Origin of the sequence: Halomonas sp. YLGW01 (assembly GCF_014840935.1) — a bacterium.
In the GTDB taxonomy this organism is placed as follows: Bacteria; Pseudomonadota; Gammaproteobacteria; order Pseudomonadales; family Halomonadaceae; genus Onishia.
Window position 1 is genome coordinate 788953 of the sequence record NZ_CP062005.1, and the last position, 227951, is coordinate 1016903.

The 227951-nt window shown below is 66.3% G+C and carries 202 protein-coding genes, 11 tRNA genes, 1 other RNA gene and 2 riboswitches (2 of these 216 only partly in view); of the genes, 141 read left to right on the top strand and 73 right to left on the bottom strand.

Translation table 11 applies throughout. From position 1 onward, the window contains the following. Both IEJ03_RS15875 and lolA read left to right on the top strand, forming a co-directional pair. A protein-coding gene (locus IEJ03_RS15875; RefSeq protein WP_242458041.1) for a DNA translocase FtsK 4TM domain-containing protein crosses the window boundary here: on the top strand, nt 1-1256 show its 3' portion. It extends 2083 nt beyond the left edge of the window; 1256 of the gene's 3339 nt are visible here — the last part of the coding sequence; its start codon lies beyond the left edge, outside the window; the stop codon is at nt 1254-1256. Nucleotides 1257-1448: 192 nt separating this feature from the next. After that, complete coding sequence (lolA, locus tag IEJ03_RS03650) at nt 1449-2078, top strand: outer membrane lipoprotein chaperone LolA (RefSeq protein ID WP_192036358.1); 630 nt, start codon at nt 1449-1451, stop codon at nt 2076-2078. A 124-nt stretch (nt 2079-2202) separates the two neighbouring features. Here lolA and IEJ03_RS03655 read toward each other — a convergent pair whose 3' ends face one another. After that, nucleotides 2203-3540 carry a replication-associated recombination protein A gene (locus IEJ03_RS03655; protein WP_192036359.1) on the bottom strand — a complete coding sequence of 446 codons (1338 nt, stop codon included), beginning with the start codon at nt 3538-3540 and terminating at the stop codon, nt 2203-2205. A gap of 397 nt (nt 3541-3937) precedes the next feature. Here IEJ03_RS03655 and IEJ03_RS03660 point away from each other — a divergent pair, with 397 nt between their 5' ends. The 4 genes from IEJ03_RS03660 (at nt 3938) to IEJ03_RS03675 (ending at nt 11860) form a co-directional block, all read left to right on the top strand. After that, the gene (locus tag IEJ03_RS03660; protein ID WP_192037164.1) at nt 3938-4483 is read left to right on the top strand and encodes a hemerythrin domain-containing protein; all 546 of its coding nucleotides are present in this window, start codon (nt 3938-3940) and stop codon (nt 4481-4483) included. Between the two features lie 400 nt (nt 4484-4883). Then, nucleotides 4884-5678, top strand: coding sequence for a glutamate racemase (gene murI, locus IEJ03_RS03665; RefSeq protein ID WP_192036360.1), 795 nt, complete (start codon nt 4884-4886; stop codon nt 5676-5678). 73 nt (nt 5679-5751) lie between these two features. Beyond that, nucleotides 5752-6858, top strand: a complete 1107-nt coding sequence (gene trmA / locus IEJ03_RS03670; protein ID WP_192036361.1) for a tRNA (uridine(54)-C5)-methyltransferase TrmA — start codon at nt 5752-5754, stop codon at nt 6856-6858. Between the two features lie 160 nt (nt 6859-7018). Beyond that, nucleotides 7019-11860 carry an NAD-glutamate dehydrogenase gene (locus IEJ03_RS03675; RefSeq protein ID WP_192036362.1) on the top strand — a complete coding sequence of 1614 codons (4842 nt, stop codon included), beginning with the start codon at nt 7019-7021 and terminating at the stop codon, nt 11858-11860. Nucleotides 11861-11992: 132 nt separating this feature from the next. Here IEJ03_RS03675 and mgtE read toward each other — a convergent pair whose 3' ends face one another. Beyond that, nucleotides 11993-13348: a magnesium transporter gene (mgtE, locus tag IEJ03_RS03680; RefSeq protein WP_192036363.1), complete on the bottom strand. Its 1356-nt coding sequence runs from the start codon at nt 13346-13348 to the stop codon at nt 11993-11995. 555 nt (nt 13349-13903) lie between these two features. Between mgtE and IEJ03_RS03690 the strand changes: the two genes are divergently transcribed. Continuing rightward, the gene (locus IEJ03_RS03690) at nt 13904-14926 is read left to right on the top strand and encodes a quinone-dependent dihydroorotate dehydrogenase (RefSeq protein ID WP_192036364.1); all 1023 of its coding nucleotides are present in this window, start codon (nt 13904-13906) and stop codon (nt 14924-14926) included. Between the two features lie 145 nt (nt 14927-15071). On the opposite strand, the gene rmf is transcribed toward IEJ03_RS03690, so the two are convergent. After that, nucleotides 15072-15278 (bottom strand): ribosome modulation factor, encoded by a 207-nt coding sequence (gene rmf, locus IEJ03_RS03695; protein WP_192036365.1) that lies wholly within the window; start codon nt 15276-15278, stop codon nt 15072-15074. A gap of 278 nt (nt 15279-15556) precedes the next feature. Here rmf and rlmKL point away from each other — a divergent pair, with 278 nt between their 5' ends. Continuing rightward, complete coding sequence (rlmKL, locus tag IEJ03_RS03700) at nt 15557-17848, top strand: bifunctional 23S rRNA (guanine(2069)-N(7))-methyltransferase RlmK/23S rRNA (guanine(2445)-N(2))-methyltransferase RlmL (RefSeq protein WP_192036366.1); 2292 nt, start codon at nt 15557-15559, stop codon at nt 17846-17848. 82 nt (nt 17849-17930) lie between these two features. Then, nucleotides 17931-18296 (top strand): glutaredoxin family protein, encoded by a 366-nt coding sequence (locus IEJ03_RS03705; protein WP_192036367.1) that lies wholly within the window; start codon nt 17931-17933, stop codon nt 18294-18296. A gap of 35 nt (nt 18297-18331) precedes the next feature. On the opposite strand, the gene IEJ03_RS03710 is transcribed toward IEJ03_RS03705, so the two are convergent. Beyond that, entirely contained in the window at nt 18332-18613 is a 282-nt protein-coding gene (locus tag IEJ03_RS03710) for a hypothetical protein (protein WP_175072122.1), read from the bottom strand. Nucleotides 18614-18807: 194 nt separating this feature from the next. Between IEJ03_RS03710 and pdxB the strand changes: the two genes are divergently transcribed. Next, nucleotides 18808-20007, top strand: a complete 1200-nt coding sequence (gene pdxB / locus IEJ03_RS03715) for a 4-phosphoerythronate dehydrogenase PdxB (RefSeq protein WP_192036368.1) — start codon at nt 18808-18810, stop codon at nt 20005-20007. A gap of 183 nt (nt 20008-20190) precedes the next feature. Then, nucleotides 20191-21708, top strand: coding sequence for a Na+/H+ antiporter NhaC (gene nhaC, locus IEJ03_RS03720; RefSeq protein WP_192036369.1), 1518 nt, complete (start codon nt 20191-20193; stop codon nt 21706-21708). 126 nt (nt 21709-21834) lie between these two features. Here the strand turns inward: nhaC and htpX are convergent, their stop codons facing one another. From htpX to msrB, 4 genes are all read right to left on the bottom strand, one after another. Beyond that, the gene (htpX, locus tag IEJ03_RS03725) at nt 21835-22731 is read right to left on the bottom strand and encodes a protease HtpX (protein WP_192036370.1); all 897 of its coding nucleotides are present in this window, start codon (nt 22729-22731) and stop codon (nt 21835-21837) included. Nucleotides 22732-22865: 134 nt separating this feature from the next. Beyond that, nucleotides 22866-24098, bottom strand: coding sequence for a pyridoxal phosphate-dependent aminotransferase (locus tag IEJ03_RS03730; RefSeq protein ID WP_192036371.1), 1233 nt, complete (start codon nt 24096-24098; stop codon nt 22866-22868). A gap of 86 nt (nt 24099-24184) precedes the next feature. Beyond that, a complete protein-coding gene (gene ylqF, locus IEJ03_RS03735; protein ID WP_192036372.1) occupies nt 24185-25159 on the bottom strand; it encodes a ribosome biogenesis GTPase YlqF in 975 nt (324 codons plus the stop codon). Nucleotides 25160-25299: 140 nt separating this feature from the next. Then, complete coding sequence (gene msrB / locus IEJ03_RS03740) at nt 25300-25701, bottom strand: peptide-methionine (R)-S-oxide reductase MsrB (protein ID WP_192036373.1); 402 nt, start codon at nt 25699-25701, stop codon at nt 25300-25302. Nucleotides 25702-26010: 309 nt separating this feature from the next. Here msrB and IEJ03_RS03745 point away from each other — a divergent pair. From IEJ03_RS03745 to IEJ03_RS03805, 13 genes are all read left to right on the top strand, one after another. Further along, nucleotides 26011-26086, top strand: a tRNA-Glu gene (locus IEJ03_RS03745). 35 nt (nt 26087-26121) lie between these two features. Further along, a tRNA-Gly gene (locus IEJ03_RS03750) sits at nt 26122-26196 on the top strand. A gap of 3 nt (nt 26197-26199) precedes the next feature. Beyond that, a tRNA-Glu gene (locus IEJ03_RS03755) sits at nt 26200-26275 on the top strand. Between the two features lie 41 nt (nt 26276-26316). Then, nucleotides 26317-26391: transfer RNA gene (locus IEJ03_RS03760), tRNA-Gly, on the top strand. A gap of 3 nt (nt 26392-26394) precedes the next feature. After that, a tRNA-Glu gene (locus IEJ03_RS03765) sits at nt 26395-26470 on the top strand. Nucleotides 26471-26491: 21 nt separating this feature from the next. Next, nucleotides 26492-26566, top strand: a tRNA-Gly gene (locus IEJ03_RS03770). Between the two features lie 171 nt (nt 26567-26737). After that, the gene (locus tag IEJ03_RS03775) at nt 26738-27676 is read left to right on the top strand and encodes an ABC transporter ATP-binding protein (RefSeq protein ID WP_192036374.1); all 939 of its coding nucleotides are present in this window, start codon (nt 26738-26740) and stop codon (nt 27674-27676) included. Further along, complete coding sequence (locus IEJ03_RS03780) at nt 27673-28446, top strand: ABC transporter permease (protein ID WP_192036375.1); 774 nt, start codon at nt 27673-27675, stop codon at nt 28444-28446. The genes IEJ03_RS03775 and IEJ03_RS03780 overlap by 4 nt, the downstream gene beginning before the upstream one ends. Before the next feature lie 2 nt (nt 28447-28448). Beyond that, the gene (queF, locus tag IEJ03_RS03785) at nt 28449-29285 is read left to right on the top strand and encodes an NADPH-dependent 7-cyano-7-deazaguanine reductase QueF (RefSeq protein WP_192036376.1); all 837 of its coding nucleotides are present in this window, start codon (nt 28449-28451) and stop codon (nt 29283-29285) included. A 99-nt stretch (nt 29286-29384) separates the two neighbouring features. Continuing rightward, nucleotides 29385-29945 (top strand): nitroreductase family protein, encoded by a 561-nt coding sequence (locus IEJ03_RS03790; RefSeq protein ID WP_192036377.1) that lies wholly within the window; start codon nt 29385-29387, stop codon nt 29943-29945. 3 nt (nt 29946-29948) lie between these two features. Next, nucleotides 29949-30446: a YiiD C-terminal domain-containing protein gene (locus tag IEJ03_RS03795; RefSeq protein ID WP_192036378.1), complete on the top strand. Its 498-nt coding sequence runs from the start codon at nt 29949-29951 to the stop codon at nt 30444-30446. A 109-nt stretch (nt 30447-30555) separates the two neighbouring features. Next, nucleotides 30556-30643 (top strand) — tRNA-Ser (locus tag IEJ03_RS03800). A 339-nt stretch (nt 30644-30982) separates the two neighbouring features. Further along, entirely contained in the window at nt 30983-32101 is a 1119-nt protein-coding gene (locus IEJ03_RS03805; RefSeq protein WP_192036379.1) for an alkene reductase, read from the top strand. Nucleotides 32102-32207: 106 nt separating this feature from the next. On the opposite strand, the gene IEJ03_RS03810 is transcribed toward IEJ03_RS03805, so the two are convergent. Further along, nucleotides 32208-33482: an aminotransferase class I/II-fold pyridoxal phosphate-dependent enzyme gene (locus IEJ03_RS03810; protein WP_192036380.1), complete on the bottom strand. Its 1275-nt coding sequence runs from the start codon at nt 33480-33482 to the stop codon at nt 32208-32210. A gap of 130 nt (nt 33483-33612) precedes the next feature. On the opposite strand from IEJ03_RS03810, the gene IEJ03_RS03815 reads away from it, so the two are divergent. After that, entirely contained in the window at nt 33613-34044 is a 432-nt protein-coding gene (locus tag IEJ03_RS03815; protein ID WP_192036381.1) for a DUF3617 family protein, read from the top strand. Nucleotides 34045-34089: 45 nt separating this feature from the next. On the opposite strand, the gene IEJ03_RS03820 is transcribed toward IEJ03_RS03815, so the two are convergent. Further along, the gene (locus IEJ03_RS03820) at nt 34090-34494 is read right to left on the bottom strand and encodes an STAS/SEC14 domain-containing protein (protein WP_192036382.1); all 405 of its coding nucleotides are present in this window, start codon (nt 34492-34494) and stop codon (nt 34090-34092) included. Between the two features lie 304 nt (nt 34495-34798). Between IEJ03_RS03820 and IEJ03_RS03825 the strand changes: the two genes are divergently transcribed. The 14 genes from IEJ03_RS03825 to IEJ03_RS03890 all read left to right on the top strand — a co-directional run bounded on the left by IEJ03_RS03825 (nt 34799) and on the right by IEJ03_RS03890 (nt 48036). Then, entirely contained in the window at nt 34799-35230 is a 432-nt protein-coding gene (locus tag IEJ03_RS03825; RefSeq protein WP_202884392.1) for a hypothetical protein, read from the top strand. A 359-nt stretch (nt 35231-35589) separates the two neighbouring features. Continuing rightward, complete coding sequence (locus tag IEJ03_RS03830; RefSeq protein ID WP_192036384.1) at nt 35590-35799, top strand: hypothetical protein; 210 nt, start codon at nt 35590-35592, stop codon at nt 35797-35799. A gap of 51 nt (nt 35800-35850) precedes the next feature. Then, on the top strand, nt 35851-36408 hold the full coding sequence (locus tag IEJ03_RS03835; RefSeq protein WP_242458042.1) for an A24 family peptidase: 558 nt from the start codon (nt 35851-35853) through the stop codon (nt 36406-36408). Between the two features lie 42 nt (nt 36409-36450). After that, a complete protein-coding gene (locus IEJ03_RS03840; protein ID WP_202884393.1) occupies nt 36451-37809 on the top strand; it encodes an AAA family ATPase in 1359 nt (452 codons plus the stop codon). Continuing rightward, entirely contained in the window at nt 37806-38603 is a 798-nt protein-coding gene (cpaB, locus tag IEJ03_RS03845; protein ID WP_192036385.1) for a Flp pilus assembly protein CpaB, read from the top strand. Before IEJ03_RS03840 ends, cpaB begins: the two co-directional genes overlap by 4 nt. Before the next feature lie 53 nt (nt 38604-38656). Further along, nucleotides 38657-40228, top strand: coding sequence for a type II and III secretion system protein family protein (locus tag IEJ03_RS03850; RefSeq protein ID WP_192036386.1), 1572 nt, complete (start codon nt 38657-38659; stop codon nt 40226-40228). 22 nt (nt 40229-40250) lie between these two features. Further along, nucleotides 40251-40532, top strand: coding sequence for a hypothetical protein (locus IEJ03_RS03855; protein WP_192036387.1), 282 nt, complete (start codon nt 40251-40253; stop codon nt 40530-40532). Between the two features lie 84 nt (nt 40533-40616). Then, a complete protein-coding gene (locus tag IEJ03_RS03860; RefSeq protein WP_192036388.1) occupies nt 40617-41804 on the top strand; it encodes an AAA family ATPase in 1188 nt (395 codons plus the stop codon). Between the two features lie 93 nt (nt 41805-41897). Further along, nucleotides 41898-43277: a CpaF family protein gene (locus tag IEJ03_RS03865; protein WP_192036389.1), complete on the top strand. Its 1380-nt coding sequence runs from the start codon at nt 41898-41900 to the stop codon at nt 43275-43277. Continuing rightward, nucleotides 43268-44248: a type II secretion system F family protein gene (locus IEJ03_RS03870; RefSeq protein ID WP_192036390.1), complete on the top strand. Its 981-nt coding sequence runs from the start codon at nt 43268-43270 to the stop codon at nt 44246-44248. Before IEJ03_RS03865 ends, IEJ03_RS03870 begins: the two co-directional genes overlap by 10 nt. Before the next feature lie 10 nt (nt 44249-44258). Further along, nucleotides 44259-45278: a type II secretion system F family protein gene (locus IEJ03_RS03875; RefSeq protein ID WP_192036391.1), complete on the top strand. Its 1020-nt coding sequence runs from the start codon at nt 44259-44261 to the stop codon at nt 45276-45278. Nucleotides 45279-45327: 49 nt separating this feature from the next. Continuing rightward, entirely contained in the window at nt 45328-46272 is a 945-nt protein-coding gene (locus tag IEJ03_RS03880) for a tetratricopeptide repeat protein (RefSeq protein WP_242458043.1), read from the top strand. A 28-nt stretch (nt 46273-46300) separates the two neighbouring features. Beyond that, nucleotides 46301-46765, top strand: a complete 465-nt coding sequence (locus tag IEJ03_RS03885; RefSeq protein WP_192036392.1) for a TadE/TadG family type IV pilus assembly protein — start codon at nt 46301-46303, stop codon at nt 46763-46765. A 2-nt stretch (nt 46766-46767) separates the two neighbouring features. Continuing rightward, a complete protein-coding gene (locus IEJ03_RS03890) occupies nt 46768-48036 on the top strand; it encodes a pilus assembly protein TadG-related protein (protein ID WP_192036393.1) in 1269 nt (422 codons plus the stop codon). Nucleotides 48037-48196: 160 nt separating this feature from the next. Here IEJ03_RS03890 and IEJ03_RS03895 read toward each other — a convergent pair whose 3' ends face one another. Next, a complete protein-coding gene (locus tag IEJ03_RS03895) occupies nt 48197-49081 on the bottom strand; it encodes a DNA-binding response regulator (protein ID WP_192036394.1) in 885 nt (294 codons plus the stop codon). A gap of 444 nt (nt 49082-49525) precedes the next feature. Between IEJ03_RS03895 and IEJ03_RS03900 the strand changes: the two genes are divergently transcribed. Further along, nucleotides 49526-50707, top strand: a complete 1182-nt coding sequence (locus IEJ03_RS03900) for an NAD(P)/FAD-dependent oxidoreductase (protein WP_192036395.1) — start codon at nt 49526-49528, stop codon at nt 50705-50707. A gap of 91 nt (nt 50708-50798) precedes the next feature. Next, entirely contained in the window at nt 50799-51818 is a 1020-nt protein-coding gene (locus IEJ03_RS03905) for a CHAD domain-containing protein (RefSeq protein WP_192036396.1), read from the top strand. A gap of 24 nt (nt 51819-51842) precedes the next feature. Here IEJ03_RS03905 and IEJ03_RS03910 read toward each other — a convergent pair whose 3' ends face one another. The 4 genes from IEJ03_RS03910 to IEJ03_RS03925 all read right to left on the bottom strand — a co-directional run bounded on the left by IEJ03_RS03910 (nt 51843) and on the right by IEJ03_RS03925 (nt 53938). Continuing rightward, complete coding sequence (locus tag IEJ03_RS03910) at nt 51843-52160, bottom strand: YqjK family protein (protein WP_192036397.1); 318 nt, start codon at nt 52158-52160, stop codon at nt 51843-51845. Further along, nucleotides 52141-52548 (bottom strand): phage holin family protein, encoded by a 408-nt coding sequence (locus IEJ03_RS03915; RefSeq protein WP_192036398.1) that lies wholly within the window; start codon nt 52546-52548, stop codon nt 52141-52143. Before IEJ03_RS03915 ends, IEJ03_RS03910 begins: the two co-directional genes overlap by 20 nt. Beyond that, nucleotides 52548-52880 (bottom strand): DUF883 family protein, encoded by a 333-nt coding sequence (locus IEJ03_RS03920; protein ID WP_192036399.1) that lies wholly within the window; start codon nt 52878-52880, stop codon nt 52548-52550. Before IEJ03_RS03920 ends, IEJ03_RS03915 begins: the two co-directional genes overlap by 1 nt. A gap of 86 nt (nt 52881-52966) precedes the next feature. After that, nucleotides 52967-53938, bottom strand: a complete 972-nt coding sequence (locus IEJ03_RS03925; protein ID WP_192036400.1) for a phospholipase A — start codon at nt 53936-53938, stop codon at nt 52967-52969. Between the two features lie 191 nt (nt 53939-54129). Between IEJ03_RS03925 and mscK the strand changes: the two genes are divergently transcribed. Next, entirely contained in the window at nt 54130-57642 is a 3513-nt protein-coding gene (gene mscK, locus IEJ03_RS03930) for a mechanosensitive channel MscK (RefSeq protein ID WP_347400993.1), read from the top strand. 21 nt (nt 57643-57663) lie between these two features. Here the strand turns inward: mscK and IEJ03_RS03935 are convergent, their stop codons facing one another. The 3 genes from IEJ03_RS03935 to IEJ03_RS03945 form a co-directional block, all read right to left on the bottom strand. Beyond that, entirely contained in the window at nt 57664-58428 is a 765-nt protein-coding gene (locus IEJ03_RS03935) for a TlyA family RNA methyltransferase (protein ID WP_192036401.1), read from the bottom strand. A 114-nt stretch (nt 58429-58542) separates the two neighbouring features. Further along, nucleotides 58543-60555: a hypothetical protein gene (locus IEJ03_RS03940; RefSeq protein WP_192037169.1), complete on the bottom strand. Its 2013-nt coding sequence runs from the start codon at nt 60553-60555 to the stop codon at nt 58543-58545. Nucleotides 60556-60638: 83 nt separating this feature from the next. Continuing rightward, nucleotides 60639-61862, bottom strand: a complete 1224-nt coding sequence (locus tag IEJ03_RS03945) for an ATP-grasp domain-containing protein (protein WP_192036402.1) — start codon at nt 61860-61862, stop codon at nt 60639-60641. Nucleotides 61863-62092: 230 nt separating this feature from the next. Between IEJ03_RS03945 and ffs the strand changes: the two genes are divergently transcribed. The 7 genes from ffs (at nt 62093) to IEJ03_RS03980 (ending at nt 67374) form a co-directional block, all read left to right on the top strand. Then, nucleotides 62093-62189: signal recognition particle sRNA small type (gene ffs / locus IEJ03_RS03950), an RNA gene on the top strand. A 176-nt stretch (nt 62190-62365) separates the two neighbouring features. Further along, nucleotides 62366-64402, top strand: coding sequence for a DNA polymerase III subunit gamma/tau (gene dnaX, locus IEJ03_RS03955; protein WP_192036403.1), 2037 nt, complete (start codon nt 62366-62368; stop codon nt 64400-64402). Nucleotides 64403-64446: 44 nt separating this feature from the next. Then, a complete protein-coding gene (locus tag IEJ03_RS03960; protein WP_192036404.1) occupies nt 64447-64773 on the top strand; it encodes a YbaB/EbfC family nucleoid-associated protein in 327 nt (108 codons plus the stop codon). Then, a complete protein-coding gene (recR, locus tag IEJ03_RS03965; protein ID WP_192036405.1) occupies nt 64773-65378 on the top strand; it encodes a recombination mediator RecR in 606 nt (201 codons plus the stop codon). Before IEJ03_RS03960 ends, recR begins: the two co-directional genes overlap by 1 nt. A gap of 31 nt (nt 65379-65409) precedes the next feature. Continuing rightward, nucleotides 65410-66570: a ribonuclease D gene (rnd, locus tag IEJ03_RS03970; protein WP_192036406.1), complete on the top strand. Its 1161-nt coding sequence runs from the start codon at nt 65410-65412 to the stop codon at nt 66568-66570. After that, nucleotides 66567-66872, top strand: coding sequence for a YcgL domain-containing protein (locus IEJ03_RS03975; RefSeq protein ID WP_192036407.1), 306 nt, complete (start codon nt 66567-66569; stop codon nt 66870-66872). Before rnd ends, IEJ03_RS03975 begins: the two co-directional genes overlap by 4 nt. 52 nt (nt 66873-66924) lie before the next feature. Next, nucleotides 66925-67374: a YcgN family cysteine cluster protein gene (locus tag IEJ03_RS03980; RefSeq protein ID WP_192036408.1), complete on the top strand. Its 450-nt coding sequence runs from the start codon at nt 66925-66927 to the stop codon at nt 67372-67374. 458 nt (nt 67375-67832) lie between these two features. Here the strand turns inward: IEJ03_RS03980 and IEJ03_RS03985 are convergent, their stop codons facing one another. Continuing rightward, nucleotides 67833-68351, bottom strand: a complete 519-nt coding sequence (locus IEJ03_RS03985) for a hypothetical protein (protein ID WP_192036409.1) — start codon at nt 68349-68351, stop codon at nt 67833-67835. 113 nt (nt 68352-68464) lie between these two features. Beyond that, nucleotides 68465-70510, bottom strand: a complete 2046-nt coding sequence (locus tag IEJ03_RS03990) for a prolyl oligopeptidase family serine peptidase (protein WP_192036410.1) — start codon at nt 70508-70510, stop codon at nt 68465-68467. Nucleotides 70511-70581: 71 nt separating this feature from the next. On the opposite strand from IEJ03_RS03990, the gene IEJ03_RS03995 reads away from it, so the two are divergent. From IEJ03_RS03995 to IEJ03_RS04035, 9 genes are all read left to right on the top strand, one after another. Next, entirely contained in the window at nt 70582-71001 is a 420-nt protein-coding gene (locus tag IEJ03_RS03995; RefSeq protein WP_192037170.1) for a hypothetical protein, read from the top strand. Between the two features lie 12 nt (nt 71002-71013). Beyond that, nucleotides 71014-72894: a vWA domain-containing protein gene (locus IEJ03_RS04000; RefSeq protein WP_192036411.1), complete on the top strand. Its 1881-nt coding sequence runs from the start codon at nt 71014-71016 to the stop codon at nt 72892-72894. Continuing rightward, nucleotides 72887-73690, top strand: a complete 804-nt coding sequence (locus tag IEJ03_RS04005) for a class II glutamine amidotransferase (RefSeq protein ID WP_192036412.1) — start codon at nt 72887-72889, stop codon at nt 73688-73690. The genes IEJ03_RS04000 and IEJ03_RS04005 overlap by 8 nt, the downstream gene beginning before the upstream one ends. Nucleotides 73691-73903: 213 nt before the next feature. Then, a complete protein-coding gene (locus tag IEJ03_RS04010) occupies nt 73904-75565 on the top strand; it encodes an AMP-binding protein (protein WP_192036413.1) in 1662 nt (553 codons plus the stop codon). A gap of 116 nt (nt 75566-75681) precedes the next feature. After that, nucleotides 75682-79701, top strand: a complete 4020-nt coding sequence (gene hrpA / locus IEJ03_RS04015) for an ATP-dependent RNA helicase HrpA (protein WP_192036414.1) — start codon at nt 75682-75684, stop codon at nt 79699-79701. A gap of 32 nt (nt 79702-79733) precedes the next feature. Continuing rightward, entirely contained in the window at nt 79734-80855 is a 1122-nt protein-coding gene (locus IEJ03_RS04020; RefSeq protein ID WP_192037171.1) for a beta-ketoacyl-ACP synthase III, read from the top strand. A 117-nt stretch (nt 80856-80972) separates the two neighbouring features. Further along, nucleotides 80973-81725, top strand: a complete 753-nt coding sequence (locus IEJ03_RS04025) for a VacJ family lipoprotein (protein WP_242458098.1) — start codon at nt 80973-80975, stop codon at nt 81723-81725. 88 nt (nt 81726-81813) lie between these two features. Then, a complete protein-coding gene (locus tag IEJ03_RS04030) occupies nt 81814-83007 on the top strand; it encodes a SpoIIE family protein phosphatase (RefSeq protein WP_192036415.1) in 1194 nt (397 codons plus the stop codon). After that, complete coding sequence (locus tag IEJ03_RS04035) at nt 82994-83500, top strand: STAS domain-containing protein (RefSeq protein ID WP_192036416.1); 507 nt, start codon at nt 82994-82996, stop codon at nt 83498-83500. Before IEJ03_RS04030 ends, IEJ03_RS04035 begins: the two co-directional genes overlap by 14 nt. 134 nt (nt 83501-83634) lie before the next feature. On the opposite strand, the gene tal is transcribed toward IEJ03_RS04035, so the two are convergent. Together tal and IEJ03_RS04045 are read right to left on the bottom strand one after the other, a co-directional pair. Continuing rightward, nucleotides 83635-84570: a transaldolase gene (tal, locus tag IEJ03_RS04040; RefSeq protein WP_192036417.1), complete on the bottom strand. Its 936-nt coding sequence runs from the start codon at nt 84568-84570 to the stop codon at nt 83635-83637. A gap of 32 nt (nt 84571-84602) precedes the next feature. Next, nucleotides 84603-86324: a methyl-accepting chemotaxis protein gene (locus tag IEJ03_RS04045; RefSeq protein ID WP_192036418.1), complete on the bottom strand. Its 1722-nt coding sequence runs from the start codon at nt 86322-86324 to the stop codon at nt 84603-84605. Nucleotides 86325-86571: 247 nt separating this feature from the next. Here IEJ03_RS04045 and IEJ03_RS04050 point away from each other — a divergent pair, with 247 nt between their 5' ends. The 6 genes from IEJ03_RS04050 to IEJ03_RS04075 all read left to right on the top strand — a co-directional run bounded on the left by IEJ03_RS04050 (nt 86572) and on the right by IEJ03_RS04075 (nt 96040). Next, nucleotides 86572-87756 (top strand): Bcr/CflA family multidrug efflux MFS transporter, encoded by a 1185-nt coding sequence (locus IEJ03_RS04050; protein ID WP_192036419.1) that lies wholly within the window; start codon nt 86572-86574, stop codon nt 87754-87756. A gap of 212 nt (nt 87757-87968) precedes the next feature. Further along, a complete protein-coding gene (locus IEJ03_RS04055) occupies nt 87969-88982 on the top strand; it encodes a PstS family phosphate ABC transporter substrate-binding protein (RefSeq protein WP_192036420.1) in 1014 nt (337 codons plus the stop codon). 106 nt (nt 88983-89088) lie between these two features. Further along, the gene (gene pstC / locus IEJ03_RS04060) at nt 89089-90345 is read left to right on the top strand and encodes a phosphate ABC transporter permease subunit PstC (RefSeq protein WP_192036421.1); all 1257 of its coding nucleotides are present in this window, start codon (nt 89089-89091) and stop codon (nt 90343-90345) included. Between the two features lie 21 nt (nt 90346-90366). After that, nucleotides 90367-91533 carry a phosphate ABC transporter permease PstA gene (gene pstA / locus IEJ03_RS04065; RefSeq protein WP_192036422.1) on the top strand — a complete coding sequence of 389 codons (1167 nt, stop codon included), beginning with the start codon at nt 90367-90369 and terminating at the stop codon, nt 91531-91533. 64 nt (nt 91534-91597) lie between these two features. Continuing rightward, nucleotides 91598-92407, top strand: a complete 810-nt coding sequence (gene pstB, locus IEJ03_RS04070; RefSeq protein ID WP_192036423.1) for a phosphate ABC transporter ATP-binding protein PstB — start codon at nt 91598-91600, stop codon at nt 92405-92407. A gap of 162 nt (nt 92408-92569) precedes the next feature. Next, nucleotides 92570-96040 (top strand): hypothetical protein, encoded by a 3471-nt coding sequence (locus IEJ03_RS04075; protein WP_192036424.1) that lies wholly within the window; start codon nt 92570-92572, stop codon nt 96038-96040. A gap of 104 nt (nt 96041-96144) precedes the next feature. On the opposite strand, the gene IEJ03_RS04080 is transcribed toward IEJ03_RS04075, so the two are convergent. Continuing rightward, the gene (locus tag IEJ03_RS04080; RefSeq protein WP_192036425.1) at nt 96145-97332 is read right to left on the bottom strand and encodes an acetyl-CoA C-acyltransferase; all 1188 of its coding nucleotides are present in this window, start codon (nt 97330-97332) and stop codon (nt 96145-96147) included. Between the two features lie 401 nt (nt 97333-97733). Here IEJ03_RS04080 and IEJ03_RS04085 point away from each other — a divergent pair, with 401 nt between their 5' ends. Both IEJ03_RS04085 and IEJ03_RS04090 read left to right on the top strand, forming a co-directional pair. Beyond that, nucleotides 97734-98492, top strand: coding sequence for an SDR family NAD(P)-dependent oxidoreductase (locus IEJ03_RS04085; RefSeq protein WP_192036426.1), 759 nt, complete (start codon nt 97734-97736; stop codon nt 98490-98492). 299 nt (nt 98493-98791) lie between these two features. After that, entirely contained in the window at nt 98792-99922 is a 1131-nt protein-coding gene (locus IEJ03_RS04090; protein WP_192036427.1) for an HTH domain-containing protein, read from the top strand. Between the two features lie 154 nt (nt 99923-100076). Here the strand turns inward: IEJ03_RS04090 and cobO (IEJ03_RS04095) are convergent, their stop codons facing one another. Continuing rightward, complete coding sequence (gene cobO / locus IEJ03_RS04095; RefSeq protein ID WP_192036428.1) at nt 100077-100676, bottom strand: cob(I)yrinic acid a,c-diamide adenosyltransferase; 600 nt, start codon at nt 100674-100676, stop codon at nt 100077-100079. A gap of 446 nt (nt 100677-101122) precedes the next feature. On the opposite strand from cobO (IEJ03_RS04095), the gene IEJ03_RS04100 reads away from it, so the two are divergent. Next, nucleotides 101123-102379, top strand: a complete 1257-nt coding sequence (locus tag IEJ03_RS04100; protein ID WP_192036429.1) for an FAD-binding oxidoreductase — start codon at nt 101123-101125, stop codon at nt 102377-102379. 143 nt (nt 102380-102522) lie between these two features. Here the strand turns inward: IEJ03_RS04100 and IEJ03_RS04105 are convergent, their stop codons facing one another. The 4 genes from IEJ03_RS04105 to IEJ03_RS04120 form a co-directional block, all read right to left on the bottom strand. Next, nucleotides 102523-102834, bottom strand: a complete 312-nt coding sequence (locus tag IEJ03_RS04105) for a winged helix-turn-helix domain-containing protein (RefSeq protein WP_192036430.1) — start codon at nt 102832-102834, stop codon at nt 102523-102525. 173 nt (nt 102835-103007) lie between these two features. Beyond that, nucleotides 103008-103472 (bottom strand): 2-hydroxyacyl-CoA dehydratase, encoded by a 465-nt coding sequence (locus tag IEJ03_RS04110; RefSeq protein ID WP_192036431.1) that lies wholly within the window; start codon nt 103470-103472, stop codon nt 103008-103010. A gap of 92 nt (nt 103473-103564) precedes the next feature. Beyond that, a complete protein-coding gene (locus tag IEJ03_RS04115; RefSeq protein WP_202884394.1) occupies nt 103565-104002 on the bottom strand; it encodes a hypothetical protein in 438 nt (145 codons plus the stop codon). 9 nt (nt 104003-104011) lie between these two features. Further along, a complete protein-coding gene (locus IEJ03_RS04120; RefSeq protein WP_192036432.1) occupies nt 104012-105337 on the bottom strand; it encodes a sulfite oxidase in 1326 nt (441 codons plus the stop codon). 167 nt (nt 105338-105504) lie between these two features. Here IEJ03_RS04120 and cobT point away from each other — a divergent pair, with 167 nt between their 5' ends. The 11 genes from cobT (at nt 105505) to IEJ03_RS04175 (ending at nt 116055) form a co-directional block, all read left to right on the top strand. Next, nucleotides 105505-106554 carry a nicotinate-nucleotide--dimethylbenzimidazole phosphoribosyltransferase gene (gene cobT / locus IEJ03_RS04125; protein ID WP_192036433.1) on the top strand — a complete coding sequence of 350 codons (1050 nt, stop codon included), beginning with the start codon at nt 105505-105507 and terminating at the stop codon, nt 106552-106554. A gap of 105 nt (nt 106555-106659) precedes the next feature. Continuing rightward, on the top strand, nt 106660-107640 hold the full coding sequence (gene cbiB / locus IEJ03_RS04130) for an adenosylcobinamide-phosphate synthase CbiB (RefSeq protein WP_192036434.1): 981 nt from the start codon (nt 106660-106662) through the stop codon (nt 107638-107640). Next, nucleotides 107637-108725, top strand: coding sequence for a threonine-phosphate decarboxylase CobD (gene cobD, locus IEJ03_RS04135; RefSeq protein WP_192036435.1), 1089 nt, complete (start codon nt 107637-107639; stop codon nt 108723-108725). Before cbiB ends, cobD begins: the two co-directional genes overlap by 4 nt. Continuing rightward, nucleotides 108722-109258: a bifunctional adenosylcobinamide kinase/adenosylcobinamide-phosphate guanylyltransferase gene (locus IEJ03_RS04140; protein WP_192036436.1), complete on the top strand. Its 537-nt coding sequence runs from the start codon at nt 108722-108724 to the stop codon at nt 109256-109258. Before cobD ends, IEJ03_RS04140 begins: the two co-directional genes overlap by 4 nt. After that, the gene (gene cobS, locus IEJ03_RS04145; RefSeq protein WP_192036437.1) at nt 109255-110013 is read left to right on the top strand and encodes an adenosylcobinamide-GDP ribazoletransferase; all 759 of its coding nucleotides are present in this window, start codon (nt 109255-109257) and stop codon (nt 110011-110013) included. Before IEJ03_RS04140 ends, cobS begins: the two co-directional genes overlap by 4 nt. 31 nt (nt 110014-110044) lie before the next feature. Next, nucleotides 110045-110710: a histidine phosphatase family protein gene (locus IEJ03_RS04150; RefSeq protein ID WP_242458044.1), complete on the top strand. Its 666-nt coding sequence runs from the start codon at nt 110045-110047 to the stop codon at nt 110708-110710. Further along, nucleotides 110662-111090: a bifunctional adenosylcobinamide kinase/adenosylcobinamide-phosphate guanylyltransferase gene (locus tag IEJ03_RS04155; RefSeq protein ID WP_192036438.1), complete on the top strand. Its 429-nt coding sequence runs from the start codon at nt 110662-110664 to the stop codon at nt 111088-111090. Before IEJ03_RS04150 ends, IEJ03_RS04155 begins: the two co-directional genes overlap by 49 nt. Before the next feature lie 44 nt (nt 111091-111134). Further along, nucleotides 111135-111366, top strand: a riboswitch (cobalamin riboswitch). Nucleotides 111367-111499: 133 nt separating this feature from the next. Next, nucleotides 111500-113341: a TonB-dependent receptor gene (locus IEJ03_RS04160; RefSeq protein WP_192037174.1), complete on the top strand. Its 1842-nt coding sequence runs from the start codon at nt 111500-111502 to the stop codon at nt 113339-113341. Between the two features lie 89 nt (nt 113342-113430). Further along, nucleotides 113431-114282, top strand: coding sequence for a cobalamin-binding protein (locus IEJ03_RS04165; protein ID WP_242458045.1), 852 nt, complete (start codon nt 113431-113433; stop codon nt 114280-114282). Between the two features lie 10 nt (nt 114283-114292). Further along, complete coding sequence (locus tag IEJ03_RS04170) at nt 114293-115267, top strand: iron ABC transporter permease (protein ID WP_192037175.1); 975 nt, start codon at nt 114293-114295, stop codon at nt 115265-115267. Nucleotides 115268-115272: 5 nt separating this feature from the next. Continuing rightward, a complete protein-coding gene (locus IEJ03_RS04175; RefSeq protein WP_242458099.1) occupies nt 115273-116055 on the top strand; it encodes an ABC transporter ATP-binding protein in 783 nt (260 codons plus the stop codon). Nucleotides 116056-116079: 24 nt separating this feature from the next. On the opposite strand, the gene IEJ03_RS04180 is transcribed toward IEJ03_RS04175, so the two are convergent. From IEJ03_RS04180 to IEJ03_RS04200, 5 genes are all read right to left on the bottom strand, one after another. Next, nucleotides 116080-116256 (bottom strand): DUF1289 domain-containing protein, encoded by a 177-nt coding sequence (locus IEJ03_RS04180; RefSeq protein ID WP_192036440.1) that lies wholly within the window; start codon nt 116254-116256, stop codon nt 116080-116082. Further along, entirely contained in the window at nt 116257-116619 is a 363-nt protein-coding gene (locus IEJ03_RS04185; protein WP_192036441.1) for a hypothetical protein, read from the bottom strand. It lies immediately after the preceding gene. 108 nt (nt 116620-116727) lie between these two features. Next, the gene (locus IEJ03_RS04190; protein WP_192036442.1) at nt 116728-117492 is read right to left on the bottom strand and encodes an ABC transporter ATP-binding protein; all 765 of its coding nucleotides are present in this window, start codon (nt 117490-117492) and stop codon (nt 116728-116730) included. Further along, nucleotides 117489-118571 (bottom strand): iron ABC transporter permease, encoded by a 1083-nt coding sequence (locus tag IEJ03_RS04195; protein WP_192036443.1) that lies wholly within the window; start codon nt 118569-118571, stop codon nt 117489-117491. Before IEJ03_RS04195 ends, IEJ03_RS04190 begins: the two co-directional genes overlap by 4 nt. Nucleotides 118572-118600: 29 nt before the next feature. Next, the gene (locus IEJ03_RS04200; protein ID WP_242458046.1) at nt 118601-119515 is read right to left on the bottom strand and encodes an ABC transporter substrate-binding protein; all 915 of its coding nucleotides are present in this window, start codon (nt 119513-119515) and stop codon (nt 118601-118603) included. Between the two features lie 382 nt (nt 119516-119897). Next, a riboswitch (cobalamin riboswitch) is annotated at nt 119898-120108 on the top strand. Between the two features lie 137 nt (nt 120109-120245). On the opposite strand from IEJ03_RS04200, the gene IEJ03_RS04205 reads away from it, so the two are divergent. From IEJ03_RS04205 to cobJ, 8 genes are all read left to right on the top strand, one after another. Continuing rightward, nucleotides 120246-122033 carry an AAA family ATPase gene (locus tag IEJ03_RS04205; protein WP_192036445.1) on the top strand — a complete coding sequence of 596 codons (1788 nt, stop codon included), beginning with the start codon at nt 120246-120248 and terminating at the stop codon, nt 122031-122033. Beyond that, entirely contained in the window at nt 122030-123457 is a 1428-nt protein-coding gene (locus IEJ03_RS04210) for a cobyrinate a,c-diamide synthase (RefSeq protein ID WP_192036446.1), read from the top strand. The genes IEJ03_RS04205 and IEJ03_RS04210 overlap by 4 nt, the downstream gene beginning before the upstream one ends. Further along, nucleotides 123454-124578, top strand: coding sequence for a cobalamin biosynthesis protein CobW (gene cobW / locus IEJ03_RS04215; RefSeq protein WP_192036447.1), 1125 nt, complete (start codon nt 123454-123456; stop codon nt 124576-124578). Before IEJ03_RS04210 ends, cobW begins: the two co-directional genes overlap by 4 nt. Further along, the gene (cobN, locus tag IEJ03_RS04220; protein WP_192036448.1) at nt 124578-128480 is read left to right on the top strand and encodes a cobaltochelatase subunit CobN; all 3903 of its coding nucleotides are present in this window, start codon (nt 124578-124580) and stop codon (nt 128478-128480) included. The genes cobW and cobN overlap by 1 nt, the downstream gene beginning before the upstream one ends. Next, entirely contained in the window at nt 128477-129664 is a 1188-nt protein-coding gene (locus IEJ03_RS04225; protein WP_192036449.1) for a cobalamin biosynthesis protein CobG, read from the top strand. Before cobN ends, IEJ03_RS04225 begins: the two co-directional genes overlap by 4 nt. A 71-nt stretch (nt 129665-129735) precedes the next feature. After that, the gene (locus tag IEJ03_RS04230) at nt 129736-130365 is read left to right on the top strand and encodes a precorrin-8X methylmutase (RefSeq protein ID WP_192036450.1); all 630 of its coding nucleotides are present in this window, start codon (nt 129736-129738) and stop codon (nt 130363-130365) included. Continuing rightward, nucleotides 130362-131147, top strand: a complete 786-nt coding sequence (locus tag IEJ03_RS04235) for a precorrin-2 C(20)-methyltransferase (protein ID WP_277950340.1) — start codon at nt 130362-130364, stop codon at nt 131145-131147. The genes IEJ03_RS04230 and IEJ03_RS04235 overlap by 4 nt, the downstream gene beginning before the upstream one ends. After that, nucleotides 131144-131935 carry a precorrin-3B C(17)-methyltransferase gene (cobJ, locus tag IEJ03_RS04240; RefSeq protein WP_192036451.1) on the top strand — a complete coding sequence of 264 codons (792 nt, stop codon included), beginning with the start codon at nt 131144-131146 and terminating at the stop codon, nt 131933-131935. Before IEJ03_RS04235 ends, cobJ begins: the two co-directional genes overlap by 4 nt. Here cobJ and IEJ03_RS04245 read toward each other — a convergent pair. Continuing rightward, a complete protein-coding gene (locus IEJ03_RS04245) occupies nt 131929-132657 on the bottom strand; it encodes a cobalt-precorrin-6A reductase (protein ID WP_192036452.1) in 729 nt (242 codons plus the stop codon). The genes cobJ and IEJ03_RS04245 overlap by 7 nt on opposite strands. 107 nt (nt 132658-132764) lie before the next feature. On the opposite strand from IEJ03_RS04245, the gene cbiE reads away from it, so the two are divergent. From cbiE to IEJ03_RS04280, 7 genes are read left to right on the top strand one after another with little or no spacing between them, the layout of a single operon-like run. Then, nucleotides 132765-133988 (top strand): precorrin-6y C5,15-methyltransferase (decarboxylating) subunit CbiE, encoded by a 1224-nt coding sequence (gene cbiE / locus IEJ03_RS04250; protein WP_192036453.1) that lies wholly within the window; start codon nt 132765-132767, stop codon nt 133986-133988. A 20-nt stretch (nt 133989-134008) separates the two neighbouring features. Next, nucleotides 134009-134407, top strand: coding sequence for a cobalamin biosynthesis protein (locus IEJ03_RS04255; RefSeq protein ID WP_242458047.1), 399 nt, complete (start codon nt 134009-134011; stop codon nt 134405-134407). Beyond that, nucleotides 134404-135291 (top strand): precorrin-4 C(11)-methyltransferase, encoded by an 888-nt coding sequence (gene cobM / locus IEJ03_RS04260; protein WP_242458048.1) that lies wholly within the window; start codon nt 134404-134406, stop codon nt 135289-135291. The genes IEJ03_RS04255 and cobM overlap by 4 nt, the downstream gene beginning before the upstream one ends. Then, nucleotides 135288-136094: a precorrin-6A synthase (deacetylating) gene (gene cobF / locus IEJ03_RS04265; protein WP_192036454.1), complete on the top strand. Its 807-nt coding sequence runs from the start codon at nt 135288-135290 to the stop codon at nt 136092-136094. Before cobM ends, cobF begins: the two co-directional genes overlap by 4 nt. 15 nt (nt 136095-136109) lie before the next feature. Then, nucleotides 136110-136715: a cob(I)yrinic acid a,c-diamide adenosyltransferase gene (gene cobO / locus IEJ03_RS04270; protein ID WP_192036455.1), complete on the top strand. Its 606-nt coding sequence runs from the start codon at nt 136110-136112 to the stop codon at nt 136713-136715. After that, the gene (gene bluB, locus IEJ03_RS04275) at nt 136715-137428 is read left to right on the top strand and encodes a 5,6-dimethylbenzimidazole synthase (protein ID WP_192036456.1); all 714 of its coding nucleotides are present in this window, start codon (nt 136715-136717) and stop codon (nt 137426-137428) included. The genes cobO (IEJ03_RS04270) and bluB overlap by 1 nt, the downstream gene beginning before the upstream one ends. Nucleotides 137429-137474: 46 nt before the next feature. Then, entirely contained in the window at nt 137475-138956 is a 1482-nt protein-coding gene (locus IEJ03_RS04280) for a cobyric acid synthase (protein WP_192036457.1), read from the top strand. An 86-nt stretch (nt 138957-139042) separates the two neighbouring features. Here IEJ03_RS04280 and IEJ03_RS04285 read toward each other — a convergent pair whose 3' ends face one another. Next, nucleotides 139043-139840, bottom strand: coding sequence for a glycerophosphoryl diester phosphodiesterase (locus IEJ03_RS04285; protein ID WP_192036458.1), 798 nt, complete (start codon nt 139838-139840; stop codon nt 139043-139045). Nucleotides 139841-139994: 154 nt separating this feature from the next. On the opposite strand from IEJ03_RS04285, the gene IEJ03_RS04290 reads away from it, so the two are divergent. The 3 genes from IEJ03_RS04290 (at nt 139995) to IEJ03_RS04300 (ending at nt 142583) form a co-directional block, all read left to right on the top strand. After that, entirely contained in the window at nt 139995-140804 is an 810-nt protein-coding gene (locus IEJ03_RS04290) for a YiiX/YebB-like N1pC/P60 family cysteine hydrolase (protein ID WP_192036459.1), read from the top strand. A gap of 67 nt (nt 140805-140871) precedes the next feature. After that, nucleotides 140872-141444, top strand: coding sequence for a hypothetical protein (locus IEJ03_RS04295; RefSeq protein ID WP_192036460.1), 573 nt, complete (start codon nt 140872-140874; stop codon nt 141442-141444). Between the two features lie 161 nt (nt 141445-141605). Further along, the gene (locus IEJ03_RS04300) at nt 141606-142583 is read left to right on the top strand and encodes an NADPH:quinone reductase (protein WP_192036461.1); all 978 of its coding nucleotides are present in this window, start codon (nt 141606-141608) and stop codon (nt 142581-142583) included. Nucleotides 142584-142709: 126 nt separating this feature from the next. Here IEJ03_RS04300 and IEJ03_RS04305 read toward each other — a convergent pair whose 3' ends face one another. The 9 genes from IEJ03_RS04305 to IEJ03_RS04345 form a co-directional block, all read right to left on the bottom strand. Further along, entirely contained in the window at nt 142710-144212 is a 1503-nt protein-coding gene (locus tag IEJ03_RS04305; RefSeq protein WP_192036462.1) for a CoA-acylating methylmalonate-semialdehyde dehydrogenase, read from the bottom strand. 108 nt (nt 144213-144320) lie between these two features. Continuing rightward, complete coding sequence (gene iolE, locus IEJ03_RS04310) at nt 144321-145220, bottom strand: myo-inosose-2 dehydratase (RefSeq protein WP_192036463.1); 900 nt, start codon at nt 145218-145220, stop codon at nt 144321-144323. 97 nt (nt 145221-145317) lie between these two features. Then, the gene (gene iolD / locus IEJ03_RS04315; protein WP_192036464.1) at nt 145318-147165 is read right to left on the bottom strand and encodes a 3D-(3,5/4)-trihydroxycyclohexane-1,2-dione acylhydrolase (decyclizing); all 1848 of its coding nucleotides are present in this window, start codon (nt 147163-147165) and stop codon (nt 145318-145320) included. After that, a complete protein-coding gene (gene iolC, locus IEJ03_RS04320) occupies nt 147162-149114 on the bottom strand; it encodes a 5-dehydro-2-deoxygluconokinase (protein WP_192036465.1) in 1953 nt (650 codons plus the stop codon). Before iolC ends, iolD begins: the two co-directional genes overlap by 4 nt. A gap of 92 nt (nt 149115-149206) precedes the next feature. Next, nucleotides 149207-150004: a TIM barrel protein gene (locus tag IEJ03_RS04325; protein WP_192036466.1), complete on the bottom strand. Its 798-nt coding sequence runs from the start codon at nt 150002-150004 to the stop codon at nt 149207-149209. Between the two features lie 60 nt (nt 150005-150064). Further along, on the bottom strand, nt 150065-151195 hold the full coding sequence (locus tag IEJ03_RS04330; protein WP_192036467.1) for a Gfo/Idh/MocA family oxidoreductase: 1131 nt from the start codon (nt 151193-151195) through the stop codon (nt 150065-150067). A 35-nt stretch (nt 151196-151230) separates the two neighbouring features. Further along, nucleotides 151231-152049 carry an ATP-binding cassette domain-containing protein gene (locus tag IEJ03_RS04335; protein WP_192036468.1) on the bottom strand — a complete coding sequence of 273 codons (819 nt, stop codon included), beginning with the start codon at nt 152047-152049 and terminating at the stop codon, nt 151231-151233. A 1-nt stretch (nt 152050) separates the two neighbouring features. After that, the gene (locus IEJ03_RS04340) at nt 152051-153181 is read right to left on the bottom strand and encodes an ABC transporter permease (protein ID WP_192036469.1); all 1131 of its coding nucleotides are present in this window, start codon (nt 153179-153181) and stop codon (nt 152051-152053) included. Nucleotides 153182-153232: 51 nt separating this feature from the next. Continuing rightward, nucleotides 153233-154168, bottom strand: a complete 936-nt coding sequence (locus IEJ03_RS04345; RefSeq protein ID WP_192036470.1) for a sugar ABC transporter substrate-binding protein — start codon at nt 154166-154168, stop codon at nt 153233-153235. 213 nt (nt 154169-154381) lie between these two features. On the opposite strand from IEJ03_RS04345, the gene IEJ03_RS04350 reads away from it, so the two are divergent. The 4 genes from IEJ03_RS04350 to IEJ03_RS04365 all read left to right on the top strand — a co-directional run bounded on the left by IEJ03_RS04350 (nt 154382) and on the right by IEJ03_RS04365 (nt 159217). Next, nucleotides 154382-155239, top strand: coding sequence for a MurR/RpiR family transcriptional regulator (locus IEJ03_RS04350; protein ID WP_192036471.1), 858 nt, complete (start codon nt 154382-154384; stop codon nt 155237-155239). A gap of 66 nt (nt 155240-155305) precedes the next feature. Next, nucleotides 155306-156301 (top strand): inositol 2-dehydrogenase, encoded by a 996-nt coding sequence (gene iolG / locus IEJ03_RS04355; protein WP_192036472.1) that lies wholly within the window; start codon nt 155306-155308, stop codon nt 156299-156301. Nucleotides 156302-156348: 47 nt separating this feature from the next. Beyond that, nucleotides 156349-157152 (top strand): 5-deoxy-glucuronate isomerase, encoded by an 804-nt coding sequence (iolB, locus tag IEJ03_RS04360; protein WP_192036473.1) that lies wholly within the window; start codon nt 156349-156351, stop codon nt 157150-157152. A 193-nt stretch (nt 157153-157345) separates the two neighbouring features. Next, nucleotides 157346-159217, top strand: a complete 1872-nt coding sequence (locus tag IEJ03_RS04365) for an SLC13 family permease (RefSeq protein ID WP_192036474.1) — start codon at nt 157346-157348, stop codon at nt 159215-159217. A 130-nt stretch (nt 159218-159347) separates the two neighbouring features. On the opposite strand, the gene IEJ03_RS04370 is transcribed toward IEJ03_RS04365, so the two are convergent. The 9 genes from IEJ03_RS04370 to betI all read right to left on the bottom strand — a co-directional run bounded on the left by IEJ03_RS04370 (nt 159348) and on the right by betI (nt 169579). After that, a complete protein-coding gene (locus IEJ03_RS04370; protein ID WP_192036475.1) occupies nt 159348-161810 on the bottom strand; it encodes an acyl-CoA dehydrogenase in 2463 nt (820 codons plus the stop codon). Between the two features lie 166 nt (nt 161811-161976). Continuing rightward, a complete protein-coding gene (locus IEJ03_RS04375; protein ID WP_192036476.1) occupies nt 161977-162993 on the bottom strand; it encodes a CsgG/HfaB family protein in 1017 nt (338 codons plus the stop codon). Nucleotides 162994-163018: 25 nt separating this feature from the next. Then, nucleotides 163019-163465 (bottom strand): curli assembly protein CsgF, encoded by a 447-nt coding sequence (locus IEJ03_RS04380; RefSeq protein ID WP_192036477.1) that lies wholly within the window; start codon nt 163463-163465, stop codon nt 163019-163021. Nucleotides 163466-163492: 27 nt separating this feature from the next. Continuing rightward, nucleotides 163493-164062, bottom strand: coding sequence for a hypothetical protein (locus tag IEJ03_RS04385; protein WP_192036478.1), 570 nt, complete (start codon nt 164060-164062; stop codon nt 163493-163495). 51 nt (nt 164063-164113) lie between these two features. Further along, nucleotides 164114-164533 carry a curli-like amyloid fiber formation chaperone CsgH gene (gene csgH, locus IEJ03_RS04390; protein ID WP_192036479.1) on the bottom strand — a complete coding sequence of 140 codons (420 nt, stop codon included), beginning with the start codon at nt 164531-164533 and terminating at the stop codon, nt 164114-164116. A gap of 70 nt (nt 164534-164603) precedes the next feature. Continuing rightward, nucleotides 164604-165242, bottom strand: a complete 639-nt coding sequence (locus tag IEJ03_RS04395) for a hypothetical protein (RefSeq protein ID WP_192036480.1) — start codon at nt 165240-165242, stop codon at nt 164604-164606. Between the two features lie 347 nt (nt 165243-165589). After that, the gene (betA, locus tag IEJ03_RS04400; protein ID WP_192036481.1) at nt 165590-167281 is read right to left on the bottom strand and encodes a choline dehydrogenase; all 1692 of its coding nucleotides are present in this window, start codon (nt 167279-167281) and stop codon (nt 165590-165592) included. A gap of 175 nt (nt 167282-167456) precedes the next feature. Beyond that, the gene (gene betB / locus IEJ03_RS04405; RefSeq protein ID WP_192036482.1) at nt 167457-168941 is read right to left on the bottom strand and encodes a betaine-aldehyde dehydrogenase; all 1485 of its coding nucleotides are present in this window, start codon (nt 168939-168941) and stop codon (nt 167457-167459) included. Between the two features lie 23 nt (nt 168942-168964). Next, nucleotides 168965-169579 (bottom strand): transcriptional regulator BetI, encoded by a 615-nt coding sequence (betI, locus tag IEJ03_RS04410; protein ID WP_192036483.1) that lies wholly within the window; start codon nt 169577-169579, stop codon nt 168965-168967. A 237-nt stretch (nt 169580-169816) separates the two neighbouring features. Here betI and IEJ03_RS04415 point away from each other — a divergent pair, with 237 nt between their 5' ends. The 5 genes from IEJ03_RS04415 (at nt 169817) to IEJ03_RS04435 (ending at nt 171484) form a co-directional block, all read left to right on the top strand. Next, nucleotides 169817-170779: a choline ABC transporter substrate-binding protein gene (locus tag IEJ03_RS04415; protein ID WP_192036484.1), complete on the top strand. Its 963-nt coding sequence runs from the start codon at nt 169817-169819 to the stop codon at nt 170777-170779. Between the two features lie 93 nt (nt 170780-170872). After that, a tRNA-Met gene (locus IEJ03_RS04420) sits at nt 170873-170949 on the top strand. 199 nt (nt 170950-171148) lie between these two features. Continuing rightward, nucleotides 171149-171224, top strand: a tRNA-Asn gene (locus IEJ03_RS04425). 28 nt (nt 171225-171252) lie between these two features. After that, a tRNA-Asn gene (locus IEJ03_RS04430) sits at nt 171253-171328 on the top strand. Between the two features lie 80 nt (nt 171329-171408). Continuing rightward, nucleotides 171409-171484: transfer RNA gene (locus IEJ03_RS04435), tRNA-Asn, on the top strand. A 182-nt stretch (nt 171485-171666) separates the two neighbouring features. Here IEJ03_RS04435 and ligB read toward each other — a convergent pair. The 4 genes from ligB to flgA all read right to left on the bottom strand — a co-directional run bounded on the left by ligB (nt 171667) and on the right by flgA (nt 175010). Further along, a complete protein-coding gene (gene ligB / locus IEJ03_RS04440) occupies nt 171667-173436 on the bottom strand; it encodes an NAD-dependent DNA ligase LigB (RefSeq protein ID WP_192036485.1) in 1770 nt (589 codons plus the stop codon). Between the two features lie 176 nt (nt 173437-173612). After that, on the bottom strand, nt 173613-174062 hold the full coding sequence (locus IEJ03_RS04445) for a flagellar protein FlgN (RefSeq protein ID WP_192036486.1): 450 nt from the start codon (nt 174060-174062) through the stop codon (nt 173613-173615). Further along, a complete protein-coding gene (flgM, locus tag IEJ03_RS04450; RefSeq protein ID WP_192036487.1) occupies nt 174059-174343 on the bottom strand; it encodes a flagellar biosynthesis anti-sigma factor FlgM in 285 nt (94 codons plus the stop codon). The genes IEJ03_RS04445 and flgM overlap by 4 nt, the downstream gene beginning before the upstream one ends. A gap of 82 nt (nt 174344-174425) precedes the next feature. Then, nucleotides 174426-175010, bottom strand: coding sequence for a flagellar basal body P-ring formation chaperone FlgA (flgA, locus tag IEJ03_RS04455; RefSeq protein ID WP_277950341.1), 585 nt, complete (start codon nt 175008-175010; stop codon nt 174426-174428). Between the two features lie 284 nt (nt 175011-175294). Here flgA and flgB point away from each other — a divergent pair, with 284 nt between their 5' ends. The 11 genes from flgB (at nt 175295) to flgL (ending at nt 185728) form a co-directional block, all read left to right on the top strand. Next, nucleotides 175295-175711, top strand: coding sequence for a flagellar basal body rod protein FlgB (gene flgB / locus IEJ03_RS04460; protein WP_192036489.1), 417 nt, complete (start codon nt 175295-175297; stop codon nt 175709-175711). Nucleotides 175712-175759: 48 nt separating this feature from the next. Beyond that, nucleotides 175760-176167 carry a flagellar basal body rod protein FlgC gene (flgC, locus tag IEJ03_RS04465; protein ID WP_192036490.1) on the top strand — a complete coding sequence of 136 codons (408 nt, stop codon included), beginning with the start codon at nt 175760-175762 and terminating at the stop codon, nt 176165-176167. Nucleotides 176168-176171: 4 nt separating this feature from the next. Further along, on the top strand, nt 176172-176891 hold the full coding sequence (locus IEJ03_RS04470) for a flagellar hook assembly protein FlgD (protein WP_192036491.1): 720 nt from the start codon (nt 176172-176174) through the stop codon (nt 176889-176891). Nucleotides 176892-176953: 62 nt separating this feature from the next. Then, nucleotides 176954-178237 (top strand): flagellar hook protein FlgE, encoded by a 1284-nt coding sequence (flgE, locus tag IEJ03_RS04475; RefSeq protein WP_192036492.1) that lies wholly within the window; start codon nt 176954-176956, stop codon nt 178235-178237. 18 nt (nt 178238-178255) lie between these two features. Continuing rightward, a complete protein-coding gene (locus IEJ03_RS04480; RefSeq protein WP_192036493.1) occupies nt 178256-179002 on the top strand; it encodes a flagellar basal body rod protein FlgF in 747 nt (248 codons plus the stop codon). 28 nt (nt 179003-179030) lie between these two features. Beyond that, a complete protein-coding gene (gene flgG / locus IEJ03_RS04485; RefSeq protein ID WP_192036494.1) occupies nt 179031-179813 on the top strand; it encodes a flagellar basal-body rod protein FlgG in 783 nt (260 codons plus the stop codon). Between the two features lie 32 nt (nt 179814-179845). Beyond that, complete coding sequence (locus tag IEJ03_RS04490; protein ID WP_192036495.1) at nt 179846-180544, top strand: flagellar basal body L-ring protein FlgH; 699 nt, start codon at nt 179846-179848, stop codon at nt 180542-180544. An 82-nt stretch (nt 180545-180626) separates the two neighbouring features. Continuing rightward, nucleotides 180627-181703: a flagellar basal body P-ring protein FlgI gene (locus IEJ03_RS04495; RefSeq protein ID WP_192037179.1), complete on the top strand. Its 1077-nt coding sequence runs from the start codon at nt 180627-180629 to the stop codon at nt 181701-181703. Beyond that, a complete protein-coding gene (gene flgJ / locus IEJ03_RS04500) occupies nt 181703-182728 on the top strand; it encodes a flagellar assembly peptidoglycan hydrolase FlgJ (RefSeq protein ID WP_192036496.1) in 1026 nt (341 codons plus the stop codon). Before IEJ03_RS04495 ends, flgJ begins: the two co-directional genes overlap by 1 nt. 89 nt (nt 182729-182817) lie before the next feature. Beyond that, complete coding sequence (gene flgK / locus IEJ03_RS04505; RefSeq protein WP_192036497.1) at nt 182818-184470, top strand: flagellar hook-associated protein FlgK; 1653 nt, start codon at nt 182818-182820, stop codon at nt 184468-184470. 19 nt (nt 184471-184489) lie between these two features. Beyond that, complete coding sequence (flgL, locus tag IEJ03_RS04510) at nt 184490-185728, top strand: flagellar hook-associated protein FlgL (RefSeq protein WP_192036498.1); 1239 nt, start codon at nt 184490-184492, stop codon at nt 185726-185728. A gap of 23 nt (nt 185729-185751) precedes the next feature. On the opposite strand, the gene fliR is transcribed toward flgL, so the two are convergent. From fliR to fliF, 13 genes are all read right to left on the bottom strand, one after another. Then, complete coding sequence (gene fliR, locus IEJ03_RS04515) at nt 185752-186546, bottom strand: flagellar biosynthetic protein FliR (protein WP_192036499.1); 795 nt, start codon at nt 186544-186546, stop codon at nt 185752-185754. Nucleotides 186547-186549: 3 nt separating this feature from the next. Then, nucleotides 186550-186819 (bottom strand): flagellar biosynthesis protein FliQ, encoded by a 270-nt coding sequence (gene fliQ / locus IEJ03_RS04520; protein ID WP_192036500.1) that lies wholly within the window; start codon nt 186817-186819, stop codon nt 186550-186552. Nucleotides 186820-186844: 25 nt separating this feature from the next. Continuing rightward, nucleotides 186845-187543: a flagellar type III secretion system pore protein FliP gene (gene fliP / locus IEJ03_RS04525; RefSeq protein WP_192037180.1), complete on the bottom strand. Its 699-nt coding sequence runs from the start codon at nt 187541-187543 to the stop codon at nt 186845-186847. Between the two features lie 74 nt (nt 187544-187617). Further along, a complete protein-coding gene (fliO, locus tag IEJ03_RS04530) occupies nt 187618-188073 on the bottom strand; it encodes a flagellar biosynthetic protein FliO (RefSeq protein WP_242458049.1) in 456 nt (151 codons plus the stop codon). Nucleotides 188074-188078: 5 nt separating this feature from the next. Then, a complete protein-coding gene (fliN, locus tag IEJ03_RS04535) occupies nt 188079-188546 on the bottom strand; it encodes a flagellar motor switch protein FliN (protein WP_242458102.1) in 468 nt (155 codons plus the stop codon). A 94-nt stretch (nt 188547-188640) separates the two neighbouring features. Continuing rightward, nucleotides 188641-189690 carry a flagellar motor switch protein FliM gene (gene fliM / locus IEJ03_RS04540; protein WP_192036503.1) on the bottom strand — a complete coding sequence of 350 codons (1050 nt, stop codon included), beginning with the start codon at nt 189688-189690 and terminating at the stop codon, nt 188641-188643. A 20-nt stretch (nt 189691-189710) separates the two neighbouring features. After that, nucleotides 189711-190187: a flagellar basal body-associated protein FliL gene (gene fliL / locus IEJ03_RS04545; protein WP_192036504.1), complete on the bottom strand. Its 477-nt coding sequence runs from the start codon at nt 190185-190187 to the stop codon at nt 189711-189713. A 152-nt stretch (nt 190188-190339) separates the two neighbouring features. Further along, nucleotides 190340-191686, bottom strand: coding sequence for a flagellar hook-length control protein FliK (locus tag IEJ03_RS04550; protein WP_192036505.1), 1347 nt, complete (start codon nt 191684-191686; stop codon nt 190340-190342). A gap of 8 nt (nt 191687-191694) precedes the next feature. Beyond that, nucleotides 191695-192153, bottom strand: coding sequence for a flagellar export protein FliJ (gene fliJ, locus IEJ03_RS04555; RefSeq protein ID WP_192036506.1), 459 nt, complete (start codon nt 192151-192153; stop codon nt 191695-191697). Further along, nucleotides 192150-193535 (bottom strand): flagellar protein export ATPase FliI, encoded by a 1386-nt coding sequence (gene fliI, locus IEJ03_RS04560; RefSeq protein ID WP_192036507.1) that lies wholly within the window; start codon nt 193533-193535, stop codon nt 192150-192152. The genes fliJ and fliI overlap by 4 nt, the downstream gene beginning before the upstream one ends. After that, nucleotides 193532-194269 carry a flagellar assembly protein FliH gene (locus IEJ03_RS04565; protein WP_192036508.1) on the bottom strand — a complete coding sequence of 246 codons (738 nt, stop codon included), beginning with the start codon at nt 194267-194269 and terminating at the stop codon, nt 193532-193534. The genes fliI and IEJ03_RS04565 overlap by 4 nt, the downstream gene beginning before the upstream one ends. Then, nucleotides 194262-195272: a flagellar motor switch protein FliG gene (fliG, locus tag IEJ03_RS04570; protein ID WP_192036509.1), complete on the bottom strand. Its 1011-nt coding sequence runs from the start codon at nt 195270-195272 to the stop codon at nt 194262-194264. The genes IEJ03_RS04565 and fliG overlap by 8 nt, the downstream gene beginning before the upstream one ends. Next, on the bottom strand, nt 195262-196998 hold the full coding sequence (gene fliF / locus IEJ03_RS04575) for a flagellar basal-body MS-ring/collar protein FliF (protein WP_192036510.1): 1737 nt from the start codon (nt 196996-196998) through the stop codon (nt 195262-195264). The genes fliG and fliF overlap by 11 nt, the downstream gene beginning before the upstream one ends. A gap of 252 nt (nt 196999-197250) precedes the next feature. On the opposite strand from fliF, the gene fliE reads away from it, so the two are divergent. Beyond that, a complete protein-coding gene (fliE, locus tag IEJ03_RS04580) occupies nt 197251-197580 on the top strand; it encodes a flagellar hook-basal body complex protein FliE (protein WP_192036511.1) in 330 nt (109 codons plus the stop codon). 1 nt (nt 197581) lies between these two features. Here the strand turns inward: fliE and IEJ03_RS04585 are convergent, their stop codons facing one another. Continuing rightward, nucleotides 197582-197950, bottom strand: a complete 369-nt coding sequence (locus IEJ03_RS04585; RefSeq protein ID WP_192036512.1) for a flagellar protein FlaG — start codon at nt 197948-197950, stop codon at nt 197582-197584. A 137-nt stretch (nt 197951-198087) separates the two neighbouring features. On the opposite strand from IEJ03_RS04585, the gene IEJ03_RS04590 reads away from it, so the two are divergent. Then, on the top strand, nt 198088-198951 hold the full coding sequence (locus IEJ03_RS04590) for a MotA/TolQ/ExbB proton channel family protein (RefSeq protein WP_192036513.1): 864 nt from the start codon (nt 198088-198090) through the stop codon (nt 198949-198951). Further along, nucleotides 198944-199828 carry an OmpA family protein gene (locus IEJ03_RS04595; protein WP_192036514.1) on the top strand — a complete coding sequence of 295 codons (885 nt, stop codon included), beginning with the start codon at nt 198944-198946 and terminating at the stop codon, nt 199826-199828. The genes IEJ03_RS04590 and IEJ03_RS04595 overlap by 8 nt, the downstream gene beginning before the upstream one ends. Nucleotides 199829-199965: 137 nt before the next feature. On the opposite strand, the gene IEJ03_RS04600 is transcribed toward IEJ03_RS04595, so the two are convergent. Then, complete coding sequence (locus IEJ03_RS04600) at nt 199966-200634, bottom strand: hypothetical protein (protein ID WP_242458050.1); 669 nt, start codon at nt 200632-200634, stop codon at nt 199966-199968. Nucleotides 200635-200903: 269 nt separating this feature from the next. After that, nucleotides 200904-202079: a FliC/FljB family flagellin gene (locus IEJ03_RS04605; RefSeq protein ID WP_192036515.1), complete on the bottom strand. Its 1176-nt coding sequence runs from the start codon at nt 202077-202079 to the stop codon at nt 200904-200906. Nucleotides 202080-202435: 356 nt separating this feature from the next. Here IEJ03_RS04605 and IEJ03_RS04610 point away from each other — a divergent pair, with 356 nt between their 5' ends. From IEJ03_RS04610 to flhF, 22 genes are all read left to right on the top strand, one after another. After that, nucleotides 202436-204109, top strand: a complete 1674-nt coding sequence (locus tag IEJ03_RS04610) for an HD domain-containing phosphohydrolase (protein ID WP_192036516.1) — start codon at nt 202436-202438, stop codon at nt 204107-204109. A gap of 136 nt (nt 204110-204245) precedes the next feature. Continuing rightward, a complete protein-coding gene (gene fliD / locus IEJ03_RS04615; RefSeq protein WP_192036517.1) occupies nt 204246-205619 on the top strand; it encodes a flagellar filament capping protein FliD in 1374 nt (457 codons plus the stop codon). Between the two features lie 28 nt (nt 205620-205647). Next, nucleotides 205648-206067: a flagellar export chaperone FliS gene (gene fliS / locus IEJ03_RS04620; protein ID WP_192036518.1), complete on the top strand. Its 420-nt coding sequence runs from the start codon at nt 205648-205650 to the stop codon at nt 206065-206067. Between the two features lies 1 nt (nt 206068). After that, entirely contained in the window at nt 206069-206476 is a 408-nt protein-coding gene (locus IEJ03_RS04625) for a flagellar protein FliT (RefSeq protein ID WP_192036519.1), read from the top strand. Next, entirely contained in the window at nt 206473-207723 is a 1251-nt protein-coding gene (locus IEJ03_RS04630) for a flagellar hook-length control protein FliK (protein WP_192036520.1), read from the top strand. The genes IEJ03_RS04625 and IEJ03_RS04630 overlap by 4 nt, the downstream gene beginning before the upstream one ends. Continuing rightward, nucleotides 207720-208001: an EscU/YscU/HrcU family type III secretion system export apparatus switch protein gene (locus tag IEJ03_RS04635; RefSeq protein ID WP_192036521.1), complete on the top strand. Its 282-nt coding sequence runs from the start codon at nt 207720-207722 to the stop codon at nt 207999-208001. Before IEJ03_RS04630 ends, IEJ03_RS04635 begins: the two co-directional genes overlap by 4 nt. A 298-nt stretch (nt 208002-208299) precedes the next feature. Continuing rightward, on the top strand, nt 208300-208638 hold the full coding sequence (flhD, locus tag IEJ03_RS04640; RefSeq protein WP_192036522.1) for a flagellar transcriptional regulator FlhD: 339 nt from the start codon (nt 208300-208302) through the stop codon (nt 208636-208638). Continuing rightward, nucleotides 208635-209219: a flagellar transcriptional regulator FlhC gene (gene flhC / locus IEJ03_RS04645; RefSeq protein WP_192036523.1), complete on the top strand. Its 585-nt coding sequence runs from the start codon at nt 208635-208637 to the stop codon at nt 209217-209219. Before flhD ends, flhC begins: the two co-directional genes overlap by 4 nt. A gap of 175 nt (nt 209220-209394) precedes the next feature. Further along, a complete protein-coding gene (motA, locus tag IEJ03_RS04650; RefSeq protein ID WP_192036524.1) occupies nt 209395-210264 on the top strand; it encodes a flagellar motor stator protein MotA in 870 nt (289 codons plus the stop codon). Further along, nucleotides 210261-211190 (top strand): flagellar motor protein MotB, encoded by a 930-nt coding sequence (gene motB, locus IEJ03_RS04655; RefSeq protein WP_192036525.1) that lies wholly within the window; start codon nt 210261-210263, stop codon nt 211188-211190. The genes motA and motB overlap by 4 nt, the downstream gene beginning before the upstream one ends. Nucleotides 211191-211232: 42 nt before the next feature. Then, nucleotides 211233-213377, top strand: a complete 2145-nt coding sequence (cheA, locus tag IEJ03_RS04660) for a chemotaxis protein CheA (RefSeq protein ID WP_192036526.1) — start codon at nt 211233-211235, stop codon at nt 213375-213377. After that, nucleotides 213374-213868, top strand: a complete 495-nt coding sequence (cheW, locus tag IEJ03_RS04665) for a chemotaxis protein CheW (RefSeq protein ID WP_192036527.1) — start codon at nt 213374-213376, stop codon at nt 213866-213868. The genes cheA and cheW overlap by 4 nt, the downstream gene beginning before the upstream one ends. A 384-nt stretch (nt 213869-214252) precedes the next feature. Beyond that, a complete protein-coding gene (locus tag IEJ03_RS04670) occupies nt 214253-215539 on the top strand; it encodes a methyl-accepting chemotaxis protein (protein WP_192037182.1) in 1287 nt (428 codons plus the stop codon). A gap of 76 nt (nt 215540-215615) precedes the next feature. Beyond that, nucleotides 215616-217811 carry a methyl-accepting chemotaxis protein gene (locus IEJ03_RS04675; RefSeq protein WP_192036528.1) on the top strand — a complete coding sequence of 732 codons (2196 nt, stop codon included), beginning with the start codon at nt 215616-215618 and terminating at the stop codon, nt 217809-217811. Then, nucleotides 217808-218683: a CheR family methyltransferase gene (locus IEJ03_RS04680; RefSeq protein ID WP_192036529.1), complete on the top strand. Its 876-nt coding sequence runs from the start codon at nt 217808-217810 to the stop codon at nt 218681-218683. The genes IEJ03_RS04675 and IEJ03_RS04680 overlap by 4 nt, the downstream gene beginning before the upstream one ends. 134 nt (nt 218684-218817) lie before the next feature. Next, complete coding sequence (locus tag IEJ03_RS04685) at nt 218818-219879, top strand: chemotaxis response regulator protein-glutamate methylesterase (protein WP_192036530.1); 1062 nt, start codon at nt 218818-218820, stop codon at nt 219877-219879. Between the two features lie 45 nt (nt 219880-219924). Further along, on the top strand, nt 219925-221631 hold the full coding sequence (locus IEJ03_RS15960) for a methyl-accepting chemotaxis protein (RefSeq protein WP_192036531.1): 1707 nt from the start codon (nt 219925-219927) through the stop codon (nt 221629-221631). Between the two features lie 55 nt (nt 221632-221686). Further along, nucleotides 221687-222076, top strand: a complete 390-nt coding sequence (gene cheY, locus IEJ03_RS04695) for a chemotaxis response regulator CheY (protein ID WP_192036532.1) — start codon at nt 221687-221689, stop codon at nt 222074-222076. A 36-nt stretch (nt 222077-222112) separates the two neighbouring features. Next, on the top strand, nt 222113-222799 hold the full coding sequence (cheZ, locus tag IEJ03_RS04700) for a protein phosphatase CheZ (RefSeq protein ID WP_192036533.1): 687 nt from the start codon (nt 222113-222115) through the stop codon (nt 222797-222799). Nucleotides 222800-222992: 193 nt separating this feature from the next. Next, nucleotides 222993-224165: a flagellar biosynthesis protein FlhB gene (flhB, locus tag IEJ03_RS04705; protein WP_192036534.1), complete on the top strand. Its 1173-nt coding sequence runs from the start codon at nt 222993-222995 to the stop codon at nt 224163-224165. After that, nucleotides 224162-226246, top strand: coding sequence for a flagellar biosynthesis protein FlhA (gene flhA, locus IEJ03_RS04710; RefSeq protein ID WP_192036535.1), 2085 nt, complete (start codon nt 224162-224164; stop codon nt 226244-226246). Before flhB ends, flhA begins: the two co-directional genes overlap by 4 nt. Further along, nucleotides 226243-227951: the 5' portion of a flagellar biosynthesis protein FlhF gene (flhF, locus tag IEJ03_RS04715; protein ID WP_192036536.1), read on the top strand. The gene runs 553 nt beyond the window's last position; 1709 of the gene's 2262 nt are visible here — the first part of the coding sequence; the start codon lies at nt 226243-226245; the stop codon falls past the right edge of the window. The genes flhA and flhF overlap by 4 nt, the downstream gene beginning before the upstream one ends.

Consider the following 227951-nt stretch of genomic DNA (forward strand, 5'->3'; position numbering starts at 1 on the left):
GCGTGCGGGTGGTCGAGATCATTCCCGGGCGCCCCACTGTGGGCATCGAGATTCCCAACCCGCATCGGGCGATGATCCGCCTGCGCGAGGTCATCGATTCCGACAGCTACCAGGATGCAGATTCTCCGGTGACCATGGCGCTGGGCCAGGACATCGGCGGTGCCCCGGTGGTGGCGAACCTCGGCAAGATGCCGCACCTGCTGGTCGCCGGCACCACCGGTTCGGGCAAGTCGGTGGGGGTCAACGCCATGCTGATCTCGATGCTGCTCAAGGCCACGCCCGACGAAGTGCGCATGATCATGGTCGACCCCAAGATGCTGGAACTGTCGGTGTATGACGGCATTCCGCACCTGCTGGCGCCGGTGGTTACCGACATGAAGGAGGCCGCCAATGCCCTGCGCTGGTGCGTGGCCGAGATGGAGCGGCGCTACAAGCTGATGGCGGCGATGGGCGTGCGCAACATCGCCGGCTTCAATGCCAAGCTCGACGAGGCGGAGCGAGCCGGGGCTCAGGTCGCCGACCCGCTGTGGGAGCCGCAGCCCTGGCAGATGCATGAATCGCCGCCGGTGCTCGAGAAGCTGCCCTACATCGTGGTGGTGATCGACGAGTTCGCCGACATGTTCATGATCGTCGGCAAGAAGGTCGAGGAGCTGATCGCGCGTCTTGCTCAGAAGGCGCGTGCCGCCGGCATCCACCTGATCCTTGCGACCCAGCGGCCCTCGGTGGACGTGGTGACCGGCCTGATCAAGGCCAACATCCCCACTCGCATGGCCTTCCAGGTGTCCTCGCGGATCGACTCGCGGACCATCCTCGATCAGGGGGGCGCCGAGAACCTGCTGGGTCACGGTGACATGCTCTACCTGCCGGCCGGGGCGGGTCTGCCGATGCGTGTGCACGGTGCCTTCGTCGATGACGACGAGGTGCACCGGGTGGCCGAGGACTGGAAGCGTCGCGGCGAGCCCGAGTACATAGAGGAGATCCTCTCCGGGGGCGTCTCCGCGGATGCCCTGACCGGTCTCGAGGGCGATGGAGGCGGCGGCGATGACGATGCCGAGCAGGACACCCTCTATGACGAGGCGGTGATGTTCGTGACCGAGTCCCGGCGTGCCTCGATCTCGGCGGTGCAGCGCCGCTTCAAGATCGGCTATAACCGCGCGGCCCGGCTGGTCGAGTCCATGGAAGGCGCAGGAGTCGTGTCGACCATGGGCACCAACGGCTCCCGTGAGGTGCTGGCACCGCCCCCGGTGGGTGACTGACGCTGTCCCTCCGTTGCGGAGGGCCTGGCCAGAACACCAAACCGCAGAGCCTTCAGCGAAACATGCAGCAAACAAGGAAGGCACGGCGCCGGGGCAACCCGGTGCCGTGACGCCGGTCTTAGTGGTGCGTCCTTGCAGGATGCACGCGCAGACGGAACATATTCGCCGGCCACGGCCGGTCAAGGAGACGCCATGACACCGACACGCCTTGCTACCTTCGGCTTCGCCCTGATGATGCCGCTCTCGGCGCTGGCCGATGAAGGCGCCGAGCGCCTGACGCAGCTGCTCGAGCCGATCAACACCTATGCCGCCGATTTCGAGCAGCAGATCCTCGACGGTAGCGGTCAGCGCCTGCAGCAGGCCAGCGGTCGCATGTGGCTGTCGCGTCCGGGGCGCTTCCGCTGGGAGGTCGAGTCCCCCTACCGTCAGGTGGTGGTGTCCGACGGTGACGACGTCTATCTGCATGACCCCGACCTGGAGCAGGTCACCGTGCAGCCGCTGGATACCCGGGTCACCCATACCCCGGCGCTGCTGCTCTCGGGCAGCGCCGATGAGCTCACCGCGAACTATGACGTCGAGCGCCGTCAGCAGGGCACCGCGGAGACCTTCATTCTCGAGCCCCACAGCCCGGATACCCTCTTCGAGGAGCTCTCGCTGACCTTCTATGCCGAGGAGCTCGGCATGCTGCAGATGACCGACAGCACCGGCCAGCGCACGGCCATCGCCTTCGATGACGTGGCGCAGAACGGTGCCATCGATGACGCACGTTTCGCCTTCGAGATTCCCGAGGGTGCCGACGTGATCCGCGAGACCGCCCGCTAGGGCGAGGTCCAGCGGTGGTCGAGGGGCAGGCTGCTCGACCACCGAGCGTCCCGCTTGCAAGGCCTGCCGATGTCAAGACACACCAACAGCCCCTGCGCCTGACGGCCAGGGGCTGTTGCATGAATCAGTCCTGCTGGTCGGCTTGGGCGTCGCGGGCGGCACGCCAGTCGAGAATCTGCTTGAAGCGCTTCTCCTGGCCATACTCGGTGGGAGTATAGAGGTGGGCGCGTGGCGCGCCCTCCGGCCAGCAGTCGTGGGATGACCCGGCCGGGTAGCCCTCCGGCTCATGATGGGCGTAGCGATAGCCCTGGCCGTGGCCGAGGGATTCCATCAGCTTGGTGGGGGCATTGCGCAGGTAGCTCGGCACTTCGAGGGTCGGGTGCGCGGCAGCCAAGGCCTTGGCCTGCTTCCAGGCCTGGTCGATGGCGTTGCTCTTGGGCGCCGCGGCCAGATGAATGGCCGCCTGGGCAATGGCCCGCTGTCCCTCGTAGTCCCCCAGGCGCAGGTAGGCATCCCAGGCGGCCATCACCAACGGCAGCGCCCGCGGGTCGGCATTGCCGACATCTTCCGAGGCGATCGCCGCCAGGCGCCGGATCACGTCCAGCGGGTCGCCGCCGCCCTGGGTGAATTGGGCAATATAGAGCAGCGCCGCATCGACCCGTGAGGAGCGGATCGACTTGTGGATGGCCGAGAGCAGGTCATAGAAGTGATCGCCCTGCTTATCGAAGGCGCTGGCCTGGTGACCGAGCACCTCGGCGAGGCCCTCCTTCTCGAGCCGCTCGCCGTCGCCGTCGGGAAGGGTGAAGTCGCAGGCTGTCTCGAGGAGGCCCAGCGCCCGGCGGGCATCGCCGCCGGCGGCATGGGCCAGCAGCCTGAGCACCTCATCCTCGGCGTGGATGCGCCGCGCCCCCAGGCCGCGCTCGCGATCCTCGAGGGCCTGGCGCAGCACATCGAGCAGTTCCGCCTCATCCAGCGCCTTGAGCACATAGACCCGGGCCCGGGAGAGCAGCGCCGAGTTGACCTCGAAGGAGGGGTTCTCGGTGGTGGCGCCGATCAGCGTCAAGAGCCCCGATTCCACATGGGGCAGCAGGGCATCCTGCTGGCTCTTGTTGAGGCGGTGGATCTCGTCGAGGAACAGTAGCGTGCCGCGATTCTGGCCCTGAGCCACGCCGGCCCGCTCCACGGATGCACGGATATCCTTGACCCCCGCCATCACCGCCGACAGGTGCTCGAGCTCGGCACCGGATTCGTGAGCCAGGATCTCGGCCAGGGTGGTCTTGCCGACGCCCGGAGGGCCCCACAGGATCATCGAGCGCACCGTGGCGGTTTCGACCATGCGTCGCAGCGGCTTGCCGGGGCCGACCAGGGCCTGCTGGCCGATGTAGTCGCTCAGCTGGCGCGGGCGCATCCGGTAGGCCAGGGGGGCATGCTCCTTGGCGTGCTGCTGGCTGAAGAGATCCATGATGGGCAGGTCCTGTGACGAGAGGATTCGGCGTCGCCTTTCAGCACTAATAAATATAAATATATAGCTGATGGCGCTAGGCAGACTGACAGTGGAGGCACTAGGGTTAGATATTCTAGGCTGACTGCAGGCCGGTCACCAACGTCGTGCCTGATAGAGAAGCATGCACAGAGGCGTCTGGAACCTCCAACTGGAGTATCAGAGAGGCGGCCGAGATCCTCGCCGCCCATTCGTCTGCGTCACCTGAGCCGGCTTGTATGATGTTCCCCATGGATGAGAAAGACACGGACGGTCAGCGATGCCCACGCCGCTTGATCATCGAACCCGGAGACGCTCGGAGAATCCAATGACAATACAGACGTTCGCCCCGGACAGCACAGGAGGTCCCGTCATGCCGATGCTGAATCAATTGCGCCTGGACCACGCCAACATGGCGCGTCTGCTGCATGTACTGCAGCTCAAACACAAGACGCTGGCGGAGGGGGAGCGGCCTGATTTCCAGCTGGTGCGCGAGGTGGTGGATTACATCCTCGATTACATGGACGGCTTCACCGTGCCCCTGGAAAGGGTCTTCGGTCAGGAGTTGATGGACAAGGCGCCCGAAGCCCAGGGGCTCAGCGAGCGACTGGCCGATAATTACCATGCCCTGCACGAGCGCCTGATGCGCCTCTCGCAGGACCTGGACATGGTGCTGATGGACGTGGCGATTCCCATGGATCGCTTCGCCGATGATCTGGGGGCCTATCTCGAGGCGCACCGCGCCTACCTGCGGGACGAGCGCGAGGAGCTCTTTCCGCTGATTCGTGAACACTTCGATGACGAGGCTCTGAAGAAACTCGCAGAGTCCCTTCCCGAAGGGGCGACGGCCAAGCTCGAGAGCCTGCAGGAGGCCTACCCGGATCTCTATGCCGAGCTCTGCGCGGCGCCGGATCCGATGGTCTGATCGGTGGCGTAGGCGGCGATACCTCGCTGTCGGTCGGTGGCGCCGGCTTCTTCCGAGCCCTTCAGCGACGGCTGTGACAATAGACCCGCAAGCGGTTGCGTCCGCCCGGCCATCTGGCCGGGCGGCGGTCTTTTTGCGGGCGCAAGGCCTGTCAGGGGCTCGGCCCTAGACCTGCGGCTGGGGTAGAATGCCCCTCCGATGGAGCCAGCCCCGAGTCGTCGTGCCCAAGTGGTCGTCGACCCGCATGCTGACTCGGGCTCGAGCGCCGCAGCTCGGTCGCCGGAGCCCTTTGCAACCCGTCAACACAGGTCACCATGAACGGCCGTCGAGAGCGCTCAGCCGGCGTGTCCTGCGGTGCCCAGGAGTCCCAGTCCATGCAGCCGATCAAGGGCCGTCGCGCATGAGCGGTCCGATACTGATCTTCGATTCCGGTGTCGGTGGCCTGTCGGTGGTCGCCGCCATTCGCCGCCGCCTGCCCGAGGTGGCGCTTGGCTATGCCTGCGACAATGCCATGCTGCCCTACGGCACCAAGCCCGATGACTGGCTGGTGGCCCGCATTCTGGATGTCTGCCAGGCGGCGGTGGCGGCAAGCCACGCCAGCGCCCTGGTGGTGGCCTGCAATACCGCCAGCACCCTGGCCCTCGAGGCCCTGCGCGCCTGCCTGACGATTCCGGTCATCGGCACCGTGCCGGCCATCAAGCCGGCGGCCGCGGCCAGTGCCAGTGGTCATCTGGCGCTGCTGGCCACCTCGGCGACGGTGCATCGCCCTTATACGCGGCGCCTGATCGAGGACTTCGCCGGTGACTGCGAGGTGATGCGGGTGGCCGCCGATCCCCTGGTCGCCCAGGCCGAGCAACGGCTGGCCGGCGAGCCGGTGGACGCCGGGGTGGTCGCCGACTGCCTGGCGCCGCTGTGGACGGACCCAGCACTGGATACCGTGGTGCTGGGTTGCACGCATTTTCCGCTGCTGGCGGCTGAGCTCGCCTCGGCGGCGCCGCGCCCGATCCACTGGATCGACTCGGGGGACGCCATCGCTCGCCGCGTCGCGCAGGTAGTCGCGCCGCTGCCTCGCGGCGAAGGCGCCGGGGCGGCCTGGGTGACCGCGCCGAGCGAGGCCCTGGCCGCGGCGCTAGCAGGCTATGGCTTCGCCACCCCGCAAGGGCTCGTCCCGGCGACGACCGCCTTCGAGGCCTGAGCCGATCACGGCATCCCGATGTTGCCCCCGTTAGCCATTCGATAGACCCATTTTCGACTCACAAGGAGACTCCGTGGCCGTACCCGTTGTCGACCCCGCTCGCTACGGCGAGCAACTCGAGGCCAAGCGCCAGCGCATCATCACCCAGTTCGCGCACCTGGCGACGCCTGAGCTCGAGGTCTTCGCCTCGCCGGCGAGCCATTACCGGATGCGCTGCGAGTTCCGCATCTGGCGCGAGGGCGACGAGCTCTTTTATGCCATGTTCGAACCCGACCCCGAGCGCCCCGACCGCAAGCGCCCGGTGCGGGTCGACCAGTTCCCGGTGGCCAGCGAGCGGATCAATGCCCTGATGCCGGCGCTGCTCGATGCGGTGCGCGCGGATCCAGTGCTGGGCCGCAAGCTGTTCCAGGTCGATTTTCTCACCACCTTGTCCGGTGAGGCGCTGATCACGCTGATCTATCACCGCCCCCTGGGCGAGGACTGGGAAGCCGCGGCGCGGGCCCTGGAGCAGAGGCTCGGGGTGATGATCATCGGCCGCTCGCGCAAGCAGCGCCTGGTGCTTAGCCGGAATCATGTCTGGGAACGGCTCACCGTCGAGGGCCGCGAGCTTGCCTACCAGCAGGTCGAGAACAGCTTCACCCAGCCCAATGCCGCCATCTGCCAGTCGATGCTGACCTGGGCGCGGAACGTGACGCGGGAAAGCCAGGACGGCGACCTGGTCGAGCTGTACTGTGGCAATGGCAACTTCACGGTGGCGCTGGCCGAGAACTTTCGCCGCGTGCTGGCCACCGAGATCTCGCGGACGTCGGTGGCCTCGGCCAAGGCCAATCTCGCGGCCAACGCCGTCGATAACGTGCATGTGGCGCGGATGTCCGCCGAGGAATTCGCCCTGGCCCTGAAGGGCGAGAAGGGCGGTCGTCGGGTGGCCGAGATGGGCCTTGACGACTACGATTTCTCTACCGTACTGGTGGACCCGCCCCGCGCGGGCCTCGATGACGAGAGCTGCGATCAGGTCAGTGGCTACGACCGCATCGTCTATATTTCCTGCAATCCGGATACCCTTTTGGATAACCTGGCGCGCCTGACCCGGACCCATGACATCACGCGCTTCGCCCTGTTCGATCAGTTCCCCTGGACCCACCACTGCGAGTGTGGGGTGCTGCTCGAGCGCCGGGCATGAAGTCAAGGACCGATGCGTAACTGACATGCTCCATGACAAAGGGTTAATACAGTGGGGGCGCCTTCCGCACTCACGTATCCTGAAGGTCTCCATGACCGTCATGGCCGAGTCTACGACTATCCCGCCGACCCTGGAGGGTCGGTGTCAGCCGAGGTGATTGATGCAACACGTCGCGATCGATGACAAGCAGGAACTGCTGGCCCAGCTTCAGGCACAGCTGGCGCACCGCCTGGATGAGGACAAGGTGAAGGCCATCGCCACCTTCGCCGAGGTGTTCTTCTCCAACGCCCCCTATGCCGATCTGGCGGAGCGCCGCCTCGACGACCTCTACGGGGCGGTGCTCTCCGCCTGGCATCTCATGCAGCAACAGGATCCGGACGAGCCCGTTGTGCGGGTCTTCAACCCCGATTTCGAGGGGCATGGATGGCAGTCGACCCACACCCAGATCGAGGTGCTGGGGCGCGACATGCCGTTCCTGGTCGATTCGGTGCGCATCGAGCTCAATCGCCGTGGCATCACCGTGCACTCCATCTACAACGCGGTGCTGGCGACCCAGCGCGATGCCCAGCATCGGCTCAAGGCCATGACCGGTACCCATGCCAAGGATGCACCGCAAGGGCGCGAGTCGCTGATCGTCATCGAGATCGATCGCCACTCCGACCCCGAGCTGCTGGCCGAGATCGAGGCCAGCCTGCACGAGATTCTCGCCGACGTGCGTACGGCCGTGGCCGATTTCGAGCCGATGCGCGAGCAGGTCAAGGCCTCGCTTGCCGAGCTCAAGGCACTCAAGCCCGCCCAGGTCGCCGCCAAGGATCACAAGGAAGCCATCGCCTTCCTCGAATGGCTGCTCGACGGCAACTTCACCTTCCTGGGCTATGACGACTACGACGTCGTCCAGGCCAAGGGCCAGGATCAGCTCAGGAAGCGCAAGGGCAGCGAACTCGGGGTCTTTACCCTGGACGCGCCTCGCTACCAGGAGCGGATCCGCAGCGACCAGGGCATCGACGGCGATCACTATGTGTTGGTGCCGGAACTGCTGTCCTTCGCCAAGAGCGCCTATCACGCCCGGGTGCATCGTCCGACCTACCCGGACTACATCTCCATCGATCGCTACGACGATCAGGGCAACGTGATCGGCGAGCGCCGCTTCCTGGGCCTGTTCGCCGCGACCGTCTACAACGACTCGCCGCGCCACATTCCGGTGCTGCGCCGCAAGATCGAGGCGGTCATGGAGGCGGCCGAGGTCGACCCCCAGGGCCACGACGGCCACCAGCTGCGCCAGATCCTCAACGTCTATCCCCGCGATGACCTGTTCCAGATCAGCAATGAGGAGCTGACCCGCACCGCGGTGGGCATCCTCAACATCCGCGAGCGTCGCCGGGTGCGACTGTTCGTTCGCGAGGATCGCTTCGGCAAGTTCTATTCCTGCCTGGTGTTCGTGCCCCGGGATGTCTTCTCCACCGACCTGCGCGTGCGCATCCAGAACCTGCTCTGCGAGGAGCTCGATGCTACCTTCGGTGACTTCAACACCTACCTCTCGGAGTCGGTACTGGCGCGCATTCAGCTGATCCTGCGCTTCAACGACGATGGCCAGGTGGACTACGACCTGGAGCGGCTGGAGCACAAGGTCAGCGCCCTGGCGAGCAGCTGGCGGGATGACCTGCACAGCGCCATGGTGGAAGGCTTCGGCGAGGAGCAGGCCAACCGGCTGCTGGATGTCTACCGGGATGCCTTCCCGGCCGGCTACCGGGAGGACTTCAGTGCCCGCTCCGCGGTCTACGACATTCATCACTGTGCCGAGGTGGAGCAGGGCGCGCCGCTGTCCCTGTCGCTGTATCGCCTGGTCGAGGAAGACGTCGACGGTGTCAACCTGAAGCTCTTCCACAAGTCGCATCCGATCCCGCTGTCCGACGTGCTGCCGGTGATGGAAAATCTCGGCCTGCGCGTGATCGGCGAGCGTCCCTATGAGATCGCCACGCCCACCGGCAGCTACTGGATCCACGACTTCAACCTCGAGCATCACGGCAGCGATATCGTCAACCTGCAGGAGATGCGCGAACCCTTCACCGATGCCTTCCAGCGCATCTGGCGCGGCCAGGCCGAGAACGATCCCTTCAACCGTCTGGTGATCGGCGCCAACCTGAGCTGGCGCGAGGTCGCCATGCTCCGGGCCTACGGCCGCTACCTGAAGCAGATCCGCTTCGGGCTGTCCCAGCTCTATATCGCGACCACGCTCGCCAGCCATCCGCAGATCACCCGCGAGCTGGTGACCCTGTTCGAGCTGCGCTTCGATCCGGAGCAGGAAGGCGATCGCGACGCCGAGGCCGAGGCCTGCCAGGCACGCCTGCTGGCCCTGCTGGACGACGTGGCGAGTCTCAACGACGACCTGCTGCTGCGTCGCTACATCGAGCTGATTCAGGCCACCCTGCGCACCAACTACTATCAGCCGGGCGCGGATGGTGAGCTCAAGGACTACTTCTCCTTCAAGCTCGACCCGTCGCGGATCACCGGCATGCCCAAGCCGCGGCCGATGTTCGAGATCTTTGTCTACTCGCCCCAGGTCGAGGGCGTCCACCTGCGCGGCGGCAAGGTGGCCCGCGGGGGCCTGCGCTGGTCGGATCGTCGCGAGGACTTCCGCACCGAGGTGCTGGGCCTCGTCAAGGCGCAGCAGGTCAAGAACGCGGTGATCGTGCCGGTGGGCGCCAAGGGCGGCTTCGTCTGCAAGCGGCTGCCGGAGGGCGGCGATCGCGATGCCATCCAGCAGGAGGGCATCGCCTGCTACAAGACCTTCATCCGTGCCCTGCTCGACGTCACCGACAACCTGGATGCCGGTGCGGTGGTCCCGCCGGCCCAGGTGGTGCGCCACGATGCCGATGACCCCTACCTGGTGGTCGCGGCCGACAAGGGTACCGCCACCTTCTCCGATATCGCCAACGAGATCTCGGTCGAATACGGTCACTGGCTGCGCGACGCCTTCGCCTCTGGCGGTGCCAACGGCTATGACCACAAGAAGATGGGCATCACCGCCAAGGGCGCCTGGGAGTCGGTCAAGCGCCACTTCCGTGAGCAGGGCGTGAACACTCAGGCCGACGAGTTCAGCGTCGTCGGGATCGGCGACATGGCCGGCGATGTCTTCGGCAACGGCATGCTGCTGTCCGACAAGATCCGTCTGCTGGGCGCCTTCAACCACCTGCACATTTTCGTCGACCCGACCCCGGACGTCGCGGCCTCCTTCGCCGAACGCCAGCGGCTCTTTGCGTTGCCGCGCTCGAGCTGGGAAGACTACGACGCCGCATTGATCTCCGAGGGCGGTGGCATCTTCAAGCGCAGCGCCAAGTCGATCGCCATCACGGCGCAGATGAAGCAGGCCTTCGGCATCAGTGAGGACAAGCTGTCGCCCAACGACCTGATCCGCGCCATGCTCAAGTCGCAAGTCGACCTGATCTGGAACGGCGGCATCGGCACCTACGTCAAGGCCGAGGCCGAGACCGATGCCGACGTGGGCGACAAGGCCAACGATGCCCTGCGCGTGAACGGCAACGAGCTCAACTGCCGGGTGGTCGGCGAGGGCGGTAATCTGGGGCTGACTCAGCGCGGTCGCATGGAAGCCGCCCATAAGGGCGTGCGGGTCAATACCGACTTCATCGACAACGCCGGCGGGGTCAACTGCTCCGACCACGAGGTCAACATCAAGATCCTGCTCGACGATATCGTCAAGCGCGGCGACATGACCGACAAGCAGCGCAATCAGCTGCTGGCGAGCATGACCGACGAGGTCTCCGAACTGGTGATCCGCGACAACTACCGCCAGACTCAGGCGCTGTCGCTGTCTGAGATTCTCTCCCACGAGGGCCTGGGGCCGTATCGCCGCTTCATCAACGAGCTGGAGGCGGCCGGGCAGCTCGACCGCGAGCTCGAGTTCCTGCCCAGCGACGAGGAGATGCTGGAGCGCGCCAACGCCAACCAGGGCATGACCCTGCCGGAGCTGTCGGTGCTGATCTCCTACGCCAAGAGCGCGCTCAAGGGCGACCTGATCGCCTCCGACGTGCCGGACGATCCCTACATCCAGCAGCACCTGGAGCGCGTCTTCCCGGGTGTGCTGGTGGAGCGCTTCCATGACGAGATGTATGAGCACCGCCTGAAGCGCGAGATTGTCGCCACCCAGATCGCCAACGACCTGGTCGATCATATGGGCGTCGTCTTCGTGCGTCGCCTGATCGATACCACCGGCGCCGGCCGTGCCGAGATCGCCCGGGCCTACATCGTGGCGCGGGACAGCTTCAACCTCGACGGCCTGTGGCAGCAGGTCGAGGCCCTGGACAACCAGGTGCCGAGCCAGGTGCAGTACCGCATGATGCTGGACCTGATGCGCCTGCTGCGTCGCGCCACTCGCTGGTTCCTGCGTCAGCGCACCGGCATGACCGCCAAGGACAGTATCGCCCACTTCGCGCCGCGGTTGACCCAGTTGCAGGAGAGCATCGGCAAGCGCCTGCGTGGTGACGAGCGCGAGGCCTGGGCCGCGCGTCGCGACGAGCTGACGGCGGCGGGCGTGCCGGATGGCCTGGCCAACGTCGTGGCGGCGACCGGCAGCCTGTACGCGGGCCTCGGCATCATCGAGGCCGCCAAGCAGACCAACGAGAAGATCCAGCGCGTCGCCGAGGTCTTCTATGAGGTCGGCCATCGCCTGGAACTGCCGTGGATGACCGAGCAGATCAACAAGCTCGAGGTGCGCGACAGCTGGCAGGCTCAGGCGCGGGAGACCTTCCGCGATGACCTGGATCGCCAGCAGCTGGCCCTGACCGTGGGCGTGCTGCGCATGGAGACTGGGCCGCGTGAGGTCGAGCCGCGGGTCGAGCAGTGGTTCCAGAACCATGCCGCCATGTATCAGCGCTGGTGCAAGCTGCTGGTCGAGGTGCACTCCGGCTCTCACGGCGGCTTCCCGCTGTTCGCGGTCGCCATTCGCGAGCTTGTTGACCTGGCCGAAGGCAACGCCGAAAGCTGATCCCCTTCCATGAGCCTCAACGCAACGACCCCGCCATCGGCGGGGTCGTTGCGTTTCAGGAAGGGCAGGGCGCGGCGCAGGGAACGGTGTCGTGTCTGCCTTTCTTCTGCGCCGTGTCCTGTGCCCCGAGCCTTACAGCAGGAACACCGTTGCCAGGCCCAGGAAGGCCATGAAGCCGATCACATCGGTCACCGTGGTCAGCACCACCGAGCCCGACAGCGCCGGGTCGATGCCCAGGCGCTTGAGCCCCAGGGGAATGGCGATGCCGGCGATGCCGGCGGCCAGCATGTTGATGACCAGGGCGACGGCGATGATGCCGCCGATGCGCACGTCCTTGAACCACAGGGTGGCGATCGCGGCGACCACCAGTGCCCACAGCACGCCGTTGATCAACGAGATGCCGATTTCCTTTCGCATCAACCAGTTGCTGTTGGTGCGACTGATCTGGCCGAGCGCCAGGCCGCGAATCGCCAGGGTCAGTGTCTGGCTGCCGGCGATGCCGCCCATGCTGGCGACGATGGGCATCAGAACCGCCAGGGCGACGATCTGGTCGAGGGCCGCCTCGAAGCGGCCGATCACCCAAGCCGCCAGGAAGGCGGTCATCAGGTTGATGCCGAGCCAGACGGCACGGCGCTTGGCGCTGGGGATCACCGGGGCGAACAGGTCCTCTTCCTCGTCGAGGCCCGCCATGTTCATCAGCGCCTGATCCGAACCCTCGCGGATGACGTCGACGATATCGTCGATGACGATGCGCCCCAGCAGCAGGCCGCCCTCGTCGACCACCGGCGCCGACACCAGATCGTGAGTCTGGAAGAGGGTCGCCACATCCCAGGACTTCATGGTCACCGACACGCTGTCGATGTCGCTTTCCAGCACGTCGGCCACGGCGAGCTCGGCGGGCTGCGAGACCAGCCGTGCCAGGGGCAGCACCCCCACGAAGATGCCGTTGCGGTCGACCACCATCAGGGCATCGGTGTTGTCCGGGATCGACTGGTTCTTCCAGCGCAGGAAGCGCTGCACGGTCTCGAGGGTCACGTCGGCGCGCACGCTGACGGTGTCGGTGCGCATCAGGCGACCGGCCGAGTCCTCTTCGAAGGAAAGCGCCTCCTTAAGACGCTCGCGCTGTAGCTCGTCCATGGAGCGCAGCATGTCCTCGGCGACCTGCTGGGGCAGGTCCTCGAACAGCTCGGCCAGGTCGCTGGTGTCCATGTTCGAGGTGGCGGCGACGATCTCGTGATCGTCCATGTCCTCGATCAGGGTGCTGCGGACCTCGTCGTGGACCTGCAGCAGCACATCACCGTCGACGTCCTGTGGGACACGCTCCCAGAGCCGGGTACGGGCCGTCTGGGGAAGGGATTCAAGCAGCAGGGCGATCTCTGCCGGCTCGAGGTCGCCAAGCACCTCGTCGATCAGGGCATAGTCGTGCTCGACCAGGGCCTCATGAATGCGCGATAGCCGGCCTTCCAGGGTGTCGGTGGTCTCGGTCATGGGATCTCCCTGTGATGAAGCGGGCGTGGCCGCGTTGACGGAGGAACGCTGACAGCGGCGCGGCCTTGGTCTGGGTTGGATACGCCCAGTAGACCACAAATGGAGAAGCCCATGGCAGGCAGCAGCGACAGCTATCACGAGCCGGTGGAGGAATTGAGCGCCGCCACCCGGGACTATCATCGGGCCATCGTCTCGCTGATGGAGGAACCGGAGGCCGTCGACTGGTAAAACAGCGCGTCGATGCCTGCCAGGACCCGGAGCTACGCAAGATTCTGATTCATAACCGGGATGAGGAAAAGGAGCATGCGGCCATGGCTCTTGAATGGCTCTCGAATGGCTCCGTCGCCATGACAAGACAATGGATGCCCACCTGCCGGAATTCCTGTTCACCGAGGGCGAGATCGCCCACTGAGGTGCAGGCGCCATCGCCTTGCCGCTCGGATGACGGCCCCGCCCCGCGCGGGGTTCGTCGTTCATGGGCCAGGTGCGCTATAATCCCGCCGATTTCGTCCCGCCGTTGTTTATCCGTTCGCGTTCACTAGTCCAGGGAGTGCCATGTACGCCGCCGCTCGTTCGATCCTCTTTCGCCTCGATCCCGAGACCGCTCACGGTGTGACCCTGACGGCGCTGGACCTGGCACACCGGCTGGGGATGTCCGGCAAGCTGGGTGGTGGCGCGCGGGTCGAGGACCCCGTCGAGCTGATGGGGCTCACCTTCCCCAACCGGGTGGGGCTCGCCGCCGGGCTGGACAAGAATGCCGACCACCTGGATGCCCTGGGTGCCCTGGGGTTCGGCTTCGTCGAGGTCGGCACGGTGACGCCGAAGCCTCAGCCGGGCAACCCCAGGCCGCGGCTGTTCCGCCTGCCCGAGGGCGGTGCGATCATCAACCGCATGGGCTTCAACAATTCAGGCGTCAACCATCTGGTCGAACGGGTCAAGAAGAGCCGCTATGACGGGGTGATCGGCATCAACATCGGCAAGAATCTGACCACCCCGGTGGAGCAGGCGGTCGACGACTACCTTTACTGCCTCAAGCGGGTGCATGCTCATGCCGACTACATCACGGTTAACATCTCCTCGCCCAATACCCCTGGGCTTCGCAACCTCCAGTTCGGCGAGCACCTCGACGGGCTGCTCGGCGCGCTGCGCGAGGAGAGCCTGCGGCTCGATCATGACAGCGGCCGGCGAGTGCCCCTGACGGTGAAGATCGCGCCGGACATGAGCGACGAGGAAGTCGGCCTGGTTGCTCAGGCACTGGTCGCCAACGGCATCGATGGGGTCATCGCGACCAATACCACGGTGGCGCGGGACGCCGTGGCAGGCATGGCGCATGCCGACGAGGCGGGCGGGCTCTCCGGTCGTCCGGTCTTCGAGTCATCCAACCGGGTGATTCGCGAACTGCGCCGCCGGTTGCCGGACATGCCGATCATCGGCGTCGGCGGCATCGACAGTGGCGAGGCGGCAGTGGCTAAGCGTCGGGCCGGGGCGGATCTGGTGCAGCTCTATTCGGGATTCATCTATCGTGGTCCGCCTCTGGTGGGCGAGTGCGCCCGGGCGCTCAAGCTGGCCGCCGACTGATGCGCCTCCCCGTTCAGGCAGTGGCAAGGGGTTGAGGAAACGGTAGCGACGTGGCGGGATGAGACGGGCGAGAGAAGCCGAAGATGCGACGACCAGACACAAAAAGGCCCGTGATTACGGGCCTTGGTGTTTCAAGGGTGGGGAGTTAAATGACCATGGGATTCTTGTGAATGCCGGACACGCCTGTCATGCCCGACCATTGATCCCCTCGACCTTCACGCCAACCGCTCATCCAGTATTCGCGAAGATTGACATCCTGACTGGGACATTCATCACGGGAACGGCCGCTGATGCCTGCCTTGTAACCGTGAACATAAGCGCGCTGGAAGCGATCACGTTTCTGTCGTTTCATCGGATGGCCTCTTGATGAACCAGTTTTATTATGCAAACCAGTGTAAATGGGGCAAGGGCTGAAACGAGCACAGATTGCACATGGCAAAACCGCAACCTCGAGGCTCAGCGCCTGGTGCCGATGCCGTCCATGGATCAGAGAACACATGTGTACCGCGTAGCTACCCCTCTACAACTAGCGCACCCGCCGGGCTCGTGTCGACAGGCGATTTGGAATAAGCGCATTACCAAGACAGCATTTCAGGAATATGACGGCGCGTCGCGCCAGGTGGCTCTTTCATGAAAGATCAGCAAGCTATTGAAACATTTACATTATTCGCCACCTGCCCGAAAGGCATGGAACTCCTGCTGGCCGAGGAGCTGGCTGGCCTCGGGATGGTGGTTTCCAAGACCACGGTGGCCGGGGTGCACGTCACCGGCCCCCTCGAGGCTGCCTATCGCGCCTGTCTGTGGTCTCGGCTGGCCAACCGCATCATCCTCTGCCTGGCGCGGGAAGAAGGCATCGAGAGCCCGGCCCAGCTAAAGGCCTGTGCCGAGGCCATCGACTGGCGCGCTCACCTGGCGCCGGGCAAGACGCTGGCGGTGGACTTCCACGGCCAGTCCGAGGCCATCCGCCATACGCGCTTCGGCGCCCAGACGGTCAAGGATGGCGTCGTCGACGCCCTGCGCCGTGACGGTTGCGAGCGGCCTAGTGTCGACCCGCGCGACCCGGATCTGCGCCTCTATGCCCACCTGCATCGTGGGCGCCTTACCCTGGGCATCGATCTGTCCGGCGATAGCCTGCACCGTCGCGGTTACCGGCGTGAGCTGGGGCATGCGCCGCTCAAGGAAAACCTCGCCGCGGCGCTGCTGGTGCGCGCCGACTGGCCGGCCCGCGCCAAGGCCGGCGAAGCGCTGATCGATCCACTGTGCGGCTCGGGTACCCTGGTCATCGAGGGCGCGCTGATGGCCGCCGATGTGGCGCCCAACCTCTTGCGCGAACGCTTCGGTTTTCATGGCTGGGCCGGCCATGACGCGGCCCTGTGGCAAGAGCTCAAGCGCGAGGCCGAGGCTCGGGCGAGTCTCGGCCGCAAGCGCTGCAAGGCCAAACTCTATGGCCGTGACCAAAGCCCCCAGGCGATCTCGGCGGCGCGCGCCAATGCCATGCGTGCCGGGATTCCGGCGCTGATCGATTTTCAGGGGGCCTCGGTCAAGCAGCTGACGCGTCCCGCCGATCTGCCCGCCGAGGCGTCGGGCCTCTTGATCACCAACCCGCCCTACGGCGAGCGTATCGGCGAACTGCCGGAGCTGGTGCCGCTCTACGCCACCCTCGGTGCCCGCGCGCAGTCACAGTTTCCGGGCTGGCGCCTGGCGCTGTTGACCGGCAATCCGGAGCTCGGCCACCGCACCGGGCTAAGGGCCGGCAAGCAGTATGCCTTCAAGAACGGCCCGCTGGACTGCAAGCTGTTGCTGATCGAGCTTAACCAGGGGGAGGCGTCTGCCCCGAGTTCTGACCAGGCCGCGCCTGCCAAGCGCCGTGCGGTCGCCGGGCAGCCGTGCGGGGATGAGCAGACCGGCAACGCGTCCAATAAGGCGGCCACGAATGCCACCGAGCGCCCGGCGCGCTCGGAAGGGGCGCAGATGTTCGCCAATCGCCTGCAGAAGAACCGCAAGCGCCTCAAGTCCTGGCTCAAGCGCAGCGGGGAATCCTGCTACCGGCTGTATGACGCCGACATGCCCGAGTACGCCCTGGCCATCGACGTCTACGGCGACCGGGTGCATGTGCAGGAATACGCGCCGCCCAAGTCGGTGAATGCCCATCAGGCCCAGCGTCGCCTGCTCGACGCCCTGGGGGTGATTCCGGAGGTCCTCGAGGTCTCGCCGGAGCACGTCTACATCAAGCAGCGTGAGCGCCAGTCGGGCAAGGCGCAGTACCAGAAACACGCCGCCAGCGGCGAGCGCTTCCAGGTCCGCGAGGGCCGCGCACAGCTATGGGTCAACCTGCGTGATTACCTGGATACCGGGCTCTTCCTCGACCACCGGCCAGTGCGCCGGATGCTCGCCGAGATGGCGCCGGGTACGCGGTTCCTGAACCTGTTCTGCTATACCGCCACGGCCACCGTGCAGGCCGCACTGGGCACCCAGACCGAGGGCGGGGCCAGCGACAGCGTCAGCGTCGATCTCTCGAATACTTATCTGGAGTGGGCGCGGGAGAACTTCGCCCTCAACCGGCTCGACCCCAGCCGCCATCGGGTGGTACGCGACGACTGCCTGCGCTGGCTGGAAACCGCCGGCAGCGAGTTCGACCTGATCTTCCTCGACCCGCCGACCTTCTCGAATTCGAAGAAGATGGAGGCGACCCTCGACATTCAGCGCGATCATGGCCGGTTGGTCGAGCTGGCCATGGCGCGCCTGGCGCCGGGCGGCACCCTAGTGTTCTCCAACAACCAGCGCCGCTTCGTGCTTGATGAGGCGCTCACCACGCGATTCGCGGTGGAGGACATCTCGGCGAAGACGTTTGACCCGGACTTCAACCGCCGGCCCGACCTTCACCACTGTTTCCTGATCCGTCATCGGGACGACACGGCATGAGACCTTCGATCCACTCCTGGTACGCCAAGCGACGCCGGGATCTTCACCACTGCTTCCTGATCCGTCATCGGGACGACGCGGCATGAGCCTGACGCTCTATACCACTCTGGGCTGCCACCTCTGCGAGGAGCTGGAGGCCTGGTTCTCTCGGCTGGGTCCGCACGCGCCGGCGCTTCACCGAGTCGAGATCGCCGACGAGGCGGAGCTGCTCGCGCGCTACGGCGAGCGGATTCCAGTGCTTAGGGATGCGGCGGGAGACGAGCTGGAGCGGGGCTTCGAGCCCGCGCGACTGGCCGCCTGGCTCGAGGCTCGGGGGTGGCTCGACGAGGATGCCTGGCAGCGGGCGCAGCAGGGCGATGCTCCTGCCGAGCCTGAGGCCAAGGGGGCGGTGATGCGGGGCGGGCGGCGCTATCTCGGTGGCCTTGGCGGCTCGGGCGTCGGGGAGTAGCGCCTGGAGGAGTGGCGCTGGTTGAGGCGTCGCGGCTAGAGGGCGTCGAGCAGCGAGAGCTGCTGCACGGCGTCGCGACCCTCGGGGGTGTCGTCCTGGGCCTCCAGCACCTTATGAAAGCCCCGGGAGGTCTGGATGGTGGCGACGTCCTCGAGCCATAGCATGGCCTGGGCGTAGTCGTCGGCCAGACGGTGCTGAAGGCCGCCGAACTGGGTGCCGATCTGCCCCCAGGCGCGGCTGAAGATCCAGTCGCCGAACATGTCCTGATGCACATGCACCAGCACATAGTCATGGTTACTTTCCCAGCGAACGATCACGGCGGCTCCTGGCGGCATTGTGCGCAAAAACGAGGGCGCGGAAACGGGGGTGACAACGATGCAAGCCGCGTCCTTGTGGGCGTGGCTGGCATGCTATTGTAACGGCCTGACCGGCATGAACAACCCACCTCTTGGGCCTCGGACGTGCTAGGTCTCGACCCGAAAACCCGCTTCGCAAGCTGCAAGGAATCGCCATGCGTCTGCTCATCGACTCCCACGTGCCCAAGGCGGAGGCCTGCTTCGCCGATCTTGGCTCGATCACCCGGTTGCCCGGCCGCGAGATCGATGCCCAGGCGGTAGGCGAGGCCGAGGTGCTGGTGGTGCGTTCGATCACCCGCGTCGATGAGGCGCTGCTCGAGGGATCGAAGCTGCGCTTCGTCGGCACCTGCACCATCGGCACCGATCACATCGACCAGGCGGCTCTCGAAGCGCGGGGTATCGGCTTCGCCAATGCCCCGGGGTGCAATGCCGAGGCGGTGGTCGACTATGTGCTCTCGAGCCTTCTGACCCTGGCCGAGCGGGAGGGCGCCGAGCTCGACCAGCGCCGGATCGGCATCGTCGGCGCCGGCAACGTGGGCGGGCGCCTCTATCGCCGTCTGACGGCGCTGGGGCTCGATTGCCTGGTCTGCGATCCGCCTCTCGCGGAAGCCCTCGCCGCACCCGGCACCACGCCACCGGCGGGTGAGGTTCCCCCCCGATTGGATGACCTCGATACCCTGATCGCCGAATGCGACGTGCTCTGCCTGCATACGCCGCTGGTGCGTAAGGGCGAGCACCGCACCCATCACTTGCTCGACGAGGCCCGCATCGCGGCTCTCAAGCCCGGAAGCTGGCTGCTCAACGCCGGGCGTGGCGACTGTGTCGACGGTCAGGCGCTGCTGGCGCGCTTGGCGGCCAAGGGCGACCTGTGCACTGTGCTGGACGTCTTCGAGGCCGAGCCGGCCATCGACGAGGCGCTGTGGCGGCTGGCCGATATCGCCACGCCGCATATCGCCGGTCACAGCCTGGACGGCAAGCTGCGCGGCACCCATCAAGTCTATCGGGCGGCGATGGAGCACTTCGGCCTGCCGGCACGGGTCACGTTTTCAGATCTGACGCCGCCGCCGGCCCTACCGGCCTTGACCCTGGACTCAGGCCTCTCGCCCTGGGAGGCCCTGAGGCTCTGTGTGCGCGCCTGCTATGACGTGCGCCGCGACCACGATGGCCTGATTCGCTACCAGCGTGCGCAGGGCCTGAAAGCCGGGTTCGACGCCTATCGCACCGAGTACCCGCTGCGCCGCGAGTTCTCGACCCTGACGGTATGGCTGCGTCCGTCGGCGGCGACGCTTGAGCCGTTGCTTGCCGCGGCGGGCTTCGAGGTCCGGGTGGTAGACGCAGATAAAGAGAAGGTCTAAGGAGGACCCGACGACCCGGTGCGGTAGGCCGGTCGGTGCCATCGCATACGACCTTGGTCTTACAAGAATGCCCCGCGCTTTTACGATCCTGGGACATCATCTCTAGGATCGGGACGCCGGGGCTGCCCTCGTGGGGCGTGGACAGGCAAGCTTGCCCGCTCACTGTTCGAGGGAAGCAAGACCATGTCTGATACCCAGTCGCGCGAGGTGCGCGCTCCTTCCTTTCTCGATGCGCTGGTGCCGGTGGCCGTGGTGGTGGCCATGCTGGTGCTGGCGGTCGTGCTGTTCGGCGCCGATGCCTCCTGGGGGCCCAATCAGGTGGTGCTGCTGCTGGGCGCCCTGTTGGCCGGCCTGGTGGGGATGAAGAACGGCCACGGCTGGCATGACATCGAGGAAGCCATCAATCACGGTATCCAGATTTCGCTGGGTGCCATCCTGATCCTGCTGGCCGTGGGGGCGATGATCGGCACCTGGATTCTCGGCGGGGTGGTGCCGTCGATGATCTATTACGGCCTCGATGTGATCGCCCCGCAGTACTTCTATGCCAGCGCCTGCCTGCTCTGCGCCGTGGTGGCGCTGTCGGTGGGCAGCTCCTGGACGGTGGCCGGCACCCTGGGCATCGGCCTGATCGGCATCGCCGATGGTCTCGGCCTGTCGCCGGCGGTGAGTGCGGGCGCGGTGATCTCCGGTGCCTATTTCGGCGACAAGCTCTCGCCCCTGTCGGATACCACCAACCTGGCGCCGGCCGCCGCGGGAGTCGAGCTCTTCGAGCACATCCGCCATATGCTGTGGACCACGGTGCCGAGCCTTGTGATCGCACTGGTGGCCTTCTGGGTACTGGGACTCAAGGCCGAAGCCGGCCTGGCAACGCCCGAGCAGGTGCTGACGCTGCAGGGCATGCTGAATGACAGCTACGCCATCGGGCCCCATCTGCTGATTCCGCTGGCGGTGCTGCTGGTGATGGCGGTGCGCCGCTGGCCGGCCTTCCCGACCATCGTGATCGGTGCCCTGATGGGCGCGCTGTTTGCCGTCGTCTTCCAGCCCCAGGCGGTGCTGTCCCTGGCCGGTGGGGTCGATCTGGCCACGCCGCTTGCGCTGCTCAAGGGTGTGTGGATGGCGCTCTTCGATGGCTACGTGGCTACCACCGGCAATGCCGTGTTCGACGACCTGTTGAGCAAGGGCGGCATGGCGAGCATGCTCAATACCGTCTGGCTGATCCTCTCGGCGATGGCCTTCGGCGGGGTGATCGAGCGCCTGGGGCTGCTCGAGCGGCTGGTGCAGGGCATGCTGGGGGCGACGAAGAGCGCCGGGGCGCTGATCGTCACCACCCTGGGCACCGGGCTTTCGTCCAACATCATCACCGGCGATCAGTACATCTCGGTGATCCTGCCGGGGCGCATGTACCGGGCCGAGTTTCGCCGCCGCGGCCTGGCACCGGTCAACCTGTCGCGCTCGCTGGAGGACTCCGGGACCATCACCTCGCCGCTGATTCCCTGGAACAGCTGCGGTGCCTACATGGCGGCCACCCTGGGCGTGGCGACCCTGTCCTACCTGCCATTCGCCATCTTCAATCTGGTGAACTTCGGCCTGGCGATCGCCTATGCCCTGGTCGGCTTCAAGGTCGTGCCGCTGGCCGCCGCCGAGGCCGATGACAGCGAACCGACCCCGATGGCGGAGTCGCTGGTCAGCGAGAGCCGCTAGGCGGCGGCAGCCGCTAAGACGCACTGTCAGTCGCTGTCCCGACGCAAAAGGGCCCGCCCTCATGATGAGGGCGGGCCCCTTGTCGTTATTGCTGCCTTGTGGTGGTGCAAGGGCCGCCGGCTTCCGTTAGCGGTAGGCTGATTCCTTCAGCGCGCGGATGCGATCATCCAGCGGCGGGTGGCTGGCGAACAGCTTCTCCATCAGCTTGCGGCTCTGGCCGGTGGTGATGGCGAAGGCGGTCAGGGTGTCGGGCATCTGATCCTGCATCTGGCTCTCGGCCTTGAGCCGGGCCAGGGCATTGATCATCGCGCCGCTACCGGCGAGCTTGGCGCCGGCCGAGTCGGCCCGGTATTCACGAAAGCGCGAGAACCAAGCGACGATGATCGAGGCGATCAGGCCGAAGACGATCTCGGCGACGATCACCACCGCGAAGTAGCCGAAGAACCCGAGGCCTTCGTTGTCGTCCCGGCGCATGAAGCTGTCGACGAGCTGAGCGACGACGCGTGCGAAGAACATCACGAAGGTGTTCAGCACGCCCTGGATCAGCGCCAGGGTGACCATGTCGCCGTTGGCGACGTGGCCGATCTCGTGAGCCAGCACGGCGCGGATCTCTTCCGGGCGCATGCGGTTGAGCAGCCCCGCGGAGACCGCGACCAGCGCGTCGTTCTTGTTCCAGCCGGTAGCGAAGGCGTTGGACTGCTGCGCCGGGAAGATGCCGACCTCCGGGGTCTTGATGCCGGCCTCACGGGCCAGTTCGGCGACGGTGTCGAGCAGCCACTTCTCGGTTGCGTTGCTCGGCTGCTCGATGATCTGGGTGCCGGTACTGCGCTTGGCCATCCACTTGGAGATGAACAGCGAGACCAGCGAGCCGGCCATGCCGAACACGAAGCAGAAGATCAGCAGGCTGTTCATGTTCATGCCCTGGGCGTTCAGGTAGGGCTCGACCCCGAGCAGGCGCAGGGTAATGCTGGCGATCAGCACGACCGCCAGGTTGGTGGCCAGGAAGAGAAGGATGCGCATCATGTGGAGGAAGCTCCCGCAGAGAGTGCTGGGCGCCGGCGGTCGCCGGCGCGTTCAATACGCTAGCTTAGATACGTCTTATGCGTGTCGGTTTCAAGTCCCATGGGTGCTGATGCGTCACGAAATGATGAAAGCCCTCACTGACGGTAGCGGGACAGGAAGCGGCCGAAGCGTTCCAGGGCGTCACCCAGCTGGTCGGCCCAGGGCAGGGTGACGATGCGTACGTGATCTGGCTCCGGCCAGTTGAAGGCCGTGCCCTGCACCAGCAGGATCTTCTCCTGCAGCAAGAGGTCGAGCACCAGCTTCTGGTCATCGACGATCGGGTGCACCTTGGGGTCGAGCCTGGGGAAGGCGTAGAGGGCGCCCTTGGGGGTGACACAGGAGACGCCGGGGATGGCGTTGAGCTTCTCGACGGTGATATCGCGCTGGGCCTTGAGACGTCCGCCGGGCAGGATCAGGTCGTTGATCGACTGATAACCGCCCAGCGCGGTCTGGATGGCGTGCTGGGCCGGCACGTTGGCGCACAGCCGCATCGAGGCCAGCATGTTGAGGCCCTGGATGAAGTCGGCGGCGCGCTGCTTGGCGACGTTGCCGGAGAGGATCATCCAGCCGGAGCGAAAGCCCGCGCAGCGATAGCTCTTGGACAGGCCGTTCATGGTCACCACCAGCTGGTCATCGCCGGCGAGGGAGCCGGTGGAGACATGTTCCGCCTCGTCGTAGAGGATCTTGTCGTAGATCTCGTCGGAGAACACCACCAGGTGGTGCTGGCGGGCGATCTCCAGCAGTTCGCGGATCACCTCCGGCGGATAGACGGCCCCGGTGGGGTTGTTGGGGTTGATCAGCACGATGGCCTTGGTGTGGCTGGTCACCTTGGCGCGGATGTCGTCCATGTCCGGCGCCCAGTCGGCCTGCTCGTCGCAGCGATAGTGCACCGCACGACCGCCGGAGAGATTGGTGGCAGCGGTCCACAGCGGGTAGTCGGGGGCCGGAATCAGCACCTCGTCGCCGTCGTTGATCAGCGCCTGCATGGCCATCACGATCAGCTCTGAGACACCGTTGCCGATGAAGATGTCCTCGACCCCGACGCCGGGAATCTGCTTGCGCTGACATTCCTGCATGATCGCCTTGCGCGCCGAATAGAGGCCCTTGGAATCGCAGTAGCCCTGGGCCGTAGGCAGGTTGCGCATCACGTCTTGCAGGATCTCTTCCGGGGCCTCGAAGCCGAACGGTGCCGGGTTGCCGATGTTCAGCTTGAGGATGCGCTGGCCTTCGTCCTCGAGGCGCTTGGCGTGATCGAGCACCGGCCCGCGAATGTCGTAGCAGACGTTGTGCAGCTTCTGGGACTTGTTGAGGGGCGTCGGGGTATCCATGGGGTGTCCGGGTCGTGGGTCCTGGGGTGGCCCCGCCAGGCGGGGCTCGGCGCGCGATTCGTCGGCGCGGGACGGAGCGGGCTGGCTCAGGTGTCGGCGTCGGCCGCGGCACTGGTGTCGCCGTCGGCCTCATCGGTCTCGGGGGACGGGGGCGGCGGGATATCCGCCGGGGTCTCCAGCGTCAGCCGGCCGAGCTTGCCGTCGCGCAGTTCATGCAGCAGCACCTCGGCACCGCGGTGCAGGTCGACTTCGCCGCCCGGGCGCAGACCGCCGCGCTTGGCGGCGATGTCGCGCACGAGAGCGTTGCCGTCGAAACCGGCCAGCGCCAGCAGATCGATCCGCACCGGGCCATCGGCCTCGACCGACTCGGCTGCGGGGTTGCCCTGATAGGGCGGCAGTGTCTTGAGCTTGTAGCGGCCGCTCAGTGCCTCGGGGTAGCGCTTGGCCAGCTCGGCGGCGGTGACCACGGCGACATCCAGATAGTCGATGGCGGTATCGCGGATGGCGCCACTGGCGGCCAGCCGGTGGGCGCTGGCCTGATCCTCGATCTTCGGCCACAGCACCCCGGGAGTGTCGGTCAGCGCTACCCGACCGTCGATGCGCACCTTCTGCTGGCGCTTGGTCACCGCAGGCTCGTTGCCGGTCTTGGCGATCTTGCGCTTGGCAAGGCCATTGATCAGGGTGGATTTGCCGACGTTGGGGATACCCATCACCATCACCCGCACGTCGCGATCGGCGCGCACCTCGCCGGCAAGCTCATGGCACAGCTTGGGAATGCGCTTGAGTTCCTTGGCCTGGGTGGTGGTCACCGCCAGCGCCCGGGTGTTGGGCTGGGCATCGAAGTATTCCACCCACTCCCGGGTGCGCTCGGGGTCGGCCAGGTCGGCGCGCGAGAGAATCTTCAGTACCGGCTTGTGCTCGGTGAGCTCGGCCAGCATCGGATTGGCGCTGGAGTAGGGCAGGCGAGCGTCGAGCACCTCCAGCACCACGTCGATTTCCGGCAGCGCCTCGGTGATCTGGCGGCGTGCCTTGTGCATGTGTCCCGGGTACCAGCCCAGCATGGCCTCTTCTCCTGCGCGTTTCTAACGGCCGACCATCTTAGCAGATGGACGGCCGGCTGAGGCCAGCGGGGAGGGGCAGGGCAGCATGATTCGCCGCGCATGATTCGCCGCCAAGGGAAGCGGGCGGCGAACCGCTGAGGTTACTCGTCCTTGTGGAAGTCGATGGCCACCGAGTTGATGCAGTAGCGCAGGCCGGTGGATTCGGGCGGGCCGTCCGGGAAGACGTGGCCCAGATGGGCGTCGCAGTGTGAACACACCACTTCGGTGCGCTGCATGCCATGGCTGGTATCGTCATGTTCCTCGACCGAACCCTTGCCCAGCGGGCGGTCGAAGCTTGGCCAGCCGCAGCCGGCATCGAACTTGTGCTCGTTCTCGAACAGTGGGGCGTGGCAGCAGACACAATGAAAGATGCCCTGCGCCTCGCTGACCTTATAGTCGCCGCTGAAGGGGCGCTCGGTACCTTTCTCCCGGGTGACCCGGTACTGCTCGGGGCTGAGCTGGCTGCGCCATTCGGCCTCGCTCTTCTCGATCTTCTTGCGCATGGCGTACCTTCCGCTATTCAGGGGAAATGACCGGTGCTGGACAGTCGCGCGTCGCGTGCCGCGCAATGCACACCTACATCTTAATCTTACTCTGCCACTGCTGGCCGATGTCGCTCAATGTGGTACCTGCAATGCGGTACCTGTAATGCGGAACCTAGGTTGCCCGCCCTGGCGGGCGTTGGCCTGACACACCCTGTCCCGCTCACCTTCAGGGTAGCGTGTGGGTGAGGAAACGCTCGGCGCAACAGGCGCTTGACAGCATCGGGTGTGCTCAGTAACATACGCGCCATCTTGAAGAGGCACGGCCACGTCCCATTCGTCTAGTGGTCCAGGACACCGCCCTTTCACGGCGGTGACAGGGGTTCGAACCCCCTATGGGACGCCACCCTCTTGAAGATGCCGGATGACCGGGAAGTAAATGCGGAAATAGCTCAGTGGTAGAGCATCGCCTTGCCAAGGCGAGGGTCGGGAGTTCGAATCTCCTTTTCCGCTCCATGCGTCCCATTCGTCTAGTGGTCCAGGACACCGCCCTTTCACGGCGGTGACAGGGGTTCGAACCCCCTATGGGACGCCACTTCGGTCATTCAAAAAAGCAGCACAGCGTTTGTGAGTTAAGCGGAAATAGCTCAGTGGTAGAGCATCGCCTTGCCAAGGCGAGGGTCGGGAGTTCGAATCTCCTTTTCCGCTCCATGCGTCCCATTCGTCTAGTGGTCCAGGACACCGCCCTTTCACGGCGGTGACAGGGGTTCGAACCCCCTATGGGACGCCACTTCACAACGCACAACGATAAGCGGAAATAGCTCAGTGGTAGAGCATCGCCTTGCCAAGGCGAGGGTCGGGAGTTCGAATCTCCTTTTCCGCTCCAATCGTTCCTCCCCGGCGTTATGCCAGTTTGATCCCAGCATTACCTCTCCTCGATTAGTTTCTCAGTGCTTTCCAGCGTACCTGTGCGTCAGTTCCTTCCCCGGGATTGAATTCTGAGCACTCGCCCCTATCCTTAGTGTCCTAATTTTTTAACCAGCTCACAGGTGTCCTGATGGCTGAACCGGCGCTGTCCATCCGTGGCCTCACCAAGGTCTACGGCAACGGCTTTCATGCCTTGAAAGGCATCGATCTCGATGTCCAGCAGGGTGACTTCTTCGCGTTACTGGGTCCCAACGGGGCCGGCAAGTCCACCACCCTCGGGGTGGTCTGCTCGCTGGTGCAGAAGAGTGCGGGCAAGGTGTCGGTGTTCGGCATCGATATCGACCGTGACTTCGCCCGCGCCAAGTACCATCTCGGCGTGGTGCCCCAGGAGTTCAACTTCAACCAGTTCGAGAAGGTCGAGGACATCATCCTCGCCCAGGCCGGCTACTACGGCATGTCGCACCGTGAGGCCAAGCCCCGTGCCGAACAGCTGCTCAAGGACCTGGGCCTGTGGGACAAGCGCGACGGCAGCGCACGCATGCTCTCCGGTGGCATGAAGCGCCGCCTGATGATCGCCCGCGCCCTGATGCACCGCCCCAAGCTGCTGATTCTCGACGAGCCCACCGCCGGGGTGGACATCGAGCTTAGGCGCTCCATGTGGGACTACATGCGCCGCATCAACCGCGAGGAGGGCACCACCATCATCCTCACCACCCACTATCTCGAGGAAGCCGAGAGCCTGTGTCGCAACATCGCGATCATCAATCACGGTGAGATCGTCAAGAACACCAGCGTGCGTGAACTGCTCGGCCAGCTGAATACCGAGACCTTCCTGCTCGACCTGGCCGAGCCGGTGGTCGAGACGCCGGCGCTCGAGGATTTCCAGGTCGAGACGGTCGATGCGAGCCAGCTGGCGGTGTCGGTCAAGCGCGGTCAGCGCCTCAACGATGTCTTCAGCCAGCTGTCCGAGCAGGGACACACCGTGGTGTCGATGCGCAACCGGGCCAACCGGCTGGAAGAAATGTTTGTCTCGATGGTGGAAGAGTCCAACGCGGAGGCCGCGAAATGAATCCCATGCAGATAGCCGTGGCGCTCTGGACCCTGGTGGGCAAGGAAGTGCGCCGTTTCACCCGGATCTGGCCGCAGACCCTGCTGCCGCCGTCGATCACCATGACCATGTACTTCATCATCTTCGGCAACCTGATCGGGTCGCGGATCGGCGAGATGGATGGCTATAGCTACATGGACTTCATCGTCCCCGGCCTTATCATGATGGCGGTGATCACCAACAGCTACTCGAACGTGGCCTCTTCGTTCTTCTCCAACAAGTTCCAGCGCTCAATCGAGGAGATGATGGTCTCGCCGATGCCCAACTGGGTGATCCTCGCGGGCTTTATCCTGGGCGGCATGGCGCGTGGCCTGGGCGTGGGCATCATCGTCACCGGGGTGTCGCTGTTCTTCACCCGCATCGAGGTAGCGCATCCGCTGCTGACCATCGGCGTGGTGGTGCTGACCGCGGCTCTGTTCGCCACCGGTGGCTTCATCAACGCCCTGCTCGGCAAGAAGTTCGATGACATCTCGATCGTGCCTACCTTCATTCTGACGCCGCTGACCTACCTGGGCGGGGTCTTCTATTCGATCTCGCTGCTGCCGGATTTCTGGCAGGGCGTCTCGATGCTTAACCCCATCCTCTACATGGTCAACGTCTTCCGCTACGGCTTCCTGGGAGTCTCCGACATTCCGGTGGGCTGGGCGCTGGCCGCCATCTTCGCCTTCATCGCCGTGCTGTTCGCCATCGCCCTGTGGATGCTCGAGCGTGGCAAGGGCATCAGGAGCTGATCATGACGCATGACCGTCCCGACACCCTCGCCGAGGCCCCGCTGGGGCGCGAGTCGGCCTACCCGGAGCGCTACGATCCGGCCTTGCTGTATCCCATTTCCCGGGCCGCCAACCGGGCGCCGCTGGGCATCACCGACGATGCCCTGCCGTTCGTCGGCGAGGATGAGTGGCACGCCTTCGAGGTGTCCTGGCTCACGCCCCGGGGTAAGCCGGTGGTCGCCGTGGCCCGTTTCCGCCTGCCCGCCGACTCGCCGAACCTGATCGAGTCGAAGTCCTGGAAGCTGTACCTGAACAGTTACAATCAGAGCGGGTTTGCTTCCCGCGAGGAGGTGATCGCGACCCTCGAGCAGGATCTCGCCACCGCCGCCGGGGCGCCGGTCGCGGTTGAGCTTTACGGCGTCGACGATCAGGCCCTGGCCACCCAGCGCCTGCCCGGCGAGTGCATCGATGAGCTCGACGTGGCGATCGATGCCTATACGCCGGAACCCACGCTGCTCACGGTGGGCGAGGAGATCGTCGAGGAAACCCTGCACTCGCATCTGCTGAAGTCCAACTGCCCGGTCACCGGCCAGCCCGACTGGGGTAGCGTACTGATTCGCTACCGCGGCCCCCGGCTCGATCGCGAGGGGCTCTTGAAGTACCTGGTCTCCTATCGTCAGCATCAGGACTTCCACGAGCACTGCGTCGAGCACATCTTCACCGATCTGATGACCCGCGCCCGTCCCGAGCGGCTCTTGGTGCTGGCTCGCTACGTCCGCCGCGGCGGACTGGACATCAGCCCCTGGCGGGCCACCCCTGGCGAGCGCCCGCCCGAGCCGCTGCGCCTGGCGCGGCAATAGCCACCTGGCGTACAGTCAGGCTAGATGCCTTTCGGCGGGCACGACGCTTCGGACAACCCCGAACGCTGCCCGCCACCCCATTGCTGCAAGGAGACCCGGATGGATGCGATGACGCTGCTGCACGAACGCAGCTCCATGGGCAAGTTGCGCGGCCCGGCGCCCGACGCCGATCAGCTCGATGCCATCTACCGCGCCGCCCTGCGCGCGCCTGATCACAAGGAGCTCACCCCCTGGCGATTCATCGAGTTTTCGGGCGAGGGGCTTACCCGTCTCGGTGAGCTGTTCGCCGAGGCCGAGTTCCACAATAATCCGCACATCGACGATGCCGCCCTGGATGCCGCGCGCAAGAAGCCGCTGCGGGCGCCGATGATCATCGCCGTGGTCGCCAAGATCACCCCGGACGAGCCCAAGGTGCCGCCCCTTGAGCAGTCGCTGTCCGCGGGCTGTGCCGCCCATGGCATGCTGCTGGCGGCCCAAGCGCTGGGGCTGGGTGCGATGTGGCGTACCGGCCACTACGCCTTCGACCCCACCGTCAAGAAGGGCCTGGGGCTTGGTGAGCACGACGAGCTCGTGGCCTTCCTGTACCTGGGGCAAATGGGCGGGCGCCACAAGCCGCTACTGGCGCGGGACCCGGCCGACTTCGTCGAGCGCTGGAGCTGAGTCATGCGTCAGGCCGGTATTCCGCATCCGCGCCTGCCGCTGCCACCGGCGGGGCAGGGCGATGATCTCATCAGCTTTCGCCACTGGCTCGAGGAGGCCATTCCCCTGGTCTCGCAGCTGGGGATCAAGGGCCTGCACTGGCAGGATGACGCCCTGGTCTGGTCGCTGTCGCTTGACCCCAACCTCAACGACAAGGGCACCGGCTTCGGCGGCTCGCTTGCTGCGCAGACCACCCTGATCGGCTGGTGCTGGGCCACCCTGTGGCTGCGCTCGCAAGGCCGCGATCAGAACGTGGTGGTCGCCGAGGCGACTCAGCGCTTCCAGGCCCCGGTGACCGGCGACTACCGTTTGGTGTGCCGCCCGGAAGACCCGTCAGGGCCGGCGGCCCTGGCCGAACGCCTCGCCAGCCGCGGCAAGGGCCGCCTTGTGCTGGTGCAGGAGCTCTTCTGCGGCGACACCCTGTGCCTCACCGCACGCGGCGACTATGCGGTATTGCCCTGACGCTATTGGAAAAATTTGCCGAGTGGCTTGCAATCGCAGGCCGATCTCGATAAAGTATGCGCCGTTCTGACGCGGAAGGCGCAGCCCCCACGGCAGAGCTAAAAATTGCGGAGGGGTGTCCGAGTGGTCGAAGGAGCACGCCTGGAAAGTGTGTAAGTCGAAAGGCTTCGAGGGTTCGAATCCCTCCCCCTCCGCCACCGAATAGTGACAAAGAGCCAAGCACATCGCTTGGCTCTTTTTTTGTGCTTATCACCCAACTTTTCCCTGCCCTAGGGGCTTGTGCCCTGGATCACTGTGGTGCGCGCCCCTCAGCGGTGATGCACCGCAGACGACAGGCATCGTGCGCTCGGTGTGAGCGTCGAGAAGGGGGGGGTGCCGCGTAGTGGTGAACTACCATAAATTTTTATTATTGCGCTAATTATTAGCGTGGGGTAGTCAGCTCTCCGAGGTTGCTAGTAAACTGGTCTAATTATATGAGGCGATGAGCGCTGACGCGCTGATCCAAGCCTTGAACCTCTTGAAACGGGAGTAGCCGAATGGCTCACGACACCCTGCTGACACCGACCCGCCTGGGCAGCCTTTCGCTGCCCAACCGCATCCTGATGGCGCCGCTGACTCGGGCGCGTACCCCGGACAGCGTGCCGGGCACGCTGCAGGAGGCCTACTATGGGCAGCGCGCCGGGGCCGGCCTGATCATCAGCGAGGCGACCAACATCTCGCCCACCGCGAAGGGCTATGTCTATACCCCGGGCATCTGGACCGATGAACAGGAAGCCGGCTGGAAGGGGGTGGTCGATGCCGTACACGCCAAGGGCGGACGCATCGCGCTGCAGCTGTGGCACGTCGGTCGCGTTTCCCACGAGCTGGTGCAGCCCGAGGGCCAGGCGCCGGTGGCGCCGAGCGCACTGAAGGGCGAGGGCGCCCAGTGTTTCGTCGAGTTTGAGGACGGCAGTGCCGGGCGGCACGAGACCAGCACCCCACGGGCGCTTGCGACCGACGAGATCCCCGGCATCGTCGAGGACTACCGCCAGGCGGCGATTCGCGCCAAGCGAGCCGGCTTCGACATGGTGGAGGTCCACGCCGCTAACGCCTACCTGCTTAACCAGTTCCTGGCCACCGGCACCAACCTGCGCACCGATCAGTATGGTGGCTCGCTGGAGAACCGCGCCCGTTTCCCGCTGGAGGTGGTCGATGCGGTGGCCGAGGTGTTCGGGCCGGAGCGCACCGGCATTCGCCTGACGCCGTTCATCGAGATTTTCGGCCTGACCGACGACGAGCCGGAGGCGATGGCCTTCTACCTGATGGAGCAGCTGTCCCATCGCGGCATCGCCTATGTGCACGTCAACGAGCCCGACTGGGCCGGGGGCGATATTCAGTTCAGTGATGATTTCCGTCGCGCCCTGCGTGCCCGCTTCACCGGCAGCCTGATCTTCTGTGGTCACTACGACGCCGAGCGTGGTGAGCGGATCATCAACGATGGCATCGCCGATGCGGTGGCCATCGGGCGTTCCTACATCGCTAACCCGGACCTGGTCGAGCGCATCCGCGTGGGGGCCGAGCTCAACGAGCCGAACCCGGAGACCTTCTATGGCGGCAGCGAAGCCGGCTACACGGACTATCCGTTCCTGGACAACGGCTTCGATCGCCACGCCTGATCCCCTGGGCCTTGTTAAGCCCAATGCTCTGCTTTTGCCCCCTCAGTGAGGGGGCTTTTTTGTGGATGGAAGAAGCGGGGCAGGGCGCGAGCCAAACGGGCAGGTGTCAGGCCTTGGCGGCGGCCAGGGCCTGATCGATATCGGCGATGATGTCGTCGACATGCTCGATGCCGATCGAGAGGCGCACCATGTCCGGGCTCACGCCGGCGGCCTTGAGCTCCGTCTCGTTGAGCTGGCGATGGGTGGTCGAGGCCGGGATAGACGAGCAGGTCTTGGCGTCGCCGATATTCACCAGACGCAGGATCAGTTGCAGGGCATCGTAGAAGCGGGCGCCGGCTTCGCGTCCCCCCTCGATGCCGAAACTCAGGATGCCAGACGCCTGGCCACCCATGTAGCGCTTGGCGAGGGCATGATCCTTGTGGCTCTCGAGGCCGGCATACTGCACCCAAGTGACCTGGGGGTGCTGCTCCAGGTGCGTGGCCACCTTGAGGGTGTTGTCGCAGATGCGCTCGATGCGCAGGGCCAGGGTCTCGAGTCCCTGCAGCAGGTTCCAGGCGGATTGGGCCGAGAGGGCGGCGCCCATGTTGCGTAGCGGCACCGTCCGCGCCCGAGTAATGAAGGCGGCCGGACCGGCATCGCGGGTATAGACCACGCCGTGATAGGACACGTCCGGTTCGTTCAAGAGCGCGAAACGCTTGGGATGATCGACCCAGGGGAACTTGCCGGAATCCACGATGACGCCGCCCACCGTGGTGCCATGGCCGCCGATGTACTTGGTGGCCGAGTGGATGACGATATCGGCGCCATGCTCTATGGGCCGCCACAGGAAGGGAGTCGGCACGGTGTTGTCGACGATCAGCGGCACGCCGTGACGGTGGGCCACATCGGCCAGCGCTTGCAGGTCGACCACGCTGCCGGAGGGGTTGCCGATGCTCTCGCAGAACACCGCCTTGGTGCGGTCATCGATCAGGGCGGCGATGCCGGCCAGATCACCCTTGTCGGCGAAGCGCACCTCGATGCCCTGGCGGGGCAGGGTATGGGCAAAGAGGTTATAGGTGCCGCCGTAAAGCTCGCTGATCGAGACGATGTTGTCGCCTGTTTCGGCAATGGTCTGGATCGAGTAGGTGATCGCGGCCATGCCCGAGGCCACGGCCAGGCCCGCGATCCCGCCTTCCAGGGCGGCAATGCGCTGCTCCAGCACCGCACAGGTCGGGTTCATGATCCGCGAGTAGATGTTGCCCTCGACCTTCAGGTCGAACAGGTCGGCGGCATGCTGGGCACTGTCGAAGGCGAACGAGGTAGTCTGGTGGATCGGCACGGCCACGGCATGCTGATCATCCGGGGCATAGCCGTGGTGAAGGGCGAGGGTTTCTCGTTTCATGACGCATCCTGGCGACGGTAACTGGACCGACAGCATAGCAGGGAGGGGTAGCGTGCACGTCGCCTGCGACTATTGGTGCAATCCGCCACTGGGCTACGCTTGAAGGATCGACCTTGCCGGAGCCGTTGCCATGCTGCCTGTCCTACTGCTGAGCCTTGCCCTGTTCGCCTCGTCTACCCCGCTGCTCGCCCAGGAGGACACGCCGAATCTGATGCCCGGTCTGTGGGTGTTCGATAGCGTGACCCGAGTCGAGGGTGACTTGCCAATTCCCGATCAGAGCGAATCGCATCAGGAGTGCCTGACCGAAGCCGACATCGCGGATGCCCGGCGCTCCCTCGTCCACGAACAGGACGGCTGCGAATTGATCGAATCGATGATCGATCAGGAGCAGATGGATTACCGCATGGTCTGTCGGGGCGGCGGCGGCGAGGCGAGCATCAATGGCACCCTGCGCTTTCTCGGCGAGCGGGCCGAGGGCCGCGTGGATGTGGACACTACCACGCCGATGGGGGCGCTCAGGATGCACACCACCATCGAGGCGCGGCGGCTGGGCGAGTGCTGATGCCGGTGCAAGAGGCGATACTGCCCCACTGAGCCTCTCTGCCGCCTAACCGGCCGCCCGGTCGGGGGCGGCGGCCTGCGGTAGCTGGCGCACCCACTCCTTGGCGGCGTCCTTGTGGTGAGTGCCGAATACCCGCACCTCAAGGGGCTTGAAGAGTCGGCTCTCAAGCTTCGCCAGCGGACGCACCCAGTGGCGGTCGGTCACCACGGCGGCACGATGATAATGCGCAATGTCGCCGATCTGGGTCAGGCCGTAGCCCAGGTCGCGGAGAATGGCGGTGAGCGTCATCCAGCGCATCTCGTCGATCTCTGCGTAGAGACTGACTCTCGACTGGGTCTTCTTCAGGGCCTCGATGGCGTCAATGGCCTGCTGCAGGTCATCGGCGCTGACCTGACCACTGGCGCGTAGGGCGATCACATGGTCGGCGCCCGGGGGCAGCAATTCGATCATGGCAGTGATTCCTCTCGACGTGGGCGAACCGGCAGCGCCATCGCCCGGTACAGGGGAAGGGAGCGCTATCTCCAGCATAGCAGTCGCGTCAGGGCATCGGGCCTGGCTCAGAGGCATGATCAGGGGCAATGAGCTGTAAGCCCAAGGCACCAGGCAACACCAAAGGGAACACCAGGAGAAAGGGCAGGCCGTCGGCCTTCATGACCTTTTCATTGTCGGTCCAGATTTCACTCGGGGGGTTGCCATGCCGGTATCAGCAAACGTTAACCGTGTGTCCGCGGGAGTGGCGGCGGGGATGGCCGCGTTGCTGCTTTCATTCGTCAGCCAGGCGGCCGAGAGCGGGGCGGAACCTACCGTGATCGAGCTTCATCAGGTGGCCTGCCAGTTTCTGGAAAGCGAGCATGGCGTCGACCATGACTTCGAGACCGCCCGCAAGACAGACTGCGAGGCGGTCAATGAGCGCACCGGCGAGGCGCGCCTGGCCAAGGCCAGGGTGCTAGAGCTGGCGCCGGGGGATTACGTCTTCCGGGTCACCAACGTCGATGTGCCCTATGATCTCGGCTTCTGGCTGCGTGGCGACGGCCTGATCGATCGCGCCCGCTTGCCCAGCGTCTCCGGTGGCGGCCTGTCTCCCGGGGCCACTCGGGATTATGCGATCACCCTTGAGCCCGGTGACTATGTGTACTCCTGCCCGCTGAACCCGACCCCGGACTATGCCATCACGGTCAGCGGCTAGGCCCGAGTTTCAGTCCAAGGAATCCGCTGCTGCCATCTTCGCCGCCCTGGGGGCGAGGGGGTAACCAGCGCATCAAAAAGCCGGTCGACTTTCAGGCGACCGGCTTTTTGATGTTTTCTCGCGACGACTTCTTCTGATGTCCCTCCCAGTGTCCCCATGAAATCTCAGCCGCTTGGGCGTGCCAATCGCCACTCATCAAACCTAGCTGCAAGATAGTCCTACCCTCCTGCAAGATAGTTACAGCGTAACTGAATGGTAACAACGATGCTTGTTCCCGTAAGCCGTTGGCACAACGCGATCGGCTTGGGCCGGCCCGGCACAACGGGCATCTCACGTGAAGACGCAAGGGAGTTCAACTCATGAACAAGCTGATGATGGGTGTGAAGCGGTTCTGGCAGGAAGAGGAAGGCACCGAGGTCGTGGAATGGGCGCTGGTCGGTGGGCTGATCGTGGCCGCTGGGGCAGGAGTATATTCACTTATTGGGGCACAAGTTGCTGCAAAGATGGATTCTCTTTTGAACACTGTTAATGGTACTGCTACGTATGAACCGCCCTCCACTGATGGGTAAGTAGTTAAGCAGGGCGCCTGTTTCGTGGGTGCCCTGTTCTATTGTGTGGCGATGATTAAGGAGGAAAGAATGATAAGTGAGGGAGTAGGAGTTTATCTACTGCTATCTCTAATCGCATGCGCCACAGCATGGGATATAAGAACGCGGCGCATCCCGAATGCGCTTGTTATGGCCGGGGCCGCGCTGGGTATTCTGCTGCAGGGAATGCAGGCAGGATCGAGCGGTGTCCTGGCCGCCCTTTTCGGCCTGGGCGCTGGGCTCGCCGTGCTTCTGCCAGGCTATTTGCTGGGCTTTACCGGTGCTGGCGATGTCAAGCTGATGGCTGCAGTGGGCACCTTTCTTGGCGCTAAAGGCGTCCTTATGGCGGCAATATTCAGTATCGGCGTGGGCGGGGTGATCGCACTGGGGTTTGCCGCCAGCAGCCTGGTTGCGGGTACATCTATAGGGCCTTGGAGTCGCTACTCGCTGATGTTTCGCACTCTTATTGCTACTGGTAAGCCTATTTATATAACTCCTGAAGAGGGTGAGGTTATGGGCAAGAAGTTCCCCTTCGCCGTCTCTATCGCTTTGGGTACCTGTGGGTACCTTTTCTGGATGTACACGCACTGATATTCAGAGCAATAGGGATATCTTTCAGAGGAGAATTCCCCGATGAGTCTCGCGCCACTTAATACCGATAATGATCAGGACGCTGGCCAGAAAATTCTGGCGGGGCCGTCGGAAATCGCCAATGCCATGCGACCCGCAACGATAGCAGAGACGGGGCTGGATCTTCTGTATATCGCCGACCTGCTGTCCAAGCAGCTTTTTGAAGCCGGCGTACTCGACATGCGGGAACTTAGCCAGCGCAGTGCGCTATCGGGGGCGGTAGTCGAGGAGGTCTGTCACTTCCTGCGTGACGAGCGACGCATCGAGCTGCGAGGTGCCGGCAGCGGCGGTAGCCTGCGATATGGCCTGACCGACTTGGGCCGCGCGGCGGCGCTGGAGGCCCTCGCCCGGGACGGTTACAGCGGCCCGGCGCCGGTCACCCTGGAGGACTACACCCGCCGGGTGGCCCACCAGACCATGAAGGGGGTGGGCATCGATAGGGAACGGGTCTTCGAGGCCTTCGCGGATATGGTCATTCCCCCGGAACGGCTCGATCAGCTCGTCCCGGCACTGGTCTCGGGCCGCGCCATGCTCCTGTATGGCGATGCCGGTACCGGCAAGAGTTATACCGCCCGTCACCTGGCACGACTATTGCCCGGTGAGGTGCTCATTCCCCACGCCATCATGGTGGCGGGCAAGGCGCTGCGCTGCTTCGATGGTGGCGTGCATGAGCCTGTGGCCAATGACATCCCCTCGCCATTGGCGAGCCTATACCTGGAGCGTGGCCATGACCCGCGCTATGTCTGCTGCCACCGCCCCTGCGTGGTCACCGGTGGCGAGTTGACGCTCAATATGCTTGAAGTCCAGTACGACCCGGCCACCCGCATCCATCATGCGCCGCTACAGCTCAAGGCCAACAACGGCATGCTGGTGATCGATGACCTGGGGCGTCAGCGCATGGCGCCCATGGAGCTCTTCAATCGCTGGATCGTCCCGATGGAGGAGCGCATTGATTACCTGACGCTGAGCAGTGGCCAGCACTTTCGCATTCCCTTCGATGTGGCTCTGGTGTTCTCCTCGAATTTTGATCCGCTGAGCCTGATTGATCCCGCTTTCCTGCGTCGCATCGGCTACAAGATACGTTTTTCCTGCTTAGGCCGGGACGACTACCTGACCCTCTGGCAGCAGGAGTGTTTGGCCAACGGCATCGACTACAACGAGCGACTGGCCACCTTTGTGATTGATGAGTTGTACCAACGCCGCGAGGTGGCGCTCCTGCCCTGTCACCCACGAGACCTCATCGGGCTGGCCGTGGATTACCTGCGTTATCAGGGACATGACCAGCTTTCCAAGTCGGCCCTCTACTGGGCCTGGCAGAACTACTTCGTCGAATTGGGTGATTCCGGGAGGGATGCGTCATGAAAAAGCAGGGTGTGGTGTTGATGTTGGGGGTGTCACTGGTGATGGCCTTTGGGGCCGCTATGGTGGCGAAGAACTGGATGAAGGCTCAGTCGGGTGACGATGGCCTGAGCGATGTGGCGCAGGTGGTGGTAGCCACCTTGCAGATTCCCTTTGGCTCCACGGTACAGGCCTCAGACCTGAAGATGCTGGAGCTGCCTCCGAATGCGATTCCCGCGGGAAGCTTTCACAGCATTGAGAGCGTGGTGGGGCGGGTCAGCAACCAGGTCATCTACCCGGGCGAGATCGTGCTGGAAGGGCGGGTGGCCGAGCATATGGGAGGCAGCGCCCTGGCGGCGGTGCTCGAGCACGGCAAGCGCGCCATGAGCGTGCGAGTCGACGACGTGGTTGGGGTGGCGGGCTTCCTGCTGCCGGGCAATCGGGTGGATATCGTCTCCGCCAGGCGCGATGGAGGCAGCAACCGTAGCGTCAAGTCGGAGACCATCCTGAGCGACATCAAGGTGCTGGCGGTGGATCAGATCGCCTCTCAGGACCGAAACGGCCCGGTGATCGTGCGGGCGGTGACCCTCGAGGTCGATCCTCGCCAGGCCGAGAAGCTGGTCGAAGCTACTCAGGAAGGCAAGGTTCAGCTGACGCTGCGTAATCCCATGGATAACGAAGAAGATGACTTCATGACCGCTCAGCTGCCCAAGCCCGAAACAGTGGCCGTGGCGCCTCGGCCTGTGCTTCGGGCCGTAAGTCAGCGAGTCAATGTGATTCGCGGTACCCAGATGAGCTCGGTCACGGTCAGAAATTGAACGCCATGATGACTAACAGCGGCAGGATCTATTCGCGTCAGTGGGAGAGTGCTATGGACAGGCAAAGGGAAATCGGGAAGTGGGTAGTGGTGGCTGTGCTGGTCCTGCTGGCTGGCCTCTGGGCAGAGGTTGTCAGCGCCCAGGCCCTGGAGCGCAGCATCGCCATGCCCTATCAGGGGCGCTCGGCGGCGGTGGCGGTAGCGGTCAACAAGTCTCAGGTACTGGAGTTTCCGCGGCCGGTGAAGATCCTGTCGATCGGCAACCCGAATATCGCCGATATCGTGGTGGTGCGCTCGCGCCAGGTCTATGTACTGGGCAAGACGTTGGGCACTACCAACGTGGTGCTGTGGGATCAGAATGAACGGGTTCAGGGCATGCTGAATGTCACCGTGACCCATGATCTCGATACGCTCAAGCTGCATCTGCACGACATGCTGCCTGACGAGAACATCCAGGTGCGCTCGGCCCAGAACAGCATCGTGCTGAGTGGAGAGGTGTCCAGCGCCGAGCGCATGGAGACGGCGCTGCGCCTCGCCCAGCATTTCTCGGCAGGCGACGAGGGCGGTGCCCAGGTGATCAATCTGATGCAGGTCGGTGGCGCCCAGCAGGTGATGCTGGAGGTCAAGGTGGCCGAGGTCTCCCGCTCGCTGGTCAAACGCCTGGAAACCGACTTCAACGTCTTCAACGTCGGCTCGTCGGCCCTGCAACTGGGAGCGGTGAAGGGCGGGGCAAGTTTTCCAGATGCCTTGTTCTCGGGAAATGGTGCGACGGGGCGTGCTCCAGCGTTGTTGTCAGGCTCCGTTGTCGGGCCGGCTGTGAGTGAGTTTGCACCGACAACGGCCACCATCGAAGACGCCGGCATTTTCGCCAGCTACCTGCGCGACGACTATCTGCTGAACCTGGTGCTTGACGCCGCTAACCGCGAGGGGGTGGCCAAGATTCTCGCCGAGCCCAACCTCACCACCCTGACCGGCCAGCCCGCACAGTTTCTCGCTGGCGGAGAGTTCCCGATTCCCGTGCCCCAGGGCGATGGCCAGATCACCATCGAGAACAAGGAATTCGGCGTCGGGCTGCGTTTCCTGCCGGTGGTGCTGAATTCCGGCAGCATCAACCTGAAGGTGGATGTCTCGGTCTCTGAGCTTACTGCAAGCAACAGCCTGGTGGTGGGGGTAGGTGAGCAGTCGTCTTCGCAGTTCTTCGTGCCGGCACTGACCAAACGCAGTGCGAGCTCTACCGTAGAGCTTGCCACCGGCCAGACCATCGCCATCGCCGGGATGCTCAACGAGAGCCTGCAGGAAAACATCTCAAAGTTCCCGGGGCTTGGTGACGTGCCGGTCATCGGTGCGCTGTTTCGAAGCCAGGAGTTCGTCAAGGAACAGACCGAGTTGGTGATCTTCGTCACCCCGCGCTTGGCGCGCGCCTATGAGCCTGACCTGGCGCGCCTGCCTACCGGCTCCTTCGTGCCCCCGAGCGACGTCGAGTTCTACCTCATGGGGCGCTTTAATGGCCGCGATGAGGCCGATCAGCCGAAGCCCCGGCGTGCGAATCGCTCCAGCATGGACATGCAGTTGATGTCGAGCCGTCGCGAAGGCGGCACCGAAGGCCAGTTCGGCCATGACCTCTGATTCGCGCCCGGGAGAATCCACCATGTCGCATTCACTGATTGTTCTGCCCCGTGCTGTTTTGCACCGCTTCGCCGTGGCGAGTCTCATGTCCCTGGTGCTGGTCGGTGGGCTCACCGCCTGCGCGGGGCAGCCAGGCGCCGACCTGCCGCCCTATGGCGATACCGTGCGCCACATGATCGAGACCCAGACCTACCACCCGGGAGATCCCGTTTCGCCGACCAGCGGGCGCAAGGTGGCGGGCGCCCTGGAAGGCTATCGTCAGCCCGCCGCGGCGTATCCGCCGTCGAGCATGTCGCTGCCCTGAGTGGGCATTTCGACAGGCAAGTCTGGCCAGGACAAGGTGCAAGGGCTGCTGACTACGGGATCGTCACTTTAGAAGGGGAACACCATGCGGTATCGACTGGAGATTCTGCTGGCAGGACGCGCCCGGGACGAGCTCGAGTGCCTGGAGACGCTGCTTCGCAGCCAGGGAGACATCAGGGCCACCACCAAGGTGATCGTCAACGGCCACGCCGATCCGCTGCATGGGGTGTCGCCACTGCCGGATGCGCTGATCCTGCTGGCCAGCGAACGCTGGGAGGCCGAGCTCACCGCGCTCTGGGAGCGGCCGGCGGCCGAGCGCCCGCCGCTGCTGGTGGTCGGCCCCAAGGGGAATGTCGATCTGATTCGCTTGGCCATGCGAGCGGGAGCCCGGGACTTCTTCTCACCGCCGATCGATGACGGCGAGATTACCCAGTTCATTCGCCAACTGGCGCGGGATAAGGTCGCCGACCCTCAGCAGCCCCGTGCTCGCATGACCGCGGTCATCAATGCCAAGGGAGGGTCGGGTGCCAGCATGGTGGCTGCCAACCTTACTCATATCCTTGCCAGTCAGGAGCGGCGCAGTCTGCTGCTGGACCTGGACGTGCAGTTCGGGTCGCTACCCCTGTACTTCAACATGGCGCCCCACAATGGCCTGGTGCGTGCGCTCGAAGAAGCCGACAGCCTGGATGCCGTGGCGCTGGAGGGCTATGTGCAGACCCACGACAGCGGCGTGGACCTGCTGGCCTCGTCGCCGGACGACATGGTGACCGTTGCGGAGGTGCCGGAATCCCGGGTCGAGCTGCTGCTCGATGTACTCGGCCAGGCCTATGACGAGGTCATCATCGATTTGCCCCGCTGGGTGGGCGGACCCACCGCAGCGGTGCTCGAGCGGGCCGATCGGATTCTGGTGGTGCTTGAGCAGAGCGTGGCCCACCTGCGTGACGCCCAACGGCTGCGCGATATCCTGCGCCACGAACTCAAGCTGACCCAGACCCGAATGTTGCTGGTGGTCAACCGCTACGACAAGCACAACGACGTGGGCCTGTCGGCGATTCGGGATGCCCTGCCGGGCATGGCGATCCTGACGTTGCCCAATGACTTCCGCCGTGTCAGCCAGAGCATCAATGTGGGCAGTCCCCTGCTGGAGATGGCGCCCAAGGCACCGGTGACCAAGGCGCTCAAGTCGCTGGCCGAATCGCTTAACGACGAAACAGAAGCGCCGGCGCCTCGCTCTGGCCGGTTGTCCCTGCTGGGCTGGGCCCTGCGGAATTGAGGGCAATCGCATGTGGCCTGGCTCACAGGGCGTTGTCCCTGATGGCGCCACCTATGCCATCCCTTATGGCTGCCCTTATGGAGAGCAATACCCATGAACTTTCGTGAACGCGTGACCAACGATGGTGCTCAGGATGCTCCAAGGACCCAGTGGGGCCTGAAGGCATCGCGCAATGCGACCCAGGGACTGTCCGGTGCCGAGCAGGAATGCAAGCAGCAGATATTCAAGAAGCTGGTCAAGGTGCTCGACCTGTCGCTGCTGGGCAGTCTCGATGAACGGGAGGCGCGCAACCAGATTCAGCAGGTCTGCGAGGCGCTGATGAGTGAGGAAGCGCTGCCCTTCAACGTCGCGGTGCGCCAACGCATCGTCACCGAACTGCAGGACGAGGTGCTGGGTCTCGGGCCGCTGGAAGCCTTGCTGGCCGACAAGAGCGTCTCCGACATCCTGGTCAACGGCACCACGCCGATCTTCGTCGAGCGCAGCGGCAAGCTCGAGCAGACCCAGCTGCGCTTCGACAGCGATCGCCACCTGATGACCATCATCGATCGCATCGTCTCGAGCGTAGGCCGCCGCATCGATGAGTCGTCGCCGATGGTGGATGCTCGCCTCAAGGACGGCTCTCGTGTCAATGCGGTGATTCCGCCGCTGGCCATCGACGGGCCGATGCTGTCGATTCGCCGCTTCGCCGTGGAGCGGCTGAACGCCGAGAACCTGGTGGAGATCGGCACCCTGACGCCGGTAATGGCCGAGCTGCTGGAGCGTATCGTTCAGGCTCGCCTCAATGTGCTGGTCTCGGGCGGGACCGGGGCGGGCAAGACGACTCTTCTCAACATCCTTTCGGGCTTCATTCCCCATCGTGAGCGCATCGTCACCATCGAGGACTCGGCGGAGCTGCAGCTCCAGCAGCCTCATGTTGTTCGGTTGGAGACCCGGCCGCCGAACATCGAGGGGCGCGGCGAGGTCACGCAGCGCGACCTGGTCAAGAACAGCCTGCGCATGCGCCCGGACCGCATCATTCTCGGCGAGGTGCGCGGCAGCGAGGCCTTCGACATGCTCCAGGCCATGAACACCGGCCACGACGGTTCACTGACCACCATCCACGCCAATACGCCTCGCGATGCCCTGAGCCGCATCGAGAGCATGGTGGCCATGTGCGGCTTTCAGTTGCCGGCGGCGGCCCTGCGCGCCCAGATCGCCTCGGCCATGGATGTGGTGGTGCAGGTCGAGCGCATGGAGGATGGCAAGCGCCGGGTGGTCAGCGTGCAGGAGATCAACGGCCAGGAAGGCGACATCATCACCATGTCCGAGATTTTCCGCTTCCAGCGGGACGGCCTCGATGAACAGGGCAACGTCATGGGCTCCTATCAGGCGACCGGGGTGGTACCGGGCTTCTACGACTACCTCAAGCGGCGCGGCCTGGCGCCCGATCTCCATGTGTTCCAGGTACAGGGAGGGCAGCGGCCATGGAATTGAATGTGTCCGACGAGGTGATCGTCATTGGGATGGTGGCCATCGCCGTCTTCCTGCTGATGCAGAGCTTCCTGGTGCCGGCCTTCGGCGAGAATCGCCAGACCCGCAAGCGACTCAAGAAGCGTCTGCGCTCGATGCAGGGGGATCGGCGCCCCGGCCAGATATCCCTGGTGCGGCGCAAGTACCTGCGCGAGCTGTCTCCCCTCGAGCGGGCGCTCGAAGCCTTGCCCGGGATGGAACACATCGAGCGCCTGGTCGAACAGGCAGGCAAGGAAACCCCGGCCTATCGCATCGTGCTGTTCTCTGTGTGTCTGGGTGGCATGGTCGGAGTGGCGGGGGTCTACCTGCTGCCGATTCCCGCGATGGGCGTGCTGATCGGGCTGCTGGTGGCCAGTGTTCCCTTCCTTAGATTGCGGCTGGCACGCACTCGGCGGTTGGCCAAGTTCGAGGAGCAGTTGCCGGATGCCTTGGTGATCATGGCTCGCGCCCTGCGAGCCGGGCATCCTTTCAGTGATGCCATGCACCTGGTCGCCGAGGAGATGGCCGAGCCCCTGGCCGGGGAGTTTCGTACCACCTTCATGGAAATCAACTACGGCGGCGAAGTACGCACCGCCATGCAGGGGCTCCTCGAGCGGGTCGAGAGCGTGACGGTGATGGTCTTCGTGACCTCGGTACTGATCCAGAAGGAGACCGGCGGCAACCTGGCCGAACTGCTCGATGGCTTGGCCAAGGTGATTCGTGAGCGTTTTCGCTTCCATCGCAACGTGCGCACTCTCTCGGCCCAAGGCCGCATGGCGGCCTGGATCCTGTCGCTGCTGCCGTTCGGGCTCGCCGGCGTGCTGTCGATCACCAGTCCGGATTTCATCCCGATGCTGACCGACAATACGACCGGCCGGCAGTTGGTGATGATCGCCTTTGTGCTGATCGTCATTGGCATCTTGTGGATGCGCAAGATCGTGCGCATCGACGTCTGAGGAGGTGGTCATGGAACGCATCAATCAATGGATGGCTTGGCTCGACGAGCAAGTCGCCGACCCGGTCATGATCGAACTGGGCTTCGCCACCCTGATGGGACTTGCCATTTTCGCCCTGCTGGTGGCCCTGGTGCTGCTGATCATCGGCCTCTCGGATCCCCTGCGACGTCGATTGCGTGGCCTGGAAGCGCATGCGGAGGTGGCCGCCGCTGGTCATGGTTCGGGAACGTCAGGCGGTATCAAGGCCTCACCCTCTGTAGCAGGGGGGCTCGATCACTGGCTGGGGCCGATGGGCGAGAAGCTTGTTCCCAGCGAGGAAGAGAAGCAGCACAAGCTCGCTCAGCGCCTGCGCCGCGCCGGCAAGCGCTCACCGGGCGCGGTGAATGTCTTCTACGGAGCAAGGCTGGCGCTGACGGTATTGCCGGCCCTGGTGGTCATGGCCGTGCTGGTCCCGCTGACACGCCTGCCGATCTCTACCGCGCTGCTGGTCATGATGGCGGTCGCTATCGTTGGTTATGTGCTGCCGTCATTCTGGCTGGACCAGCAATTCAACAAGCGTACCCGCCTGTTGCGTCGCGGCCTGCCGGATGCTCTGGATCTTCTGGTGGTGTGCACCGAGGCAGGACTCGGGCTGGCAGCCGGCATCCAGCGCGTCTCCCATGAACTCGCCGTCAGTCACCCGGAGCTTTCCGATGAACTCAACCTCTTCGGGCTGCAGACCCGCGCCGGGATGGATCACAGGAGTGCCCTGCGTGACCTAGAGGAGCGGACCGGCGTCGAGGATATCCGAGGGCTGGTGACCACGCTGCTGCAGAGCATGCGCTTTGGCACCAGCATTGCCGCCACGTTGCGTATCTATGCCTCCGAACTCCGGGATAAGCGTACCCAGGAAGCCGAAGAAAAGGCCGCCAAGGTCAGCACCAAGATGCTTTTTCCGCTGATCTTCTGTGTCTTTCCCAGCTTCTTCGTGGTCGCGCTCGGGCCGCCGTTGCTGGGGGCCATGGAAGCACTGGCCCGCGCCGGCCAGTGAACCTCAGGGGGCTGCAATGCCAAAGACCGTCTACCGGGGAGATGTTCCCATGAAAACGACTCATCGCATGACCCGTATCGCCGCCGCCTTGCTGGCGACCAGCCTGATGGCCGGTTGCGCCAGTAGCCAGCGCAGCGGGGCCGATGACACCTATGCGGCGCTCTATGATGGCGAATCCACCACGGCATACAGCACCGCCTTCCCGGTGGCGAGTCCGCAAGAGGCCTATCGCAACGGCGATGCCGCCATGAACTCAGGCGATCCGGACCGGGCCCTGTTCGAGTATCTGCGTGGCCTCAAGATGGAAAAGTCGCCCCAGGCCGAGCCGCTCTACAAGATCGGCACCATTCATCACCGCCGGGATAATCATCGCCTGGCCATGCTGGCCTACCAATGGGCGCTGGAGGTCGATGCCGGCTATATCGGTGCTAAGACCGGGCTCGGCATCGTCTATCTCCAGCAGCGTCAGTACGACCAGGCCGCACAGCAGCTCCAGCCGGTGGTGGATAGCGGCAAGGCACCCTGGCAGGCCTTCAATGCCCTAGGGGTGATCGCCGATATCCAGGGCGACTATGCCAAGGCGCAGGGCTATTACGAGCAGGGCCTGGCCGATAACCCGATGGTGCCGAGAATGCTGAATAACCTCGGCTACTCGCACTATCTGGAAGGGGATTGGCCCGCCGCACGGCAGGCGCTTCGCCAGGCGCTGGCCAACGATCCCGGCTATGAACTCGCTTGGCGAAACCTAGGCCTCGTCCACGCCCGGGACGGGGATTACGACTTCGCCATCGAGGCCGTCGCCCGCAATGGCGAGCGGGCCGAAGCCTTCAATGACATCGGCTATATCGCCATGGTCGAGGGGCGCTATGCCGAGGCCATGAACTTCTTCCAAGAGGCCATGCGCCTCTCGCCAGCCTACTACGTGACGGCCAGTGAGAATGCCAGGCAACTGGATCTGATGGTGCGCCGGGACAACGGACTTTTCGAAGAATAATCCAGTGGGTGGATAGGGAGGGGGCATCATGAATCTGGGACGATCACTTCACCGGCAGCAAGGCTCCGAGCTGGTCGAGTTCGCCATCTCGGCGACGGTCTTGTTTATTCTGCTGTTCGGCATCATCGAGTTCAGCGTGGCGCTGTTCGACAAGGCCACGCTGACCAATGCCACGCGAGAGGGTGCCAGGGAAGGCATCCTGTTCCGTACGGGGGAGCGTGCCTTGGTGGATATGGCGACCACCGAAGATCCGGTCATCGAGCAGGCCATCAATGACTATGCCGAGGCCTTCCTGATCTCCTTGGGTGGCCCCGCCGATCTGGAGGTCAATATTCAGCGAAATGATCGCAACGGCAATGATAACTTCGATGCCGGGGATGACCTGACGGTCAGCGTCGACTATCCCTATCAATTTCTGGTGTTGCCGGGTTTCCTGGTCGGCCTAGGGGACGTGCTGACCCTTTCCTCTACCACTGTGATGCGGGCGGAATGATCATGAAGACTCGTCAGGGATGGCTACTTCGAGGGAAGGGCGTATCACCGGTTCGTCAGCGTGGTGTCTCGGTAGTGCTGATGGCGGTGTCGCTGTTCATGCTGCTGGCCTTCACGGCCCTGGCAGTGGATGGCAGTAACTTGTACGTGGCGCGCAACGAATTGCAAAATGCCGCGGATGCCGGTGCCCTGGCGGGTGCAAGAAGGCTTTACTTGGCGGACGGGAGCGCAGTCAACCCGAACGCTGATCAAATCGCCAGAGATGTCGCTACAGCCAACCATAGTCAAGGAAGTAGTGTGGAAGTTGTTAGAGCTGTGCGGGGACATTGGAGCTTCATCGATGGCACCTTCACCGCGAATGAATCGCCTGATCTAGAGCTAGTGGACCTGTTTGGCAAAAGCACCATGGAGCTGGATCTCAATACCGACTTCATCAATGCCGTGGAGGTCGTGACCGAGCGTAGCGCGACCCCGGTGGCGGCATTTTTCGGCAGCATCTTCGGCTTCACAGGCTATGACGTTTCGGCACGCGCGGTGGCCTATCTGGGCTTCGCCGGCAGGCTCAGGCCCGGCGATGTCGACCAGCCGATCGCCATGTGCAGGGAAGCCATCACCACGCCAACGGGCGAGTATTCCTGCGATGTGGGACGCTTCATTCCCGAAGGCGATCAGACCGGGGGCTGGACGAACCTCGAGCAGGGTGACAACGGCGCTAGTAATGCCAACGAACTGCGTGATCTGGTCAACAGCGGTACCGGCAATCCGGACGAGCTAGAGTTTGGCGAGGACATCGCGACCAATAATGGTCAGGTGCAGGCGGCCTTCCAGGCCTTCTATGACAATTGGGCGGCAATCACCAACAAGCAGGAGCCCTGGAATATGACCCTGCCGGTGGTCGACTGTACCGATGGCATTGCCCCCGGAAACCCCCTGGTCGGAGCGGTGAATCTCGATGTGATCTGGGTCGTCAACCAGTCGAACAAGATCAATGACGATGCTCCCTTTCAGATGGCGTTGCCTCCCGACGATAGCGCTGGCGTATCGCCGGGTACCTGGTCGAATGCCGACCCCAGTGGCGTGACACGCTGGGATGATTTCGTTGATGCGATGAACCTGCGCGGCGAGAATGATGCGTTAGCGACCTATGCCAATGGTGGCTGGCGGCAGAAAAGCATCTACTTCCTTCCCTCCTGTTCTTACCAGGAGCCGACCGGAGGCACGGGAGGGGAGAACTACGGCATCCTGGCGCAGATTCCGGTGCTGGTGGATTGAACCGGTGGTGGGAAATGCCACGGAAATCGCAAGGCACGTATAGCATATCATCCGGGCCGCCCTCATTCGGGCCCGCCTGGCAGGGCGGCCCGCGTCGTGGCGTGGTGTATTGAGGGTGCGTGACGGCCCCGTCATGGCGCGGCGGCGGACGGAAGGTGATTCAGCGGTGCATGGGTGGGGGCGTGAAGGTCGCTTCGGTGAGGTCGGCCTTAGCGCTGTCGTTATCATGCAGCGCCATGGGAACCGGTGCCACGGGTACAATGCTTAGGCGGTAGCGGGAGGGGGGCTTTCCGACATAGCGTTGGAAGGTGCGGGTGAAGTAGGAGAGGTCGCGGAAGCCTACGGTGAAGCAGACATCGGTGATCGAGACCTTGGGGTTGGCGAGCAGCCGCATCGCCTCGGCGATACGGCGGTGTACCAGATATTCCTGGAAGGTCTCGCCGGTCACGCGCTTGAACAGGCGACTGAACTGGAAGGTGCTCTGGCCACAAAGCTCGGCGACCTCGGCCTGGGCGATCTTGCGGTGGAGGTTCTGGTCGACGAAGGCGATAGCCCTCTCGAGTTGTGATTGATCGCTGCCCTGCCCGGTGAACCTCAGGCGTGCCTCGGGAGGGATGGTATTGCGGATGTCGAGCGTTTGACGTGACACTTTTTCGTCTCGGGCCGGCAGTCGCACGCGGCGCAGGGTCGCCATGACTTCGAGCAGCCGGGGAAAGTCAACCGGGTGCACGAAGTAGTCCCAGACCCGCGAGCGGAAGGCCCAGACGGCAAGGTGTTCCGAATGGGCCTGGGTGATCATCAGCAGCGGGACCGAGGCCTCGTCCTGTTTGGCCTGACGCAGGTCGGCCAGGCCCTGCTGGTCGGGGAAATCGTATTGGAAGATGGCGGCGATGGGGGGACGAGTCTTCATCACCGGCAACGGGTCCTGTCCCGCAGGCACGACCTCGAGTCGATAGCCGGCGCTTCGCAGGGCGACCAGGTAGTCATCCTCGGGGGCCTCCTGGAGGTTCCTTTTCACCACCAGCACATAGTCATGCGTATCCATACGTCGAGGCTCCCTGCAGTCTGCGTCGCAATAAAATTGACTAGTATTGTACAATGTTACTGTTTGTGTGTTTATTGTTGGTGCTTAGTGAGCTGCGGCGAGATGAGAGCTTTTTAGTTATTAATTAATATATTAAATCTTAGGTAAATTCTAAAAAATTTTTCTTTTGATAAATAAGTATTAGATATTTAATTATATATAATTAGGTGAGGTTCTAAATATAATGACTAAATATACATTTAGTAACTAAAAGAATAGCCGTGTCCTGAGCTTTTGCCAATCGGCTTCTGGCCGCGAGGCATGTAGGTATTGGCACCTCTGTCTCATCTTGCCGCATGGTGGCAGCCGGCCACTCTGGTAGAATGCGCCGCACTTTTCGATGATCATCCCCCTGTACTCTGAACCTGATGAGTACGCTGAACCTGATGAGTACGGTGCCCCCTGATGAGCTCTCAACCCGACGTAGTAGTGATCGGTGCCGGTGCGGCCGGGCTGATGTGTGCCCTGACGGCCGGGTACGCAGGCCGACGCGTGCTGCTGCTCGACCATGCCAACAAGGCCGGCAAGAAGATCCTGATGTCGGGCGGCGGTCGCTGCAATTTCACCAATATGGCGACGGGGCCCGGCAACTTCTTCTCGGCCAACCCGCATTTCTGCATTTCCGCCCTGAAGCGCTATCGGCCAGAGCACTTCGTCGAGCTCGTCGAGCGCCATGGGGTCGACTACGTTGAGAAGGCGCCTGGCCAGCTGTTCTGCGCCGACTCTGCCAAGGACATCGTTCGCGTGTTGCTCACCGAGTGCGAGTGGGCCGGGGTTGAGGTTGCTCTGAAGACCCGGATCGATTCCATCGAGCGCCAGGGCGAGGGCATGCGGTTGGAGACCTCCCGCGGGCGCATCGACACCGGGGCGGTCGTCATCGCCACCGGCGGCCTGTCGATTCCCAGCATGGGGGCCAGCGGCTTCGGCTACGATATCGCCCGCCAGTTCGGCCTCGCGGTCACCGATACTCGGGCGGCACTGGTGCCCTTCACCCTGACTTCCCAGTGGAAGGATCGCGCCGCGGCCCTGGCCGGCGTCAGTTGCGAGGTGGCGGTCACCTGTCGCGACGGCGCCTACCGGGAACCGATGCTGTTCACTCACCGAGGGCTCTCCGGCCCCGCCATGCTGCAGATCTCCAGCTACTGGCAGGCGGGGGATGAGCTCGAGGTCGACCTGCTGGCAGGTGAGAACGCCTTCGAGGCCCTGGCCCGGGCGCGCCGGGAGACCCCTAGGCGGCGCCTATCGACCTGGCTAGGTGAGCGTTTCCCCAAGCGTTTTGCCCAGGCGCTCAACGACTGGTACGGCGAGGATGCGCCGCTGGCGGAGCTCTCCAACGCGCGCCTCGAAGGCTGGCAGGCCCGCCTGAACCAGTGGCGTCTCAAGCCCGCGGGCACCGAAGGCTGGCGCACTGCCGAGGTCACCATGGGCGGCGTGGACACCCATGCCGTGTCGTCGAAGACCTTCGCGGTCAATGGGTTGCCGCAGCTGCGGTTCATCGGCGAGGTGCTGGATGTGACCGGCGAGCTGGGCGGCTACAATTTCCAGTGGGCCTGGGCGTCCGGCGTCGCCTGTGGCCAGTCGCTTTAGGAACAGAAAGGCAAGACGAGCCCGCGCGTCCTGGCGTCAGAGGGGCCGTGTCGCCCCAGTCCTACCGTGATGATGCTCAGGAGAGGCCGCCATGGCGTTTGCGCTGCGACTGGATCGAGGCATGCAGGCCAACCTTAGGCGAATCTGCGATCGCCAACTGCGCAAGGCGCTTTCTGAGCTTTCCATCGAGCCGAGTGACCCGCGGCTTGCCGATCACGTCCATCAGGTGCGCAAGCGCATGAAGATGCTGCGTGGCCTGCTGCGCCTGATGCGAGACGTCATGCCTTCCGACATGTATCGCCAGGAAAATGCGGCCTTGCGGGATGCGGCGCGTGCCCTGGCGGGACTCCGCGACACCCAGGTACGCATAGAGACCTTCGATCGCCTGGTTCCGCCGGATACCCTGGCGACGTCGGCGCTTCATCTGGCCCCGGTGCGCCAGGCGCTGGTCACCGCGCGGGATCGGCGGCTGACCGCCACACCCCACCCGGAGGAGGGCGAAGCGGCCACCCTGACTCAGCTGGGCGCGGCACGTGCCGAGCTCGAGGCGATGCACGAGCGCCTGCCGGGCTGGCGGCTGAAAGGCAAGGGTTTCACGGCGGTCGCCGGCGGGCTGGAGAATGTCTATGCCCGGGGGCGGAAGGCCTATACCCAGGCCTATACCAAGAGCTATGCCCAAGCTTATGCCAGCGGTGACGATCGGCTTTTCCATGAGTGGCGAAAGCAGGTCAAGTACCACTGGTATCACGTCCGCCTGCTCGAGTCGCTGTGGCCGGTGGCCATGCGCGCCCGGGCCAGGAGCCTCGAGGCGCTGGGGGATCGGCTGGGGGAGGATCACGATCTCACGGTGTTGCGTGCCGAACTGCCTCGCCTCGAGGGCGTCGGGGCGGAGGCGTTGGCGGAGCTTGAGTGGCGGGCGGCCCGTCGCCAGATCGCCTTGAGAGACGAGGCCCGGCGGCTCGGTGGACTGCTCCATGCCGAATCGCCCAAGGCTTTTCGTCGCCGTTATCGGCGTTTGTTTCTGGCGGGTGGCGACGTCCTGAGCGATGCAATCGGCCTGGTGACTCGCCGCGAAATGGACGCTGAAAATGACGGAGGGATGTTGTGGTGATGTGGCAGCGGTGCGATGGGGTGGCTACTTGATGGCGCGGCGCAGGCGCCTTGCCGTCATGGCCAGGCCGAAGGCCCGCCCGGCTAGTCGCCTGAGTCCCTTCGGTCGGCGGAGGCTTTGCCAGATCATGACACCAGCAAGGCCATAGAACGGGGCCTTCCAGCGCTGCGCTGCATGGTAGAGCGCATCGATGCGCCGAGTGGCCTGCCGCCAGCGCTCGGCACTTACTAGCACATCGATACGCTGCTGCTCGATGCGGGCTTCAAGGAGCGCCTTGCGAGCGGCCAGGCTCTGCTTGCCGGCGCGCTGCCGGTCAACGGCACTAGTGGTCGGCGTGGGCATGCTGTCGCTCCGCGTCCAGTAGCTCGCGGTCGGTGGCGAGATGCTTGAGCGTGCTCTTCAGAAGCGTCGGGCGTCGGGCGAGGCGGCGTACCCAGAGCGCCATTCCCAGGCCACTGCCCAGCAGGGCCAGCGCGCAGGCGGCGATGGCCTCCAGGCGGTAGCTGTCCCAGAACACCACCACCACCAGCAGGGTCAGCACCGCAAGCCCCAGGAGTAGCAGCAGGAAGCTGACGCCTGCCAGCAGCAGCAGGGTCACCAGGCGGGCCTTCTCCTCTTCGAGTTCTACCACGGCGAGTCGCAGTCGCGTCTCGCCGGTGGCGACAAGGCTGCCGATCAACCGCCGGGTGGCCTCGAACACGCGCTCTGCCGGTCCCTGGCCCTGAGCCATCAGCGCCGCCCGATCAGCATGCCGACCACGACGCCGACCGCGGCACCGATACCGATGCTGGTCCAGGGGTTGTCGTGCACGTACTTGTCGCAGGCATCGGCCTGCTCGCGAACATTGTCACGGGCATCGCTGTAGAGCCGTTCGCCTCGCGCCTCGAGGTGGGCGCGGGTGTCCTTCAGGCGTTTCTCGGCACGCTCACGCATCTCCTTGATATTGCTTCGAGAATCATCCGCCGTGGCGTGCACGAGTTCCTCGAGCGTGCTGGTTAGATGCTCCAGGTCGCTCTTGAGCTGGTCGGTACTGGTATCGATGTTGGGCGTGCGATTGGCCATCTGAGTCTTCCTCTGACGTGGGGGAAACGTGATCAGCATAGCAGCCGGGGCCTGCGGGCAGCACCTCTCTGCGTTGTGCGCCCAGACTAGCGGGTATTGGTGAAGAACGAGTTGAGACTGAAGCCAAGGCTCAGGCGATTGTTGCTGGTGTCATAGCCGACCAGGCTCTCGCCGTACCCGTGGTAGTACTGGATATGCCAGCGCATGCTGCTGGAGAGCGGCAGCGAATAGTCGAACTGATAGCCCATGTGGCCGGCGCCAGGATTGCCCCGCACCAGCAGGCTGACTTCGTGGTTTTCCTTCAGCCGTCGGGCCAGGGTGATATCTCCGTAGCCCATGTAGCGCTCGATGTCCGGGTTGTCGTCCTCTTCCTCGGATTCGGGGATGCGCCAGTGGGGGGCCAGGCTGATCACCCAGTCACCGCGCTGGAAGACGCTTTCCGCGTAGAGACGGTTCCAGCTGCGCGACAGCGGCTCGGAACGGCCATTGGACTGGTGGTTGAACACAAGGCGATTCTGGATGTTGGTCCAGCCCATCATCGACAGGTCATTGTCGAAACTCAGGAAGAACTCCGGTTCGAAGTTGGTCTCCCGGAAGGGGGAGGAGGCCTCGGAATTATAGGCTTGCCACCAGCTGCGCTGGGTATAGGCAAAGTAGAGATCGCCGTTGTTGACGAAGAGATTGTCGGCCAGCTTGAACTTGGCACTGAACTGGAACTTGACCTCGGCATTGCCGACCTCCGACTCGCTGATGGGGCGGAAGTTGTCCTCGTCGGGGGTGCTGTTGTAGCTCCATGGGAAGAGGTAGTTGCGGCGATAGGCGGTGATCGCGAAGGGGTTGTTCTCGGATTCGGCTTCCAGCTCACGGCGCTGCTCCGCTTCCTCCAGGGCGCGCTGGGCCGCCAGCTCGTCGGCCATGGCCTCCTGCGTCAGTGGCTGGTGGGTGGCTTGCTCCTCGGTCTCACCGTCCTGCGCGATGGCGGCGCCCGTCAGCATCTGGCCACACAGGGCCAGGGTAATGGCCGCGAGTGACGTGAGCTTGGGCTTGGGCATGGCCATGTGCTGATTCCTGTCGGTCGTCTGAGCCCTGTTTCTACCATGCCGTCGGGGCAAGTCAATCGTTCTCGACCGCTTGCACCGAGTTGTCCATATCTGCGGAGCGGCCGACACTGTTAAGGGCTGTTCGGTCGGCATCGCCAGTCTTGGGTGCGGTCATCGGGCGTGCGGTAAGGGCAAGAGGAGGTAATGCCGTGGGGCCAGTGAGCAGGGTGTGTCTTGAGCATGGCGGCGGGGCGCGCTGGGTCGTCGGCCTGGGTAGCTGGCTTGAGCTCGTATGGTCGATCCTGCTTGTGGTGTCCCTGGTCATGGGCGTGGTCGGCCCGGGGCGAGGGCAGGCTCAGGATGCCCCGTCGGTGCCGTCCGAGCTGCCGGAGATCGCCACCGTGGAGGCGCGCATTCGGGCCTTGGAACCGGAGAAAGGCGCCACGCTGGATGAGGCCGCGAAGCGTGATCTTGAGGCACTCAAGGCGACCCGGCAGGCGCTCGTGAAGCTCACGGACCTGCAGGCCGAGATGGCAGCGCTGGAGCAGCGCATCGCCAATGCCCCGGCGGAGATCGAGGACCTGCAGCAGGCGCTCAAGGGTGAGGCATCCGCCGCGCCCGATATGACCTTCGATGCCCTCGAGGGACTGTCGGCGAGAGAGCTGGACGCCCGCCTGCAGGACGCACTGAGCAGGTTGCAGGCACAGCAGGATCGCCTGAGCGCGGTCAACACCCAGCTCATCAATACCCAGACGCTACCGGAGCGCGCCCAGCAGAGTATCGCCAAGGCCATGCAGACGCTGGAGAGTAGCCGCCAGGCCCTGGAGGGGCTGGCGGAGGAGGCCGCGGATGCTCCCCGACGTCTCGAGCGCCTCGTCGAGACACGCTTGGCGGATCTCACCGTGCGCTACCATCAGCGTGCACTGAATGCCAACGCCCGGCTGCGAGAGCTCGCCCAGCTGCGTCAGGAGCAACTCAATCGGCAGATCGCCCGCCAGGAGACCCGCCTGGCCATGTTGCAGGCCGTGCTCGACCGCCAGCGTCGTGCACAGTCCGAGCAGGTGATCGAGGCAGCGTCGGCCGGTGGCCCGCTGGTGGAAAGCGAGCACCCGGCGGTGCAGCAGGCGCGCCAGGTCAATCGTGAGCTGAGCCTCGAGCTCCTGAAGGCCACCGAGCGCGCCAATACCCTGGCGCGAGAGGGCCTCGATGTTCGCCGCCAGCTCGATCGCGTGCGCCAGCTGCAGCGGACGCTCAATGAACAGATCGAGGCGATTCGTGGCAGCCTCCTGCTGTCGCGCATCCTGCGTGAACAGCGACGCCTGCTGCCGCAAGTGGAGCAGCGCCGCAACCTGCAGGACGACATCGCGGATCTGCGTCTCAAGCAGTTCGAGCTGGGACGCCAGCGCGAGGCGCTGCGGGATGGTACTGCCTTGGCACAGCGGCTTGAAGCGGCCAAGGCCGAGCCGACACCCGATCTGGTGGCAGCCCTGGAGCGGCTGTTTGCATCGCGTCGCGAGCTGGTCGATCAGGTGGAGCAGGCCTATGGTGAGCAGCTGAGCGCTGCCATTGATCTGCAGCTCAATCAACAGCAGCTACTGGGCTTAAGCCGGCGGTTGCGCGGGACCCTCGACGAGCAGCTGTTCTGGGTGGCCAACAGTCGCCCTCTAGATCTGGGGTGGCTGCGTCAGGTGCCGACGCGACTGATCGAGACCTGGCGTGCAGGCGAGCAGCGCGCCATCTTGCCGATGCAATGGCCGGGACCGGCTGCCCTGGTGGGCCTGTTGCCGATGCTGCTGGCCATAGGCCTCTTCCTGCTGCGCCCCCCGATCAAGCGACACCTGGTGCTGCTCAATGACCGGATCGGGCACCTCAAGTATGACACCCAGGCGCTTACCCCGCTGGCGATCGCGCTCAATGCGCTGCTGGCCTGTCCCGGCCCACTGCTGATGGCATCGCTTGGCCTGGCCCTGGTGGTCGGGGGGGAAGGGGTGATGACGCGCCTGGGCATGGCGCTGGCTCAGTTGGCACTGGCCTGGGGCAGCATCGCCTGGGCGAGACGCCTGTTGGTGCGCGATGGGGTGGCGATGCGCCATTTCCTGTGGCCCCCAGCCTATGCGTCACGGCTGTCCTGGCTGCTGCTCGGGCTCGGTTTGTCGCTGGTGCCGGTGCTGATGATCGCAAGCCTGGCCCGTGGGGGGGAGAGCACGCTGGCCGAGCATCCGCTGGCCCTGCTGCTGATGCTGGCCGGCCTCGTCGGCATGGCCGTGATCCAGAGCAAGCTGATCGCCGCCCACACGCCGTATTTCGGCATCCTGCTGCTGCGCCTGCTGGTCGGCCTGGCCCTGGCCGCGGTACCGCTGCTGCTGATCGGGTTGATCGTGTTGGGCTACGAATATACGGCCTTGAGCCTGGTCTCGCGTTACGTGATTACCCTTTACTTGCTGGGAATATGGATTGTGGTGGAGGCCTCGGTGGTGCGTGGGCTGGCCGTGGCGGCGCGGCGCCTGGCCTACCGTCGTGCGCTGGCTCGCCGCCGCGCCCAGAGGCGCGACGAGCTCGAGAGTGGCATGGACGTGGTCGAGGAACCCCCGCTGGACATGAATCAGGTCAACCAGCAGTCGCTGCGCCTGTCCAGGCTGATCCTGGCGCTCGGTCTGGTGCTGTTGCTGTATGCGGTGTGGGCCGACCTGCTGTCCGTGCTGGGCTATCTGGACAGCGTCGCGGTATGGGCGGGGGAGGGCAGCGGCGTGGGGGCAGAAGGGGGGAGAGACATCGCCACCGGTGTGAGCGTGGCGGATGTCTTCATCGCCCTGGCGACGGTCGCCCTGACGATGATGCTGGCGCGCAACCTGCCAGGCCTTCTCGAGGTGATGGTGCTGTCCCGCCTGGCGCTCAAGCAGGGCAGTGCCTATGCCATCACCTCGTTGCTGTCCTATGCGATCGCCGGGAGCGGCCTGGTCATGGCGCTCGGGACCCTCGGCGTGACCTGGGACAAGCTGCAATGGCTGGTGGCGGCGCTGGGTGTGGGCCTGGGGTTCGGGTTGCAGGAGATATTTGCCAACTTCATCTCGGGGCTGATCATCCTCTTCGAGCGGCCGGTGCGCATCGGCGACACCATTACCCTTGGTAATCTGCATGGCACGGTGAATCGCATCCGGATCCGCGCCACCACGGTCACGGATTTTGATCGCAAGGAGATCATCATCCCCAACAAGACCTTTGTCACCGACCAGCTGATCAACTGGTCACTATCGGACACCATCACCCGGGTGGTGCTGACCTATGGCGTGGCCTATGGCTCCGATCTGGCGCTGGTGCATCGCCTGCTGCGCGAGGCCGCCAAGGCCAATGCGCGAGTGCTCACGGACCCGGAGCCGCAGGTTTTCTTCCTGAAATATGGGGCCAGCAGCCTGGAGTTCGAGCTGCGCATCTTCGTCAATTCGCTGCTCGATCGGCTGCATGCCGCGGATGAAATCAACGTCGACATCGCGTCGCGCTTCGAGGCGCACGGGGTGGAGATCGCGTTCAATCAGCTCGACGTGCGGCTGCACGATGCCACGGGCGGGCCCCTCGACTGGGCGGCGCGGCCGCCCGCTCGCCAGGCTCGAGGCGGTAAGAAAGATGCTGGCAAGGGGGACGGCAAGAGGGACGGCGAGGGGGGCGACGAGAGTGATGGAGAGAGTGATGGGCTAGGTGGCAGAGCGCGAAGCGAGGATGACTAGGCTTTAGCCCATCGAGCGGTCTCAGTCGCGGCGGGCGTGGAGCAAAAACTCTCGGTTGCCGTCGCCGCCGCGAATCGGGCTCTCCTGCCAGCCAAGTACCGTGAAGCCCTGCTCGGCGCAGCAGGAGCGGATGCGTGCCTCGACGCTTTCGTGCAGGGCGACATCGGTGACGATGCCACGCTCATTGACCCTGCCGGGGCCGACCTCGAACTGGGGCTTGACCAGCGACAGCAACTCGGCCCCCGCCGGCAGTAGCTGGCTCAGCTGGGGCAGGATCAGGGTCTGGGAGATGAAGGACACATCCATCACCGCCATCGCAAGCCCGCGAGGCGCATGGATGGTCAGCGCCTCACGCAGTGCGGGCGACTCCGCCATCGCCCGGGCGTTGAGGCCTTCTAGGCAGCTCACCCGCGGGTCATCGCGCAACGCTTGAGCGAGCTGGTCATGCCCGACCTCGACGCCGATCACATGCGCCGCGCCGAAGCGCAGGGCGCAGTCGGTGAAGCCGCCGGTCGACTGGCCCACATCCAGTACCACCCGGCCGTCCAGGCGCACGCCGCGGGCCTCGAGCAGGGCCTCGAGCTTGAGTCCCGCGCGGGAGGCGTAGCGCTCCTCGGGGTCTTCAGCGACCGTCAGGGCGCTGTCGTCGGGCAGCTTCTCCGACGGCTTGGTCAGGGGGTGCGGCTGACCGGCCAGGCTCACGCGGCCATGGCGGATCAGGCGCTGGGCACGTGAGCGGGAGCGTGCCAGGCCCTGGGCGACGAGCAGCTGGTCGAGTCGGATCATGGAGCCTCTGGCCAAAGGGTGGGAGCGCGTGGGACACATATTATACGCAAGGCGGCCCCCGGGAGAGAATCCCGGGGGCCGCCTGGGTGAGCGAGCGGCGAGAAGAGCGCCGGCCTAGCCTTCGGAGGGCTGGACGCTGCTCGCCTGAAGCTCGCCCTCGGGGATGCGATCCTTGCCCCAGCTGCGATAGATATAGCCGGTCACCCGGTCGAGCTCCTCCTGGGGGATGTTGGCCAGTTCACCCCGCTCCAGCGGATCATAGTGGTAGATGTAGAGGCGGGAGACGAACTGCTCGAAGGGCAGCGAGGATTCGCCGAAGCGCTCGGCGTGATCCGCCGTGCTGACCTTGATGCCGTCGCCCCAGTCCTGGCCGCTGTCGTTGTTGGGATTGAAGAAGTAGACCCGCATGATGTCGTGGGGGTCGAGATTGACGCGCAGGATGGTGATGGCATGCCAGCCGATGAACCGGGCCGCGGTGTCGGTCACGGCGATGCCGGCCGGCTGCGGATGAATCAGCGGCTGATTGCCGTTGTAGTAGGGGTGGTAGCTGGCATAGAAATGGCGCAGGAAGTCGTCCAGTTCGTGCAGTGCCCCGGTTGCCACATCGACATTGATGCGAAAGCCGCGGCCCGACCACCAGCCGTGGAACTCGGGGTTGACCCAGCGGTGTGGATCGCCCTCGCGGCCGACGCAGCGACGACCCATTTCCGCGTAGATGCGGTCCAGGTGCGGCACCACGATCAGGGAAACCGGGTCGAGATCCGTGGGCAGTGTCTCCGCAACGCCGGAGAGGCTTGCCATGGAGGAGAGCGGCATGCCTTCGAAGTGCATGATGATGTCATCATCGCGCGCGGCCCAGGCGACCATCTGCAGCAGGTAGTCCGGGTCGTTGTAGGCCCACATCGACAGGGCGCGTGCCGACTGGCAGGTCGGGTTGTTGCCCTGACCGACGCCCAGCGGCAGGCCGAGCATGCACAGTACGCCTTCCAGAAGGCGTGCCTTGGGCGAGACGGTCTCCCCGAACGCCAGGTTCAGGCGAGCCTCGGACCAGTCCGACAGCGGCAGCCCCAGTTGCCGCCACATGGCGGGGGCCACGGGGGGCTGATAGAAGATACCGCGCTCGAGCGTCAGGGCCAGTCCGTAGACCGCCTGGGACGTTTCCGGATAGACACCGCCGCGGATCAGCGCATGCACCAGTTCGCTGTAACACAGCAGGCAGTCTCGACCGGTGGAGGAGAGCCCCATGGCCTCGGCGAGCAGGTGGTCGCTGTAATCCAGCAGGTGGCGCAGCAGCACGGGGTGGTAGGCGGAGACCAGGCCCGTATCGTGCATGGAGCGCGCAAAACCGCTGGCCTCTCCCTGGAGAGCGGTGGCGTCCATGCTGGTGAGTCGCTCACGATAGACCTCGATTCCCGGATCTTCACGGCAGGCCCGGGTGGGGCCGAACAGCGAGCTGACCAGGCGATCGGCGCCCTGGCCGCTGCCGCCCAGATCGATGTCGGGATTGGCCTGGCAGAGGGCGATCTGAGTGATCATCTGCTTGACGGGATCCACCTGGATGGGACGCTGCTCCAGGATCCGCCAGATTTCCTCGATCAGGCGATCGATGATGTGTTCATAGCCGATACGATCGGCCAGGTGGCGAAACAGGTGGCGCGGAATCTCGGCCAGCCGGCCCTGAGTCTCGCGCTCGGCCTCGCTGGGGGCGCCAAACAACAGCCTGAGGTTCAGTGCCATGGTCTGAGTCAGGTAGTGATGCGCCTGTTCCAGCGAAATCAGCGGGTGAATGTAGTCACCCTTGGCCACGGCCAGCAGCCGCAGCTCGCTGAGCGCCTCGATCACCACCATGTTGGCGTCGGCGCTCGTCAGGGCGTGCGTGGTGAGCGAGGGCACTAGGTGCTGAGGCGTTTCCCAGTCGGACCCGAGGAAGACGCCCGCCTCCTCGAGGGTGCGGCCGCGCTGCTCGATGGCCTCGCAGCCGCCCTCCTGCAGCATGACTCGCCGGGCGGTATCGAGGACGCGGGGGAGTTTGCTCGGCTTGGCGAAGTCGCGTGCGTTGCCGAGCAGGGTGATGGCGTCATCGAATTTCTTGAGCAGGCCAGCGAGCTTGTCGCTGGCTGCCGGCATACCACTGCTTGTTGTCGTGTCACGTGGCGTCGTCACACAGACTCCTTGTCGTCAGGCTTTCATTGTCTCTATGACGCCCTACATCAGACATAGAAATCAAGGTCTTCCATGTGCTTGAGCAGCTCCTTCATGCGTGCTGCCTCGTCGCCCTTGAAGTAGATCAGGCCCCAGTGCGTGCCGAAGGCGGTGCGCTTGGTGACGGTTTCTTCCTGGGGCGGAGTCAGCTCGTGAGACTCGAAGTAGGGGTGGTCCTCGACCTCCTCGGGAATTTCCAGCTTGCTGACCACCCGGCGGCGCGGGTAGACACCGAAGCAGCCGGCAAAGCCGTCGGCATCGACCACTTCCTTCGGGAAGAAGGCCTTGACCTCTTCTTCGGTGGTATTGGGATCGAAGACGAGCATGGAAGCCTGGTAGGCATTGAAGCCGTAGACGCGTTCGAGCAGCTCGAAGACCTTGAAGCCCGGCGGACGGTAGGCGACTTCGCCGAAGTACATCTCGCCATCGTTGGTGACGAAGTACTCGGGATGGATCAGGCCGAACTCGATATCGAAGGCCTTGATCAGCTTCTCGATCTGGGCGGTGATCTGGGGGCGGTACTTCTCGAGCTCCGGCGAGGCCGGTACGAACACCGAGTAGCCCAGCGTCACGTACTCAGAAATGTTGAGGAAGACGATCTTGCCGTTGTGAATCCAGGCCTCGACGGCGAATTCCCAACCGTCCAGGTGCGACTCCATCAGCACCGGGAATTCCTCGTCGGGAATCGTATCGACCTCGTCCGGGGTGCGGATCACCCGGTGGCCGAGGCAGCCCGCCTTGTCGAAGGCCTTGAGGTGGATCGGGTCGTTGGGATCGCCGTCGAGCTTGAGCAGCGTCTGGTTGACGCGTTTCAGGAAGCGGATCACGTCTTCCTTGTCGTGGGCCTCCTCGAAGATGCCCACGCGGATGCCGCCCAGCTGGGCGCGACGCTTCATCAGCGCCTTGTCGCGCAGTAGCAGCGACTGGCCGTAGAGGCGGGGATTGTCCAGCAGCACGGAGTTGATCGCACCGGCCCATTCCACCGTTTCCTCGAACAGCGGGATGGCGACGTCGACGCCCATGCCTTTCAGGGTCTCGGCGATCTCCATGGAGCGATCGTTGAGGCGCTCGAAGTTCCACGAGACATAGGGGATGTCGTGTTTCTGGCAGTAGTCCTCGGCCCAGTCAGGCGCCACCACCACATAGCGGCGGTCGAAACTCTCGGCGGCCTCGACGGCACTCAGGCTCCAGCCCAGCAGCGCGATGTAGCCTTTGTTGGAATCCTTTTGCATCAGTTCTGTTCCTGTCAGTGTTAGGTATGTTAATTCATGCCCACGCTACACGCATAAGCCTAGACTAGATAGATCGCGTCCGACCCGACGCAGCGGCAGGCCTTGTGTCCTTGCGGATCCCGTAACCCGCTGTTATAGTGCGCCCCGCTCGACAACGTCGGTCTTGAAGCCGGCAAATGCATTCGATAACTCGCATCGTTTCGCATCCGCTCGAGTCGTTATGGTGGCCCCGTCGGTCCTCCCGCAACGCTAAGTCGCAAACCCCGCCAGGCCCGGAAGGGAGCAACGGTAGTGATGGATGCGTGTGCCGGGATGTGGCTGTCGGGGCCGCCTCCATTTCGGGGCGGCCATTCCTGCCTCTCCCCTCGCGCCCGACTCCCTCGCCTTTCGGCCATGCGCTCCAGCCGCTAGAATACCGGTCCGGTCCAGGCAATCTGCCTGCCCCCGCATCGCGCTTTGAACGGCGCCGTCTTCTCTCGATCGATGAAAGGATCCTGCGCTGCATGAGCTATCAGGTATTGGCCCGCAAATGGCGCCCCCGCACCTTCCACGAGCTGGTCGGTCAGGAGCATGTGCAGCGCGCGCTGGTCAACGCCCTGGATCAGGGGCGCTTGCACCATGCCTATCTGTTCACCGGGACCCGTGGGGTCGGCAAGACCACCCTGGCGCGTATCCTCGCCAAGTGCCTGAACTGCACCGCCAAGGGCTTCGATGACAGCGCCGTTACCTCGACCCCCTGCGGGCAGTGCGAGAACTGCCGGGCCATCGATGAGGGGCGCTTCGTCGACCTGATCGAGGTCGATGCCGCCTCGCGCACCAAGGTCGAAGACACCCGCGAGCTGCTCGACAATGTGCAGTACGCGCCCACCCAGGGCCGCTACAAGGTGTACCTCATCGATGAGGTGCACATGCTGTCGACCCACAGCTTCAATGCGCTGCTCAAGACTCTCGAGGAGCCGCCGCCCCACGTGAAATTCCTGCTCGCCACCACCGACCCGCAGAAACTGCCGGTGACGGTGCTGTCGCGCTGCCTGCAGTTCACGCTCAAGAACATGCCGCCGGAGCGCATCGTCGAGCATCTGAGCCAGGTGCTTGAGGCCGAGCAGGTGGGCTTCGACGAGAGCGCCCTGTGGCTGCTCGGCAAGGCCGCCGACGGCTCGATGCGCGATGCCATGAGCCTGACCGATCAGGCGATCGCCTTCGGCCAGGGGCAGGTGCGCCAGGGCGATGTCGCCGCCATGCTGGGCACCCTCGACCAGCGCCATGTGCTGACGTTGCTGGAGGCGCTGGCCGAAGTGGATGCCGCGCGCGTGCTCGGTGAGGTGGCGGCTCTGGCGGAGCAGGGTCCCGACTTCGCCGGCGTGCTCGACGACCTGCTGGGTGTGCTGCACCGCCTGGCGGTGGCGCAGATGGTGCCCGGCGCCCTGGACAACGGTCACGGCGACCGGGAGGACCTGCTGGCGCTGGCCGGACGCTTCACCGCCGAGGATGTGCAGCTCTACTATCAGATCGGCCTGCAGGGTCGCGGCGACATGGCGCAGGCGCCGGAGCCGCGCACCGCGCTCGAGATGACCCTGCTGCGCATGCTGGCCTTCCGCCCCCAGGGTGTGCCCAAGCCGGCCCAGACGCCCCTGCCGATGACCGGCGATGCCGTGCCCGAGCAGGCCCCGGCGGCAACACCCGGCGGACCGGCGGCCGGCGCAACGGCAGCCACTCCCGCTTCGGGAGGCGAGGCGATGCCCGCTGCCGCCCCCGACAGCACCGCCTCGGCCGAGGCGGCCAATAAGGTGCCGGCCGAGCCAATGCGTTCTGCACCGCCCCAGCCGACGCCGGCCGCCGTGCCGGAGGCCCCCGCCCCGGCAGCGGCGTCGCCGGCCAATGTCGAGCCGCCCCCCTGGGAGGCGCTGGCGGAGGAGGGCGCGCCCGCGCCGATCGAACCGGCTCAGGTTCAGACTCAGGCCCAGGCGCCGTCACCCTCGTCTCAGGCCGCCGATACTGCGCCCTCATCGATACCCGACACGACTTCTCCGGCGTCGGCACCCGCTGGTTCGGCCGAGGAGGCCTCGGCCATCGCGCCTTCTGAGATGGACGAGGCATTAGCGACCCCGGACGAGGCCGCGCCCGGGTCGGCCGGCCCCTTCAGCCAGGCGGCCTGGCTGCAACGCTTCGAGCAGCTGGGCCTCGGTGGCCTGACGCGCAACCTGGCGGCCCATTGCGTGGTCGAAAACGACGATGGGCAGACCCTGGTGCTGCGCCTGTCGCCCTCCCAGGCGGCGATGAACGCAGAGATTCACGTCAAGCGTATTCAGCAGGCGCTGACCGATGCCGGTGTTGACCGACGGGTCAACATCCAGGTCGGCGAGATCCCCGCGAACATGGAAACCCCCCGCGGCCAGGCCGAGCGCATCGCCGCCGAGCGTCATGCGCTGGCGGTTGAAGCGCTCAAGGCCGACCCGCATATACAGCAACTCCAGTCGGCCTTCGGGGCTCGTCTGGTAGAAGCCAGCGTCGAACCCCGTCAGGATGCCGATTCGGCCTGACCGCGCTGGTCCACGACTCTCAACGACTCAAGAGGAACCTCACCATGATGAAAGGTGGCATGGGTAACCTGATGAAGCAGGCTCAGGAAATGCAGGAGAAGATGCAGCGCGTCCAGGAGGAGGCCGCCAAGGCCGAGGTCCAGGGCGAGGCCGGCGCCGGCATGATCAAGGTCACCATGAATGGCCGTCATGACGTCAGCAAGGTCGACATCGACCCGAGCATCATGGAAGAGGACAAGGAGCTCCTCGAGGACCTGCTGGCCGCCGCCGTCAACGATGCGGTGCGCAAGGTCGAGGCCGCCTCCAAGTCCAAGATGGAAGAAGCCACCGCCGGCCTGAACCTGCCGCCCGGCTTCAAGATGCCGTTCTGATGAGCTTCTCCCCCCTCGTCGATCGATTGCTGGAATCGCTGCGCGTGCTCCCCGGCGTGGGACCCAAGACCGCTCAGCGCATGGCCCTGCACCTGCTCGAGCGCGAACGGGAGGGGGGCGAGCGCCTGGCCGCCGTGCTGGCCGAGGCCCTGGCCGAGGTCGGCTATTGCCGGCGCTGCCGCACCCTGACCGAGGAAGAGGTGTGTGGCCTGTGTCGCAGTACCCGCCGCGAGGAGCGGCTGCTGTGCGTGGTGGAATCGCCTGCGGATCTGCTGGCGATCGAGGAGGCCGGTGGCTATCGTGGCCAGTATTTCGTGCTGCACGGCCACCTCTCGCCCCTCGACGGCATCGGCCCGGAGGATATCGGCCTCGATCAGCTCGAGACGCGCCTCGCCGAGGACGGCGTCGATGAGGTGATCCTGGCCACCAACCCCACCGTGGAAGGCGAAGCCACGGCGCATTACATCGCCACTCAGCTCACCGGCCGCGAGATCCGCCTGTCGCGCCTGGCCTATGGCGTGCCCATGGGCGGCGAGCTGGAATACGTCGACGGCGGCACCCTGAGCCGCGCCTTCAATGGCCGCCTGCCCTTTAGCGGCGAGTGAGTCGACGCCTGCAGTACTACTTGGAAACGCTATGTCCCTGGCACCCGAATCTCTGGCACCCGAAAATCGCGATCTCGATATTCGCTGGATCGATACCCCCAAGGCCCTGAATGAGGCCTGCGAGGCCCTCGCCGGCGCCGATACGCTGGCGCTGGATACCGAGTTCTTTCGCGAGTCGACCTTCTACCCTGTGCCGGCCCTGGTGCAGCTGTGCGCCGGCGAGACGGCCTACCTGGTCGATCCCCAGGCCGTAGCCGCCACCCCGGCTCTTAAGGCCTTGCTGTCCGATGGTCCGCTCAAGCTGTTGCATGCCAGCAGCGAGGATCTCGAGGTGCTGGGCGGCTGGGCCGGCGTGAGTATCTGGCCGCTGGTCGACACCCAGGTCGCGCAGTCGCTGCTCAGCGAAGATCCGGCGATGGGCTATCAGCGGCTGGTGGAGCGCTGGACCGGCCATGTGCTGCCCAAGGACGAGACCCGCTCCGACTGGCTGGAACGCCCACTGTCCGACTCTCAGTGCCGCTATGCCGCCCTCGACGTGATCTATCTGCTCGAGGTCTGGCAGGCCCAGCGGGCGGCTCTCGAGATACGGGGGCGCCTTGACTGGCTCGAGGCCGACTGTGCCGCGATCGTCGCGCAGGCCGGTCGCAGCAGCGAGGCCGATAGCCAGTGGTACCTGCGCCAACGCCAGCTGTGGCGTCTCGAACGGCCCCAGATCGAGGCCTACCGGCGGCTGACCACCTGGCGGGAAGGCGAGGCGCGGGCACGCAACCTGCCCCGTGGCTGGCTGGTCAGCGACAAGTTGCTCTACGCGATTGCCGAGCGCATGCCCAAGGATCGTCACGGCCTGGCCCAGGTCGAGGGCCTGAAGCCCGGGGTGATCAAGCGCGAGGGGGATACGTTGCTGGCGCTGGTGCGCGAGGCGCGTCACTGCGACGAGGCCGAGCTTGCCGAGGCCCTGCCGTCGCCGCTCACCGGCCCCTTCAAGAAACGCTTCAAGGCCCTCAAGCGGGTCGTGACCGGCCAGGCCGAGCAGCTGGGGATCGCCCCGGAGGTGCTGATGCGCCGTCGCGACATCGAGTCGCTGGTGGCCGCTCACCTGCTCGATCGCCCCTTGATCCTGCCAAACGGCTGGCGAGGTCAGTGTCTGGCCGATGACCTGGCCACTGCTCTCACCCAGGTGGACGCTTCATGAGTGACACGACCAATCGCAAGCTGCTGTGTGAAATCTTCAAGAGTTCATGTCAGGACGAGATGTACCTGTACGTCGACAAGCGCAACGGTATGAAGGACGTGCCGGAGGCATTGCTTGAACGTTTCGGCACGCCCCAGCCGGTGCTGACCCTGATCCTCACGCCCGAGAAACGCCTGTCTCGGGCCAAGGCTGCCGACGTGATGGCCTCGATCAATGAGAAGGGCTTCTACCTGCAGATGCCGCCGGCCAAGGAGGCCTATCTGCTGGATCTCTACCGCACCCCGACCAAGCCGAGCTACTGACGCGTCAGCATCTCGTCGTCACCTGCGCCCCGATGCGCATCAAGGAGTCCCCATGCGAGAGCGTTTCTGGGAGCGCTACCCCCTCGAGGAGTTGAGCGATGAGGAATGGGAAGCGCTCTGTGACGGCTGTGGTCAGTGCTGCCTGCTCAAGGTCGAGGACGAGGACAGCGGTGATGTCGCCGTCCTCAACGTGGCCTGTGAGCTGCTCGATATCTCATCCTGCCGCTGCAGCGACTATGAACACCGCTTCGCCCGCGTGCCCGACTGTACCCAGCTGACCGCGGCCCGGGTCGACGATTTCCGCTGGCTGCCCCACTCCTGTGCCTACCGGCGTGTTCATGAAGGGCGCAAGCTGGCCGGTTGGCATCCGCTGATTTCCGGCGATCCCGCCCGGGTCCATCGCAAGGGCATCAGCGTGGCCAGCTTCGCCGTATCGCAAACCGAGGTGCCCGAAGAGGCCCTCGAGGAGCACATCATCGCCATCCTGCCCATTGATGGTTAGTGGTTTCCTCCCCCGAGCATGACCTTGCTAGCGCTTCCCTGAACGTATTCATTGCAGATCCTGCTACCGAAGAACCATGTCCTTTTCCGATGGTGAAGGAGGGGGCAGGTAACCATGCTATGTGGGTATGTAACAGAATGTTTATGCAGGCCGAGGGGCGAGGCGGCAGGCAAGGGGCAGTAGCAAGGGGGCAGGCAATGCACAAGTTCAAGTTGACGGCCCTGGCGATGGCAATTGGTTGCCTGTCATCGTCAGGCGCCTTAGCGCAATCGTCACCGGGTGAGAGCTTCGCGACTCCGCTGCCGGCAGACGAGATGTCACAGATCGGTAACGATACTCTGACCGACGCAGAGCTGGAGGCGCTGATCGAGGATATCGAGTCCGGAGCCGGGGCCCCGGCAGCAGGGGGGGGAGGCTGTGGCGGTGGTGGTATCGAGGATGGCTGTGACGGCTTCATCTTACAGGTGGCGGCGGTGACACCGCCGGTCGAGACGCCACCCGTGGACCCCGGTGACGGTGATGGCGATGGCGATGGCGACGGCGACGGTGATGGCGACGGTGACGGTGGTTCCGGCGGCGGCGACGGTGGTATCGGCGGCGGTAGCGGTGGTGCCGGCGGCGGTAGCGGTGGTTCCGGCGGCGGCAGCGGTGGTTCCGGCGGCGGCAGCGGTGGTTCCGGTGGCGGCAGCGGTGGTGCCGGCGGCGGTAGCGGTGGTGCCGGCGGCGGTAGCGGTGGTGCCGGCGGCGGTAGCGGTGGTTCCGGCGGCGGCAGCGGTGGTTCCGGCGGCGGCAGCGGTGGTTCCGGTGGCGGCAGCGGTGGTTCCGGTGGCGGCAGCGGTGGTTCCGGCGGCGGCAGCGGTGACTCCGGTGGCGGTAGCGGTTCCGGCGGTAGCGGTGCCGGTGGGAATGGCGGCAGCGGGGGGAGCGGTGGCGGCGCTGGCGGTACCGGGTCCGGAGCCGGCGGTTGATAATCGCAACCACGCCTGTCGAGCTTATCGCTCGTCGGCTAGTAGCAAGAAGCTAGTAGCAAAAAAAGAAGGCCTCGCCCGGGGGTTGCCGGACGAGGCCTTGTCGTGTCCTGGGGCGGGCGTCAGGGGGTCTCGGCGAGCCCCAGGGCCCAGAGGATATAGGCGTCCTGGCGGGCATTGTCGTGCCAGGCCTTGAAGCGTCCCGAGGCCCCGCCGTGGCCGGCCCCCATGTCGGTACGCAAGAGGACCGGGCCACGGGCGCTATCCAGCTCCCGCAGGCGCGCGTAGAGCTTGGCAGGCTCCCAGTAGGGCACCCGGGCGTCGTGCCAGCTGCCCTGCAGGAATACGCTGGGATAGGGCTGGGCCTGAAGGTTATCCAGCGGCGAGTATCCTGCGATGCGCCGGCGTACGGCCGGGTCGGCCGGGTTGCCCCATTCCGTGTACTCGGCGATGGTCAGCGGCAGGTCGGGATTCTCCATGGTACGCAGCACATCCACGAAGGGCACGTCGAGCACGGCGGCGCAGAAGGCCTCGGGGGCGAGGTTGAGGCTGGCGCCTACCAGCAGCCCGCCGGCACTGGCCCCATAGGCCACGACCCGCTTGTCGTCACTGAAGCCCGCCTCGACCAGACGGTCACGGGCGGCCAGGAAGTCCCGAAAGCTGTTTTCCTTTTGCTCGAGCTTGCCGGCCAGGTACCAGGGCTCGCCTCGATCGCCGCCGCCCCGCACGTGGGCCACGGCGAAGGCGACGCCGCGCTCCAGCAGTTCGAGCCTCGCCACCGAGAACCAGGGATCGAGCACTTCCCCGTAGGCGCCATAACCATAGAGCAGGGTCGGCATCGGCGCCTGGCCGAGACGGTCGGCGCGGGCGACGATGGAAACCGGAATCCGCTCGCCATCATGGGCCTCGGCCCACACCCGCCGGCAGGTCAGCTGCGACGGACGCAGGCCGCCATGCACCGGCTGTTCCTTGAGCAGCGCGCGCTCCCCCGTGTCCAGGTCGTGGCGAAGCCAACGAATCGGCAGGGTGAAGGATTCCTCGCGCAGCAGCAGCCGGCGTTCGTCGAAGTGCGGGGTATCTCCGAGCGCCAGGCTGCAGGGCGCTTCGGGGAGGGCCAGGCGTTCGTCGCGCTGAATGCCGTGCTGGGCGTCCAGTTCGAGCACGCGCAGGTGCACCTGGGCTTCGTCGTGGTCGCGTTCGGTGATCACCAGTCCCCAGCCGAAGGCGTCGACGCCTTCGAGGGTCTGGGCATCGCGATGGGGTATCAGCGGCTGCAAGGCGTCGCGGTCGGCCTCGGGGCACACATCCAGCCGGAAGTGCGGGGCCTCGCGGTTGTTGAGCACGTAAAAGTGCCCGGGGCGATGGTCGATCGCATACTCGACGCCGGTTTCCCGAGCGCGGAAGCACTGCGGCGAGGCATCGGGCGAACCTGCCGGCAACAGGTAGCATTCGCTGGTGTCCTTGGAGGCGCTCTCCAGCACCAGCCACGTCCGGGAGCGGGTCTTGCCGATGCCGAGCCAGAATTCCGGGTCGTCTTCGCGCAGGATCAGCTGTGCCTCCTGCTCAGGCATTGCCGTGTCCAGTCGCCAGATGCTCTCGGGGCGCTGGATGTCGTCATAGCGCGTGAACAGCAGGGTACGATCATCCTCGGCCCAACACAGCTCCGGGCCGATGTTCTCGAGCAGCCGCCGCGGCTCGCCATCGGGCAGCGACTTGAGATAGAGCGTGAACATCTCGTCGCCACTGGTGTCCTCGGTCCAGGCCAGCCAGGCCTCGTTCGGCGACAGGGCCATGTCACCGATCTCGAGGAAGTCCAGAGAGGCGGCGCGGGCCTCCAGGTCGAGGAAACACTCCCGCCTTGACGGCGCGTCGAGTGGGTGGCGCCACCAGCGCGGGTAGTCGGCGTCGGCGGCGGTCTCGCTCCAGTAGGTGTAGTGATCCAGCGGCGCCGGCAGGCCGGTGACGGCCAGCTCGCGGCGGGCCAGGTGACCCTGGTAGAGCGCCTCGACCAGCGGCTCCAGCGGTGCGAACCAGTCACGGCTTTCGGCATTGGCGACCTCGAGGAAGGCGCTGACCGTCGGATCGTCGCGGTCTTCGAGCCAGTGCCAGTCGGGGTCGTCCGGGCGGCGGAACCGGTCGATGGGCGAGGCGGGCGGCTGTGCTTTCATTGGGTGCGGTGTACCATATGAGCGATCAACAAGGATGCGTACGCCAAGGAGCGCACGCCTGGAGAGATATGATGCTGTTATCGAATTCGTTGCCACAACTGTGGCTGATCTATGGCCTATTGTCGCTGGTCGTACTGGTGACTGGCCACCTGGGAATTCGTTTCCTGCCACGGCTGCCCCGCTGGGTCGTCACCGGTCTGGTGGCCGGCATCATCTGGATGCCGGCAAGCTATGCGCTGCCGACCCTGGATCAGGCCGAGCCCCATTCCGGCATCGCGCCGGCGGTGGTCGTGACCGCGGTGGCCGTACTGCAGGGCAAGGGCGGCGCCATGGCCGGTGCCGCCCTGCTGCTTGCCATCGGTGCGGCGCTGGGGGCGGCGCTGGGTCTTATGATCTGGCGCCTGGGCCGCCGTCCGGCGGCGCCACAGGCGCGTGGTGCCGAGCAGCCGACGACTTCAAGTCACGAACGCCGGGAGCCGGTCATCGGTTAAGGGGAAGCACCTATGCGCGTCATGTTCGGTGCCGTGCTGGGTTGCCTGCTGTGGTCGACCACGGTTTTCGCTCAGCAGGCGACAGAGGACGTCGAAGCACAACAGGGAATCTCTCAGCCGGCGCCCGCCTCCGACGTGCGGGTGATCTTCGATGTCTCCGGCAGCATGCGGGAGAACGACCCCGAGCGCCTGAGCGCCAGCGCCCTGGAACTCCTGGCCTCGCTGCTCCCCGCGGACAGCCGCGGTGGGCTCTGGCTCTTCGGTGAACGCGTCGAAAATCCGCTCCCCGTCGGCCCGGTGGATCGCCGCTGGCGTGAACGGGCGCGCTCCCTGGCGCCGGCCCTGGTCGACTATCAGCAGTACACCGATATCGAGGCGGCCATCCGCGCGGCCAGTGAGGCGCCTGGCGGCGAGCGGCACCTGGTGCTGCTCACCGATGGGGTGATCGACCTGGAGCCGGCGGGTGGCAGCAAGTCCGTTCGGGATGCCCGTTCGCGGCGGGTACTGCTCGAGGAGCTCGCTCCGACTCTGGCCGACCGGGGGGTGACCATCCACGCCATCGCCTTCTCGCCACAGGCCGATCTGGCCCTGGTCGAGCGTCTGGCGCAGTCGAGTCAGGGGCTGGCGGCCCTGGCCCAGACACCGGAAGATCTGCTGCGTGGCTTTATCGATATCTTCGAGCGCATCTTCCCGACCGATCAGGTGCCACTTGGCGACAACCGCTTTCCCATCGACCCCGAGGTAGAGTCCTTCTCGGCGCTGCTGTTCCACGAGCCGGATGCCGCCCCTCCGGTGCTCGTCGGTCCCGGTGGGCGTCGCTACACGCCCAAGGACCTGCCGGCGGGCGCCAGCTGGCAGCGCCAGCCACGCTTCGACCTGATTACGGTGCCCTCGCCCGAGGAGGGCGAGTGGCGGATCGAGGGCGAACTCGAGGATGACAGTCGCGTCAGCGTGATCTCGCCGCTGGTGCTCAAGACTTCCGACTTGCCGGCCACCCTCTACCAAGGCTTCGATCTGCCGGTGGAGGCCTGGCTCGACCGAGAGGACGACGCGTCCCTGACGAGCGGTCAGCATCAGGATATGCGGGTCACGGTCGAGCTCCAGGCCCTCGATGGCTCGGTGCTGGCCGAAAGCCCGCTGACTCAGACCACCTCCGGTAACGCGCGCTTCAGTGGGGTGCTGCCGGCCCCGTCCCTGACCGGCAATGCGCGGCTGGTCATCGATGCCGAGGGCGCAAGCGTCCATCGTCAGCGAGTTCAGGCGGTCAATGTGTTGCCCGCGATCAGCGCCCGCCGGGAAGCGGGTCAAGTCTGGCTCGAGGCCGAACATCCGGCGCTCAACGCGAGCAATACCCGCCTGAGCGCGACCCTGCAGGGCGAATCGCTGCCCATCGAGGCCTTCGACGAGCGCCGCTGGCGTGTCACCTTGCCCGAGCTTCCGGCCGAGCTGGGGGTGCCGCTGCTGCTCGAGGCCGAGATCGACCTGGCCGGCGAGTCGCGTGCGCTGCACCTGCCGCGGCTGCTGCTCAACCCTGACGGTCGCATCCTGCTCGATGAGGCGCGCCTGGACGGGGCCGAGTTGACCAGCCGCGACCTGCCGGCGACGCCAGGCGAAGCGGTGACGCCGACCGGTAGCGACGGCTTCGACGCAGATGGAGCCGCCGATCGAGTCGTGGGTGCCATCAATGCGCTGCCCGGGAAGGCCCGGCAGCTGGTGCGCGGGCTTGGCGACCAGCCCCGGTCATGGCTTGTCGGGGTAGCGCTGGGGATGGCCCTGGCTATTCTGGCGCTGTGGGGCCTTCGCGCCCGCCGCCTGCGTCAACAGCCACGACAACCGTCTCGACAACCGTCCCAACCCCACCCGCGCCGGCACAGTGAGGAACCGCATGTGTGAACTGCTCGGCATGAGCGCCAACGTGCCCACCGATATCTGCTTCAGTTTCACGGGCTTTCTGCATCGCGGGGGTGGCACCGGGCCGCACCGTGACGGCTGGGGCATCGCCTTCTACGAGGAGGGCGGCTATCGCGAGTTTCGCGACCCGCACCCTTCCGTGGATTCGCCCATCGCCCGGCTGATCCGCGACTACCCGATCAAGTCGCATGTGGTGATCAGCCACATTCGCCAGGCCAATGTCGGTCAGGTGCGCCTGGCCAATACGCACCCGTTCACCCGAGAGATGTGGGGGCGACCCTGGTGCTACGCCCACAATGGCCAGCTCGACGGCTGGCGGGACCTGCCGCTGGGCATCCACCGGCCGGTGGGCAGCACCGACAGCGAGCACGCCTTCTGCTACCTGATGGGCGAGATCCATCGCCATTTTCCCGAGCCGCCCGAGGAACCCCAGGCGCTCTGGTCGCTGCTGCATCGCTGCTGCGAGCGCCTGCGCGGGCTCGGTGTCTTCAACCTGCTGCTCTCCGATGGCGTGCATCTCTACAGTTTCTGCTCCACCAAGCTGGCCCACATCACGCGCCGGGCGCCCTTCGGCGAGGCCAACCTATCGGATGCCGAGCTCAACGTGAACTTCGCCGAGCACACCACCGAGGATGATGTCGTCTCGGTACTGGCCACCGAGCCGCTGACCGACAACGAGGACTGGGTGCGGATGTGCCCCGGCGAGATGCTGGTCTGGCGGGACGGCGAGGTGCTGGCCCGCTTCCTGCCGGAGGCGGTGGCAGAACCACTGGACTAGCGTGGCCGGCGCCACGGGGCCTGGCGGTGATGGTCTTGCCAGGAGAGCATGCGGACGAAAGTGGCATGGCGTCGGTGCGCCATCGGTAGCATGCTCCGGTTGATCGATGCTTGTTTCAATCGTACGTTTGAAAAGCGCCGCGGCCGAGCTTGGCCGGATGATCAACCACCATCAGTGCGTCGGTCGCCTCGACGCGCTTGCGGAGATTCGCCCATGAGCGAGCATGCCAGTGCAGTGACCCTCACCGGCCCGGCCCTCGAAGGGCTGGACGACTACACCTCGGTGATGGATGTCTTCCATGGCTCGGTCGAGCGCTTCGCCGACAAGCCCGCCTTCAGCTGCATGGGCCAGACCCTGACCTTTGCCGACCTGGACCGGCTGTCCGGCGACTTCGCCGCCTGGCTGCAACACGAGACGAGTCTCGAGCCTGGGGATCGTATCGCCATCCAGCTGCCTAACGTATTGCAGTTTCCAGTGGCGGTCTTCGGAGCCCTGCGTGCCGGTCTGGTGGTGGTCAACACCAACCCGCTCTATACCGAGCGGGAGATGGTTCACCAGTTCAAGGATTCGGGCGCCAAGGCGATCCTGATCCTGGCCAATATGGCCGACAAGCTGGAGCGGGTGCTCGACAAGACCGACATCGCCCATGTGCTGGTCACCGAGCTCGGTGATCTGCATGGCTTTCCCCGGCGGCTCCTGATCAATGCGGTGGTCAAGTACGTAAAGAAACTGGTGCCCCCCTATGCCCTGCCCACGGCGGTGAGCTTTCGCTCGGCGCTGAAGAGGGGGCAGGGGCTGGGGCATGAGGACGTAGCGCGTTCCCCCGAGGATATCGCCGCCTTGCAGTACACGGGCGGAACCACGGGGCGTGCCAAGGGCACCATGCTCACCCATCGCAACCTGATCGCCAACATGCTCCAGGCGCACGCGGCCATCGGCCCGGGGCTATCAGAAGGCGCCGAGACCATCATCGCGCCGCTGCCGGTCTATCACATCTACACCTTCACGGTGAATTGCCTGTTCATGGTCGAGACCGGCAATCACTCGGTGCTGATCACCAACCCCCGGGACCTCGATGGCTTCGTCAAGACGCTTGAGAAGACCCGCTTCACCGGCTTCATCGGCCTCAACACCCTGTTCAATGCCCTGTGCCAGCGCGAGGACTTCAAGGCCCTCGACTTCTCGCCGCTCAAGCTGACCATCTCCGGCGGCATGGCGCTGACACGGGCCGCCGCCGAGCGCTGGAAGCGCGTCACCGGTTGTGACATCGCCGAGGGCTACGGCATGACCGAGACCTCGCCGATCGTGTCCTTCAACCCGGTCGATGCCATCCAGCTCGGCTCGATCGGCAAGCCTGTGGCCGGCACCTCGGTACGGGTCATCGATGCCGACGGCGAGGTGCTGCCGCTGGGCGAGCCCGGTGAACTGTGCGTCAAGGGGCCTCAGGTGATGAAGGGCTACTGGAACCTGCCGGAGGAGACGGCCAGGACCCTGGATGACGACGGCTGGATCCGCACCGGCGATATCGCGGTCCTGCAGGAAGATGGCTACATCCGCATCGTCGATCGCAAGAAGGACATGATCATCGTCTCGGGCTTCAACGTGTACCCCAACGAGATCGAGGACGTGGTGGCGGGCCATCAGGACGTGGTCGAGGCGGCGGCGGTGGGCATCGAGGACGCCGACAGCGGCGAGGCGATCAAGCTGTTCGTGGTCAGCCGCAACCCGGCGCTGGACGCCGAGACGTTGCGCGCCTATTGCCGAGAGCAGCTGTCCGCCTACAAGGTGCCGCGTTTCGTCGAGTTCCGCGACGAGTTGCCCAAGACCAATGTCGGCAAGGTGCTGCGCCGCGAGCTGCGCGAGACGCCGGCCTGAGCGCCGGGGGGCCTGGACCGCGCGGCAAGTAGGCAGCATCGCCGGGCGAGCGGTACAATGGCGGGCCCGCGATGGCCTCCCTCGCGGGCCGCTGATTTCTAGCCAATGAGGTTGCCTTGAGCACCACGACGTCCCGCTCCCCGACCGCCGCCGATTCGACTCGCCTCACCGACCTTGAGCAGCAGCTCGACGACTGCCTGCTGACCGATGCCCGTCGCCTGGGCAAGCGTCTGGCCGGGCTGAGGCGCCGGGCCAAGCAAGGCCAGCCCATCGATCGCGGCGTCGCCGAGATCGAGCAGCAACTCACCAAATCCCGGCAGCGCCTCGCCAAGCGTCGCGCCCAGACGCTCAGCCTCAATTATCCGCCCGAACTGCCGGTGGTCGAGCACCGGGAGGATATCCTCGAGGCGCTTCGCGAGCATCAGGTGGTGGTGGTGGCCGGCGAGACCGGCTCCGGCAAGACCACCCAGCTGCCCAAGCTGTGTCTGGAACTGGGGCTCGGCCGTCGCGGCCTGATCGGCCATACCCAGCCGAGGCGGCTGGCGGCGCGCTCGGTGGCGACGAGGCTTGCCGAGGAGCTCGACGTCAATCTCGGTGAGCAGGTCGGCTATCAGGTGCGCTTCACCGATCAGACCAACGACGCCACCCTGATCAAGCTGATGACCGACGGCATCCTCTTGGCCGAGACCCAGCACGATCCGGATCTGTCCCGCTACGACGCCATCATCATCGACGAGGCTCACGAGCGCAGCCTCAACATCGACTTCCTGCTGGGCTATCTCAAGCGCCTGACCGCGCGCCGGCCGGATCTGAAGATCATCATCACCTCGGCGACCATCGACGTGGAGCGCTTCGCCTCTCATTTCGCCGACGAGGGTCGACCTCAGGAGGACGGCAGCGCCACGCCGGCGCCGGTAGTGCAGGTCTCCGGGCGCACCTACCCGGTGGAAGTACGCTATCGGCCGCTCGCGCGCTCGGAAGACGACGAGGAGGACCGCACCCTGCAGGAAGGCATCCTGCACGCGGTCGAGGAGATCGAGGCCATCGAGCGTGAGAAGCGCTGGCAGCATGGCCCGCGGGATGTGCTGATCTTCCTGCCCGGCGAGCGCGAGATCCGCGAGACCGCCGACACCCTGCGCCGGGCCGACCTGAAGGGCACCGAGGTGCTGCCGCTCTATGCCAGGCTCTCCAATGCCGAGCAGAACCGGGTCTTCCAGTCTCATGCCGGGCGGCGCATCGTGCTCTCGACCAACGTCGCCGAGACCTCGCTGACGGTGCCGGGCATCCGCTACGTGATCGACCCGGGCCTGGTACGCATCAGCCGCTACAGCTATCGCGCCAAGGTGCAGCGGCTGCCCATCGAGCCGATCAGCCAGGCCAGCGCCGACCAGCGCAAGGGCCGCTGCGGGCGCATCAGCGAGGGCGTGTGCATCCGTCTCTATGACGAGGACGACTACCTGTCGCGGCCGGCCTTCACCGAGCCCGAGATCCAGCGTACCAACCTGGCCTCGGTGATCCTGTCGATGCTGTCGCTGAAGCTCGGTGAGATCGAGGCCTTTCCGTTCGTCGATGCCCCGGACTCGCGCTTCATCAAGGACGGCTTCAGGCTGCTCTTCGAACTCGGCGCGGTCGACGAGGGCAATCGCCTGAGCGAGCTCGGTCGTCGCCTGGCGCGCCTGCCCATCGATCCCAGGCTCGCCCGCATGGTGCTGGCCGGCGCCGAGTCGGGCTGCCTGCGCGAGACGCTGATCGTGGTCTCGGCGCTGGCCATTCAGGACCCCCGGGAGCGACCGGCGGAGAAGCGCCAGGCCGCCGACCAGGCCCATGCACGGTGGAAGGATCAGGACTCCGACTTCATGGCCTGGCTCAACCTCTGGGCCGGCTTCGAGGCCGCTCGCGAAGAGCTCTCCGGCAACCGGCTGCGCCGCTGGTGCCGCGATCACTACCTGAGTTACCTGCGTCTGCGCGAGTGGCACGACACCTTCCGCCAGCTACGCCAGCTGCTTAACGACATGGGCATCAAGGTGCCGGCCCCTGAACCGCTGCCGGAGGACGACGAGGCCCGTACACAGCGTCGCCGGGACAACGCCACGGCGCTGCATCAGGCGCTCTTGACCGGGCTTCTGTCGAATCTCGGCCAGTTGCTCGAGACCCGCGAGTACCTGGGGGCCCGCAACCGCAAGTTCCAGATCCATCCGAGCTCCGGGCTCGGTCGCAAGCGGCCGAAGTGGATCATGGCCGGCGAGCTGGTCGAGACCTCGAAGCTGTTCGCCCGCGAGGTGGCGCGCATCGAGCCTGCCTGGATCGAGCCGCTGGCCGGCCATCTGGTCAAGCGCACCTACAGTGAGCCGCACTGGGAGATGAAACGGGCCCAGGTGGTGGCCTTCGAGCAGGTGACCCTGTTCGGCCTGCCGATCGTCAACCGGCGCCGCGTTCACTATGGGCCGATCGCCCCGGACGAGGCGCGGGAGCTGTTCATCCGCCGTGCCCTGGTCGAGGGAGAGTACCGCACCAAGGCCGAGTTCTTCGCGCACAACCGCTCGCTGGTCGAGGAAGTCGAGGATCTCGAGGATCGTGCCCGCAAGCGCGATATCCTGGTCGACGAGGAGACCCTGTTCGATTTCTACGACCAGCGCCTGCCCGCCGACATCATCAACGGCAAGGGCTTCGAGGCCTGGCGCAGGAAGGCCGAGAGCAGCGATCCCGATATCCTCAAGTTCGACCGCGAGGCCTTGATGGCCCGCGGGGCGGAGGATGTCACCGAGACGCAGTACCCAGACGAGCTCTTGCTCGGCGGGGTGCGCTATCCGCTGCGCTATCATTTCCAGCCGGGGGCCAGCGACGATGGCGTGACCCTGACGGTGCCGGCGGCGATGCTCTCCCAGCTGCCCGTCGAGCGACTCGAGTGGCTGGTGCCGGGGCTCTTGCGCGAGAAATGCATCGCGCTGATGAAATCGCTGCCCAAGGCGGTGCGCCGCCAGGTGGTGCCGATTCCCGACTGGGTGGATGCAGCCCTTGCCACCCTGACGCCGGATGATGTCTCGCTGACCGCCGCCCTGGGTGACTTCCTGCGGGTCAAGACCGGCCTGCGCCTCGACCCCGATGACTGGCAGATCGATCAGCTCGAGCCCCACCTGCGCATGAACCTGAGCGTGGTCGATCACGAGGGCCGCGTGCTCGGCGAGGGTCGGGACCCGGTCGAGCTGGAGCGACGCTTCGCCCAGGCGGCGAGCGAGGGCGCCCGGGCGCTGGCCGAGCAGACCACCGGCCAGCAGCAGACCCTCGCCGACCTGCCCGAGACGGCGCTGCCCGAGTCTCGGGTCACCACCCAGGCCGGCATCCGTGTCGAGGCCTTCCCGGCCCTGGTCGAGAGCGACGATGCCTTCGCCGTCGAGCTCTTCGAGCACCCCGCCAAGGCGCGTGAAGCGCATCGTCATGGCATCGCGCGCCTGGCCATGCAGCGCGCGCCGGAGGCGGTGCGCGAACTCAAGCGCTTGAAGGGGCTCGACAAGTGCGCCCTGCTGTTCGCCAAGGTGGGCAGCAAGCGCCAGCTCATCGAGGATCTGGTCGAGGCGGTGTTCCTGCAGGTGGTGGCGGTGGATCCGCTGCCGCGCTCGCGAGACGCGCTCGAAGTGCGTCTGGCAGAGACCCGTGAGCAGCTGCTACCCCATGGCGATCATCTGGTGAGCGTGCTGACGCGAGCCCTGAACGGCCACCTGGCGGTCACCAAGGCGTTGAAGGGCAATCTCAGCTTCGCCCTGGCACTGGTATACAGTGATCTCAAGGCCCAGATGCAGCGGCTGGTGCATCCGGGGTTCGTGGTCGAGGCCGGGGCCTGGCTCGAGCAGTATCCCCGCTACATGGAGGCGGCCCAGATCCGCCTCGAGAAGGCCCCGCGGGAGCGCAATCGGGATCAGATGCTGATGCAGGAGGTCCAGGACTTCGAGACTCGCCTCGCCAAGCGCCGCCAGGCCGGGCGGCGGCAGGGGCCGGAAGACCCCGAGCTTGTCGAGTTCGGCTGGTGGCTCGAGGAGCTGAGGGTCTCGCTATTCGCCCAGCAGCTCGGCACCCTCGAGCCGGTCTCCACCAAGCGGCTCGAGAAGCGCTGGGCCGAGCTCACAGGGAGAACACCATGACCATCTCACAGGCCACGTCGCAAGCCTCGTCAGTGACCACCGCCGTCATCACCGGCAGCGGGCTCTATACGCCGCCTCACGCCATCGACAATGCCGCCCTGGTCGCGGCCTTCAATGCCTGGGTGGATGCCGACAACGCCCGCCATGCCGAGGGCATCGCCGCCGGCGAGCGCGAGGCGCTAGCGCACTCCAGCAGCGAGTTTATCGAGAAGGCTTCGGGCATCAAGAGCCGCTACGTGCTGGATGCCGAGGGCATTCTGGACCCGTCGCGCATGCGCCCGAAGCTACCCCAGCGGGGCAACGACGAGCTCTCGCTGCAGGCCGAGATGGGCCTGTCGGCGGCTCGTCAGGCGCTCGATGCCGCCAAGGTTCAGGCATCGGAGATCGATCTGGTGATCGTCGCCTGCTCCAACCTGGAGCGGGCCTATCCGGCGGTGGCGGTGGAGCTCCAGGCGGCGCTTCGGGCCTCCGGTCACGCCTATGACATGAACGTGGCCTGCAGTTCGGCGACCTTTGCCCTCGATGCCGCCCGCAACGCGATCCTCGCCGGCAGCGCCCGGCGGGTGCTGGTGGTCAGCCCCGAGATCTGCTCGGCGCATCTCAATTTTCGCGACCGCGACAGTCACTTCATCTTCGGCGATGCTTGCACCGCCCTGGTCATCGAAGATGTCGCCGTGGCGCGCGCCGACGAGCGCTTCGAGATGCTCGGCACCCGCCTGGTCACGCAGTTTTCCAATGCCATCCGCAACAATGCCGGTTTCCTCAACCGGGTCACCGATGCCGATCCTCAGGCGCTGGACAAGCTTTTCGTCCAGGAAGGACGGCGCGTCTTCAAGGAGGTCTGCCCGCTGGTGGCCTCGCTGATCCGTGACCACCTCAACGACCTGGGACATGATGTCGTGGATCTGTCGCGGCTGTGGCTGCATCAGGCCAACCAGCATATGAACGACCTGATTGCGCGTCGGGTGCTGGGGCAGCCGCCCCGCGATGATCAGGCACCGATCATTCTCGATCGCTATGCCAACACCAGCTCGGCGGGCTCGATCATCGCCTTTCACCTGCACCGCGACGACCTTGAGTCCGGTGCGCTGGGGGTGGTGTGTTCCTTCGGGGCCGGCTACAGTGCCGGCTGCGTCGTGGTGCGCCGTGCATGACGACCCGTGATTGATGCCAAGGACTGCCAAGGAACGTCGATGAGAGAGAACATGCACAGACCGAAGGGCCGGGGTGCCATGGGGCCGATGGCAAGGGCCGTGGTGCTGGGCACCGCGATGGTGACGGCCGGCTGTGCCAGCACGCAGGGGGTCGAGGGCCATCCGGATGATCCCTGGGAGGGGTTCAACCGCAAGGTCTACGCCTTCAATGACACCCTGGATCGCTATGCCCTGAAGCCGATCGCTCAGGGCTATGACTATGTGACGCCGTCGCCGGTGCAGACCGGGGTCGGCAACTTCTTCTCCAACCTGGGCGAGCTGGGCACGGCCTTCAACAGTGTGCTGCAGTGGAAGTGGAGCAACGCGAGCATCGCCACCGGCCGGTTCGTGATCAACTCGACGCTAGGCATGGCTGGCCTGGTAGATGTCGCCACCGACATGGGTATCACCGGGCGCGAGGAAGACTTCGGCCAGACCCTGGCGGTGTGGGGCGTGGGCGAGGGGCCCTACCTGATGCTGCCGCTGCTGGGGCCGAGCACGGTGCGCGACACCGCCGGCCTGCCGGTGGACTATTACACCGACCCGACGAGCTATGTGGAGGACGACGAGGTCGCCTATGGCCTGACCTTCCTGGAGCTGGTCGACAAGCGGGCCGCCTTGCTCGATCAGGAACAGCTGATCCAGGGAGACCGCTACAGCTTCATCCGCGATGCCTGGCTGCAGCAGCGCCGCTTCGAGGTCAACGACGGCGAGATGGGCGATGACCCCTTCGCCAGCGATGACTTCGAGTTCGATGACAGCGATTTCGCCATCGATGAGCTGGCGCCCGAGGCGGAGGAAGCCGACGGCGAGGCGGCACCGACGCCGTGATGACCGCCGAACGGCGGCCCGAACATGAGCCGCGAGCCGGGGAGGCCCGTATCGCGGTCATCTGTCGAGGGATGAGGGGACGCAGTCCATGGCCAGCCCAAGAATACTGATCGGTGTGCTCGACCTGCCCGGCGAGGCCCGCAATGCCTTGGCCGAGGTGATTGCCAAGGGCGCCTTTGCGGTGGTGGCCGCCGAGCAACTCGAGGAGTTGCCGGGAGAGACCGCACTGGTGGTCGCCCATGTCCGGGCGGTGCCGTCCCGCGACTGGGCCTCATTGACCGCGCGCCTGCCGACCCTGGTGGTTAGCGACAGCCGGCTCGATAGCGATCTTCTCGAGGCGGTGGATGCGGGAGTGGTGGATTACATCATCGAGCCGCTGCGCCACGGTGATATCCTGCGCCGGATGATCGCCAAGGTGATCGAGAACCATCGGCTGGCCGAGGAGCATCAACGCGACCGGGACCGTCTCGCCGAGCTCAACGAGAGCCTGGAAACGCATCTGGCAATGCTGCGTCTCGATCAGCAGGCCGGCGGCCATATTCAGCGCAAGCTGCTGCCATCGCGCCCACTCACCTTTGGCGGGGTGACCTGTGATTACTGGCTGGCGCCGTCGCTCTATCTGTCCGGCGACTTCCTCGACTACCAGCGCTTCGACGCGCGCTTCAGCGTCTTCTATTTCGCCGATGTCTCGGGTCATGGGGCCTCGTCGGCCTTCGTCACCGTGCTGCTCAAGTACCTGTGCAACCGCTGGCTCGGCGAATGGGACGGCACCCACCCGGAGTGCCTGCCGGCGGACTGGCTGGCGAGCCTGAATCGTGAGCTGCTGGATACCGGGATCGGCAAGCACACGGCGATGTTCGTGGGCGTCATCGACCACGAGACCCATGAGCTGCACTATTCGCTGGGCGCCCAGCTGCCGATGCCGATGCTGGTCGTCGAGGGGTGTGTCACTCCCCTCGACGGGGAGGGCATGCCGGTCGGCCTGTTCCCGAATGTGAAATATCCCCGGTTGAATTGTGCACTGCCGCAAAACTTCCGACTATGGTTATGTTCAGATGGAGTATTGGAGTACCTGTCAGGCAGGACGCTTGAGGGGCGGCTCAGGGAACTCGAGCGACTGGTGCTCGCCAGCCACGACCTGGCGGCCCTGCGGGACAGCCTGTCACTGGGTAGGCTGCCCGACGACGAGGACAACATCAGTGGGCAGGCTCCGGGATACGAGGAGTTGCCCGACGATCTGACGATCATGACGTTGAGCGGTTTTGACCATGATGAAGAGTGAAGGGCGGCTTCAAGCGGCCATCGAGTCCGGCGTCTTCGTGCTGAAACTGTCCGGCGATGTGCGCCTGACCCTCAGTGCGACCCTGGACCGCCAGGCGCAGAACCTGGCCGAGATGCCGGGGCTCACCGCGGTGATGGTCGACCTGCGCGAGGCCACCAACGTGGACTCTACGGCGCTGGGCTTTCTGGCCAAGTTGGCGCTCGCCGTGCGTGACCGTCTCGAACAGCCGCCGACCATCGTGGTCGACAATCCGGACGTGCGGCGCATGCTCGATGTGATGGGCTTCGGTGGCTATTTCACTCTGGTCGAGTCGCCCATCCAGGAGCCCGCGGAGCTTGCTGACCTGCCGTTGGTCAACGCCGATGAGCTGGCACTGCAGGAGCGCATCCTGGAGGCGCATCGCATCCTGATGCACATGAGCGAGCATAACCGTGAGGAGTTTCAGCCGCTGGTGGAGCTGCTCGAGAAGCAGTCTCCAGAGCCCAGCGATTAGGCCGCCATGACGTGAACGGCAGGACAGCAAGGTCCCGGCCTAGGCCGGGAGCATGAAAAGAGGGCCGGTCGCTGGCGACCGGCCCTCTTTCATTTCGGTTATCTCTCAGCCACCCAATGTGGTGGCGGCCTGACTTACTTGCGCAGTTCGGCCAGCAGGGCTTCCAGCTTGCGCTGGTCGTCCATGAACTTGCGAATGCCTTCGGCCAGCTTTTCGGTGGCCATGGCGTCCTCGTTCATCGCCCAGCGGAAGTCACCCTCGTCCAGCGGCTCAGGCATGGCACTCTCGGCGCCCAGGGGGCTCAGGGCCCGCGGCAGCTCGCCACTGTCCTCGGCCAGTTCGCCGAGCAGTTTCGGGGAGATGGTCAGGCGATCGCAGCCGGCCAGGGCCTCGATCTCGCCGGTGTTGCGGAAGCTCGCCCCCATCACCACCGTCTTGTAGCCGTGGCCCTTGTAGTGCTCGTAGATGGCGCGCACCGAGCGTACGCCGGGATCCTTGGCGCCGGCGAAGTCCGCCTCGGGCTCCCGGGCCTTGTGCCAGTCGAGGATGCGTCCCACGAAGGGCGAGATCAGCGTCACGCCGGCATCGGCACAGGCCTGGGCCTGGGCGAAGCTGAACAGCAGGGTCAGGTTGGTGCGGATGCCTTCCCGCTCGAGCTGCTTGGCGGCGCGAATGCCTTCCCAGGTCGAGGCGACCTTGATCAGGATGCGCTCGCGCCCGACGCCACGGCGCTCGTAGCGCTCGATCAGCGAGTGGGCGCGGGCGAGGGTGGCATCGGTGTCGAAGGACAGGCGGGCGCTGACTTCGGTGGACACATAGCCTGGCACCAGGGCACTGATCTCGCTGCCGATCTCGACCGCCACGGCATCCATGGCATCGTCGATATCGGTGCTCTGGCGGGCCAGCTCGGCCAGGCGGGCGCGGCGCCCTTCCTGTTGCGCCGCCTGCAGGATCAGCGAGGGGTTGGTGGTGGCATCGGTGGGCTGGAAGCGGGCGATGGCGTCCAGGTCGCCGGTGTCGGCGACCACCGTGGTCATGGCTTTAAGCTGGGTCAGCTTATCCTGGGTCATGGTCATCCTGAATGAACGAGTGAGTCAGGCCCTCACTGTAGCAAGGCCGTGTCGCGCTGGGTATCCGTCGGGGTGTCCTCGGCCAGCGCCTGGGGGAGCCAGATCGGCCGCAACCCCCGATCGGCCGTCGCTCCTGTCGGGTGGCCAGCGTCATCGTCGCTGGCCTGACCAACATGACGGGCTGGGTTGGCCGGGCTGTCCTGGGTAGTGAAGCGGGCCGCGAACCGGCGCATCTGTTCGGCCTCATTCTCCAGCGACATGGCGCCTTGAGAGGCGTGCTTCACGAGCTGGGCGTTGTGCTGGGTGACGGTCTCCATCTGGTTCATGGCCTGGTTGAGCTGTTCGATGCCGCGGTGCTGCTCGTCGGAGGCTTGGGCGATCTGCTCCATCAGGCCGTTGACCTGGCCGATCGCGGTGATGATTCCCTGCATGCCTTCGCTGGCCTCGGCGGACAGGGCATTGCCCCGCTCGAGGCTCTGGCGGGAGTCGTCGATCAGCCGGCGCACGTCGTTGGCGGCCGTGGCGCTGCGGGAGGCCAGCGAGCGAACCTCGCCGGCCACTACCGCGAAGCCCCGGCCGTGCTCGCCGGCCCGGGCGGCTTCCACCGAGGCGTTGAGGGCCAGCAGGTTGGTCTGGAAGGCGATGTTGTCGATCAGGGCGACGATGTCGTGGATCTGGGTCGAGCGATCGTGGATCTCGCCCATGGTGGCCACGAAGGCGCCGATCACCTCGCCGCCGGCGCGAGCCTGGCCGCTGGCATCGTGGGCAAGCGAGGCTGCCTGGCGGGAGTGGTCGGCGTTATGGGCCACGGTGGCGGTCAGCTCGTCGAGGCTGGCCGCGGTCTGCTCGAGGGACGAGGCCTGCTGCTGGGTGCGCGAGGACAGTTCCTGGTTGCCTTCGCTCATGCGCTGGGCGCTGTCGAGGATGGTGGTGCTGCTGTCGCGCACCCGGCTCACGGTGGCCGCCAGCGACTGCTGCATCTGGGAAAGCTCGTGGTATAGCTGGCCGATCTCGTTGCGGCCCCGGGGCTCGATGGACTGTGACAGGTCGCCGGTGGCCATGACGCGGAAATGCTCGCTCAGCCGGCGCAGCGGGCGAATGACGTTGACGGTGACGCCCCAGAGGGTGATCAGCACGATCGAGAGTGCGATGGCCAGGGCGCCGACCATGGCCGCGTTCATCCAGCCGCCCATGCGACTGAACCGGGCGACCAGGCCGTTGCCGCTTTGCTGGGAGGCCGCGACGAAGGTATCGGCGCTCGCCATGAAGGCTTCGCTCATGTCGCTGACCCGCGACTGGCCGGAGTCGTAGGCGCCGACGTCACCATCCTCGAGGACCATCAGCTGCAGCGACAGGCCGGTGTTGAGCAGGGACTGGAAGTGGCCCTCGAGGCTGTCGATGGCCTCTGTCTGGGAGGGCTGGACGGGAATCGCCAGGAAACGCTGGAAGGCGTCCTCGGCGCTGCCCATCAGCGCGCGGGCCCGTTCGATGACCGGTGCCGGGCGGTCGAAGGAGGGTCTGCGCAGCAACTGGGCGGCACGGTTCATCTCCACCCGGGCCCGCAGCATGTCGACATAGGCGCGATTGAGGGCCTGCGTCTGTTCGACGTTGATCTGATTGAGGGTGCCGAAGGCCTGACGGGCATAGTGATTGGAGAACAGCCCCAGGCCCGCGCTGATCAGCAGAATGAGCGTGAAGGCGACCAGTACCAGTGAGCCACTGAGCCTGACCGTCATGTTGTCGAAGAATCGCATCTGGTTGCCTGTCCCCTTGCATGTGATGAGCCGTTCGGCTGCGGTCCCGTGTCCCCGGGAATTCGTTCGTCACTTATTAATAGCTCACTGATTTATCAGACGAATGTGACAGTCGTGGGTCATGGCGCGATGGCCATGCCCTCTCCTCCGCCACGGGGCGGGCGGCGGGGCAGGGCGGTAATGCCGGGGGGAATCGGTTATCATTAGCCGGCTACTTTTTCGGTCATTCTTTTCCCAGGAGCAGCCCTTGTCACTGAGTACTCGAAGAGTGGCCCTGTTGGTGGCCGCCAACACGGCCCTGGCGCCCTTTGCCATCGATGCCTACCTGCCGGCGATGCCGGCCCTGGCGAAGGCCGTGGGTGCCAGCATTCATCACACCGAACTGTCGATCAGCGTCTTCCTGTTCGGCTTCGCCCTCGGCCAGTTGACCGGTGGCCCCCTGTCCGACCGTCTGGGCCGCAAGCCGGTCCTGTTGACCGGGCTGGTGGTGTTCTGTCTGGCCAGCCTCGCAATTACTCAGGTGAGCTCGCTTCAGACCCTGTGGGCCTTTCGCTTCGTGCAGGCGCTTGGGGGCGGGGCCTGCGTGGTCAACTCGGCGGCCATCGTGCGCGACTGCTTCAGTGGCCGGGAGGCCGCTAAGGTGATGTCGACCATGGCCATGATCATGATGCTAGCGCCGCTGGCGGCTCCGGCGGTGGGCAGCGGCCTCCTGTACCTGGCCGACTGGTGGCTGATCTTCGTCTTCCTGGCCGTCTATGCCGCCTTCCTGGGCTGGCTGCTCGGCACCCGTCTGCCCGAGACCCGCTCTCCCGACCAGCCAGTGGCCTCCTTCCGGCAGGTGCTGGGTAACTACGCAAGCGTCTTTCGCCATCGCGAGGGCATGGGCTACATCTGTGCGGTGGCGATGGCCTTCGCCGGCATGTTCGCCTTCATTACCGCCTCGCCCTTCCTGTACATGGATCACTACGGCCTTTCGCCGGCCATGTACCCGGTGGTGTTCGGGGCCAACGTGGTGGTCATGGCCGCGTCGAACCGGCTCAACATCCGCCTGCTGCGCCACCGCTCACCTCAGCAGAACCTGCGCCTGGGGCTTGGCATGCAGCTGCTGGCGGCCAGCGGGCTGGTACTGGTGGTGGCCACGGGCCAAGACGCGCTGGTGACGGTGGTACCGCTGATCATGCTGTTCATGGGCCAGGTGGGCCTGATCACCCCCAATGCCATGAGCTCGCTGCTGGAAAAATTCAGTCACATGAGCGCTACCGCCACGGCGCTGCTGGGCAGCATCCAGTTCTCCTGCGGCGCCTTGGCCGGGGTCCTGGTCAGCGCCTTCGAGGTCGAGAGCCCCTGGCCGATGGTGCTGACCATGCTCGGCGTCGCAACCATGGGCAATCTGGGGGTACGGGTACTGGTGGGGCGTCATGCCAACACCTGAATACCGGGAGAGTGGAAAGGCGCAGCGGACGTGCCGTCGCTCCTGGTGAGGCGGTCTCTGCAAGGCGGCGTCTTGCTGCCATGCAGCCTGGCGATGGAGGGGGTGTTGGTCTAGCGTGTCGGGGATGTCTCACTTGTCACGAAGCTGTCATCTTGTTGCGTCATCTTATGCCTCGAGAAGGTTGGACACCCTCATCGACAGGAGTTACCTGCATGAACCGTATTCTCAAGACCACCGCCATTGCTGCCGCCGTGATGGGCTTCGCCACCGCCGCCCAGGCTCGTGATCAGGTCCGCATCGTCGGCTCCAGCACCGTGTACCCGTTTGCCAGCTACGTGGCCGAGGAATTCGGTGCCACCACCGATTTCCCGACACCGGTCATCGAGTCCACCGGTTCCGGCGGCGGTCTGCGCCTGTTCTGCAACGGCATCGGTGAGGGCACCCCGGACATCACCAACGCCTCGCGCCGCATCAAGGTCTCCGAGTTCGAGCGTTGCGCCGAGAATGGCGTCACCGACATCACCGAGGCCTTCATCGGCTACGACGGCATCGCCTTCGCCCAGTCCAACGCCAACGACACGATGAACGTGACCCGCGAGCAGATCTTCATGGCCCTGGCCGCCCAGGTGCCGGTCGATGGCGAGCTGGTCGACAACCCCTACACCCAGTGGAACGAGATCGACGCTTCCCTGCCGGCCCGCGAGATCGCCGTCTACGGCCCGCCCACTACCTCCGGCACCCGTGATGCCTTCGAGGAGCTGGTGATGGAAGCCGCTTCCGAAGAGATGGCCGCCTACGGTGGTGAGGGCTACACCGACATCCGTACCGACGGCGCCTTCATCGATGCCGGCGAGAACGACAACCTGATCGTTCAGCGTCTGTCCGAGAACACCGACGCCTTCGGCATCTTCGGCTACTCCTTCCTGGAGGAGAACGCCGACACCCTGAAGGGCTCCACCATCGACGGCGTGGCGCCGTCCGCCGAGGCCATCGGCAGCGGCGAGTACCCGGTATCGCGCTCCATGTTCTTCTACGTGAAGAACCAGCACGCCGACGACGTCCCGGCCATGGCCGAGTACGCCAACCTGTTCATGAGCGAGAAGATGATCGGGGACATCGGCTATCTCAAGGGCATTGGTCTGATTCCGGCGCCGAAGGAGATGCGCGCCGAGGCCCGCGAGCAAGTGGCCAACCACGAGACACTGGAACTGTCTGACATCAAGTGAATATCGATCTCGCTTGATGCATGAACCGGCCGGCAGCCACGGGCTGCCGGCCTGCTTACGTTCCGGCAGGTTGATGTTGCCGGGCCCCGTTGACTGAGAGTTTCCCATGCAGACCAACCAACTGATCCTGCTATTCAGCGGCGCCTTGCTGGTGCTGGGTCTGATAGCCTTCTTCATGGGCCGTGCCAAGGCGGCCAAGGTGCGTGCCGCCGGCACGGCGATGTATGCCCAGCCCGACCAGTACGCCTGGTTTGCCGCCCTGGCCACGGCCGGGCCGGCGGTGGCCGTGGGGGCCATCGGCTCCTTCGTGCTGCTGCTGATGGGGGCCGAGATCCCCACCCTCTATCTGCTGGCCGGCAGCCTGGTGGTGGCCGCCGCCGGCATGATGGTGGCCATGACGCAGGTGCGTCCCGATTTCCACGCCCGCAAGGCCATCGAGAGCACCATCCGCTTCGTGCTGGCCGGCGCGGCGATGATCTCGATCTTCACCACCTTCGGGATCCTGTTCTCGATCATCAACGAGGCGCTGCGCTTCTTCCAGATGCAGGGCTTCTGGGACTTCATCACCGGGACCACCTGGAACCCCGGCGCCAGCTTCCTGGCCGCCGCCGGCCGTGCCGAGGAAGGCGCCACGGCCGCCCAGTTCGGGTCGGTGCCGCTGTTCGCCGGTACCTTCATGATCACCCTGATCGCCATGCTGGTGGCCATCCCGGTGGGCCTGATGTCGGCGATCTACATGTCCGAGTACGCCCCCAAGCAGGTGCGTACCATCGCCAAGCCGGTGCTCGAGGTGCTGGCGGGTATCCCCACGGTGGTCTACGGCTTCTTCGCCGCCATCACCGTGGCGCCGATCATCGTCAGCGCCGCCGATGCGGTCGGCCTGGAGGCCTCCTTCAACAACGCCCTGGCCCCCGGCATCGTGATGGGCATCATGATCATTCCCTTCATCTCTTCGCTGTCGGATGACGTCATCAATGCGGTGCCTGACAGCATGCGTCAGGGCTCGCTGGCGCTGGGCATGACCCGCGCCGAGACCATCAAGGACGTGGTGGTGCCGGCCGCCCTTCCGGGCATCATCTCCGCCTCCTTGCTGGCCATGTCGCGGGCGCTGGGCGAGACCATGATCGTGGTCATGGCCGCCGGCATGCGCCCCAACCTGACCGCCAACCCGCTGGAAGACATGACCACGGTGACCGTGCGCATCGTGGCGGCGTTGACCGGTGACCAGGAGTTCGCCAGCGCCGAGACGCTGTCGGCCTTCGCCCTGGGCCTGGTGCTGTTCGTGGTGACCCTGGCGTTGAACATGGTCTCGGTGATCATGATCCGCCGCTTCCGCGAAAAGTATCGCTCCAACAACCTGTGATCGATTGAGGTCAACCGGACAATGAGACAATCCTTCGATGAGATCAGCGCCCAGCTCAAGCGCCGCCATCGCAAGTCTGCCCGCCTGAAGTGGATGTCGATGGGGGCCCTGGGCCTGGCCGGCCTGTTCCTGGTGTTCTTCTTCACCGACATGCTGATCAAGGGCCTGCCGGCCTTCCAGCAGGCCCAGATCCAGGTGCAGGTCGACTACAACGAGATGGCTCAGGAGATCCCCCTGGCGGCGGTCGAGGAAGATGTGCGCCCGCTGGTCAGCCGCGGCTACCTGCGCTTGATTCCCGGCCGCATGGAAGACGACCCCGACCTGCTCGGCACCACCCGCATGGAGTGGGTGCTGGCCGACGGCCAGGTCGATCAGTACCTCAAGGGGCATCACTCCAAGCTGAGCGGCAGCGAGCAGGCAGTGGTCGATGCACTCGCCGCCGAGGGGCGCGCCGAGCTCAAGTTCAACACCACCTTCTTCAGCCGTGGCGATTCCAAGATGCCGGAACTCGCCGGTATCGCCTCCGCGGCCATGGGCACGGTGATGACCCTGCTGGTGACCCTGGCGGTGGCCTTCCCGATCGGCGTGATGACGGCGGTGTATCTCGAGGAGTTCGCCCCCGACAACCGCTTCACTCAGATCATCGAGATCAACATCAACAACCTGGCGGCGATCCCCTCGATCCTGTTCGGCCTGCTGGGTCTGGCGATCTTCATCAACTTCTTTGGCGTGCCGCGCTCCTCGCCGCTGGTGGGTGGCCTGACGCTGGCGCTGATGACCCTGCCGGTGATCATCATCGCTACCCGCACGGCGCTTCGCAGCGTGCCGGATACCATTCGTCATGCCGCCTTCGGGGTAGGCTGCTCGCGCTGGCAGGTGGTGCGTGACCATGTGCTACCGGTCAGCATGCCGGGCATCATGACCGGCTCGATCATCGGCCTGGCCCAGGCCATGGGCGAGACCGCGCCGCTGATCATCGTCGGCATGGTGGCCTTCATTCCGGACGTCTCGGCGACCATCACCGAGGCGGCCACGGTGCTGCCCGCGCAGATCTTCACCTGGGCCGGCGAGCCGGATCGCGCCTTCACCGAGAAGACCGCCGGCGGCATTCTGGTGCTGTTGACCATCTTGATCACACTCAACGCCACGGCCGTGGTGTTGCGCAAGAAATTCGAACGTCGCTGGTAACCGACCGGCACTTGCAACAGGATACGTCACTATGGATATGAAAGTTGCCGACCGTGGAGTCGCCATGTCAGGTCACGATACCGGCCAGCCGGTTACCCGCAACGAACAGGCCAACCATGAGCTGAGCATTCGCGTGCGCGATCTCAATCTCTGGTACGGCGAGACTCAGGCGCTGAAGAACATCAATATCGATGTCTTCCAGAAGAACGTCACCGCCCTGATCGGCCCCTCGGGCTGCGGCAAGTCGACCTTCCTGCGCTGCCTCAACCGCATGAACGACTTGATCCCCAGCGTGAGTCTCGAGGGCCTGATCGAGATGGACGGCCGGGACGTCAACGAGGCCAAGATGGACGAGGTCGCCCTGCGGCGTCGGGTGGGCATGGTCTTCCAGAAGCCCAATCCCTTCCCCAAGTCGATCTACGAGAACATCGCCTACGCGCCGCGCATGCATGATCTGGTCAGCCGCAAGGCCGACCAGGACGAGCTGGTGGAGAAGGCGCTGCGCGATGCCGGTCTGTGGAACGAGGTCAAGGACAAGCTCCACGAACCCGGCACCTCGCTGTCCGGCGGCCAGCAGCAGCGTCTGTGCATCGCCCGCGCGATCGCCGTGCAGCCCGATGTGATCCTGATGGATGAGCCGACCTCGGCGCTGGACCCGATCTCCACGGCGACCATCGAGGACCTGATCGACAAGCTCAAGCAGGACTTCACCATCATCACGGTGACTCACAACATGCAGCAGGCGGCGCGCGTGGCAGACTACACCGCCTTCTTCCACCTGGGGGAACTGGTCGAGTACAACGATACCAAGACCATGTTCGCCAACCCGCATACCAAGAAGGCCGAGGACTACATCACGGGCCGCTACGGCTAGCGGGACGCATCACCATCAGCCTTCGCACACGCAACGGGGAAGCCATCAGGCTTCCCCGTTGTCGTTTTGGCTGTGGCTGTGGTCGTGGGGGGCTGGCCACGTCGGGTGTGCATCCGTGCGCCGTCGCGCTACATTGAGCGAGACCCTCAGGCGAGGAATGCCATGCACGGAGAAGACGTCACTCCCCCCACCCGCCGGCATCGCCTGCGGCGAGGCGCGCTGGGTCTTACTGGGCTCCTCATGCTGCTGGCGGCCGCTTACCTCGTAGGCATGTACTGGTTGCTCAACGGCGGCTGGCTGGAAAAACGCCTGTCACAGGTGCCCGGGGTGACGGTGAGCTGGTCGGCGGCCAGCAGTCGCTTCCCCGGGCAGCTCAGGGTGCATGACCTGCAGCTTAAACGTGAGGGCAGCGGTCTGCCGCTGGGGCTGGAGCTCGAGACGGCCGAACTCGAGGTGTCGATCTGGGCCTTGTTCCTGCGGCGCCTCGAGATCCCGGTACTCAAGGCCGACGGGCTTCGCTCGCTGTCGCTGGGCGAGCATCGCCTGTCGGGGCGGGGCGGGGTGCAATTGAATGGCCTGAGGCTGGATGAGCAGCACCTTGCCCTCTCGCGACTCCGGCTAGCGCTGGAGGAGGCCGAGGTCTGGCGCGATGAGGAGCGGCTGGCCCGCGACATTCGCCTCGACGCGGACCTGGGTCTGGCGGCCTTGCGTGTCGATCGGCTGCCGAGTCGTACCGCCGCACGCGCCGTCTCCGGCACCTTGTCACTGGCCGCGGAGGCCGATGCCTGGGATGTCTTCAACCCCTACCTGCGCGGTCTCGACGGGCTGAGTCTGGCCGGTCGCGGCCGCCTGGCGGGCGATCTGACCCTCGAGCAGGGCCGACTGGCTCCCGACAGTGAGCTCACACTCGAGTCACCCCACCTGCAACTAACGCTCAAGGAAGGCGCCTGGGTCGAGGCCACATCGGGTGAGGGCGATGCCGTGGCAAGTCCGGATCCCGGTGGCCAGCACTTTCGGCTGGACGGGAGTGGTAGTGTCAGTGTGACGGTCGAGGCGACGGGCGAGCCCAGGTTGATGGTGGTCCTCGATGACATGCTGATGCAGCCGCCGCAGGGCGAGAGCTCTTTTATGACCAGCCGTCACTTCCGCCTCGAGGCTCGCCTGCCGGATGCCGACCTGGCCGCCCCTCCCCGACCGCCGACGGCGGCCACCCTGGTGTGGGAGGGCGCCCGGCTGCCGGATGTCGGCGTCCTGGCGCGCTATCTGCCCGATCCGTTGCCATTCGCCTTGCACGATGGCAACGCGACCCTCGAGGGGCGTCTCGACTACCGTGACGGCGTGATCGAAGGCGCCTTCACCTTGGTCGGCGAGGCGGTAACCCTGACGCTGCTCGACAGTCGGGTCGGCGGCGAGCTGCGACTCGACCTGGCCATCACCGAGCTCGACCTTCGCCGGCAGCGCCTGGACCTGTCCGGCACGCGATTGCGGGTGGGCGTGAGCCAGGCCGGGGAGGATGCATTGCCGGTCACCGAGCTGATCCTGCACGAGGCGGCATTGAGCGCGACTCGCCCGCTGGCCGAGCGCCGACATGCCCCTGACGACCTGCCGGTGGAGGGCCGACTGGTGATCACCGGACGGGTGAGCCAGCTGCGCTTCCTGGACTCCTTCCTGAACACGGCACTCGACGGCCGCGGCCTGGCGCTGGAAGGCGAGGGCGAGCTGGCCGCGACACTGGAGATCCGCCAAGGGCGGCTGGCGCCGGCCAGCCAGCTGACCATCACGGCCGGACGATTGGGCGCCCGCTTCCTGGACTTTCGCGCCCGCGGACAGGGCCAGTTGAGCGCTCGGTGGCCTGCCGATGCGCCGGCACGGCTGCGGGTATCGCTCACGGATGCCCGGCTCGAGCGGCAGGCCGATGGGCAACGCCTGCTGCAGGCCGGCCAGCTGAGCCTGGAGGCGGTGAGCGAGTCAAGCGACCCCCTCGCCACGGTCGACGACCTGCGCCTGGACCTTTCCTGGCAGGACGCCAAGGTACCGGACGTCTCGGTGTTGAACGCCTACCTGCCCCCCGCGGCCCCCTTCGCCTTGCTGGGCGGTCAGTCGACGTCCGCGGGGCAGGTGACCTTCTCAGGCGCCGTGGGGCGAGGCCGGCTCCGGCTGAATGGCGAGGCCATCCGCGGCCGGCTCTTCGGAGAGACGCTGGAAGGCGAGCTGGCCCTGACGCTGGTGATGCCCGAGGCGCGCCTCGACGGCAGTCGGCTCGACCTGTCCGGCACCCGGCTCGAGATGCAGGCGGCGAGTGAGCGCTATGCGATGCGGGCCGCCGGCGACGAGGCTCGCCTGCGCAGCACCCTGATCGCCCGCCAGGCGCGTTTCGCACATGTCTGGCCGATCGATGCGGCGAGCGCCCCGGCGAGTGGGCGACTGATAATGGATGGGCTGGTCGCCAACCTGGGCTTCCTCGATGCCTTCCTGCCCGAGGCGCATGGACTGGCGGTGCGCGGGAATGGCCGGCTCAGCGCCGAGCTGGCGTTTGCCGACGCCAACCTCCTGCCCGGCAGCCATCTGTCGATCGGTGCAGACGCGCTGACGGTGGGCTTCCTCGAGCATCAGGCCCGCGGCGACGGTCGCCTGGAGGCCTGGGTCGAAGGCGGGCCGGCCACGCCCGATCTGCGCTGGCGCATCTCGCTGCCGAGCGTCGCCCTGGGGCGTCAGGGGGAGGCCACCGAGCAGCTCACCGGGCGCCACTTCTCGCTGGAGACAACGCTGCCGATGCGGGCGATAGCGGCCGATCGTGAGGCGCTCGACCGCCAGATCACGCACATTCAATTGCCGATCGCCGAAGTGGCCGACCTGACCATGCTCAACGACTACCTGCCCGCGGGCGCCGGGCTCGAGTGGCTGTCGGGTCAGGCCGGTCTGTCGCTGGATCTGACCCTGGCGGGGTTGCAGGCCCAGGGGGAGCTGACCCTCACGGCCTTCGACGCCGGCCTGCGACTCGGCGAGCAGCGGGTGAGCGGCGACCTGCAACTGGAGGCGCGACTGCGTGATGGCGACCTGGCGCGCATGAGCTTCGATGCCTCTGGCTCGCGTCTGCGGCTCGACAACGTCTCGCGCCAGGCCGCCAATGGCGAGAACGATGAGGGCTGGTGGGTCCAGCTCGACCTCGACGAGGGGCGGCTCGTCTGGGCGCGTCCCCTGGAGCTGAACGCTCGCCTGTCGCTGGCCATGCGCGACAGTGGCCTGCCGGCCCGGTTGCTGGTGGCCACTGCCCGGGAGCGCCGCTGGCTTGGCCGGCTGCTGGACGTGTCGGGCATCCTGGGCTCCGCACGGGTGCGGCTCGGACAGGAAGGCCTGAGGGTCAGCGAGGCCCGCCTGACCGGGCGCCAGCTGGAGATCCTCGCCGACCTGGTGCGGCGCGACGACGCCTTGACGGGGGCACTCTACGCGCGCTTCGGCGCCTTGAGTCTTGGCGTGGCCCTGCGGGACGGCGAGAGCCGGCTGCGTTTCGTGCAGCCGCGGCGCTGGTATGAGGAGTCCCGGGACGACGCGGCGGCCTGGATCGGGGCGACGCCCGAGGAGGAACAGGACTGGCGACGCTCACTGCCGATGCCAGAGGCGACGGCGCCGTAACGCCATCGCCGCTTCCATCGATTTTCACATCGACGTTCACATCGGCGTTCACATCGACGTTCACATCGACGTTCACATCGCCGCTCCCACCGACGTGGTGCTGATCAGTCGCAAAGCTCGACGGCCACGGCGGTGGCCTCGCCGCCGCCGATGCACAGGCTGGCGATGCCGCGCTTGCCGCCGGTGACGCGCAGGGCATTGATCAGGGTGGCGATGATCCGCGAGCCGGTCGAGCCGATCGGATGGCCCTGGGCGCAGGCGCCGCCGAAGACGTTGACCTTGTCGTGGGGAATGTCGAGACCGTCCATGGTCAGCAGGGTGACCACCGCGAAGGCCTCGTTGATCTCGAAGAGATCGACGTCGTCTACCGTCCAGTCGAGGCGCTTCATCAGCTTGCCGATGGCACCCACCGGGGCGATGGTGAACTCGCTGGGGTGCTGGGAGTGGGTGCTGTGGCCGAGGATGCGGGCCAGCGGGCGGGCGCCGTGGGCCTCGGCGGCCTGGGGGCTGGCCAGCACCAGTGCCGAGGCGCCATCGGAGATCGAACTGGCGTTGGCGGCGGTGATGGTGCCGTCCTTGGCGAAGGCCGGGCGCAGGCCGCGGATCTTGTCGAGGCGCGCCTGGAAGGGCTGCTCATCGTGCTCGACCACGCTGTCGCCGCTGCGACTGCTGACCGTCACCGGCGCCAGTTCTCCGTCCAGGTGGCCGGCCTCGTGGGCGGCCATGGCGCGCTCCAGGGAGGCGATCGCGAAGTCGTCCATGCGTTCGCGGCTGTAGCCGCGCTGATCGGCGATCGTCTGGGCGAACACGCCCATCAGCTGCCCGGTCTCGGCATCCTCGAGGCCATCCAGGAACATGTGATCCTTGAGTTCGCCGTGGCCCAGGCGATAGCCGCGGCGAGCCTTGGTCAGCACGTGGGGGGCATTGGACATCGATTCCATGCCGCCCGCCAGCACGAGCTCACCGCTGCCGGCGCGGATCAGGTCGTGCGCCAGCATGGTGGCCTTCATGCCGGAGCCGCACAGCTTGTTGATGGTGGTGGCGCCGACGGCATCGGGCACGCCGGCCTGGCGCATCGCCTGGCGGGCCGGGCCCTGCTTGACCCCGGCCGGCAGCACGCAGCCGAAGATGCCCTCGTCGACGGCGGCGGCCTCGACGCCGGCCTGGGACAGGGCCGCCCGGATGGCGGTGGCGCCGAGCTCCGGGGCGGTGAGGCTCGCAAGGCTACCCAGCATGCCGCCCATCGGCGTGCGGGTCGCGGCCAGGATCAGGATCTCGGGGGAATCGGACATGGGGTAACTCCTTTGGCGGTCGCGGGCCTCGGGTCGTGTACCGTGGATCGCGGATGGGGTTCTCGAGTCGGCCAGGCCGCGCCGGTGCCGGGGCGGATCGCCCCCAGGAGGAAGGCGAAGCGACCCCGGAAGCCGCTCGCCGACGGGGCATGGCCGGCCCCTGAAGGGCTTGTAGCAGGTGTAGCAGGCGTCGGGCGGCGGCGTCCATGCGCTTAATATCTAGTTGACGTTAACGTAAACTAGGTGTTCAGTGATCCAGGCACTCAATGGTCCAGGCGCTCAGTGATCGCTGCGGCGGCGGGACCCCGTCATTTCGCAGGCCTGGCGAGCCAGGGCAGGAAAAGCAGGGCATCGGATCGTCGAGGCCGTGCACACGTCCGGGAAATCTGGGGAGAGACATCATGCAAGTCCACGCGCGAACCTTTCTGATCACCGGCGCCGCCTCGGGGCTCGGCGCCGCCACCGCCGAGCGCCTGGTCGCCGCCGGCGCCCGGGTGGTGCTGTGCGACCTGAACGAGGCGGTGGACGCCCTGGCCGCCCGGCTCGGCGACGCGGCCACGGCCTGTCGCGGCGACGTGACGCAGGAGGCCGATATCCAGGCCGCCGTCGATCTCGCCCTGGCGAGCGGCGGCCTGCACGGTGTCGTGCACTGCGCCGGGGTGGTCAGCGTGGCCAAGCTGCTCGATCGAGAGGGCAAGCCCGCCGATCTCGCTGCTTATGCCCGCACCGTCGAGATCAACCTGATCGGCACCTTCAATGTCCTGCGCCTGGCCGCCGCCGCCATGGCCGGCAACGCCCCGGGCGAGGACGGCGAGCGCGGCGTGATCGTCACCACCGCCTCGGTGGCGGCCTTCGATGGCCAGGTGGGGCAGGCCGCCTACAGCGCCTCCAAGGCCGGCGTGGCGGGCATGACCCTGCCGCTGGCCCGGGAGCTGTCGCGCCACGGGATCCGGGTGATGAGCATCGCCCCCGGCGTCTTCGAGACGCCGATGATGAGCGGCATTCCCGAGGAGGCGGTGGCGTCGCTGTCCGCCGCCGTGCCCTTCCCCAAGCGCCTCGGCAAGCCCGCGGAATTCGCGAGCCTCGCCGAGCAGATCATCACCAACGTGATGCTCAACGGCGAGGTGATCCGTCTCGATGGCGGCATCCGCATGCAGTAGCGGGCTGTTCGAGAGCGGGAAGAGGGCAAGAAGAAGACAAGAAGAGAGCTGGCGTTCGGTTCGCCGTTTCCTTCATCGGCGCTCGGTGCGGCCGAGCTGCTGTCGTTCGGGAGAGCGCCCAGCGATCCCTGTGATCGGGCTCGCCTTGTTGATTTTTTTTTACGCCTATCCCTAGGTTTCTTGACACTTGCTGCTAGGCTGTAAACGCCCGCGTGCTGCATTGAGGAGCCCGCGCGTTTGCATTCGTCCATCTGGCCCGCTACGGCGCCAGTTGCCAGCATTTCGAGGAGACCCTTCACATGTCCCGTAAGACTCGCCTGCAGGATCTTGTCCGTGTGCTGCGCGGCCACGAGGGGCCGGTAAGCGGTACGACGCTGGCCGAGACCCTGGGCATTTCGCTGCGTACCCTCTACCAGGATGTCGCGGTGCTGAAGGCGGTCGGCGCCGAGATCGAACATCTCCCCAATTCAGGCTATGCCCTCGCTCCTGGTGTCCTGTTGCCGGCGCTGATGCTCAGCGAGGAAGAGCTCGATGCCCTGGCCCTGGGCCTCGACAGGGTCGAGGCAGCGGCGGGGCCCCTGGCGGAGCCGGCCGCCCAGCTACGCAGCAAGATGGCGAAGGCTCTGCCCGACGACCAGGCGCGGCGCCTGACGGGCCTTGGCCTGACGGGGCCCGGCGGCTTTGCTCCCGACAGCTCGACTCTCGATACGGCGACGTTCGACAACGCCGCCCTCGACACGGCGAGACCGGACGGGCAGGCGGTCGACCGTGCCGGCGCGGCGCCGGCGATCGGCCAGCAGGCCGCGTCCTCGGATGAGCTGGTCTTCTATACTAATCCCCTGTCCCGGGGCGGCATCGTGCACTGGCTGCTCGAAGAGCTCGGTGTGCCCTATCGCATGGAGATGCTGGAGTACGGCACGACCATGAAGTCACCGGAGTTCCTGGCCATCAACCCGATGGGCAAGGTGCCGGCGATTCGCCACGGCGAAGTGGTGGTCACCGAGACCGCCGCCATCTGCGCCTACCTCGCCGACGCCTTCCCCGAGGCCGGCCTGGCACCGTCCGCGCCGCTGCGGGGGGATTACTACCGCTGGCTGTTCTTCGCCGCCGGCCCAATGGAAACCGCCGCTTCCCTCGAGGGGCTGCTCGGCGTCCATCCGGACGCGCGTCAGCAGATGCAGCTCGGCTGCGGCAGCCTCGCGGCGGTGCTCGACACCCTGGCCGGCGCCCTGGCGAACAAGCGCTATATCGCCGGTGATGCCTTCAGCGCCGCGGATATCTATGTGAGCTCTCATCTCGGCTGGGGCATGCAGTTCGGCACGATTCCCTGGCGTCCCGAGTTCGAGGCCTACTGGGCCGGCCTTCGGGATCGGCCGGCGAGGCTGCGCTGCGAGGCCTTCGTGGCCGAGGCCATGGCGCTCACGGCTTAGCGGCGGGATCGGCATCTTGTCGCGGGCGGCCTTTTGGCAAGGCCGGCCGCACGGTGTCGATGGCGTCAGGCTTGCTCGACAATCCTGCTCGGCAATTCTTTAAGACGAGGCCGAGTTTCTCGCCCCCTGTTCAGGGGGCGATGGTATTGCGTCCTCAGTAATCGATGCCGCGGCGAGCCTTGAGATCGGCATTGAAGGCGTGGCGCGTCTCCTGCATCTCGGTGATCGTGTCGGCCATGGCGAGAAGGTCGCGATGGGCGTTGCGGCCGGTGATGATCACCGTCTGCTCCGCGGGACGGTTCTCGAGGGCGGCGATGACCTCGTCGCTGTCCAGATAGCCGAACTTGAGCATGTAGGTGATCTCGTCGAGCACCACCAGGTAGCACTCGGGATCCTCGAGCATGCGCTTGGCTTCCTGCCAGACCTCCTGGCAGGCCCGGGTGTCGCTTTCCCGGTTCTGGGTATCCCAGGTGAAGCCGGTGGCCATGATCGCGACCTCGAGGTTGGCATCGTCGATCAACCGCTCCCGCTCGCCGCACTCCCACAGCCCCTTGATGAACTGGACCACGCCTACGCGATAGCCGTAGCCCAGCGCCCGTGTCACGGTGCCCCAGGCCGCGGTGGTCTTGCCCTTGCCGTTGCCGGTGAAGACCAACAGCAGGCCGCGCTCCCCGTTGGCGTTGGCCACCTTCTCGTCCACGTGGGCCTTGAGTTTCTGCATCGATTGCTGGTGGCGCGTGTCGCGATCGGTCATGAGGACTCCGCTATGCAAGTCAGGCTGTGCCTCGCCCGGCCGGAAACATGGCCAGACGGGGCAGGGGGAAAGAGGCTCAGCTTACGCGAGCGAGGCCATCGCGCAAGCACTTCGACCAAGGGGGCGCCGAAGCTCTAGAGGAGAAACGGCGCACCACCACTGGCATGTGCAGCGTGACCTGGCCAGCGACACCTCGGTGCTGGAGATCATCAACGACAAGGGCCGCGACCGGCACCATCGTCACCAACCGCTTCTGGGCGCGCTGTCGGCGCCGGGGCGATGAAGTCGATTCCCTGTGCAACGAGACCTCCTGGTATCGCGGGCTTGCCACGAGCGGGAAAACGCGAAAGGCAGGTCGCTGCGCGCGGGTGGGGGATTCGCCTACAATGGGGGGCCGGCCGCGCCGGACATAATCGCCCAGGATCAGGTCAATATCAGGAGAGAGCATGTCAAGGGAGTGTCATGACAGCGATACCATCGTGTTGGGGGCCGGCATGGTCGGGGTTTCGATCGCCTATCACCTGGCCCGGCGGGGACGTTCGGTGGTGCTGGTCGATCGTCGAGCACCGGGCCATGAGACCTCGTTCGGCAATGCCGGCATCATTCAGCGCGAGGCGGTGGCGCCCTATGCCTTCCCGCGGGACGCCCGGACGCTGCTGCAGGTCGTGCCCAACCGGCGCATCGACATCCGCTACCGGCCCGCCGGCATGCTCGGCGCGGCCGGTGCGCTGTTTCGCTATTGGCAGAACTCGGCGCCCGGCGCCTATGCCCGCATCCTGCCGGAATATGCCTCCCTGATCAGCCTGTCGACCCAGGAGCATGCGCCGATGATCGCCGCGGCCGGGGCCGAGTCCCTGATTTGTCGGGACGGCTGGCTGGAGATGTATCGCACCCCCGAGGCATTCGAGGCGCGCCTGGCCCGAGCGACCGTGCTGGCCGAGCGCTTCGGCCTCACCCTCGAGCGACTGGATCGGGCGGCACTCGCCGAGCGGGAGCCCGAGCTCTCCAAGGAGGCCATCGGCGCGATCCTGTGGCGCGACAGCTGGACCGTCGCCGACCCCGGTGCCCTGGTGGCCGCCTACGCCGAGGCGTTCGAAGCCCTGGGAGGACGGGTGGTCAAGGCTAACGTCACCTCGATGGCGCAGGGCGAGGGCGACTGGCGGGTCACGACCGAGACCGGCGAGTTGAGGGCCCGCAACCTGGTGATGGCCATGGGCCCCTGGGCCGGTGACTGGCTGAGCCGCCTGGGCTACCGGCTGCCGCTGTTCGTCAAGCGGGGCTATCACATGCATTACGCCCCGCCGCAAGGGCGCGGGCTCCGTCACTGGATCATGGATGCCGAGGTCGGCTATGTGGTGGCGCCGATGCGGGACGGGGTGCGCCTGACCACCGGTGCCGAGCTGGCGCCCCGGGACGCGCCGCCGGAACTGGACCAGCTCGATGCCGCCGAGGCCGTGGCGCGCCGCCTGGTGCCGCTGGGGGCGCGCTTGAGCGATACCCCCTGGAAGGGCGCTCGCCCCTGCACCGCCGACATGAAGCCGGTGATCGGCCCGGCGCCCGAGCACGACGGCCTGTGGTTCGCCTTCGGCCACGGCCACCAGGGCTTCACCCTGGGCCCGGCAACCGGCCGCCTGCTCGGCGAGATGATGGATGGCGAGACGCCCGCCATCGACATGACGCCCTTCCGGGCGGATCGCTTCTAGGCGATGCCACGGCATAGCGGCCGCCCCTGAGGCCGAGAGGCCAGGCTGAAGCGGCAAGCCCGTCGACAGGGGCGCAGGCAACAGGGCCGCAGGGGCGGTCACGGGGTGGTGCCGGTCCGAGACCGCTGAGGGTCCGGAGGCGCTCAGGGGTAGCCGAGTGCCTCCTTGATAGCGGCCTGGTGATGCGCGATCCACTCCCGGTCGATGGCGCCCCAGTCGCGGATCACGTAGCGGCCGATATTGTGGCGCTCGCCCGGTTCGGGCTCGAACTCACAGTCGATGTCCAGCTCGGCCAGGGCGTTGATGGTGTCCTGGGCGGTGCGCCTCGGCATGCCGGTGGCCTCGGTCAGGGCCGGCACGCTGGCGGTGCCCTGATCGATCAGGTAGGCCACATAGAGGCGGCGGTAGAAGCTGGTCTTGGTCTTGCTGAGCGGGCGGGGCGTGCTGAGAGGCATCGGCGTTCCTGGCAACGAATGACTCGCTCATCCTACGTGAGGCAGGGCGGGCGTAAAGGCCGCCGCTGTGGTCTGCAATCGTTCCGTGTGTCTTGCCGGCACGCGAGCGGACGGGAGAGGCGCGCGAACGCGAGTATCCCGGTCCCGTGAGAGCCCACGCTCAGGCGATGCCGTCAGTAGTCCTCGAGGCGCTGGATGTCGCGTGCCAGCCGGCGGACCTCTCCATCGTGTCCCTCGGCGAGGGCCGAGAAGAACTCACGCTCTTCCTCGATGCTGGCCCGGTCGGCTCGGTGCCGGTAAAGATCCTGCAGGGTCTTGTGGGCGGTCAGCGCCGTGGCCAGCACATCCTGCACGCTGTCACAGCTCATGCTCTCGGGAAGCCGGTCGAGCACCGGCAGGTGAGGAAAGTCGGCCGGGTCGTCGAACCAGGTGTCCAGCACGCCGCGGTGATCGCTGCCATCGTCGAAGTAGACCTCCAGGTTCGCTTGCAGGGTGCGCTCGTGATTGGCCAGATACTCCAGCGCCATGCGAACCCGTTCACTCACCTTGCCTTTGGCGCGCTGGCCGTAGTGTTCCGCCAGTTGCCCATGATAATCCGCCGCCCAGTGCACCAGCTCTCTTACCTGATGAAAGCGCATCGTCCTGCCCTCGGTGGTGGCCGCCGGTTGCCCGCTGTCGGCGGCATCTTGTCTCAGGCTAGCCGAGTCTCCGGCTTGTGGCTTGACTCAGGTCAGTGTCTGCCCCCGCCGCCCCGTCGCGCTACCCCTGGGTGCTGTCGTTGGTTATCTCGGGCGTCTTGTAGGGATTGGGCGGCAGCAGCGACGCTGGCAGGGCCGGCCGCCGGCCGCCGGGCGCCGGCCTTGGGGCCATAGTGGGTGGCCAGGTAGTCGAGGATGGTGTCTTCCATTTCCGGGGTGAAGGCCCACAGCCCCTGGGTGTCCTGCATCCAGCGGATCAGCCCCTGCCAGTGGTTGCGCGAGCCGCTGTTCTGAGTCACCAGCTGCGCAGAATGGCAGACGGTGCAATTGGCGCTGACCACCTGCCAGCCCTCGGCGATGATCAGGCCGGTCGCCGAGTCGGTTTCCTGGCTCAGGGCCGGCGTGGCCATCAGCAGGGGGGCCGTCACAGTCCCGAGGACACCGAGGGCGCGTAGTGAATGAACACGCATGACGACCTCCTAGATCACCTGCACCGCGATGCGATGGCAGGCGTTGTTGAGATAGCCCTTGGGGTTCCAGCCGGGCACCACCATCGGTTGGGCGCGGCCCTCGCTGTCCACCGCCATTGCCCAGAGTTCGTAATAGCCGGGTTCCGGGAAGTCGAGGCGGGTGGTGAAGCGCTGCCAGGCCAGTCGGTTGGGGGCCTCGCGCAGCTCGGCGGGCTGCCAGGTGGCGCCGAAATCGTGTGAGACATGCACCTCGCGTACCGCCAGATCGCCGGCCCAGGCGTGGCCCCGTACCTCCAGCGACTCGCCGAGCGAGTGAGTGATACCCGAGCGGGGGAAGGTGATCAGCGACTTCACCGGCATCGAGTGGATGGTCTCGAAGTCCTCAAGCGGCACCTCAGTGCCTGGAGCCACCGGGTAGCGCGGTACGCTGTAGGAGGGGGGGGCCATCTTGGCGCCGTCGTGTATCTGGTTGCGCACCACGATCCGCGAGAGCCACTTGCCGGAGACCGAGCCCGGCCAGCCGCCACAGACCAGACGCAGCGGGTGGCCGTTGAGGTAAGGGATATCCTCGCCGTTCATGGCCCAGGCGATCAGCGATTCTTCTTCCATGGCCTTGTGAAGCGGCACGCCGCGGGAGATAGGCTGCTTGTTGGGATCGCCGCTGGGGTGGGTATCGGCACCGTAGTAGCCGATGTAGATCGCATCATCGCGAATACCGCAGGCCTCGAGCACGTCGCGAAGCCGAGCGCCCGTGAAGCTCGGGCAGGCCACGGCGCCGGTGGTCCACTGGTTGCCGCTGGCCGAGGGCACGAACTCGCTGCGGCCATTGCCGCCGCACTCGACCTGCAGCTGGTAGGTGTGCTGACTGAAGCGCTCCTTGAGTTCGGCCAGGGTGAAGGTGGTGGGCGTCAGGCAGGCTTCGCCCTCGACGGTCAGGGGCCAGGTCGCGGGGTCGATCGCCTGAGCCTCGGGGGGAATACCGTTGTTGCGCACGAACATGTGCCTGGCCGGGGTGATGTCGTCGTCCAGCAGGTGGGGCGGTGTCTCGGCGTTGATCGGTCGGTCGTTGAGTACCGTAAGCCCCTCCTTGCCCTCGAGGGTGAAGGGCTCGTTGCTCTGCGCAAGAGCCGCGGGGATCAGGCCCCCCGGCATTCTGTCGGCGAAGGGGATCGAGGCGCCCAGAGCGGCGGCCATGGCCATCAGGCTCGAGCGCTTGAGGAAGCCGCGACGGGTGAGGGGATCGACCTCTCGCCCCCAGAGCCGGCGATCCGCTGCCGTGGGGTCTTCGGCGTAGAGCTCGTGAAGGCCGCGGGTTTGGGGGGTTGGCTTGGGCATGGCGCCGCCTCCTGGCTCGGCCTGGGTGACGGACGAGTCACCGACCGGGTTCCTTGATGATGGGGTGGGTTTTTTCAGCGTAGCAGCTGCGCGACGGCTCGCGAGCAGCTCACGTCGGTCAGCCTCTGGTAAGATATCGCCCTCGACAAGGATGCTCGGAGCCCCTCGTGAACGACCTTTCGCCGCAGATCCCCTCCTTCGACACGGCCTGTGCCGAGCGGGTTGGCCGCTACCTCGATACCCTGACCAAGCCGCCCGGCAGTCTGGGTCGGCTCGAGTCACTGGCGGTCACCCTGGCCGGCATCTCCGGTGAGGACTTCCCTCGTGTCACGCCGCCCGCCGTGGTGGTCTTCGCCGCCGATCATGGTGTGGCCGAAGAGGGCGTCTCGGCCTTCCCCCAGTCGGTGACCGCCCAGATGGTGGTCAACTTCGCCGCCGGCGGGGCGGCCATCAATGTCCTGGCGCGGCGCCTCGAGGCCCGGCTCGAGGTGGTCGATGTCGGAGTGGCGACGGCGGTATCGGGTCCCGGGGTCGTGCATGACAAGGTACGACCGGGCACCGGCAACCTGGCTCGGGAGGATGCCATGTCCCGTGACGAGGCCCGGGCGGCCATCGAGGCGGGCCAGCGCGCCGCCGAGCGTGCCGCCAAGGCCGGCTGTCGCTGCCTGATCGTCGGCGAGATGGGCATCGCCAACACCACCGCCAGCAGCGCCATATTGGCGGTGCTGACCGGCGCGCCGGTGGCCGAGCTGGTGGGGCCGGGCACCGGGGTGGCCGGCGAGGCGCTTGCCCACAAGCGCTCGGTCATCGAATCGGCGATCGCCGCTCGCGGCGTTGACTCCGAGGACCCCATGGACGTGCTGGCCCGCCTGGGCGGGCTCGAGATCGCGGCCATGGCAGGCGCCTATCTGGGTGCCGCCGCCCGGCGTATGCCGGTGCTGGTTGATGGCTTCATCGCCACCGTCGCGGCTCTCATCGCCTGTCGTCTCGATCCGGCACTGCATCCCTATCTGATCTTCGGCCATTGCTCTCGGGAACCGGGGCATGCTCGAGCCCTGGCGGCGCTGGACGCCGATCCCCTGCTGGACTTGGCATTGCGGCTGGGGGAGGGCAGCGGTGCCGCCCTGGCCTTCCCGCTGCTCGAGTCGGCCACCGCCATCCTGGCGGAGATGGCGACCTTTGCGGATGCCGGCGTCGACAACCGTGACGGGCACTGAGCCGGTGGTGAGTGCGCCGGTCACCTGCCTGCCCGGCCAACCTCGGCGGGCCTGTCTGGCCATGCCGGGGGAGGCACCGAGATGAGCCCGGACATGAGCCCAGACATGAGCCTCGCCCCCCTGTCCCTGTCGTTGTTGGCCCTGGTCTGGGCGGCGATGCTGCTCGACCTGCTGCTGGGCGACCCTGCCTGGCTGCCGCATCCGGTGGTCGGGATTGGCCGAGTGATCGCTCGGCTCGAGCGGGCCTGGAACCATGGCCCCGCCGCCGATCGCCGGCGCCGCGGTTGCTGGCTGGCGGTTTTGGTGGTGGGCGGCACCTGGGCGCTCGCCTGGGGCCTGCTGGTCGCCCTGGCCTGGGTCCATCCCTGGCTGGCGCTGGCCATGGAGCTTCTGCTGCTCGCCACCACGCTGGCCGCCCGGGGGCTCGCCGAGGCCGCGCGGGCGGTGGCCGAGCCCCTGGCGCGGGGCGACATGGCAGCGGCCCGAAAGGCCCTTGGCAGGATCGTCGGTCGCGACACGGCAGAGCTCGACGAGGCCGAGCTCGCCCGCGGTGCGGTGGAGACCGTCGCCGAGAACACCGTGGATGGCGTTACCGCGCCACTGTTCTGGGCGTTGCTGGGCGGTGCGCCCCTGGCGCTGGCCTACAAGGCCGCGAATACCCTGGACTCCATGGTCGGCTACCGCAGCCCGCGTTTCGAGGGCTTCGGTAAAGCCTCGGCGCGGCTCGACGATGCCGTCAACTGGCTGCCGGCAAGGCTCACGGCGCTGACTCTCTGGCTGTCCGCTCTGGCCATTCCCGGCAGTCGCCGCGCCGGCGCGCTGGCGGCCACGCGTCGTGAGGCCCCGCGCCACCCGAGCCCCAATGCGGGGTGGCCGGAGGCGATGGTGGCCAATCTGCTGGGGGTGCAGTTGGGCGGCCTCAATCACTATGCCGGTCGCCCCTCGCAGCGGGCCAACCTGGGCACGCCCCACGAGGGTCTGACCGTCGAGCATATCGCCCGGGCCATCCGCTTCCTGCATGGCGGCTGGCTGGTCTTCCTGCTGCTGGCCACCTCTCTGGTGCTGGTGTGGGAGTGGCTGTCATGAGCCGAGACACCCTGCCTGAGTGGCCGGATCATGGTGGTCGCCGGACGGCCCTGCTCGAGCGCTTCGGCCTGCCCGCCGAGCAGCCGCTGATCGACTTCAGCGCCAACCTCAATCCGCTGGGGCCCCCGGCCTGGCTTGGCGACTGGCTGGCCGGCGCCGCGGGGCGGCTTGCCCATTACCCGACCCCGGATGACGATGCGCCTGCGAAGGCCATCGCCGAGTGCAACGGCTTGGCGCCCGAGCAGGTGCTGGTGACCAATGGCGGTGCCGAGGCGATCTATCTGGCCGCGGCCTTGCACGCCGGCGGTCGGGCGCTGATCGTCGAGCCGACCTTCAGCGAGTATCGCCTCGCCTGCGCCCACTATGGCCTTTCGGTCGAGTCGATGGCGCTGTGTGGCGAGACGTTCGAGCTCGATGTCGACGAGGCCGAGCAGGCGATGGCGAACGCCTCGGTGCTCTTCCTGTGTCGCCCCAACAACCCCACCGGCACCCTGGTGCCCCGGGCGAGCCTGGAGCGCCTGCTGGCCCGCGGCCGCGAGACGGGCACCACTCTGGTCGTGGATGAGGCCTTCGTCGACTTCAGCGACGCCGAGCCCCTCACGCCGTTGCTGGCCACGGCCCCGAACCTTGTGCTGCTGCGTTCGCTGACCAAGCTCTACGACCTGCCGGGCCTGCGGCTCGGCTACCTGCTGGGCGCACCGGAGCGGGTGGCGCGGGCGCGAGGTCTGCAGATGCCCTGGAGCGTCAATGCCCTGGCGCTGGGGCTGGTGTCGCCGCTGCTGGCCGATGCCGACTACCTGGCCCGCACCCACGACTGGCTGTCCGGGGTGCGTCCCGGCCTGCCCGAGGCGGTGCGCACGCTGGGGTATGCGGTGCCGGCCACCCAGGCCAACTTCTTCCTGCTAGACGGCAAAGACGCCGCCGAGGCGGAGGCGCTGTTCGCCTTCCTGTTGCGTCGTGGCCTGCTGGCTCGGCACACCCACAACTTCCCCGGCCTGGATGGCCGCTGGCTGCGCCTGGCCCTGCGCGACGGCCCGGACAACGTGCGACTGCTCGAGGCGCTGACCGCCTGGAGGGCGTCATGATCGCCTTCGTCTCGGGCGGCGCCCGCTCCGGCAAGAGTGGTGTGGCCGAGGCCCTGGCGTGCGCATGGCGCGCGCCGGGGCACGGCGGTCTGGTCTATCTCGCCACGGCTCGTGCCGGCGACGAGGAGATGGCCTCAAGGATCGCCCGCCATAGACGGGAGCGCGGCGAGGGCTGGCTGACCCTGGAGGCGCCCCTGGAGCTTGCCTCCGCGCTGGATGAGGTTCCGCCCGGAAGCAGCGTGCTGCTCGACTGCCTCACGCTATGGGCCAGCCAGCTCATGTTCGAGGCCGGCCTCGAGGAGGAGGCCGGGCGCGGGAGGCTCCAGCAGCTGATCGATACGGCTCGCCGCCGCGACATCACGCTGGTAATAGTCTCCAACGACCTCAACGAGGACCTGCCGCCGCGGGATGCGCTGGTCTGGCGCTACCTGGCCTTCCTGCAGCGCCTTCACCGTGACTTGGCCGGGCAAGCGAATCGAGTGATCGAGGTGGTGGCCGGTCAGGCCATCGACTGGAAGGGAGAGAGTCAATGAAAGATGCTGCCCTGGGCGTGCTGCTGGCGATCCAGTTTCTGACCCGGGTGCCGGTGCCGGTGGCTTGTCCCTGGACGCCGGTCACGAGGCGCTGGGCGGCGCGTGCCTATCCGCTGGTGGGGGCACTGCTTGGTGCCCTGGTGGCCGGCGTCGGGGTGGCCCTGCAACCGCTACTGCCTACGCCGCTGCTGGCCCTGCTGCTGCTCAGCTTGTGGGTGGCCCTCTCCGGCGGTCTGCATCTGGATGGCCTGATGGACCTGGCGGATGCCCTGGGCAGCAATGCCCCGCTGGAGCGGCGCTGGGCCATCATGAAGGATTCGCAGATCGGCAGCTTCGCCGTCTTGGCGCTGGTGTTTCAGCTGGCCTGGAAGGCCATGCTGCTCTGGGCGCTGCTCGAGGCGGGGGCCAGCCCCTGGTGGCTGGTGCCGATCGCCGCCCTCGGCCGGCTGGGTGCCATCGGCCTGCTGGTGGGGTTGCCGGCGGCGCGCCCGGAAGGCCTGGCCCATGCCTGGCAGCAGAGCCTCGGCGCCCGCGATCTCGCCCTGGCTGCGCTGTTACCGCTGTTGGGCCTGCTCGTCACGCCGGGCATGGCCTGGCTGATGGCAGGCCTTGCGGCTTTCATCATCATCTATGGCCTGGCGGTGCGCCGGGCCTTCGGCGGCATCAACGGCGATATCGTCGGGGCCGCCATTGAGGGAGGAGAACTATGGTTGCTGATGATCGCCTGGAGCTGGTGGTCGTTCGTCATGGCCTGACGAGCCGGGCCTGTGAAGAGGGGGAACGCCGATGAGTGATTCTCGTATGGACGATACCCGCTGCCTCGACGTGTTGGTCGTTCGTCATGGCCTTACGAGCTGGAACCTGGAGCGCCGCTACCAAGGGCATCGAGACATTCCGCTGCTGCTGCCCGAGGCCCAGCCCGACCTGGACCGGCTGCGCGATCATCTGGCCGCGGTCGACTTCGATGCCGTTCACTGCAGCGATTTGACCCGCTGTCGCCAGACGCTTGCCCATGTGCAGGAGGGCAAGGAGCGGCAAGGCCATGGGGAAGCGCCGCGCTTCGATGCCCGCCTGCGGGAGCTCAACTTCGGCGAGTACGAAGGGCGTACCTGGGATGCGCTGAAGGACGATCCCGCCTATCGGGCCTGGGTAGACAGCCACGGCCGGCTGGCCACTCCCGGGGGCGAGTCTGCGGATGATCTCTGGGCGCGGCTTTCGGCCTGGCTAGATGATGTGCTGGCCGAGGCACGCCAGTGTCAGCACCGTCGCGTGCTGGCGGTCAGTCACGGGGGGGCCATCCGCGAGCTGCGTCGTCGCCTCGAGGCGGCCGACTTCTGGGATGGCGTGGTCGGCCAGGCCCAGGGGCGCTGTTTTCGTTTCACATTCGAGGAGGACGGCTGGTCATGCAGCTCTTCATCGGCGGTGCCTGCGCCGGCAAGCGCGACCTGGTAGCGGCACGTTTCCCTGGCGCCTTCTGGTGGAAGGTGGGAGAGGGCGGTACGCTTTCCGGCTGGCGTGACCGGCTCGTGCCGGGTCGCTGCCTCGTGATCACCACATGGACCGACTGGCTCGCACGGTCGCTGGTCGAAGAGCCCGACGACGACCGGTTGCGCGAGCGGCTGGCCGACGAGCTCGTGGCGATGAGCGAGGCCGAGCGGCAAGGAGAGGCGACCATCGTGCTGATCCTGCCGGAGATCGGCCGTGGCATCGTGCCAGTGGCGCCCGAGGATCGCCGCCTGCGGGATCTGGCCGGCTGGCTTGCGCAGGATGCGGCGTCCATTGCCGAGGCCGTCTGGTACGTGCGGCATGGGCTGGCTCGCCGCTTGCGGTAGCGGCCCGCGCGGGATTCGCGTTGACGCCCCACCCCCCGATTGCTAGCTTACGCCCACTCCAAGGTGACCCAGGACCGCGCAGACAGTCCGGGTTGAAACGGGAAGTCGGTGACGCCAAGCGGCCAGTCCGACGCTGCCCCCGCAACGGTAATCGAGTCAAGGATCGCCACTATCGGCAACGGTAGGCCACTGTGCTCAAGCACGGGAAGGCGGCGGTCTCGAGGTGTCCCGCCTCACTCGTCAGCCCGGAGACCGGCCTTCGAGTGCATGCCAGGGCGCGGGCGATCCGGGAATGAAGTGACTCGCCGATCACCGGCTGTCACCCTATCCCCACGTCGATCTCCCCCCCGCCCGGCCTTCAAGGGTTCCTGCCGCACGGGTGCGTGCGGCCCTGAGAGACATGATCATGATGATATCCCCCCTGCGCCGCCGGAGCCTCACCGCCCTGTGCCTCGGCGTGGCGCCGCTGGCCGATGCCGCGACCTCCTCTTCCGAGACGAACGTTACCGAAAGCGAGCAGACCCTCGCACCTATGGTGGTGACCGCGTCGCTGGCGCCCCAAACCGCCGATCAGAGCCTCGCCTCGGTCACGATCCTCGACGAGGCCGATCTTCGCCGCCAGGACCCCAAGGACATCACCGACATCCTGCGCGCCCAGCCCGGCGTGGATGTCTCCTCCAGCGGCGGCTTTGGCAAGAACACCGGCATCTACTTGCGCGGCACTGGCAGGGAGTCCACACCACTGATGATCGACGGCATCCGGCTGCGCTCCGCTACCGATGGTGGCCCGGCCTGGCAGTTCCTCGAGCCGCGCGTGTTCGAGCGCATCGAGGTCGTGCGCGGTCCGCGCGGCAGCCTCTACGGTGCCGATGCCGTGGGCGGGGTGGTCCAGCTGTTCACTCCGAAAGGCGAGGGCGACCCCACACCGAGCATCAGCCTGGGGGGCGGTAGCTTCGGTACCCGCCGGGCCAGTGCCTCGCTTTCCGGCGCCGAGGACGGCACGCGCTATTTCGTCGCCACCAGCCGCCTGGAGAGCGACGGCTACGAGATCGTCGACGGCGAGGGTGACAAGGGCTACGACAACACCACCGGTCTGGTGCGCCTCTCACACGGCTTCGATAACGGCGCCGAGGTGGGCGTGCTGGCGCTGCGGGCCAGCGGGAATACCGAATTCGATAACTACGGCTCACCCGGCGATACCGATTACGTTCAGCAGGTGGCCGGCGTCTATGGTGAGTTGCCGCTTACCGAGGCTTGGTCCAGCCGCCTGACGCTCAGTGAGGCGAGGGACGAGAGCAACAGCCACAGAGACACCGGCGATTCGGTATTCGATACCCGCACGCGCACCGCCCGTTGGGAGAACATCCTGGCTTTCGGCCCCCACGAACTGGTCGCCGGCGGCGAGTATGCCCGCGACGACGTCGACTCTACCACAGCCTTCGACAAGGACAGTCGCGATAACAAGGCCGTCTTTACCCAGGCGCTGATGGACTTCTCGCCTTTGAGCCTTCAGGCATCGTTGCGCCACGACGACAATGAGGCCTTTGGAGAGGAGACCACCGGCAGCCTGGCGCTGGGGGTGGCGCTCGACGAGACTCATACCCTGCGCGCCAGCTATGGCACTGCCTTCCGGGCCCCGACCTTCAATGACCTCTACTATCCAGACGATGGCTTCTACGAGGGCAATCCGGATCTCGAGGCGGAGACCTCGGAGACCTATGAGCTGGGCATTCGCGGCCAGCTCGGGCGCGGGTTCTGGGACCTGGCGGTCTACCAGAGCGATATCGATGACATGATCACGACGGTTGATACCGACGGCGATGGTAGCGTCGATACCTCAGAAAACGTCGATCGGGCGCGCATCCGTGGTGTGGAGGTGGCCACCGGCGCCGACATCAATGACTGGACGCTGCGCGCCGCGGTAACCCTCATGGACCCCGAGGACCGCGACACTGGCAAGCAGCTGACGAATCGCGCCAGCCAGAGCCTGCGCTTGGACGCCGACCGCACGCTGGGCGACTGGAGCCTGGGCGGTTCCTTCATCGCCCAGAACCACCGTTATGAGGATGCCGACAACGACGAGCGGCTGGCCGGTTTCGGTCTCCTCAACCTGCGTGCCGGCTGGGCCTTCGCGCCGGGCTGGTCGGCCCGCCTGACCCTTGAGAACGCCTTGGACAGGGACTACGAAACGGCCGGCGGCTACAACAGCCCGGGCCGCGCGGCCTACCTCAGCCTGAGCTTCGGCGGTTGATGCGATTCATGACTTCCATGCGGCGTTCAGGACGGCGGTGTCGATGGCCGGGTCTCGGCCTGGCATTGGTTCTGGTATCGGGGCTGGCCTTGAGCCTGGCCGGCCCGGCTCAGGGCGCCGATGGTGTCTGCGTCACCGATGACGCCGACCGCGAGGTCTGCCTGGAGGCGCCTGCGAGCCGCATCGTGGCGCTGTCGCCCGGGGTCACCGAGCTGCTGTTTGCCGCTGGCGCCGGCGAGGCGGTGGTCGGGGCGGTCGGCTTCAGCGACTACCCGGCCGAGGCGGCGGGGCTGCCCCGGGTGGGCAGCTATGATCGCCTCGACCTCGAGGCGCTGCTGGCGCTGGAGCCCGATCTGGTGGTGGCCTGGGCCGGCGGTAATCCTGGCGACCAGCTTGACCGCCTGGCCGCCCTCGGGCTACCGGTCTACTTCTCCGACGTGGGAGACTTTGCCGGCATCGCCGAGAGCCTCGAGCGCTTCGGCACCCTGGCGGGTACCCCTGACGTCGCCGCATCCGCGGCGTCGTCGCTGCGCGAGGAGGTTGCGGCGCTACGCGAGCGCTATGCCGCCGCCGCCCCAGTGCCGGTCTTCTATCAGGTCTGGGAGCAGCCGCTGATGACCCTCAATGGCCGCCACTGGATCAGCCGCTCGCTCGAGCTGTGCGGCGGCGTGAATCTATTCGCCGAGGCTTCCGCCCTGGTGCCTCGGATCGGCGTCGAGGCGGTGCTCGCCCGCGACCCGGAGGCGATCATCACCGGTGGCATGGGCGAGCCGGACTCCACCTGGCTCGAGGCCTGGCGGGCGTATCCCCGGCTGACGGCGGTGCGTCGCGACAATCTCTTCCTCATCGATCCCGACCTGGTGCAGCGGGCCGCCCCGCGGCTGGTGGAAGGAACCCGCCGGCTCTGTCAGTACCTGGAGGTCGCCCGTGGTCGCCGCTAGTGCTCACCCGGTGAATCGTGCGCGGCGCCTGCGGCCCCTGGCCTGGCTGACCCTGGCCGCGCTGCTGGCGCTGGCGTTATCGCTGGCCCTGGGCAGCGTCGCCATCGCCCCGGGGGAGCTCGTGGCGGTGCTCTCCGGGGGCGGCGAGGCTCTGCACCAGACGCTGGTGCTGGAGCTTCGCCTGCCCCGGGCGCTTGCCGCCTTCGGCACCGGGGCCCTGCTGGCGCTCGCCGGCGCCCTGATGCAGATCCTGCTGCGCAATCCGCTGGCCGACCCCTATGTGCTGGGGCTGTCCGGCGGAGCCTCGGTGGCGGCGCTGGCCGCGATGCTCGCCGGTCTCGGCGCCGCACTGGTCGCCGGGGCGGCCTTTGGGGGTGCCCTGGCCTCGACCCTGATCGTCTTCGGCCTGGCCCACGGTACCGGCAGCTGGACGCCGACGCGCCTGTTGCTCACCGGGGTAGTGATGGCCGCCGGCTGGGGGGCGCTGATCAGCTTCCTGCTGGCAGTGAGCCCGGTGGAGCGGCTGCCCGGCATGCTCTACTGGCTGATGGGCGACATGGCCTATGCCGGTAGTCCCTGGCCGGTGCTGAGCCTTGCAGTGATCAGCCTTCTGGTGGTGATGCCCCTGGGTCGTACCCTCAACGTGCTGGCCCGCGGCAGCCTGCAGGCCGCGGCCCTGGGCGTGGCGGTGCGCCCACTGGAGTGGACCCTCTACCTGTTGGCCAGCCTGCTCACTGCGGTGGCGGTCACCACCGCCGGCAGCGTGGGCTTCGTCGGCCTGATGGTGCCCCACATGCTGCGCCTGAGGCTCGGCAACGACCAGCGGCTGATCCTACCGGCCAGCCTGCTGGCCGGGGGCACCCTGTTGACCCTGGCCGACACCCTGGCGCGCACCCTGATCGCCCCTCAGCAGCTGCCGGTAGGCGTGATCACCGCGCTGCTCGGCGTGCCGAGCTTTCTCTACCTGCTGTCCCGGAGCCGTTGATGACGATGTCGGAGCCGCTGATGGAGACTCTGGAAGCGCATGAGCTGGTCATCGATATCCCGGGACGCGCTGGCGGGCGGCCGCTGGATCTGCGGGTCGCGCCCGGTGAGCGCTGGGGAGTGCTGGGGCCGAATGGCGCCGGCAAGACGACCCTGATGCACACCCTGGCCGGGCTGCGTGCGCCGCGCGAAGGCGAGGTGCGCCTCGGCGGAGAGCCCTTGGCGCGCCTCAAGCGGCGGGCTCTGGCGCGTCGGCTGGGCATCGTCTTCCAGGCCCATCACGACGACTTTCCGGCCACCGTGCGCGAGACGGCGCTGATCGGTCGCCATCCTTTCCTCTCGCCCTGGCAGCAGGAGGGGCCGGAGGATGTCGCGAGGGCCGAGGCGGCACTGGCGAGACTCGACCTGACGCACCTGGCCGAGCGAGAGCTCGCCACTCTTTCCGGCGGCGAGCGACAGCGGGTCAGCCTGGCGACCTTGCTGACCCAGGCCCCTCGGTTGTGGCTCGCCGACGAGCCCACCAACCATCTCGACCTGCATCACCAGGTGGCGGTCATGAAACTCTTGGCCGAGCAGGCCGCTCGTGGCTGCGGGGTGATGATGTGTCTGCATGATCTCAACCTGGCGGCACGCTGGTGCGACCACCTGCTGCTGCTGTACCCCGACGGCGAGGCCTGCTGGGGGCCGGCGGACCGCATGCTGGTGCCCGAGGCTCTCGAACGGCTCTATGGCCAGGCCCTCACCACCGCCATGGTCGATGGCGCGCCGGTCTTCGTGCCCAAGCATTGAGGCGATAGGAGGCTTAAGCGCCGATCAGTCCTTGTCGAGCTTCTTGAGCCGCTGCGCCGCCCGCTGGTTGGTCTTCATACGTTCCGGTCGCTTCATCGAGCGCCAGCGGGTGATCTCCTCCATGGTGCGCCCGCAGCCCACGCATAGCCCGCGCTTCAGTTGGCAGATCGAGACGCAGGGACTTTCGATGCCCTTGGCCATTCAGTGATACCCCCGGATCGCCAGCCGGCGTTCCCAGTCGCCGCCGTGCACGCGCCGACATTCTTCCTCGCTGTCGACATCCAGATGGTCGTCGATGGCGGCCACCTCGACGCCTGCCTCGAAGAAGGCGGCCTCGGTGAGCTCGCGCATCCGCCGGCGCCCGTTTCCCTTGAGGGCGCGGGTCATGTCGGCCTGGGTCTCGAACACCCAGACGACCCTGAGGCTCTCGGGGAAGCGGCGGTAGTCCACCAGGTGGGTCAGCCAGGCGAAGCCCGGCAGCATAGGCTTGGCGGTCTCGCAGGCATCGGTCAGGGCGCGGGTCAGCTGGCGCTCCATTCGGGTGCGGGCTTTCTTGTCGAGCATGGAAGGGCTCTCCTGTTGAGGGTGGCGTCGTGACGCAGTGCGTGAGCCGGTCGGCCGAGCGAGGGCGCCGGTTCGCTCGCCGAGCACGGACAGGACTCGGGTTGCTGTCTAGAGGGCATGGCGAAAGCGCAGGATGGGACGGCCATCGCCGGGGACCTCGAGCACCTCGGCGTGCACGCCGAAGGTGCGCCGCAGCCGGTCGGGTGTCAGCACCTCCCGGGGCGGGCCCGTGGCGACCAGGCGTCCGCCGTCCATGATGCCGATGCGGTCGCAGTCCATGGCCTGATCGAGATCGTGCAGGGCGATGATGACCGTGATCGGCAGCCGCCGAACAAGCCGCAGGATCGACAGCTGGTGGCGAATATCCAGATGATTGGTGGGCTCGTCGAGCAGCAGGGCGCTGGGTTGCTGGGCCAGGGCGCGGGCGATGTGCACCCGCTGACGCTCGCCGCCGGAGAGGGTGTGCCAGAGGCGGTTCGCCAGGGCCTCCAGGCCGACGTCGGCCAGCGCCCGCTCGACGATGGCCTCGTCCTCCGCGGACCAGGGCCGTAGCGGTGTGAGAAATGGCGTGCGCCCAAGCGCCACCGCCTGGTGCACCTCGACTCGGTCGAGGGTGTCCGCCTGCTGCTCGACGAAGGCCAGGATCCTCGCGATCTCATGGCGCCGCATGCGGTGCATCGGCTGGCCGTTCGCCAGCACGCGTCCGGTCTTCGGACGGCGCAGCCCGGCCATTACGCGCAGCAGGGTGGTCTTTCCCGAACCGTTGGGGCCGACCAGGCCGAAGGTCTCGCCCGGTTCCACCGCCAGACTGACGTCGTTCAGCAGCCGGCGCCCGTGGATGCGCCAGTCGACGTGCTCGGCGAATAGTCTCATCGTGTCCTCGCGCCGCGGATCAGGATCAGGGCGAAGGCCGGGGCGCCGATCAGCGCCGTGACCACCCCGATCGGCAGCACCTGGCCCGGCACCAGCATACGTGAGAGCACGTCCGCGCCGATCAGGAAGACGGCGCCGGCCAGCGCCGAGGCCGGCACCAGGCGGGTGTGGCGGCTGCCGACGAGAAAGCGCATGGCATGGGGGATCACCAGCCCGACGAAGCCGATGGCGCCGACCATGGACACCATGGCGGCGGTGACCAGCGCCATGGCGGCGATCAGCACCCCGCGGACCCGGCGCACGGGGATGCCCAGCGCGGCGGCGCTGTCGACGCCGAAGGTGAAGGCATCGAGGGCGCGCCGATACCACAGGCAGATGGCCAGGCCGGCCAGGGCGGCGGGCAGCCCCAGGGCGACGTCGTCCCATCGCACCCCGGAGAGGTTGCCCAGCAGCCAGAACATGATGCCGCGTGCCTGCTCGGCGCTCGCCGACTTGGCGATGATTAGCGCGGTCAGGGCGTTGAACAGCTGCGAGCCGGCGATACCGGCGAGGATGATGGCCCCCGCGGCCTGGGTCGCGCGATCGCCCCCGATACCGCTGCCGGCGGCGTGGGCGAGCACCGCCACCAGGCCGAAGGCCAGGCAGGCTCCGGCGAAGGCGCCGAGCGACAGCGTCAGGGCGCCGGCGCCGAGCCCGAGGATGGCGACCGAGACGGCACCGGTCGAAGCGCCGGCGGAGATGCCCATCAGGAAGGGGTCGGCCAGCGGGTTGCGCAGCAGGGCCTGGAGTACGACCCCGGCCAGCGCCAGTCCGGCGCCGCAGCAGGCCGCGAGGATCGTCCGGCTCAGCCGATAGCTCCAGATGATGCCGGCATCGATGCGATCCACGGGAAAGGTCGTGCCCAGAAGGCGGTTGGCCAGCACCTCGAGGAGGGTCCTCGGCGGGATCGAGGTCTCGCCGAAGGCGGTGCCGGCCATCACCGCGAGGAACAGCAGCAGCGGCGCCAGCCAGCTCCAGTGCCAGGCGGATGGCGTCGGCCGAGGCGGGCGAGCGGCCGCAGAGCGCCTCGGGGGCGCCATGGGCGACGTCATGGAGCGGAGGGTGTCGTTCATCGATCGAAGGACTGGCTCGCCAGGGCATCGACCAGTGTCTCGAGGCCGAAGATGGTGCGCATCGTGGCACTCATGGCATGGGCATCCATCTCGATGATATGGCCGTTTTTGACCGCCGACATCTCCCGCGCCACGGGGTCATCGCGCAGGAAGTCGTGCTTGGCGTCGATGCTGTCCGCCGCGTAGCGGCGGCGATCCATGCGGGCCAGCACGATGATGTCGGGATCGGCGCGGGCGATCGTCTCCCAGCCAACGGTCGGCCACTCCTCATCGGATTGAATCACGTTGCGGATGTCCAGCTTGTCCATCATGTAGCCCGGTGCGCCGAGCCTGCCGGCGACGAAGGGATCCGCGGCCTCGTCGGGAGACGAGAACCAGAAGACGGCCGACAGGTCGTCCGGTAAGGCCAACTCCCGGGCCGCGGAAACGGCGGCCGATTCCCGCGTTCTCAGATCGTTCACCAGGGACTTTCCGGCGCCCTGGACGTCGAAGATGGTGGCCAGCTCAAGGATGCCCTTGTAGATCGAGTCGGTCGAGAAGGCGGCCGTGCGTGTGCCGTCGCCGCCGGTGGCGTTGTCCTTGGTATCGCAGTCGGCGGGCATGATGTAGGTGGCTATGCCCAGGTCATGGAACTGCTCGCGGGTCGCCACGCTGCCGGTGGGGCCGATATGCCATGCATACTGGGCGGCGACGAGGTCGGGCTTGCGATTGACCACGGCCTCGAAGCTCGGGTCGTTGGCGGCGAGTCGCTCGATGTCGGCGTTGATCTCCTGGAATTCCGGCAGCACCGGATTGAACCATACCGAGGTGCCATCGACGCGCTCGTCGATGCCCAGGGCATAGAGGATCTCGGTCGCCGACTGGCCGACGGTAACCGTGCTCCCCGGTGCCGAAGAAAAATGAATATCCATGCCGCAGTTGGAAAGAGTGATCGGATAATGAGTGGGGGATGCCAAGGCGAATGAAGCGGGAAATAGCGCCAATTTGGCCAGTAAATGGCGAGCATATTTCATGCGTTTTTTCCGATTTTTTGAGTGATAGATTGGCAGTTTTTATGGGAGGTAATGTCGCCGATTTTTACGGGTGATTATCTCGATTGATCCCGTCCTGGCTATCTCTTTCTCGCGCTTCGTTCCGCGATGGGCGACGATCATGTGACAAAACACCCGGGAAAAACAACCCCCGGATTGCCGGTTCAGGGGCGATCATGCCTTGGGGACGTTCAATGATGGATGACGGTCTTCGGGGAAATTGCGTGGCGGCGATTGCGCCGGTCGCGGCCGTTACCTTAGGATACGCTCTTCGAAGACAGGTGCCCCTGATGCTCAGGGGATAATCGGGAAGTCTGGTAAGGCCTCGGCCGATCCCAGCGCTGCCCCCGCAACGGTAATGAAGCGCGATCCGCGATGACCACTGGCGATAGCCGGGAAGGTGCGGATCACGGCATGAGCCTCGGCCATGCCGCCTTCGAGCCCGGAGACCGGCCTGTCGTTTCGTGTCATCCCAGTCCGGTGCGGTGGGCACCGAGAGGATCAACATGCCCGAGTTTTCCGATTCCCCCTCCCGGCGGGGCGTCCGCCGTGGTGCGCGTCTGGCGTTCGTCTGCCGCTGCCCAGTCGACCGCGGCCTGGCCGCGACGCCATGACCGCCGTGCCCGAGTTCCCCTTCGTGGCCGTCGTCGGCCAGCAGCCGCTCAAGACCGCGCTGCTGCTCAACGTCATCGACCCCCGCCTCGGCGGCGTGCTGATCAGCGGCCCCAAGGGCAGCGCCAAGTCGACCCTGGCTCGGGCGCTGGCGGCGCTGCTGCCGGAGGATGGCGGGGGCCGCCGACCGTCGCTGGTGACCCTGCCGCTGGGCGCCAGCGAGGAACGCCTGACCGGCAGCCTGGACCTGCAGTGGGTGCTCGCCGAGGGCGAGGCGCGCTTCCAGGAGGGCCTGCTGGCCCGCGCCGACGGCGGCCTGCTGTACGTCGACGAAGTCAATCTGCTGCCGGATTCGCTGGTCGATCTGCTGCTCGATGTGGCCGCCAGTGGCGTCAACCGCGTCGAGCGCGATGGCCTGAGCCATGCCCACCCCGCGCGCTTCAGCCTGATCGGCACCATGAACCCCGACGAAGGGGAGCTGCGCCCCCAGCTGCTCGACCGCTTCGGCCTCTGCGTCGAGCAGGCGGCGAGCCCTGGCGTCGCCGAGCGCGTCGCCATCCTGCGCAAGCGCGAGGCCTTCGATCGCGATCCCCCTGCCTTCATCGACGCCCATGCGGCCGAGCAGGAGGCGCTGACCCGGCGCCTGGCCGATACCCGCCAGCGGTTGGGGGCTGTCACGGCCGAGCCCTGGGTCTACGAGCATATCGCCCGAGAGAGCGATGCCGCCGGCGTCGAAGGCATGCGCGCCGACGTGACCTGGCATCGCGCCGCCCGGGCCCATGCGGCCTGGCGGGGCGAGCCGCGCGTCGCGCGCGAGGACCTGGATACCGTCGAGCCCTGGGTGCTGGCCCACCGCCGCACCATTGCGCCCGAGACGCCGCCTGACGAGGGCGACAGCGGCCATGGCTCCAGCCGTGGCGGATCGAACCCGAGCGGCACCAGTCGTGATCGACCGGGGCGCGAGCGCCAGGAGGACGCCTCGCCGGACCCGGCCGCAGGCGGCACGCAGGACTCTGCGCCCCAGGGCCAGTGGGGCGCCATGCCGCCGGTGGCGCAGCCGAGTGTCAGTGCGCAGATGCCGTCGCTGCCCGATGCCGCCACCGGGCTAACGAAAACGGCTCCGGCAGTGTCTGCGTCCTCGAGCCGGCTCTCCGGCCGGCAGGCGGGCCGTCGCCGGGACCGCCGGCAGGGTGAGCAGGCCGCGGATGTGTCGCGCCTGGACTGGTTCGCGACCCTGGTCGAGAACCGTGGGCGCTGGCCCTGGCGGCGCCTGCGCTATCGTCGCCCTCGCACCGGCCAGCCGATGCTGCATCTCGTGCTGCTGGACACCTCCGCCTCCACCCTCGGCCGGCGCCTGCTGGGCCGTGCCAAGGGCGTGGTCGACCGGCTGGCGCGCCAGGCCTATGCCGCCCGCGAGCAGATCGCGGTGCTGGGCTTCGGCAACGATGGCATTACCTCCCTTCAGCCTCGGCGCCGCGCGCCCAAGGACCTGCTCGAGCGGCTCGATGCCGTCGCCGGTGGCGGAGGCACGCCGCTGCGCGAGGCCGTACAGCGCGCGGCGGACCTGCTGCGCCAGTGGCGTCGCCGGGAAGCCGGACTCTCGGTGCGCACCTATCTGATCACCGACGGCCGCACCCGTCAGCCGCTGAGTGGCCTGCCGTCGCTCGGCGACTGCGTGGTCGTCGACACCGAGAGCGCCGCCGTGAGGCGTGGGCGGGGCCGCGACATCGCCCGTCAGCTGGGCGCTCTCTACGTGCCGCTGGCCGGCCTGGAGGCCTCCCCATGAATGATGCTCACGCCAACGAGAGCGCGACCAAGAACGAGAACACCATCGGCTGCCCGGCGGTGTTCATCGCCGCGCCGGCCTCGGGCCAGGGCAAGACCACCGTGACCGCGGCCCTGGCACGGATGCTGCGCCGCCGGGGCCAGGTGGTTCGGGTGTTCAAGACCGGGCCCGACTACCTGGATCCCCGGGTGCTGGCCCAGGCCTCGGGCCAGCCGGTCGACCAGCTCGACCTGTGGATGGCCGGCGAGGCCTACTGTCGCCAGCGACTGTTCGAGGCCGCCCGCGAGGCCGACCTGATCCTGGTCGAGGGCGCCATGGGGCTTTACGACGGCGAGCCCTCCAGCGCCGATCTCGCCGCGCTGTTCGGTCTGCCGCTGGTCATCGTCATGGACGTCAAGGGCATGGCCCAGACCGCGGCGGCGCTGGTGGCCGGTCTGGCCGGCTTTCGCGATGACATCCGCATCACCGGACTGATCGCCAACGCCTGCGGATCACAGCGCCATCGCGAGCTGATCGAGGCGGCGCTGCCGGTGAGCGTGCCGCTGCTGGCGGCGGTGCCCCGCGATACGGCCCTGGCGCTACCCGAGCGTCATCTGGGGCTGGTCCAGGCCGAGGAGATCCGCGACGACCTGGAGGCGCGCTTCGACGCCGGCGCCGAGGCACTGGCCGCCGAGGGGCTGGGCGAGGCTTTGCTTTCGCTGCCACCTGTGGTCTTCAGTCCCGCGCCCAGCGAGGCATCGGCGCCGCCGGCCTGGCTGGCCGGTCGCACCATCGCCGTGGCTCGTGACGCCGCCTTCAGCTTCATCTATCAGGCCAACCTGGACCTGCTCGAACGGATGGGGGCGAGGCTGCACTTTTTCTCGCCGCTTACCGATCGCGGCCTGCCGGCCTGCGACGCCCTGTGGCTGCCCGGGGGCTACCCCGAGCTGCATGCCGCCGGCCTTGCGGCCAATGCCGCGCTTCGCGACGACCTTCAACGGGCCTTCGCTGCGGACCTGCCGATCCTCGCCGAATGCGGCGGCCTGCTCTATTGCCTGGAGACGCTGACGGACGTCGATGAGAAGACCCACGCCATGCTGGGGCTGCTGCCCGGTGCGGGCGCCATGCGTGGCCGGCGCGGCTGCCAGGGCATGCAGACCGCCGAGCTGCCCGAGGGTGAGGTACGTGGCCACGCCCATCATCGCTCCCAGGCCGGCGGCACGCCTGCACCGATCGCCCACGGCCGACGCCAGCGCCATCCCGCGCCGGGCGAGGCCATCTATCGCTCGCGGCGCCTGACGGCGTCCTACCTGCACCTGTTCTTCCCCGACAATCCCGCCGCCATCGCCCGCCTGTTCGGCGCGGACGCGGCCGACGCCTCTCGCTCTTCCGAAGCTCCGCCGACCGACTCGACCCTCGACCAGACCAAGGAATGCCACGCATGAAGCTCGACAAGATTCCCGCCACGGTGGTTACCGGTTTCCTGGGCAGCGGCAAGACCACGCTGCTGGCCGGCATCCTGCGCCAGATCACCGGCAAGCGGATCGCCGTCATCGTCAACGAGTTCGGCGAACAGGATATCGACTCCAGCCTGCTGCGCGGCTGCGCCCTCGGCTGTGAGGACGGAAGTGAAGAGGAAGGCGCGCGTGCCCCGGGTATGAAAGAAGACGAGGACGGCGGCATCTTCGAGCTGGCCAACGGCTGCATCTGCTGCACCGTGGAGGAGGAGTTCCTGCCGGTAATGAAAAAGCTGGTGGCCCGCCGCGACGACATCGATCACATCCTGATCGAGACCAGCGGCCTGGCCCTGCCCAAGCCGCTGGTGCAGGCCTTCAACTGGCCGGAGGTGCGCCAGCACTGCACCGTGGATGCCATCATCACCGTGGTGGACGGCCCCGCGGTGGCCGCCGGCCGCTATGCCAGCGACGTCGAGCAGGTGGAGGCCCAGCGCCGCGCCGACGATAGCCTGGATCACGACCCCAGCCTGCGCGAGCTGCTCGATGACCAGCTGAGCGCCGCCGACCTGGTGTTGGTCAGCAAGAGCGATCTGCTCTCGGCGGACGAGCGGAAACGCGTCGAGAAGATAGTGGCGCGCAAGGTCTCCGAGGCCGTGAAGACGCTGTTCATCGATCCGAGCCTCGCACAGGACCCGGCCCGGCTCGAGGCCCTGATGGGCATCGGCGCGGCGAGCGAGGAGGGTATCGATCGCATCGACAACCACCATGACCGCCACCATGCCGAGGGCGCCCATCACGATCATGCCCATGATCACTTCGACGGCGTCGTGATCCGCCTCGGCGAGGTCGACGTCGAGGCGCTTGAGGCCCGGCTGGCCGAGCTCTTGAAGGCTCACCAGATCTATCGCGCCAAGGGCTTCGCGGCGATTCCCGGCAAGCCCATGCGTCGGGTGATCCAGGCCGTCGGCCAGCGGCTGGACGGCTATTACGATCGGCTGTGGGCCCAGGACGAGCCGCGCCACACCGAGCTGGTCATCATCGGTCGGGGCCTCGACCGCGCCTCGCTGCAGGCGACGCTTGCGGACGCCGAGCGCGCGATGCCCGCCTGATGCATCTGTTCGCCGCCAAGCCCGGGGGCTTCGTCGACGATGAGGGCATCGTCGACCTGCAGCAGAGTCCCGCCGAGGTCGTGATCCTGTCGGCCGCCGACAGCAGCCTCTCGGCGCTGGCCCAGGCGGTCGAGCGACTGGGGGACGGCTATCCCTCTGTGCGCCTCGCCAACTGGATGAACCTGGTCAAGCCGGCCGCTTACGACCTCTACGAGGATCGGGTGCTGGAGCAGGCGCGCCTGGTCATCGTCTCGCTGCTCGGCGGCAGCGCCTACTGGCAGTATGGCCATGAGCGCCTGCTGGCCTGGGCGGCGGCGGACCCGAAACGACAGCTGATCCTGGTGCCGGGCTGCGATGCCCCGGACGATGCCCTGCTCACGGCCTCCAGTGTGTCCTTCGACGCGGCCCATCGGGTGTGGCGCTACCTGCGCGAGGGCGGCGTGGACAACGCCGAGCAACTGCTGCGCTTCGTCGCCGCAGAATGTATGGAACAGGGCCTAGCGAGGCCGCTCGCCTGGCGCGAGCCCCGGGCGATTCCTCCGGCGCTGATCTACGCGCCGGGACGCTCGGCGCCGACGCTGGCGAGCTGGGAAGCGCGCAGGGACCATGATCGCCCCGTCTGTCTGCTGCTGTTCTATCGCAGCCACCTGCAGGGGGCCAACACCGCGGTGCTGGACGGCCTGATCGCGTCCCTCGAGGCCCAAGGGCTCGCGCCCCTGGCGGTGGCGGTGGCCTCGCTGAAGGAGGAGGCCTGCGTCGCCTTCGTCGATCATCTGATCGAGCGTACCGGCGCCGGCCTGGTGGTCAACACCACCGGCTTCTCGGTCAACCGCGCCCCCGACGAGGGCGAGGTCACCGGTGGGGCACCAGGGGAAGAGCCGGCAGGCCTCTTCGTCGGCCGGCCGGTGGTGCTGCAGGCGATACTGGCCAGCAGCCCGGAGGAGGACTGGCGCGACAAGGCCGCCGGCCTGCACAGCCGTGACGTGGCCATGCAGGTGGTGCTGCCGGAGATGGACGGGCGCGTCATCACCCGGGCGGTGGGGTTCAAGGCCGAGTCCCACTACAGCGAGCGCTGCCAGCTCTCGGTGACGCGCCATCGGCTGCATCCCGAGCGTGCCGCCTTCGTCGCCGAACTGGCCTGGCGCTACGCGCGGCTGCGTCAGACGCCCAACGCCGACAAGCGCCTGGCGCTGGTGCTGGCCAACTATCCCGCCCGGGACGGGCGCATCGGCAATGGCGTCGGCCTGGATACCCCGGCCTCCACGGTCAACCTGCTGCGCGCGCTCGAGAAAGCCGGCTATCCGCTCAAGGACCTGCCCGAGGATGGCAACGCCCTGATTCGCCGGCTGCAGGCGAGCGTCACCAACGAGGCGCAGTCGCTTGCCTGGCGGGGCAGCTGGCAGAGTCTCGGCGTCGACGATTACCTGGCCTGGTTCCGCACCCTGCCGGATACGCTGCAGGATTCGGTCTGGCGGCGCTGGGGCGCCCCCGAGGATGATCCCCGGCACCGCCAGGGGCGGCTGCTGATCTCGGGCATCCGCCTCGGCGAGACCTTCGTCGGCATCCAGCCGTCCCGGGATATCAGTGACGGTCCGGATGCCGATCCGACCCGGAGCTATCACGACACCGAGCTGGTCCCGCCCCACGGCTATCTGGCGTTCTACCTGTGGCTGCGCGAGCACTACCGGGTGGATGCGGTGATTCACGTCGGCAAGCACGGCAACCTGGAGTGGCTGCCCGGCAAGAGCACGGCGCTCTCTGCCGAGTGCTGGCCGGATGTCGCCCTGGGGCCGCTGCCGCACTTCTATCCCTTCATCGTCAACGATCCAGGGGAGGGCGCCCAGGCCAAGCGCCGCAGCCAGGCGGTGATCATCGACCACCTGATGCCGCCGCTGGCCCGGGCCGAGCTCTACGGCGACATGGCCGAGCTCGAGTCGCTGACCGACGAGTACTACCAGGCGCTGGGCATGGACCCGCGTCGGGAGGCCCTGATTCGCGAGCGCATCCTTACGCACCTGAAGCGGACCGGCATCGATCGGGAGCTCACCCAGACCGCCGCTGAGGGTGACGACAAGGGCGACGACAAGGGCGACGACGAGGGCCTGCTCACCGAGCTCGACACCTACCTCTGTGATATCAAGGAAGCCCAGATCCGCCACGGCCTGCACGTGCTCGGCAGCCTGCCGCCGGCGGAGAAACGCGCGGCGACCCTGGTCGCCATCCTCAGGCTCCCCAGGGGCGAGTCGACGACGCAGCGTGGTCTGCTCCACGCCCTGGCCGACGACCTGGGGCTGCGCGAGCCGGACGAGTCGGGGGCGCGTTTCGATCCGCTGGCGGCCGGCACCGAGCCTTGGCGGGGGCCACGGCCGGTGGCGCTGAGGGAACTCTCCGATGCCCCCTGGCGCAGCGCCGCCGATACCCGCGAGCGCCTCGAGGGGCTCGCCGAGCGGCTGGTCGAGGCCCATGTCCTGACATCCGACGACGACCTGGCATCCGGCGAGCTCGAGGCGCTGGCCCGGGATTATCCAGCCACCGCAGCGCTCTGCCGCCATGCCCGCGACGGCCTCTGGGCCGCCATGCGCCACGGCGCCGAGCGCGAGATCGGCGCGCTGCTCGATGGGCTCGACGGGCGCGGCGTGCCGCCAGGCCCAAGCGGAGCGCCCAGCCGCGGCCGGCTCGACGTGCTGCCTACCGGACGCAACTTCTTCAGCGTCGACAACCGCGCCGTGCCGTCGCCCGCCGCCTGGTCGCTGGGCGAGGCCTCGGCTCAGGCCTTCGTCGAGCGCTACCTGCAGGATCACGGCGACTACCCGCGGCGCCTGGGGTTGTCGATCTGGGGCACCGCCACCATGCGCACCGGCGGCGACGACATCGCCCAAGCCCTGGCGCTGATGGGGGTGCGGCCGATCTGGTCGCTGGGTTCCCAGCGGGTGGTCGACGTCGAGGTGATCGCCAGTCCCTTGCTGGGCCGGCCCCGGGTGGACGTCACCCTGCGGGTGTCCGGCTTCTTCCGCGACGCCTTTCCCCATGTGATCCGGCTGTTCGACGCCGCGGTGCGGGCGGTGGCGAGCTATCAGGAGCCGGGCGACGGCAACACCATCCGCGCGGCAATCGGGGCGCGCCGGAGTGAGCTCGAGGCCTCGGGGCTCTCGCCCGAGGCGGCCGAGCAGGAGGCCGGCTACCGGGTGTTCGGCAGCCGGCCCGGCGACTACGGCACCGGCCTGGACCGGCTGGTCGACGGCCGTGCCTGGGATGATGCCGATGACCTGGCCGAGGCCTACGTCGCCGCCGGCGCCTATGCCTACGGCCAGTTCCCCGAATCCGGCATCGGGGCGCGCCGCGCCTTCGAGCGCCAGCTCGGCGGCCTGCAGGCGGTGCTGCACAACCAGGACAACCGCGAGCACGACATCCTCGATTCCAACACCTACTACGCCTTCCAGGGGGGCATGGCCAACGCCGGCCGCGCCCTGGGCGGCGAGGCGCCGGCCGTCTATCACGCCGACCACGCCAACCCAGCCCGGCCGCGCATCCGCACCCTGAAGGAGGAGCTTTCGCGGGTGATCCGCTCCCGGGTCCTCAACCCCAAGTGGATCGAGGCCATGCGCGAGCACGGCTACAAGGGCGCCTTCGAGATGGCCGCCACCGTGGACTACCTGTTCGCCTACGACGCCACCACCGATCTGGTGGCCGACCATCAGTACGCCCAAGTCACCGATGCCCTGGTGCTGGACGCGGCGAACCAGCACTTCCTGCGCGAGCACAATGCCGCGGCGCTGGAGGAGATGGCCGAACGCCTGCTGGAGGCGGTCCAGCGCGGCCTCTGGCAGGACGCCGGCGAGCACGGCGAGGCGCTCAGGGACCTGCTGCTCGAGTTCGACGAGCGTCGGGAGCAGACCTCGTGAGCCCCCCGGCACGGATTCGCGGCTGGTGCCCCGGCGCCTGGCGCCCCATGGCCACCGGCGACGGCCTGCTGGTGCGGGTGCGCCCGCGGCTGGGCCGGCTCAGCCGGGCACAACTGCTGGCGCTGTGTGACGCCGCCGAGGCCTGGGGCAGCGGGCTGATCGAGCTCACCCGTCGCGCCAACCTGCAGTTGCGCGGCGTGACCGAGAGCGGCTGGCCCGCGCTGATGGACCATCTCGCCGAGCACGGCCTGGTGGCCCCGGATATCGCGGCCGAGCGCCGCCCGGCGCTGCTGCTGGCTCCGGACTGGCGCGATGACGACGCGACTCTCGAGGCGGCGTGCCTGCTACGGCAGCGCCTCGCCGCCTGGCCGAGCCTGCCGCACAAGTGGGGCCTGGCGTTGGATGCCGGGCCGGCCCCGGTGCTCACCGAGGCCTCGGCCGACCTGCGCCTGGAGCGCTCGGCCGAGGGCGGGCTGCTGGTGCGGACCGACGGGCGCGACCGTGGCACGTCGGTCGAGGATGTCGAGGCCGCCGTCGACCTGATGACACGGCTGGCGCATTGGTTCGTCGAGAGTGGTGGCACGCAAGCCGGGCGGATGCGTCGCCTCAATGCGCCGCTGCCGGCCTGGGCGGCGGTCGATGCCGCGCCGGCCGATGCCGCGCCGGCACTCTCGTTGGGCGCGCATCCCCTTGGGTGGGTGGTCGGGCTACCCTTCGGCCGGGTGCAGGCCTCGACGCTGCGCGCCGCGCTTGCCGATGACGATGTCACCGGCATCCGGGTCACGCCCTGGCGGCGCCTGCTGCTGGAAGGCCTGCGCACGAAGATCAACGACGGCGACCCGGCCGATGGGCTGATCCATGACGAGGGTGATCCGCGGCTTGCCATGGACGTCTGCCCGGGGGCGCCGCATTGCGCCCAGGCCAGCGTGGCCACCCTGGGCCTGGCCCGGGCGCTGGCCGAGCGGCGTGGGAAACGCCCGGATGGGCGAAGCGCGGGCCGGGTGCACATCTCCGGCTGTGCCAAGGGCTGCGCCCGGGGCCGCTCGGCCGAGCTCAGCCTGACCGGACGCGACGGCCGCTATGACCTGATCCTGGGCGGACGCGCCGACCACACGCCAATCGCGACCGGCCTCGGCGAAGCCGACGCCGTCGAGCGCCTTGCCGCGCTATGGGCAAGCACATGACACGGGGGCGAAGTGCCGCGCGCATGCCTCGCGACGCCTCGTTCCCGAAACGATCGATTAGGAGATAACGGATGCCTCACGTCTATGAAACCGACGGACCGGCGATCTACCGGGAGTCCTTCGCCATCATACGGCGCGAGGCCGAGCTTGCGCGCTTCTCGCCCGAGGAGGAGCCGGTGGCCGTGCGCATGATTCACGCCGCCGGCCTGGTGGTGCTGGCGCCGCACGTTCACTTCCGGGGGCAGGTGGTCGCCAGGGCCCGGGCGGCGCTGGAGGGTGGGGCGCCGATCCTGTGCGACGCGCGCATGGTCGCCGAGGGCATCACCCGCAAGCGCTTGCCGGCGGACAACGCGGTGATCTGCACCCTGCACGACGAGCGAGTGCCGGGCCTGGCACAGGAGATGGCCAACACCCGCTCGGCGGCGGCGCTGGAACTGTGGCGGCCCCAGCTGGAGGGCGCGGTGGTGGCGATCGGTAACGCCCCGACCGCGCTGTTCCACCTGCTGAACATGCTCGAGAATCCGGACTGCCCGCGCCCGGCGGCGATCATCGGTTGCCCGGTGGGCTTCGTCGGTGCGGCGGAGTCCAAGCAGGCGCTGTGGGAGAGCGCTGCGGCGCCCTGTGCCATCGTCGAGGGCCGGCTCGGCGGCAGCGCGGTGACGGTGGCCGCCATCAACGCCATGGCGGATCGCAGCGAATGAACCAGGGCACGACTCTCGATAGCTCCCTCGATAGCTCCCTCGATAGCTCCCCCGATAGCCGGACCGGCACCATCGTCGGCGTCGGCCTCGGACCCGGCAGCCAGGACCTGATGAGCGTGCGCGCCGACCGGCTGATCCGCGCCGCCAGTCATGTCGCCTACTTCCGCAAGAAGGGGCGCATCGGGCATGCCCGCACCATCGTCGAGGGCATGCTGGCGCCCGGTGCGGTGGAGCTGCCGATGGAGTATCCGGTCACCACCGAGATCCCCTTCGACGACCCGCGCTACAACGCCTGGCTCTCGGCCTTCTACGAACGCCAGGTGGCTCGGCTGGCCGAGATCGCCGGAGCCGGCCAGGACGTGGTGGTGCTCTGCGAGGGCGATCCCTTCTTCTACGGCTCCTTCATGCACCTCTACACGCGGCTCCTGAATCGCGTGCCGACCGAGGTGGTGCCCGGCATCACCGGCATGTCGGCGGCCTGGACGGCGACGGGTCGGCCCATCACCTGGGGCGACGACGTACTGACCGTGCTGACCGCGACCCAGTCGGAGGAGCGGCTGGCCGAGCGCATCGCGCGCACCGACGCCCTGGTGGTGATGAAGATCGGCCGCCACCTCGACAAGCTGCGCCGTGCGCTGGCAAGCGCCGGCCGCGAGGACGAGGCCTGGCTGATCGAGTACGCCTCGATGGCGCAGCAGCGGGTGGTGCCGCTGCGCGATGCCGGCGAGCGGGTGCCCTATTTCTCGATCCTGGTGATCCACGGCGACGGGAGGCGGCCATGAGGGCTGAGGGGCAAGAGGGCTGGCTTAAGATCGTGGGGTTGGGCCCGGGCAGCGATGCCTTGATTACCCCTGAGGCCTCCAGCGCGCTGGCCGACGCGACCGACGTGGTGGGCTATGTGCCCTACGTCGAGCGCGTGGCACCGCGGCCGGGGCTGACCCGCCACGGCTCGGACAACCGCGAGGAGATTCGCCGCGCCGAGCAGGCCCTCGAGATGGCCGCCGCGGGCCGCCGGGTGGCGGTCGTCTCCTCGGGGGACCCCGGCGTGTTCGCCATGGGGGCTGCCGTGTTCGAGGCGCTGGAAGCGGTCGAGCCGGCCTGGCGGGCGCTGGATATCCAGGTGCTGCCGGGGGTCTCGGCGATGCTGGCCGCCAGCGCGAGGCTCGGTGCCCCCCTGGGCCACGATTTCTGCTGCATCAACCTCTCGGACAACCTGAAGCCCTGGGCGCTGATCGAGAAGCGCCTGCGGCTGGCCGCCGAGGCCGATTTCGCCATGGCCTTCTACAACCCGCGCTCCCGCTCGCGGCCGGAGGGCTTCGCCCGCGCGCTGACGGTGTTGCGCCAGGCCTGTGGCGAGGCGCGCCTGATCATGTTCGCCCGCGCGGTCTCCACGCCGCAGGAGCGTCTGCGCGTCACCACCCTGGGAGAGGCGATGCCCGAGATGGCTGACATGCGCACCCTGGTGATGGTGGGCTCGAGCCTGACGCGTCGGATCCCGGGGGGCGGAAACGAGGAAGGCGAGTGGGTCTATACCCCGCGGTCGGCGCCCTCATCTGAGGCGGCTCAATGACCCAGCCACTGGAGTGCTTCGTCGAGGGTGTGCGCCTCGCGGCGGGGCGGCAGCGCCGGCCGGTCGATCATCACCACCGGCAGCGCGAGGATCCTCGCCGCCTCGAGCTTGGCCGCCGCGCCCGCGCCGCCGGCGTTCTTGCACACCAGGCGCTCGACGCCGTGCTCGCGCAGCAGGGCCAGGTCGCCCTCCCGGGTAAAGGGGCCGCGGTCGACGGTCAGCGTATGGTGCGGCAGCGGCGGGGGCGTATCGGGCCGGTCGATCAGCCGCAGCAGGTAGTGGTGCTCGGGCCTCGCGGCGAAGGCGGCAAGGTGCATGCGCCCGATCGCCAGCAGCACCCGCTGCGGGGGGCCGGCGAGCGCTTCCACCGCCGCCTCGATGCTATCGACCCGCTGCCAGTCGTCGCCCGGCTGCAACGCCCAGGGCGGCCGGGTCAGGGCGAGCAGCCGAGTACCCGTTTGTTCGGCCGCGGCCACGGCATGGCGGCTCATCTGCTCGGCGAAGGGGTGGGTGGCGTCGATCAGGTGGGTGATGCCCTCCGCCTTGAGAAAGGCGGCCAACCCATCGATGCCGCCGAAGCCACCGACCCGGGTCGGCAGCGGCTGGGGCTTGGGTGCGGCGACACGGCCGGCGTAGCTGAAGCGTGCAGGAATCTCGCGCTCGGCCAGGGCGCGAGCCAGGGCACTGGCCTCGGTGGTACCGCCGAGAATCAGGACTTTCATCGGGGCTCTTCGAGCTCCTTCATAGGGTTGGCGGGATGCGCGCCGGATAGCGCTTGGTGCTGACCATCTCGAGCAGGGAACGACAATCAGGAAGCGTATCGAGGCACATGATGACTGACGCGGACGAGGCCCCCTGGCTGACGATACTGGGCTGGGGCGAGAGTGGCATGGCGGGGCTCACGGCGGCAAGTCGCGAGGCGCTTGACGCCGCCGAGGTGGTGTTCGGCGCCCGACGCCTCCTGCGCCTGCTGCCGCCGCTCGCCGCCGAGGTGCGCGAATGGCCGGTGCCCTTCGCCGACGGCATTCCCCTGTTACTGGCCGAGCGTGGCCGCCGAGTAGTGATGCTGGCCTCCGGCGATCCCTTCTGGTTCGGTGCCGGGGCGACCCTGGCGCGACACCTCGGACCCGGCGAGTGGTGCTCGCTGCCGTCGCTCTCGACCTTCGGCCTGGCGGCGTCAAGGCTCGGCTGGGCGCTGGAGGGCGTGACCTGCCTGGGGCTTCACGCCCGGCCGCTGACGCGCCTGCGTCCTCACCTGCATCCCGGGCGTCGCCTGCTGGTGCTGCTGCGCGACGGCGCGGCGGTGGAAGAGCTCGCTGGCCTGCTCGGGCGCGCCGGCTTCGGCGCCAGCCGGCTCCACGTGCTGGAGGCGCTGGGTGGCACGGGTGAGCGCGTGCGCAGCGCACGCGCCGACGCCGAGCTGCCGGGCGATATCGTCCATCCGGTGGCGGTGGGCCTCGAGGTTGCGGGAGACGGGCCGGCGCTGCCACTGACGCCCGGCCGGCCGGATGACTGGTTCGCCCACGACGGCCAGATCACCAAGCAGGCGGTGCGCGCCGTGACGCTTTCGGCCCTGGCACCGGCACCGGGCGAACGGCTGTGGGACATCGGCACCGGCTCGGGCTCGGTGGCCATCGAGTGGTTGCTGGCCCACCCGGACAACCGCGCCCTGGGCCTAGAGCGTGACCCGGCAAGGGCAGAGCGAGCCCGGTGCAACGCCCGCGAGCTCGGCGTCGACTGGCTCGAGGTGATCGAGGGCGATGCCGCGGCGCTGCTGGCGAACGACCTGGCTGACGCACCCTCGCCCGATGCCGTCTTCATCGGCGGCGGGCTCTGCGAGGCGCTACTGGAGGCGCTCTGGCCCCGCCTGCCGGCGGGCACGCGGCTGGTGGCCAACGCGGTGACGCTCGAGTCAGAGGCGCTGCTGGCCCACTGGCAGCGCCAGGCCGGCGGCGAGCTGGTGCGCCTGGAGCTGTCATCGGCGGCCGCCCTCGGCAGCCGGCGCGGCTGGAAGGCCGCCTATCCCATCGTGCAGTGGCGGGCCGTGCGATGAAAGTTGCGAAGAAAGGTGCGATGAAGGGTGCGATGAACGGGGTAGGGGAAACGAAAAGGGTGGCGGGCTTCGGCTTTCGCCGAGAGGCGCGGCTCGGTTCGCTGGCCGAGGCGCTGGATCGCCTCGAGGCACGCTATGGCCCGGTCGATGGTCTGGCGGCGGCCGCGAGCATGCGCTCGATGGTGCAGGCCCTGGGCGAGGCCCGGGGGCTTGCGACCTTGAGTGTGCCCGACGAAGCGCTGGCCTCGGCCGAGACGATGACCCGGTCCCCGTACAGCCGGCAGGCCCGTGGCACCGGCAGCGTCGCCGAGGCCGTCGCGCTGCTGGCGGCGGGCCCCGGTGCGGTCCTGCTCGGCCCCCGACTGATTTCCACCGATCGACGCGCCACCGTGGCGCTGGCGACAGGAGACACGACATGACCGTTCACTTCATCGGCGCCGGTCCCGGTGCGCCGGATCTCTTGACCCTGCGTGGGCGCGACCTGATCGCCGCCAGCCCGGTGTGCCTCTACGCCGGCTCGCTGGTGCCCGAGGCGATCCTCGATCACTGCCCGGCGGACGCCCGGGTCATCAACACCGCGCCGCTGTCGCTGGACGAGATCATCGACGAGATCGCGACGGCCCACGCGGCGGGCCAGGACGTGGCCCGGCTGCACTCCGGCGATCTCTCGGTGTGGTCGGCCATGGGCGAGCAGCTGCGCCGGCTACGTGCACTCGATATCCCCTATGCCGTCACCCCCGGGGTGCCGGCCTTCGCCGCGGCGGCGGCGACCCTGGGCCAGGAGCTGACGCTGCCCGGGGTGGCGCAGTCGGTGGTGCTGACCCGCACCCCGGGCCGGGCCAGCGCCATGCCGGACGGCGAGACGCTTGAGAACTTCGCCCGCACCGGGGCGACCCTGGCGATTCATCTGTCCATCCATCACCTCGAGCGCGTGGTAGCGGCGCTCATGCCCTTCTACGGCGAGGACGGTCCGGTGGCGATCGTCTGGCGGGCCAGCTGGCCCGACCAGAAGGTGATCCGCGGGCGGCTCGATACCATCGTCGCGCGGCTCGACCCGGCCATGAACCGCACCGCGCTGATCCTGGTCGGCCCGGCGCTTTCGAGCGACGACTTCGACGACAGCTGCCTCTACGCCATCGGCTACGACCGACGCTTTCGCCCCCAATCGGCAGACTCACCCTTCGCCGAGGGCGGCACCCTGGAACACGAAGATGGTGTCTTTGCACGAGAAGGCGGAGAACGAGCAGGCGGAAAACGAGAGGGTGGAAAACAAGAGGGTGGAAAACAAGAGGGCAGCACATGATTCGGCTCTCGCTGATCGGCATCGGCACCGGCAATCCGGACCACATCACCCTGGCCGGGGTGCGTGCGCTGCGTGAGGCGGACTTGATCCTGCTGCCGCGCAAGGGCGAGGCCCGAGTGGACCTGATCGACCTCCGTCGGCTGCTGTGCCGCAACCTGCTCGACGAGGGGGCGCTCTCGCGGGTGGTGGAGTTCGACCTGCCGCGCCGCGACGGCCGCGACGACTACCTGGGCGCGGTGGACGAATGGCACGCGGCGATCGCCGAGGTATGGCACGAGCAGATGACGAAGAACCTGCCGCAGGGCGGACAGGTCGCCATGCTGATCTGGGGAGACCCCTCGCTCTATGACAGCAGCCTGCGCATCGCCGCGCGCCTGAGGCGACAGGATGATGGCCAGGCGCTCGACGTCGAGGTGGTGCCGGGCATCACCAGCCTGCAGGTGCTGACCGCCGCGCATCGGATCCCCCTCAACGCCCTGGCCGAGCCGGTGCAGATCACCACCGGGCGGCGCCTGCGCGAGCGCGGCTGGCCCATGGACGCCGCCAGCGTGGCCGTGATGCTGGACGGTGGCGGTGCCTTCCAGGCGCTTTCACCGGAGGGCCTGCATATCTGGTGGGGCGCTTATCTCGGCATGGACAAGCAGTGCCTGATCGAGGGCCCGCTGGCCGAGGCGGGCCCGGCCATCGTCGAGCGTCGCGCCGCCCTGCGTGAGCACCATGGCTGGATCATGGACGTCTATCTGCTGGCGCGGACGCCGCTGCTGTCACGGCCGGTTGCTGAACCACAACGCTATTTTCCCTGATCGATGGAGATCCCGATGAAGCACGTCGACCCCGAGCGCCATGCGGTGCGCATGGCCCACAAGCAGAAGATCATGAACGAGCGGATCGCCGCCGCCGACAAGGAACAGGGCGTGCTGCTGGTGCTCACCGGCCCCGGCAAGGGCAAGAGCAGCTCCGGCTTCGGCATGGTCGCACGCGCCTTGGGCCACGGCATGAAAGTCGGCGTGGTGCAGTTCATCAAGGGCAAGTTCCAGACCGGCGAGGAGGCCTTCTTCCGAGAGCTGCCCGGCGTGGACTATCACGTCATGGGCGAAGGCTATACCTGGGACACCCAGGATCGGGAGCGCGATGTGCGCGCCGCCGAGGCCGCCTGGGCCGAGGCTCGGCGCATGCTGAGCGACGAGCGCTATGCCCTGGTGCTGTTCGACGAGCTCAATATCGCCCTGCGCCACGGCTACCTGGAGCTCGACCGGGTGCTCGACGACCTCCAGGGCCGCCCGGCCATGCAGCACGCGGTCGTGACGGGCCGCCACGCACCCGAGGCGCTGATCGAGCTTGCCGATACCGTGACCGAGATGAAGGTGGTCAAGCATGCCTTCAAGGATCAGGGCATCAAGGCCCAGAAGGGCGTCGAGCTCTGATGATCGACGACCCACACGCCTTCAGCGAGAGCGAGCGCGCCGGGGTCTACCGGGCCATCTTCGAGCGTCGCGACGTGCGCGCCCAGTTCCGCTCGGACCCGATTCCTCCCGAGGTGCTGGCCCGCCTGCTGAAGGCCGCCCACCATGCGCCCTCGGTGGGTTTCATGCAGCCCTGGGACTTCCTGCTGATCGACGACCGTGAGGTGCGAAAGCGGGTGCACGCCATCTTCGAGCGCGAGAACGCCAGGGCGGCCGAGGCCCACTCCAGCGAGCGCGGCGTCCTGTATCGCCGCCTCAAGCTGGAGGGCATCCTCGAGAGCCCCATGAACCTGTGCATCACCTGCGATCGCAGTCGTGGCGGCGAGCACGTGCTGGGCCGCCAGAGCATCGTCGAGATGGATCTGTTCAGCACCTGCCTGGCAGTCCAGAACCTGTGGCTGGCGGCAAGGGCCGAGGGCATCGGCGTCGGTTGGGTCAGCATTCTCGACCAGGGCGATCTGGCCGAGGTGCTGGGCCTGCCGGATCACGTCTACCCGCTGGCCTACCTGTGCCTGGGCTATGTCGACGACTTTCTCGACCAGCCGGAACTGGCTCGGGCCGGCTGGCGTCAGCGTCTGCCGCTGGCCGAACGGGTCCACGGCAACGGCTGGCAGGCTCCGCAGGCGGACGAGTCGTTGGCCCGCGCCCTCGATGCCCTCAACGGACACCCCTGAGGCCTGCCATGAAGTCCATCCTGAAGACCGTGACGAGGACCCTGCCATGCCGACCCTGATGATCCAGGGCACCACCTCCGATGCCGGCAAGAGCACGGTCGTCGCCGGGCTGTGCCGGGCGCTTGCCCGCCGCGGTATCTCGGTGGCGCCCTTCAAGCCCCAGAACATGGCGCTCAATAGCGCCGTGACCCCGGAGGGTGGCGAGATCGGCCGCTCCACGGCCCTGCAGGCACGGGCCGCGGGGATCGATCCGCATACCGACATGAACCCGGTGCTGCTCAAGCCCGAGAGTGACCGGGGCGCCCAGGTGATTCTCGATGGTCGGGTCCATGGCCACATGGATGCCCTCGAGTATCACGCCTTCAAGCGTCGGGCCCGGGAGACGGTGCTGGCCGCCTGGGAGCGACTGTCGAGTCGCGTCGAGGTGATCATCGCCGAGGGGGCGGGCAGCCCCGCCGAGATCAATCTGCGCCGGGGCGATATCGCCAACATGGGCTTCGCCGAGGCCGTCGACTGCCCGGTGCTGCTGGTCGGCGACATCGACCGGGGCGGGGTCTTCGCCCAGCTGGTGGGGACCCTCGAATTGCTCAGCGACAGCGAGCGGGCCCGCACGCGGGGCGTCATCATCAATCGCTTCCGCGGCGATATCGCCCTGCTCGAACCCGGCCTCGACTGGCTCGAGGACTACAGCGCCAAACCGGTGCTGGGGGTGCTGCCACACCTCGACGGCCTGCTGCTCGATGCCGAGGACGGCGTGGGGCTCGTCGGTCGGCAGGTGGGTGAAGCCGCGCTGCGGGTGGTGGTGCCGGCGCTGCCGCGCATCAGCAATCACACCGACCTGGATCCGCTGCGCCTGCATCCACGGGTGTCCCTGACCCTGGTCGGCCCCGGCCAAGCGATCCCGCCCGCCGACGTGATCCTGCTGCCGGGGAGCAAGTCGACGGCCAGCGATCTTGCCTGGCTGCGCGCCCTGGGATGGGAGGACGTGATCCGTCGCCATCTGCGCTATGGCGGCAAGGTGCTCGGCATCTGCGGCGGCTTCCAGATGCTAGGGGAGGCCATCGACGATCCCGAGGGGCTGGAAGGCGCGCCCGGCAGCGTGCCGGGGTTCGGCCTGCTGCCCCTGCGCACGCGGATGGTGGCGGGCAAGCAGCTGCGCAATGTGCGGGGTACGCTTATCGGCACTCATGCTGGCACCCCGGCCGGCGAAGGCGGGTCGGTGAGCGGTTACGAGATCCACAACGGCGTCAGCGAGGGCCCGGCGCTTGCTCGGCCGCTGCTCGACCTGGACGGCCGCCCGGACGGCGCGGTGAGTGAGGATGGCCAGGTGATGGGCACCTACCTGCACGGGCTCTTCGACGAGGCCGACGCCTTGAAGGCGCTGCTCGCCCGGCTGGGCCTCGAGGACGGGGACGCCAAGCGCGAGAGCTTCGCCAGCCACCGGGAGCGGGAGCTCGACCGCCTCGCCGACGCCATCGAGGCGCACCTGGACATGGAGCGGGTGCTGGCGCTGGTGGGCCGGGGCTGAGCCGGTCGCTTCTCAGCCGAGCCAACTAGGTCGAGCCTGGCCTGATGCGGCAGGGCTTGGCCGGGCCTGGGCAGGCTCGACCCGTTTCAATCAGAGGCCGGGACGCGATCCGCGAAGCGCCGCGGATCGTCGCTGATCGCCGCATCGACGCCCCAGTCCCACAGCGGGGCGAAGGCTTCAGGGTCGTTGGCGGTATAGCAGATCAGCCGATAGCCGGCATCCTTGATCGCCCGTGCCTGGGCCTCGGTGAGACGCTTCCAGTCGGTGTGCACGCTGAAGGCATCGAGCCGGCGGGCCTCCTCCTCCCAGCCTTTGGGGAGCTTGTCGTAGAGGCGTCCGAGTCTTAGTCGCGCGGGGGCGGGCATGATGGCGCGGGCGGCCTCAAGCGCCGGTCCCGAGAAGGACGACACGATCAGCCGTTCGGCGGGTAGCGCCGTCATCGCCTCGGGCACCGCTGTCTCGGCCAGCACCCCCGGGTCTCGGCCACGGGCGAGCTTGAGCTCCAGGTTCAGCCCCATGCCGAGCTCATTGATCAGCGCAAGCATCCCGGCGAGCGTCGCCATGCGCTCGCCGGCGAAGCGGGGAGCGAACCAGGCGCCCACGTCCAGGCGTCGGGCCTCGGCGAGGTCGAACCGTGCCAGCCGCCCACGGCCGTTGGAGCAGCGGTGGAGGGTGGCGTCGTGCCAGATTACCGGCGTGCCGTCGGCGAGCAGCTGCACATCGAGCTCTACCCAGTCGATTCCGGCCTCATGGGCGGCGCGCACCGCCGCCAGGGTGTTCTCCGGGGCTACCGCCGAGAGGCCGCGATGGGCGATCAGGCGGGGCAGTACCTCGAGGGGAGATGTCGCCGAGGCGGAGAGGGGAGAGAGGGAAGAGGCGTGCATGACAGCAGTTCCTGAAAGGCGACGTGGTGGTCCCCAGACTAAATCACATCGGCGCGTTACGCAGTGAGGCGACACTTGCCTAGGCTCTAGGGAGGGAAGGGGCGCCGCTTGGGGTGTTCTCGGTCGAGGCCGAACCGGCCCGTGGGGAGGAGTCATGCTACGTCTGCTCGGAGACTGTCTCAGCCGTTACCTGACCAAGCCGGTGCCGGGCGCCCGCACCCAGGCGCCCAGCGATCTCGAATCGCTGGCGGCGGCCCTTCGGCCCGGCGATGTGCTACTGGTCGAGGGCGAATCGAGGCTCAGCACGGCGATCAAGTACCTGACTCAGTCCACCTGGTCCCATGCGGCCCTCTATGTCGGCGACGCCTACTCGGAGGCCGGCGGCGGTCCCCGGGGGTTGATCGAGGTGGATATGCGCGAAGGGGTGCGGCGAGTCGGGCTGGATCACTTCACGGATCTGCACTGTCGCATCTGCCGGCCGGTGGGGCTCGATGACGCCGAGGTGGCAAGGGTCGTGGCCTATGCCGGCGAGCGCCTGGGCTATCACTACGATCTCAAGAACATCATCGACCTGGCCCGCTACCTGATTCCCACGCCGCCGGTGCCGGTACGCTGGCGGCGGCGTCTGCTGTCGCTGGGCAGCGGCGATCCCACCCGGGCGATCTGCTCCTCGCTGATCGCCCAGGCCTTCCAGTCGATCCGCTACCCGATCCTGCCCTGTGTGACCGTCACCCCCTCCAAGGATCCGCGCTATCCGGATGGCGAGATCCGGGTGCTCTACCCGCGGCACTTCAGCTTCTTCATGCCCCGGGACTTCGATGTCTCGCCCTATTTCGCGGTGATCAAGCCGACCCTGGAGGCGACCTTCGATCACCGCGCCCTGGTGTGGGGGGCGTCGCCGCAGATTCCCGTGCTACCGCTTATCGACACGGCAATGGGGCGAGGCGGGGCCAGCGACGCCTGACTGTGCTAGGCTGCGCCTTTTTTAACAGAAGGCCCGCGTCAGCGGGCGCCGCGATAGAGGGAAGTCGATGAGAGTCGTGCACGTCAAGAACGCCCAGCAGCGCGAGGCCTGCCTCGCCCGGCTGTGTGCCGAGGTCTACGGTCACCAGGCGGGGCTGGCGCCGCTGGCCACCTTCGCCGGCACCCTGGGCGTGCTGGTCAAGCAGGAAGCCGCTCGTGTACTGGCGCTGGTCGATAACCAGCAGCGCCCGGTGGCCCTGGCATTGCTGGTGCTGGACGAGGCGGGGCAGGGCATGGAAGTGTCGCTGCTCACGGCCCTCGAGGGCAGCAGCGTGGCGAACCCCGCCCAGCGCCTGATTCAGGAGCTCGCCCTCAAGGCGCCGCTGAAGGTGGTGGCAAGCGATGCCAAGCAGGAGGCGATGTTCCGCGAGGCGGGCATCACGCGCTGGTTCGACGGCGAACAGGGGCTACGCATCGGGCTCGGGGCCCAGCATCCGGCCGAGGGGTTGGATGACCTGACGCGGACGCTCGCCTTCGATGAGCGCTCGGTGGTGGCCTCTTTCAAGCAGGACAAGGACACCTTCGAGGGCTACAAGTCACGCTTCGTACGCGGCCTGGAATCCTTCCCGACCACGCTGTAAGGCCGCCCCGTCACGCGAAGCGAGGCGGAGGTATCCGCCGAGGTGTCGGCGGCTTCGCCCAATGGCGGGCTTGACCCTTCTCGCTGCGGGCGCTTGGATAGAAGGCTTTTCCGCTCTTTCACGAGCCTGTTCACCAAGGCTCCAGCACAAGGAAGGTTTTGATGGCCAAGCGTATCCAGCTCGCCCGCACCGGCGGTCCCGAGGTTCTCGAGTTCGTCGATGTCACGCCCGTGGAGCCCGGCCCCGGAGAGGTCCGGGTTCGCAACCAGGCAGTGGGGCTCAACTTCATCGACATCTATGTGCGCACCGGCCTCTACCCGGTGCCGGCGCTGCCTTCCGGCCTCGGCACCGAGGGCGCAGGCGTGGTCGATGCCGTGGGCGAGGGCGTGACCCACCTGGCGGTGGGGGATCGGGTGGCCTATGCCCAGGGGCCCCTGGGCGCCTACGCCGAGCTTCACACCCTGCCTGCCGAGAAGGTCGTCACCCTGCCCGAGGGCGTGGACGTCGACACCGCCGCGGCCTCGATGCTCAAGGGCCTCACGGTGCAGTACCTGCTGCGCCAGACCTATCCGCTCAAGGGCGGCGAGACCATCCTCTTCCATGCCGCCGCCGGCGGCGTCGGCTCGATCGCCTGTCAGTGGGCCAGGGCCCTGGGCGTCAGGTTGATCGGTACCGTCAGCTCCCCCGAGAAGGCCGCCCTGGCCGAGAAGAACGGCGCCTGGGCGACCATCGACTACACCAAGGAGGACGTGGTCGAGCGGGTGCGCGAGCTCACCAATGGTGAGATGGTGGATGTGGTCTACGACTCGGTGGGCAAGGACACCTGGGAGACCTCGCTTGATTGTCTCAAGAAGCGCGGCCTGATGGTTAGCTTCGGCAACGCCTCCGGCCCGGTGGAGGGCGTCAACCTGGGCATCCTCAACCAGAAGGGTTCGCTCTTCGTGACTCGGCCGAGCCTCAACGGCTATGCCGATACCCGCGAGCGCCTCGAGGCCATGAGCGAGGAGCTCTTCGCGATGCTTGAAAGCGGCAAGATCACCATCGACATTGCCCAACGCTACCCGCTGGCCGATGCAGGCAAGGCCCAGCAGGCCCTGGCTGGCCGCCAGACCACCGGCTCGACCATTCTCGTGCCCTGACGCAGTTGATGAGCGACTAGGGATGCTGAAACGCGCGACGCCCGCCATATCAATGGCGGGCGTCGTCGTTTGCTCTAGAGTTTACTTCCCGCCGGGCGTGAGGTCCGGCGGGCGGCGAGGCGGCGCTTAGAGGGTAGGCATGGTGAAGTGGTTGGTCTCTTCGCGGATGCCGCTGGGCCAGCGCTGGGTAATGGTCTTCATGCGAGTATTGAAGCGCACGCCATCCGGGCCATGCATGTGCAGCGGGCCGAACAGCGAGCGCTTCCAGCCGCCGAAGCTATGGAAGGCCATGGGCACCGGGATCGGCACATTCACGCCGACCATGCCGACCAGAATCTGCTCGCAGAACTGGCGGGCGGCATCGCCGTCGCGGGTGAAGATGGCGGTGCCGTTGCCGTACTCGTGATCGTTGATCATGGCAACGGCCTCATCGAAGCTGGCGGCGCGGGCGATGGCCAGCACCGGGCCGAAGATCTCTTCTGCGTGGATGCGCATGCCCGGCGTGACATGATCGAACAGCGAGCCACCGACGAAGTAGCCATCGCCGGCCCCTTCGATGGTGACGTCGCGGCCATCCACCACCAGCTCCGCGCCTTCCTCGACGCCGGAGGCGATGTAGCCCTTGACCTTCTCCAGATGCTCCTTGGTGACCAGCGGGCCCATGTCGTTGTCGGGACCGTCGACCAGCCCCGGGCCGACGCGCAGCGTCTCGAGCCGTGCGATGAGCTTCTCGCGCAGGCGCTTGGCGGTTTCCTCGCCCACCGGCACCGCCACCGAGATCGCCATGCAGCGCTCGCCGGCGCTGCCGTAGGCCGCCCCCATCAGGGCATCGACCGCCTGGTCCAGGTCGGCATCGGGCATGATGACCATGTGGTTCTTGGCGCCCCCTAGCGACTGGACCCGCTTGCCATGCTGGGAGGCGGTGGCGTAGATGTACTCGGCGATGGGGGTGGAGCCGACGAAGCTGACGGCCTGCACCCGCTCGTCGGTGAGCAGCACGTCCACCGACTCCTTGTCGCCGTTGACCACGTTGAAGACGCCATCGGGCAGCCCGGCTTCCTTGAGCAGCTCGGCTAGGCGCATGGGCGTGGAGGGATCCTTCTCGGACGGCTTCATGACGAAGGTGTTGCCGCAGGCCAGGGCGATGGGGAACATCCACATCGGCACCATGGCCGGGAAGTTGAACGGCGAGATGCCGGCGCAGACGCCCAGCGGCTGCATCATCGAGTAGCTGTCCACGCCGGTGCCGACGTTCATCGAATGCTCGCCCTTCTGCAGGTGCGGAATGCCGCAGGCAAATTCCACCACCTCGAGGCCACGGGTCACTTCGCCCTTGGCATCGGAGAACACCTTGCCGTGCTCGCGGGAGATCATGGCCGCCAGTTCGTCGGTATGGGCCTCGACCAGTGCCTTGAACTTGAACAGGATGCGCGAGCGCTTGAGCGGAGAAATCCGTGACCAGGCCGGGAAGGCCTCAGAGGCAAGCCGCACGGCTTCCCGGGTTTCGTCCGCGGTGGCCAGCGCTACCTGGGCGCTCTGCTCGCCGGTGGCCGGGTTGAAGACCGGGGCGTAGCGCTCGCTGCGGCCCTCGACGATGCTGCCGTTGAGAAAGTGGTGAATCTGGTTCATGTCGAATACCTATGTCGAATTACGAAATCGAATCCCCGGGCCGCCATGTCGAACAGCCATGACGCGTTCGCTGAATGGCACCGAGTGGGTGTTAGCGTCGCATGCCGGTTAGTTGCCGATCGTGAAGCCGACCTGTTCGGCCAGGGCGTGCAGGTTGCGATAGCCCAGACGCGCATAGGTCAGCGGGTCGGCCACCTTGGGGTCCTGCTCGGCCTCCACGACCAGCCAGCCTTGATAGTCGCTCTCGCGAAGCACGTTCAGGGCGGGCAGGAAGTCGATATTGCCGTCTCCCGGGACGGTAAAGAGGCCATCGAGCACCCCGTCGAGGAAGCTCTTGTCGCGGTTGCGCAGCTCGTTCAATACGGGGAAGCGCATGTCCTTGCAGTGCACGTGCTTGATGCGTGAGGCGTAGCGCTTGGCGGTGGCAAGCGGGTCGCCGCCGGCACCGACCAGGTGTCCAAAGTCGAGCAGCAGGCCCACGGAGTCCCGGGTGCTGTCCATCAGGCGTTCGACATCGGCCTGGCTCTCTACCACCGTGCCGAGGTGATGGTGATAGGCCATATGCACACCCTGCTCCTTGAGGTAGTCGCCGACCACGTTGAGGCCCTCGGTGAGGCGGGCCCAGTCGTCCTCGCCAAGGGTCGGGCGCCGGGACACGGGGCGGGACTGGTCGCCGTGGATGCAGTGGCTGACCTCGCAGAACACCATGACCTTTGCGCCACACTGCTTGAGCAGGTTGAGGTGATCCTTGACCGCCTCGATTTCCTCTTCTGGACTGCGCTCCAAAAGGCGGCTGGAGTACCAGCCGGAGACCAGCGACAGGTCATGGTCGCCCAGCACCTTCGACAGGGCATCGGGGGTGCGGGGAAACTTCTGGCCGAGCTCGAAGCCCGAGAACCCCGCTTCACGCCCCTCGGTCAGGCAGGTCTCAAGCGGAGTGTCGCCGCCGAGGCTCGGCAGGTCGTCGTTGGTCCAGGTCAGCGGATTGATGCCGAGGCGAATGGTCATGGTGTGCTCCTTGAAGGCGATCTGGCCGCCGGCGTGGCGTTCGGCGACCGGTCATTGTGGGTTGTAGTAAGTGGGTGCTGGCTAAGCTGTAACGGCATCAGTGATGCTGGTGTGTCTTGGCCTCGACGTAGCCGCGATAGGCCTTTCTGACCTCCTCGCGCTCGGAGACCTCCGGCACCGCGACCTCCCACCAGGCGCCCCCTTCGGCGGTGCTCGGCAGCGGGTCGGTGTCTAGGGCGATCACGTAGGTCGACGAGGCCTGGCGGGCGCGCTGAAGGGCCGCTTCCAGGGCCGCGATGCTGCTGACCGACTCGGCCTGGCACCCCAGGGCCCGGGCGTGGGCGGCGAAGTCGGTCTTGGGGGCGCCCTCCGGTACCGTCTGGCAGTCCTTGAGCAGGTTGTTGAAACCGGCGCCCCCGGTGGCATGCTGCAGCCGGTTGATGCAACCGAAGCCCCGGTTGTCGAGCACCACCACGATCAGCTTGTGTCCAAGCATCACCGAGGTGGCGAGCTCCGAGTTATGCATCAGGTAGCTGCCATCGCCGACCATCACGAAGACCTCCCGCTCCGGCCTGGCCATCTTCACCCCCAGGCCACCGGCGATCTCATAGCCCATGCAGGAGAAACCGTATTCGACGTGATAGCTGCCGGGCCCGGCCGCCTGCCATAGCTTGTGCAGCTCGCCGGGCAGGCCGCCGGCGGCACAGACCACGGTACCGTCGTCGCTGGCCTGACGGTTCACGGCTCCGATCACCTGTGCATCGGTGGGCAGTTCAAGGCCACCGTCGGCGGTGACGCGGTTAACCACGTTCTCCCATTCCCGCTTGAGGCCGCCGGCCTGCTCGCGCCATTGATCGTCGGCGCTCCAGGCGTCGAGCGACGCGTGCAGCTGCTCGAGACCCACCTTTGCATCGCAGCTCAGGGGCAGGGCGTGATGCTTGGCACTGTCGAAGCGGCCGACGTTCAAGGCCAGCAGGGTCAGGTCGTCGCGCTCGAACAGCGCCCGGGAGCCGGTGGTGAAGTCCTGCAGGCGGGTGCCCACGGCGAGGATCACGTCGGCCTGTTCGGCGAGGCGGTTGGACGCCGCACTGCCGGTGACGCCGATGGCGCCCACGCTCTGCGGATGGGTGTCGGGCAGGGCGCCCTTGCCGGCCTGGGTCTCGGCCACGGGAATGCCGTGAGCCCGGGCGAAGCGGTCCAGCGCCTGGCAGGCATCGGCGTACTGCACGCCACCCCCGGCGATGATCAGCGGTTGCTTGGCCTTACGCAGGGCCTGGAGGGCCTCGTCCAGCTCACGGGGCTCCGGTGCCGGGCGACGAATGCGATGCACACGCCGTGCGAAGAAGCGCTCCGGGAAGTCATGGCTGAAGGTCTGCACGTCCTGGGGCAGCGACAGGGTGGCCGGGCCGCAATGCTCGGGATCGAGCAGGGTGGCGATGGCCTGTGGCAGGCTGGTCAGCAGCTGTTCCGGGCGCATGATGCGGTCGAAGTAGCGCGATACCGGGCGGAAGCAGTCGTTGACGGTGATCGTTGGGTCATTGAAGTGCTCGAGCTGTTGCAGCACCGGGTCCGGTTCGCGGGTGGCGAAGGTGTCGCCGGGCAGCAGCAGCACCGGCAGCCGGTTGGTATGCGCAAGGGCCGCGGCGGTGACCATGTTGGCGGCGCCGGGGCCGATCGAGCTGGTGACCGCCATCATCTGCCGCCGCCCCTTGGCCTTGGCGTAGGCGATGGCGGCATGCGCCATGGTCTGCTCGTTGTGGGCGCGATAGGTCGGCAGGCTGTCTTGAGCGTGATAGAGGGCCTCGCCGAGACCGGCCACGTTGCCGTGACCGAAGATGGCGAAGACGCCGGCGAACAGCGGCACTTCCTCGCCGTCGAGTTCGATGTGCTGGGCGGCCAGGTACTTGACCAGTGCCTGGGCCATGGTGAGTCGAATGGTGCTCATGACAGGGTGTCCTCTGTGATGGGCTGGGCGCTGCGCAGCTGCTGCCAGGCCTGGATCAGTTCGGCGTAGTTGCTGGCCACTCGGTCGATCAGCTGGCCGTCATCGATGGTGCCGGCCAGCCAGTCGCGGCTGGGGGCGGAAAACAGTGTGCGACCGACGGTGAAGCCCTTGCACTGGGGGTGACGGGCGGCAGCGGTGAAGCCGCGCTTCATGTCCTCCATGGGGGCATCCAGTCCCAGCAGCACGACGCCGCGACAGTGCGGGTCCTGAGCCTCGATGGCCTGGCTGACCGCTTCCCAGGCGGTATCAGACATCGTCGGCAGCTTCCACCAGTCGGGGCGAATGCCCAGGTGATAGAGCCGCTGCACGGCCCGGGCCAGGGTCTGGTCGTCAATGTCTGCCTGGTTGGGGGGAATCACCTCGACCAGCAGTTCCAGGTCATTGGCACAGGCCGCCTGGTAGAGCTGGCGCAGGCGTGCTTCCTGATCGAGGCGCAGCTCGACCGGGTCGTCCGGATGATAGAACACCAGGCACTTGATGATGTGCTCCCTCGGCCAGTGCTTCAGGCGGCTCCCCAGGTCGTCCCCGTGTTGGAAACGCAGCGGCCGAGAGCTTGGCAGCTCCACTGGGCGGCCGATCCACCAGCCCTTTCCGGTGGCATCGTTCAGCGCGTCCTGACCGAAGACATCGTCGACCAGGATCGCCGGTGTGGCCAGACCGGTACGGCGCCCGCCTTCCTCGGCGGCCTTGACCAGCAGCTGTTTCAGGGCCGGGATACGGGCGGGGTCGGCCTGAACCTCGCGAGCCATGTCGGTGAGCTGGCGGCGGTGATCGAAGGCCAGACCGCAGACCTCTGGCCATTCCTTGGGCACCCGGGTCGTGACCCGGTGCAGGTGGTTGAGCCCGGCATCCTGATCGGGGCGCTTGACCGTGCCCCGGCGTGCCACATAGTCGAACAGCTCGGCCTCGGTGGGCATGGCCGGGGCGCAGCCATGGCGCGAGACCACCAGGGCGCCGCAGGCATTGGCGTAGGTCGCGCTGGTCTGCCAGTCTTCGCCGCGCAGCCAGCCCCGCAGCAGGCCGCTCATGAAGGCGTCGCCGGCGCCGAGCACGTTGAGCACCTCTACCTTGACGCCTTCGACGAGGATGCCGTCCTCGAGGTGCGCTGGAATCTCGCCCTCGATGATCACACAGCCCAAGGCGCCGAGCTTGCACACCAGGGTGGCCGCACTGACCGCACGCACCGCGCGCAGGGCGGTGAGGGTGTCGGTGCTGCCGCCGGCGATATGGAATTCTTCCTCGGTGCCGACGATCAGGTCGAAGTCGGGCAGCCAGGCCTGGAGGTCCTTCGTCACGGTATCGTCGGCGATGAAGCGGGTCTCGCCGTCACCGGGCGAGGTCAGGCCCCACAGCACCGGGCGGTAGTCGATGTCCAGGACCCGTTTGACGCCATGGTCGGCGGCCGCATCCAGCGCCTTGCGGCAGGCGCGGGCGGTGGTGTCGGTGGACAGGTGGGTGCCGGTGATGGCCAGCGCCTTGGCGCGGGCGATGAAGGCCGGGTCGATGGCCGCATGATCGATGGCCATGTCGGCGCAGTCGCGGCGATAGAACAGCAGCGGGAAGCTGTCGCGATCCTTGAGGGCCAGCAGCACCAGGCCGGTATGACGCTCGGGGTCGACCTGCAGGGCGCTTACGTCGACGCCGGCACGCTCGAGTTCCTCGCGCACGAAATTGCCCATCTGCTCGTCGCCGACTCGAGAGAGCATGGCGGAGTTCAGGCCGAGGCGGGCGGTGCCGTAGGCCATGTTGCCGGAGCTTCCGCCCAGGTACTTGGCGAAGCTGGCCACGTCTTCCAGGCGGCTCCCCACCTGTTCGGAGTACAGATCCACCGCGACGCGGCCGAGGCAGATCAGGTCCAGCGATCGTGTAGTTGTAGTTGTTGCTTGCATATCGTCTCTCCGCGTCGCCTATGACGTCGCGCCGCTGCGTTGGAGGGGCCACTGGCCCCGGTAGGCGCTACGACGCATGTATCGATCAATGGTTAAAAAGTGAAGGCATCCCTGAATCGCCCGAGCGCTGCTTCGTCATCGCCCGATGCCCAGCCCTCGAGCCCGACGGTGCCTCGGTAGCCCATCTCGTCGAGGGCGCGCGCGATGGCCGGATAGTGAATCTCACCGCTGCCGGGCTCGCAGCGCCCCGGCACATCGGCGACCTGGATCTCACCGATATAGGGCCCACAGCGTTGCATGAGCTCGATCAGGTTCCCCTCGCCGATCTGGGCGTGATAGAGATCCAGCATGATCCGAACCTCCGGACGATCGACGCTTGCGATCAGCTCCAGCACGTCCTCGGCCCGAGCGAAAGGCACGCCGGGATGGTCAACCTGGGTATTGAGGTTCTCGAGCACGAAGGTGACCTCATGCTGCTGGCCCAGGTCGGCCAGGCGCGACAGGGTGTCGTGGGCACGGATCCACATCGCTCCCGTGATCCGGTCGGCGGGCTTGACCGGCAGACCTTCCCCGTCCAGGCCGGTGCCGTGCAGGTTGAGGCGAGGAATGTTCAGGCGCTTGGCCACGGCGATTGATTCCCTGGCCGTCTCGACCAGACGATCGGCGCCTTCCTTGTCGTCAAGGCTGCCCTCGATATAGCCGGTCATGGAGGAGAAGGTGGCCCCGGTGTTGGCCAGTGCGTCGATGTCATGGCGAGTCCAGTCCCAGATCTCCACCTGGAAGCCCAGGGCATCGAGCTTGCGCACCCGCTCCACGACCGGCAGGTCGCGAAAGAGCATCTCGGCACAGGCGGCCAGGGTGAAGGGGGAGGTCCTTGTGTGTTGATTCATCTCGCGTGCTCTCGTCATGTAAGTGGGTCGGGGCGTAATGCTGCGGTCGTCACGGGTGTATCAGGCGTCCGCGAGCTCCACCCAGTCACCGTCGTGATGCGAGCGCTCGATGGCCTCGATCAGGGTGTTGACCCGCCTGGCCTGTCGGAAGTCGGGGGTGAGCGGCTTTTGACCGGCCAGCCCCTCGATCAGGTCACGGATCTCGATGATCTTCTGGTCGTTGTAGCCAAGCCCGTGCCCCGGGGCCGGGCAGAAGGCGGCGTAGTCGGGATGATCCGGGCCGATCAGCAGGGTGCGAAAGCCCCGCCGGCCGCTCGGTCCTTGCTGCTGGTAGAGCTTGAGCTCGCTCATGCGCTCCTGGTCGAAGGTGATGGCGCCCTTGGTGCCGGTAACGGTGTAGGCCAGCCCCATCTTGCGGCCCGAGGCGATGCGCGAGGTCTCGATGCTGCCGATCAGGCCGCTGTCGAAGCGCAGCAGCGCCTGAGCGTGATCGTCGTTCTCGACCGGTCGCATGCCGCTGCCATCCGCCAGGGGACGCTCTGTGATCACGGTTTGGAGCTGGCCGCAGACCTTGGTGATGGAGCGTCCGGTCAGGTATTCGGCCATGTGCAGAATGTGGGAACCCAGATCGCCCAGGGCGCCGGCGCCTGCGGTCTCACGAAAGGTGTGCCAGTCGTGAGGCGTGGCCGGGTCGGCCATGTAGTCCTCGTTGTGACGGCCACGGAAGTGGATCACCTCGCCAATCTCGCCGCTGGCGATGATCTCCCGGGCCAGCTGGGTGGCGGGATTGCGCACGTAGTTGAAGCCGACCAGGGTCTTGACGCCGGCGCGCTGTGCCGCCGCGACCATCTCGGCGGCGTCGGCGTCATTCAGCGCCATGGGCTTCTCCAGGTACACATGCTTGCCATGGGAGATGGCCGCCAGGGCCATCTCCTTGTGCAGGAAGTTCGGCGCGCAGATGTCCACGACGTCGACCCTGGGGTCGGCTACCAGCGCACGCCAGTCGCCGGTAGCGCGGGCGAAGCCCAGCTCACGGGCCTTGCGGGTCGCCAGCGTCTCGTCGACCTCGGCGAGCAGCTCGCAGACCGGTGCCGCGGGCAGGTCGAACACCCGGGGCGCGGCATGCAGGGCAATGGCATGGGCCTTGCCCATGTAGCCGGTGCCGATCAGTCCGATGTGGAGGGATGTCATGGCGTAGTCTCCATGGAACAGTAAGGTGGTCGCCCTCAGGCGACCTGGCTCTTCTGCTGCTGGTCGCTGCGCTGGAACTCGGCCAGCTCGGCATCGAGGCTCTCGAGCTCGGCGCCGCCCGCCATCATGTTGAGGACCTCCTCGCGGGTGATCTCTTCCTTGCGGAAGGAGCCCAGGCTGCCGCCGCGCTTGAGCAGGGTGAAGGCATTGGCGACCGGGTAAGCGTGATGGACGTTGTGGGTGATGAAGATCACCGCCAGGCCATCGGCGCGGGCCTTGGCGATGTAGCGCAGCACCACCGAGGCCTGCTTGACGCCCAGTGCCGAGGTCGGCTCGTCGAGGATCAGCACCTTGGCGCCGAAGTACACGGCCCGAGCGATCGCCACGCACTGACGTTCGCCGCCGGAGAGGGTGCCCACCGGCTGGCCGGGATCTCGCACGTCGATCCCGATCTTGGACATCTCCTGCTTGGCGATGCGGTCGGCATATTTCCAGTCGATGCGCTTCATGGGGCCCCAGCCCACGGTGGGCTCCCGGCCCATGAAGAAGTTGCGGGTGATCGACATCAGGGGAATCATCGCCAGGTCCTGGAAGACGGTGGCGATGCCCGCGTCGAGGGCATAGGCGGGAGACTTAAAGCGCACGGGCTCGCCGTCCAGCAGCATCTCGCCATGGGTCGGCTTGTGGACCCCCGACAGGGTCTTGATCAGGGTGGACTTGCCCGCGCCGTTATCGCCAAGCAGGCACATGACCTCTCCGGAGTGGACCTTCAGCGAGATATCGCTCAGGGCGATCACGCTGCCGAAGTGCTTGCTGACGTTGCGCATCTCGATCATCGGCTTGAGTTCTTTCATCTCACTTGGCCTCCATCGCCTTCTTGCGCATAAAGTTGTTGAACAGCACGGCCACCAGCAGCATCACGCCGAGGAAGACCTGGAACCAGTCGGTATTGACCCCGGTATAGAAGATGCCCATCTGCACCAGACCGAAGATCAGGGCACCCAGCGCCGCCCCGATGGCCGAGCCGTAGCCGCCGGTGAGCAGGGCGCCGCCGATGACTACCGCGATGATCGCCTCGAGCTCCTTGAGCAGGCCGCGAATGGTGTCCGCCGAACCGGTATCCATCACCTGCAGGCAGGCGAAGATGGTCGCGGAGAAGGCGGTGAACATGAACAGCGAGATCTTGACCCGGTGCACCGGCACCCCTGAGTTGCGCGCCGCATTGGCATCACCGCCGCTGGCGAAGATCCAGTTGCCATAGGGGGTGCACAGCAGTACCCAGGTCGCGATGGCGGTCAGCGCCAGCCACCAGACGATGGAGACCGGAATGCCGGTGACCGTCGGATTGCCGGCGAAGTTGGTGGCGATCCAGCCCTGAGTGGCCATCCAGGTGAAGAACCCAGTGGCCACCTCGCCCGAGAAGAGGGTGGCGAACCAGTCGCCGGCGATATGCTCCTGAACACCGCCGATCTGGGTGCGCCCGGTCAGCAGGCGGCTGATGCCGATCGCCAGGCCGCGCAGGATGAACAGGAAACCGAGGGTCACAATGAAGGAGGGCAGGCCGGTCTTGTTGACCAGATAGCCGTTGAACCAGCCCACCAGGCCTGCGCAGGAGAAGGCCAGCAGGATGGCGGCCCACAGCGGCCAGCCGTATTGCACGGCGGGAATGGCGATCAGGATGCCCGCCAGGCCAATCATCGAGCCGATGGACAGGTCGAACTCGCCGCCGATCATCAAGAGTGCCGCGGCGGTGGCGATGATGCCCAGCTGAGCGGCCACCTCGAGGAAATTGACGATACCGGACGGGGTGAACATGCCGGTGCCGCTGGCGGCAACGATGAAGAAGGAAAGGACCAGCACCGTGCCGGCTAGGGCGCCAAACTCGGGACGGCTCAGGGCCAGCTTCCAGAAGGGTACCTTCCTCAGGCGTTCATCCTGCGGCTCTGCCGGTGCGCTGGCAGCTTGGGGGGTTGCATTGGACTTCATGATGGTCGACTCCTGGGGTCCGGTCGTGCGGGCCCCTCAGTTGGCGGATGATCAGCGAATGCCTTGTTTGCTCAGCTCGATGACCTGGCTGGCGTTCTCCTGGGTGACGAAGCCCGGACCGGTGGGGACGTCGCCGGCAGGCAGCAGACCGTTCTTGGCGTACTGATCGAGGAACATCACCGGGAGATAGCCCTGCAGGTACTGCTGCTGGTCGATGGCGAAGTCGAGCTCCCCCTGGTTGATGGACTCGAGGATGCTGGGGGAAAGATCGAAGGTGCCCAGGGTGAACATGTCGGTGGCGCCCTGTTCGCGCATGGCCTTCATCATGGGATCGGCGGCCAGGGTCCCGAGCGTCAGGATGCCCCCGATGTCGCGGTGCTGGTTCAGGTACGCGGTGATGGCGTTGCGGATTTCCACGGGGTCATAGGTCGTCGCCAACTGCTCGGCATTGCCGTCGAAGCCGGCGATGAAACCGTCACAGCGCTGGTCGAGGCCCTGGTTGCCCTGCTCATGGTTGACGCAGAGACCCTTCTCGACCCCCATCTCCTGCATGCGCTCGGCGGCGCCCTTGCCGGCTTCGTATTCACTTTGCCCGATGTGCATCCTGGCCCCGTACTCGGCGGCCACATCTCCCCCGGAGTTGATGGTGATGACTGGAATGCCGTTGTCGGTGGCGTCTTGCACCACCTTCCCCAGGGCATCCTCGTCGGTGAAGGAAATGATCAGCCCATCCGGGTTGGAGGCCACGGCCGCCTGTGCCAGCTGCTGCATCTTGGCCATGTCGAAGGTAGACGGCGCGCGATACTCGACGGTGGCCCCGACCGCGTCGGCCGCGGCTTCCGCCCCGTTCTTGACCACGGTCCAGAACGGGTCCGAGGGGACACCATGGGTAACCATGACGAATCGATTCTGATCGGCCTGAGCCAGACCGCTCATCAAGGTGGCGGCTGCCGTTGAAGCGATCAGGAGCTTGGTGAGTCGTGGCATGGTGAAAGGTCCTCTTGTCGTTGTAATTCGCATCGTGGTCAGTCTCTGCCGACCCAGATGGAATATAGATTCCATTTTCATCCGGCTGCAAATTAAATGTTTTATACTTTGGTCCCTTTGGAACATGTGTTCCAAAGAGCTAGGCTCAGTACGACAACGATTCACCAGCCCGGGCGCCCTTGGGTGACCCGGCTAGAGCAGGAAGAGTGACCCATGACGACTCCTCAGGATTTTGCGGAACTCGAAGCCCACATCGCGCGGGACTACCCCTCGTTGAGCCGCCGGCTTCAGCAGACGGCGCGCTTTCTGCTCGACCACCCTCAGGAAGTGGCCTTCGCCACCGTCGCCAAGCTAGCCGATCAGGCCGAAGTGACGCCGTCGACGCTGATCCGCTTCGCCAACAGCTTCGGCTTCAAGGGGTTCTCGGAGATGCAGCAGCTCTTTCGGGGACGCCTGATGGACGAGCTGCCGAACTATGCCGAGCGCATCCGCGCGGTACGCACGGCCACCGGCGAGACGCCGGACAGCACCCAGCTGCTCTGGGAGTTCGCCGATGCCAATCGCGAGGTGCTCGAGGAACTGCCCGGGCGGATCAACCCGAAGGATCTGGAACAGGCCCTGGATCTGCTCGAGAAGGCCGATGCGGTGCATGTGATGGGAGCACGGCGCAGCTTCGTGGTCGCCAGCTACCTCACCTATGCCCTGCATCACATCGACAAGCGGGCCTTCCTGATCAATGGCCAGGGCGGCATGTATCGCGAGCAGATCCGTTCCATCGGCGCACGCGATGTCCTGCTGCTGGTGAGCTATTCGCCCTACGCGCAGGAATCCCAAGACGCCGCGGCGGAAGCGAAGGAGCGCGGCATTCCACTGGTGGTGATCACGGATTCAAGCCTCAGTCCGCTGACTCGCCTGGCGGACGTGGCCCTCATCGTCCATGAGGCGGAGGTCAAGAGCTTTAGAGGGCTCACCGCTTCCCTGTGCCTGACGCAGACCCTGGCGATCTCGCTGGGCATTCGCCAGGACCAGGGGCAGGAGACGTCCTCGACATCGTCATCATCGGGCTCCTGAGAGAGCCTTCAGCGGAATCGCTGTGCCGTCAGTCCACCAACAAGAAGCGACAACCAGGAGACACCTATGCAACTCGCCCTGATCGGAGCCGGCCGTATCGGCCAGGTCCATGCCAAGGCCATCACCGCCCATCCCGGCGTGACGCTGGCCGCCATCGCCGATTTTCGACCGGAAGCCGCCGAAGCGCTGGCGGCGACATACGCCAGCCGTGCCATGAGCGTGGAGGCCGTCTTCGCCGATGAGCATATCGATGCCGTGCTGATCGCCTCCAGTACGCCCACCCATGCGGAGTATCTGGAGCAGGCGGCCCGGTCGGGCAAGGCGGTGCTGTGCGAAAAGCCTATCGCGCTCGGTCTGGCTCGCACGCGGGAGGCGCTGGAAGTGCTGGAGTCGAACCCGGTGACCTGCGCGCTCGGCTTCAACCGTCGCCACGATCCGCAGTTCGCCGCGCTCCGGCAGGCGGTGTCAGAGGGGCGCATCGGTGCTCTCGAGACCCTGAGCATCATCAGCCGTGATCCGCTGCCGCCTCCCGCCGAGTATGTGGCGGCCTCGGGAGGTCTCTTTCGCGACATGATGATTCACGACTTCGACATGGCCCGCTGGCTGCTGGATGAGCCCATCACGCATGTGCAGGCCTCGGGAAGCTGTCTCATCGACCCGGCCATCGGCGAGGCCGGGGATGTCGATACCGCCATGGTGACCCTGACCACGGCGAGCGGTCGGCTCTGTCATATCAATAATTCGCGCCGTGCCTGCTACGGCTATGACCAGCGCATCGAGGCCTTCGGCAGCGGAGGCATGCTTCAGGCGCAGAACGAGACCGAGACCCGGCTGCGCTTCACCGGCGAGGGCGGTCAGGTCGAGGAGAAGCCGCACTGGTTCTTCCTGGAGCGCTATGCGGCCGCTTTCGCACGCGAGATCGACGACTTCGTCACCGCCTGGCAGGAACAGCGCTCGCCACTGACCAGCGCTCAGGATGGGCTCGAGGCGTTGCGGCTGGCCGAGGCCGCGGAACGCTCGCTGCAGGAAGGTCGGCGCATCGCCCTGGATGACATTCACTGAATCACCCGATCACTGAATCGCGACAAGCGATAGGAAGGAGGACTTCGATGACTTCGCTACTGGTTCGCCCGCAAGAGCCCGACGAGCAGGGCAAGGTGCTCGAGGTGACCCCGGCTTCTGCGGGGTGGGATCACGTCGGCTTTCGGGTTCACAAGCTCGTCAAGGGGCAGCGCATCGAGGGCCATACCGGCGACCGCGAACACTGCCTGGTGCTGCTCTCGGGCAAGGCCACCGTGAGCAGCGGTGAGCAGCGCTGGGAAGACATCGGCGAGCGCATGGACATCTTCGAGAAGGTACCGCCCTATGCCGTCTATCTGCCCGATGGGGTGGGCTTCGAGGTCGAGGCGACCACCGACATGGAGCTCGCGGTATGCAGTGCCCCCGGGCATGGCAACCATGCGCCGCGCCTGATCACTCCTGACAAGATCAAGCGCAGCACTCGAGGCACCGGCACCAATACGCGTCATATCCAGGATGTGCTGCCGGATTCCGAGCCGGCCGACAGCCTGCTGGTGGTCGAGGTCTATACGCCGGCAGGGCACTGGTCGAGCTACCCCCCGCACAAGCATGACGTCGATAACCTGCCCGAGGAGTCGATCCTCGAGGAAACCTACTACCATCGCCTGAACCCGTCCCAGGGCTTCGCCTTTCAGCGGGTCTACACCGATGACCGCTCCCTCGATGAGACCATGAGTGTGGAGAATGGCAGCTGCGTGATGGTGCCGCGTGGCTATCATCCGGCGGGGGTGCCTCACGGCTATGAGCTCTACTACCTCAACGTGATGGCCGGTCCCAAGCGGGAATGGAAGTTCCAGAACGACCCGGCCCACGAGTGGATCGTCAAGCAGTGACTCTCGGGGAATGTTGTCGTTAACGTTTCCCCTGTTGGCTGATGTTCCAGCAACCCGGCTTCGGCCGGGTTTTTTTGTGCGAGGGCGGGGCACCCGGGGCTGGCGTTTTCGTCGACTTGCTGGTGTGCTGAGACGATGGCTCGTCTTGTATGGCCGATGACATGGCCGAGCCACTACAGGGAGGTGAGACGCGATGGCCGACAGCACGCAGGTGTTCCTGATTCTTGGTCTGACCCTAGTGGCCTTCGTCTGGGGGCGTTTCCGCTATGACCTGGTGGCGCTGGCGGCGCTGCTGGCCAGTACCCTGGCCGGCCTGGTGCCGGCCGGCGAGGCCTTCCTGGGTTTTGGTCACCCGGCGGTCATTACCGTGGCGGCGGTGCTGGTGCTGAGCCGGGGCTTCGAGCGCTCGGGCCTCGTCGATGTGATCGCCGAGCAGGCGCTGAAGGTAGGCGAGCGGCTGATGTTGCAGGTGCTGGTGCTCACCGGCACGGTGCTGGTGCTCTCGGCGGTGATGAACAACGTCGGCGCCCTGGCGCTGATGCTGCCGGTGGCGATGCGCATGGCCCGGGAGCACGACCGGTCGCCGTCGCTTTTGCTGATGCCGCTGGCCTTCGGCTCGCTGCTCGGTGGCCTCACCACCCTGATCGGCACTCCCCCCAACATCATCATTTCGAGCTACCGCGCCGATCAGCTCGGAGAGGGCTTCGGCATGTTCGCCTTCTCGCCGGTCGGGGTGGGCGTGGCGCTGGCGGGGCTCGGCTTCATCGTCGTGATGGGCTGGCGACTGACGCCGCACCGAAAGGGACAGGCCAGCGCCGATGAGCTCTTCGACACCGCCCACTACCTGGTCGAGCTGCGGGTCGAAGAGGACAGCAAGGCCCAGGGCTGGACCCTGCGTGATCTGCAGGCCGCCCTGGAGGAGTCGGTGCCGGTGCTGGCGGTGGTTCGCGATGAGGCGCGCCACGCCGGCCATGTCTTCATGGGAAGGCTTCAGGCCGGCGATATTCTCTTGATCGAGGCCGGCCCCGAGGAAATGAAGCTGCTCGAGGACAAGGCCGGCCTGCGCCTCGGCGCCGAGCCCGATGGTGCATCCGAGGGCACAGGCGATGAGGACGCCGTCGCGCCGGCGAAGGACACGGTAGAGGCAGGCCATGGGAAGGCTTCCGAGGTCGACAGGAGCCGAGAAGCTCCTCGCCGTCTGGACCCCGAGGGCCTGCAGCTGGTCGAGGCGGTGGTCCGCAACGATTCGATGATGATCCATCGCACCGTGATGCAGCTGCGTCTGCTCAACCAGCATGGTCTGCATCTGGTGGCGGTGGCGCGGGACGGCGGTCGCCTCAAGCAGCGTCTGCGCGATATCCGCTTTCGCGCCGGCGACGTGCTGCTGCTGCAGGGCGATGAGGGCGGGCTCGCCGAGGGCCTGGCCACGCTTGGCTGCTTGCCGCTGGCCAGCCGCAACCTGACCCTCGGCCAGCCGCGGCTGCTGGTGCTGTCGCTCTCGATCTTCGCGCTGGCCATCGTGGCCATGCTGTTCGACTGGTTGCCTGCGGCGGTGGCGCTGTCGACGGCGGCCCTGGTTTCCCTGCTCGCCGGTGTGCTGCCGTTGCGCGAGGCCTATCAGGCCATCGACGGCCCGGTGATCGTGCTGCTCGGGGCCATGCTGCCGGTGGGCCAGGCGCTGGACACCAGCGGTGGCGCCGCGCTGATCGCCGATGGCCTGCTGACGCTGGGCCGTGACTGGCCGATGGGGCTCAGCCTGGCCGGACTCTTCGCGCTGTGCATGCTGCTCTCCAACGTGATCAACAACGCTGCTGCGGCACTATTGATGGCGCCCATCGCGGCGAGCCTCGCTACGGGGTTCGATGTCTCTCTGGATCCCTTTCTGATGGTGGTGGCGGTGAGCGCCTCCTGTGCCTTCCTGACCCCGATCGGCCATCAGTCCAACACCCTGGTGATGGGCCCGGGCGGCTATCGCTTCGGTGACTACTGGAAACTCGGCCTGCCGCTGTCGCTGGTGGTCATGGCGGTGGCGATTCCGCTGATTCTGTGGGTCTGGCCGCCTTAGGGCGTCACGGACGATGGAAGCGCGGTGGCCTTGCGGACGCAAGACGAGATCGCCCCGCGCAGGGGAATCCCTGAGCGGGGCGATGGGGCCTGACTGGCAAGCGGTCAGGCCGTTTGAGGGAGCGCCCGTATCAGGCCGCGTCGTGCCAGGTGACGTTCTCCTTGGCACTGGCGAAGGCGTCGAAGGCGAAGTCGTCGACGCTGAGCATCGCAAGTACCTCCGCTTCATGCTCGCGCATGAAGCGGGCGTCGTCCTCGCTGAAGAGGCCGGCGGCCAGGGCCGCTTCGATGCGTTGTTCGGGATGTAACGCCTCGGCGGGCAGCTCGCCCTTGGCATAGGCCTTTGTGAGGGTGCGATACAGCGGTTCGGCCCGCTCCTGGTCGGCGAGCAGGGCATTGTAGCGGGCCAGGGGGTTGTCCTGCTGGCCCTCTTCCTGGGTATCCCAGGTGTGAGCGAGCAGCTTGGCGCGCAGCGCCGTGTCCTTGGACACGTTCTGGGCGATGCCGCGGGTCAGGGCATCGGCCGGGCGGGCCCAGCGCCGCCCCAGCGGCATCACGATCGGCTTCAGCACCCGCGCCAGGGCGCGGTTCGGCAGGTTGTCGAAGAGCTCGATGAAGGCCTGTTCGGCGCGCTGCAGCAGGAAGCGGCAGCTGTAGTGCAGGAGCTCGTCCTCACCTTCGACCTGATCGCCTTCCTGCCAGCTCTTGAGCACCATCGAGGTGAGGTACAGGTTCGACAGCACGTCGCCGAGCCTCGCCGAGAGCATCTCGCGCAGCTTGAGGCTGGCGCCGAGGCTCGCCATGGCGGCATCCGCGGCGAGGCCGAAGCCCGCCGAGAGCCGGGCGACATCCTGCGCATAAGGCGCGGCGAGGGTATCGAAGGGCACCGTCGGGCGGCCGATGCCGAGTCCGAGGCTGAGTCCAAGGGTCAGGGCGCGGGCGGCGTTACCGAGGATCAGCCCGGTATGGGCGAAGAAGGCGCTATCGAAGGCCTTGAGGTCATCGGCGTCCTTGGCGGCCAGCTCCTCGAGCACGTAGGGATGACAGCGGATCGCCCCCTGGCCGAAGATCATCAGGTTGCGGGTCATGATGTTGGCGCCTTCCACGGTGATCGCCACCGGGTTGGCCGAGTAACCGATGCCGATATAGTTGCGCGGCCCCAGCGTCACGGCGCGCCCGCCGTGGATGTCCATGGCATCGCCGAGCAGGCTGCGCTGGAACTCGGTGAGCTGGCTCTTGAGGATCGCCGAGGGCACCGCCGGCTTCTGGCCGTGATCGATTATGTTGGCAGTCTGGCGCACCGTGGCCTGGGCGATATACGCCATGGAAGCGATGCGGGCCAGCGGTTCCTGCACGCCTTCCATCTCCGCCACCGGGACGTTGAACTGGCGGCGGATGCGGGCGAAGCCGCCGCTCCAGCCCAGCGCATAGCGTGCGGTGCCGGTGGCGCCGGAGGGCAGGGTGATGCAGCGCCCCACCGACAGGCATTCGACCAGCATGCGCCAGCCCTGGCCGGCCATTTCCGGGCCGCCGATGATGGTCTCCAGCGGCACGAAGACATCCTGGCCCTTGATCGGGCCATTCATGAAGGGGCTGCCGATGGGGTGATGGCGGCGGCCGATCTCCATGCCGTCGGTGTCGCGAGGAATCAGCGCACAGGTGATGCCCAGGTCCTCCTCGTCGCCGAGTAGGTGCTCCGGGTCGAACATGCGAAACGCCAGGCCGACCACGGTGGCGATCGGCGCCAGCGTGATCCAGCGCTTCTCGAAGTTGAGCCTGAGCCCCAGCACTTCCTTTCCATCGACGACCTGCTTGCAGACCACGCCGGTGTCCGGCAGGGCGGTGGCATCACTGCCTGCCCGCGGGCCGGTGAGCCCGAAGCAGGGAATCTCGCGGCCGTCGGCGAGGCGCGGCAGGTAGTGATCCTTCTGGGCGTCGGTGCCGTATTTCAGCAGCAGCTCGCCCGGGCCCAGCGAGTTGGGCACGCCCACGGTGACCATCAGGGTCTCGTTGACCGCGAGCTTCTGCAGCACCAGCGATTGCGCCTTGGCCGAGAAGCCAAGGCCGCCGTAAGCCTCGGGGATGATCATGCCGAAGAAGCCTTCCTGCTTCAGGTAGGCCCACAGCTCGGGGGGCAGGTCGGCACGTTCCCGGGCGATGTCCCAGGCGTTGCACATCCCGGCCGCCACCGAGCACTGATGATCGAGGAAGGCCTGCTCCTTGTCGGTGAGGCCGTCGTCGGTGATATCCAGCAGGGCGTCCCAATCCGGCTTGCCGGAAAATAGCTCGCCGTCCCAGCCGACGCTGCCGGCTTCCAGGGCCGTCCGCTCGGTATCCGATACCCTGGGGGCAACCTTCTTGAACATGGCGAACAGCCGCGGTGACAGCCAGCGGTTGCGCAGCACCGGCAGGCCGCATACCGCCACGGCGGCGGCGGCCACGAGCAGCAGCAGGCCGAGCAGGGAGGCGCCGAACACCAGCCCGGCGACGCCGAGTATGGCGAGCACGCCAAGGGCCGCGGTGGCACCCGCCTCGCGTCGGAAGACATACAGAAGGCTTGATACGGTCAGTACAAGCAGGATGAGGGTGACCATGAGCTGCTCCATAGGATTCGAACAGTTGTTTGAATTATTTCAGCCTAGCGCAGCCGCTGCGCCTTAACCAGTACTCGACCAGCGAAAAGTTTCAAACGGCATGCCCCGCCAGAAGGCGGGGCATGGATAAGCGAAGGCAGCGAGGGCGTTTAAACGGCCAATGGGTCTATCTCGTTGTCCATAGTGCCCCGGTTAGATTGGGCACAGTGGAGGCCTGTGCTTGCTGATTTCCCTGCACTGCTTGAGAGTTCTGTGCTGCCTGGTTTTCCGGGGCCTGATTGTTCAGAGGTGGATTTTCCAGTGACTGGGTTTCCGATGCCTGATGGTCTGCGGGGCTAGGCGGCAAGCCGGCGACGCGTCGCTGGAAGGTCGTGATGGCGTCCATGCCCTGTTGAGTATCCGCGAATCCCCAGGTGTCTCTCTCCGCTCCTTCGATGATCGCGGTATAGACCGCGAGTTCGATGGCCTCGCGCACGGCCAGCTGCGGGGGATCGTTGCGCGTATATCCCGCTTCGAGTTCGAGGATCTCATCGGCGGCGATGTACTTGAAGACCGACCCCTGAACCAGAACCGAGTAAATCTTCTTGGTGGTGGTGATGCTGTTGAGGACGCGCCCACTCTGCACGCTGACCAACCGTAAATTGATGGTGACCAAATCAGTGCGATATTCCGAGTTGACACCTATGCCCAGGTATCGAGCGCCTGCACCACCGGTCGATAAATTGGTTTCGTAGGCGATGATGCCGCCCTCGATGATGACCCCGGCGAACGTCAGCGGAGGTAGGGGGGCTGCAGCCTGGCCGTTGAACTGTTGGCGAGTGGCCTGGATGACCTGTCGCTCGCGCAGCAGGTTAGGGAGTCCACGGCGCTCGACCACATTGAACCAGCGGCCCTGTCCGGCATCGGCTAAAACGTCGACGAGAATGGCATCGGCTCCCTGGGTCACCGCCCGGGAGTATTCCGCAAAGCCTTCATTCGGTTTGTATTGTCCGGTCAGGTCAGAAAACTCATACACCGCGATGTCGACTGGTCTAGCCGCCGCGGGCAGGTTCTTGAGGAGTGAAGACGTGCTGGTTTCACTGACGTAGGAAGCGGGCTCTGACATTGGGCCAGCGCCTGTCGACACACATCCGGAAAGCATTACGATGGCCATCAGGCATAGAGCTTGAGTTAGACTTTTCATGATATTCCCTGCGCGAGAATGATGACTAGTTAATATTGGGCTTAGGAATGTCAAAAGAGTTGGTTGTGATGCCATCCGACACTTTTACCAGGACACGATTGTTGACCGTTTCATAGGTTACCGTGGCGCCATTCAAGGTGAAGGTGCCTGAAGGCGGCGCACCATCTTCAAAAATTGCCTGTTTAAGCTGTGAGGATGCTCCGGAAATCATTGTACCTTGCATTGATGAGACAAACTGGTCCGCGGCACTTTCCTCAGCAAATAGTGAGTCAAGATCGCTGCCATCATCCTTATATTTGTTTTGTATGTCAGCCGTTTGGAGTAGGTGAGAGCTGTTGAAAGGGTCGCCGCCAAAGGAGGGGTTAATGGGACGGTACGTGAGATCACCTGCGGAAACGCTAATGGGATAAAGCAGAGTGGCCGCCATTATCGCAGCAAGAGTTGAGATCGCGAATGGTGTGGTAGTTTTCATTTAAGTATCTCCCTGTCAGGATGATTATCAGTTGGCTATTGACTTGGTCAGACGCCCTTTGGGGGTGTCGAGGATGAGCTGTGCTTCTCGCTGGTTCCCCGTATAAAGTAGTGGCTGTTGCTGGCCACTCTGACCGGTGCCTCGCTGAAAGTGGAAGATGACTTTATTACTACCTACCACCTGTATATCTGAATCTAGGTAGTTGCCACGCTGGTCAACAGAAACGGCATTGCGTTGGCCTGCAAGCGCTATGTCCGAGGTGTTGCCGACTCCCTGCTGCTGTTGCAAGGTGATATTTCCACGGCCTATGGCGACGACTGAAAGGCGGTTATCTCTTCCCTGCTGATTAGCGACAGAAAGAGTGCCATGGTTGCTTTTTTCTGATACTCGTGACAATGCCAGACGGTCTATGTCCAGTGAGCCGAGTTGGCCGGTTCCAGGCGTGGAGAAACTGGCGACTTGACGTTCATTTTCCTGCGCTGGCGAATCACTTCTGTTGACTTGGGTAATGAAAGCACTGCTATCGCTTGCTGATGCGAGTGCTGGTAATAGGGTAAATACCAGTGCAGTGAGATAATAGGAAAGTATTGATCGCATGGTATTTTCCTCTGTGGTTGATTCGTTAGCGGATGGCATACTTATCTAATGCTACATTGGGCTAACGATTTCCTTGGCCTCACACGAGGTTCCTGTCAGCCGCTCTGTGACTCGCAAATGAAATTCAATCCATCCTGTTTTAGCCAGGTGATGAGTGGTTTGTGCTGTGGTAGCGGGCTCGCCGGGCAGCAGGGAAAGGGAGCCGGATTGCTCGCTTGTGCCGGAGCCGGCGGCATCGATCTTCAAAGTCCGCAATGTGTAGTCGGCTCGGGTCGGCTTGGAAGCCTCGATGATGCTTGTCGCCCTTACGACCTCCGCTTCACGTTCAATGACGATTCTGCAGTTGAGCTGTGTGAAGACCTGCTGAGCCATGACCGTGGGAGTTATGCCGAGAGTGATGAGGCCAGCAATAAACGCCTTCGATATCGTTCCTAATCGCCTGATGTTCCATTCTTTGCTGGGGTTCATCATTTATTGTCCCTTGAGACAAACCCGGGCACCCCACTGGATGCCCGGCAGTGCTTGCAGATTTCTTGGATTTTTAGTGCTGAACCACATTGGCGTGGTTTGCGAAACCTCGCTGGCTCAGTTGGGCCAGGTTGCTTTCACCGTGTTGATGAGAATTAATACGGTTGTAGGAACCAATCTGCGATGAGGTCAGCATGTTGCCGTCTCCATACTGCCTCGCATTAAGTTCGTTATCATTAACAACTTGGCTGGCATTGATGATGTTACCGTCGCCACGTTGTTCTGCATAGATATCGTTGCGGAAGCCTGCTTGACTGGCATTGATCAGGTTTCTATCACCAATTTGTACGGTGGTTGATTCGTTGTCATAAATATATTGAGCAACATTTGTTTGGTTGCCATCGCCATATTGATAGGTATTGGAATCATTGCCGTAGCCGACTTGGTCAATATCTGCCCGGTTATAATTACCCTTCTGATGGAGATGGTCGATGCCGTTTCGAGTTCCTGTCTGATCCAGATCTGCGTAATTGCCGCGACCATCTTGAGTAGCTTCGTGGCGTGAAGAGCCGATGGTATTTCCGTTTCCGTTTTGGTCTGAGTTGAACTGGTTATGACTGCCGAGCTGATCCATATAGACTTCGTTGCTGTCTGCCAGAACGGAGGTGCTTGCAAGAGCCATGATCGCAGCGGAAAGAAGAAGTTTTTTCATTGTAGTCACCCTTGAAGTGTGCGATGAGGTGTCGGCGTTATGTCATCCCTTGCGCCGATTTTCCTTGAGCTGTTACGTTTTTTAACGTTTCGTTACGCTCGAACTCATACTGGCAGCACCCCCCAAAACCGTCAAACTCCCCATAAGGTGATTTTACTAACCCTTTTAGTGGATTAGATAAGTAATACAAAAAGATGCCGGGGTTCCATGCGTCGATAAAATGTCGAGTAATAAGAAGTGCTTGGATTTACTGCGGCGAATGTCTGACGCAAAAAAGCCCCGGCAGGATCAACCTGCCGGGGCTTGAGAGGACGTGATGTCTGGTGCTGGCGAGTGAAACGCCGTTGCTAGCGCTGGCGCCGCTTGGGCTCGCCCTGGGCCGGGGTATCCTCGGCGACGTAGTAGGGCGCCTCGGAGCGGGCCAGACACTCGCGGCCGCGAATCTTGTCGGCCATCTTCTCGGCCAGCATGATCGTCGGCGCGTTCAGGTTGCCGGTGGGGATCAGCGGGAACAGCGAGGCGTCCACTACCCGCAGGCCCTCGAGGCCATGCACGCGACCGGCGCCGTCGACCACGGCATCCTCGCCTTCACCCATGCGGCATGTACCGCAGGGGTGGTAGGCGGTCTCGGCATGTTCACGCACGAAGGCGTCGAGCTCGGCATCGGACTGCACGTCCGGGCCGGGGGCGAGCTCGCGACCGCGGAACTCGTCCATGGCCGGCTGGGCGATGATCTCGCGGGTCAGGCGGATGGCGTCGCGGAACTCCTGCCAGTCCTTGTCGGTAGACATGTAGTTGAACAGGATGCTTGGCGCGGCCTTGGGGTCACGAGAGGTCAGCTGCACGCGACCGCGGCTTTCCGAACGCATCGAGCCGACGTGAGCCTGGAAGCCATGCGCCTGGATGGCGCTGGTGCCGTTGTAGTTGATGGCAATGGGCAGGAAGTGGTACTGCAGGTTCGGCCACTCCTCGTCATCGCTCGAGCGGATGAAGCCGGCCGCCTCGAACTGGTTGCTGGCACCGATGCCGGTGCCATTGAGCATCCACTCCAGGCCGATCTTCGGCTGGTTGTACCACTTCAGCGCCGGGTACAGGGAGATCGGCTTCTTGCACTCGTACTGGATGTACATCTCCAGGTGATCCTGGAGGTTCTCGCCCACGCCCTTGAGGTCATGGACTACCGGGATGTCGAACTGCTTGAGCAGTTCGGCATTGCCGACGCCGGAGCGCTGCAGCAGCTGCGGCGAGGCGATGGCGCCGGAGCACACCAGCACCTCGCGGCGGGCGCGAACCTCGACCGTCTGATCCTTGTGCAGGTAGCTGACGCCCACCGCGCGCTTGCCCTCGAACAGGATGCGATCGGTGGTGGCCTGGGTGACGATGGTCAGGTTGGTGCGCTGCTTGGCGGTGTCCAGGTAGCCGCGGGCGGTGGAGGCGCGGCGGCCGTTCGGCGTGACGAAGCGGTCCATCGGGCCGAAGCCTTCCTGCTGATAGCCGTTGACGTCCTCGGTGCGTGGGTAGCCGGCCTCGACGCCTGCGTCGATGAAGGCGTGATAGAGCGGGTTATTGCCTGCCTTCGGAGTGGCCACCGACACCGGGCCGTCGCCGCCGTGGTAATCGTTGGGGCCGATGTCGCGGGTCTCTGCCTTGCGGAAGTAGGGCAGGCAATCGGCGTAGGTCCAGTCCTCGAGTCCTGCGTTCTTGGCCCAGTTGTCGTAGTCCAGGGCGTTGCCGCGGATGTAGCACATGCCGTTGATCAGCGAGGAGCCGCCGAGGCCCTTGCCGCGGCCACACTCCATGCGACGGTTATCCATGTGCGGCTCGGGGTCGGTCTCGAAGGCCCAGTTGTAGCGCTTGCCCTGCAGCGGGTAAGCGAGGGCCGCCGGCATCTGGGTGCGGAAATCGAAGCGATGGTCGCGGCCACCGGCTTCGAGCAGCAGCACCGAGACGTCAGCGTCCTCGGTCAGTCGGGTGGCGAGCACATTACCGGCCGAGCCGGCGCCAACGATGATGTAATCGAACTCATGAGCCTGTGTCATCGACAAGCCCTCCTGATCAGTGAATGGGGTAAAAACGTAGCGCGGAGATAAGGCGAGAAAACGGCGGTGTCATGAGACTGGGGTACAAGACGCCGTGCCATGCCCCAGCGGGGCATGGCAGGCGATAGGGTTGCCGTTTTCGGAGCGCGCGAGAGCGGTCTATTGCAGAGGCGAATCAGAATACCGACTCGAAGGGCGCCATCTCGATCTGCACGGACTTGATCTGGGTGTAGTGATCCAGGGTCGAGATGCCGTTCTCACGGCCTACGCCGGACTGCTTGTAGCCGCCCACCGGCATTTCGGACGGGGAGTCGCCCCAGGTGTTGATCCAGCAGATGCCGGCCTCGAGACGATGGATGCTGCGATGCGCGCGGCTCAGGTTCTCGGTGAAGACACCCGCGGCCAGGCCGTAGTCGGTGTCGTTGGCGCGGCGGATCACTTCGTCCTCGTCATCGAAGGACAGCACGGACATCACCGGCCCGAAGATCTCCTCACGCACGATGCGCATCTCGTCGGTGCAGTCGGTGAAGACGGTCGGGGCCGCCCAGGCGCCCTTGGCCCACTCGACTCCATTGGCGTCGCCCTGGTCCCAGGCTTCGCCGCCGATCAGCACGCGCGCGCCTTCTTGCTTGCCCAGCGCGATGTAGGACAGCACCTTTTCCTGGTGCTCGAAGCTGACCAGCGGGCCGAAGTTGACGGCCGGATCCAGCGGGTCACCGGCCTTGATGCGGGCGACGCGCTCGGTGAGCTTGGCCTCGAAGGCCTCCTTGATGCTCGAATGCACGAACACGCGAGTGCCGTTGGTGCAGATCTGACCACTGGAATAGAAGTTGGCCATCATCGCCGCATCGGCGGCGCGATCGAGATCGGCGTCCTCGAAGACGATCAGCGGCGACTTGCCGCCGAGCTCCATGGTCACGTCCTTGAGGCTCGAGCTCGCCGAGGCGGACATGACCTTCTTGCCAGTGCCGACCTCGCCGGTGAAGGAGACCTTGTCGATGCCCTGGTGGGCGGTCAGCATCTGGCCGACGCGGCCATCGCCCTGCACTACGTTGAAGACGCCGGCGGGCAGGCCGGCCTCGGTGAAGATCTCGGCCAGCTTGATGGTGGTCAGCGGGGTCACTTCGCTGGGCTTGAAGACCACGGCGTTGCCGGCGGCCAGCGCCGGGGCGGCCTTCCAGCAGGCGATCTGAATCGGGTAGTTCCAGGCGCCGATCGAGCCGATCACGCCCAGCGGTTCGCGGCGGGTATAGACGAAGGAATCTTCGCGCAGCGGGATCTGGGTGCCCTCGATGGCGGGCGCCAGGCCGGCATAGTATTCCAGGGCGTCGGCACCGGTGACGATATCGACCGCGGCCGTCTCGCTGATCGGCTTGCCGGTGTTGCGGGTCTCCAGCTCGGCCAGCTCGTCATTACGCTCCCGCAAGAGGGCCACGGCCTTGAGCATGATCCGCGAACGTTCCATGCCGCTCATCGCGGCCCAGACCTTCTGGCCTGCGCGGGCCGCGTCCACGGCGGCGTCCACATCGGCCTGGCTGGCCTGCTGAATGGTGGCGAGCAGCGAGCCGTCGACCGGGTTGGTGACCGTGAAGGTCTCGCCGGAGGTGGCGTCGGTCAGCTGTCCGTTGATATAGAGTTGCTGAGTGGGAAGTGTCGTCATGAGAACCTCCTTGAAAGTGATGATTAAGCCAAGCGCCGGGCGCTGTGTTCGGTGCCGTGGGCGAGTTTCTCGTCCAGGTAGTCGTAGGCCAGCTTGCGGGCACGCTCCACGTCGAGGCCTTCGGGCGCCAGGGCGCCGCGCAGCCACAGGCCGTCGATCATGGCGGCCAGGCCGCCGGCGGCCTCGCGGGCCTGCTGCCTGGGCAGGCACTGGCGGAACTGGTAGCAGAGATTGGAGTACAGACGTCGATCGTTGACGTGCTGAAGCCGATGCAGGTTCTTGCGGTGCATGCTGCTGGCCCAGAAGGCCAGCCAGGTCTTCATCACCGACTGGCTGACCTGACTGCGATCGAAATTGCCGTCGATGATGGCCCGCATGTGAGCGCGCGGGGCATGCTTGGGCAGCCCCTGGCGGCGCTCGTGAACCGCGTCGCCCAGATCTTTCAGGATCTGGCGCATGGTGGCTTCCAGCAGTCCGTCCTTGCCGCCGAAGTAGTGGCTGATGATGCCTGCCGAGACACCCGCCATACGGGCAATGCGCATGACGGTGGCATCGGCCAGGCCGGCCTCGTCGATGGCATTCATGGTGGCCTGGATCAGCTGACGGCGGCGGATGGGTTCCATTCCAACTTTCGGCACCGTGGCAACTCCTCTTCTGTTTAGCCCCGCCATGCGCCGGGTGGGCAGGGAAGGGCAAATGTTCTATGGTGTTAAGTATGCATCTTTTTTATTGAACGTTCAATCAATAAAAAGGTGTCGGCCGATATCGGCCTATCCTCCGGGGGTATCCGGCCATGCAGTCGGCGGTGAAGTGAAAGGCTGTCACTGTGTGTTTCCGCGATCCTCCTTTCCAGACCAACAAGAGGTGCGATCCCCATGACCATGACGACTCCGACCATCAAGACGTCCCTGCTGGCCCTGAGTGCCGGCGCGCTGACGCTGGCGGCGACCCAGGGCCAGGCGGCGGTCCCCGAGTCCTGCCAGAACGTGCGTTTCGCCGAGGTCGGCTGGACCGACATCACGGCGACGACCGCCCTGACCACCGAGGTGCTCGAGGCGCTGGGGTATGACACCCGCATCGACACGGTCTCGGTGCCGATCGCCTACTCCGGCATGAAGAACGGCGACTTCGATGTCTTCCTGGGCAACTGGATGCCGTCCATGGCCTCCATCAGCGACCCTTACGTCGAGCAGGGCACCGTAGACCGTCTGGCCGCCAACCTCGAGGGTGCCAAGTACACCCTGGCCGTGCCGCAGTATGTCTATGATGCCGGCGTCACCAGCGTCGCCGACCTGGCCGATCACGCCGAGCAGTTCGACAGCAAGATTCACGGGATCGAGGCCGGCAATGACGGCAACATGCTGATCCAGGACATGATCGATGACGAGGCCTTCGGCCTGGGCGAGTGGGAGCTGATCGATTCCAGTGAGGCGGGCATGCTGGCCGAGTTGCGTTCGCGCTCCAGTCGTGACGAGTGGATGGTGTTCCTGGGGTGGGAGCCGCACCCGATGAACACCAACTTCGATATCGCCTATCTGGAAGGCGCCGACGATTACTTTGGCCCCAACCTGGGCGGGGCTACCGTCTACACCAATACCCGCGCCGGCCTCGCCGAGGAATGCGCCAATGTGGGCGCCCTGCTCAACAACCTGACCTTTACCCTGGAGATGGAAAACCAGCTGATGGGTGAGATCATGGACGAGGGTGAGCGCCCGGACGAGGCGGCTCGTGCCTACCTGCAGGCCAATCCGGCGGTGCTCGATGGCTGGCTCGAAGGGGTCACCACCGTCGACGGTGAGCCCGGTCTCGCCGCGGTGAAGCGGGCGCTGGACATTTAAATTGCCTGGCTGCCATCGGAGGCTTGCCAAGCCGGACGGGGGCGTGCATAATACGCCCCCGTTGCCGAGCAGAAGGTTCCTCGGTGGCAGTGTGGCTACGTAGCTCAGCTGGTTAGAGCACATCACTCATAATGATGGGGTCCCCTGTTCGAATCAGGGCGTAGCCACCAGTAATTCCGACGACAGGCCCGCACCCATGGTGCGGGCCTGTTTCGTTTTGGGGCTGGGTGTTCAGGGGACGGTCAGCCGCTTAGCAATACTCAGGTATGGCGTCAGGTAATTGATTCGCCATGGATTATGGCGTGAATTCGTAGCTCGGCCTTGACCTTGTGCCATCAATCCGTATACTACGTCGCGTGTTCCGGTCATTCCCCGATAGCTCAGTTGGTAGAGCAAATGACTGTTAATCATTGGGTCACAGGTTCGAGTCCTGTTCGGGGAGCCACACGGAACATCGCGATCGACAGGGTCATTCCCCGATAGCTCAGTTGGTAGAGCAAATGACTGTTAATCATTGGGTCACAGGTTCGAGTCCTGTTCGGGGAGCCATCCCTGCCCTGATCGATCTCTGACGCTCAGCGTCAATTTTGCCCGGTACATTACGTATATTGCGGCAAGTATATCGTTGTTCCCCGATAGCTCAGTTGGTAGAGCAAATGACTGTTAATCATTGGGTCACAGGTTCGAGTCCTGTTCGGGGAGCCATCTTGATGTCCGCCTGCCACTAGGCAATCCTCCTCCTTGCGGTCCTCTCACGCTTTACGAAACACCTTTTACTCTTCGTATTTCTTGCCGACCTCCCTGGTCGTAGGCAAGCGCTTCGCTGCGTCCGAGTGTTCGTTCGCCCAGAGGCGACACTTCTGCCTGCCTGAACGCCACCTTCGCGGTTATCCGTTATTCGTGTCTGGACGCATCGCGTCGCCAAGATTGTCCAGCTGCCACCGAATCTCCGGGTGCTGAAAGAAGGCATGAAGTGCGCGAGCGGTGATGGGGCCGATCCCCTCAAGGGCCTGCCACTGTTCGATGCTACGCGCCAGCAGGGGCGTGGGATCGTTCGCCTGTGCCAGCGACGCGTCGCCGGAGGCGGGCATGCCAAGTGCCTTGAGCCAGGTGCGCAGAGGCCAGCCATCTTTGGGTTGGAAGGCGTTTTGCCAGCGGGCGGCACGCGCCGGGCCGACGCCCGGGAGGGCGCGCAGCCGGGGCGCGTTCAGGTCCCGCCAGTCGCTGAGGTGCTCGACTAGGCCTCCCTTGATCAGCGTGGCCCAGCTGGCCTCGCCGATGCCTTCCATGTCGAGCCCTTGATCGCTGGACAGCCAGGTGAGCCGAGCCAGGAATTGCTCTCGACATCCCTCCCGCAGACGCAGGCAGCTCAGGGCGTCATGGGCCGCCGGATCCGGCGTCGAGACGTCCGGGCGTGGCTGCGCGCGGATCAGGACTCGCTCGAGCGTTGGGATGATGCCGCCGGCCAGGCGGATGATCACCTGGTCGCCGGGGCGCACGTCGGCTTCCCGCCACTGATCCAGCGAGCCCAGGCTCAGGCGCCGCACGCGTCGGTCGTCCAGTTCGACCGGGGCCAGCTCGAGTATTGGCGTGATGCGTCCGGTGCGCCCGATGGTGAAGACGAGATCGCGCACCAGAGCATGGGCACTGATGGCCGGATGTTTCCAGGCGATGGCCCAGTCGGGTGGTCGGTTGTCCTGCTCTGCGGCGGCGGGGCGATGCGATTGGCGAATCACCACACCGTCGGTGGCGAAGGGCGCCGGCTGGCGATACCAGTGCTGGCGGGCTGTCGCCACTGCCTGGGGTGTCTTGGCGGCTTCGCTGAAGCGGGCGCTGTCGGGGAAGCCCCAGGCAGCGAGCCTGGCAAGGCGCGCCTCCATCTCCTGTGGCCCGTCCGGCCAGGCCCAGACGAACAGGCCGATCTGGCGGCCCTCATTGGCGCTAAGCTCATGGCGAGCCATCAGGCCTGCGATCCGACTGCGGGCGCCTGCGCTACCGGCCTCGGCCTGAACGTGGCCCTCGAGGCGCAGATAGAGCTCGCCCTTGAGCGTGACCCGTTCCGGCGCCGGGGCGGGCAGGTGCTGGGGGATCGCTGCGATGACTGCCGCCTGGTCGCGCCAGTCCTGCCCGTGAATGCCATCACCGCGGCTGATCGCTCGGGTGAGGGTGCCGGTCTCGTAGACCAGCGTCACCGCGACGCCATCGACCTTGGGTTGGACCCATAGTGTCTGGTCGCGGCGCTTGGTCATCCAGTCCTCCAGGGCCTTCCGGTCGGTCAGCTTGCGGAGTCCCGCCTGGGGGAAGGGGTGGCGAAGTGTCGTGTCGGCGGCGGGGTCGTCGTCGGCACTGTTGTCGAGAGGGTCGCCTGGGGCGGCGTCATGGCTCGGGGGAGTTTTGGGAGCCTCCGGGTCGAAGCAGGCCTGCCACTCACGAAAGTGTCGGCGGGCCTGATCATAGGTGGCGTCGTCGACCAGGCGGCGGCCATCCCGGTAATAGGCGGTGTCCCAGGCGGCGAGTTGCGCGGCGAGGGTTTCGACGGCGCGCTCGGCCTCGTGGGGTGTCCAGTCGGGACAATCGTTGGCGGCGGCGGGCGCTGCCAGCCAGAGCAGGCAGAACAGCAATGGCAGGCGATGGCGAAGGTGTGAGCGGTCGGGCATGGGGAGCCTCCCTGGCATGAAGCGATCACACTCGGTCCCTGAGTGTGTCTGCCAGCATAGCTTCTCTCGGGAGAGAGTGAGTCTGGGCGCAGGGGCATGAGCCGGCCAGCGAGAAGCGGGTGGCGTGGCAGCGTTGGTCAGTCGGAGGTGGTGTAGGCGTGCGGTCGGGCCCGGAATCAGGCGCGAGAGGAGAGCTGGCTCTGGCGGGGGCGGGTCTGGCCATTGGGGCCATAGAGGCTGTTGCCGGCGGCCTCGCGTAGCGCGTTGAGCATGCGCTGGTTCTGCTCCAGTCGCTGGCGGATCATGTCGCCGTTCAGACGGTTGAGGCGCGCGGTGCGCTGGGCGGTGTCGAGCAGGGTCTGCCAGATGGGCAGGCAGCCGGCATCTTCGGCGGCCCGGGCGGCTCCGGTCAGGCCGGGTTCATATCCCAGGCGCTGCTGGGCCTGGCTGCGCTGGGTCTCGAAGCGCTCGATCTGCGCGAGCAGGGCCTGCTTGTCGGTCGCCAGGTGACTTAGCCGCTCGCCATCGACGCGGCCTTGACAGAGGGTCTGACGCTCCTGCTCGAGCAGCGTCTCGAGAGCCTCGAGGCGGCGGTGCTGTTGACTCAGATGGTCGCCAAGGCTCATCGGGACGGCTCGACCATCATGTTCTCGACGTCCTTGATCAGGCCGTCGGCGATCTTGTCGGCGCGAATATCGAGGCGACCCTCGCTGATCGCCTGGCGTACCTCGTCGACCCGGGCGCTATCGATATCCTGGCTGGCATCGCCGGCGCTCTGATTGAGGTGGGTCACCGTCGCCGGGCCGCCCCCCTTGGCGTTGCCAGGCTGCGCCGGAGTCGCGTCCTTTTCCTGTCCCTGTGTCGCCGCCTGCGGGCGGTTCAGCGGGTTTGAGCTGGAGATTTTCAAGGAGGTGCCTCGTGAAGATGCTTTCCCGTTCTATCGGCAAGCGGGCAGATGGCTTTAACAGTCTAGCGAAGAATGCTGGCGGTCAGTAGTCGATCGCGAGGCGGCCGCGCGCAACGACCACGGCGGTCAGCACCTGGCGGCTCGCCAGGCGGACGCGCACTTCCTCGCCGAGGCTGCCATCCTCCAGGGCCTGTCCTTCCCGGGATACGCGAAAGCCGTTGCCTTGCGCCTCGATCGTCACTCGCTGGCGGCGCTCCACCAGGGGAAGCTCGCGGAGCTGGTGAGTCTGGATCGGCTGGCCTGCCCGCAGAGTGCGGGTGGCGAGTTTACCCACGGCCGTGTCGGGGTCATGCAGGGTACGCGAGGGCAGTCGTCCCAGGTCGCCCTCGCGCACCTCGAGCATGGCCGCGCCGATCAGGCTGTCGGCCGGGATCGTCTCGGCGGCCACCAGGTAGTCCCCTATGACGCGGAGTTCCGCCTGCAGGTACCGAGAGGCGCCGTTGCCGCACTCGATGCCGACAGACAGTCGTCCGGGCGAGAGAGGCCGGTTGCCGGGCAGATAGGGGAGCGGCTGCGTGCAAGCGCTAAAGGCCGCCGAAGGGGAGAAGACCTCGACCTCGATGTGTTCTCCAAGCGCGGCACCGAGGGTCATGAGGAAGTGTTCCACGGCCTCCTCGACCCTGTCGCTGGCCCCCGCGGGGCCGCTGGCGACAAGCATCAGCACGAGAGAAAGGATGGCGAGGCGAGTGCATCGCAGGGTGACAGGAGCGGACATAGGCAGAGGGAGGCTCGGTGGCTGGCGTCTGGCGACGGGGTCGATTCTACGCCGGCTGGCGGCGAGGCAATAACGGAAATGGCGGCGAAATGGCCGGCTGTTCATGCCTTCATGGCGACATCGGGGTCGCTATTCTGCATGCTCGTTTTTCCCCATCTCGCCCTAGGGATCTCTGCATGATCGACAAGCTCTCGGCGGCATTGGATTTCCATCAGGAAGCCCTCAACCTGCGTCGGCAGCGCCACGAGGTGCTGGCCAGCAACATCGCCAATGCCGACACGCCCAACTACAAGGCTCGCGATTTCGACTTCACGAGCGAGCTGGATCGCGTGATGGCCCGTGGGCGGGCCGGGCAGCAGGGCCTGGCGCTTTCGACCACGGTGGCAGGCCATATCGACGGCGGCCTGAGGAGCGGTCGGTCGGTCGAGGCCTTGCAGTACCGGGTGCCGGCGCAGCCGAGCCTGGACGGCAATACCGTGGACATGGATATCGAGCGGGCCAAGTTCGCCGACAACTCGGTGCGCTATCAGGCCAGCCTGACCCTGCTCAATAGCCGCATCCAGGGCCTCAAGTCTGCCATGCAGCCCGAATGAGCCGGCCGCGGGCGCGGCAGGGCATGATCAGGGAACCAGGAGCCTAGCATGTCGATGTTTTCCGTTTTTGAAATTTCCTCCTCGGCGATGACGGCGCAGTCGCAGCGCATGAATGCCACCGCCAGCAACCTGGCGAATGCCGACAGCGTGGCCGGCCCCGACGGCGAGGCCTACCGGGCCAAGCAGGTCTGGTTCGAGGCGCAGGCGCGGCCGGGCGCCGAGGTGGGTGGGGTACGCGTGAGCCGGGTCGTCGAGGACCCCTCGCCGATGCGCCAACAGTATCGGCCCGGGCATCCGCTGGCCGATGAGGAGGGCTACGTGACCCTGCCCAACGTCGACCCGACTCACGAGATGGTCAACATGATCTCGGCCTCGCGCTCCTACCAGGCGAATGTCGAGGTCATGAACACCAGCAAGCAGCTGATGATGAAGACCCTGACCCTGGCGGAGAGCTGATGCCATGACCAACGCGATCGATGCCGGCCTGCTCAGCCGCCTCAACGGCACTCCCGACCAGGCCAAGGGGAGCGAAAGGCTGGGCGGCTCGGCCGCCAAGTTGCCCAGCCAGGCCGAGGATCTGGGCGACAGCTTCATGACGCTGCTGGTGACGCAGCTCAAGAATCAGGATCCCCTGAACCCGATGGAAAACGCCGAGATGACCTCGCAGCTGGCGCAGATCAACACCGTCAGCGGCATCGAGGATCTCGACAAGACGCTCAACGCCATCAACGACCAGATCGGCGCAGGCCAGACCCTGCAGGCCGCGGGACTGGTGGGCAAGGGAGTCCTGGTGCCGGGGGATCGCCTGCTGGTCAGTGGCGGGGAAGCGGGCAACGTCACCACGCCCTTCGGCATCGACCTCGCGGGGCCCGCCGACAGCGTCGAGGTGACCATCACCGACGGCACCGGCCAGGTGGTCGAGCAGTTCGATGCCGGGGCGCAGGATGCCGGCGTCACCCGACTGTCCTGGGACGGCACCGGCACCGGTGGGACGCCGGTCGCGCCGGGGGGCTATACGGTGCGTCTGGAGGCGATCCGGGGCGAGGAGAGCGTTACCGCTCGGGCCCTGAACTATGCCGAGGTGGGTGGCGTGGTCCCCCAGCAGGACGGTGCGGCCATGCTGGACCTGGGCGCCGTCTATGGCCAGGCCGGCCTGAATGACGTCAAGCAGATTCTCTGAGCCGCCGGCCTCGGAGCCTGGCACCACGTCGCGTTGAAGACATGACACCAAAGGAATAAGCCATGGGTTTTTCACAAGCGCTCAGCGGCCTGAATGCCGCCAAATCGAACCTGGATGTGCTGGGCAACAACATTGCCAACTCCCAGACCGTGGGTTTCAAGTCCTCCAACACCCAGTTCGCGGATGTCTTCGCCAACGCCGACGTGGGCCTCGGAACCCAGGTCTCTGCGGTGCTGCAGGACTTCAGTGCCGGTAACCTGGAGGCCACCGACCGCGAGCTGGACCTGGCGATCAGCGGCAACGGCTTCTTTCGTTTCGAGCAGGGGGGCGAGGCGGTCTATTCGCGCAATGGCCAGCTGACCATGGATGCCGATGGCTATCTGGTCAATGCCCAGGGCGCCAAGGTGATGGGCTATGGCTTGTCGGACCCGGATGATCCCTTCTCCGAGATGGTCGCAGGGGGGCAGCCGGAGGTGCTCAATGTGCCCGGGGACATCATGCCCGCCAGCGCCACCAACCAGGTCGATGCGGTCTATAACCTGGACGCCAGCATCGACGAGACCAACAACGCCATCAAGGAAACGGCCAAGGTCCAGACCGCGGGCGGCGAGCAGGAACTCGATTACCACTACTCCAACAGCTTCACGGTCTACGACTCCCTGGGCAACCCGCGCAACGTCACCGCCTATTACGAGAAGACTGGCCAGAACACCTGGCAGGGCAAGGTCGCCATCGACGGCTACTATGACGCCTCCGGGGAGAACGACTTCTCGATCAATTTCGCCGAAGGCGGCAGCCTGCTGACCGGCGAGGATGGCATCATCGGGGTCGCGGGCAATGCCGGCACTGGCCGCGCGGCCAACATCACCTTCGAGGCCGACGAGCTGGGTGGCGAGGCCGCCGATCTGAACTTCGAGATGGCACTGGCCGGCACCACCCAGTTCGCCAACGACTCTACGGCCAGCTCGCTGACCCAGAACGGCTACACCTCCGGGGCCATGGTCGGCATCACCGTCGAAGACGATGGCACCATCATGCGCAACTTCGCCAACGAGGAGTCGGTGGCCGCCGGGCAGATCGCCATGGCCAGCTTCGTCAACCCGGAGGGCCTGCAGGCCGCCGGCGACAACGCCTGGGTGGCCACCACGGCCTCGGGGCCGGAGCTGGTCGGCAAGCCCGGTGAGGGCGTGTTGGGCTCGATCTCGTCCGGTGCCGTGGAGACCTCCAACGTCGACATGGCCTCGGAGCTGGTCGATATGATCGTCGCCCAGCGTGCCTACCAGGCCAACTCCCAGACGATCAAGATCGAGGATGAACTGCTGCAGAGCGCGGTGAACCTGCGCTAAGCCGCCACGGAGCCTGTCATGGATCGCATCCTCTATACCGCCATGAGCGGCGCCAAGCAGAGCCTGGATCAACAGGCGGTGGTCAGCAACAACCTGGCCAACGCCTCCACGGCGGGCTTCCGCGCCCAGCTTCAGGCGATGCGCGCGGTGCCGGTGCAGGGCGATGGCGTGTTGCCGACCCGCGCCTCGGTGGCCGCCACCACCCCGGCCTCGGACTTTACCCCGGGGCCGGTCAATGCCACCGGCCGCGACCTGGACGTGGCCCTGCACGGTGACGGCTGGCTGGCGGTGCAGGACGCCGGTGGCGGCGAGGCCTACACCCGGCGCGGTGACCTGCAGGTCGACGCCAACGGCGTTATCACCAGTGCCGGCAGGCCGGTGGTCGGCGAGGGTGGACCGATCGTGGTTCCCCTCAATGCGCGTCTCTCGGTGGGCGCCGACGGCACCATCAGCGCCATCGGCGCCGGCCAGGGGCCCGAGGCGATCGCCCCGGTCGGGCGCATGAAGCTGGTGGATGCCAACCAAGCGCCCCTGGCGCGCGGTGACGACGGCCTCTTCCGGCCGGCCCCGGGCGGCCCCGCCGTGCTCGACGCAGATGAGGCGGTGCGCCTGTCTTCCGGGGCCCTGGAGGGCAGCAATGTCAGCCCCGTGGAGTCGATGGTGGCCATGATCGACACCGCCCGTCGCTTCGAGATGCAGATGAAGACCATCCAGAGCGCCGACGAGAACGCCCAGCGCGCCAACAGCCTGCTGTCGATCAGCTGATGTCGGCGGCGCCCAAGGAGACACTTGCATGATCCGATCACTGTGGACCGCCAAGACCGGCCTGGAGTCGCAGCAGGTCCAGATGGACGTCATTTCCAACAACCTCGCCAACGTCGGCACCAACGGCTTCAAGAAGTCCCGGGCGGTGTTCGAGGATCTGCTGTATCAGAACCTGCGCCAGCCCGGCGCCCAGAACGATATCCAGAACACCCTGCCCTCCGGTATTCAGGTGGGGACCGGGGTGCGGCCGGTGGCCACCGAGCGCCTGCATAGCCAGGGCGGGCTCGAGAACACCGAGAACTCCCGCGACCTGGCGATCAACGGCGCCGGGTTCTTCCAGGTGCGCATGCCCGATGGTGGCCTGGCCTATACCCGCGACGGCAGCTTCCAGCTCGACCAGAACGGCCAGATGGTGACCTCCAGTGGCTACCCGGTCGAGCCCGCGATCATCATTCCCGAGAACGCCCTGAGCGTCTCCATCGGTCAGGACGGCATCGTCTCGGTCAAGGAGCCGGGCGACACCGACAGCAACGAGGTCGGCCAGCTGAGCCTGGCCAACTTCGTCAATCCGGCGGGGCTGGAGAGCGTCGGCGAGAACCTCTACCGGGAGACCGCCGCCTCGGGGCCGAGCAACGAGAGCATGCCCGGCATGAATGGTGTCGGCAGTCTCTATCAGGGCTTCGTCGAGACCTCCAACGTCAACGTGGTCGAGGAGATGGTCAGCATGATCCAGACCCAGCGGGCCTACGAGATCAACAGCAAGGCGGTGCAGACATCCGACGAGATGCTCGGCCGGCTGACCCAGCTCTGATCACGGGGATCTTGATGACGCTTGGATACCTCATGCAGCGCCTGCGCTCGTGGCGAACCGGCCGGGGACTCGCCTATCGCGGATTGGGCGCCCTGCTGCTTGGCCTGACGCTTGGCGGCTGCGCCCTCACCGCCGATCCTCGCCATGAGGATCAGCTGTACCTGAACATCCCCGAGCCTCTTCCGCCGCTGCCCAACGGTTCCATCTACCAGCCCGGCTCGGCCTATCATCCGCTGTTCGAGGATCGTCGGCCGCGGATGGTGGGCGACATCCTGACCATCGTCCTCGACGAGGAGGTCAGCGCCACCAAGAGTTCCGAGGCCAATGCCGATCGCAGTGGCTCGGCCTCCTTCGAGGCCGGCGAGACGCCCGAGGTGCTCGAGCAGCTGGCCGACTATGCCTACGAGATGTCTGGCGAGTCGTCCTTCAGCGGCGGCGGTGACGCCGAGTCCAGCAATACCCTGACCGGCACCATCACCGTCACCGTGGTCGATGTCCTGGCCAACCAGAACCTGCGGGTGCGCGGCAACAAGCGCATCGCCATCAACCAGGGCTCCGAGGTGATCCGCTTCTCCGGGGTGGTCAACCCGCGGACCATCTCCGGCAACAATACCGTGCCGTCCAATCAGGTGGCGCAGGCCCGCATCGACTACGTGGGCGATGGCTACATCAACGAGTCCCAGCAGATGGGCGGCCTGCAACGTTTCTTCCTCAACATCTCGCCGTTCTAGGTGTGACCCGATTCCTCTGGCAGGCCTCATGATGCGACATCCCTTGCTCCGATTCATTGACCGCGCCGCCTGCTGGCCGCTGATGCTGGTGGCGCTGCTGACGGCGTTCACGGCCCGTGCCGAGCCCATTCGTGAGCTGGCCGACTTCGCCGGGGTGCGCGATAACGCCCTGGTCGGCTATGGTCTGGTGGTAGGACTGGACGGCAGCGGCGACCAGACCATGCAGGCGCCGTTCACCGGCCAGGGGTTGACCAACATGCTGTCTCAGCTCGGCGTCACGGTGCCGCCGGGTACCAACATGCAGCTGCGCAATGTCGCCGCGGTCATGGTCAGCGCCGACTTGCCGGCCTTCGCCCGTCCCGGACAACGCCTGGATGTGGTGGTGTCCTCGGTGGGCAATGCCGACAGCCTGCGGGGCGGCACCCTGCTGATGACGCCTCTCAAGGGCGCCAACGGCCAGACCTATGCCATCGCCCAGGGCAATGTGCTGGTGGGGGGCGCTGGGGCCGAGGCCGACGGCGGCAGCGTGGCGATCAATCAGCAGGCCGGAGGGCGCATCAGCGGTGGGGCCAGCGTGGAGCGTCGGGTGCCGCTGGAGCTGGGCCGCCAGGGGGGGATACTGGATCTGCTGTTCCGGGAATCCGACTTCGACACCGTGCAGCGGGCGGTCACCGCCATCAACATGGAATTCGGCCGACCGGTCGCGTCGGCCGTCGACGGCCGGCTGGTGCGCCTGCAGGGGCCCTTCAACGACAATGCCCGGGTCAGCTTCATGGCGCGCATCGAGAACGTCGAGGTGACGCCCCGGGAACCGGCGGCCAAGGTGGTGATCAACTCCCGCACCGGCTCGGTGGTGATGAACAGCCGGGTGCGCCTGAGGCGCGCCGCCGTGGCGCATGGCAATCTGTCGATCGTCATCGATACCCAGTATCAGGTCAGCCAGCCCAACCCGCTGGGGCGTGGCGAGACAGTGGTGGTCCCCGACAGCGAGGTGGCGGTTCAGCAGGAGGATGCCTACCTGCGCGTCGTCGAGGGCGCCAGCCTCGCCGAGGTGGTCGACGCCCTCAACGCCCTTGGCGCCACGCCCCAGGACCTGATGTCGATCCTTGAGGCGTTGAAGGCCGCCGGCGCCTTGCGCGCGGAACTGGAGATCATCTGATGAGCATGGAGGGACTGCGTGGCCAGTTCGCCCTCGACATGCAGGGCATGCAGCAGCTCAAGCACACCGCCCGCACCGACGAGACGGCCGGCCGGCAGGAGGCGGCTCGCCAGTTCGAGGCGCTGTTCCTGCAGCGAATGATGCAGAGCATGCGCGATGCCACCATCAAGAGCGACCTGATCGACAGCCCCCAGACCGAGTTCTATACCTCGATGCTCGACCAGCAGTGGTCGCAGCACCTGGCGGGGCAGGGCCTGGGCTTCGCCGAGCAGCTGGTCGAGGAACTGGGCGGTGCCGCCGAGGCGGGCTCGGCGCGCAGCGACCGCCTGATCGCCGGCCTGCCGAGGACGGAGGCACCATCTCCGGCCGCACAGGCCGAGGCCGCCGCGCCTGATGCCGCCAGCGTCGCAACGGCAGGGCCGGCGAGCTTCCTCGATGCGCTGGATGCGCGCCCCGCACAGTCCGCCCCCGAGCCGACGGGGCGGGCGGCCGCAGCAGTGCTACCGCCGACCGAGGAGGCGGCCACCGGTCACGAGGCGCCCGCCCACGTCCAGGCCTTCCGGGAGCGTCTGGCCGAGCCGGCCCGGCGCGCCAGTCGCGAGACCGGAGTGCCAGCGGAGCTGATCCTCTCCCAGGCGGCGCTGGAAACCGGCTGGGGGCGTCGGGGAATTCCCGATGGCCGTGGCGGCGACAGCCACAACCTCTTCGGCATCAAGGCCGGGCGCCACTGGGAAGGCGAGACGGTGGAGATCGTGACCCACGAGTACATCGACGGGCGCCGCCAGGCGATCACCGACCGCTTCCGGGTCTACCCGTCCCCCGAGGCGGCCTTCACCGACTATGCCCGCATGATCGGTGACAATCCGCGCTACTCAGGCGTCGTCACCGCTCCCGACGCCGAGGACGCGGCTCGTGCCCTGCAGGCCGGCGGCTATGCCACCGACCCGGCCTACGCCGACAAGCTGGTGGCGGTCATGCACACCCTGGGGCCATTGCCCGGGGCCAGCAGGCTGGCCGCCCAGTGATGCCCCCTTCCTCCAGGCGAGTCATGCCTGGCCATCAAGAAATCGGGCCATCGGCCGATACCCGGGTCATCGGTTAAAGGAATCCCCCCATGAGCATCTTCTCCATCGGCCTGAGTGGCCTGGACGCCGCCCAGAATGCCCTGAACACCACCAGCAACAACATCAGCAACGTCAACACCCCGGGGTACAACCGGGAACTGACGTTGCTGTCCGAGGGCAATGTCAGCGGTGGCGTGGCGGTCGCCGACATCGAGCGCCAGTTCAACCAGTACGTGGCCACCCAGCTCAATGCGGCTACCAGCGAGAGCCAGGCGCTGAAGAGCTATGAGACCCAGGTCAGCCAGATCGACAATCTTCTGGCCGACGGCGAGGCGGGGCTGGCACCGCTGATGCAGAATTTCTTCGCCTCGCTTGGCGATCTCGCCGGGGCGCCGTCCGACCCGGCGGCACGGCAGGGGGTGTTGGGCAGCGCGGATACCCTGAGCGCCCAGTTTCGCTCCTTCGACGGTTACCTGCAGGACATGCAGGAGGGCATCAATACCCAGATCGAGAACGAAGTCACCCAAATCAACAACGCCACCCAGCAGCTCTCTGGGCTCAATCGGGAGATCGCCCTGGCCAAGGCCAAGCAGGGTGAAGCGCCCAACAGCCTGCTCAATCAGCGCGACCAGCTGGTGACCGAGCTCAGCGAGCGGCTGGACGCCACGCTCAACATCCAGGACGGCGGCACCTACAACGTCACCCTGGAGAATGGCCAGCCCCTGGTAGCGGGGACGCGTCATTTCCAGCTCGAGGCCATCGATTCGGCCGCCGACCCCCAGCGCACCGTGATCGGCTATCAGGATGCCGCCGGCAACCGGATCGAGCTCGGCGAGGGCACGATCAGTGGGGGTGCCCTGGGCGGGTTGATGAGCTTTCGCCGCGAGACCCTCGACGGTGCCCAGAATCAGCTGGGGCACATGGCGATCGCGCTGGCGGAGGGGTTCAACGCGCAGCATGCCGAGGGCGTAGATCTGGATGGTAATCCGGGCGAGGCGCTGTTCAGTATCGGAGAGCCCCGCGGCTATGCCCATACCGACAATGCCGGCAGCGCCGAGGTCAGCGAGGTGGCCATCGCGAGCCTGGATAGCCTGAGGCCCACAGATTACCGGATCCATGTCGATCCCGAAGGCGCCAATACCCTCAACGGCCTCAAGGTGGTGCGCCAGGATACCGGCGAGGTGCTGACCCCGGGCGACGAAGTGCGTTATGACGGCGCCACCCGCACCCTGCGTTTCGATGGCCTGGCGGTCCGGTTTAGCGAGGGCGCCATGGCCGAGGGCGACCGCTTCGAGGTACAGGCCGTGCGTCGCGGAGCCGGCGGCATCGAGACGCGCCTTCGCGACCTGGATCGGCTGGCCGCGGGGCAGGGCGAGTATGCCGGCGCCGGTGACAATCGCAACGCCCTGGCGCTGCAGGACCTGCAGAGCGAGTCGCTGGTGGGCGGCACCGCGACCCTCAACCAGGCCTATGCCTCCATGGTCAGCGACATGGGCAACCGCACCAACATCGTCAAGGTCAATCTCGAGGCGCAGCAGGGGCTGACCGACCAACTCCAGGCCGTGCAGCAGTCGGAATCGGGGGTCAACCTCGACGAGGAAGCCGCCAACCTGATCCGCTACCAGGAGTTCTATCAGGCCAATGCCAAGGTGATCGAGATCGGCTCGAGCCTGCTCGATACCATCCTGCGCCTGCGCGCCTGAGTCCAAAGAGGAATTCGTCATGCGTATCAGCACGCCGACTGTATATGATCAGGGCATCGCCAGCATGAACCGCCAGCAGGGCGAGTTCACCGCCGTGGGTCAGCAGCTGGCCACCGGTCGCCGGGTGGTCAGCCCCTCGGACGATCCCAAGGCCGCCGCCCAGGCGGTGGGCGTGGCCCAGTCCCAGGCCCTGACGCAGCAGTTCACCGATGCCCGAGTCACCGCTCGCAACTCCCTGTCCCAGGAGGAGAGCGTGCTCAACAGCGTCAACGACGCCATCACCCGGGCCAAGACCCTGCTGGTGCAGGCGTCCAGCAGCACCCTGAGCGACGCCGACCGCCAGTCGGTGGCCAGCGAGCTGAGCGGGGTATACAACACCATCGTCGGCCAGGCCAATGCCACCGACGGCAACGGCACCTACCTGTTCGGTGGTTTTCGCGATGATGCCCCGCCCTATCCTCAAGACGGCGAGGGCAATGTGCGCTATGTGGGCGACACTCAGGTCCGCGAGTCGCGCATCGACGCCTCGCGGCTGATGCCGGTCTCCGATCATGGCGAGGCGATCTTCCAGACCGTGCCCAGCGGCCTGGGCTATGTGGCGGAAGCCAGTCGGGGGCCGGGCAGCGACGGCGACCTGACCTTTCAGGGGCCGACCCGGCTCGATGCCACTCGTCCCGGCTATGGCGAGGACAACTACCGGATCGAGTTCCTCGATGATGCCCAGCTGCAGGTGGTGACCATGGGAGCGGACGGGACTACCCGCACCGGCGAGACGCAGCGCTATCGGTCGGGCGAGCCGGTCGAGCTCGGTGACGGCGCGCTGGCGATCACGCTGCGTGGCACACCCGAGGCGGGCGACAGCGTCACGCTGCGCCCGGCGGACCATCCCGACGCCAACCAGGATCTGTTCGCCTCCCTTAAGGCGGCCATCGAGGTGCTGGAGGTGCCCGTCGACGGTGATCCGGCGACGCTCGCCGATCTGCGCAACACCCTCTCGACCTCGATGCGCGAGCTCGACAACAGCCTCGACAACGTGCTCACGGTGCGCGCCTCGGTGGGGGCGCGGCTCAACGAACTGGACGTGGTCGATGGGGTGGGCGAGAACCGCATGCTCAACTACGAGCAGAACCGCTCCGACCTGGTCGACCTCAACTACGTAGACGCGATCGCGGATTACAGTCTGCGCGAGGTGGGGCTGCAGGCGGCCCAGAAGTCCTTTGCCGATATCCAGGGCATGTCGCTGTTCGAGCAGCTCTGATGCTCCTGCACCCCCCGCGGTGGCTAGCCGCTGAGGGGGGCCAGGGCAACGAGCAACGCCTCCAGTGTGCCCAGCCCGAGCTCGAACAGCTGTTTCAGATAGCGGCCCAGATCGGTCATCAGCACCATCAGCAGGAAGAGTCCGGCGGTCAGGGACATGGGAAAGCCCACCGAGAAGACCGTCAGCTGCGGCGCCGAGCGGTTGAGGATGCCCAGTGACAGGTTGATGATCAGCAGCGCCGCCACCAGCGGCAGGGCCAGCAGCATGCCCGAGACGAACACCGTGCTGCCATAGCGGGCGAGCATCTCGAAGGCTCCCGCATTCAGGCCACCGAGACCTACGGGTAGGGTCACGAAGCTCGCCGCCAGGATCTCGATGACGATCAGGTGAGCGTCCACCGCCAGGAACATCATCAGCGTGATCATGTACAGCAGCCGCGACAGGATCAGGGTGTTGGCGCCCGAGTCCGGCGAGAAGAAGGTGGCAAAGGCCAGACCCATCTGCAGGGCGATGAACTCGCCCGCGGCCTGGACCGCGGCCAGCGTCACGTGCATCACCACGCCCATGGCGACGCCGATCAGCATCTGCTCCACGGCGATGCCTAGCCCCGCCCAGGAGAAGACCGGCACCTCCGGCATCGGTGGCAGGCTCGGGCCGATCACCAGGCACAGCAGCATCGTCAGGCCGAGCTTGACCTGGCGCGGCACGCTGGAATGGCCCCACAGGGGCGAGGCGACCAGGAAGGCGGACAGGCGCATGAAGGGCCACAGGAAGGCCACCAGCCAGCCGTGAAGCTGAGCAAAGCTGACCTCGACCATGGCTCAGGACACCATCAGGGGGATGTTCTGGATCAGCTGGCGAGTGAAGTCGGTGATCAGGGTCAACAGCCAGGGACCGGCCAGCACCAGCACGCCGAACACGCCGAGGATCTTGGGGATGAACGACAGGGTCATCTCGTTGATCTGGGTGGCGGCCTGGAAGAGGCTGACCAGCAGGCCGATCAGCAACGCCGCGAGCAGCATCGGCGCGGCCAGCATCAGGGTGATCCGCATGCCCTGGTAGGCCAGGCTCATTACCGTCTCGGGGGTCATGGGCGTGTCTCGAGGAAGGGGAACATCACAGGTAGAAACTCTCCGCCAGCGATCCGACCAGCAGCTGCCAGCCATCGACCAGCACGAACAGCATCAGCTTGAAGGGCAGCGAGATGGTCGCCGGGGGCACCATCATCATGCCCAGCGCCATCAGCACACTGGCCACTACCAGGTCGATGATCAGAAAGGGAATGAACAGCGTGAAGCCGATCTGGAAGGCCGTCTTCAGCTCGCTGGTGACGAAGGAGGGCAGCAGCACCCGCATCGGCACGTCCTCCGGGCCCTGCATGGGGCCGATATCGGCCAGGCGAGCGAACATCGCCAGGTCCGGCTCCCGGGTCTGACCCAGCATGAATTCCCGAAGCGGCTGGCTAGCCAGTTCCAGGAAGCGCGGGAAGCCGATGGCGTTCTCGGACAGCGGTATCCAGGCGCTCTCATAGATGGTCTCGAAGACCGGCGACATCACGAAGAAGGTCATGAACAGTGCCAGGCCCAGCAGCACCTGATTGGGCGGTGCCGACTGGGTCCCCATGGCGGTGCGCAGCAGGCTCAGCACGATGATGATGCGGGTGAAGCAGGTCATCATCAGCAGCATGGCCGGCAGGAAGGCCATCGAGCTCAGTAGCAGCAGCGTCTGCAGCTTGATCGACCATTGCTGGCCGCCGTCGCCGGTGGGCTGGCTGACCAGGCCCGGGAGTGACTGTGCCAGACCGAGCGAGGGCATGGCCAGCGCCAGGACGGTCAGCAGCAGGGCGGCATGGCGGGGGCGCAGCCTGCATGCGACAGGCCACCGCGGCGTCATGACGGCTCCTGCCCGGGGCGGGCCTGGTCGCGCGGCGGCCGGCCACCGCGAAGCTGCTGGCCGAGGGCGCTGGCGAAGCGGGCGGCGAAGCCGTCGCCCGGCATCGCAGTGGCCTCCGTTGGCGTCGCGGTGGTCGGGGCGGGCAGGTCGTGCAAGCGGTTGACCTGGCCGCCGCCGACGCCAAGCACCAGCCAGGTGTCCTCGACCTCGACGATCACCACCCGTTCGCGCTGCCCCACGGCGGCGCTGCCGACCACCCTGAGGTGCTGACCGGCCGCCGCGCCGCCAGGCGCGAGGCGTCGCACCAGGCGGCTGGCCAGCCAGACCAGGGCGAGCACCAGGGCCAGGGCCAGGGCGACCTTACCGAGGGCCGCCAGCCCCACCAGACTCTCGCCCCCGCCCAGGGGCGTGAGGCTCTGGCTGGCCGCCGGTGCGGGATCGGTAAGCGACACGCCACTCATCGGTTGAGCTTCTGCACGCGCTCGGAGGGGGTGATGATCTCGGTGATACGGATGCCGTACTTGTCTTCCACCACCACCACCTCGCCCTGGGCGATCAGGTAGCCGTTGATCAGGATGTCCATGGGCTCGCCGGCCAGGCCATCGAGCTCGATGACCGAGCCCTGGGCGAGCTCCAGCAGCTGCTTGATGGTGATCCGGGTACGGCCCAGCTCGACGCTGAGCTTTACCGGGATGTCCATGATCATCTCGAGGTCCCGGGCCGGGCCGCCGGCGCTGCCGCCGTCCAGGGGCTTGAAGACCTGCTCGCCGGCCTTCTGGGCCGTATCGCCGTCGCCGGCATCCTGCTCGGCCATGGCGGCCGCCCAGGGATCATCGTCTCCCGCCCCGCTGCCATCCGTCTCGGCCTGTTCGGCCATGGCGGCGGCCCAGGGGTCCTCCTCGCCGGTGCCGCCCTGTTCGGCCATGGCATCGGCCCAATCGTCGAGGCTGGCTTTCTGGTCGGATTGGTCGGATTGGTCGGATTGGTCGGATTGATCGGGCCGATCGGGGTTATTGGGGTCAGTCATTGTCGGCTTCCTTGGGGGTCGTACCGGGGGCCTTGACGAAGCCTCCGGCGGTATTGCTGGCCGTGGGCGGGGAGTACTCGATCAGGCGCAACACGCGCAGGGCTCGCTGACCGTGCTGGCTGCCGTACTCGCACTTGAGCACCGGTACGCCATCGACGCTGGCGGTGACGGTGTCGGGGAGCTCGATGGGCAGCACATCGCCCACCTGCAGGCCCATCACCCGCGAGATGCGCGCCGGGATATCGACAAAACCGGCCACCAGTTCGACCTCGGAGGCGCGTATCTCGCCGGCCATGCGCTTGGTCCAGTTCTTGTCTTCATTGCCCTGGCTGGCATTGTGCGGATTGGTGAGGATGTCCCGCAGCGGCTCGATCATCGAGTAGGGCATGCAGATCTGGAAGTTGCTCGACAGATTGCCCACCTCGAGATGGAAGGTGGTGTTGACCACGATCTCGTTGGGAGTGTTGGTGATATTGGCGAACTTGGCCTGAATCTCGGAGCGCAGGTAGTTGATTTTCAGCGGGTAGACCGACTTCCAGGACTCCTGATAGGCCTCGATGGCCAGGTTGAGGATACGCTGGATGATGCGCTGCTCGGTGTTGGTGAACTCGCGTCCCTCGGACTTGGTGACGAAGCGCCCGTCGCCGCCGAACAGGTTGTCGACGACCATGAACACCAGGCTCGGGGGAAAGACCACCAACGCCGAGCCTCGCAGCGGCTTCATGGCGATCATGTTGATGTTGGTCGGCACCGGCACGTTGCGCTGGAAATCGCTGAAGCTCTGGTAGCGCACCGAGTCGACGGTGATGTCCGCGCTGCGGCGGATCAGGTTGAACAGGCTCATGCGGAAGTGCCGCGCAAACCGTTCGTTGATGATATCCAGGACGTGCAGGCGCTCGCGAATGACCCGGTGCTGTGTCGCCGGGTCATAGGGCCGCATCTTCGGCGTGTCGCTGGGCTGGGGGCTGCTGTCCTCCTCGCCGCTGACGCCCTTGAGCAGGGCGTCGATTTCTTCCTGCGAGAGCAGATCGTCTTGTGACATGGGCGCTAGGGCACTTGAAGTTATTGCACGATGAATTCGGTGAACAGCACGTCGCTGATCGCCAGGTCGGGTTGAGGCTCGGTCAGCGGCACCTCGAACAGGCCGAGGATCGCGGCGGCGAGGCGCGTCTTGCCCTCCGGCGAGGTCAGTTCGTCGGCATGCTGGCCGGACAGCAGCATCAGCAGGCGGCTGCGCACCTGGGGCATGTGGTCGACCAGCAGGTCCTGGGTCTGCTGATCCTTCACCCGCAGGGACAGGCCGACGTAGAGCAGGCGATCCCCGTACTGGCCATCGGCGATGTTGACGGTGAAGGGATCGATCTTGACAAAGATCGGGGCCGGGGTCTCGACCGGAGCCGCGGCGTCCTCGCTGGCATCGGCCGAGGAGGCGTTGCCCATCAGGAAATAGACCGCCAGCGCCGTTACCGACGAGGTCAGGACCAGCAAGAGCCCGATGATCAGCCAGGACTTGCGGGAACCTTTGGAAGAGTCAGCCATTGCGTTTCCATGTGCAAGAGTGAGCCACGAGAGCGGGCCAGTATGGCGGCCCGCCGCCGCCAGGGATGGTCGGAACAGGCCGCGGTTATGCGTTCAGCTTGGTGTTTTGCCGCCCAGGCGTCATGCGCCGGAGGGGCATCCCGCCCAGACGGTCAGGCGTAGAGGTCCACGCGTCCCTCCAGTGCCGACGTGGTCGGCACCGGGGTGGGCTCGGGACCGACCTCGACGGCACCGTCGGCGTCAGCCGGGGAGCTGCTCGCGGCGAAGGTCCGCTGCTCGCCGCCCTGGCCCGTACGCTGCTCACCCACCGAGGTGTCGGCGAGGGTGATGCCCTGCTCGGCCAGAGCCTCCCGCAGTTGTGGCAGGGCCTGTTCGATCGCGCTGCGCACCGGCGCATGGGCGGAGAGGAACTGGGCCTGAGCGTTCTGCTCGCCGACCTTGAGGCTGACCGACAAGGGGCCCAGTTCGGCAGGGTTCAGGTGCAGTTCCATCTGCTGATGGCCCCGCTGGCTCATGCCGACCAGCTGCTGACCGAGCTGCTGCGACCAGGCCGGACTGGCGACCGGCGCGCCCAGCGTGGCGGAGGGGGACGGGCTTGCCTGGGCACCGCCGGTGCCGCTGGTCCCGGCACTGGAGGCACCTCCCGTCGCCAGACCCATCAGGGCCTCCTGGCCACTGGTCCCGCCACGCCCCTGGCCGCCGTGAGTCGCCTGCAGGGCGGCTGGCCCGGCCTCGGCCTCCTGGCCGACCAGCGCCGACCAGGAGGTGGTCGGTGATGCGCTCTCGAGGGCCGGCGACCAGGCGCCGGCCAAGGGCAGGGCGGTGCCCGGCGCCGAGGAGAGCTCCGTCGTCGGGCGAGTCTCGGTGCCGGTGACACGGGCACGGGCGCCTGCGTCCGCGCCGGTCAGCTGGGCGGCAGCGAGGCGGCTGGCCTGATCGCCCTGGGGCGTCACGGTCGGCTGGCCCGCCGGTGCACCAGCCTGATCGATCAGCTGCATGCGCTCGGCGATGGCCGACAGGGCCAGCGGAGCGCCGGCGACTGCTGCCACGCCGGCCGGATCGGAAACCGTCTCCCCGGCCTTCGGCAAGGCCTCTTGTTCGCGCTGCGGGATGGTGTTCGATTCGCTGGCATCGGCGGCTTGCCGGGCGAGGCTCAAGGCCACCAGGGCCTCGCTATCAAACTCGCCGAGCAGCGCCGTGAGTGCCTGCTGCTGCTCGGCGCTCGGGGGCTGGGCCGTCAGGTCTTCGAGTGAAGACGGGTCGCCGCCGAGCAGGGCCTCGAGCGCGGCGCGCTGAGGGGGCTCGAAACGGGCCAGCAACTCCTCGGTGGAGGCCTCGGGCGACAGGGCTTTGGTCGACATGGCCTGGTGATCGCCTACCTGGCCCTTGGCCACGCGTGCCAACTGCTCGGCGAAACCGGCGCCCTCCGGGGCGGGCAACTTGCCGCTGTGCGGAGCCGGCGCGTTACCGCGGGTGGCGAGAAGGGGGCTGATATCCATGCGATCTCCTAGCGAATCCGATGATCCGGCGGGCGGCGCGCCAGACAATTGGCGCTCAGTTCGTCGTTGTGGCGCTGTTCGCGCCGCTGGGCTTCGCGCTGGGCCTCGGCCTGGCGACGTTCATGGAGCGTGTCATAGGACGACAGGCGCCGCTGCTGCTGTTGCCATTGGCGCTGGCAGCTCTCGACGCGGCTGGTGCGTTCGCACTGGGCCTGGTGAGCCCGGTCGATGGCAGTATCCAGCGATGCCAGAAACTGCTGATAGTTGTGCAGGCTGGCCGGGTCGATGCCGCCGTGCATGGCCTGTTGCAGGCGGTGAGCATATTCGAGGCGGTATTGTCGCAGGGTCTCGACCTGTCGGGCGGCCTGCTGTTCCCCGCGGCGCTCGCTGGCCAGGGCCTGACTGGCGGCATCGCGAGCGTCCTTGGCGAGCTGGGCCAGGGTTTCCAGAGGGCGTGATCCGGTCATGACAGGGCTCCGATCAGGGCCGCCATGGCCTGGCGGGCATGGACCACGTCGGCCCGTTCGCCGACCTGCTGCTGCAGGAAGCCTTCGAGGCGCGGATAAAGCTGCACCGCCTGATCGAGCTGGGGGTCGTGGCCCGGGCTGTAGGCACCGACGCTGATCAGGTCACGGTTACGCTGATAGCGGGAGAACAGCTGCTTGAACCGGCGGGCCTGGCGCTGCTGGGGGGGCTCGGTGATGGCGGTCATGGCGCGACTGATCGAGGCCTCGATGTCGATCGCCGGGTAGTGCCCGGCCTCGGCCAGGGCGCGCGACAGCACCACATGGCCATCCAGGATCGCCCGCGCCGCATCGGCGATGGGGTCCTGCGGATCGTCGCCTTCGGTCAGCACCGTGTAGAAGGCGGTGACCGACCCGCCGCCGCGTCGCCCGTTGCCGGCTCGCTCGACCAGCCCCGGCAGCTTGGCGAAGACCGAGGCCGGGTAGCCCTTGGTGGCCGGGGGTTCGCCGATGGCCAGGGCGATCTCGCGTTGCGCCATGGCGTAGCGGGTCAGCGAATCCATGATCAGCAGCACGTGACGTCCCTGGTCGCGAAAGCCCTCGGCGAGCCGCGTCGCATAGGCGGCGCCCTGCAGACGCTGTAGCGGCGAGGTGTCGGCCGGGGCGGCGACCACCACCGAGCGCTGGCGCCCTTCCGGGCCGAGGATGTTGTCGATGAAGTCTTGCACCTCCCGGCCGCGCTCGCCGATCAGGCCCACCACGATGACGTCGGCCTGGGTGTAGCGGGCCATCATGCCGAGCAGCACCGACTTGCCGACGCCCGAGCCGGCAAAGAGCCCCATGCGCTGGCCGCGGCCGACGCTGAGCAGGGCATTGATGGCGCGGATGCCGACATCGATCTGGTGCTCGATGGGGGCCCGGGACAGTGGGTTGAGAGGCGCCGTGGCCAGGGGGGCGTGAGGCGCATCGTCGAGGGAGGCGCGGTCGTCCAGGGGGCGGCCATTGCCATCGACCACCCGCCCCAGCAAGGCATCGCCTAGGGGGAAGCGGCGGGCGCTGTGGGACTGATCGTCGCCCAGCGGAAAGACGCGTGCCCCCGGCGTCAGGCCGCTGATCTCGGCCAGCGGCATCAGGAAGAGCCGCTCGCCGGCGAAACCCACGACCTCGGCCTCCGCGAGGCCTGGAGAGGCGTTGCCGCCGGCCAGTTCGATGCGACAGGCACTGCCCAGCGGCACCTTGAGGCCCACGGCCTCGAGTACCAGGCCGGTGGCGCGGATGATGCGGCCGCTGGCCCGATAATCGGGCAGTGCCTCGATGCGGGTGCGCACGCCCTCCAGAGCCCGGGACCAGCGGGCCACATGCGGGTTGGCGAGCGGCTCGCTCATGGCCCGTCTGCCTGATCGTCGTCCGAGGCGTCATGACGGGCATGACGCTGTCGCACCTGCGCCATGACTGCCTGGCAGCGGCTCTCCCAGCTGGCATCCAGCTCGCCGCTCTGGCTGGTGACGCGACAGCCGCCGCGACTGAGCTGATCATCGGGCTGCAGCGACCAGCCGGCGGCGGTGAACTCCTCGCCGAGCCGGTCGTCGACCAGCGCCAGGTCATCGGGATGCAGCCACAGTCGCGGCTGGCCGGTCAGTGCCGGCTCGACGTGCAGCAGCTCGCGCAGCAGCGTCAGGATCTGCTCCGGCCGGGCGTCCAGGGCCTCGCCGGCAAGCTGGCGGCCGGTGGCCAGCGCGAGGTGAACCAGGGCATCGGCGATGTCCTCGTCGAGGCGCTCGAGGCCCTGGCCGAACTGTTGCGCCAGGCCCAGCAGCGGTGCCAGGGCCTGGTCGGCGCGGCGTTGCAGCTCCGCTTCGCCGGCGCGGCGACCCTCTTCCAGGCCCTCGGCATAGCCGGTCTGGCGACCCTGCTCGAGGCCTTCGGCATGGCCCTCGGCGCGAGCGGCCTCGCGGGCCTGGCGGCGCTCGGCCTCGAGCTCGGCCTGGCGCTTCATGGCCTGACGACGGATGCGGGCCTGACGGGCCTGCTGCTCCCCCTGGGCCAACGGCTGGTCCTGCAAGTCCTCCATCTGCCAGCGGCGCCAGCTCTGGGTATCGTCCCGGGAATGCTCAGACATAGCTGTCCTCGCCGCCGGCCAGCACGATCTCGCCGCTGTCGGCGAGACGCCTCACGACCTGCAGGATGGCCTTCTGCTCGGTCTCGACCTGGGAGACGCGCACCGGGCCGCGGGCCTCCATGTCCTCGCGCAGCAGCTGGGCGGCACGCTGGGACATGTTTCGCAGGAACTTCTCCATCAGCGAATCCGGCGCCCCCTTCAATGCCACCACCAGGGAGTTGGTCTCGATCTCCTTGAGCACCATCTGAATGCCGCGGTCGTCGATCTCCTCCAGGTTCTCGAACAGGAACATCTCGTCGATGATCTTCTGGGCCAGATCCTCGTTGTGGGCACGGACGTTCTCGATGACGACCTCTTCCTGATTGGAGTTCATCAGGTTGAGAATCTCGGCCGCTGTCCTCGCGCCGCCCATCTTGCTGCGCTTGAGGTTCTGACCGTCGAGCATGTTGCCCAGCACCTCGGTGAGTTCCTGCAGGGCCGCCGGCTGGACCCCGTTGAAGGTCGCGATGCGCAGCACCACATCGTTGCGCAGGCGGTCGTCGAAGTGCTCCAGGACATTGGCTGCCTGGGGGCGTTCCAGGTGGATCAGGATGGTGGCGATGATCTGCGGATGTTCCTCGCGGATCATCTCGCTGACCAGTGAGGCCTCCATCAGGTTGAGCGCGTCGATGCCGGAGGTGGGGCCGTTGTTCTCCAGCAGGTCCTCGATCAGGCCGGTGGCGCGTTCGCTGCCCAGCGCCTTGGTCAGCACCGAGCGGATATGATCGCTGGAGTTGAGGTTGATGGCGCTGAACTCGTCGGCCTCCCTCTGAAAGTCGTCGAGTACTAGGCGCATGTCCTCGTGGGAGACCTGGCCCAGGTTGGCCATCTCCTGACTCAGGTCTTCGACCTCGCGGGAGGAGAGGTACTTGAAGACCTCGGCGGCACTGTCCTCGTCGAGGGACAGCAGCAGGATGGCGCTGCGACGCGCGCCGCTCATCTTCTGGGTGCTGTTACTTTTCATGGTCGTTCATCCAGCCGCGGACGATCATCGCTACCAGGCGCGGGTCCTCGAGTGCCATCTCGCGCAGCTCCTCGAGGTTGCGTTCATAGGCCGATGCCTTGTTGCGGCGACGCGTGGCGGTATAGGTCGCGCCCTCCTCGTCGCCCTGAGTCTCGCCGTCGTTTGTCGAGGTTGTCTCGTCCTCGTCGTCGCCGACGGTGGCGTTGATGCGCTCCGGTGTGGCCGCCGGCAACGCCGGTTGCGTATGGCGCTTGATCAGCGGACGCAGCAGCAGCAGGTATAGGAGCAGGGCCGCGAGGCCGACCATCAGGTAGCGGCCCAGGCGGAAGGCCAGCTGCTGGAGATCCGGCTGCTGCCACCATTCGAGGGCGAGGTCGTCGCGGGCGGTAGGCGCGAAACGGCTGTTGACCACCTCGATGGCATCGCCCCGGGCCTCGGAATAGCCCATCGACTGGCGCACCAGGCGTTCGATCTGATCGATCTCGGCGGCCTCCAGGGGGACGCGCTCCACCACGCCCTCGGCGTTGCGGGTCTCCCGGTAGTTGACCACCACCGCAACGGTCAGGCGCTCCACCTGGCCGCGCTGATGCTGAATATGGGCGACGTTGCGATCCACCTCGTAGTTGACCACGTTGTCCTGGGTCAGGCGGCTGGCCGGTGCCTCGGCGGCCTCATCATCGGCGCCCTCGGCCTGATTGATGGGAGAGGGCGCGACCCCGGGCGGGGTGTTGCTCAGGGCGCCGGGGACGCCCTCGGCCAATGCCTCGCCCCCGCGGTAGGTGCCGCTCTGCTGGAGGCTGCGCACCGCCGCCTGGTTAGGGTCCTGGTTCGGGGTGTAGCGTTCGGCGGTCTCCTCGCGGCGCGAGAAGTCGACCTGGGCGGCCACCTGGGCATGGACGTTGCCGGCGCCGAGGATCGGCGACAGGATGTTCTCGATGCGCCGCTGGTAGGAACGTTCGACCTCGGCGATGTAGTCGAGCTGAGTGCCGTTGAGGTCGCCGGTACCCCCCGGGCGCGACAGCAGGCGACCGTTCTGGTCCACCACGGTGACGTTCTCGGTCGCCAGGTCCGGCACGCTGCTCGAGACCATGTGCATGATCGCGCTGACCTGCCCCTCGCCGAGCACACGGCCGGCCTGCAGGGTCAGCACCACCGAGGCCTTGGCCGGCTCCTGCTCGCGCACGAACACCGAGGGCTTGGCCATGGCCAGATGCACCCGTGCCCGCGCCACCGGGCCGAGGGACTCCATGGAGCTCGCCAGCTCGCCCTCGAGCCCGCGCTGGAAGTTGACCTGCTCGGCGAACTGGCTGACCCCGAAGGCCTGGTTGTCCATCAGTTCAAAGCCGACATTGCCCCCCTGAGGGAGACCCTGTTCGGCCAGTTGCAGGCGCAGGCTATGAACTCGGTCCTCGGGGACCAGCAGCGTCTGGCCGCCGGCGCCGAATTCATAGGGGATCGCGCGGGCGTCGAGTTCCTGGATGATGCGTCCGCCATCGGCCTCACTGAGGTTGCTGTAGAGGACCCGGTAGTCGGCGCCGCGGGCCCACATCAGCATGGCCAGCACGAGGGCGATGACCGCCGCGGCGACCAGCAGCAGCGGAATCAGCGGATTTTCCTGCAGCTGTTCCTTGAGCCGCGTGGCCATGCCCGTGGCAGGGGCACGGCCTTCGCTGCCTGCTGCGGAAGCAGGGCGAGGGGTGTCGGTGGCCGAGGCCCCATTGCTCATGAAAGCCCCCGGCGACCGGCAGCGAAGCGTGTCATGGCAGGCTCAGGGAGTCGTGCTGAAGGCATTGCATAATCCGTTCATCGCGGTGGGCCGCCCCGCCTGGGCGGTACTTTGAATGGACGTTATTATCCGTAGCCTCGGCAACCCTAAAGGACCGAAAAGCCGGTTGTTTCCTCCCCATTTGGTCGCATGCGAAAGGGGGCGCAGCTGCTAGGCTTGCTCCCATTCTACTTCCCAGGCGAGGACGCATTCATGAGTGCTCCCCCGATCCAATCGGCCCTTCAGCAGATGCAGACCCTGGCCAGCCAGGCCAGCGGGCAGGCGCAGAAGGGGACGCAGCTTTCCACCGCCGTCGGTCAGGGCGGCTTCGCCGACGAGCTGCATGCCTCTGTTCAGCGCATCAATCGCCTCCAGCAGGCCTCGGCGAGCAAGGCTCGTGCCTTCCAGGCCGGTGACCCCGATGTCGCCCTCAATGACGTGATGGTCGACATGCAGAAGGCCAGCGTGGCCTTCCAGATGGGGGTTCAGGTGCGCAATCGCCTGGTAACCGCCTACAAGGACGTCATGAACATGCAGGTCTGATTCAGACCTCGATCTCGATCAGCCGCCCCTGCAGGGCATCCAGTCGCGCGGCGATGCGCAGCACCTCCTCGGAGGGGATCTGGCGGATCGTCTCGCCGTTGGCTCGGTCGACGATACGGGTGACCACTCGGGAGGTGTGTGAGTCGAGCTCGAATTCGACACCATGCTGACGCATCACCTGATTGATGCGCTGGATCGGCGCCACCAGGTCCGCCCGGGACGCGGCGGGGGGCGCATGGATGGCCTGAGCCAGGGTGCCGCCAGCGGGGGGCAGCTGCGCCAGCATGGTGTCGACCCGCTGACGGGGCGTCAGCTCCTTGAGCATCGAGGAGCCGGATGAAGCATGGGTCTCGCCGATCGGCGCGGTCATGGCGGTCTTCCCTGACAAGACGTGAAGAGTACCTGCAGGTTTTCTATCGGCCGGCCCGGCGATGACTTTAGGGTCGGCCAGGCTCTTTCCCGGGGGCTGTGGCCCTGCTCACCTGAACCAAGTGGAACCCTTGACGAATGAATCCCTCCACCCTGATCGGTATCGTCACCAGCCTTCTGATGCTGGCCAGTGTGCTGCTGTTGAGTGCCGAGGCGCCCGCCAGCTTTCTCAACCTGCCGGGGCTCGCCATCGTGCTGACAGGCACCCTGGCGGCGACCTTCATCAGCTATCCGCTGCGGGAGGTGGTGCGGGTAGTACGGCTGGTCGGTCTGGTCTTTCGCCGCGAGCGTCGCTATCTCGACGAGGACCTCGAGGAATTGGTGGGGCTCGCCAAGCTGTGGTTCTCCGGCCATGTGCGCGACGTGGAGCAGCGCCTCGAGGAGGTACGTAATCCCTTCCTGCGCACCGGGGTTCAGCTGGTGATCGACAACACCAAGGAAGAGGAAATCATCGACCTGCTGCACTGGCGTATCTCCCGGCTCAAGGCACGAGAGCGCGCCGAGGCGCAGATCTTTCGCACCATGGCGCTCTATGCGCCGGCCTTCGGCATGATCGGTACCCTGGTGGGGCTGGTGAACATGCTCGAGGGGCTGTCGGCGGCCGATATCGGCGCCATCGGTGAGCGCATGGCGGTGGCCCTGCTGACCACCTTCTATGGCATCGTGCTGGCCAACCTGGTATTCAAGCCGATCGCCGTGAAACTCGAGCGTCGCACCGAGGAGCGGTTGATCGCCATGAACATGGTGCTGGAGGGAGTCTCGCTGATGTCGCGGCGCCGCCTGCCCTCGTTCATCGAGGAGACGCTCAAGTCCTTCATGGTCCACCATCGCGACGAGCTGCGTGATGCCCCCGAGTCGAGCGAGGTCGACGGGGCAGCGCGAGGTGGCACACCGTTCAAGCATCTGAAGCGACGCCTGACAAGGGGGCGGCGGCATGCCTGATCATCGCCGCCTGCGTCAGCGTCGGGAGCAGGTCCTGGCGCCGGACTCTCAGGACGATGGCAGCGGGATCTGGATGCTCAGCTACATCGATATCATGACCCTGCTGGTGGCCCTGTTCGCCTTGCTGCTGTCGGTAACCGCGACTTCTGACCGGGAGGAGGACGTCGCCAACGAGGAGCTTCTCACCCCCGAGGCCCTGGTGGTGGCGCTCGGGGTGGCCGGCGGCATGCCGGGCGCGTCTGCCATGCCCGGGCCACGGGTGGATGTCAGTGGTCCCCTGGCGCTCCAGGCGGCCCTCGAGGCGCCGCCGATGCCATCGGTGCTGCTCGCCGAGCGACTGGACCTGGAGAGCCTCGAGGAGGTCTCGATCCTGGTGACCGAGGCCGCGCCGGACAGGGCGCGGCGCCTGGATCCTCAGGCGCTGGCAGCGGCCGACACCCTCGGGCAGGCGTTGGCCGAGCAGCTCGAGGTGGCGCCGCTGCTGCCCTCGCTGGAGGACGTCGAGGTGTCTCGCGTCGAAGAGGGCATCAACCTGCGCATCCAGGATCGCCTGGCCTTCGAGTCGGCGGATGCGGCCCTGACCCCGCAGGGGCAGGCAATGGTCGAGCGCCTGGTCGAGCTCGTCGCTCGCTATGACGGCACCGTCTCGGTGGAGGGGCATACCGATGATCGGGATATTGCCACGCCCCGCTATCCTTCCAACTGGGAGCTGTCGACGGCGCGCGCCACGGCGATCCTGCGTGAGCTTCAGGCGGCGGGCATCGAGGCCTCGCGGTTGCGCGCCATCGGTTACGCCGATACCCGGCCGCTGGCCGACAACACGAGCGCGGAGGGGCGCGCCGCCAACCGTCGGGTCGAGGTGATCGTGCACCTCTAGCCTGGATCAAAGGCGGGCGCGTGGTGTGCCGGTCGTGTCGTTGGCGCGTGCCTCTCGATGATTCGACGATGATGAATTCGCACAATGAAAAACGCCCCGGTCTCACAGCGGCCGGGGCGTTTTTCTGTGCGGCGCGATCAGAAGGTGTAGCTGATGCCGAGCATGGCGATCGGGTAGTACTCGAAGTCCTCGGCTTCCTCCTCGAGGCGGCGCTCCTCGGCGCGGGCATCCCTCTCGAAGGCCGGGCTGCCGGCGATGGGGCCGGTGGCGTCCAGCTCCACCTCGACGTCGGTGCTCATGACGCCGAACTCGCCGAAGATGCCGAATCCGCTGCGATGGGAGCTGCGCCAGCCCATGCCTAGATAGGGCTGAACCCCGTCGGCGATGGTCAGCTTGCCCTGCAGCTCGCCCACGCTGCTGGCGTTGTAGGTGTTGCCGTCGAACTCGAAGTCGCCGGACTGGTTGGAGGTGCCGGTGACGTCGGCCTCCATGTCCGGCAGCATGGCGCCGGCGGTGAGGTAGAAGCGACCCGCGAAGGGGTAGAGGTTGAGCTTGAGGGCGCTGGCGCCGATGCCCAGGTCGCCCTCGTAGTGGACGTCGTCGGTGTCGTAATCGCCCTCGTAGTCGAGGTTGTCGGTATAGCTGGCGGTGACCCCCAGGTAGCCATTCATCCGGTAGGACAGCTCGGCGCCGAAGCCGGTGGTGCCAGCCACCGCGGCCAGGGTGGTGCGGTCATAGGCCTGGGCGCTGCCCGCGGCGAGGCCGGTCAGGGCCAGCGCCATGCCGGTGGTGATCAGTCGTTTCATGTCAGTTCCCCTTGTTATGTTCTTGTCGAAGACCGGCTGCCAGTGGTGTGCTGAGAGGCCGGCGAGCGCTGAGGCTCCATCTGAGCTATCGGCGAGACGATTCGCGCCTTGAGCGGTCAAGCGCCTGAAAAGGAGGGTGAAGTTAGGGGTTTTTGCGGCTTAGGGCTGGCTGGGAAGAAGGGGGCGTGGCCTTAGGGGGCGGGAGCGAGCAGAGGCAAGAAAAAGGGCGGCCCATGGGCCGCCCTTCTCGATGGTGTCGTGGGTGGGGATTAACCCAGCAGCGACAGCACGTTCTGCGGGACCTGGTTGGCCTGGGCCAGGACGGAGGTGCCGGCCTGCTGCAGGATCTGGGCGCGGGTCATGTCGGAGACCTCGTCGGCGTAGTCGGCATCTTCGATGCGCGAGCGGGCCGCGGTGAGGTTGGTCTCGGTGGTTTCCAGGTTGGTGATCGCGGAATCGAAGCGGTTCTGGATCGCACCCAGGTCGGAGCGCTGGTTGTCGACCTGCTTGATGGCCGAGTCGAGGCTCGCCAGCGGGTCGCCGGCGCGGGCAGATGTCAGGCTGGAAACGTCGGCACCTTCGGTGGCGTCGTAGGTGACCACGCCTTCGCTGATGCTGGCATCGTTGTCGTCGAGGGCGACATGGAAGACCTGGCCGCTGCTGGTCGGGTCGATGTTCAGGCCTTCATCTTCCAGCTTGGCGCGGTCTTCGCTGCTCAGGCCGGAGCTGTTGATGGTGACCTTGGCAAACATGTTGCCTTCTTCGTCGGCCACCAGGGTGCTGGAGCCTTTCACGTTCTCGTTGGCGATGCCCAGGTCGTCGCCGGTGAAGGCCTTGACATTGGCTCCAGTGACATTCTCGAAGCCTGTGTTGTTCTCGACCTGTGCCGTAGTGGCCGCAGTGGTCGCGCCCTGCGGACCGGTGACGCTGAAGCCGGCCAGGTCCAGGGCCTCGGAGTTGGTCTTGGCCAGGTCGATGGAGATGGTCTGGCCATCGGCGGAGCCGACCTGGATGTCCACGGTCTGGTCTGAGGCCAGGACGTCGGTGCCATTGAAGCTGGTCTCTTCGGAGATGCGGTCGATCTCGGAGAGGCGCTGGTTGATCTCGTCCTGGATGGAGGCGAGATCGTCCTGGCTGTTGGTGCCGTTCTGCGCCTGGACGGTCAGTTCACGGACACGCTGCAGGTTGTCGTTGACCTGGTTCAGGGCGCCTTCGGCGGTCTGGGCAACGGAGATGCCGTCGTTGGCGTTGCGCTGGGCCTGGGACAGACCGGTCACCTGGCTGGACATGCGGTTGGCGATGGCCTGGCCCGCGGCGTCGTCCTTGGCGCTGTTGATACGCAGGCCGGAGGACAGGCGCTCCATTGAGGTGCCCAGGGCGGCCTCGGACTTGCTCAGGTTCTGCTGGCCGACCATGGCGGTAATGTTGGTATTGATCACTGACATGTGATGTTCCTTTATCTCGTTGAGGGCTCCATTGGCGCGCCCCGGTTCTCGATGAAGTGGGGCATGCCGCAACGGCGCCGTGGGCCGTTATGACTAATGTCGGCGATCGTCGTCGTAGCTTTAGGGTGCCGGATGTTTTTTTCTGCAATGCTGGTACAGCGGGGGCAGTCGCGATGGCGAGGGCGTGAGAGCCCGCCGTCGCTTGGGTTCCGTCGTGTCGTCCGTCGCCGCGAGGTGATCAGGCGAGGCGCTCAAGAAGGCGAGCCCGTCGGCCGATAGGGGGAAAATACGTCGGTGGATGGGCGGATGGACCCTGATCCCCGACCGTCGATTTGTTCCTATTCAGTGAGGCCAGGATGGCGCCAGCAAGCGATGCTTTTACCCCCGTCGAGTCCTTTCGTGAGTGCCAGGAGCTGCTGGATTGCCTGATGCAGGCCGGCGGCGCCTCCTTGCAGTTAGAGCAGGGGGAGCATCAGCACCCCTTGCCGGTGCTGGTGGCCGACATGGTGCCGGGCGAGTGGTTGAAGCTGGATATTTCGGCCATCCGCGAGGTGGCAGGTAGGCTCAAGCGTGGCGAGGCGTTTCGGCTGCTCGGTCAGGCGCCGGGCAAGATGCTGCGTACACCTCCGCTGGTGGTGAGTGAGTGTCGCGAGGTCGAGGGGCGACTCGAGTGTGCTGTCGCCTATCCCGATGCCATGGAGGTTCTGCAGCGGCGTGACAGCTTTCGCGCCGAGCTGCGCCTGAACATGGAGGTGGCCGTCACGCTGCAGGGTGGGGGGTTGAAGGGTTGGTTGCGCAACCTGTCGGTCGATGGTGCCCAGGTGGAGCTGCCGCTGGCGGCGGCGTCGCAGCTGGCCGCCGATACTGCACTGCTGACCCTGGAAATGGTGTTTCCCGATGGGACCCATTTCGCGATCAATGCCACTCTGCGCCATGACCGCCCGCTGGTCGAGCGCCAGCTCATTCAGGCCGGCTTCCAGTTTGGGCCGCGTAATGCCCAGCAGGAGCGAGAGTTGTGGTACTTCGTGCGCGAGATCGAACGGGAAGCCGCTCGCTATGAGGAGGAGGATGCTCATCCCCGCGCCCCCTCGGCGCTGTTCAAGCCTCGTCCCGGCCAGCCAGCAGACGGTCATGAGGCGGTCTCCTATGCCACGCCGATGACGCAGCGCCTGGCGCGCCTGTCCGGCTATCTCGACAGCCAGTTGCTGGCCCTGAAACAGGGGCGAGGTGTCGAGGCTCAGGCCCTGTCTCGGCAGGCGGATCGACTGCTGGCGCTTCTCGACGAAGACAGGGAGGCGCTGTTGTTCGCCTCGGCCTGTCTGCCCCCAACGTCATCGCTGGTCCACCACGGCCTGAACGTGGCCATTCGGCTGGCCGATCTCGTTGGTCGCCAGCGCATGCCTCAGGAGGTGCGCAAGGCCCTGGTCGCCAGTGCCATGGTGCATGACCTTGGCAAGGCCCTGTTGCCAGAGGAGCTGCGCCAAGCGCGCCAGCTGGACGATGACCAGTACCGCGCCATCCAGGCGCATGTGGGCTGGATTCACGAGCGCCTGGCGGGGTGTGGCTGGTTATCCGAGGCGGTCACGCGAGCGGTGGTGACGGGGGCCAACGAGCGCCTGGACGGCAGTGGCTATCCCGAGGGACTGGCCGGTGACCGGCTGCATGAGCTGAGCCGGGCGATGGGGGTGGTGGATGTGGTCGATGCCATGGGGCGAGCGCGCAGCGATCGCGAGGGCTGGACTCTGGAGGCGATCTATCGCCATCTGCTCAGCCATCCCGGTCGCTTCGATCAGACCTGGGTGAAGCGCTATGTGAGGCATTTCGGCGTGATGCCGGTGGGGAGTCTGGTGCGCTTCGCCTCGGGGCATCTCGGCTGGGTGCTGAGTCTCGATGATCAGGGGGCGATTCGCAGGGTATGGCTGACGGATGCAGTGGCTCTGCCGCACCGGGAGATGGGGGAGCGCCTCGAGGCGGCCGAGCTCGCCCGGCTGGGTCGGCCCGTCGAGACGCTTCGCGTCCCGCTCCCCTGACTCAATGCACGGGGCCTCGCCTCAAGTTGTGGGCAATCCCGCCGATGATCGGGATTGCCCATGAAATCAGAAGCTATTCGGCTCCTCGCCAATCCAAGGAGAGCGTCACAATGGCTCGCATCAGCAAGGGGACATCATGTCGACGATCACATCTCTGGGAATAGGCTCCGGACTTGACCTCAACAGCCTGCTCGATCAGCTGGAGGAGGCCGAGCGCGAGAAACTCAAGCCGATCGCCGAGCAGAAGAAGAGTTACGAGACGAAGATTTCCGCCTACGGCAGTCTCGAGGCCTCGCTTGCCCAGTTCAAGGAGGCGGCGGGGGCGCTGAATGATGCGGAGCTCTTTCAGGCCGTCAAGAGCGAGGTCTCCGGCTCCGCCCTGACCGCGGCGGCGACCAGCGAGGCGAATGCCGGCAGCTATCGCATCGAGGTCAGCCAACAGGCGAAGGCCTTCAGCGTGGCCAGTCATGGGGTCGCGGACCAGAAGACCCCGCTGGGCGCGGGGCGCCTGAGCATGACCCTGGGCGGTGGCGAGACGCTCGAGGTTGAGGTCGGGGAGGGGGAAAGCTCGCTCATGCGGGTGCGGGACGCCATCAACGACCTGGATGCGGACATTCGGGCCTCCATCGTCAACGATGGCGGGAGCACGCCTCATCGTCTGGTGCTGTCGGCGCAGACGACCGGGACCGACAGTGCGGTGGCCGGCCTGTCGGTGAGCGGTGCCCTGTCCAGCGGTCTGGCCTTCGATCCCGCCACCGAGGTGTCGGCCCAGAATGCGCGGCTGAACGTCAACGGCGTGGCCATCGAAAGCCAGACCAATCGGGTCGACAAGGCGATCGACGGCCTGACGCTCAACTTGATGGAAGCCGGCGAGGCCAGCGTCGAGGTCAGTCGCGACCGCGATGGCATCCAGAAGGCCATCAAGAGTTTCGTGGATGCCTACAACCGTATGCAGGGCCAGATCGGCCAGATGTCGAGTTTCAATCAGGAGACCGGGGAGGCCGGCGAGCTGCTGGGCGACAGCACCCTGCGGACCGCCGAATCGCGCATTCGCAATGCCATGAGCAATGGTGTCGGCGAAGGCCAAGGTGAGCTGCGCATGCTCTCGGATGTCGGCGTCTCGCTGCAGCTCGATGGCACCCTGAAGCTCGACCCGGCGCGACTTGATGAGGTGGTGGCCGACGACGTCACCCGCTTGGCGGAATTCTTCGCCGGTGATAGCGAGGAGGGCGGCATCATCGGCCAGCTGGATGTCACCCTGGAGCGGATGCTGGATCGCAATGGTCTGATGGGAAATGCCATCGATGGCCTGGATCAGAGCATTCGCAGTCTCGACAAGAGCCATGCGCGCACCGAGGAAAGCATCAATGCGACCCTCGAGCGATACCGCAAGGAGTTCTCCGAGCTCGACGGCATGGTGGCCAACATGAATTCCACCAGCGAATACCTTTCCCAGCAGTTCGACGTCCTGAGTGCCCAGGCCGGCGGCAAGTCCGGCAAGTCGACCTAACCCTTAGACAGACAGTGAGGATGTGATCATGAATTCCATGCGGGGCGCGGCGACCTACGCCCGAGGTGCTGGTGCCTATGCCAGAGTGGGCGTCGAGAGCGGCGTGATGGCCGCCAGCCCTCACCAGTTGATCGTGATGCTCTTCGACGGCGCCCAGGCGTCGATTCGCAAGGCACGCATCCACCTTGAGGACGGCAACATCGCCGAGAAAGGGCTGGCCATCTCCAAGGCCATGGACATCGTCAACAACGGCCTGCTGGCGGCGCTCGACCGCGAACAGGGCGGCGAGGTGGCCGAGAATCTGGCCAGCCTCTACGATTATGTCGTGCGCTTGCTCAGGGCCGCCAACCGTGACAACGATCCGGCGAGCCTGGATCGGGCGGCTAAGCTGCTCGACGACATCGGTTCCGCCTGGCGCCAGGTCGGCGGCGGCGCGAGCGAGAGTTGATATGGCGGATACACAAGTGTCGCGGCAACATTCCCCCCAGGCCATCGTGATCGCCGGCCACGAGGCGCTGTTGCGCCGGACCTCGCGGATGCTTAGCCTGGCCAATGCCAAGGAATGGACGGCGCTGGTCGACGAGGAGTCCCGCTACCTTCTCGACGTGGAGCGCCTGGCACGCTTCGAGGCCGATGTCGCCCTCGATGACGAAGGTCGTGCGCGCAAGGCGCAGCTGCTCGAGCAGGTGCTCGAGCAGAGCATGGAGGTGCGCAGGCGCCTGATCGAGCGGCGCGATGAGCTCGGGCGTCTGATCGTCTCCGGCGAGAAGAAGCGTCAGGTGGGCCGCGCCTATCGGGCTCAGGAGGACTCTCGGGTGCTCGAGCGCGAGTCACGGTTCACGCAGGGACGTTCGTGAGCGGCATCACGCCGATTCTCGACACCCTGCTCCATCAGGTGCTGGGCAAACGTGCCGATGTGCCTGTGCCACGGGAGCTCAATGCGCCGGTGCAGCCTACCAGCCCGGGAGACGCCGTCCAGGCCTTGCACAGCGATTCGCGACTGGAGCCGCGTCAGCGCGCGCTCCTGGCGCCGGCCCAAGGGCAGCAGAGTCGTGATGCTCTGGCGCCTTCGCCGATGCCTGGCGCGGCCGCTAAGCCCTCTGCGCAAGTGCATTTCAGCGCCTCAGCTCAGACCATCGCCAGCGTTCTCGACCAGTTTCCGGCCCCGCCCGCCACCCTGCGGGTGCGGGAACCCTTGATGCCCGCCGACTCGGGCGCCACCCCCGCTCAGCTGGCCGCGCGACTCCGCCAGAGCATCGATGCCAGTGGGCTCTTCTATGAATCTCATCTGGCGCGCTGGCAGCGGGGCGCCTTCTCGCTTCAGCAGTTGATGCTTGAGCCGCAGATGCAGCGAGGCGGGGTGGTCCCCGGCCTCCAGTCGCTGACACCGGCGGCACCATCCTCCACTCCGCTGTCGCCCGTGATCTCACCGAGGCCGGTGTCGACGGGGGGGGCGGCACCGGTCGAAAACGGTCATTCAGGCACGCGGCATGTCTCCTCTCCGCCGGTGGTTGAATCCGGCCCGGCTGTCCAGCCTGGACGGAGCGGGCCGTCGGCATCGTCCGTCGAGGCCGGGGCGGCTCAAGCGTCGACGGTCGGGAGCGGGGGGGCTGTCATGGCCCGAAGCGCCGATGCGGGAGCACCTGCAGGGGCAATGGATACTGAGCGTGCGATGCCGTCGTCTTCTCAGCCCCTGGAGGAATCCTTGCAGCAGGTGGTGCGCCATCAGCTGGAGATGCTCTCGACACCGGCGCCGGTATTGCGCTGGGAGGGTGATGTCTGGTCGGGGCTGTTCATGGCGCTGATCATCCAGCTCCCCGCCGTTGTCCGGCAGGAAGGCGAGCAGGCTTCGGGGGAGGGGCGGGAGGATGCGGGGCAAGAGGCCTGGCGGTCGCAAATGACGCTGGAGGTGGCGGGCTTGGGCCGACTGGATGTGAGTCTGCTGATTGCACGGCGTCGGCTGGAGGTGGCGCTTGAAGCCGAGAGTCAGGCGATGCTCAAGCGACTGGAGAATGGTGAGGCCATTCTGCGCTCGCGCCTGCAGGCCTGCGGCTTCGATGCCGTCGACCTGCACCTGGAGGTGGGCGACGAGGAGTCGGCATGACCGAGGCGTCTTACAACGGGCGGCGCCGTGCCGTGGCGCTGACCTATCGCCCGGGGAATGCAGCGCCCGAACTGGTGGCCAAGGGCTATGGTGATCTGGCCGAGCGGATCATCGAAGCGGCTCGTCAGGAGGGAGTCTTCGTGCATGATGCCCCGGCGTTGGTGGACCTTCTTATGACGCTGGATATCGATGAAGCGATCCCCGTCGAGCTTTATCGGGTCATCGCCGAGCTGTTGGTCTGGGTGCGGGAGGTGGCGACATCGCCGGACGAGGCATGAGGCAGACAGACTCCCGTATCTAAACGTAATTTAATTGTTAGATATGTAATTAATTGTGAGTATTTTTCATTAGTAAATTAGGCTTAATGCTCACTCAGAGGCTATTTCTTGCCTCTTTTCCTCTGCTTGAGGTTTGTAACTGTCCGCTAGCGGTCGGCTGGCGACGGTTGAAACTCTCACCCTAAAACACTAACAATAGCTACAAATTAAGATCGTGCCACTCATACGAAAGTCGACCGTTATTGTCGGCATTTGCCTCGATCTATAAAAAAGCCAAGTATCCGCAGGGGACAAAAAGATGATCAACGAGCAGCTCCTGGAGGAAATCCAGGATATGAACCTGTCGTATCTGCTGCTGGCGCAACGTTTGTTGGCCGAGGATCGCGCCATGGCGATGTTTCGGCTCAAGGTCGATGAGGAAATGGCCGACCTGCTCGCCTCCCTCTCGGCGCGTCAGCTCGGGCAATTGTCCCGCACCAATCAGCTGCTCTGCCATATGAGTCTCGGTGATGCCAATCAGCTGAAGGCCCTGGTGAACCACCGGCGGGATCACGGCTTGACCCATGCCCATGCTTCCATGCTGCTGTCAGGAGTGGCCACGACCTCTTGTGACCAGGTGTCAGGGGCTAAGGCATGAGCGAGAAAAGCCTGGTGGCGGAAATGCAGCAGGTGCAGATGGCGGTCGAGTTGATCGAGCTGGGCGCGCGCCTGCAGGTACTGGAAACCGAGACCGATCTCAGCCGGGGGCGCTTGATCAAGCTCTACAAGGAAGTGCGTGGCATGTCCCCCCCCAAGGGGATGCTGCCGTTTTCGACCGACTGGTTCATTACCTGGTTGCCTAACGTACATTCCTCTCTCTTCTATAACTATTATCAGCGCCTCCACCGTGATTACGGGTGCGACCGGATGGAGGCCTTCGTCAAGGCGTTCCGGCTCTATCTCGAGCAGGTGGACCTGGATGAGGCCGAGCCGGTGCTGGGCCTGACTCGGGCCTGGACCCTGGTGCGCTTCTTCGAAAGCGAGCTGCTGGAGCTCGCCAGCTGCACCAGTTGCCAGGGGCGTTTCGTGGCCCATGCGCATACGCCGACACAGGACTTCGTGTGCGGCATCTGTCAGCCGCCGTCCCGTGCTGGCAAGACCCGCAAACGGGTCGCCCGGTCGACGACCGTTGCCACCACCGGCACCAAGCGCCCTGGCAAGGCGTCGGGAACCGCCTGAACCTGCCCGTCCCGGCCTCTTCTTGTTTTTTCGATCTTCATTGCCCCGGCCCTTGCGGTCGGGGCAATGACGTTGTGCGCGGCTGAAAGGGTTTTTGTTTCCAAGCCCTCAAGCCGTGAGCGTGGTTGCCGATAGCAAAGAGAGAAGTCATTCGTCGACGTGAAGGACGCCGCGTGTGTTGATACCCCTTGGATTCATTATCGTGATCTTGTCGGTCTTCGGCGGGTTTGCCCTGGCCGGCGGCAAGTTGGGACCGCTATATCAGCCGACCGAGGTCCTGATGATCTGCGGCGGTGCCCTGGGGGCCTTCGTTGCCGCCAACAATGGCAAGGCGATGAAGGCCACCATCAAGAGTTTCTCCAAGCTCAAGCGGACCGCCAAGTACGACAAGCAGACCTATATGGAAGTCATGGCGGTGCTGTACAAGCTGCTCACCAAGATCCGTCGTGAGGGCATGCTGGGAATCGAGCGTGACATCGATTCCCCGGAAGACAGTCCGTTGTTCTCGGAACACCCGCGCGTCGTCAATGACCCGATGATCATGGGCTTCATCGTCGATTACCTGCGTCTGATGGTCAGCGGCAGCATGGACCCTCACCAGCTCGACGAGCTGATGCTGCATGAGATCGAGGCCTTCGAGCATGAGGCCCACATTCCCGCCGACGCCCTGGCCAAGGTCGGGGACGGCCTGCCGGCCTTCGGCATCGTGGCCGCGGTGATGGGGGTGGTGAAGGCCCTGAGCGCGGCGGATGCCGGGCCCGACCAAATGGGGGTGATGATCGCTCATGCCCTGGTCGGCACCTTCCTCGGCATCCTGCTCGGCTATGGCTTCTTCAACCCGCTGGCCAGTCGCATCGACCGCCAGGTCCAGGAAGCGGTGAAAATGTTGCAGTGCATGCGTGTGACCCTGCTGGCCAGCCTAAACGGCTACGCCCCTCAGCTGGCGGTGGAGTTCGGTCGCAAGGCCCTGCATACCGATGAGCGGCCGAGCTTCAGCGAGCTCGAGGAACATGTGCGGTCATCGAAGAGCACGGGCGGCGCATGAGTGAGCAAGGTCGCCCCATCATAATCCGCCGCAAGAAGGTGGTGCATGGCCACCATGGCGGCAGCTGGAAGATCGCCCTCGCCGACTTCATGACCGCTCTGATGGCGCTGTTTCTGGTGATGTGGATCCTGTCCTCGGCCAGCCAAGAGCAGCGCCAGGGCGTGGCGGAATACTTCAATACTCCCCTGCTCACCGCCATCGCCGGCGGCGAGCAGCAGGCCAATAGCCAGAACGTGATTCCCGGTGGGGGGCCGGACCCGACCTTTACCGAGGGGCAGCGGCAGCGCATCGACCGGCGCATCGAGACCCGGCCCAGCGAGATGCCTCAGCGGCTGCGGGAGCTGCGCCGCAGTGTGGAGAACGCCATCCAGGCCGATCCCGTGCTGCGCAAGCTGCGCAATCAGCTGCGCTTCGACATGACCCGGGAGGGCCTGCGGATTCAGCTGGTCGATACCGACAAGCGTCCCATGTTCGAGCTGGGCAGCGATCGGGTCGCCTCCTACATGCGTCGCCTGCTGCGCACCCTGGCCCCGTTGCTCAACGAGGTGCCCAACCCCGTCAGCATCAGCGGCCATACCGACAGCGTGCCGTACGTCGGCGGTCTGCAGGGCTACAGCAACTGGGAGCTCTCCACCGACCGCGCCAACGCCTCACGCCGTGAGCTGGTGGCGGGAGGACTCGAGCGGGACAAGCTCCTGCGGGTGGCCGGCATGGGCGACCAGGTGCCGATGCCGGACAGCGCGCCGGGAGATGCCATTAACCGCCGCATCGCCCTGGTGGTGCTCTATCGGCAGGTGGCCGAGAGCATCCGCTCCCAGGGGGGGCGTGGCGAGAGTATCGGCGTGCCATCGGCGCGACGAGCGCCGGACGCCCCCTTGCCGACAGAGGAATTTGTCGAGGGTGTTCGCCAGACGCTGAGCGGGTAATGATCCCGATTCGCCCATTACATGATCAGTTCGGGGACGAGCATGGACATCAGTGATTTTTATGAAACTTTCTTCGAGGAAGCCGAGGAGCTGCTGGGCGACATGGAGCGGCATCTGCTCGAGCTGGATGTAGACGCACCGGATGCCGAGCAGCTGAATGCGATCTTCCGGGCGGCCCATTCGATCAAGGGCGGGGCCGGTACCTTCGGTTTCGATGTCCTGCAGCACACCACCCATTTGCTCGAGAACCTGCTCGACTCCACCCGCCATGGTGAGCTTGCACTGCGCCGCGATATCGTCGACACCTTTTTGGAAACCAAGGATATGCTGCACGACCAACTGGATGCCTATCGTCAGGGCACCGAGCCCGACCCGGACGCCTTCGAGCGTATCTGCCAGACGCTGAAGCAACTCGCCCTCGACGAGCTGGGCCAGAAGGTGGACGAGGAAGCGCCGGAGGCGGCGGCGGCTCCTGCCGAGGAGCCCGTCGCCGAGTCCGTGGCCGGGTCGGCTGAATCGGATAATGGCGAGACGGGTGGGCGGCTGAGCATCGCCCTATTGGGGCTGGCCGACAAGGATCGGGCGCTCTTGGTCGAGGAGCTGGCGAACTTCGGCGAGATCATCGAGCGCCGCGGGGACGCCAGCCGTTACGAGGTGCTGCTGGAGACCTCGACCAGCATCGACGATATCGAGATGGTGATGTGCTTCATCGTCGAGCCCGAGCAGCTCGAGATACGTGCGGCCGGCGACCCGGCGGCCGGCGCAGCGGAGGCCGGTGCCCAGGCGGCCAGCACGGAGCCAGGGCCGCAGGCGCCTGAAGCGTCCGGGTCGTCCGCCCCGAACGCGGCAGCGGCCACACCGCCCGAGGCCAGCCAGGCCACCGAGCCCGCTCCCGAACAGTCGAGCGCGCCCGCTGCCAAGCCGTCGACCCCGGCAGCCGCCAAGTCCAAGCCCAAGGCCGGCGCCGAGTCCTCGATTCGGGTGCCGGTCAACAAGGTCGATCAGATCATCAATCTGGTCGGTGAGCTGATCATCACCCAGTCGATGCTCGATCAGACGGTGAGCGAGATGGAGACTGCCCAGGGCGGTGCCCTGGTCAATGGCATGAGCCTGCTGCAGCGCAATGCCCGGGACCTGCAGGAAGCCGTGATGTCGATCCGCATGGTGCCCATGGATTACGTCTTCAGCCGTTTCCCGCGGCTGGTCCGAGACCTCGCCGCCAAGCTCGACAAGGACGTGGAACTGGTCACCGAGGGCGAGTCCACCGAACTCGACAAGAGCCTCACCGAGCGCATCATCGACCCGCTGACGCATCTGGTGCGCAACAGCCTCGACCACGGCATCGAGTCTCCCGACAAGCGGGAAGCCGCGGGCAAGCCGCGCACCGGGCGCCTGACCCTGTCGGCGCAGCATCAGGGCGGCAATATCCTGATCGAGGTGATCGACGACGGCGCCGGGCTCAATCGCGACAAGCTGCTGGCCAAGGCAGAAGCCAACGGCGTGCCGACCAGCGAGAACATGAGCGATGACGAGGTCTGGCAGCTGATCTTCGCGCCGGGCTTCTCCACGGCGGAGCAGATCAGCGACGTCTCCGGCCGTGGCGTGGGCATGGACGTGGTCAAGCGCAACATCCAGGCCATGGGCGGCCATGTCGAGATCAAGTCGCAGCAGGGGCAGGGGACCACCACCCGTATCGTGCTGCCGCTGACCCTGGCGATCCTCGACGGCATGTCGATCAAGGTGGGCAGCGAGACCTTCATCCTGCCGCTCGGTACCGTGCTCGAGTCCCTGCAGCCGCGCCAGGAAGACCTCTATGCCATGGCCGGCGACGACGTGGTGATGAAGGTGCGCGACGAGTACCTGCCGGTGGTCGCCGTGCATCAGGCGCTGGATGTGGCCGATGCCGAAACCGAGCCGACCGCTTGCATCGCCGTGATCGTGCAGGGGGAGGGGCGCCGTTATGCGCTGCTGGTCGATGACCTGATCGGTCAGCAGCAGGTGGTGGTGAAGAACCTGGAAACCAACTATCGCAAGGTGTCCGGCGTGTCCGCGGCCACCATCCTCGGCGATGGCAGCGTGGCCTTGATCCTCGATGTCACCGACCTGCATCGCCTGAGTCGTACCAAGAGAGAGGCGCAGAGCGCCCGTCGTCCGACCACGCCTGCCAAGGAGGTAGAACCATCATGACAGACCTGAACGCCGCCAGCGCCGCCGCCACCGAGGCGCATAGCCGCGAGTTCCTGGTGTTTTCGCTGGGCGAGGAAGAGTACGCCATCGATATCCTCAAGGTGCAGGAGATCCGTGGCTACGAGAACGTCACCCGCATCGCCAATGCGCCGGACTTCATCAAGGGGGTCACCAATCTGCGCGGCGTGATCGTGCCGATCGTCGATCTACGCATCAAGTTCCGCCTCGACAACGTCGAGTATGGCGGCCAGACGGTGGTGATCGTGGTCAATGTCGGCGAGCGTATCGTCGGCATCGTGGTGGATGGTGTCTCCGACGTGATGACCCTGACCCCGGAGCAGATCAAGCCCGCGCCCGAGTTCGGTGTCACCCTGTCGTCGGATTACCTGAGTGGCCTCGGCAGCCTGGAGGATCGCATGCTGGTGCTGGTCGATATCGACAAGCTGCTGACCAGCGAGGAAATGCAGCTGGTGGATACCGTCAGCGCCTGAGCCTGAGGCTGAGCCGCATCGGCAACGTCTCCTGGATCGCCCGGCCATCGCCGGGCGATCGTCGTTGTGGCGCCGGCCGCGCCCTGTCAGCCGTTGATGGCGATGCGCTTTCTGCCTAAAGCCCTGTCTCGATTGGCCGATAACCTCCCTAACTGCCACGACACCGTCGTCTCGCACGTCATCATCTCGTGGCCACAACGGTGATGGCTGCCGTGATAGCAACGATCAGAACAACCAGTGCCATAACACCCCCAACAAGAACCATCACTCGCCCTGACGACAGGATACGGCGAGGGGCCGATGACAAGGCCCGCACATGGACGGCGGCATGACCCGAAGGCCGCCACAGAAGGGAAAGAGGTGCTTGTGAAGGTAATCGACAACATGACCGTCCGGCTGAGCTGGGGACTGGTGCTGACGCTGTTTTCCGGCCTGATCTTGATGCTCAGTGCCCTCGGGCTCTATGCGATCGACGATCCGGCCGCGGTGGAGGAGCGGGCCGGGTTGGTCAGGGCCGGCATCCTGCTGGTGCTTGGCCTGACGGCCATCGCCGTGGGGCTGGTGGTGTGGGGTGTGACGGCCAACGTGATTCGCCCGCTCGAGCGGGTGGTGGCCCATTTCGAACGCATGGCCAAGGGCGACCTGTCCGGCGCCATCGAACAGCGCGGCGACAACGAGATCGGGCGCCTGTTCGCGGCGATGGCACACATGCAGCAGAGCCTCGGGCGCACCGTCGGCTCGGTGCGTCGGGGTGGCCAGACCATTCACCGCCACGCCAAGGAGATCTCCCAGGGCAACACCGATCTGTCGTCGCGTACCGAGCAGCAGGCCGCCTCGCTGCAGCAGACCGCTTCCAGCATGGAAGAGCTGACCTCGACGGTCTCCCAGAACGCCGACAATGCCCGTCAGGCCAGCCAGCTGGCGGAGGAAGCCTCTCGGACGGCGCACCAGGGGGGCGAGGTGGTCCATGCCGTGGTCGACACCATGAGCGGGATCAACCAGAGCTCGCAGCGGGTCAGCGAGATCATCAAGGTGATCGATTCGATCGCCTTCCAGACCAACATTCTGGCCCTCAATGCCTCCGTCGAGGCGGCCCGTGCCGGCGAGCATGGCCGCGGCTTCGCCGTGGTGGCCGAGGAGGTCCGCAAGCTGGCCGGTCGCAGCGGCGACGCGTCCAGGGAGATTCGTGGCCTGATCGAGGCCTCGGTGGCCCGCGTCGAGCAGGGCACGGCCGAGGTGGACCGGGCGGGGAAAACCATGGAGGCGATCGTCGCTGCCGTGCAGCGCGTCAGCGACATCATGGACGAGATAGCTGCCGCCTCGCAGGAGCAGAGCAACGGCATCGGCCAGGTCAACCAGGCGGTGACGCAGATGGATCGGGTGACGCAGCAGAACGCCACCCTGGTCGAGCAGGCCGCCAGCGCCGCCGGCGAGCTCGAGCGCGAGGCAGAAGAGCTGCGTGCCTCGGTGGCGACCTTTCGTCTGGCGCCCCAGGCCGGCGAGATGGCGTCCACTCCGGCGGCAGCGCGGCCGGATGATGACGCCGAGGATGAGCTCGCCCGCTGGATGCCGCAGCTCATGCCCAGGCGCGAGGGCACGACGGCGCAGAACGCTCGACGCGCCTCGTCATCATCCACGCCACAGGACAAAGACGACTGGTCGTCCTGCTAGGCGCCAGATAGGCGCCAGAGGCCAACAACAATCATGTCTGTCTAGGCCCCTGGGGGCCTTACGCAAGGGGGAAAGGATGCGCAACAACCAACCCGTGACGCACCGGGAATATCAGCTGCATGACGACCATTTCCTGATCTCGAGAACCGATCTCAAGGGACGCATCACCTACGCCAACCCGGCCTTCATCGAGGTCAGCGGTTTCTCTCGCCAGGAACTGCTCGGCGCCCCGCACAACCTGGTGCGCCATCCCGACATGCCGGTCGAGGCCTTCGCCAACATGTGGGAGACCCTCAAGGCCGGCGAGAGCTGGTCGGGGCTGGTCAAGAACCGGCGCAAGGACGGGGATCACTACTGGGTCAACGCCAGCGTCACGCCGTTGATCGAGGAGGGTGAGGTCGTCGGCTATGCCTCGCTGCGGGTCAAGGCCGAGCGTGAGGCCATCGAGGAGGCCGAGCAGAGCTATGCCCTGATTCGCGAGGGGCGCGGCAAGCACCTGACCCTGGAGCGTGGCCGGTTGCGTCGCCGCGGGCTGATCGGCCGGCTGCGGCGCACCAACCTGGGCAGCATGCGCGCGCGCCTGACCACCATGATCGGGGTCGCGGCGGTGCTGCTGGTCGCCAGTGGCGGCCTGGGGCTTTACAGCCTCAACACCGCCGGGGAGCGCATCCAGGAAATTCGGCAGGACGGTCTCGAGGACGTGGCGCGGCTGCAGCGCATCGAGCAGCTGATGACGCAGAGCCGGGACCGCCTCGACGGCCCGGTCAGCAACCCCATGTCGGCGGACGTGGACAGCCTCAAGACCGAGGTCGGCGCAGTCGTGACCGAGCTGGAGACGGCCTGGGCGAACTTCATCGGCGACCAGGGCAACCTCTCGGCGAGTGAGCGGGCCTTCACCGATGGCCTCGATGTCTATATCGACGATGGCCTGAACGCCGCCGTGGAGACCCTCGATGCCGGGGACTTCTACCAGGCCTATGTGGCCTTCAACGAGGTGCTGAAGCCCAAGGGCGCCGAGCTCTCGGACACCATCAATGCGCTGATCGAAGAGAAGCGGAGCAAGGCCAGCCAGCTGGCCGAGCAGGCGAGGGCCGATCAGCAGCAGATGCTGGTGATCCAGGGCACGCTGCTCATCGTCGGGCTGCTGCTGCTGATCCTGCTCGGCGGGATGACCATTCGTGCCCTGACCAAGCCGCTGCGCGAGTCGATGCAGTTCACCCTGCAGATCGCCGCCGGCAACCTCGCGGCCAGCATGCCGTCGCACCGCAATGACGAGGCCGGGCGGCTGATGGCGGCGCTGGATGTGATGCGCAAGAGCCTCGGCAGCATCGTCGGCGACGTCAATGGCAGCGTGAAGGTGGTCGAGCCGGCGGCACGAGACATCGCCCAGGGTAACGAAGACCTGTCGTCGCGCACCGAGCAGCAGGCCGCCTCGCTGCAGCAGACCGCCTCCAGCATGGAGGAGATGACCACCACGGTGCAGCAGAACGCCGACAATGCCCGCCAGGCCAGCAGTCTCGCGGTGGACAACGCAAGCCAGGTGGGCAATGCCGGCGAGCTGATGAACCAGGTCGTCGACACCATGGAGCGCATCACCGCTAGCTCCCGACAGATGACCGAGATCATCGACGTCATCGATTCGATCGCCTTTCAGACCAACATCCTGGCCCTCAATGCCTCGGTCGAGGCGGCGCGGGCCGGCGAGCATGGCCGGGGCTTCGCCGTGGTCGCCGAGGAAGTGCGCAGCCTGGCCGGGCGCAGCGCCTCGGCCGCCAAGGAGATCCGCGAGCTGATCTCCGGCTCGGCCAAGGAGATCGACAGCGGGGCCGGCCTGGTCAAGTCTGCCGAGGGCGCCATCGGTGAGGTGGTCTCGGCGGCGACCCGGGTCAACGACATCATGAGCGAGATCACCGCCGCCTCCGAGGAGCAGAGCAGCGGCATCGCCCAGATCAATCAGGCCATCGCCCAGATGGACGAGGTGACGCAGCAGAACGCGACCCGGGTGCAGTCCTCGGCGCATGCCGCCTCCCAGCTGGAGCAGCAGACCCTTCACCTGAGCACGTCGATTGCCGCCTTCCGCCTGCGTGGCGCCGGCATGGAAACCGTCCAACGGTTGCCGCAGCAGCGCGAGGAGGCCCCGGCACTGCAGTCGGGTGAGCGACGCGAGCGCTTGCAGGCGCCGACCGCCAGCCAACCCGAGCGCGCTACCGGACAGGCATCGCGGCAGGACCGTCAGCTGGCCAGCGTCAATGACGACTGGGAGGAGTTTTGAACACGCATCTGCCCCATGAGGCGGCCGGACAGGGAGGCTGGTCGGCCTCCCTGGCGGAGCGGGATCTGGTCCTCACCGACCAGGATTTCGCCCGTATCCGCGAGCTGATCTACCAGCGAGCCGGCATCGTGCTCGCCGAGCACAAGCGGGAGATGGTCTATAGCCGGCTGGCCAAGCGCCTGCGCCATCATGGGCTCACCCATTTCGCAGACTACCTGGCTCGGCTGGAGCGTCAGCCCGAGGCACGGGAGTGGGAGGCCTTCACCAACGCGCTGACCACCAACCTCACCGCCTTCTTCCGGGAGGCGCACCATTTCCCGCTGCTGTCGCGCCACGTCGCCGAGCGGCGGGACAAGGTGCGGGTGTGGAGCGCGGCGGCCTCCACCGGCGAGGAGCCCTACTCGATCGCCATGTCGCTGCGCGAGGCGCTGGGGTCGCGGGCCGATCAGGCCGAGGTGGTGGCCACCGACATCGACACCGATGCCCTCGACCGGGCACGACAGGGCATCTACGCCCTGGAGCAGGTCACCAAGCTGGAGGAGACGCGGATCAAGCGCTTCTTCCAGAAGGGCAGCGGCCGGCGGGCGGGCTTCGCCCGGGTGCGCCCCGAGGTGGCGGCGATGGTCGAGTTCAAGTCGTTGAACCTGCTGGCTCCGGGCTGGCCCCTGGAGGGCCCCTTCGATGCCATCTTCTGTCGCAACGTGATGATCTACTTCGACAAGACCACGCAGGCCAGGATTCTTCAACGCTTCGCCCCGCTGCTCAAACCGGATGGCCTGTTGTTCGCCGGGCATTCGGAGAATTTTTCCTACATCAGCGAGGCCTTCCGGCTACGCGGCCAGACCGTCTATACCCTGGCGCCGCGTCCCTGAGACGAGCGCCCAGCCGCCGCCGGCACGCGCGATGGCGGGACGGGCGTTAAAGCCCGCCGGAGGCTGGCCGATAGAGCCTTTAATGCCGCGTGGCACGCCGTGCCGCGCCAGGCACCCAACACAGGAGACCTGCCTTGAGTTCAGCCAGGATCAAGGTGCTGTGCGTCGATGACTCGGCGCTGATACGCGACCTGCTCAGCGAAATCATCAATGCCCAGCCGGACATGGAAGTGGTGGCGGTGGCGCCGGATCCGCTGGTGGCGCGGGATCTGATCAAGCAGCACAACCCCGATGTGCTGACCCTGGATGTGGAAATGCCGCGCATGGACGGGCTCGACTTTCTCGAGCGCCTGATGCGCCTGCGGCCCATGCCGGTGCTGATGGTGTCGTCCCTGACCCAGGCCGGTTCCGAGGTTACCCTGCGGGCGCTGGAGCTCGGCGCCCTGGACTTCCTCGCCAAGCCCTCCATGGGAATCCGTAGCGGCATGATGGAATACGGCGAGCTGATTGCCGAGAAGCTGCGCGCCGCGGCCCGCTCCCGGCCTCGCCAGGCACGTCACAAGGATCGTCCGGCGCCCAAGAGCCTCGAGGCACCGCTGGTGTCGAGCGAGAAACTGCTGATCATCGGCGCCTCCACCGGGGGCACCGAGGCGATTCGCCATGTGCTTGAGCCTCTGCCCTCCAACGCCCCGGCGATCCTGATCACCCAGCACATGCCCGGCGGCTTCACCCGCTCCTTTGCGGAGCGCCTCGACAAGCTGTGCCGGATTCGGGTCAAGGAGGCCAGCGAGGGCGAAAGGGTGCTGCCGGGGCATGCCTACATCGCTCCTGGCGACCAGCACCTGAAGCTGGCCCGCAGCGGCGCCAACTATGTGGTGCGCCTCGACGACGGGCCGCCGGTCAATCGTCATCGCCCCTCGGTGGACGTGCTGTTCGAGTCGGCCGCCCGGCAGGCCGGCCGCAACGCCATCGGCGTGCTGCTCACCGGCATGGGCAAGGACGGGGCCGCCGGTCTCCTGACCATGCGCCAGGCCGGCGCGCCGACGGTGGCGCAGGACGAGGCCAGCTGCGTGGTCTTCGGCATGCCCCGTGAAGCCATCGCCCTGGGGGCCGCCGACGAGGTGCTGCCTCTGGACGAGATCGCCCCGAGGCTGATGACACTGGTCGCGGCCTCCGGCCGTGCCCAGCGCGTCTGATTCTGCTCGGCGGATGCTCAACGACTCACCTTAAGGATCTCATGCATGACGACCTTCTTTCGTAATCTCAGCATCAGGGCGGCGGTGACCTCGGCGCTGGTGGTGTTTGCCCTGTTGATTCTGCTGGTCTCGAGCCTTGGCGGCATGGCAGGCAGGATGGCCAACGAGACCCTGGTCACCATGGACCGCATCAACGTCTCCCAGCTCAACGAGATTCAGCGAGCGGACTCCCTGCTTAGCGGCGCCAGGAGGGGGCTCGAGCTGGCCGCCTATCAGCAGATGATGGGCCAGCGCGACAAGGTAGAAGCCCTCCTGACCGAAGTCGTCGATCAGCTCGACCGCGCCGAGCGGCGCTTCGAGAACTTCATGGCCGTGCCGAGCCAGTCCCGGGGCAAGATCCTGACCGAGCGCACCGGCGAGAGCTTCGGCACCCTGATTGGCATGGTGCGCGACCAGGTCGCGGCCCTGGAGGACGGGGATGTCCTCGAATACCGCGACCTCAGCGACCAGGCCCTGGAGAGCGGCCAGGCGACCGACGCCGCGATGACCGACTTCGTGCGTTACGCCGACCAGCGCGGCGATGCCCTGATGGCCGACTACGAGGCCAACACCCAGCTGTTCGAGCGGATCGGCCTGGTCGCGCTGATGGTCGTGGCTCTCATCCTGGGGCTGACCTACCTGGCCTTGCGCGGCCTGGTGATTCGTCCCCTGCATGAGGCCGTCCGGACCCTCGAGCGCATCGCCAAGGCGGATCTCAGCGAGACGATCACCGTGACCAGCCACAACGAGATGGGCAAGCTGTTTGTCGCCATGCGCGACATGCAGCAGGGGCTGGCCGGCACCGTCGGCACGGTGCGCGAGAGCAGCGCCTCGATCCATGTCGGTACCCGCGAGATCGCCAGCGGCAACGCCGATCTGTCCTCACGCACCGAGGAGCAGGCGGCCTCCCTCCAGCAGACCGCCTCGAGCATGGAAGAGCTGACCACCACCGTGAAGCAGAACGCCGACAACGCGCGTCAGGCCAGCGGGCTGGCCTTCGAGGCATCGAACACCGCGGGGCGTGGCGGCGAGGTGGTGGAGCAGGTGATCACCACCATGCACGGCATCTCCCAGAGCTCCCAGAAGATCGCCGATATCACCGGTGTGATCGACTCGATCGCCTTCCAGACCAATATCTTGGCGCTCAATGCCTCGGTGGAGGCCGCGCGGGCAGGTGAGCAGGGCCGCGGGTTCGCCGTGGTGGCAGGTGAGGTGCGCAACCTGGCCGGGCGCAGTGCCTCGGCGGCCAAGGAGATCAAGACGCTGATCGACGACTCCGTCGGCCAGGTGCAGCAGGGCTCCACCCTGGTCGAGCAGGCCGGGACGACCATGCAGGAAGTCGTGGAGGCCGTGAAGCGGGTGACCGACATCATGGACGAGATCTCGGCCGCCTCTCAGGAGCAGAGCGACGGCATCGAGCAGGTCAGCCAGGCGGTCGGCCAGATGGATCAGGTGACGCAGCAGAATGCCTCCCTGGTGCAGCAGGCCGCCTCGGCGGCGACTTCTCTCGAGGAACAGGCCAGCCGCCTCGAGCAGGCGGTGGCCGTCTTCCGCCTGGCGGAGAACGCCGCTCAGGCGCTGCCATCGGCCGAACGCCCGGCAGCCAAGGAGCGCGGCGAGCAGCGGCCGGCACTGTCACGCCCGAGCTCCGCGCCTCGCGCTCAGGCCAGGCGCGAGGCGGCCACCGCCGAGGACGATTGGCAAGAATTCTAAACGTAGGTCGGCATCCTGCCGGCCCTCTTAATGACGACACGAGCAAGAGGTTGAGATGGCCAACAAGGACATGAAGATTCTGGTGGTGGACGACTTTCCCACCATGCGCCGCATCGTGCGCAGCCTGCTCAAGGAGCTGGGCTTCACCAACGTGGAGGAGGCCGAGGACGGCCAGGACGGGCTAAGCAAGCTCAAGCAGGGTGGCTTCGAGTTCGTGGTCTCGGACTGGAACATGCCCAACCTCGATGGCCTGGAGATGCTCAAGCAGATCCGCGGCGACGAGGCGCTCAAGGAGCTGCCGGTGCTGATGGTGACCGCCGAAGCCAAGAAGGAAAACATCATCGCCGCCGCTCAGGCCGGCGCCAATGGCTATGTAGTCAAGCCGTTCACCGCCGCGACGCTCGACGAGAAGCTGAACAAGATCTTCGAAAAGCTCGGCATGTAATCAGGACGAGGGCCTTCCTCGGCAGGAGAAGCGATCATGAGCGATCAGGCTCAACAGACGGCTGGCCCCGATGGCGGCGGCGAAGATTTGGTGAAGCGCATCGGGCAGCTGACCCGCATGTTGCGCGAGAACATGCGCGAGCTCGGCCTCGACCAGGAGATCGAGAAGGCCGCGGAGGCGATTCCCGATGCCAGGGATCGTCTCAACTACGTGGCCTCGATGACCGAGCAGGCCGCGGATCGAGCGCTCAATGCCATCGACCGGGCTCAGCCGCTGCAGGACGATCTCGCGTCTCGCGCCCAGGCGCTCGACAAGCGCTGGAGCGAGTGGTTCGAGGCGCCGAAAGAGCTGGACGAGGCCCGGGAACTGGTCATCGACACCCGCGGCTACCTCGCCGAGGTGCCGGACATGACTCAGGGCACCCATAAGGAGCTGCTCGAGATCATGATGGCTCAGGACTTTCAGGACCTGACCGGCCAGGTGATCAAGAAGATGATGGATGTCATCCGCGAGATCGAGCATCAGCTGGTGCAGGTGCTGCTCGACAGCGTCCCCGCCGAGCAGGGCCGCGACGAGATGAAGCGTCGCGCCGAGGGGCAGTGGGAGGCCGATGCCAAGCGCGAGGCCACATTGCTCAACGGCCCTCAGGTCAAGGCGGAGGCCGTCGACGTGGTCAGCAGCCAGGATCAGGTCGACGATCTGCTCGACGAGCTGGGCTTCTAGGCCCGGATGCCGCCGGGCCTCGGCCCGGCGGCGCTGCTCGCCCTCCCGTCGCCTTCCTGCCTTTCATCCCGGGCGTCGGGTTTCCAATCGTGAATAGACCACGATTGTTCGCGCTTTTTCGTCCATCGCCTTCCCCCCGCTTTACCGACAATGGCCGGCATTCACCCGCCCCGTCTCGAAAGGGCCATCGGTCATGGCCGACGACAGCAGTACCGACGACAAGACCGAAGAGGCCACGCCACGACGACGCGAGAAGGCGCGTGAAGACGGCCAGGTGGCCCGGTCCCGCGAGCTGACCACCTTCATGCTGCTGATCGGCGGGGTCGCCGGCCTGTGGGGCATGGGGGCCTCTCTCTACGATCAGATCGGTCTGGTGATGGAGCAGTCGTTCCTGTTCGAGCGCCGCCAGGCCTTCGAGCCCAATGCGATGCTGACCCATGCCCTGGCACTGGGCCAGCGTACCCTGTTCGCGCTGCTGCCCCTGTTCCTGCTGCTGGCCGTTGTCGCGCTGGTGGCACCGGCGCTGCTGGGGGGCTGGCTGATCTCGGCCAAGTCGCTCCAGCCTCAGCTTGGTAAGCTCAACCCGCTCAAGGGCCTCAAGCGGATGTTCTCGACCCAGGCTCTGGCGGAGCTGGCCAAGGCCGTCGCCAAGTCGGTGCTGGTCGGTGGCGTGGGGGCCTGGTTCTTGGCGACGCACCTCGGCGAGTTCATGGCGCTGATGGATCAGCCGATCCGTCAGGCGCTGGCTAATGCCATGCGCCTGGCTGCCCAGGCCTCGGGCCTGATGGTGCTGACACTGATCGTGGCGGTGCTGATCGACGTGCCCTTCCAGCTGTGGAGCCATGCCAAGAAGCTGCGCATGAGCAAGGACGAGGTCAAGCGGGAGCACAAGGAGTCGGAGGGCGACCCCCAGCTCAAGGCCCGCATTCGTTCCCAGCAGCAGGCCATGGCGCGCAACCGCATGATGAGCAAGGTGCCGGAGGCCGACGTCATCATCACCAACCCGACCCACTACGCCGTCGCCCTGCGCTACGACCAGGCACAGATGGGGGCACCCCGGCTGGTGGCCAAGGGCACGGGGGAGGTGGCCAGGCGGATTCGTGAACTCGGCGAGGAGCATCGCATCCCGCGCCTCGAGGCACCGCCCCTGGCCCGGGCGCTGTATGGCCATGTGGACCTGGATGACGAGATTCCCCTGGCGCTCTACACCGCCGTGGCCGAGGTGCTGGCCTGGGCCTTCCGCCTCCGGCGGGTGCGCGAGGAGGGGGGCGAGGTGCCGGCAACGCCGCAGGACCTTCCGGTGCCTGACGAGCTGGACGATCGCCCTGATGTGACGGGCGATGACGCAACCAAGGAGCCTCGATGAGAGCGCTGAGTGACTATCTGGGCCGCTTCGATGCCCTCGGTGACATACGGATGAAGCTGCTGGCCGGCCCGCTGCTGATCATCATGATCCTGTCGATGATGGTCCTGCCGCTGCCGCCCTTCGCGCTGGATCTGTTCTTCACCTTCAACATCGCCCTGGCGGTGATGGTGCTGCTGGTCAGCATGTTCACCCAGAAGCCGCTCGACTTTGCGGCCTTCCCGGCGGTGCTGCTGTTCACCACCCTGCTGCGGCTGTCGCTGAACGTGGCCTCGACCCGGGTGGTACTCATGGAGGGCCATCAGGGCGGCGATGCTGCGGGCAAGGTGATCGAGGCCTTTGGCCAGTTCCTGGTCGGCGGCAACTTCGCCGTCGGTCTGGTGGTGTTCCTGATCCTGGTCATCATCAACTTCATGGTCATTACCAAGGGCGCCGGGCGCATCGCCGAAGTGGGCGCTCGCTTCATGCTCGATGCCATGCCCGGCAAGCAGATGGCCATCGATGCCGATCTCAACGCCGGCCTGATCGGCGAGGACGAAGCACGACAGCGGCGCTCGGATGTCTCCCAGGAAGCCGACTTCTACGGCTCCATGGACGGGGCCAGCAAGTTCGTGCGCGGGGATGCCATGGCCGGCCTGGTGATCATGGTGGTCAACATCATCGGCGGCCTGATGATCGGCATGCTGCAGCACGGGCTGGACTTCGGCGCCGCCGCCAAGACCTATACCCTGCTGACCATCGGCGACGGCCTGGTCGCCCAGATTCCGGCGCTGGTGATCTCCACCGCCGCCGGCGTCACCGTCTCCCGGGTGACTACCGACCAGGATGTCGGCCAGCAGATGATCAGCCAGCTGTTCCTCAACCCCCAGGTGTTGTGGCTGGCCGCGGGCGTCATGGGCCTGCTGGGGCTGGTGCCGGGCATGCCCAATCTGGTGTTCCTGATCTTCACCGGGCTGCTCGGGGGGCTGGCCTGGTGGCTCAAGCGCCAAGAGGAGCAGCGCCTCACCGAGGAGGTGATCAACACCGCGCCGGCGCAGGACCCCGAGCCCGCCGAGGCCAGCTGGGACGATGTCTCGCTGGTCGATACCCTGGGCCTCGAGGTCGGACATCGCCTGATCCCGCTGGTCGATCATCGCCAGCAGGGGGAGCTCCTGGGGCGCATCAAGAGCGTGCGCAAGAAATTCGCCCAGGATGTCGGCTTCCTGCCGCCGGTGGTGCATATCCGTGACAACCTCGAGCTCGGGGCCAACACCTACCTGATCACTCTCAAGGGGGTCGAGATCGGCCGCGCCGAGGCCTTCCCGGGCAAGTGGCTGGCCATCGATCCGGGGCAGGTCTCGGGCCAGCTCGAGGGCACCCGCACCGAGGATCCGGCCTTCGGCCTGCCCGCCGTCTGGATCGAGACCAACCAGCGCGAGCATGCCCAGGTCTATGGCTACACCGTGGTCGATGCCGGCACCGTGGTCGCCACCCATCTCAATCACCTCTTGCATCGCCACGGCGGCGAGATGCTCGGTCGCCAGGAGGTTCAGCAGCTGCTCGACAAGCTCGGCGAGGAGGACAAGTCGCTGGTCGAGGACGTGGTGCCCAAGGTCGTGAGCCTGACCCAGCTGCAGCGGCTGCTGCAGCAGCTGCTCGAGGAGGATGTGTCGATTCGCGACCTGCGCACCATCCTCGACACCCTGGCCGAGCATGGCGGCGACCAGGTGGAGGTCGCCGATCTCACCGCCATCGTGCGCGTGGCCCTGGGCCGGGCGATTACCCAGCAGTGGTTCCCGGCCCAGGGCAACCTGCACGTGATCGGCCTGGATGCCAAGCTCGAGCAGGTGCTGATGCAGGCCATGAACAGTGGCGGTGCGCTGGAGCCGGGTCTCGCCGAGACCCTGATGGATCAGGCTGCCCAGGCGCTGGAGCGCCAGGAGGCCAGCGGCGAGCCGCCGGTGCTGGTGGTGCAGCACAGCCTGCGCGCGCTGCTGGCGCGTTTCCTGCGTCGACGCCTGAACCACCTGGTGGTGATGTCGCAGGCCGAGATTCCCGATGATCGAACCCTCAAGATCACCAGTCTGGTGGGAGCCGACTCATGAGTGTGAAACGCTTTTTCGGTGCCAACAGCCGTGAGGCCATGCAGCAGGTGCGGGCAAGTCTCGGCGATGATGCCCTGATCCTCGCCAACCGTCCCGTCGACGGCGGTGTCGAGGTCCTGGCCCTGGCCGACGAGGCCGCGACATCCATGACCGAACAGGCGGTGGCCGCCGAGGCGATGCAGCCCGCGGTCCGGCGTCAGGGCGTCGCCGAGCCTGAGCCGGCACGACGCGACTCCTATTCTGGCGTGGTGAGCGCCACGCCACCCGCGGCCGACGCACCGGCGGCAAGCTCGGCGGCAAGCTCGGCGCCGCCCGAGGATTTCGCTGCCCTTAGCCAGCAGCTGCTGGGTGAGATGCAGGAGATGCGCGAACTGCTCGGCCATCAGGACGCAGGCCGGGCGGGACCCAGCGCCGAACTGCACTGGCAGTTGCTGGCGGCCGGGATCGGTCACGCCCTGGCCGGCGAGCTGCTGGCCGGGCGGCCAGCCGAGCTCGCCGATGCTCCCGCCGACCAGGCGCGCGCCTGGCTCGAGCGCCAGCTGGCGGCACGGCTCAAGGTGGCGCCCCGGGCCGAGGCGCTGCTCGATGAGGGCGGCGTGCTGGCCCTGGTCGGTCCTACCGGCGTCGGCAAGACCACCACCACCGCCAAGCTCGCCGCCCGCTACGTGATGCGTCATGGCCCCGAGCGGGTGGTACTGGTCACCACCGATGCCTACCGCATCGGTGCCCAGGATCAACTGCGCATCTATGCCGAGCTGATGGGCGTCGAGATGCATGCCCTGGAGGCGGACCGCCCCCTGGAGAGCCTGCTGCCGCAGCTGGTCGACAAGCATCTGGTACTGGTCGATACCGTCGGCATGAGCCAACGCGACCGGCGCCTGCTCGAGCAGATCGCCCACCTGCGCGGGGACAGTCGCGCCGTGCGCCTGGTGCTGCTGCTCAATGCTGCCAGTCAGGGCGAGACCATCGACGAGGTGGTGACCACCTACCTCAAGACGGCTCGGGCCATGGGCGGTCGGCTCGAGGATGCCATCCTCACCAAGCAGGACGAGGCCGCCCGGCTGGGTGGGGCGCTGGATACCCTGATTCGCCATGGCCTGACCCTGCATTTCGTCTCCCATGGCCAGCGCGTGCCCGAGGATCTGGCCGTGGCCGATGGCGCGGCCCTGATCGGCGAGGCCCTCGAGGTGGGGGGCGCCTCCCCCTTCGCGAGCCCTCGGGGCATCGAGCCACCGAGCGGTGGGTCCCCCGGCGGGGCGGCGTTGTTCGGCCAGGCCCGGGCGATGGGGGCGTTGTGGCGACTGCTGGACGAGCGGGTGCCCGGCTTCGGGACCCTGGCCGACGCCTGGGCGCTGGGCTCGCTGCCCTCACGCCTGCAGGGAGAGCGGCTGGCGCCCTTGTATGAGCGAGTGCCGATGACCTCCACCAGCCTGCTGTGGGCGCGGGCGTCGACCCTGCCCGGTGAGGACTGGATGCTGCCCCATCTGGCGCTGGATGCCACCGGGCGGCCGCTGGCTCAGCCGTTTCCCGAGCACCGGCTGGTGGCCGGGCAAGGTGAGCGGATGGCCTGGGCCGAGACGACCCTGGGCGTGAGTGCTCACTTGCTGCCCCGGCTGCCCGATGCCCGGCTCAGGGCCTGGTTGGAGGCGCGCGGCAGCGGCTGGCTGAGCCAGGCTCAGGCCAACAGTCGGGTGCGGTATCGTGG

Coding starts and splice junctions, on each gene's coding strand:
- IEJ03_RS04330 (WP_192036467.1), bottom strand. CDS start 151,195: ATGACATCCCTCCACATCGGACTGATCGGCACCGGCTACATGGGCAAG.
- IEJ03_RS04025 (WP_242458098.1), top strand. CDS start 80,973: ATGGTGACGGCCGGCTGTGCCAGCACGCAGGGGGTCGAGGGCCATCCG.
- IEJ03_RS15960 (WP_192036531.1), top strand. CDS start 219,925: ATGACGACCTTCTTTCGTAATCTCAGCATCAGGGCGGCGGTGACCTCG.
- IEJ03_RS03885 (WP_192036392.1), top strand. CDS start 46,301: ATGAATCTGGGACGATCACTTCACCGGCAGCAAGGCTCCGAGCTGGTC.
- IEJ03_RS04160 (WP_192037174.1), top strand. CDS start 111,500: ATGATATCCCCCCTGCGCCGCCGGAGCCTCACCGCCCTGTGCCTCGGC.
- IEJ03_RS03830 (WP_192036384.1), top strand. CDS start 35,590: ATGAACAAGCTGATGATGGGTGTGAAGCGGTTCTGGCAGGAAGAGGAA.
- IEJ03_RS04345 (WP_192036470.1), bottom strand. CDS start 154,168: ATGCCACGACTCACCAAGCTCCTGATCGCTTCAACGGCAGCCGCCACC.
- cobS (WP_192036437.1), top strand. CDS start 109,255: ATGAAAGATGCTGCCCTGGGCGTGCTGCTGGCGATCCAGTTTCTGACC.
- IEJ03_RS04185 (WP_192036441.1), bottom strand. CDS start 116,619: ATGCTCGACAAGAAAGCCCGCACCCGAATGGAGCGCCAGCTGACCCGC.
- IEJ03_RS04350 (WP_192036471.1), top strand. CDS start 154,382: ATGACGACTCCTCAGGATTTTGCGGAACTCGAAGCCCACATCGCGCGG.
- IEJ03_RS04670 (WP_192037182.1), top strand. CDS start 214,253: ATGACCGTCCGGCTGAGCTGGGGACTGGTGCTGACGCTGTTTTCCGGC.
- IEJ03_RS04115 (WP_202884394.1), bottom strand. CDS start 104,002: ATGCGTGTTCATTCACTACGCGCCCTCGGTGTCCTCGGGACTGTGACG.
- IEJ03_RS04635 (WP_192036521.1), top strand. CDS start 207,720: ATGACCGAGGCGTCTTACAACGGGCGGCGCCGTGCCGTGGCGCTGACC.
- IEJ03_RS04490 (WP_192036495.1), top strand. CDS start 179,846: ATGCAGCGCCTGCGCTCGTGGCGAACCGGCCGGGGACTCGCCTATCGC.
- IEJ03_RS03995 (WP_192037170.1), top strand. CDS start 70,582: ATGCTGTTATCGAATTCGTTGCCACAACTGTGGCTGATCTATGGCCTA.
- IEJ03_RS04035 (WP_192036416.1), top strand. CDS start 82,994: ATGATGAAGAGTGAAGGGCGGCTTCAAGCGGCCATCGAGTCCGGCGTC.
- IEJ03_RS03990 (WP_192036410.1), bottom strand. CDS start 70,510: ATGAAAGCACAGCCGCCCGCCTCGCCCATCGACCGGTTCCGCCGCCCG.
- IEJ03_RS04290 (WP_192036459.1), top strand. CDS start 139,995: ATGCTACGTCTGCTCGGAGACTGTCTCAGCCGTTACCTGACCAAGCCG.
- IEJ03_RS04005 (WP_192036412.1), top strand. CDS start 72,887: ATGTGTGAACTGCTCGGCATGAGCGCCAACGTGCCCACCGATATCTGC.
- IEJ03_RS03960 (WP_192036404.1), top strand. CDS start 64,447: ATGATGAAAGGTGGCATGGGTAACCTGATGAAGCAGGCTCAGGAAATG.
- flgG (WP_192036494.1), top strand. CDS start 179,031: ATGATCCGATCACTGTGGACCGCCAAGACCGGCCTGGAGTCGCAGCAG.
- IEJ03_RS03690 (WP_192036364.1), top strand. CDS start 13,904: ATGTACGCCGCCGCTCGTTCGATCCTCTTTCGCCTCGATCCCGAGACC.
- IEJ03_RS03920 (WP_192036399.1), bottom strand. CDS start 52,880: ATGGCCAATCGCACGCCCAACATCGATACCAGTACCGACCAGCTCAAG.
- cobO (WP_192036455.1), top strand. CDS start 136,110: ATGAAGCACGTCGACCCCGAGCGCCATGCGGTGCGCATGGCCCACAAG.
- fliR (WP_192036499.1), bottom strand. CDS start 186,546: ATGGTCGAGGTCAGCTTTGCTCAGCTTCACGGCTGGCTGGTGGCCTTC.
- flgJ (WP_192036496.1), top strand. CDS start 181,703: ATGAGCATGGAGGGACTGCGTGGCCAGTTCGCCCTCGACATGCAGGGC.
- rlmKL (WP_192036366.1), top strand. CDS start 15,557: ATGAAAGATCAGCAAGCTATTGAAACATTTACATTATTCGCCACCTGC.
- cpaB (WP_192036385.1), top strand. CDS start 37,806: ATGAAAAAGCAGGGTGTGGTGTTGATGTTGGGGGTGTCACTGGTGATG.
- rmf (WP_192036365.1), bottom strand. CDS start 15,278: ATGAAACGACAGAAACGTGATCGCTTCCAGCGCGCTTATGTTCACGGT.
- csgH (WP_192036479.1), bottom strand. CDS start 164,533: ATGATGAACCCCAGCAAAGAATGGAACATCAGGCGATTAGGAACGATA.
- IEJ03_RS04120 (WP_192036432.1), bottom strand. CDS start 105,337: ATGCCCAAGCCAACCCCCCAAACCCGCGGCCTTCACGAGCTCTACGCC.
- murI (WP_192036360.1), top strand. CDS start 4,884: ATGAGCGGTCCGATACTGATCTTCGATTCCGGTGTCGGTGGCCTGTCG.
- tal (WP_192036417.1), bottom strand. CDS start 84,570: ATGACCCAGGATAAGCTGACCCAGCTTAAAGCCATGACCACGGTGGTC.
- IEJ03_RS03875 (WP_192036391.1), top strand. CDS start 44,259: ATGGAACGCATCAATCAATGGATGGCTTGGCTCGACGAGCAAGTCGCC.
- IEJ03_RS04370 (WP_192036475.1), bottom strand. CDS start 161,810: ATGGTCACCCTCATCCTGCTTGTACTGACCGTATCAAGCCTTCTGTAT.
- IEJ03_RS04495 (WP_192037179.1), top strand. CDS start 180,627: ATGCTGGTGGCGCTGCTGACGGCGTTCACGGCCCGTGCCGAGCCCATT.
- iolD (WP_192036464.1), bottom strand. CDS start 147,165: ATGAGCACCATTCGACTCACCATGGCCCAGGCACTGGTCAAGTACCTG.
- IEJ03_RS04325 (WP_192036466.1), bottom strand. CDS start 150,004: ATGAATCAACACACAAGGACCTCCCCCTTCACCCTGGCCGCCTGTGCC.
- IEJ03_RS03900 (WP_192036395.1), top strand. CDS start 49,526: ATGAGCTCTCAACCCGACGTAGTAGTGATCGGTGCCGGTGCGGCCGGG.
- IEJ03_RS03890 (WP_192036393.1), top strand. CDS start 46,768: ATGAAGACTCGTCAGGGATGGCTACTTCGAGGGAAGGGCGTATCACCG.
- cbiB (WP_192036434.1), top strand. CDS start 106,660: ATGAGCCTCGCCCCCCTGTCCCTGTCGTTGTTGGCCCTGGTCTGGGCG.
- motB (WP_192036525.1), top strand. CDS start 210,261: ATGAGTGAGCAAGGTCGCCCCATCATAATCCGCCGCAAGAAGGTGGTG.
- flgC (WP_192036490.1), top strand. CDS start 175,760: ATGTCGATGTTTTCCGTTTTTGAAATTTCCTCCTCGGCGATGACGGCG.
- IEJ03_RS03915 (WP_192036398.1), bottom strand. CDS start 52,548: ATGGCTCAGGGCCAGGGACCGGCAGAGCGCGTGTTCGAGGCCACCCGG.
- IEJ03_RS04205 (WP_192036445.1), top strand. CDS start 120,246: ATGACCGCCGTGCCCGAGTTCCCCTTCGTGGCCGTCGTCGGCCAGCAG.
- IEJ03_RS03820 (WP_192036382.1), bottom strand. CDS start 34,494: ATGATCGAATTGCTGCCCCCGGGCGCCGACCATGTGATCGCCCTACGC.
- IEJ03_RS04280 (WP_192036457.1), top strand. CDS start 137,475: ATGCCGACCCTGATGATCCAGGGCACCACCTCCGATGCCGGCAAGAGC.
- cobM (WP_242458048.1), top strand. CDS start 134,404: ATGACCGTTCACTTCATCGGCGCCGGTCCCGGTGCGCCGGATCTCTTG.
- cbiE (WP_192036453.1), top strand. CDS start 132,765: ATGATGACTGACGCGGACGAGGCCCCCTGGCTGACGATACTGGGCTGG.
- IEJ03_RS04245 (WP_192036452.1), bottom strand. CDS start 132,657: ATGAAAGTCCTGATTCTCGGCGGTACCACCGAGGCCAGTGCCCTGGCT.
- fliM (WP_192036503.1), bottom strand. CDS start 189,690: ATGTCACAAGACGATCTGCTCTCGCAGGAAGAAATCGACGCCCTGCTC.
- fliP (WP_192037180.1), bottom strand. CDS start 187,543: ATGCCCTCGCTCGGTCTGGCACAGTCACTCCCGGGCCTGGTCAGCCAG.
- IEJ03_RS04140 (WP_192036436.1), top strand. CDS start 108,722: ATGATCGCCTTCGTCTCGGGCGGCGCCCGCTCCGGCAAGAGTGGTGTG.
- IEJ03_RS04565 (WP_192036508.1), bottom strand. CDS start 194,269: ATGTCTGAGCATTCCCGGGACGATACCCAGAGCTGGCGCCGCTGGCAG.
- lolA (WP_192036358.1), top strand. CDS start 1,449: ATGACACCGACACGCCTTGCTACCTTCGGCTTCGCCCTGATGATGCCG.
- IEJ03_RS04030 (WP_192036415.1), top strand. CDS start 81,814: ATGGCCAGCCCAAGAATACTGATCGGTGTGCTCGACCTGCCCGGCGAG.
- iolG (WP_192036472.1), top strand. CDS start 155,306: ATGCAACTCGCCCTGATCGGAGCCGGCCGTATCGGCCAGGTCCATGCC.
- IEJ03_RS04210 (WP_192036446.1), top strand. CDS start 122,030: ATGAATGATGCTCACGCCAACGAGAGCGCGACCAAGAACGAGAACACC.
- IEJ03_RS04380 (WP_192036477.1), bottom strand. CDS start 163,465: ATGAAAACTACCACACCATTCGCGATCTCAACTCTTGCTGCGATAATG.
- IEJ03_RS03730 (WP_192036371.1), bottom strand. CDS start 24,098: ATGGATACCCCGACGCCCCTCAACAAGTCCCAGAAGCTGCACAACGTC.
- iolE (WP_192036463.1), bottom strand. CDS start 145,220: ATGACCATTCGCCTCGGCATCAATCCGCTGACCTGGACCAACGACGAC.
- IEJ03_RS04595 (WP_192036514.1), top strand. CDS start 198,944: ATGCCTGATCATCGCCGCCTGCGTCAGCGTCGGGAGCAGGTCCTGGCG.
- flgL (WP_192036498.1), top strand. CDS start 184,490: ATGCGTATCAGCACGCCGACTGTATATGATCAGGGCATCGCCAGCATG.
- IEJ03_RS04085 (WP_192036426.1), top strand. CDS start 97,734: ATGCAAGTCCACGCGCGAACCTTTCTGATCACCGGCGCCGCCTCGGGG.
- IEJ03_RS03790 (WP_192036377.1), top strand. CDS start 29,385: ATGGATGCGATGACGCTGCTGCACGAACGCAGCTCCATGGGCAAGTTG.
- IEJ03_RS04335 (WP_192036468.1), bottom strand. CDS start 152,049: ATGAAAGAACTCAAGCCGATGATCGAGATGCGCAACGTCAGCAAGCAC.
- IEJ03_RS04550 (WP_192036505.1), bottom strand. CDS start 191,686: ATGGATATCAGCCCCCTTCTCGCCACCCGCGGTAACGCGCCGGCTCCG.
- IEJ03_RS03655 (WP_192036359.1), bottom strand. CDS start 3,540: ATGGATCTCTTCAGCCAGCAGCACGCCAAGGAGCATGCCCCCCTGGCC.
- IEJ03_RS04055 (WP_192036420.1), top strand. CDS start 87,969: ATGAACCGTATTCTCAAGACCACCGCCATTGCTGCCGCCGTGATGGGC.
- msrB (WP_192036373.1), bottom strand. CDS start 25,701: ATGCGCAAGAAGATCGAGAAGAGCGAGGCCGAATGGCGCAGCCAGCTC.
- IEJ03_RS04195 (WP_192036443.1), bottom strand. CDS start 118,571: ATGGCGCCCCCGAGGCGCTCTGCGGCCGCTCGCCCGCCTCGGCCGACG.
- IEJ03_RS04625 (WP_192036519.1), top strand. CDS start 206,069: ATGGCGGATACACAAGTGTCGCGGCAACATTCCCCCCAGGCCATCGTG.
- IEJ03_RS04000 (WP_192036411.1), top strand. CDS start 71,014: ATGCGCGTCATGTTCGGTGCCGTGCTGGGTTGCCTGCTGTGGTCGACC.
- IEJ03_RS03835 (WP_242458042.1), top strand. CDS start 35,851: ATGATTAAGGAGGAAAGAATGATAAGTGAGGGAGTAGGAGTTTATCTA.
- IEJ03_RS04600 (WP_242458050.1), bottom strand. CDS start 200,634: ATGAAACGACTGATCACCACCGGCATGGCGCTGGCCCTGACCGGCCTC.
- IEJ03_RS03870 (WP_192036390.1), top strand. CDS start 43,268: ATGGAATTGAATGTGTCCGACGAGGTGATCGTCATTGGGATGGTGGCC.
- IEJ03_RS03675 (WP_192036362.1), top strand. CDS start 7,019: ATGCAACACGTCGCGATCGATGACAAGCAGGAACTGCTGGCCCAGCTT.
- IEJ03_RS03860 (WP_192036388.1), top strand. CDS start 40,617: ATGCGGTATCGACTGGAGATTCTGCTGGCAGGACGCGCCCGGGACGAG.
- IEJ03_RS04255 (WP_242458047.1), top strand. CDS start 134,009: ATGAAGGGTGCGATGAACGGGGTAGGGGAAACGAAAAGGGTGGCGGGC.
- fliS (WP_192036518.1), top strand. CDS start 205,648: ATGAATTCCATGCGGGGCGCGGCGACCTACGCCCGAGGTGCTGGTGCC.
- fliG (WP_192036509.1), bottom strand. CDS start 195,272: ATGAAAAGTAACAGCACCCAGAAGATGAGCGGCGCGCGTCGCAGCGCC.
- IEJ03_RS04445 (WP_192036486.1), bottom strand. CDS start 174,062: ATGAGCCTTGGCGACCATCTGAGTCAACAGCACCGCCGCCTCGAGGCT.
- iolB (WP_192036473.1), top strand. CDS start 156,349: ATGACTTCGCTACTGGTTCGCCCGCAAGAGCCCGACGAGCAGGGCAAG.
- IEJ03_RS03660 (WP_192037164.1), top strand. CDS start 3,938: ATGCTGAATCAATTGCGCCTGGACCACGCCAACATGGCGCGTCTGCTG.
- IEJ03_RS03705 (WP_192036367.1), top strand. CDS start 17,931: ATGAGCCTGACGCTCTATACCACTCTGGGCTGCCACCTCTGCGAGGAG.
- IEJ03_RS04590 (WP_192036513.1), top strand. CDS start 198,088: ATGAATCCCTCCACCCTGATCGGTATCGTCACCAGCCTTCTGATGCTG.
- IEJ03_RS04285 (WP_192036458.1), bottom strand. CDS start 139,840: ATGCACGCCTCTTCCCTCTCTCCCCTCTCCGCCTCGGCGACATCTCCC.
- IEJ03_RS04610 (WP_192036516.1), top strand. CDS start 202,436: ATGGCGCCAGCAAGCGATGCTTTTACCCCCGTCGAGTCCTTTCGTGAG.
- IEJ03_RS03780 (WP_192036375.1), top strand. CDS start 27,673: ATGAATCCCATGCAGATAGCCGTGGCGCTCTGGACCCTGGTGGGCAAG.
- iolC (WP_192036465.1), bottom strand. CDS start 149,114: ATGCAAGCAACAACTACAACTACACGATCGCTGGACCTGATCTGCCTC.
- cobF (WP_192036454.1), top strand. CDS start 135,288: ATGATTCGGCTCTCGCTGATCGGCATCGGCACCGGCAATCCGGACCAC.
- IEJ03_RS03840 (WP_202884393.1), top strand. CDS start 36,451: ATGAGTCTCGCGCCACTTAATACCGATAATGATCAGGACGCTGGCCAG.
- cobN (WP_192036448.1), top strand. CDS start 124,578: ATGCATCTGTTCGCCGCCAAGCCCGGGGGCTTCGTCGACGATGAGGGC.
- IEJ03_RS04585 (WP_192036512.1), bottom strand. CDS start 197,950: ATGACCGCGCCGATCGGCGAGACCCATGCTTCATCCGGCTCCTCGATG.
- rnd (WP_192036406.1), top strand. CDS start 65,410: ATGTCCCTGGCACCCGAATCTCTGGCACCCGAAAATCGCGATCTCGAT.
- flhC (WP_192036523.1), top strand. CDS start 208,635: ATGAGCGAGAAAAGCCTGGTGGCGGAAATGCAGCAGGTGCAGATGGCG.
- IEJ03_RS04155 (WP_192036438.1), top strand. CDS start 110,662: ATGCAGCTCTTCATCGGCGGTGCCTGCGCCGGCAAGCGCGACCTGGTA.
- cheW (WP_192036527.1), top strand. CDS start 213,374: ATGACAGACCTGAACGCCGCCAGCGCCGCCGCCACCGAGGCGCATAGC.
- cheY (WP_192036532.1), top strand. CDS start 221,687: ATGGCCAACAAGGACATGAAGATTCTGGTGGTGGACGACTTTCCCACC.
- IEJ03_RS03935 (WP_192036401.1), bottom strand. CDS start 58,428: ATGATCCGACTCGACCAGCTGCTCGTCGCCCAGGGCCTGGCACGCTCC.
- IEJ03_RS03850 (WP_192036386.1), top strand. CDS start 38,657: ATGGACAGGCAAAGGGAAATCGGGAAGTGGGTAGTGGTGGCTGTGCTG.
- IEJ03_RS03905 (WP_192036396.1), top strand. CDS start 50,799: ATGGCGTTTGCGCTGCGACTGGATCGAGGCATGCAGGCCAACCTTAGG.
- fliJ (WP_192036506.1), bottom strand. CDS start 192,153: ATGACCGGATCACGCCCTCTGGAAACCCTGGCCCAGCTCGCCAAGGAC.
- flhD (WP_192036522.1), top strand. CDS start 208,300: ATGATCAACGAGCAGCTCCTGGAGGAAATCCAGGATATGAACCTGTCG.
- IEJ03_RS04230 (WP_192036450.1), top strand. CDS start 129,736: ATGCCTCACGTCTATGAAACCGACGGACCGGCGATCTACCGGGAGTCC.
- IEJ03_RS04295 (WP_192036460.1), top strand. CDS start 140,872: ATGAGAGTCGTGCACGTCAAGAACGCCCAGCAGCGCGAGGCCTGCCTC.
- IEJ03_RS03895 (WP_192036394.1), bottom strand. CDS start 49,081: ATGGATACGCATGACTATGTGCTGGTGGTGAAAAGGAACCTCCAGGAG.
- IEJ03_RS04385 (WP_192036478.1), bottom strand. CDS start 164,062: ATGCGATCAATACTTTCCTATTATCTCACTGCACTGGTATTTACCCTA.
- IEJ03_RS04365 (WP_192036474.1), top strand. CDS start 157,346: ATGGCCGACAGCACGCAGGTGTTCCTGATTCTTGGTCTGACCCTAGTG.
- IEJ03_RS04200 (WP_242458046.1), bottom strand. CDS start 119,515: ATGGATATTCATTTTTCTTCGGCACCGGGGAGCACGGTTACCGTCGGC.
- IEJ03_RS04180 (WP_192036440.1), bottom strand. CDS start 116,256: ATGGCCAAGGGCATCGAAAGTCCCTGCGTCTCGATCTGCCAACTGAAG.
- cobJ (WP_192036451.1), top strand. CDS start 131,144: ATGAGGGCTGAGGGGCAAGAGGGCTGGCTTAAGATCGTGGGGTTGGGC.
- htpX (WP_192036370.1), bottom strand. CDS start 22,731: ATGATGCGCATCCTTCTCTTCCTGGCCACCAACCTGGCGGTCGTGCTG.
- IEJ03_RS03815 (WP_192036381.1), top strand. CDS start 33,613: ATGCTGCCTGTCCTACTGCTGAGCCTTGCCCTGTTCGCCTCGTCTACC.
- betA (WP_192036481.1), bottom strand. CDS start 167,281: ATGACACAGGCTCATGAGTTCGATTACATCATCGTTGGCGCCGGCTCG.
- flgE (WP_192036492.1), top strand. CDS start 176,954: ATGGGTTTTTCACAAGCGCTCAGCGGCCTGAATGCCGCCAAATCGAAC.
- IEJ03_RS03795 (WP_192036378.1), top strand. CDS start 29,949: ATGCGTCAGGCCGGTATTCCGCATCCGCGCCTGCCGCTGCCACCGGCG.
- IEJ03_RS04080 (WP_192036425.1), bottom strand. CDS start 97,332: ATGTCCGATTCCCCCGAGATCCTGATCCTGGCCGCGACCCGCACGCCG.
- IEJ03_RS04395 (WP_192036480.1), bottom strand. CDS start 165,242: ATGAAAAAACTTCTTCTTTCCGCTGCGATCATGGCTCTTGCAAGCACC.
- IEJ03_RS04340 (WP_192036469.1), bottom strand. CDS start 153,181: ATGAAGTCCAATGCAACCCCCCAAGCTGCCAGCGCACCGGCAGAGCCG.
- IEJ03_RS03975 (WP_192036407.1), top strand. CDS start 66,567: ATGAGTGACACGACCAATCGCAAGCTGCTGTGTGAAATCTTCAAGAGT.
- flgK (WP_192036497.1), top strand. CDS start 182,818: ATGAGCATCTTCTCCATCGGCCTGAGTGGCCTGGACGCCGCCCAGAAT.
- IEJ03_RS03775 (WP_192036374.1), top strand. CDS start 26,738: ATGGCTGAACCGGCGCTGTCCATCCGTGGCCTCACCAAGGTCTACGGC.
- IEJ03_RS03865 (WP_192036389.1), top strand. CDS start 41,898: ATGAACTTTCGTGAACGCGTGACCAACGATGGTGCTCAGGATGCTCCA.
- mgtE (WP_192036363.1), bottom strand. CDS start 13,348: ATGACCGAGACCACCGACACCCTGGAAGGCCGGCTATCGCGCATTCAT.
- bluB (WP_192036456.1), top strand. CDS start 136,715: ATGATCGACGACCCACACGCCTTCAGCGAGAGCGAGCGCGCCGGGGTC.
- IEJ03_RS04190 (WP_192036442.1), bottom strand. CDS start 117,492: ATGAGACTATTCGCCGAGCACGTCGACTGGCGCATCCACGGGCGCCGG.
- IEJ03_RS03980 (WP_192036408.1), top strand. CDS start 66,925: ATGCGAGAGCGTTTCTGGGAGCGCTACCCCCTCGAGGAGTTGAGCGAT.
- recR (WP_192036405.1), top strand. CDS start 64,773: ATGAGCTTCTCCCCCCTCGTCGATCGATTGCTGGAATCGCTGCGCGTG.
- IEJ03_RS03880 (WP_242458043.1), top strand. CDS start 45,328: ATGAAAACGACTCATCGCATGACCCGTATCGCCGCCGCCTTGCTGGCG.
- IEJ03_RS04090 (WP_192036427.1), top strand. CDS start 98,792: ATGTCCCGTAAGACTCGCCTGCAGGATCTTGTCCGTGTGCTGCGCGGC.
- IEJ03_RS03925 (WP_192036400.1), bottom strand. CDS start 53,938: ATGGCCATGCCCAAGCCCAAGCTCACGTCACTCGCGGCCATTACCCTG.
- betB (WP_192036482.1), bottom strand. CDS start 168,941: ATGACGACACTTCCCACTCAGCAACTCTATATCAACGGACAGCTGACC.
- flhA (WP_192036535.1), top strand. CDS start 224,162: ATGAGAGCGCTGAGTGACTATCTGGGCCGCTTCGATGCCCTCGGTGAC.
- cobW (WP_192036447.1), top strand. CDS start 123,454: ATGAAGCTCGACAAGATTCCCGCCACGGTGGTTACCGGTTTCCTGGGC.
- IEJ03_RS04150 (WP_242458044.1), top strand. CDS start 110,045: ATGAGTGATTCTCGTATGGACGATACCCGCTGCCTCGACGTGTTGGTC.
- IEJ03_RS03810 (WP_192036380.1), bottom strand. CDS start 33,482: ATGAAACGAGAAACCCTCGCCCTTCACCACGGCTATGCCCCGGATGAT.
- fliQ (WP_192036500.1), bottom strand. CDS start 186,819: ATGACCCCCGAGACGGTAATGAGCCTGGCCTACCAGGGCATGCGGATC.
- cobO (WP_192036428.1), bottom strand. CDS start 100,676: ATGACCGATCGCGACACGCGCCACCAGCAATCGATGCAGAAACTCAAG.
- IEJ03_RS03940 (WP_192037169.1), bottom strand. CDS start 60,555: ATGCCGGCAGCCAGCGACAAGCTCGCTGGCCTGCTCAAGAAATTCGAT.
- IEJ03_RS04075 (WP_192036424.1), top strand. CDS start 92,570: ATGCACGGAGAAGACGTCACTCCCCCCACCCGCCGGCATCGCCTGCGG.
- pstB (WP_192036423.1), top strand. CDS start 91,598: ATGTCAGGTCACGATACCGGCCAGCCGGTTACCCGCAACGAACAGGCC.
- ylqF (WP_192036372.1), bottom strand. CDS start 25,159: ATGCTGGGCTGGTACCCGGGACACATGCACAAGGCACGCCGCCAGATC.
- pdxB (WP_192036368.1), top strand. CDS start 18,808: ATGCGTCTGCTCATCGACTCCCACGTGCCCAAGGCGGAGGCCTGCTTC.
- IEJ03_RS04300 (WP_192036461.1), top strand. CDS start 141,606: ATGGCCAAGCGTATCCAGCTCGCCCGCACCGGCGGTCCCGAGGTTCTC.
- ligB (WP_192036485.1), bottom strand. CDS start 173,436: ATGCCCGACCGCTCACACCTTCGCCATCGCCTGCCATTGCTGTTCTGC.
- IEJ03_RS04175 (WP_242458099.1), top strand. CDS start 115,273: ATGTCGGAGCCGCTGATGGAGACTCTGGAAGCGCATGAGCTGGTCATC.
- IEJ03_RS03945 (WP_192036402.1), bottom strand. CDS start 61,862: ATGCAAAAGGATTCCAACAAAGGCTACATCGCGCTGCTGGGCTGGAGC.
- cobD (WP_192036435.1), top strand. CDS start 107,637: ATGAGCCGAGACACCCTGCCTGAGTGGCCGGATCATGGTGGTCGCCGG.
- IEJ03_RS04675 (WP_192036528.1), top strand. CDS start 215,616: ATGCGCAACAACCAACCCGTGACGCACCGGGAATATCAGCTGCATGAC.
- IEJ03_RS04110 (WP_192036431.1), bottom strand. CDS start 103,472: ATGCGCTTTCATCAGGTAAGAGAGCTGGTGCACTGGGCGGCGGATTAT.
- IEJ03_RS04045 (WP_192036418.1), bottom strand. CDS start 86,324: ATGCGATTCTTCGACAACATGACGGTCAGGCTCAGTGGCTCACTGGTA.
- IEJ03_RS04105 (WP_192036430.1), bottom strand. CDS start 102,834: ATGCCTCTCAGCACGCCCCGCCCGCTCAGCAAGACCAAGACCAGCTTC.
- fliI (WP_192036507.1), bottom strand. CDS start 193,535: ATGAGCGAGCCGCTCGCCAACCCGCATGTGGCCCGCTGGTCCCGGGCT.
- IEJ03_RS03910 (WP_192036397.1), bottom strand. CDS start 52,160: ATGCCCACGCCGACCACTAGTGCCGTTGACCGGCAGCGCGCCGGCAAG.
- flgB (WP_192036489.1), top strand. CDS start 175,295: ATGATCGACAAGCTCTCGGCGGCATTGGATTTCCATCAGGAAGCCCTC.
- IEJ03_RS03805 (WP_192036379.1), top strand. CDS start 30,983: ATGGCTCACGACACCCTGCTGACACCGACCCGCCTGGGCAGCCTTTCG.
- IEJ03_RS04305 (WP_192036462.1), bottom strand. CDS start 144,212: ATGAACCAGATTCACCACTTTCTCAACGGCAGCATCGTCGAGGGCCGC.
- nhaC (WP_192036369.1), top strand. CDS start 20,191: ATGTCTGATACCCAGTCGCGCGAGGTGCGCGCTCCTTCCTTTCTCGAT.
- fliN (WP_242458102.1), bottom strand. CDS start 188,546: ATGGCCGAACAGGGCGGCACCGGCGAGGAGGACCCCTGGGCCGCCGCC.
- IEJ03_RS03855 (WP_192036387.1), top strand. CDS start 40,251: ATGTCGCATTCACTGATTGTTCTGCCCCGTGCTGTTTTGCACCGCTTC.
- IEJ03_RS04605 (WP_192036515.1), bottom strand. CDS start 202,079: ATGTCAGTGATCAATACCAACATTACCGCCATGGTCGGCCAGCAGAAC.
- IEJ03_RS04010 (WP_192036413.1), top strand. CDS start 73,904: ATGAGCGAGCATGCCAGTGCAGTGACCCTCACCGGCCCGGCCCTCGAA.
- IEJ03_RS04235 (WP_277950340.1), top strand. CDS start 130,362: ATGAACCAGGGCACGACTCTCGATAGCTCCCTCGATAGCTCCCTCGAT.
- fliL (WP_192036504.1), bottom strand. CDS start 190,187: ATGGCTGACTCTTCCAAAGGTTCCCGCAAGTCCTGGCTGATCATCGGG.
- cheA (WP_192036526.1), top strand. CDS start 211,233: ATGGACATCAGTGATTTTTATGAAACTTTCTTCGAGGAAGCCGAGGAG.
- dnaX (WP_192036403.1), top strand. CDS start 62,366: ATGAGCTATCAGGTATTGGCCCGCAAATGGCGCCCCCGCACCTTCCAC.
- fliF (WP_192036510.1), bottom strand. CDS start 196,998: ATGAGCAATGGGGCCTCGGCCACCGACACCCCTCGCCCTGCTTCCGCA.
- cheZ (WP_192036533.1), top strand. CDS start 222,113: ATGAGCGATCAGGCTCAACAGACGGCTGGCCCCGATGGCGGCGGCGAA.
- flhB (WP_192036534.1), top strand. CDS start 222,993: ATGGCCGACGACAGCAGTACCGACGACAAGACCGAAGAGGCCACGCCA.
- IEJ03_RS04415 (WP_192036484.1), top strand. CDS start 169,817: ATGACCATGACGACTCCGACCATCAAGACGTCCCTGCTGGCCCTGAGT.
- fliD (WP_192036517.1), top strand. CDS start 204,246: ATGTCGACGATCACATCTCTGGGAATAGGCTCCGGACTTGACCTCAAC.
- pstA (WP_192036422.1), top strand. CDS start 90,367: ATGAGACAATCCTTCGATGAGATCAGCGCCCAGCTCAAGCGCCGCCAT.
- pstC (WP_192036421.1), top strand. CDS start 89,089: ATGCAGACCAACCAACTGATCCTGCTATTCAGCGGCGCCTTGCTGGTG.
- IEJ03_RS04470 (WP_192036491.1), top strand. CDS start 176,172: ATGACCAACGCGATCGATGCCGGCCTGCTCAGCCGCCTCAACGGCACT.
- queF (WP_192036376.1), top strand. CDS start 28,449: ATGACGCATGACCGTCCCGACACCCTCGCCGAGGCCCCGCTGGGGCGC.
- fliE (WP_192036511.1), top strand. CDS start 197,251: ATGAGTGCTCCCCCGATCCAATCGGCCCTTCAGCAGATGCAGACCCTG.
- IEJ03_RS04375 (WP_192036476.1), bottom strand. CDS start 162,993: ATGAAAAGTCTAACTCAAGCTCTATGCCTGATGGCCATCGTAATGCTT.
- IEJ03_RS04480 (WP_192036493.1), top strand. CDS start 178,256: ATGGATCGCATCCTCTATACCGCCATGAGCGGCGCCAAGCAGAGCCTG.
- IEJ03_RS04100 (WP_192036429.1), top strand. CDS start 101,123: ATGTCAAGGGAGTGTCATGACAGCGATACCATCGTGTTGGGGGCCGGC.